The 213,990-nt window shown below is 73.7% G+C and carries 203 protein-coding genes, 1 rRNA gene, 1 pseudogene and 1 riboswitch (1 of these 206 only partly in view); of the genes and pseudogenes, 125 read left to right on the top strand and 80 right to left on the bottom strand.

What is annotated here, in order from left to right:
- Nucleotides 1-110, top strand: a 5S ribosomal RNA gene (gene rrf / locus CKY47_RS28680); the annotation flags it as partial.
- 86 nt (nucleotides 111-196) lie between these two features.
- Here rrf and CKY47_RS28675 read toward each other — a convergent pair.
- Nucleotides 197-2,035 (bottom strand): hypothetical protein, encoded by a 1,839-nt coding sequence (locus CKY47_RS28675; RefSeq protein WP_306749424.1) that lies wholly within the window; start codon nucleotides 2,033-2,035, stop codon nucleotides 197-199.
- Between CKY47_RS28675 and CKY47_RS28670 the strand changes: the two genes are divergently transcribed.
- From CKY47_RS28670 to CKY47_RS28615, 12 genes are all read left to right on the top strand, one after another.
- Nucleotides 1,964-2,596: a tetratricopeptide repeat protein gene (locus CKY47_RS28670; protein WP_306749423.1), complete on the top strand. Its 633-nt coding sequence runs from the start codon at nucleotides 1,964-1,966 to the stop codon at nucleotides 2,594-2,596. The two genes, CKY47_RS28675 and CKY47_RS28670, sit on opposite strands and share 72 nt — an antisense overlap.
- A 106-nt stretch (nucleotides 2,597-2,702) precedes the next feature.
- The gene (locus CKY47_RS28665; protein ID WP_306749422.1) at nucleotides 2,703-3,506 is read left to right on the top strand and encodes an HAD-IIA family hydrolase; all 804 of its coding nucleotides are present in this window, start codon (nucleotides 2,703-2,705) and stop codon (nucleotides 3,504-3,506) included.
- A 4-nt stretch (nucleotides 3,507-3,510) separates the two neighbouring features.
- Nucleotides 3,511-3,684, top strand: coding sequence for a hypothetical protein (locus tag CKY47_RS28660; protein WP_306749421.1), 174 nt, complete (start codon nucleotides 3,511-3,513; stop codon nucleotides 3,682-3,684).
- A 4-nt stretch (nucleotides 3,685-3,688) separates the two neighbouring features.
- A complete protein-coding gene (locus tag CKY47_RS28655; RefSeq protein ID WP_306749420.1) occupies nucleotides 3,689-4,495 on the top strand; it encodes a TlyA family RNA methyltransferase in 807 nt (268 codons plus the stop codon).
- Nucleotides 4,496-4,518: 23 nt separating this feature from the next.
- Nucleotides 4,519-5,412: an NAD kinase gene (locus tag CKY47_RS28650; protein WP_306749419.1), complete on the top strand. Its 894-nt coding sequence runs from the start codon at nucleotides 4,519-4,521 to the stop codon at nucleotides 5,410-5,412.
- A gap of 91 nt (nucleotides 5,413-5,503) precedes the next feature.
- Nucleotides 5,504-7,285 carry a DNA repair protein RecN gene (gene recN / locus CKY47_RS28645; RefSeq protein WP_306749418.1) on the top strand — a complete coding sequence of 594 codons (1,782 nt, stop codon included), beginning with the start codon at nucleotides 5,504-5,506 and terminating at the stop codon, nucleotides 7,283-7,285.
- Between the two features lie 254 nt (nucleotides 7,286-7,539).
- A complete protein-coding gene (locus CKY47_RS28640) occupies nucleotides 7,540-8,235 on the top strand; it encodes a hypothetical protein (RefSeq protein ID WP_306749417.1) in 696 nt (231 codons plus the stop codon).
- Nucleotides 8,236-8,299: 64 nt separating this feature from the next.
- A complete protein-coding gene (gene steA, locus CKY47_RS28635) occupies nucleotides 8,300-9,484 on the top strand; it encodes a putative cytokinetic ring protein SteA (RefSeq protein ID WP_306749416.1) in 1,185 nt (394 codons plus the stop codon).
- Nucleotides 9,481-10,419, top strand: a complete 939-nt coding sequence (locus tag CKY47_RS28630; protein ID WP_306749415.1) for a copper transporter — start codon at nucleotides 9,481-9,483, stop codon at nucleotides 10,417-10,419. The genes steA and CKY47_RS28630 overlap by 4 nt, the downstream gene beginning before the upstream one ends.
- A gap of 182 nt (nucleotides 10,420-10,601) precedes the next feature.
- The gene (locus CKY47_RS28625; RefSeq protein ID WP_371320746.1) at nucleotides 10,602-12,305 is read left to right on the top strand and encodes a CTP synthase; all 1,704 of its coding nucleotides are present in this window, start codon (nucleotides 10,602-10,604) and stop codon (nucleotides 12,303-12,305) included.
- Nucleotides 12,302-12,922 carry an NUDIX domain-containing protein gene (locus CKY47_RS28620; RefSeq protein WP_306749413.1) on the top strand — a complete coding sequence of 207 codons (621 nt, stop codon included), beginning with the start codon at nucleotides 12,302-12,304 and terminating at the stop codon, nucleotides 12,920-12,922. The genes CKY47_RS28625 and CKY47_RS28620 overlap by 4 nt, the downstream gene beginning before the upstream one ends.
- Nucleotides 12,923-13,010: 88 nt before the next feature.
- Nucleotides 13,011-13,400: a DUF2752 domain-containing protein gene (locus tag CKY47_RS28615; RefSeq protein WP_306749412.1), complete on the top strand. Its 390-nt coding sequence runs from the start codon at nucleotides 13,011-13,013 to the stop codon at nucleotides 13,398-13,400.
- Here CKY47_RS28615 and CKY47_RS28610 read toward each other — a convergent pair.
- Nucleotides 13,397-13,993, bottom strand: a complete 597-nt coding sequence (locus CKY47_RS28610) for a DUF1707 domain-containing protein (RefSeq protein WP_306749411.1) — start codon at nucleotides 13,991-13,993, stop codon at nucleotides 13,397-13,399. The genes CKY47_RS28615 and CKY47_RS28610 overlap by 4 nt on opposite strands.
- A 95-nt stretch (nucleotides 13,994-14,088) precedes the next feature.
- On the opposite strand from CKY47_RS28610, the gene xerD reads away from it, so the two are divergent.
- The 10 genes from xerD (at nucleotide 14,089) to CKY47_RS28560 (ending at nucleotide 21,872) form a co-directional block, all read left to right on the top strand.
- Nucleotides 14,089-15,042 (top strand): site-specific tyrosine recombinase XerD, encoded by a 954-nt coding sequence (gene xerD, locus CKY47_RS28605; protein ID WP_306749410.1) that lies wholly within the window; start codon nucleotides 14,089-14,091, stop codon nucleotides 15,040-15,042.
- Between the two features lie 74 nt (nucleotides 15,043-15,116).
- The gene (locus CKY47_RS28600; RefSeq protein WP_306749409.1) at nucleotides 15,117-15,437 is read left to right on the top strand and encodes an ArsR/SmtB family transcription factor; all 321 of its coding nucleotides are present in this window, start codon (nucleotides 15,117-15,119) and stop codon (nucleotides 15,435-15,437) included.
- 309 nt (nucleotides 15,438-15,746) lie between these two features.
- Complete coding sequence (locus CKY47_RS28595) at nucleotides 15,747-16,571, top strand: ParA family protein (protein WP_306749439.1); 825 nt, start codon at nucleotides 15,747-15,749, stop codon at nucleotides 16,569-16,571.
- A complete protein-coding gene (locus CKY47_RS28590) occupies nucleotides 16,568-16,885 on the top strand; it encodes a hypothetical protein (protein WP_306749408.1) in 318 nt (105 codons plus the stop codon). Before CKY47_RS28595 ends, CKY47_RS28590 begins: the two co-directional genes overlap by 4 nt.
- Nucleotides 16,882-17,709, top strand: coding sequence for a segregation and condensation protein A (locus CKY47_RS28585; RefSeq protein ID WP_306749407.1), 828 nt, complete (start codon nucleotides 16,882-16,884; stop codon nucleotides 17,707-17,709). The genes CKY47_RS28590 and CKY47_RS28585 overlap by 4 nt, the downstream gene beginning before the upstream one ends.
- A complete protein-coding gene (scpB, locus tag CKY47_RS28580) occupies nucleotides 17,706-18,332 on the top strand; it encodes an SMC-Scp complex subunit ScpB (protein WP_371320745.1) in 627 nt (208 codons plus the stop codon). Before CKY47_RS28585 ends, scpB begins: the two co-directional genes overlap by 4 nt.
- Complete coding sequence (locus CKY47_RS28575; RefSeq protein WP_306749406.1) at nucleotides 18,325-19,083, top strand: pseudouridine synthase; 759 nt, start codon at nucleotides 18,325-18,327, stop codon at nucleotides 19,081-19,083. Before scpB ends, CKY47_RS28575 begins: the two co-directional genes overlap by 8 nt.
- A 337-nt stretch (nucleotides 19,084-19,420) precedes the next feature.
- Entirely contained in the window at nucleotides 19,421-20,194 is a 774-nt protein-coding gene (locus tag CKY47_RS28570) for an ABC transporter permease (protein ID WP_306749437.1), read from the top strand.
- Complete coding sequence (locus tag CKY47_RS28565) at nucleotides 20,191-20,994, top strand: ABC transporter permease (RefSeq protein WP_306749405.1); 804 nt, start codon at nucleotides 20,191-20,193, stop codon at nucleotides 20,992-20,994. Before CKY47_RS28570 ends, CKY47_RS28565 begins: the two co-directional genes overlap by 4 nt.
- On the top strand, nucleotides 20,991-21,872 hold the full coding sequence (locus CKY47_RS28560) for an ABC transporter ATP-binding protein (RefSeq protein ID WP_306749404.1): 882 nt from the start codon (nucleotides 20,991-20,993) through the stop codon (nucleotides 21,870-21,872). The genes CKY47_RS28565 and CKY47_RS28560 overlap by 4 nt, the downstream gene beginning before the upstream one ends.
- A 547-nt stretch (nucleotides 21,873-22,419) precedes the next feature.
- Here CKY47_RS28560 and CKY47_RS28555 read toward each other — a convergent pair.
- Nucleotides 22,420-23,625: a 4-hydroxybenzoate 3-monooxygenase gene (locus CKY47_RS28555; protein ID WP_306749403.1), complete on the bottom strand. Its 1,206-nt coding sequence runs from the start codon at nucleotides 23,623-23,625 to the stop codon at nucleotides 22,420-22,422.
- Nucleotides 23,626-23,809: 184 nt separating this feature from the next.
- Here CKY47_RS28555 and CKY47_RS28550 point away from each other — a divergent pair, with 184 nt between their 5' ends.
- The 5 genes from CKY47_RS28550 to CKY47_RS28530 all read left to right on the top strand — a co-directional run bounded on the left by CKY47_RS28550 (nucleotide 23,810) and on the right by CKY47_RS28530 (nucleotide 30,236).
- The gene (locus CKY47_RS28550; protein ID WP_306749402.1) at nucleotides 23,810-24,835 is read left to right on the top strand and encodes an ABC transporter substrate-binding protein; all 1,026 of its coding nucleotides are present in this window, start codon (nucleotides 23,810-23,812) and stop codon (nucleotides 24,833-24,835) included.
- 402 nt (nucleotides 24,836-25,237) lie between these two features.
- A complete protein-coding gene (locus tag CKY47_RS28545; protein WP_306749401.1) occupies nucleotides 25,238-28,219 on the top strand; it encodes a sensor histidine kinase in 2,982 nt (993 codons plus the stop codon).
- Nucleotides 28,216-28,638, top strand: a complete 423-nt coding sequence (locus CKY47_RS28540) for a roadblock/LC7 domain-containing protein (protein ID WP_306749400.1) — start codon at nucleotides 28,216-28,218, stop codon at nucleotides 28,636-28,638. Before CKY47_RS28545 ends, CKY47_RS28540 begins: the two co-directional genes overlap by 4 nt.
- A 43-nt stretch (nucleotides 28,639-28,681) precedes the next feature.
- On the top strand, nucleotides 28,682-29,281 hold the full coding sequence (locus CKY47_RS28535; RefSeq protein ID WP_306749399.1) for a GTP-binding protein: 600 nt from the start codon (nucleotides 28,682-28,684) through the stop codon (nucleotides 29,279-29,281).
- Between the two features lie 91 nt (nucleotides 29,282-29,372).
- Nucleotides 29,373-30,236, top strand: coding sequence for a methyltransferase domain-containing protein (locus tag CKY47_RS28530; protein ID WP_306749398.1), 864 nt, complete (start codon nucleotides 29,373-29,375; stop codon nucleotides 30,234-30,236).
- Nucleotides 30,237-30,239: 3 nt separating this feature from the next.
- Here the strand turns inward: CKY47_RS28530 and CKY47_RS28525 are convergent, their stop codons facing one another.
- The 3 genes from CKY47_RS28525 to CKY47_RS28515 all read right to left on the bottom strand — a co-directional run bounded on the left by CKY47_RS28525 (nucleotide 30,240) and on the right by CKY47_RS28515 (nucleotide 32,637).
- A complete protein-coding gene (locus CKY47_RS28525; protein ID WP_306749397.1) occupies nucleotides 30,240-30,704 on the bottom strand; it encodes a hypothetical protein in 465 nt (154 codons plus the stop codon).
- Nucleotides 30,670-31,299: an RNA polymerase sigma factor gene (locus tag CKY47_RS28520; RefSeq protein WP_306749396.1), complete on the bottom strand. Its 630-nt coding sequence runs from the start codon at nucleotides 31,297-31,299 to the stop codon at nucleotides 30,670-30,672. The genes CKY47_RS28525 and CKY47_RS28520 overlap by 35 nt, the downstream gene beginning before the upstream one ends.
- 132 nt (nucleotides 31,300-31,431) lie before the next feature.
- Complete coding sequence (locus CKY47_RS28515) at nucleotides 31,432-32,637, bottom strand: S8 family peptidase (RefSeq protein WP_306749395.1); 1,206 nt, start codon at nucleotides 32,635-32,637, stop codon at nucleotides 31,432-31,434.
- A 75-nt stretch (nucleotides 32,638-32,712) separates the two neighbouring features.
- Here CKY47_RS28515 and CKY47_RS28510 point away from each other — a divergent pair, with 75 nt between their 5' ends.
- The 3 genes from CKY47_RS28510 to CKY47_RS28500 all read left to right on the top strand — a co-directional run bounded on the left by CKY47_RS28510 (nucleotide 32,713) and on the right by CKY47_RS28500 (nucleotide 36,244).
- Nucleotides 32,713-35,328 carry a CHAT domain-containing protein gene (locus tag CKY47_RS28510; RefSeq protein ID WP_306749394.1) on the top strand — a complete coding sequence of 872 codons (2,616 nt, stop codon included), beginning with the start codon at nucleotides 32,713-32,715 and terminating at the stop codon, nucleotides 35,326-35,328.
- Nucleotides 35,329-35,415: 87 nt separating this feature from the next.
- Entirely contained in the window at nucleotides 35,416-35,844 is a 429-nt protein-coding gene (locus CKY47_RS28505; RefSeq protein ID WP_306749436.1) for a nucleoside deaminase, read from the top strand.
- A 58-nt stretch (nucleotides 35,845-35,902) separates the two neighbouring features.
- Nucleotides 35,903-36,244: a hypothetical protein gene (locus tag CKY47_RS28500; RefSeq protein ID WP_306749393.1), complete on the top strand. Its 342-nt coding sequence runs from the start codon at nucleotides 35,903-35,905 to the stop codon at nucleotides 36,242-36,244.
- A 124-nt stretch (nucleotides 36,245-36,368) separates the two neighbouring features.
- Here the strand turns inward: CKY47_RS28500 and CKY47_RS28495 are convergent, their stop codons facing one another.
- Together CKY47_RS28495 and CKY47_RS28490 are read right to left on the bottom strand one after the other, a co-directional pair.
- On the bottom strand, nucleotides 36,369-36,728 hold the full coding sequence (locus tag CKY47_RS28495; RefSeq protein WP_306749392.1) for an STAS domain-containing protein: 360 nt from the start codon (nucleotides 36,726-36,728) through the stop codon (nucleotides 36,369-36,371).
- A 58-nt stretch (nucleotides 36,729-36,786) separates the two neighbouring features.
- Nucleotides 36,787-37,875, bottom strand: a complete 1,089-nt coding sequence (locus tag CKY47_RS28490) for a carboxylate-amine ligase (protein WP_306749391.1) — start codon at nucleotides 37,873-37,875, stop codon at nucleotides 36,787-36,789.
- A gap of 51 nt (nucleotides 37,876-37,926) precedes the next feature.
- Between CKY47_RS28490 and CKY47_RS28485 the strand changes: the two genes are divergently transcribed.
- The gene (locus CKY47_RS28485; RefSeq protein WP_306749390.1) at nucleotides 37,927-38,928 is read left to right on the top strand and encodes a DNA topoisomerase IB; all 1,002 of its coding nucleotides are present in this window, start codon (nucleotides 37,927-37,929) and stop codon (nucleotides 38,926-38,928) included.
- Between the two features lie 86 nt (nucleotides 38,929-39,014).
- Here CKY47_RS28485 and CKY47_RS28480 read toward each other — a convergent pair whose 3' ends face one another.
- The 3 genes from CKY47_RS28480 to CKY47_RS28470 form a co-directional block, all read right to left on the bottom strand.
- Entirely contained in the window at nucleotides 39,015-39,938 is a 924-nt protein-coding gene (locus CKY47_RS28480) for a baeRF2 domain-containing protein (RefSeq protein ID WP_306749389.1), read from the bottom strand.
- Nucleotides 39,939-40,114: 176 nt separating this feature from the next.
- Entirely contained in the window at nucleotides 40,115-40,846 is a 732-nt protein-coding gene (locus CKY47_RS28475) for a SigB/SigF/SigG family RNA polymerase sigma factor (protein ID WP_306749388.1), read from the bottom strand.
- Complete coding sequence (locus tag CKY47_RS28470; RefSeq protein WP_306749387.1) at nucleotides 40,843-41,202, bottom strand: ATP-binding protein; 360 nt, start codon at nucleotides 41,200-41,202, stop codon at nucleotides 40,843-40,845. Before CKY47_RS28470 ends, CKY47_RS28475 begins: the two co-directional genes overlap by 4 nt.
- A gap of 224 nt (nucleotides 41,203-41,426) precedes the next feature.
- On the opposite strand from CKY47_RS28470, the gene CKY47_RS28465 reads away from it, so the two are divergent.
- Genes CKY47_RS28465 through CKY47_RS28440 form a run of 6 tightly spaced genes read left to right on the top strand, consistent with a single transcriptional unit; the run spans nucleotide 41,427 to nucleotide 48,179 of the window.
- Nucleotides 41,427-42,212, top strand: coding sequence for an ABC transporter ATP-binding protein (locus CKY47_RS28465; RefSeq protein WP_306749386.1), 786 nt, complete (start codon nucleotides 41,427-41,429; stop codon nucleotides 42,210-42,212).
- Nucleotides 42,209-43,000 (top strand): ABC transporter ATP-binding protein, encoded by a 792-nt coding sequence (locus tag CKY47_RS28460; protein WP_306749385.1) that lies wholly within the window; start codon nucleotides 42,209-42,211, stop codon nucleotides 42,998-43,000. Before CKY47_RS28465 ends, CKY47_RS28460 begins: the two co-directional genes overlap by 4 nt.
- Nucleotides 42,997-44,880 carry an AMP-dependent synthetase/ligase gene (locus CKY47_RS28455; RefSeq protein ID WP_306749384.1) on the top strand — a complete coding sequence of 628 codons (1,884 nt, stop codon included), beginning with the start codon at nucleotides 42,997-42,999 and terminating at the stop codon, nucleotides 44,878-44,880. The genes CKY47_RS28460 and CKY47_RS28455 overlap by 4 nt, the downstream gene beginning before the upstream one ends.
- On the top strand, nucleotides 44,877-45,764 hold the full coding sequence (locus CKY47_RS28450) for a branched-chain amino acid ABC transporter permease (protein WP_306749383.1): 888 nt from the start codon (nucleotides 44,877-44,879) through the stop codon (nucleotides 45,762-45,764). The genes CKY47_RS28455 and CKY47_RS28450 overlap by 4 nt, the downstream gene beginning before the upstream one ends.
- Entirely contained in the window at nucleotides 45,761-46,861 is a 1,101-nt protein-coding gene (locus CKY47_RS28445) for a branched-chain amino acid ABC transporter permease (protein ID WP_306749382.1), read from the top strand. Before CKY47_RS28450 ends, CKY47_RS28445 begins: the two co-directional genes overlap by 4 nt.
- A gap of 25 nt (nucleotides 46,862-46,886) precedes the next feature.
- Entirely contained in the window at nucleotides 46,887-48,179 is a 1,293-nt protein-coding gene (locus CKY47_RS28440) for an ABC transporter substrate-binding protein (protein WP_306749381.1), read from the top strand.
- A 28-nt stretch (nucleotides 48,180-48,207) separates the two neighbouring features.
- Here CKY47_RS28440 and CKY47_RS28435 read toward each other — a convergent pair whose 3' ends face one another.
- On the bottom strand, nucleotides 48,208-48,834 hold the full coding sequence (locus CKY47_RS28435) for an NPCBM/NEW2 domain-containing protein (RefSeq protein ID WP_306749380.1): 627 nt from the start codon (nucleotides 48,832-48,834) through the stop codon (nucleotides 48,208-48,210).
- A gap of 317 nt (nucleotides 48,835-49,151) precedes the next feature.
- Here CKY47_RS28435 and CKY47_RS28430 point away from each other — a divergent pair, with 317 nt between their 5' ends.
- Nucleotides 49,152-50,159: a radical SAM protein gene (locus CKY47_RS28430; protein ID WP_306749379.1), complete on the top strand. Its 1,008-nt coding sequence runs from the start codon at nucleotides 49,152-49,154 to the stop codon at nucleotides 50,157-50,159.
- Nucleotides 50,160-50,202: 43 nt separating this feature from the next.
- On the opposite strand, the gene CKY47_RS28425 is transcribed toward CKY47_RS28430, so the two are convergent.
- A complete protein-coding gene (locus tag CKY47_RS28425; RefSeq protein ID WP_306749378.1) occupies nucleotides 50,203-51,186 on the bottom strand; it encodes a PHP domain-containing protein in 984 nt (327 codons plus the stop codon).
- A 150-nt stretch (nucleotides 51,187-51,336) separates the two neighbouring features.
- On the opposite strand from CKY47_RS28425, the gene CKY47_RS28420 reads away from it, so the two are divergent.
- Complete coding sequence (locus CKY47_RS28420) at nucleotides 51,337-51,969, top strand: TetR/AcrR family transcriptional regulator (protein ID WP_306749377.1); 633 nt, start codon at nucleotides 51,337-51,339, stop codon at nucleotides 51,967-51,969.
- Between the two features lie 41 nt (nucleotides 51,970-52,010).
- Here the strand turns inward: CKY47_RS28420 and CKY47_RS28415 are convergent, their stop codons facing one another.
- Both CKY47_RS28415 and CKY47_RS28410 read right to left on the bottom strand, forming a co-directional pair.
- Nucleotides 52,011-52,487, bottom strand: coding sequence for an SRPBCC family protein (locus CKY47_RS28415; RefSeq protein ID WP_306749376.1), 477 nt, complete (start codon nucleotides 52,485-52,487; stop codon nucleotides 52,011-52,013).
- 13 nt (nucleotides 52,488-52,500) lie between these two features.
- Nucleotides 52,501-53,685: a serine hydrolase domain-containing protein gene (locus tag CKY47_RS28410; RefSeq protein ID WP_306749375.1), complete on the bottom strand. Its 1,185-nt coding sequence runs from the start codon at nucleotides 53,683-53,685 to the stop codon at nucleotides 52,501-52,503.
- Between the two features lie 114 nt (nucleotides 53,686-53,799).
- Between CKY47_RS28410 and CKY47_RS28405 the strand changes: the two genes are divergently transcribed.
- The 8 genes from CKY47_RS28405 (at nucleotide 53,800) to CKY47_RS28370 (ending at nucleotide 64,349) form a co-directional block, all read left to right on the top strand.
- A complete protein-coding gene (locus CKY47_RS28405) occupies nucleotides 53,800-56,568 on the top strand; it encodes an ATP-binding protein (protein WP_306749374.1) in 2,769 nt (922 codons plus the stop codon).
- 213 nt (nucleotides 56,569-56,781) lie between these two features.
- Nucleotides 56,782-57,399: a zinc-binding dehydrogenase gene (locus CKY47_RS28400; protein ID WP_306749373.1), complete on the top strand. Its 618-nt coding sequence runs from the start codon at nucleotides 56,782-56,784 to the stop codon at nucleotides 57,397-57,399.
- 10 nt (nucleotides 57,400-57,409) lie between these two features.
- Entirely contained in the window at nucleotides 57,410-59,527 is a 2,118-nt protein-coding gene (locus tag CKY47_RS28395) for a molybdopterin-dependent oxidoreductase (RefSeq protein WP_306749372.1), read from the top strand.
- 76 nt (nucleotides 59,528-59,603) lie between these two features.
- Nucleotides 59,604-61,349, top strand: coding sequence for an AMP-dependent synthetase/ligase (locus CKY47_RS28390; RefSeq protein ID WP_306749371.1), 1,746 nt, complete (start codon nucleotides 59,604-59,606; stop codon nucleotides 61,347-61,349).
- A 211-nt stretch (nucleotides 61,350-61,560) separates the two neighbouring features.
- Entirely contained in the window at nucleotides 61,561-62,013 is a 453-nt protein-coding gene (locus tag CKY47_RS28385; RefSeq protein ID WP_306749370.1) for a hypothetical protein, read from the top strand.
- A 99-nt stretch (nucleotides 62,014-62,112) separates the two neighbouring features.
- A complete protein-coding gene (locus CKY47_RS28380) occupies nucleotides 62,113-63,021 on the top strand; it encodes a DUF1996 domain-containing protein (RefSeq protein WP_306749369.1) in 909 nt (302 codons plus the stop codon).
- A gap of 78 nt (nucleotides 63,022-63,099) precedes the next feature.
- The gene (locus tag CKY47_RS28375; protein WP_306749368.1) at nucleotides 63,100-63,651 is read left to right on the top strand and encodes a sigma-70 family RNA polymerase sigma factor; all 552 of its coding nucleotides are present in this window, start codon (nucleotides 63,100-63,102) and stop codon (nucleotides 63,649-63,651) included.
- Nucleotides 63,648-64,349 carry an anti-sigma factor family protein gene (locus CKY47_RS28370; protein ID WP_306749367.1) on the top strand — a complete coding sequence of 234 codons (702 nt, stop codon included), beginning with the start codon at nucleotides 63,648-63,650 and terminating at the stop codon, nucleotides 64,347-64,349. Before CKY47_RS28375 ends, CKY47_RS28370 begins: the two co-directional genes overlap by 4 nt.
- A gap of 75 nt (nucleotides 64,350-64,424) precedes the next feature.
- Here CKY47_RS28370 and CKY47_RS28365 read toward each other — a convergent pair whose 3' ends face one another.
- Nucleotides 64,425-65,381 (bottom strand): zinc-binding dehydrogenase, encoded by a 957-nt coding sequence (locus CKY47_RS28365; protein WP_306749366.1) that lies wholly within the window; start codon nucleotides 65,379-65,381, stop codon nucleotides 64,425-64,427.
- 174 nt (nucleotides 65,382-65,555) lie between these two features.
- Between CKY47_RS28365 and CKY47_RS28360 the strand changes: the two genes are divergently transcribed.
- Both CKY47_RS28360 and CKY47_RS28355 read left to right on the top strand, forming a co-directional pair.
- Nucleotides 65,556-66,080: a class I SAM-dependent methyltransferase gene (locus CKY47_RS28360; RefSeq protein ID WP_306749365.1), complete on the top strand. Its 525-nt coding sequence runs from the start codon at nucleotides 65,556-65,558 to the stop codon at nucleotides 66,078-66,080.
- 438 nt (nucleotides 66,081-66,518) lie between these two features.
- Nucleotides 66,519-67,199, top strand: a complete 681-nt coding sequence (locus CKY47_RS28355; protein WP_306749364.1) for a DUF4383 domain-containing protein — start codon at nucleotides 66,519-66,521, stop codon at nucleotides 67,197-67,199.
- 73 nt (nucleotides 67,200-67,272) lie between these two features.
- On the opposite strand, the gene CKY47_RS28350 is transcribed toward CKY47_RS28355, so the two are convergent.
- Entirely contained in the window at nucleotides 67,273-68,217 is a 945-nt protein-coding gene (locus CKY47_RS28350) for an aldo/keto reductase (RefSeq protein ID WP_306749363.1), read from the bottom strand.
- 63 nt (nucleotides 68,218-68,280) lie between these two features.
- Here CKY47_RS28350 and CKY47_RS28345 point away from each other — a divergent pair, with 63 nt between their 5' ends.
- The 3 genes from CKY47_RS28345 to CKY47_RS28335 all read left to right on the top strand — a co-directional run bounded on the left by CKY47_RS28345 (nucleotide 68,281) and on the right by CKY47_RS28335 (nucleotide 70,481).
- On the top strand, nucleotides 68,281-68,937 hold the full coding sequence (locus CKY47_RS28345; protein WP_306749362.1) for a M50 family metallopeptidase: 657 nt from the start codon (nucleotides 68,281-68,283) through the stop codon (nucleotides 68,935-68,937).
- An 85-nt stretch (nucleotides 68,938-69,022) separates the two neighbouring features.
- Nucleotides 69,023-69,973, top strand: coding sequence for a TIGR03557 family F420-dependent LLM class oxidoreductase (locus CKY47_RS28340; protein WP_306749361.1), 951 nt, complete (start codon nucleotides 69,023-69,025; stop codon nucleotides 69,971-69,973).
- 217 nt (nucleotides 69,974-70,190) lie between these two features.
- Nucleotides 70,191-70,481 (top strand): WhiB family transcriptional regulator, encoded by a 291-nt coding sequence (locus CKY47_RS28335; protein WP_306749360.1) that lies wholly within the window; start codon nucleotides 70,191-70,193, stop codon nucleotides 70,479-70,481.
- Between the two features lie 764 nt (nucleotides 70,482-71,245).
- On the opposite strand, the gene CKY47_RS28330 is transcribed toward CKY47_RS28335, so the two are convergent.
- Nucleotides 71,246-72,037: a SigB/SigF/SigG family RNA polymerase sigma factor gene (locus CKY47_RS28330; protein ID WP_306749359.1), complete on the bottom strand. Its 792-nt coding sequence runs from the start codon at nucleotides 72,035-72,037 to the stop codon at nucleotides 71,246-71,248.
- Complete coding sequence (locus tag CKY47_RS28325; RefSeq protein ID WP_306749358.1) at nucleotides 72,034-72,465, bottom strand: ATP-binding protein; 432 nt, start codon at nucleotides 72,463-72,465, stop codon at nucleotides 72,034-72,036. The genes CKY47_RS28330 and CKY47_RS28325 overlap by 4 nt, the downstream gene beginning before the upstream one ends.
- 125 nt (nucleotides 72,466-72,590) lie before the next feature.
- Between CKY47_RS28325 and CKY47_RS28320 the strand changes: the two genes are divergently transcribed.
- Nucleotides 72,591-73,343 (top strand): ATP-binding protein, encoded by a 753-nt coding sequence (locus tag CKY47_RS28320; protein ID WP_306749357.1) that lies wholly within the window; start codon nucleotides 72,591-72,593, stop codon nucleotides 73,341-73,343.
- A gap of 26 nt (nucleotides 73,344-73,369) precedes the next feature.
- On the opposite strand, the gene CKY47_RS28315 is transcribed toward CKY47_RS28320, so the two are convergent.
- Nucleotides 73,370-73,789 (bottom strand): STAS domain-containing protein, encoded by a 420-nt coding sequence (locus CKY47_RS28315; RefSeq protein WP_306749356.1) that lies wholly within the window; start codon nucleotides 73,787-73,789, stop codon nucleotides 73,370-73,372.
- 421 nt (nucleotides 73,790-74,210) lie between these two features.
- Here CKY47_RS28315 and CKY47_RS28310 point away from each other — a divergent pair, with 421 nt between their 5' ends.
- The 8 genes from CKY47_RS28310 (at nucleotide 74,211) to gcvP (ending at nucleotide 82,063) form a co-directional block, all read left to right on the top strand.
- The gene (locus CKY47_RS28310) at nucleotides 74,211-74,450 is read left to right on the top strand and encodes a hypothetical protein (RefSeq protein ID WP_306749355.1); all 240 of its coding nucleotides are present in this window, start codon (nucleotides 74,211-74,213) and stop codon (nucleotides 74,448-74,450) included.
- Nucleotides 74,451-74,540: 90 nt separating this feature from the next.
- A complete protein-coding gene (locus tag CKY47_RS28305) occupies nucleotides 74,541-75,128 on the top strand; it encodes a cardiolipin synthase ClsA (protein WP_306749354.1) in 588 nt (195 codons plus the stop codon).
- Between the two features lie 39 nt (nucleotides 75,129-75,167).
- Complete coding sequence (gcvH, locus tag CKY47_RS28300; RefSeq protein ID WP_306749353.1) at nucleotides 75,168-75,569, top strand: glycine cleavage system protein GcvH; 402 nt, start codon at nucleotides 75,168-75,170, stop codon at nucleotides 75,567-75,569.
- A gap of 113 nt (nucleotides 75,570-75,682) precedes the next feature.
- A complete protein-coding gene (gene garA / locus CKY47_RS28295; protein ID WP_033427969.1) occupies nucleotides 75,683-76,144 on the top strand; it encodes a glycogen accumulation regulator GarA in 462 nt (153 codons plus the stop codon).
- 13 nt (nucleotides 76,145-76,157) lie between these two features.
- Complete coding sequence (gene ftsR, locus CKY47_RS28290; RefSeq protein ID WP_306749352.1) at nucleotides 76,158-76,796, top strand: transcriptional regulator FtsR; 639 nt, start codon at nucleotides 76,158-76,160, stop codon at nucleotides 76,794-76,796.
- A 142-nt stretch (nucleotides 76,797-76,938) separates the two neighbouring features.
- The gene (locus tag CKY47_RS28285) at nucleotides 76,939-77,412 is read left to right on the top strand and encodes a bifunctional nuclease family protein (RefSeq protein WP_184667478.1); all 474 of its coding nucleotides are present in this window, start codon (nucleotides 76,939-76,941) and stop codon (nucleotides 77,410-77,412) included.
- A 763-nt stretch (nucleotides 77,413-78,175) separates the two neighbouring features.
- Nucleotides 78,176-78,742, top strand: a complete 567-nt coding sequence (locus CKY47_RS28280; protein ID WP_306749351.1) for a MerR family transcriptional regulator — start codon at nucleotides 78,176-78,178, stop codon at nucleotides 78,740-78,742.
- 188 nt (nucleotides 78,743-78,930) lie between these two features.
- A riboswitch (glycine riboswitch) is annotated at nucleotides 78,931-79,021 on the top strand.
- 153 nt (nucleotides 79,022-79,174) lie between these two features.
- Entirely contained in the window at nucleotides 79,175-82,063 is a 2,889-nt protein-coding gene (gcvP, locus tag CKY47_RS28275; protein WP_306749350.1) for an aminomethyl-transferring glycine dehydrogenase, read from the top strand.
- A gap of 199 nt (nucleotides 82,064-82,262) precedes the next feature.
- On the opposite strand, the gene CKY47_RS28270 is transcribed toward gcvP, so the two are convergent.
- Complete coding sequence (locus CKY47_RS28270; RefSeq protein ID WP_306749349.1) at nucleotides 82,263-82,676, bottom strand: DUF3224 domain-containing protein; 414 nt, start codon at nucleotides 82,674-82,676, stop codon at nucleotides 82,263-82,265.
- A gap of 43 nt (nucleotides 82,677-82,719) precedes the next feature.
- Between CKY47_RS28270 and CKY47_RS37260 the strand changes: the two genes are divergently transcribed.
- Nucleotides 82,720-82,884 (top strand): HTH domain-containing protein, encoded by a 165-nt coding sequence (locus CKY47_RS37260; protein ID WP_371320743.1) that lies wholly within the window; start codon nucleotides 82,720-82,722, stop codon nucleotides 82,882-82,884.
- Nucleotides 82,885-83,340: 456 nt separating this feature from the next.
- Entirely contained in the window at nucleotides 83,341-83,607 is a 267-nt protein-coding gene (locus CKY47_RS37255; RefSeq protein ID WP_371320742.1) for a WYL domain-containing protein, read from the top strand.
- Nucleotides 83,608-83,766: 159 nt separating this feature from the next.
- On the opposite strand, the gene CKY47_RS28260 is transcribed toward CKY47_RS37255, so the two are convergent.
- From CKY47_RS28260 to CKY47_RS28250, 3 genes are all read right to left on the bottom strand, one after another.
- A complete protein-coding gene (locus tag CKY47_RS28260) occupies nucleotides 83,767-85,548 on the bottom strand; it encodes a substrate-binding domain-containing protein (RefSeq protein WP_306749348.1) in 1,782 nt (593 codons plus the stop codon).
- A gap of 94 nt (nucleotides 85,549-85,642) precedes the next feature.
- Nucleotides 85,643-86,527, bottom strand: a complete 885-nt coding sequence (locus tag CKY47_RS28255; RefSeq protein WP_306749347.1) for a 3-methyladenine DNA glycosylase — start codon at nucleotides 86,525-86,527, stop codon at nucleotides 85,643-85,645.
- 21 nt (nucleotides 86,528-86,548) lie between these two features.
- Entirely contained in the window at nucleotides 86,549-87,442 is an 894-nt protein-coding gene (locus CKY47_RS28250) for an ArsR/SmtB family transcription factor (RefSeq protein ID WP_306749346.1), read from the bottom strand.
- Between the two features lie 58 nt (nucleotides 87,443-87,500).
- On the opposite strand from CKY47_RS28250, the gene CKY47_RS28245 reads away from it, so the two are divergent.
- Complete coding sequence (locus CKY47_RS28245; RefSeq protein ID WP_306749345.1) at nucleotides 87,501-88,724, top strand: MFS transporter; 1,224 nt, start codon at nucleotides 87,501-87,503, stop codon at nucleotides 88,722-88,724.
- 7 nt (nucleotides 88,725-88,731) lie between these two features.
- Here the strand turns inward: CKY47_RS28245 and CKY47_RS28240 are convergent, their stop codons facing one another.
- Nucleotides 88,732-88,998, bottom strand: a complete 267-nt coding sequence (locus CKY47_RS28240; RefSeq protein ID WP_306749344.1) for a hypothetical protein — start codon at nucleotides 88,996-88,998, stop codon at nucleotides 88,732-88,734.
- Between the two features lie 161 nt (nucleotides 88,999-89,159).
- On the opposite strand from CKY47_RS28240, the gene CKY47_RS28235 reads away from it, so the two are divergent.
- Nucleotides 89,160-89,903, top strand: coding sequence for an LmbU family transcriptional regulator (locus tag CKY47_RS28235; protein ID WP_306749343.1), 744 nt, complete (start codon nucleotides 89,160-89,162; stop codon nucleotides 89,901-89,903).
- A gap of 53 nt (nucleotides 89,904-89,956) precedes the next feature.
- Here the strand turns inward: CKY47_RS28235 and CKY47_RS28230 are convergent, their stop codons facing one another.
- From CKY47_RS28230 to CKY47_RS28220, 3 genes are all read right to left on the bottom strand, one after another.
- A complete protein-coding gene (locus CKY47_RS28230; protein WP_306749342.1) occupies nucleotides 89,957-90,991 on the bottom strand; it encodes a hemolysin family protein in 1,035 nt (344 codons plus the stop codon).
- Nucleotides 90,988-92,418, bottom strand: a complete 1,431-nt coding sequence (locus tag CKY47_RS28225) for a hemolysin family protein (protein ID WP_306749341.1) — start codon at nucleotides 92,416-92,418, stop codon at nucleotides 90,988-90,990. Before CKY47_RS28225 ends, CKY47_RS28230 begins: the two co-directional genes overlap by 4 nt.
- A 152-nt stretch (nucleotides 92,419-92,570) precedes the next feature.
- Complete coding sequence (locus CKY47_RS28220) at nucleotides 92,571-93,611, bottom strand: LacI family DNA-binding transcriptional regulator (RefSeq protein WP_306749340.1); 1,041 nt, start codon at nucleotides 93,609-93,611, stop codon at nucleotides 92,571-92,573.
- 130 nt (nucleotides 93,612-93,741) lie between these two features.
- On the opposite strand from CKY47_RS28220, the gene CKY47_RS28215 reads away from it, so the two are divergent.
- Genes CKY47_RS28215 through CKY47_RS28205 form a run of 3 tightly spaced genes read left to right on the top strand, consistent with a single transcriptional unit; the run spans nucleotide 93,742 to nucleotide 96,841 of the window.
- Nucleotides 93,742-94,884: a Gfo/Idh/MocA family protein gene (locus CKY47_RS28215; protein WP_306749339.1), complete on the top strand. Its 1,143-nt coding sequence runs from the start codon at nucleotides 93,742-93,744 to the stop codon at nucleotides 94,882-94,884.
- A complete protein-coding gene (locus tag CKY47_RS28210; protein WP_371320741.1) occupies nucleotides 94,881-96,011 on the top strand; it encodes a dihydrodipicolinate synthase family protein in 1,131 nt (376 codons plus the stop codon). The genes CKY47_RS28215 and CKY47_RS28210 overlap by 4 nt, the downstream gene beginning before the upstream one ends.
- The gene (locus tag CKY47_RS28205) at nucleotides 96,008-96,841 is read left to right on the top strand and encodes a sugar phosphate isomerase/epimerase family protein (protein WP_306749338.1); all 834 of its coding nucleotides are present in this window, start codon (nucleotides 96,008-96,010) and stop codon (nucleotides 96,839-96,841) included. The genes CKY47_RS28210 and CKY47_RS28205 overlap by 4 nt, the downstream gene beginning before the upstream one ends.
- 206 nt (nucleotides 96,842-97,047) lie before the next feature.
- Here CKY47_RS28205 and CKY47_RS28200 read toward each other — a convergent pair whose 3' ends face one another.
- Nucleotides 97,048-98,091: a serine hydrolase gene (locus CKY47_RS28200; RefSeq protein ID WP_306749337.1), complete on the bottom strand. Its 1,044-nt coding sequence runs from the start codon at nucleotides 98,089-98,091 to the stop codon at nucleotides 97,048-97,050.
- A 95-nt stretch (nucleotides 98,092-98,186) separates the two neighbouring features.
- Here CKY47_RS28200 and CKY47_RS28195 point away from each other — a divergent pair, with 95 nt between their 5' ends.
- On the top strand, nucleotides 98,187-98,894 hold the full coding sequence (locus CKY47_RS28195) for an SDR family oxidoreductase (protein ID WP_306749336.1): 708 nt from the start codon (nucleotides 98,187-98,189) through the stop codon (nucleotides 98,892-98,894).
- Between the two features lie 114 nt (nucleotides 98,895-99,008).
- Here the strand turns inward: CKY47_RS28195 and CKY47_RS28190 are convergent, their stop codons facing one another.
- Nucleotides 99,009-101,894 (bottom strand): glycoside hydrolase family 9 protein, encoded by a 2,886-nt coding sequence (locus tag CKY47_RS28190; RefSeq protein ID WP_306749335.1) that lies wholly within the window; start codon nucleotides 101,892-101,894, stop codon nucleotides 99,009-99,011.
- A 195-nt stretch (nucleotides 101,895-102,089) separates the two neighbouring features.
- Nucleotides 102,090-102,590, bottom strand: a complete 501-nt coding sequence (locus CKY47_RS28185) for a carboxymuconolactone decarboxylase family protein (RefSeq protein WP_306749334.1) — start codon at nucleotides 102,588-102,590, stop codon at nucleotides 102,090-102,092.
- Between the two features lie 147 nt (nucleotides 102,591-102,737).
- On the opposite strand from CKY47_RS28185, the gene CKY47_RS28180 reads away from it, so the two are divergent.
- Nucleotides 102,738-103,544 (top strand): hypothetical protein, encoded by an 807-nt coding sequence (locus CKY47_RS28180; RefSeq protein WP_306749333.1) that lies wholly within the window; start codon nucleotides 102,738-102,740, stop codon nucleotides 103,542-103,544.
- Nucleotides 103,545-103,553: 9 nt separating this feature from the next.
- On the opposite strand, the gene CKY47_RS28175 is transcribed toward CKY47_RS28180, so the two are convergent.
- A complete protein-coding gene (locus tag CKY47_RS28175; RefSeq protein ID WP_306749332.1) occupies nucleotides 103,554-104,348 on the bottom strand; it encodes an AraC family ligand binding domain-containing protein in 795 nt (264 codons plus the stop codon).
- Nucleotides 104,349-104,501: 153 nt separating this feature from the next.
- Here CKY47_RS28175 and CKY47_RS28170 point away from each other — a divergent pair, with 153 nt between their 5' ends.
- The 3 genes from CKY47_RS28170 (at nucleotide 104,502) to CKY47_RS28160 (ending at nucleotide 107,328) form a co-directional block, all read left to right on the top strand.
- A complete protein-coding gene (locus CKY47_RS28170; protein WP_306749331.1) occupies nucleotides 104,502-105,575 on the top strand; it encodes a glycoside hydrolase family 19 protein in 1,074 nt (357 codons plus the stop codon).
- A gap of 323 nt (nucleotides 105,576-105,898) precedes the next feature.
- Nucleotides 105,899-106,663 (top strand): lytic polysaccharide monooxygenase, encoded by a 765-nt coding sequence (locus CKY47_RS28165; protein WP_306749330.1) that lies wholly within the window; start codon nucleotides 105,899-105,901, stop codon nucleotides 106,661-106,663.
- 92 nt (nucleotides 106,664-106,755) lie between these two features.
- Nucleotides 106,756-107,328, top strand: coding sequence for a DUF305 domain-containing protein (locus CKY47_RS28160; protein ID WP_306749329.1), 573 nt, complete (start codon nucleotides 106,756-106,758; stop codon nucleotides 107,326-107,328).
- On the opposite strand, the gene CKY47_RS28155 is transcribed toward CKY47_RS28160, so the two are convergent.
- Both CKY47_RS28155 and CKY47_RS28150 read right to left on the bottom strand, forming a co-directional pair.
- A complete protein-coding gene (locus CKY47_RS28155; RefSeq protein WP_306749328.1) occupies nucleotides 107,325-108,230 on the bottom strand; it encodes an RluA family pseudouridine synthase in 906 nt (301 codons plus the stop codon). The two genes, CKY47_RS28160 and CKY47_RS28155, sit on opposite strands and share 4 nt — an antisense overlap.
- Nucleotides 108,231-108,256: 26 nt before the next feature.
- Nucleotides 108,257-108,859 carry a DUF4230 domain-containing protein gene (locus tag CKY47_RS28150; protein WP_306749327.1) on the bottom strand — a complete coding sequence of 201 codons (603 nt, stop codon included), beginning with the start codon at nucleotides 108,857-108,859 and terminating at the stop codon, nucleotides 108,257-108,259.
- A 221-nt stretch (nucleotides 108,860-109,080) separates the two neighbouring features.
- On the opposite strand from CKY47_RS28150, the gene CKY47_RS28145 reads away from it, so the two are divergent.
- From CKY47_RS28145 to CKY47_RS28100, 10 genes are all read left to right on the top strand, one after another.
- Nucleotides 109,081-110,178, top strand: coding sequence for a polyprenyl synthetase family protein (locus CKY47_RS28145; RefSeq protein ID WP_306749326.1), 1,098 nt, complete (start codon nucleotides 109,081-109,083; stop codon nucleotides 110,176-110,178).
- Between the two features lie 540 nt (nucleotides 110,179-110,718).
- Nucleotides 110,719-110,928, top strand: coding sequence for a hypothetical protein (locus CKY47_RS28140; RefSeq protein WP_306749325.1), 210 nt, complete (start codon nucleotides 110,719-110,721; stop codon nucleotides 110,926-110,928).
- A 46-nt stretch (nucleotides 110,929-110,974) separates the two neighbouring features.
- Nucleotides 110,975-112,114, top strand: coding sequence for an inositol-3-phosphate synthase (locus CKY47_RS28135; RefSeq protein WP_306749324.1), 1,140 nt, complete (start codon nucleotides 110,975-110,977; stop codon nucleotides 112,112-112,114).
- Nucleotides 112,111-112,932 carry an SCO3242 family prenyltransferase gene (locus CKY47_RS28130; RefSeq protein WP_306749323.1) on the top strand — a complete coding sequence of 274 codons (822 nt, stop codon included), beginning with the start codon at nucleotides 112,111-112,113 and terminating at the stop codon, nucleotides 112,930-112,932. Before CKY47_RS28135 ends, CKY47_RS28130 begins: the two co-directional genes overlap by 4 nt.
- Nucleotides 112,929-114,317 carry an EboA domain-containing protein gene (locus tag CKY47_RS28125; RefSeq protein ID WP_306749322.1) on the top strand — a complete coding sequence of 463 codons (1,389 nt, stop codon included), beginning with the start codon at nucleotides 112,929-112,931 and terminating at the stop codon, nucleotides 114,315-114,317. The genes CKY47_RS28130 and CKY47_RS28125 overlap by 4 nt, the downstream gene beginning before the upstream one ends.
- Nucleotides 114,314-115,180: a TatD family hydrolase gene (locus CKY47_RS28120; RefSeq protein ID WP_306749321.1), complete on the top strand. Its 867-nt coding sequence runs from the start codon at nucleotides 114,314-114,316 to the stop codon at nucleotides 115,178-115,180. Before CKY47_RS28125 ends, CKY47_RS28120 begins: the two co-directional genes overlap by 4 nt.
- On the top strand, nucleotides 115,177-116,298 hold the full coding sequence (eboE, locus tag CKY47_RS28115; RefSeq protein WP_306749320.1) for a metabolite traffic protein EboE: 1,122 nt from the start codon (nucleotides 115,177-115,179) through the stop codon (nucleotides 116,296-116,298). The genes CKY47_RS28120 and eboE overlap by 4 nt, the downstream gene beginning before the upstream one ends.
- Nucleotides 116,295-117,689 (top strand): alkaline phosphatase family protein, encoded by a 1,395-nt coding sequence (locus CKY47_RS28110; RefSeq protein ID WP_306749319.1) that lies wholly within the window; start codon nucleotides 116,295-116,297, stop codon nucleotides 117,687-117,689. Before eboE ends, CKY47_RS28110 begins: the two co-directional genes overlap by 4 nt.
- Nucleotides 117,690-117,702: 13 nt before the next feature.
- Nucleotides 117,703-118,521 carry a sugar phosphate isomerase/epimerase family protein gene (locus CKY47_RS28105; RefSeq protein ID WP_306749318.1) on the top strand — a complete coding sequence of 273 codons (819 nt, stop codon included), beginning with the start codon at nucleotides 117,703-117,705 and terminating at the stop codon, nucleotides 118,519-118,521.
- 121 nt (nucleotides 118,522-118,642) lie between these two features.
- Nucleotides 118,643-119,743, top strand: a complete 1,101-nt coding sequence (locus tag CKY47_RS28100) for a chymotrypsin family serine protease (protein WP_306749317.1) — start codon at nucleotides 118,643-118,645, stop codon at nucleotides 119,741-119,743.
- On the opposite strand, the gene CKY47_RS28095 is transcribed toward CKY47_RS28100, so the two are convergent.
- Nucleotides 119,728-119,967, bottom strand: coding sequence for a hypothetical protein (locus CKY47_RS28095; protein WP_306749316.1), 240 nt, complete (start codon nucleotides 119,965-119,967; stop codon nucleotides 119,728-119,730). The genes CKY47_RS28100 and CKY47_RS28095 overlap by 16 nt on opposite strands.
- A gap of 128 nt (nucleotides 119,968-120,095) precedes the next feature.
- On the opposite strand from CKY47_RS28095, the gene CKY47_RS28090 reads away from it, so the two are divergent.
- Nucleotides 120,096-120,605, top strand: coding sequence for a hypothetical protein (locus CKY47_RS28090; protein ID WP_306749315.1), 510 nt, complete (start codon nucleotides 120,096-120,098; stop codon nucleotides 120,603-120,605).
- A gap of 107 nt (nucleotides 120,606-120,712) precedes the next feature.
- Nucleotides 120,713-121,162 (top strand): hypothetical protein, encoded by a 450-nt coding sequence (locus CKY47_RS28085; protein ID WP_306749314.1) that lies wholly within the window; start codon nucleotides 120,713-120,715, stop codon nucleotides 121,160-121,162.
- Between the two features lie 20 nt (nucleotides 121,163-121,182).
- Here CKY47_RS28085 and CKY47_RS28080 read toward each other — a convergent pair whose 3' ends face one another.
- The 4 genes from CKY47_RS28080 to CKY47_RS28065 all read right to left on the bottom strand — a co-directional run bounded on the left by CKY47_RS28080 (nucleotide 121,183) and on the right by CKY47_RS28065 (nucleotide 125,986).
- On the bottom strand, nucleotides 121,183-122,421 hold the full coding sequence (locus CKY47_RS28080) for a PucR family transcriptional regulator (RefSeq protein WP_306749313.1): 1,239 nt from the start codon (nucleotides 122,419-122,421) through the stop codon (nucleotides 121,183-121,185).
- Between the two features lie 350 nt (nucleotides 122,422-122,771).
- Nucleotides 122,772-123,314 carry a hypothetical protein gene (locus CKY47_RS28075; protein ID WP_306749312.1) on the bottom strand — a complete coding sequence of 181 codons (543 nt, stop codon included), beginning with the start codon at nucleotides 123,312-123,314 and terminating at the stop codon, nucleotides 122,772-122,774.
- Between the two features lie 25 nt (nucleotides 123,315-123,339).
- Nucleotides 123,340-124,023 (bottom strand): aspartate/glutamate racemase family protein, encoded by a 684-nt coding sequence (locus CKY47_RS28070; protein ID WP_306749311.1) that lies wholly within the window; start codon nucleotides 124,021-124,023, stop codon nucleotides 123,340-123,342.
- Nucleotides 124,024-124,078: 55 nt separating this feature from the next.
- Nucleotides 124,079-125,986, bottom strand: a complete 1,908-nt coding sequence (locus CKY47_RS28065) for an ABC transporter ATP-binding protein (RefSeq protein WP_306749434.1) — start codon at nucleotides 125,984-125,986, stop codon at nucleotides 124,079-124,081.
- 138 nt (nucleotides 125,987-126,124) lie between these two features.
- Between CKY47_RS28065 and CKY47_RS28060 the strand changes: the two genes are divergently transcribed.
- Nucleotides 126,125-127,030 carry a proteasome assembly chaperone family protein gene (locus tag CKY47_RS28060; RefSeq protein WP_306749433.1) on the top strand — a complete coding sequence of 302 codons (906 nt, stop codon included), beginning with the start codon at nucleotides 126,125-126,127 and terminating at the stop codon, nucleotides 127,028-127,030.
- Between the two features lie 96 nt (nucleotides 127,031-127,126).
- Here the strand turns inward: CKY47_RS28060 and CKY47_RS28055 are convergent, their stop codons facing one another.
- Genes CKY47_RS28055 through CKY47_RS28045 form a run of 3 tightly spaced genes read right to left on the bottom strand, consistent with a single transcriptional unit; the run spans nucleotide 127,127 to nucleotide 130,517 of the window.
- Complete coding sequence (locus tag CKY47_RS28055; RefSeq protein WP_306749310.1) at nucleotides 127,127-128,137, bottom strand: MsnO8 family LLM class oxidoreductase; 1,011 nt, start codon at nucleotides 128,135-128,137, stop codon at nucleotides 127,127-127,129.
- A gap of 48 nt (nucleotides 128,138-128,185) precedes the next feature.
- Nucleotides 128,186-129,265: an acyl-CoA dehydrogenase family protein gene (locus CKY47_RS28050; RefSeq protein ID WP_306749309.1), complete on the bottom strand. Its 1,080-nt coding sequence runs from the start codon at nucleotides 129,263-129,265 to the stop codon at nucleotides 128,186-128,188.
- 7 nt (nucleotides 129,266-129,272) lie between these two features.
- A complete protein-coding gene (locus tag CKY47_RS28045) occupies nucleotides 129,273-130,517 on the bottom strand; it encodes a glycoside hydrolase family 16 protein (protein WP_306749308.1) in 1,245 nt (414 codons plus the stop codon).
- A 137-nt stretch (nucleotides 130,518-130,654) separates the two neighbouring features.
- On the opposite strand from CKY47_RS28045, the gene paaZ reads away from it, so the two are divergent.
- Nucleotides 130,655-132,679, top strand: coding sequence for a phenylacetic acid degradation bifunctional protein PaaZ (paaZ, locus tag CKY47_RS28040; RefSeq protein WP_306749307.1), 2,025 nt, complete (start codon nucleotides 130,655-130,657; stop codon nucleotides 132,677-132,679).
- A gap of 3 nt (nucleotides 132,680-132,682) precedes the next feature.
- On the opposite strand, the gene CKY47_RS28035 is transcribed toward paaZ, so the two are convergent.
- Nucleotides 132,683-133,342, bottom strand: a complete 660-nt coding sequence (locus tag CKY47_RS28035; protein WP_306749306.1) for an MOSC domain-containing protein — start codon at nucleotides 133,340-133,342, stop codon at nucleotides 132,683-132,685.
- Between the two features lie 94 nt (nucleotides 133,343-133,436).
- On the opposite strand from CKY47_RS28035, the gene CKY47_RS28030 reads away from it, so the two are divergent.
- Complete coding sequence (locus CKY47_RS28030) at nucleotides 133,437-134,168, top strand: hypothetical protein (protein ID WP_306749305.1); 732 nt, start codon at nucleotides 133,437-133,439, stop codon at nucleotides 134,166-134,168.
- A 15-nt stretch (nucleotides 134,169-134,183) separates the two neighbouring features.
- Here the strand turns inward: CKY47_RS28030 and CKY47_RS28025 are convergent, their stop codons facing one another.
- The 5 genes from CKY47_RS28025 to CKY47_RS28005 form a co-directional block, all read right to left on the bottom strand.
- Entirely contained in the window at nucleotides 134,184-134,891 is a 708-nt protein-coding gene (locus CKY47_RS28025; protein ID WP_371320740.1) for a peptidylprolyl isomerase, read from the bottom strand.
- 30 nt (nucleotides 134,892-134,921) lie between these two features.
- A complete protein-coding gene (locus tag CKY47_RS28020; protein ID WP_306749304.1) occupies nucleotides 134,922-137,849 on the bottom strand; it encodes a helix-turn-helix transcriptional regulator in 2,928 nt (975 codons plus the stop codon).
- A gap of 92 nt (nucleotides 137,850-137,941) precedes the next feature.
- Nucleotides 137,942-138,151 carry a hypothetical protein gene (locus CKY47_RS28015; RefSeq protein ID WP_306749303.1) on the bottom strand — a complete coding sequence of 70 codons (210 nt, stop codon included), beginning with the start codon at nucleotides 138,149-138,151 and terminating at the stop codon, nucleotides 137,942-137,944.
- Nucleotides 138,148-141,042 (bottom strand): type 2 lanthipeptide synthetase LanM family protein, encoded by a 2,895-nt coding sequence (locus CKY47_RS28010; protein ID WP_306749302.1) that lies wholly within the window; start codon nucleotides 141,040-141,042, stop codon nucleotides 138,148-138,150. Before CKY47_RS28010 ends, CKY47_RS28015 begins: the two co-directional genes overlap by 4 nt.
- A 174-nt stretch (nucleotides 141,043-141,216) precedes the next feature.
- Nucleotides 141,217-141,774, bottom strand: a complete 558-nt coding sequence (locus CKY47_RS28005; RefSeq protein ID WP_306749301.1) for a hypothetical protein — start codon at nucleotides 141,772-141,774, stop codon at nucleotides 141,217-141,219.
- A 147-nt stretch (nucleotides 141,775-141,921) separates the two neighbouring features.
- Between CKY47_RS28005 and CKY47_RS28000 the strand changes: the two genes are divergently transcribed.
- From CKY47_RS28000 to CKY47_RS27980, 5 genes are all read left to right on the top strand, one after another.
- Complete coding sequence (locus CKY47_RS28000; protein WP_306749300.1) at nucleotides 141,922-142,923, top strand: LacI family DNA-binding transcriptional regulator; 1,002 nt, start codon at nucleotides 141,922-141,924, stop codon at nucleotides 142,921-142,923.
- Between the two features lie 328 nt (nucleotides 142,924-143,251).
- Nucleotides 143,252-144,607 carry an extracellular solute-binding protein gene (locus CKY47_RS27995; protein WP_306749299.1) on the top strand — a complete coding sequence of 452 codons (1,356 nt, stop codon included), beginning with the start codon at nucleotides 143,252-143,254 and terminating at the stop codon, nucleotides 144,605-144,607.
- Nucleotides 144,607-145,476: a carbohydrate ABC transporter permease gene (locus CKY47_RS27990; protein WP_306749298.1), complete on the top strand. Its 870-nt coding sequence runs from the start codon at nucleotides 144,607-144,609 to the stop codon at nucleotides 145,474-145,476. Before CKY47_RS27995 ends, CKY47_RS27990 begins: the two co-directional genes overlap by 1 nt.
- Entirely contained in the window at nucleotides 145,473-146,312 is an 840-nt protein-coding gene (locus CKY47_RS27985; RefSeq protein ID WP_306749297.1) for a carbohydrate ABC transporter permease, read from the top strand. The genes CKY47_RS27990 and CKY47_RS27985 overlap by 4 nt, the downstream gene beginning before the upstream one ends.
- Before the next feature lie 26 nt (nucleotides 146,313-146,338).
- Complete coding sequence (locus CKY47_RS27980; RefSeq protein ID WP_306749296.1) at nucleotides 146,339-147,865, top strand: glycoside hydrolase family 13 protein; 1,527 nt, start codon at nucleotides 146,339-146,341, stop codon at nucleotides 147,863-147,865.
- On the opposite strand, the gene CKY47_RS27975 is transcribed toward CKY47_RS27980, so the two are convergent.
- The gene (locus tag CKY47_RS27975) at nucleotides 147,862-148,368 is read right to left on the bottom strand and encodes a MarR family winged helix-turn-helix transcriptional regulator (RefSeq protein ID WP_306749295.1); all 507 of its coding nucleotides are present in this window, start codon (nucleotides 148,366-148,368) and stop codon (nucleotides 147,862-147,864) included. The genes CKY47_RS27980 and CKY47_RS27975 overlap by 4 nt on opposite strands.
- A 121-nt stretch (nucleotides 148,369-148,489) precedes the next feature.
- Here CKY47_RS27975 and CKY47_RS27970 point away from each other — a divergent pair, with 121 nt between their 5' ends.
- Nucleotides 148,490-149,563: an alkene reductase gene (locus CKY47_RS27970; protein ID WP_306749294.1), complete on the top strand. Its 1,074-nt coding sequence runs from the start codon at nucleotides 148,490-148,492 to the stop codon at nucleotides 149,561-149,563.
- A gap of 111 nt (nucleotides 149,564-149,674) precedes the next feature.
- On the opposite strand, the gene CKY47_RS27965 is transcribed toward CKY47_RS27970, so the two are convergent.
- The 3 genes from CKY47_RS27965 to CKY47_RS27955 all read right to left on the bottom strand — a co-directional run bounded on the left by CKY47_RS27965 (nucleotide 149,675) and on the right by CKY47_RS27955 (nucleotide 155,519).
- On the bottom strand, nucleotides 149,675-150,388 hold the full coding sequence (locus CKY47_RS27965; RefSeq protein WP_306749293.1) for an LPXTG cell wall anchor domain-containing protein: 714 nt from the start codon (nucleotides 150,386-150,388) through the stop codon (nucleotides 149,675-149,677).
- A 209-nt stretch (nucleotides 150,389-150,597) separates the two neighbouring features.
- A complete protein-coding gene (locus tag CKY47_RS27960) occupies nucleotides 150,598-154,008 on the bottom strand; it encodes a TM0106 family RecB-like putative nuclease (protein WP_371320751.1) in 3,411 nt (1,136 codons plus the stop codon).
- Nucleotides 154,009-154,118: 110 nt separating this feature from the next.
- Entirely contained in the window at nucleotides 154,119-155,519 is a 1,401-nt protein-coding gene (locus CKY47_RS27955) for an SDR family NAD(P)-dependent oxidoreductase (protein WP_306749291.1), read from the bottom strand.
- Between the two features lie 77 nt (nucleotides 155,520-155,596).
- Here CKY47_RS27955 and CKY47_RS27950 point away from each other — a divergent pair, with 77 nt between their 5' ends.
- The 4 genes from CKY47_RS27950 (at nucleotide 155,597) to CKY47_RS27935 (ending at nucleotide 158,878) form a co-directional block, all read left to right on the top strand.
- Nucleotides 155,597-156,826 carry a hypothetical protein gene (locus CKY47_RS27950; protein WP_306749290.1) on the top strand — a complete coding sequence of 410 codons (1,230 nt, stop codon included), beginning with the start codon at nucleotides 155,597-155,599 and terminating at the stop codon, nucleotides 156,824-156,826.
- Nucleotides 156,823-157,485, top strand: a complete 663-nt coding sequence (locus tag CKY47_RS27945) for a hypothetical protein (protein WP_306749289.1) — start codon at nucleotides 156,823-156,825, stop codon at nucleotides 157,483-157,485. The genes CKY47_RS27950 and CKY47_RS27945 overlap by 4 nt, the downstream gene beginning before the upstream one ends.
- Nucleotides 157,486-157,648: 163 nt before the next feature.
- Nucleotides 157,649-158,335 carry an AfsR/SARP family transcriptional regulator gene (locus tag CKY47_RS27940; protein ID WP_306749288.1) on the top strand — a complete coding sequence of 229 codons (687 nt, stop codon included), beginning with the start codon at nucleotides 157,649-157,651 and terminating at the stop codon, nucleotides 158,333-158,335.
- Between the two features lie 54 nt (nucleotides 158,336-158,389).
- Nucleotides 158,390-158,878 (top strand): hypothetical protein, encoded by a 489-nt coding sequence (locus CKY47_RS27935; protein ID WP_306749287.1) that lies wholly within the window; start codon nucleotides 158,390-158,392, stop codon nucleotides 158,876-158,878.
- A 24-nt stretch (nucleotides 158,879-158,902) separates the two neighbouring features.
- On the opposite strand, the gene CKY47_RS27930 is transcribed toward CKY47_RS27935, so the two are convergent.
- The gene (locus tag CKY47_RS27930) at nucleotides 158,903-159,856 is read right to left on the bottom strand and encodes a LysR family transcriptional regulator (RefSeq protein WP_306749431.1); all 954 of its coding nucleotides are present in this window, start codon (nucleotides 159,854-159,856) and stop codon (nucleotides 158,903-158,905) included.
- A 208-nt stretch (nucleotides 159,857-160,064) separates the two neighbouring features.
- On the opposite strand from CKY47_RS27930, the gene CKY47_RS27925 reads away from it, so the two are divergent.
- The 9 genes from CKY47_RS27925 to CKY47_RS27885 all read left to right on the top strand — a co-directional run bounded on the left by CKY47_RS27925 (nucleotide 160,065) and on the right by CKY47_RS27885 (nucleotide 169,594).
- Nucleotides 160,065-160,862 carry a 2-amino-3,7-dideoxy-D-threo-hept-6-ulosonate synthase gene (locus CKY47_RS27925; RefSeq protein ID WP_306749286.1) on the top strand — a complete coding sequence of 266 codons (798 nt, stop codon included), beginning with the start codon at nucleotides 160,065-160,067 and terminating at the stop codon, nucleotides 160,860-160,862.
- A 76-nt stretch (nucleotides 160,863-160,938) separates the two neighbouring features.
- Complete coding sequence (locus tag CKY47_RS27920; protein WP_306749285.1) at nucleotides 160,939-162,012, top strand: 3-dehydroquinate synthase II family protein; 1,074 nt, start codon at nucleotides 160,939-160,941, stop codon at nucleotides 162,010-162,012.
- 5 nt (nucleotides 162,013-162,017) lie between these two features.
- Nucleotides 162,018-163,373: a class I adenylate-forming enzyme family protein gene (locus tag CKY47_RS27915; RefSeq protein WP_306749284.1), complete on the top strand. Its 1,356-nt coding sequence runs from the start codon at nucleotides 162,018-162,020 to the stop codon at nucleotides 163,371-163,373.
- A 27-nt stretch (nucleotides 163,374-163,400) separates the two neighbouring features.
- Nucleotides 163,401-163,979 carry an isopentenyl-diphosphate Delta-isomerase gene (gene idi / locus CKY47_RS27910; RefSeq protein WP_306749283.1) on the top strand — a complete coding sequence of 193 codons (579 nt, stop codon included), beginning with the start codon at nucleotides 163,401-163,403 and terminating at the stop codon, nucleotides 163,977-163,979.
- A gap of 235 nt (nucleotides 163,980-164,214) precedes the next feature.
- Nucleotides 164,215-165,447, top strand: a complete 1,233-nt coding sequence (locus tag CKY47_RS27905) for a DUF1996 domain-containing protein (RefSeq protein ID WP_306749282.1) — start codon at nucleotides 164,215-164,217, stop codon at nucleotides 165,445-165,447.
- Nucleotides 165,444-167,153 (top strand): discoidin domain-containing protein, encoded by a 1,710-nt coding sequence (locus tag CKY47_RS27900; RefSeq protein ID WP_306749281.1) that lies wholly within the window; start codon nucleotides 165,444-165,446, stop codon nucleotides 167,151-167,153. Before CKY47_RS27905 ends, CKY47_RS27900 begins: the two co-directional genes overlap by 4 nt.
- A 55-nt stretch (nucleotides 167,154-167,208) precedes the next feature.
- Nucleotides 167,209-168,204 (top strand): LacI family DNA-binding transcriptional regulator, encoded by a 996-nt coding sequence (locus CKY47_RS27895; protein WP_306749280.1) that lies wholly within the window; start codon nucleotides 167,209-167,211, stop codon nucleotides 168,202-168,204.
- Between the two features lie 33 nt (nucleotides 168,205-168,237).
- On the top strand, nucleotides 168,238-168,831 hold the full coding sequence (locus CKY47_RS27890) for a DUF305 domain-containing protein (RefSeq protein WP_306749279.1): 594 nt from the start codon (nucleotides 168,238-168,240) through the stop codon (nucleotides 168,829-168,831).
- A gap of 40 nt (nucleotides 168,832-168,871) precedes the next feature.
- Nucleotides 168,872-169,594 (top strand): DUF998 domain-containing protein, encoded by a 723-nt coding sequence (locus CKY47_RS27885; RefSeq protein ID WP_306749278.1) that lies wholly within the window; start codon nucleotides 168,872-168,874, stop codon nucleotides 169,592-169,594.
- Here CKY47_RS27885 and CKY47_RS27880 read toward each other — a convergent pair.
- On the bottom strand, nucleotides 169,558-171,168 hold the full coding sequence (locus tag CKY47_RS27880; RefSeq protein WP_306749277.1) for an AMP-dependent synthetase/ligase: 1,611 nt from the start codon (nucleotides 171,166-171,168) through the stop codon (nucleotides 169,558-169,560). The two genes, CKY47_RS27885 and CKY47_RS27880, sit on opposite strands and share 37 nt — an antisense overlap.
- Before the next feature lie 45 nt (nucleotides 171,169-171,213).
- Between CKY47_RS27880 and CKY47_RS27875 the strand changes: the two genes are divergently transcribed.
- The 3 genes from CKY47_RS27875 to CKY47_RS27865 all read left to right on the top strand — a co-directional run bounded on the left by CKY47_RS27875 (nucleotide 171,214) and on the right by CKY47_RS27865 (nucleotide 173,761).
- Entirely contained in the window at nucleotides 171,214-171,762 is a 549-nt protein-coding gene (locus CKY47_RS27875) for a TetR/AcrR family transcriptional regulator (protein WP_306749276.1), read from the top strand.
- A gap of 4 nt (nucleotides 171,763-171,766) precedes the next feature.
- Nucleotides 171,767-172,174, top strand: coding sequence for a hypothetical protein (locus CKY47_RS27870; RefSeq protein WP_306749275.1), 408 nt, complete (start codon nucleotides 171,767-171,769; stop codon nucleotides 172,172-172,174).
- A gap of 141 nt (nucleotides 172,175-172,315) precedes the next feature.
- Nucleotides 172,316-173,761, top strand: a complete 1,446-nt coding sequence (locus CKY47_RS27865; RefSeq protein ID WP_306749274.1) for a cellulase family glycosylhydrolase — start codon at nucleotides 172,316-172,318, stop codon at nucleotides 173,759-173,761.
- Nucleotides 173,762-173,842: 81 nt separating this feature from the next.
- On the opposite strand, the gene CKY47_RS27860 is transcribed toward CKY47_RS27865, so the two are convergent.
- The 3 genes from CKY47_RS27860 to CKY47_RS27850 are packed head-to-tail and all read right to left on the bottom strand — an operon-like array spanning nucleotide 173,843 to nucleotide 176,842.
- The gene (locus CKY47_RS27860) at nucleotides 173,843-175,321 is read right to left on the bottom strand and encodes a glutamate-cysteine ligase family protein (RefSeq protein ID WP_306749273.1); all 1,479 of its coding nucleotides are present in this window, start codon (nucleotides 175,319-175,321) and stop codon (nucleotides 173,843-173,845) included.
- Nucleotides 175,322-175,340: 19 nt separating this feature from the next.
- The gene (locus CKY47_RS27855; protein WP_306749272.1) at nucleotides 175,341-176,000 is read right to left on the bottom strand and encodes a 4'-phosphopantetheinyl transferase family protein; all 660 of its coding nucleotides are present in this window, start codon (nucleotides 175,998-176,000) and stop codon (nucleotides 175,341-175,343) included.
- On the bottom strand, nucleotides 175,997-176,842 hold the full coding sequence (locus CKY47_RS27850; RefSeq protein ID WP_306749271.1) for a metallophosphoesterase family protein: 846 nt from the start codon (nucleotides 176,840-176,842) through the stop codon (nucleotides 175,997-175,999). Before CKY47_RS27850 ends, CKY47_RS27855 begins: the two co-directional genes overlap by 4 nt.
- Before the next feature lie 415 nt (nucleotides 176,843-177,257).
- Here CKY47_RS27850 and CKY47_RS27845 point away from each other — a divergent pair.
- Nucleotides 177,258-177,599, top strand: a pseudogene (locus CKY47_RS27845) (transposase); the annotation flags it as partial.
- 119 nt (nucleotides 177,600-177,718) lie between these two features.
- On the opposite strand, the gene CKY47_RS27840 reads toward CKY47_RS27845, so the two are convergent.
- The 8 genes from CKY47_RS27840 to CKY47_RS27805 all read right to left on the bottom strand — a co-directional run bounded on the left by CKY47_RS27840 (nucleotide 177,719) and on the right by CKY47_RS27805 (nucleotide 188,625).
- Nucleotides 177,719-178,891, bottom strand: a complete 1,173-nt coding sequence (locus CKY47_RS27840; RefSeq protein WP_306749270.1) for a histidine kinase — start codon at nucleotides 178,889-178,891, stop codon at nucleotides 177,719-177,721.
- Nucleotides 178,888-180,609, bottom strand: a complete 1,722-nt coding sequence (locus CKY47_RS27835) for a sodium/solute symporter (RefSeq protein ID WP_306749269.1) — start codon at nucleotides 180,607-180,609, stop codon at nucleotides 178,888-178,890. Before CKY47_RS27835 ends, CKY47_RS27840 begins: the two co-directional genes overlap by 4 nt.
- The gene (locus CKY47_RS27830) at nucleotides 180,606-181,013 is read right to left on the bottom strand and encodes a DUF485 domain-containing protein (protein WP_306749268.1); all 408 of its coding nucleotides are present in this window, start codon (nucleotides 181,011-181,013) and stop codon (nucleotides 180,606-180,608) included. The genes CKY47_RS27835 and CKY47_RS27830 overlap by 4 nt, the downstream gene beginning before the upstream one ends.
- On the bottom strand, nucleotides 181,010-181,849 hold the full coding sequence (locus CKY47_RS27825; RefSeq protein WP_306749267.1) for a LytR/AlgR family response regulator transcription factor: 840 nt from the start codon (nucleotides 181,847-181,849) through the stop codon (nucleotides 181,010-181,012). The genes CKY47_RS27830 and CKY47_RS27825 overlap by 4 nt, the downstream gene beginning before the upstream one ends.
- Nucleotides 181,850-181,880: 31 nt before the next feature.
- Nucleotides 181,881-182,189 carry a hypothetical protein gene (locus CKY47_RS27820; RefSeq protein ID WP_306749266.1) on the bottom strand — a complete coding sequence of 103 codons (309 nt, stop codon included), beginning with the start codon at nucleotides 182,187-182,189 and terminating at the stop codon, nucleotides 181,881-181,883.
- A gap of 126 nt (nucleotides 182,190-182,315) precedes the next feature.
- A complete protein-coding gene (locus CKY47_RS27815; protein WP_306749265.1) occupies nucleotides 182,316-185,273 on the bottom strand; it encodes an AfsR/SARP family transcriptional regulator in 2,958 nt (985 codons plus the stop codon).
- A gap of 76 nt (nucleotides 185,274-185,349) precedes the next feature.
- Entirely contained in the window at nucleotides 185,350-187,833 is a 2,484-nt protein-coding gene (locus tag CKY47_RS27810) for a DEAD/DEAH box helicase (protein WP_306749264.1), read from the bottom strand.
- Between the two features lie 57 nt (nucleotides 187,834-187,890).
- On the bottom strand, nucleotides 187,891-188,625 hold the full coding sequence (locus tag CKY47_RS27805; RefSeq protein ID WP_306749263.1) for a hypothetical protein: 735 nt from the start codon (nucleotides 188,623-188,625) through the stop codon (nucleotides 187,891-187,893).
- A 130-nt stretch (nucleotides 188,626-188,755) separates the two neighbouring features.
- Here CKY47_RS27805 and CKY47_RS27800 point away from each other — a divergent pair, with 130 nt between their 5' ends.
- Both CKY47_RS27800 and CKY47_RS27795 read left to right on the top strand, forming a co-directional pair.
- Complete coding sequence (locus CKY47_RS27800) at nucleotides 188,756-189,619, top strand: helix-turn-helix domain-containing protein (RefSeq protein ID WP_306749262.1); 864 nt, start codon at nucleotides 188,756-188,758, stop codon at nucleotides 189,617-189,619.
- Nucleotides 189,616-189,792 carry a DUF397 domain-containing protein gene (locus tag CKY47_RS27795; RefSeq protein ID WP_306749261.1) on the top strand — a complete coding sequence of 59 codons (177 nt, stop codon included), beginning with the start codon at nucleotides 189,616-189,618 and terminating at the stop codon, nucleotides 189,790-189,792. Before CKY47_RS27800 ends, CKY47_RS27795 begins: the two co-directional genes overlap by 4 nt.
- 105 nt (nucleotides 189,793-189,897) lie before the next feature.
- On the opposite strand, the gene CKY47_RS27790 is transcribed toward CKY47_RS27795, so the two are convergent.
- From CKY47_RS27790 to CKY47_RS27775, 4 genes are all read right to left on the bottom strand, one after another.
- A complete protein-coding gene (locus CKY47_RS27790; protein WP_306749260.1) occupies nucleotides 189,898-191,070 on the bottom strand; it encodes an HNH endonuclease signature motif containing protein in 1,173 nt (390 codons plus the stop codon).
- A 136-nt stretch (nucleotides 191,071-191,206) separates the two neighbouring features.
- Complete coding sequence (locus tag CKY47_RS27785) at nucleotides 191,207-192,325, bottom strand: lytic polysaccharide monooxygenase (protein ID WP_306749259.1); 1,119 nt, start codon at nucleotides 192,323-192,325, stop codon at nucleotides 191,207-191,209.
- Between the two features lie 254 nt (nucleotides 192,326-192,579).
- The gene (locus CKY47_RS27780; protein ID WP_306749258.1) at nucleotides 192,580-192,999 is read right to left on the bottom strand and encodes an SRPBCC family protein; all 420 of its coding nucleotides are present in this window, start codon (nucleotides 192,997-192,999) and stop codon (nucleotides 192,580-192,582) included.
- Nucleotides 193,000-193,028: 29 nt separating this feature from the next.
- Entirely contained in the window at nucleotides 193,029-193,640 is a 612-nt protein-coding gene (locus CKY47_RS27775; RefSeq protein ID WP_306749257.1) for a uridine kinase, read from the bottom strand.
- A 101-nt stretch (nucleotides 193,641-193,741) separates the two neighbouring features.
- Here CKY47_RS27775 and CKY47_RS27770 point away from each other — a divergent pair, with 101 nt between their 5' ends.
- From CKY47_RS27770 to CKY47_RS27750, 5 genes are read left to right on the top strand one after another with little or no spacing between them, the layout of a single operon-like run.
- The gene (locus CKY47_RS27770) at nucleotides 193,742-194,197 is read left to right on the top strand and encodes a hypothetical protein (protein WP_306749256.1); all 456 of its coding nucleotides are present in this window, start codon (nucleotides 193,742-193,744) and stop codon (nucleotides 194,195-194,197) included.
- Nucleotides 194,194-195,396 (top strand): PPE domain-containing protein, encoded by a 1,203-nt coding sequence (locus CKY47_RS27765; protein WP_306749255.1) that lies wholly within the window; start codon nucleotides 194,194-194,196, stop codon nucleotides 195,394-195,396. The genes CKY47_RS27770 and CKY47_RS27765 overlap by 4 nt, the downstream gene beginning before the upstream one ends.
- A complete protein-coding gene (locus CKY47_RS27760) occupies nucleotides 195,393-195,698 on the top strand; it encodes a hypothetical protein (protein WP_306749254.1) in 306 nt (101 codons plus the stop codon). The genes CKY47_RS27765 and CKY47_RS27760 overlap by 4 nt, the downstream gene beginning before the upstream one ends.
- Nucleotides 195,691-196,329, top strand: coding sequence for a hypothetical protein (locus tag CKY47_RS27755; protein ID WP_306749253.1), 639 nt, complete (start codon nucleotides 195,691-195,693; stop codon nucleotides 196,327-196,329). Before CKY47_RS27760 ends, CKY47_RS27755 begins: the two co-directional genes overlap by 8 nt.
- Before the next feature lie 11 nt (nucleotides 196,330-196,340).
- On the top strand, nucleotides 196,341-196,895 hold the full coding sequence (locus CKY47_RS27750) for a hypothetical protein (protein WP_306749252.1): 555 nt from the start codon (nucleotides 196,341-196,343) through the stop codon (nucleotides 196,893-196,895).
- Here the strand turns inward: CKY47_RS27750 and CKY47_RS27745 are convergent.
- Nucleotides 196,822-197,574 carry a helix-turn-helix transcriptional regulator gene (locus CKY47_RS27745; RefSeq protein WP_306749251.1) on the bottom strand — a complete coding sequence of 251 codons (753 nt, stop codon included), beginning with the start codon at nucleotides 197,572-197,574 and terminating at the stop codon, nucleotides 196,822-196,824. The genes CKY47_RS27750 and CKY47_RS27745 overlap by 74 nt on opposite strands.
- Before the next feature lie 72 nt (nucleotides 197,575-197,646).
- On the opposite strand from CKY47_RS27745, the gene CKY47_RS27740 reads away from it, so the two are divergent.
- Nucleotides 197,647-198,423: an ESX secretion-associated protein EspG gene (locus CKY47_RS27740; RefSeq protein WP_306749250.1), complete on the top strand. Its 777-nt coding sequence runs from the start codon at nucleotides 197,647-197,649 to the stop codon at nucleotides 198,421-198,423.
- Between the two features lie 105 nt (nucleotides 198,424-198,528).
- On the opposite strand, the gene CKY47_RS27735 is transcribed toward CKY47_RS27740, so the two are convergent.
- The 4 genes from CKY47_RS27735 to CKY47_RS27720 are packed head-to-tail and all read right to left on the bottom strand — an operon-like array spanning nucleotide 198,529 to nucleotide 200,865.
- Nucleotides 198,529-198,798 (bottom strand): hypothetical protein, encoded by a 270-nt coding sequence (locus CKY47_RS27735; protein WP_306749249.1) that lies wholly within the window; start codon nucleotides 198,796-198,798, stop codon nucleotides 198,529-198,531.
- On the bottom strand, nucleotides 198,795-199,070 hold the full coding sequence (locus CKY47_RS27730; protein ID WP_306749248.1) for a YbaB/EbfC family DNA-binding protein: 276 nt from the start codon (nucleotides 199,068-199,070) through the stop codon (nucleotides 198,795-198,797). Before CKY47_RS27730 ends, CKY47_RS27735 begins: the two co-directional genes overlap by 4 nt.
- Nucleotides 199,067-200,098, bottom strand: coding sequence for a CHAP domain-containing protein (locus tag CKY47_RS27725; RefSeq protein ID WP_306749247.1), 1,032 nt, complete (start codon nucleotides 200,096-200,098; stop codon nucleotides 199,067-199,069). The genes CKY47_RS27730 and CKY47_RS27725 overlap by 4 nt, the downstream gene beginning before the upstream one ends.
- Nucleotides 200,098-200,865 carry a type VII secretion target gene (locus tag CKY47_RS27720; RefSeq protein WP_306749246.1) on the bottom strand — a complete coding sequence of 256 codons (768 nt, stop codon included), beginning with the start codon at nucleotides 200,863-200,865 and terminating at the stop codon, nucleotides 200,098-200,100. The genes CKY47_RS27725 and CKY47_RS27720 overlap by 1 nt, the downstream gene beginning before the upstream one ends.
- A 90-nt stretch (nucleotides 200,866-200,955) precedes the next feature.
- Here CKY47_RS27720 and CKY47_RS27715 point away from each other — a divergent pair, with 90 nt between their 5' ends.
- The gene (locus CKY47_RS27715; RefSeq protein ID WP_306749245.1) at nucleotides 200,956-202,305 is read left to right on the top strand and encodes a replication-associated recombination protein A; all 1,350 of its coding nucleotides are present in this window, start codon (nucleotides 200,956-200,958) and stop codon (nucleotides 202,303-202,305) included.
- Nucleotides 202,306-202,345: 40 nt separating this feature from the next.
- Nucleotides 202,346-203,074: an SAM-dependent methyltransferase gene (locus tag CKY47_RS27710; protein WP_306749244.1), complete on the top strand. Its 729-nt coding sequence runs from the start codon at nucleotides 202,346-202,348 to the stop codon at nucleotides 203,072-203,074.
- 98 nt (nucleotides 203,075-203,172) lie between these two features.
- On the opposite strand, the gene CKY47_RS27705 is transcribed toward CKY47_RS27710, so the two are convergent.
- The 6 genes from CKY47_RS27705 to CKY47_RS27680 all read right to left on the bottom strand — a co-directional run bounded on the left by CKY47_RS27705 (nucleotide 203,173) and on the right by CKY47_RS27680 (nucleotide 210,821).
- Nucleotides 203,173-203,901 carry a calcium-binding protein gene (locus tag CKY47_RS27705; protein ID WP_306749243.1) on the bottom strand — a complete coding sequence of 243 codons (729 nt, stop codon included), beginning with the start codon at nucleotides 203,899-203,901 and terminating at the stop codon, nucleotides 203,173-203,175.
- A gap of 274 nt (nucleotides 203,902-204,175) precedes the next feature.
- Nucleotides 204,176-205,951: an IucA/IucC family protein gene (locus CKY47_RS27700; RefSeq protein ID WP_306749242.1), complete on the bottom strand. Its 1,776-nt coding sequence runs from the start codon at nucleotides 205,949-205,951 to the stop codon at nucleotides 204,176-204,178.
- The gene (locus CKY47_RS27695; RefSeq protein WP_306749241.1) at nucleotides 205,944-207,209 is read right to left on the bottom strand and encodes a lysine N(6)-hydroxylase/L-ornithine N(5)-oxygenase family protein; all 1,266 of its coding nucleotides are present in this window, start codon (nucleotides 207,207-207,209) and stop codon (nucleotides 205,944-205,946) included. Before CKY47_RS27695 ends, CKY47_RS27700 begins: the two co-directional genes overlap by 8 nt.
- On the bottom strand, nucleotides 207,206-207,781 hold the full coding sequence (locus CKY47_RS27690; protein ID WP_306749240.1) for a GNAT family N-acetyltransferase: 576 nt from the start codon (nucleotides 207,779-207,781) through the stop codon (nucleotides 207,206-207,208). The genes CKY47_RS27695 and CKY47_RS27690 overlap by 4 nt, the downstream gene beginning before the upstream one ends.
- Nucleotides 207,778-209,442, bottom strand: a complete 1,665-nt coding sequence (locus CKY47_RS27685) for an IucA/IucC family protein (RefSeq protein WP_306749239.1) — start codon at nucleotides 209,440-209,442, stop codon at nucleotides 207,778-207,780. Before CKY47_RS27685 ends, CKY47_RS27690 begins: the two co-directional genes overlap by 4 nt.
- A complete protein-coding gene (locus tag CKY47_RS27680; protein ID WP_306749238.1) occupies nucleotides 209,439-210,821 on the bottom strand; it encodes a pyridoxal phosphate-dependent decarboxylase family protein in 1,383 nt (460 codons plus the stop codon). The genes CKY47_RS27685 and CKY47_RS27680 overlap by 4 nt, the downstream gene beginning before the upstream one ends.
- Nucleotides 210,822-211,082: 261 nt before the next feature.
- On the opposite strand from CKY47_RS27680, the gene CKY47_RS27675 reads away from it, so the two are divergent.
- The 3 genes in view from CKY47_RS27675 to alaS are tightly spaced (at most 55 nt apart) and all read left to right on the top strand, a layout consistent with a single transcriptional unit that may run on beyond the window.
- Nucleotides 211,083-211,478 (top strand): DUF948 domain-containing protein, encoded by a 396-nt coding sequence (locus CKY47_RS27675; RefSeq protein ID WP_306749237.1) that lies wholly within the window; start codon nucleotides 211,083-211,085, stop codon nucleotides 211,476-211,478.
- A complete protein-coding gene (locus tag CKY47_RS27670; protein WP_306749236.1) occupies nucleotides 211,475-211,738 on the top strand; it encodes a hypothetical protein in 264 nt (87 codons plus the stop codon). Before CKY47_RS27675 ends, CKY47_RS27670 begins: the two co-directional genes overlap by 4 nt.
- A 55-nt stretch (nucleotides 211,739-211,793) precedes the next feature.
- Nucleotides 211,794-213,990 carry the 5' portion of an alanine--tRNA ligase gene (gene alaS, locus CKY47_RS27665; protein ID WP_306749235.1) on the top strand. It continues 476 nt past the right edge of the window, so only the first 2,197 of its 2,673 coding nucleotides appear in the window; its start codon is at nucleotides 211,794-211,796; its stop codon lies beyond the right edge, outside the window.

The following is a 213,990-nucleotide window of genomic DNA, read 5'->3' as shown; positions in this document are numbered from 1 at the left end:
GTCATTGCGGTTGGGGAACACCCGGTCCCATTCCGAACCCGGTAGTTAAGCCTTCCAGCGCCGATGGTACTGCACTCGTGAGGGTGTGGGAGAGTAGGACGCCGCCGAACATTCTTCCCCGAAAGGGCTTGTGGTGGGGGCACAGTCAGATGTGCTCTAACCGCAAGCCCTTTCGGCGTGTCCACAGTAGGAGGAGTTAGTGTCCAGGTTCGGGGATCGACCCGGCGACCGTCAGCGTGGCCAGGGAGACCGACCGCGCCGATCCGACGATGGTGGCCGTTCCCAGGGAAGTCGCAAGCCGAGCACCGGTGACCGTGACGCTCGTGGGGGCGAGCGTTCGAGTGGTTTCCAGCGTCGGGACGACCGGCCGCGCTACGACAAGCCTCGTGGCGGCGACCGACGTGATGACCGCGGCGGTGTCCGCCGCGATGACAGCAGGGGCGAGCGGCCCCGCTACGACAAGCCGCGCGAAGACCGCGGTTTCCAGCGACGTGACGACGACCGCGGTGCCGTCCGCCGCGACTCGACCGACCGGCCTCGCACGGACCGCGGCGATGACCGCGGTGGCTACCAGCGACGCGACGACCGTTCCGGTGATCGGGGCGGATTCCGGCGCGATGACAGCCGTCCCCGTTTCGACCGGCGCGATGACCGACGTGACGATCGGCGCGATGACCGGAGCTCGGATCGTGGCGAGCGCCGCGAGTTCCGGCCTCGCGATGACCGGTCCGGTGACCGTGGTGGGTATCAGCGGCGTGACGACCGCAGCGGTGGTGAGCGCGGGGGTTACCAGCGTCGGGACGACCGGCCCGGTGGCTTCAAGCGCGACGACCGCCCTGGCGGGTTCAAGCGCGACGACCGCGGTGGCGAGCGGCGCGAGTTCCGGCCGCGCGACGACCGTTCGGGCGGGTTCCGCCGTGACGACCGGCCCGGTGGCTTCAAGCGCGACGAGCGCCCCGGGGGGTTCAAGCGCGACGACCGGCCCGGCGGGTTCAAGCGTGATGACCGGCCCGGCGGGTTCAAGCGTGACGACCGCGGTGGGGATCGCGGCGGCTATCAGCGCCGCGACGACCGCTCGGACGACCGTGGTGGTTACCCGCGCCGTGACGACCGGTCCGGTGACCGGGGCGGCTACCAGCGACGTGACGATCGTGGCGCCGATCGCAGCAGCGACCGCGGTGGCGACAGGGGCGGTGACCGTGGTGGTTACCCCCGTCGCGACGACCGGTCCGGTGACCGCGGTGGGTATCAGCGTCGGGACGACCGGCCCGGTGGCTTCAAGCGCGACGACCGTCCCGGGGGGTTCAAGCGCGACGACCGCGGTGGCGGTGGCGAGCGGCGCGAGTTCCGGCCGCGCGACGACCGCGGCAGTGACCGGGGAACCGACCGGAGCGGTGACAGGGGCGGCTACCCCCGTCGCGACGACCGGTCCGGTGACCGCGGTGGCTACCAGCGCCGCGACGACCGCTCCGGTGACCGGGGCGGGTACCCGCGGCGCGACGACCGTGCGGGCGGCTTCAAGCGGGACGACCGGCGTTCGTACGACAAGCCGCGTGATGACAAGCCGCGCGACAACCGTCCGGATGACAAGCGGGACGAGCGCAGTCGTGAACGGGCCGCGCGGTTCCAGGACCGCATCGCCCAGGGCGACGAGCAGGTCACCGAGGCGACCGTCGCGGAGGTGGGGGGCACCGAGGTCGACGACGTCGAGCCCGTGACCGCCGCCGTCACCGGGAAGCCGGTGACGGACGACGCCGGGACCGAGGTCGAGGCCGACACCGATGTCCGGGACGACGACGAGGACCGCGAAGACACCGAGGACGACGTCGACGCCGACGAGGTCGACGACGCCGACGAGACCGACGGCCCGGCGGCCGGTTCGGCCGTCCCGGTGGAGGAGCAGCAGGAGCGGGTGTTCACCCGGTCCCGCACGCCCGAGCTGCCGCAGGACGCGGACATCTCCGTGCTCGACCCCGATGTGAAGCAGGAGCTGCGCGGCCTGCCGAAGGGCCTGGCCGAGATCGTGGGCCGGCACCTCGCCGCGGCGGGTCTGCTGATCGACTCCGAACCGGAGCAGGCGCTGGAGCACGCCCGGTACGCGCGGTCGAAGGCGGCTCGGGTGGCGGTGGTGCGCGAGGCGGCCGGGTTGACCGCCTACCACGCCGGCGAGTGGGCCGAGGCGCTGTCGGAGTTGCGGGCGGCGCGGCGCATGTCGCACGGCGCCGGTCACCTCGCGGTGATGGCCGACTGCGAGCGGGCGTTGGGGCGTCCCGAGCGGGCGATCGACCTGGCGCGTGAGGCGCAGGGCCTGTCGCTGTCGCCGGAGGAGGCCGTGGAGCTGCGGATCGTGGCGGCCGGCGCGCGGCGTGACATGGGCGAGCTGGACGCTGCCGTGGTGGCGCTCCAGGGCGACGACCTGGACGAGAAGAAGCGCTTCCCGTGGAGCGCCCGCCTGTTCTACGCGTACGCCGACAACCTGGAGGCGGCCGGGCGGAACGAGGAAGCCGTGAAGTGGTTCCTCAACGCCGCGCAGGCCGACGACGACAACGAGACGGACGCCGCCGAGCGCGCGTTCGACCTCAGCCCGCAGGACTGACGCACAGGACCGACACAGCAGGCACCGCACGCGCGGGAGCGAAGTCACACCGGGAGGCCCGGCACCTGTCGGTGCCGGGCCTCCACACTTGTGGGGACGTGTGGTGATGACGGAGGAGGCGCCCGTGCTGCTGGCCCGTTACGACGCTCTGCTGCTGGACCTCGACGGCACCGTGTACCGGGGTCGCGAGGTCGTGCCCGGCGCGGTGGAGGCGGTGGCGGCCGCGCGGGAGCACGGTGTCGCGGTCCGCTTCGTCACGAACAACGCGTCCCGGTCGCCCGAGGACGTCGCCGATCACCTGGACGAGTTGGGTTTCCGCACGAGCGTGGACGAGGTGAGCACGAGCGCCCAGGCCGGTGCGGCGATGCTGGTGGGCCTCGTCCCGGCCGGTTCCGCGGTGCTGGTGCTCGGCACGGACGCGCTGGCCGATCAGGTCCGGGCGCGCGGGTTCGAGCCGACGCGGGAGGCCGAGGGCGCCGCCGCGGTGGTGCAGGGCCTGTCGCAGGAGCTGGGGTGGCGCGAGCTGGCCGAGGCGTGCGTGGCGGTCCGGGCGGGCGCGAAGTGGGTGGCCTGCAACGTGGACGCGACGCTGCCCACCGAGCGCGGCCTCCTCCCCGGCAACGGCGCGCTCGTCGCCGCCCTGCGCACGGCGACGGGCGTCGAGCCCCTGGTGGCGGGCAAGCCGGCGACGCCGCTGCTGGAGCAGGCGGCGAAGTCCGCCGGCGCGCAGCGCCCCCTGGTGGTGGGCGACCGGCTGGACACCGACATCGACGGCGCGGTGAACGCGGGCATGGACTCGCTGCTGGTGCTCACCGGCGTGGCCACCGAGGCGGACGTGGCGGCGCTCGACGACGCCCGCCGTCCCACCTACGTGGCGGCCGACCTGTCGATCCTGCATCGGCTACCGTGAAACCGTGAGCTTCGAGGTTCCCCTCCCCGGCCCGCCGCGCGACCCCGTGGCCGGGATCGACGACGCCCTGGCGGGTCTCGACGGGCTGGAGCAGTTGGACGTGGTCGAGCACGTGGCCCGCTTCGACGACGCGCACACGGCGCTGACCGCCGCGTTGTCCAGCATCGACAAGGTCTGACCCGGTGCCGCGCAGGGCTCGGCTCGACGCCGAACTGGTCCGCCGCGGGCTGGCCAGGTCCCGGGAGCACGCGAGCCAACTCGTCGCCGAGGGCAAGGTGACCGTCCAGGGCACCGTGGCCACCAAGCCCGCGACCGCCGTGGGGCTGGACACCGCGCTGCTGGTGCGCGACCACGACGACCCGAACTACGCCTCGCGGGGCGCGCACAAGCTCGTCGGCGCGCTGGAGGCGTTCCCGGGGATCGCCGTGGAGGGCAGGCGCTGCCTGGACGCGGGCGCGTCGACCGGCGGGTTCACCGACGTGCTGCTGCGCGCGGGGGCCCGGCAGGTCGTGGCGGCCGACGTCGGGCGTGGTCTGCTGGACTGGAAGCTCCGGACCGACGACCGCGTCGTGGTCAAGGACAGGACGAACGTGCGCGCGTTGACGCCGGAGGACATCGGCGGGCGCGTCGAACTGGTGGTGGCGGATCTCTCGTTCATCTCGTTGAGGCTGGTGCTCCCCGCGCTGGCCGGGTGCCTCGACGAGGAGGGCGATTTGTTGCCGATGGTGAAACCGCAGTTCGAGGTGGGCCGGGAGCGCCTCGGCTCGGGCGGTGTGGTGCGGGACCCGGAGCTGCGCGCCGAGGCGGTGCTGGACGTCGTCTCGTCCGCGGCCGGCCTCGGGCTGCGCCTGCACGGCGTCATCGCCAGCCCCCTCCCCGGGCCGTCGGGCAACGTCGAGTTCTTCGCCTGGTTGCGTCGCGGTGAACCCCTGGACCGGGCCGCCGCCGCCGGGCTCGTGCGCGAGGCCGTCGCGGAAGGCCCCCGGTGAGGGCCCCAACGGAGGGGGACGGCATGGCCCGGGAGATCCTGCTGGTCGTCCACACCGGCCGGCGGAGCAACGTGCTGGTCGCGCAGGAGGTGGCGACGCGGTTCGCGGCGGGCGGCGTCCGGTTGCGGGTGCTGGAGGACGAGGCGCCCGAGCTGGACCCGTCCTGCTACGCCGAGGTCGTGACGGCCGACGAGAAGGCCGCCGAGGGCGCGGAGCTGGTGTTCGTGCTGGGCGGTGACGGCACGCTGCTGCGGGCTGCGGAGCTGGCGCGCGCGGCCGGGGTGCCGGTGCTGGGCGTGAACCTGGGTCGGGTGGGGTTCCTGGCGGAGGCCGACTCGGACGCGCTGTACGACGCGATCAGGCACGTCGTGGACCGCGACTACGAGGTCGAGGAGCGGATGACGCTCGACGTGACCGCGTTCGCGGGCGAGGAGTTGCTGGGCACCACGTGGGCGCTCAACGAGGCCAGCGTGGAGAAGTCCACTCGGGAGCGCATCCTGGACGTGGTGGTCGAGGTGGACGGGCGACCGGTGTCGGCGTTCGGCTGCGACGGCGTGCTGGTGGCGACGCCCACCGGTTCCACGGCGTACGCGTTCTCGGCGGGCGGGCCGGTGGTGTGGCCGGACGTGCAGGCGCTGTTGGTGGTGCCGAGCAACGCGCACGCGCTGTTCGCGCGGCCGCTCGTGGTGTCGCCGGCGTCGGTGGTGGCGCTGGAGGTGGACCCGGAGAGCTACCCGGCGGTGCTGACGGCCGACGGCCGCCGCACGATCGACCTGCCGGCGGGCGCGCGGGTCGAGGTGGTGGGGGGCAGCACGCCGCTGAGGTTGATCAAGCTGCGGCAGGGGCCGTTCACGGACCGGCTGGTGGAGAAGTTCGAACTGCCGGTGCAGGGGTGGCGCGGGCCGTCCGCGCCGTAGGCGCCGGAGGGGGATCGCCGGGGTAGATCAACAGTGGGACACCCTCCCCCGAACACGCGGTCCGTCGGTATCGCCCAGTAGTGTTCGAGTCGTGCTGGCCGAGATGCGCATCCAGGGCCTCGGTGTGATCGACGAGGCCACCCTTGAACTAGACCCCGGTTTCACCGTGGTGACGGGCGAGACCGGCGCGGGCAAGACGATGGTCGTCACCGGCCTCCACCTGCTGGGTGGCGGCCGGGCGGAGGCATCGCGCGTGCGCAACGGTGCGGAGAAGGCGGTGGTCGAGGGCCGCTTCCAGGCCCCCGCGGGCAGCCCGGCGGCGAAGGTCGCCGAGGAGGTCGGCGGCGAGCCCGACGACGACGGCAGCGTGATCGCCGTGCGCACGGTGGGCGCCGACGGCCGGTCCCGCGCCCACCTGGGCGGCCGGTCCGTGCCCGTGGGCGTGCTGTCCGAGCTGGCCGAGCAGCTGCTCGCCGTGCACGGGCAGAACGACCAGCTGCGGCTGCTGCGGCCCGCCGAGCAGCGCTCGGTGCTCGACCGGTTCGCCGGTGACGACGTCGCCGCGCCCCTGCGGGCCTACCGGAAGGTCCGCGACGAGTGGCTGCGCGTCGCGACCGAGCTGACCGAGCGCACCGAGCGGGCGCGCGAGCTGGCCCGGGAGTCCGAGCTGCTGCGGCACGGCCTGGCCGAGATCAACGCGGTCGACCCGAAGCCCGGTGAGGACGAGGAGCTGGTCGCCGAGGCCCGCCGGCTGGCCGACGCCGACCAGCTGCGGGAGGCCGCGTCCGGCGCCCAGTACGCCGTCGCCGGGTCGCCGGACGGCGACCCGGACACCCCCGGCGCGCTGGGCCTGATCGGCGAGGCGCGCAGGCGGCTGGTCGCCTCGGACGACCCGAAGCTGCGCGACCTGGAGCCCCGGCTGGTGGAGGCGGAGACGCTGCTGGCCGACGTGGGCGCGGAGATCGCGTCGTACCTGGAGCACCTGGACGCGGACCCGGCGCGGTTGGAGCAGGTGCTCGCCCGCCAGTCCGAGCTGAAGTCGCTGACCCGCAAGTACGCGGCGGACGTGGACGGCGTGATCGCGTGGGCGCAGGACGCGTCGTCGCGGCTGACCGGCATGGACACCTCCGACGAGGCGCTGGCGGCGCTGGCGGCGCGGCGCGACGAGCTGGCCGGTGAGCTGGCGGTCCACGCGCGCCAGGTGACGGCGGCCCGCACGGTCGCGGCCGAGGAGCTGGGCCGGGCGGTGTCGGACGAGCTGACCGGCCTGGCCATGCCGCACGCCGACGTCGAGGTCGCGGTGCGGCCGCGGGTGGCGGAGAGGAGCGACGCCCAGGCCGTGGAGGTCGACGGCAGGCTGCTGCACGCCGGCGCCTCGGGCGTGGACGACGTGGAGCTGCGGCTGATCGCGCACCCCGGCGCGCCCGCGCTGCCCGTGCACAAGGGCGCCTCGGGCGGTGAGCTGTCGCGGGTGATGCTGGCGCTGGAGGTGGTGCTGTCGCACTCCGACCCGGTGCCCACGCTGGTGTTCGACGAGGTCGACGCGGGCGTCGGCGGCCGGGCGGCGGTCGAGGTCGGCCGGCGGCTGGCCAGGTTGGCGCGCAGCCACCAGGTCATCGTGGTCACCCACCTGCCGCAGGTGGCGGCGTTCGCCGACCGGCACCTGGTGGTCGACAAGACCGCGGACGGCATCCTGACCCGCTCGGGCGTGCGGAGGCTGGACGAGTCGCAGCGCGTGGTGGAGCTGGCCCGGATGCTCGCCGGCATGGACTCCACCGACACCGGTCGCGCGCACGCCGAGGAGCTGCTGGCGGCGGCGAAGGCCGACAAGGACAGCGCGCCGGTGGTGCGGCGCAAGGGTCGCGGCAGGTGAGCCGGCGCCCGCCGGGCGCCGTGCCGCCGGAGTTCGTCACGACGGCGTGGGGGACCACGACCGGTACGGGCGGATCGACGTCGGGCTGATGCCGGGTGTGCGGGCCACCGGGTGCGGGGTGCCGGTCACGGTCGTCGCGTCCCGCCGCCCGCCCCGCCCGTGCACCCGTCGGGGGTGGCGCGGGCGCTCCCGGACCGCTTTGCTGGTGGGAGCGGTACCGGTGGTGCCGGCGCGATCGGCGAGGAGGACCGACCATGACCCGAACGGCCCGCCGCACCACCGCGATCGTCGTCCTGGGCGCCGGCGCGCTGCTGGTCGTCCTCGGCTCGCTGCTGCCGCTGTACGGGATGACCGAGGAGTTCGGCGGTGGGCCCGGCCCGGCCGCGGAGACGCGCACGTACGCCCTGACCGGCTGGGAGTCGGTGGTCGAACCCCCGTTCCGGGTGGAGGGCGTGGACGGCGTGGAGGGCGTGGACGAACAGGACCGCATCCCGGTCTACGGCCACGCGCTCGTGGCGGCCGCCGCGCTCGTCGCCCTCGGGGCGGTGCTGCAACTGCGCCCACCGCGACCGGCCGCGATCGGCCGGAGCACCGCCGTCGCCGGGCTCGGGCTGCTCCTGGGCACCCTGTGGGCGGCGGTGGAGACGACGTCGAAGCTGTTCGGCGCGGGCGACGCGACCCAGGACCGGGAGTTCGTCGGCTCCGGTACGTGGACGGTCCTGGCGGCGGCCGCGCTGGTGCTCGCGGGCGTGGTCCTGGCGCACGGGCGGCCCGTGCCCACGACGGCCGACGGGGAAACGCCCCGAGCGGGTGACGACGACGTGGACACCCCGCCGCTGGGCATCCCGGCCCCGGTCATCGAGGTGCGGCCGATCAACGAGGACGACGTCGCCGGCCAACATCACCCGACCGGGGGAAATCCGTCCACTGTGGAGCCGTGGCCTCGTTGACCAGCCCCGATCCGCTCGGCGTGTTGCCCGTCGAACCGCGCGGGACGTGGGCCACCATCGGGGCATGAAGCTCTCCGGGTTGCTCCACCGCACGCACCACGAGCTGCCGGGCGCCACCGGGGTCGCGCGGGTGGACCGCCGCTCGGGCGACCTGCTGCGCCGGCTGGGGCCCGGCGACATCGCGGTGCTCGACCACGTGGACCTCGACCGCCGCACCGCCGAGGCCCTGGTGGCCGCCGGGGTGGTGGGCGTGGTCAACGCCTCGCCGTCGATCTCCGGCAGGTTCCCGAACCTCGGCCCGGAGCTGCTGGTCGAAGCGGGCGTCCCGCTGGTCGACGCCGTCGGGACCGCCGTGCTGCGCGAGGTGAAGGACGGCGCGAAGGTCCGGCTGCACGAGGGCGGCGTGTTCGTCGGCGAGAAGGAGGTGGCGCGCGGCGTCGAGCAGACCGCCGAGTCGGTCGCCGACGCCGTGGTCGAGGCCAAGGCGGGCATGGCGGCCCAGCTGGAGGCGTTCTCCGCGAACACCATCGAGTTCCTGCGCCGCGAGCGGACGCTGCTCCTCGACGGGGTGGGCGTGCCCGAGCTGTTCCTGCCGATCCGCGACCGGCAGGTGCTCGTCGTCTGCGGCGGTCCCCGGCACGCCGAGGAGCTGCGCGCGCTGCGCAGGTACATCCGCGAGCACCGGCCGGTGCTGTTCGGCGTCGAGGCGGGTGCCGACACCCTGCACGCCGCCGGGTACGCGCCGGACGTCATCGTCGGCGACCCCGACGGCATCGGCACCGAGACGCTGAGAGCGGGCTCGGAGGTCGTGGTGCCCGCACAGGTCGACGGGCACGCGCCCGGCCTGGAGCGCATCCAGGACCTGGGCATCGGCGCGGTGACGTTCCCCGCGTCCGGCAACGCGGAGGACCTGGCGCTCCTGCTGGCCGAGTCGCACGGCGCGAGCCTGGTCGTCACCGTCGGCCTCCGGGCGGGCCTGCGCGAGTTCCTCGACCGGGGCAACGCCGGGTCGACCCCGTCGACGTTCCTGACCAGGCTCAAGCTCGGCGAGAAGCTCGTGGACGGCCACGCGGTGGCCGCCCTGCACCGGAGCGGCGTGTCGACGGGCGTGGTCGTCCTGCTGGTGCTGGCCGCCGTGGTCGCGATGACGGCCGCGCTGGTCGTCTCCGGCGTCGGTCAGGTCCACGCCGACGTGGTGGTCGACGCGTTCCGTTCCGCCGTCGAGTGGGTGAAGGGGTTGTCCGGGTGATCTCGCTGCGCTACCACGTCGTCTCCGTCGCCGCCGTGTTCCTGGCCCTGGCCGTCGGCGTCGTCCTGGGCTCGACCACCATCAGCGGCCGCCTGCTGTCGGGGCTGACCGACGACAACGGCGCGCTGGGCCGCGAGGTCGCGTCGTTGCAGGAGCAGCGCAACGCCCTGGACGCCAGGGTCGCCGACGCCGACCGCTTCGCCGGCTCGGTGGGGCCGCTGGCCGTGAAGGGGCAGCTGGCCGACCGCACCGTGGTGCTGGTGACGGCCGCCGACGCGAGGCCCGAGGACCGCGACGCGCTGGCCGAGCTGCTGCGCGCGGCGGGCGCGACCGTGACGGGGGAGCTCCAGCTCACCGAGGCGTTCGCCGACCCGGACAAGGCGGACCAGCTGCTGGGCATGGTGGCCAGGCTGCAACCGGCGGGCACCGAGCTGCCGGCCGGTTCGGACCCGGGCACCAGGGCGGGCGGCCTGCTGGGCTCGGTCCTGCTGATCGACAAGGACACCAACCAGCCGCAGGCCACCGAGGACGAGGTCGCCGCGGCCCTGGGCGGCCTGTCCAGCGCCGGCTTCGTCAAACCGGGCCAGGGCACGCGCCCCGCCCAACTGGCCGTCGTGCTGACGGGAGGTCGGGTCGACGGCGAGTCGGCGGGCGACCGCGCCGCCGTGGTCGCCCGCTTCGCCACCCAGCTGGACCGCTCCGGCGCGGGCGCCGTGCTGGCGGGCGGCCGGGGCTCGGCCGAGGGCACGGGCCCGGTCGGCGTCGTGCGCGCGGACACGGCCGCGACGTCCGTCCTCTCCACCGTGGACACCCTGGACCTGGCCGCGGGCCGGGTGGTGACCGTGCTCGCGCTGCGCGAGCAGCTGGAGGGCAAGGCCGGTCGCTACGGCGCGGCCGGCAACGCGGAGGCCCCCGCCCCGGGCGCGTCCGGCTGACACCGGCCCCGGCGGGCGGGGCCCGCGCGGGACCGCCGTCCGGCCCGACGCCGGGCGCTGGGCCGGACGAGTGACCCACAACCGGGCCACCAGCGCGCTGGGTAACGGGCGGCGTGTTAGCGTTAGGGCCCGTGGACAGGGCTGTCAGCCCTGCGGAATTCTTGACCACGGGAGCCTCCTTGGTGCAGCAGGCACGTACGACCAAGCACGTTTTCGTCACCGGGGGCGTCGCGTCCTCCCTCGGCAAGGGACTCACCGCGTCGAGCCTCGGTCAGCTGCTCACCTCCCGCGGTCTGCGGGTCACCATGCAGAAGCTGGACCCGTACCTCAACGTCGACCCCGGCACGATGAACCCCTTCCAGCACGGCGAGGTGTTCGTCACCGACGACGGCGCCGAGACCGACCTGGACATCGGCCACTACGAGCGGTTCCTGGCGCGCGACCTGTCCGGTGACGCGAACGTGACCACCGGCCAGGTCTACTCCGAGGTCATCGCCAAGGAGCGGCGCGGCGAGTACCTGGGCGACACCGTCCAGGTCATCCCGCACATCACCGACGAGATCAAGCGGCGCATCCGCGCCATGGCCGAGCCCGGCCCGGACGGCGTCGCGCCCGACGTGGTGATCACCGAGGTCGGCGGCACGGTCGGCGACATCGAGTCGCTGCCGTTCCTGGAGGCGTGCCGGCAGGTGCGCCACGACGTGGGCCGCGACAACGTGTTCTTCCTGCACGTCTCGCTCGTGCCCTACCTCGCGCCGTCCGGCGAGCTCAAGACCAAGCCGACGCAGCACTCGGTGGCGGCGCTGCGCAACATCGGCATCCAGCCCGACGCCATCGTGTGCCGGGCCGACCGCGAGATCCCGGACGCGCTCAAGCGCAAGATCGGGCTCATGTGCGACGTCGACACCGACGCCGTGGTCGCCGCGGTCGACGCGCCGTCGATCTACGACATCCCCAAGGTGCTGCACGGCGAGGGGCTCGACGCCTACGTGGTGCGCCGCCTCGACCTGCCGTTCCGCGACGTCGACTGGACGGTGTGGGGCGACCTGCTCGACCGCGTGCACAACCCGTCCGAGAAGGTCCGCATCGGCCTGGTGGGCAAGTACGTCGACCTGCCCGACGCCTACCTGTCGGTGACCGAGGCCCTGCGCGCGGGCGGGTTCGCCCACCGCACCAAGGTCGAGATCGCGTGGGTGCCGTCCGACGAGTGCCGGACGGCGTCGGGCGCGTCGCACGCGCTGGCCGGGCTCGACGCGATCCTCATCCCCGGCGGGTTCGGGGTGCGGGGCATCGAGGGCAAGATCGGCGCCATCACCCACGCCCGCACGCGCGGCATCCCGCTGCTCGGCCTGTGCCTGGGCCTCCAGTGCCTGGTCATCGAGTCGGCGCGCAACCTCGCGGGCATCGAGGACGCGAACTCGTCCGAGTTCGAGGACACCGGGTCGCCGGTCATCAGCACCATGGCCGACCAGGAGGACGTCGTCGCCGGCGAGCGCGACATGGGCGGCACGATGCGCCTGGGCGCCTACCCGGCGAAGCTCGTGCCCGGCTCGCAGGTGGCGCTCGCGTACGGCGCGAACGAGGTGTCCGAGCGGCACCGCCACCGCTACGAGGTCAACAACGCCTACCGCGACCGGCTGGCCGAGGCGGGCCTGGTGTTCTCCGGCACCTCGCCCGACGGACGGCTGGTGGAGTTCGTCGAGCTGCCCGCCGACGTGCACCCGTTCTTCGTGGCGACGCAGGCGCACCCCGAGCTGAAGTCCCGGCCGACCCGCCCGCACCCGCTGTTCGCGGCGTTCGTGAAGGCCGCCCTGGACTACCGGCTCGCCGACCGCCTGCCGCTGGCCGGCGGTTCCCTGCAAGTCGCCGCGGGAGCCGTCCAGTGACCCGGCACGAGTTCTCCACGGTGTCGTCGCGCGACGTGCACGTGGGTCGCGTGGTGGCCCTGCGGGTGGACGAGGTCGCCATGCCCGGCGGCGGCACGGCCAAGCGCGAGGTCGTCGAGCACCTCGGCGCGGTGGCGGTCGTGGCGCTGGACGACGACGGCGGGGTCACGCTCGTCCACCAGTACCGCCACCCCCTCGGGCGGCGGCTGTGGGAGCTGCCCGCCGGTCTGCTCGACGCGGGCGGCGAGTCGCCCCGGGAGGCCGCCGCGCGCGAGCTGGCCGAGGAGGTCGGGCTGGCGGCGACCGGGTGGGTGACCCTGGTGGACGTCGCCGTGTCGCCGGGCTTCACCGACGAGGTGGTGCGCGTGTTCCTGGCGCGCGGGCTGTCGGTGGTGGACCGCGACGTCCAGGGGGAGGAGGAGGCCGATCTCGAAGCGCGGACCTTCCCCCTCGACGAGGCGGTGGCCATGGCGTTGGCCGGGGAGATCGTGAACGGGCCCGCGGTGGCCGGGCTGCTCGCCGCGCACGCGGTGGTGGCGGGCGGTGCGGGCGGGCGTCCGGCGGACGCGCCGTTCCACGACCGGCCCACGCGGTTCGCCCGGCGCTCCGAGCGGTAGCGCGGGACGCGCCCGGCCCTCGCGGCCGGGCGCGTCCCCGCCGCCCGGCCCGCGGGGGCCGGTGGCGACCCGGGTGGACAATGTCGGCGTGGGCGTGCGAGCGCGGTGGGTGCGCGGACCGTGGGCGGTGGTCGCGGCGGCGGTGGCCGGGTGCGGGGTGCTGCTGGTCGTCGACCCGAACCAGCCCGGCGCGCTGCTGCCGCCCTGCCCCCTGTACGCGATCACCGGTGTCCAGTGCCCGGCCTGCGGCTCGACGCGCATGGTCCACGCCCTGCTGCACGGGGACCTCGCCGCCGCCTGGCACTTCAACGCGGTCATGCTCGTCGCCGGGCTGCCGCTGCTGGCGTGGCTGTGGGTGCGCTGGTTGCGGGCCCACCGCGCCGGGCGGCCCACGCCGCCGCTGTCGCGCGGGGTGGGCGTGCCCGTCCTGGTCGTCGCCGTCGCGTGGGCGCTGGTGCGCAACCTGGTCGCGACCTAGTCGCGCAGCTTGCGCCCCTGGGCGTCCGTGCCGCCGTTGACCAGCAGGATGATCCCGTCGACCAGCGACCAGATGCCGCACCCGCCGCACGTCAGCAACTGCGCCACGCCGATCCCGGTGTCACCCATGTAGAACCGCCCGATGCCGAACGGCAGCGCCAGTTGCAGCACGCCCGCCGCGATGCGCGACTTGTCCGACAGCGGCTGCCCGGTCAGCGGGTCCACGCCGTACGGGGCGTCGGGGCCGTAGCCCGGGTAGCCCGGGTAGCCGGCCGCCGGGTACCCCGCGGTGGGGTGGCCCTGCGCGTACGACGTGCCGTAGCCGGGGGTCTGGTAGCCCGGCTGCTGGTAGCCGGCCGTCGGCGGCGGGGAGTACGACGGCGGGTAGGACGGGGGCAGGAACACCGGGTGCGGCTGCGGCAGGTCGTGGAACAGCGCCGCCAGTTCCTGCGCCGTCTGCGCGCCCGACGCGTACCCGACGCGCTGCTCGTACTCGCCGATCTCCAGGCGACCGGCCGCGAAGTGGTCGTTCAGCGCGCTGATCGCTTCCTCGCGCTGCTGGTCGCCGATGCGCACCGAGTGTGGTTCCGACACGCGTCAACGCTAACAGCCCGTGGCCGCCGGCCCGACCGGAACGCGCCGGCCGCCCCGGTTGGCCCCCGCCGGCCGGGCACGCCAGACTGCCGGACGTGGAGCCGGAGAACTCGGGACGAGCGGGAGCGGCCGTCACCGCCTTCCTGGACCACCTGGCCGTCGAACGCGGCACGGCCCGCAACACGCTCGACTCCTACCGCCGCGACCTGCGCCGCTACACCGCGCACCTGGCCGAGCGCGGCGTGACGGACCTCGACGACGTCACCGAGGCCGCCGTGGGGGAGTTCCTGGCCTCGCTGCGCGAGTCCGGGTTGGCGGCGTCCTCCGCCGCGCGCACCCTGGTCGCCGTGCGCGGCCTGCACCGGTTCGCCCACGCGGAGGGCATCACCGCGCACGACCCGGCCCGCGCGGTGCGCCCGCCGCGACCGCCCGAGCGGTTGCCGAAGGCGCTGCCCGTGGACGACGTGCTCCGCCTGCTCGACACCCCCGGCGACCGGCCCGCCGACCTGCGCGACCGGGCGCTGCTGGAGCTGCTGTACTCGACCGGCGCGCGGATCTCCGAGGTCGTCGGCCTGGACGTGGACGACGTGGACGCCGACGAGCGCACCGTGCTGCTGGACGGCAAGGGCGGCAAGCAGCGGATCGTGCCGGTGGGCCGGCCCGCGCTGGCCGCCCTGGAGGCGTACCTGGTGCGGGCGCGGCCGGTGCTGGCCAAGCGCGCCGGCCCGGCGGTGTTCCTCAACGCCCGCGGCGGGCGGTTGTCCCGGCAGACGGCGTGGGCCGTGCTCAAGAGGGCCGCCGAGCGGGCGGGCATCACCGCCGAGGTGTCGCCGCACACCCTGCGGCACTCGTTCGCCACCCACCTGCTGGAGGGCGGCGCCGACGTGCGCGTCGTGCAGGAGCTGCTGGGGCACGCGTCCGTCACGACCACGCAGGTGTACACGCTGGTCACGGTCACGACGTTGCGCGAGGTGTACGCGACAGCCCATCCTCGCGCCACCGGCGTCCCCGGTGGCGGCCCGGCCGGTGGTGGCACGGCCGGAACGTGAGCGCGTCGCGGGTACCGTGGGCGCACGCCGCGCATGCCAGGAAGAGGTCCCGACGAGCCGGAGGTGCCGACCAGGTGCCGAATTTGGACGAGCCCGAGCCCGCCGACATCGAGCTGGGCGCGGTGCTGCACGCGCTGAGCGACCCCACCCGGCTGGCCGTGGTGCGGCAGATCGAAGCCGACGGTGAGCGCCTCTGCGGCGCCCTGATGGTGGACGTCGCCAAGTCCACCCTGTCCCAGCACCTCCGGGTGCTGCGGGAGGCGGGCATCACCCGCACCAGGGCGTGCGGCAACCAGCGGTGGGTGTCGCTGCGCCGCGACGACCTGGACCAGCTGTTCCCCGGACTCCTCGACGTGGTGCTGCGCGCGGCCGATCGGACCGGCGCGCTGCGCTGAGGACCGCGCGCGGGTCGCGCGGCGGTCGCGTCGCCGCGCGGATCGCGCGGAGGGCCACCGGAGAAGGCGGCTCGCCCTTCGGCGGGGCGCGTTGCTGGTGGGCCCCCACGCGCCTAGGCTTCGCCCAGGCAGAGGACTAGGGATCGAGAAGGCGAGATGTCGACACCGGAGCACGCGGGCGGACCGTGGGGGGCACCAGCCCCGCCACCACCGCCACCGTCCGGTGTGCCGCGGGCCTCGGTCGAGTTGAGCCTCGCCCCGCACGCCGCGCCGCCCGACGAGGAGGCCACCGAGCAGGTGGCGGGCGACATGGGCCCGACGGGCCGCCCGCTGCGCTTCGTCCCCGACCCGCCGCTGGTCGCCCGGCACGGCCCGGCGCGCATCCTCGCCGTGTGCAACCAGAAGGGCGGGGTCGGCAAGACCACGTCCACCATCAACCTGGGCGCGTCGCTCGCCGAGTACGGCCGCCGCGTGCTGCTGGTCGACTTCGACCCCCAGGGCGCGCTGTCGGTGGGCCTGGGGGTGCACCCGCACCAGCTCGACCAGACGATCTACAACGTGATAATGGAACGCGACGTCGGCGTGGGCGACGTGATCATGCGCACCCCGGTCGAGGGCATGGACCTGCTGCCCAGCAACATCGACCTGTCCGCCGCGGAGATCCAGCTGGTGTCCGAGGTGGGCCGGGAGCACACGCTCGTGCGCACGCTGCGGCCGGTGATAGAGCACTACGACTACGTGCTGGTCGACTGCCAGCCGTCGCTGGGCCTGCTCACGGTCAACGCGCTCGCGGCGGCCGACGGCGTCCTCATCCCGCTGGAGTGCGAGTTCTTCAGCCTGCGCGGGGTCGCGCTGCTGATAGACACCATCGAGAAGGTCAGGGAGCGGTTGAACCCGAAGCTGGAGATCACCGGCATCCTCGCCACCATGTACGACCCGCGCACGCTGCACTCCCGCGAGGTGATGGCGCGCGTGGTCGAGGCGTTCGGCGACGTCGTGTTCGACACGGTGATCAACCGCACCGTCCGGTTCCCGGAGACGACCGTCGCCGGTGAGCCCATCACCCGCTGGGCGCCGCGCTCGGCGGGGGCGAAGGCGTACCGCGCGCTGGCGCGCGAGGTGATCGCCCGGTGACCCGACGCCCATCGCTGCCGGGCGCGTCCGAGCTGTTCCGCCTCACCGGGTCCACGCCCGACCTGCCCTCCCAGGAGGCCGGCGGCGGCCGGCGGCGCGGGACCGGGCGCGAGAAGCACTCCACGAAGATCACGGTGTACGTGTCCGACGAGGAGCTGCTGGCGCTGGAGCACGCCCGGTTGGAGCTGCGCGGCGAGCACGGGTTGGCGGTCGACCGGGGCCGGGTGGTGCGCGAGGCCATCGCGATCGTCCTGGACGACCTCGAAGGGCACGGCGAGGACTCGCTGCTCGTGCGCAGGTTGCGCGAGCGGTGAGCGGGGACGCGCCTCCCGCCGAGCAGGTCACGCCCCCTGACGACGGCCGCTTCAAGGTCAAGCTGACCAACTTCGAGGGCCCCTTCGACCTGCTGCTCCAGCTGATCTCGCAGCACACGCTGGACGTGACCGAGGTGGCCCTGCACCAGGTCACCGACGACTTCATCGCCCACATCAGGGCCCTGGGCGACCAGTGGGACCTGGACGAGACCACCGAGTTCCTGGTCATCGCGGCCACCCTGCTCGACCTCAAGGCCGCCCGCCTGCTGCCCGCCGGCGACGTGGAGGACGAGGACGACCTGGCCCTGCTGGAGGCCCGCGACCTGCTGTTCGCCCGGCTGCTCCAGTACCGGGCGTACAAGCAGGTGGCGGCCCTGTTCGCGGAGCTGGAGCAGGGCGCCTACCGGCGCTACCCCAGGTCGGTGGCGCTGGAGCAGCGGTACGAGGGGTTGCTGCCCGAGGTGATGCTGGGCGTCGACGCGCGGCGGTTCTCCGAGATCGCCGCCGTGGCGTTCCGCCCCAAGCCGCCGCCCACGGTGTCCACGGCGCACGTGCACCAGCACCGGGTGTCGGTCCGCGAGCACGCCGACCTGCTGCGCGAGCGGCTCGCCGAGCTGGGCACGACGACGTTCGCCGAGCTGATCGCCGGGTGCACCGGGACCATGGAGGTCGTGGCCCGGTTCCTGGCGCTGCTGGAGCTGTACCGGGAGAGGGCGCTGGCGTTCGAGCAGCCCGACCCGCTGGGTGAGCTGCGCATCACGTGGGTGGGGAGCGACGAGCAGGTCCGGGCGGCCGGCGGCGACGACGAGGAGGAGTACGGGTGAGCGGGACCGACCAGGCCGGGACGCCGCCGTCACCGGAGCCCGACGTGCCCGAGGACACCGAGGTCGGCGGGCTGCCGGACCTGGCGGACGACGTCGAGTTCGAGGGCGCGCTGGAGTCCGTGCTGCTCGTCGTGGACAGCCCGATCTCGGAGGAGCAGCTCGCCGGCGTGTTCGAGCAGCCCGTGAAGCGGGTCACGGCGGCGCTGCGCGCGATGGCCGCCCGCTACACCGAACGGGGCAGCGGCATCGACCTGCGTAGAATCGGTGACGGCTGGCGGTTCTACACACGGGACCGCTTCGCGCCATTCGTGGAGAAGCTGCTGCTCGACGGGCAGCGCGCCAAGCTCACGCGGGCCGCGCTGGAGACCCTGGCGGTCATCGCCTACCGACAGCCCGTGACCAGGGCCCGGATCGCGGCGGTGCGCGGGGTGAACGTCGACGGCGTCATCCGCACGCTCGTCGCGCGCGGCCTGATCGCCGAGACGGGCACGGACTCCGACACGGGTGGCATCCTTTACCGCACGACCGAACTGTTCCTGGAGCGGTTGGGCCTGTCGTCACTGGGCGACCTGCCGCCGATCGCTCCCCTGCTGCCCGAAGTGGATGCGATCGACGATGTCTGACCAAGCCCCCGGCTCCCCGGCTCACCCCGACGGGATCCGGCTCCAGAAGGTGCTCGCCAAGGCGGGTATCGCCTCGCGGCGGGTCGCCGAGGAGCTGATCGACCTCGGCCGCGTCCAGGTCGACGGCGAGGTCGTGCGCGAGCAGGGCCGCCGGATCGACCCGGAGACGGCGGTCGTGCACGTGGACGGCGTGCGCGTCGTGCTCAAGGAAGACGTGATCACGCTCGTGCTGAACAAGCCGCGCGGCGTGCTGTCGACCATGCACGACGACGCGCACCGGCCGTGCGTCGGCGACTACCTGGCCAACCGCAAGGAACGCCTGTTCCACGTCGGCCGGCTGGACGCGGACACCGAGGGTCTGCTGCTGCTGACCAACGACGGCGACCTGGCGCACCGGCTCATGCACCCGTCCTACGGCGTGTCGAAGACCTACCTGGCCGAGGTGCCCGGGCCGATCCCGAGGGACCTCGGGCGCACCCTGCGCGCCGGGATCGAACTGGAGGACGGGCCGATCAAGGTCGACTCGTTCAAGCTGGTCTCGGCCATGCCCGGCAAGGCGCTGGTGGAAGTGGTCCTGCACGAGGGGCGCAAGCACATCGTGCGCCGGTTGCTGGAGCACGTCGGTCACCCCGTGGAGCACCTGGTGCGCACGGCCGTGGGCGAGGTCCGGTTGGGGAACCAGCGGCCCGGGTCCATGCGGGTGCTGAACCGGCAGGAAGTCGGGTCGCTGTACAAGGCCGTCGGCCTGTAGGGGGCCGACCGCCCGTCGTGGCGGGACACCGGCCGCCGGTGTCCCAAGAGGACTGTCGGCCCGGGCGCGGGACGTGGCGCCCGGCCGGTCGGAGCAGGACGGCGGGGGACCGGTGTCCGGGGTGCGGCTCGTCCCCCCGGCGCCCCCCTGCGGATCACCCGGACGCGGTGGCGGGAGCACGTCGAGGACCGCGCGCGCCGCTCGTCGCGCGGCGGCGCCGATGCGAATCGCAAGATCACATCATGAAGTTTTCCCGCCACTCATTGTGGCGAACCGATTCACTCTCTAGATTGAGCCGGGTTGGCTGGGGTTGATCAACTGGGAAGAGGCGTTGCGCGTGCGTGCGCTCACCCGAGGACTGCTCGGTGTGGCCGGGTTCCTCCTCGTATGGGAGCTGTTCGGCCGGTCCCGACTGGTTCCCTCGGAGTACTTTCCGCCGCCGTCCGTAGTAGCGGTGGAACTCGTGAAGTTGTTGGGCGACGAGGCTTTCCTGCGGGACGTCCTCGCGACGGTCCTCGCACTCCTCATCGCCGTGGCGTTGTCGATCGGGATCGCCGTCCCGCTCGGTCTGGTGCTGGGCTCCGCGCCGTCGGTCCGCCACGCCACCCGCGCGGTGGTGGAGTTCCTGCGGCCGATCCCGTCGGTGGCCCTGATCCCGCTGGCGATCGTGCTGCTGGGCATCGGGCCGGAGACCAAGATCAGCCTCGCGGTGTACGCGGCGATCTGGCCCATCCTGTTCAACACGATCTACGCGTTGGACGAGCTGGACCCCCTGCTCGTGGAGACGGCCCGGGTGTTCGGCTCCGGCCGGGTCCGGGTGCTGTTCTCCGTGGCGCTGCCCAGCGCCCTCCCGTTCGTCTTCACGGGCATCCGCCTCGCCGCCACCACCAGCCTGGTGGTGCTGGTGAGCGTGGAGCTGCTCGCGGGCGGCTCGGGCGGGCTCGGGCAGTTCATCATGGAAGCGCGCAGCGGCGCCGGTCGGATGGACCTGGTCCTCGCCGGGACCGTGGTCGCGGGCATCCTCGGCTACCTCCTCAACGAGGGGCTGGAGCGCGCGCAGCGCCGCTGGGTCGCCTGGAGCGCGGTCACCCCGGGAGGTGGTCGGTCGTGAACCGGTTCGTGCAGCGCTGGGGCGTGTTCGTGGGCCTCGTCGTGGTCTGGGAGCTCGTCACCTGGTACGCGGACGACCCGTTCTTCCCGCGGCCGACGGTGATCGCGGAAGCGGCGCGGGAGCTGTGGTTCACCGGGCCGCTGAACACGCTGTTCCTCACCGACACGGTGTTCGAGCACGTGTTCCCGAGCGTCGGCCGGCTGCTCGCCGGCTGGGCGATGGCCGCCGTCATCGGCATCTCGCTCGGCGTCGCCCTGGGGCGTTCGCCCAAGGGCATGCAGTACGCGGGTCCCCTGCTGACCTTCATGCGCTCCATCCCCCCGCCCGCCCTGGTGCCGGTGTTCCTGCTGCTGTTCAACGTCGGCACCCAGATGCAGCTCGTCACGATCGTCTTCGGCGTGCTGTGGCCGATCCTGCTCAACAGCGTCGACGGCGCCCGCTCCGTCGACGCGACGAAGTACGAAACCTCGGCGGTGTTCCGCATCCCCAAGCCCCAGTGGGTCCTCGGCGTCGTCCTGCCCTCCGCGGCGCCGAAGATCTTCGCCGGGCTGCGGGTTTCCCTGTCGCTGTCCTTGGTGCTCATGGTCGTGTCCGAACTCGTCGGCACCGACAACGGGATCGGGTCGCAACTCCTCGTCGCACAGCGGGAGTTCGACTTCCCCGACATGTGGGCCGGGATCATCCTCCTGGGTGTCCTCGGCTACGCCCTCAACACCGTGCTCCTCGCGTTCGAGCGCAAAGCCCTTGCGTGGCAACCGAAGCAGGAGCGCACCCCCGCGACGGTGGAGGAAAAAGTATGACCGCGATGCTCGAAGTGGCCGACCTCGGCCACACCTACCAGGCCAAGGACGGCGCGCACACCGCGATCGCCGGCCTCACGTTCACCGTCGGCGCAGGCGAGCTGGTCTGCGTCGTCGGCCCGTCCGGCTGCGGCAAGTCCACGCTGCTGCGCACCATCTCGGGCCTGATCCGCCCCACCAAGGGCGACATCAGCCTGCACGGCAACCAGGTCAAGGGCGTGCCCGACGACCTCGCCGTGGTGTTCCAGGACTACAGCCGCTCGCTGTTCCCGTGGCTGACGGTGCAGAAGAACGTCGAGTTCCCCCTGCGCCGCAGCCTCGGCCGGTCCGAGCGGAAGGCCCGCGCGGCCGAGGCGCTGGAGTGGGTCGGCCTGGCCGGCGCGCAGCGCAAGTACCCGTGGCAGCTCTCCGGCGGCATGCAGCAGCGCGTGGCCATCGCCCGCGCGCTCGCCTACCGCCCGGCCCTGCTGCTGATGGACGAGCCGTTCGCCTCGGTGGACGCGCAGACCCGGTTCGAGCTGGAGGACCTGCTGCTCAAGGTCCGCACCGAGCACGACACCACGGTCCTGGTGGTGACGCACGACATCGACGAGAGCGTCTACCTGGGCGACCGCATCCTGGTGCTGTCGACCTCGCCCGCGTCGGTGGTGGCCGACCTCACGGTGGACCTGCCCGCGCAGCGGGACCAGATCACGACCCGCGAGTCCGACGAGTTCGTCGCGCTGCGGGCCGAGGTGGCGCGCCTGCTCAACGTCGGTAAGACCTCGCGGGTGATCCGCTCGCGCCGCACGGCCGACGACGAGCAGGCCGCGCGGTGGGCCGAGGCGGAGCGCGCCGAGACCTCGCGCGCCGAGGCCGAGGAACGCGCTACGACGTGAAACACCTTCACATAGGGTAGGGAACACCAGCGGCGGGCGATCCGCGGCGCACCGGGCCTCTCAGGGGCCGCGCCGGGGGTCGCCCGTTGTCGTGCCCGGCTTTCCACGCGGTTCGGCGATCATTTCCGACCGGTGCGGCAGACGTATTTCGACGACGGTCGTTCGCAACGATTCGACATCTTTCCGCGAGGCGGTCGATCGACCCGGGGATCACGCAGCGTGGTTTGTGAGTGGGGCTCCACCCACTGTTTCGTCCATGACCACCGGGGGTACACGCCCGCGCCGGGAAGGCGCGGAGCGGTCGTCGCCGCGCAATGTCGAAAACGGCGACGGAGGGGTCCGGCGGGCAATGGCGCCGGGGTGTCCGGTCCGGCTGCGAGGTGGTGTTCCCGACGCACTCCGGAATCGAACCGGTGGTGCTCCCGCCGTCATCCCGCTCGTCGGGCGGGCGAAATGCGCCCGCTTTCCGGGGGAACGGACGGCGGCATCCTGGACGGCCCGGGCCGCGTCACGCGGCGGCGGTGCCGTTAATCGACGGTCGTCCTCCTCAAGGTCCCACGTAGTTTTGCGCGAAATATCCCGCGGACGACCGGGAACCGATCAGGTGCTCCAACCGGGCCTGCCCCAAACGGCTCAGGAACGGCTCCGGCGAACGGTGGATCATGAAGACCATCCACTGGGAGAACTCCTGCGCACGCCAGACCCTGCGCAAGCACACCTCGGAGTACGTCCGGAGGCCGGTGTCATCGCCCGTTCGGTGGTAGGCGGCGATGGCGTCCGCGAGCACCTCCGCGTCGTGCAGCGCGAGGTTCATGCCCTTGGCGCCCACCGGGGTGATGATGTGCGCGGCGTCCCCCAGCAGGTACAGGTTCCCGTGGTTCATCGGTTCGACCACGTGGCTGCGCATGTCGAGGATGCGCTTCTCGATGATGGGTCCCTCGACCAGCTTCCAGTCGGAGTCCTTGAGCGCCAACCGCTTGTGCAGCTCCGCCCACACCCGCTCGTCCGGCCAGTTGTCCACGCTGTCGTCCACCGGGACCTGCAGGTAGTAACGCGAAACCGTAGAACTGCGGAGCATATGACCCGCGAATCCGTCCGGGTGAAGCGCGTAAATCACCTTGTGGGTGGATGGCGGGGCCTCGGCCAGGATGCTCAGCCACTCGATCCCGTGCTGGTGGGTGAACTCCTGGAGCGCCCCGGCCGGGATGCTCCGCCGGCTCACGCCGTGGAACCCGTCCGCGCCGGCGATGAACGAGCACTCCAGCCGCTCCTCCGTGCCGTCCGCGTTCGTCCAGCTCAGAGCCGGTTCCGGCCCGGTGACGTCGTGCAGTTCGACATTCCCGACCGACCACCGGACCTCGCCGCCGCGCTCGTCCGCGTAGTGCCGGACGAGGTCCCGGACGACCTCCTGCTGCGGGTAGATGTAGTGCGTCTGGCCGTCGTACAGCGTGGAGTAGTCCACCTCGTGCGCATGCCCGTTCACGCGGAATTCGCACGCCCCGTGCCGATCCGCCTCTTGGAGCAATCGGTCGGCGAGCCCGTGCTCGGTCAACATCTGCACCGCGCGGTGCTCCAGGACCCCCGCGCGGGGCCTCGACTCGATGTACTCCCGGGTGCCTTTTTCCAGCACAACGCAGGGAATTCCTGCTTCGTGCAGGAGGTTACCCAAGGTCAATCCCGCCGGGCCCGCGCCGACGATGCCCACCGCACGCCGGTTGCTCTGTACGGCCCATTCGGTGTCAAGATCACTCACCGCATACCCCAACCTCTGGACAGCCTGTGCAAAGATGCTCACCGAAGGTAGTGGATCAGCCTTCGAGTGTCGGTCGACCGGGTGTTGTCGAGCCGCTCGGATCACTTTGAGTGGTTCAACAACGCCCCCGTCGATCGTGCATCCTGCCCCCGCAAAGTCGTCACTCCAACAGGAGATGCCCCCCATGACTCGAAGAGTCGGCCTCTCGGCTCGAAGGATCTTCGGCGTGCTGTCCGCCGTCGCCCTGTTCGCCAGCGTGTCCGCCTGTGGCGCGCTCGGCGGCAGCGGCAGCGAGGACAAGCCCACCGAGGCCGCAGCTCCGGGCAAGGTCGAGAAGGCCAAGATCACCCTTGGCCTGATCCCCGTCCTCGACGTCGCGTCGGTCCACGTCGCGATCAAGAAGGGTTACTTCAAGGAGGAGGGTCTTGAGGTCGAGGTCAAGACCATCCAGGGTGGCGCCGCGGCCATCCCGGGCCTGATCGACGGTTCGCTCGACATCACGTTCGGCAACTGGGTCTCGTTCTTCCTCGCCGAGTCCAAGGGCGCCGCGAAGGGCGTCGACGGCCTGAAGCTGGTCAGCGACGGCTACCAGGCCAAGCCCGAGATGTTCCTGATCCTGTCCAAGTCGGACTCGGCCGTGAAGTCCCCCAAGGACCTCGAGGGCAAGACGATCGCGATCAACACCTTCAAGAACATCGCCGAGCTGACCGCGAAGGCCACGTTGGAAGCCAACAACGTGGACGTGTCCAAGGTGACGTTCAAGGAGTTCCCGTTCCCCGACATGGAGGCCGCGGTGCAGAACGGCACCGTCGACGCCGCCTTCATGGTGGAGCCCTTCATCAGCAAGGCCCAGCGGGTCAGCGGCCAGATCACCGTGCTCGACGCGGCGTCCGGTCCGACGGACGGCATCCCGATCGCGGGCTACGGCACGACCGGCAAGTTCGCCAACCAGAACCCCAACACGGTGAAGGCGTTCCAGCGCGCCATGGCCAAGGGGCAGCGCGACGCCGCCGACCGCCCCACGGTCGAGCCGCTGCTCGTCGAGTACGCCAAGGTGGACAAGGAAACCGCTGGTCTGGTCCACTTCGGCGAGTACCCGACGACGCTCGACGCCACCCGGTTGCAGCGGGTCTCGAACCTGATGCGAACCTACGGGCTGCTCGAGAACGACTTCGACGTGAAGCCGATGCTGGTCAGCTCCGAGGGCTGACCCCCGGAGGGGGAGCCCGCCCGTCGGGCTCCCCCCTCGGGCGTTTCCCGTTCGGGTCCGAGGCGTGAAATACCCGTGAACCGGGTTAGCGATCGTTTAGCGCGTCCAGCTGTGGTCCGCGCGACAATGGTTGATTTACCAACTACACGGGTCCTCGTCCGAACGGCGGTATGACTCCGGGCTTTTTTCCACCAAGATCGCCCGGGTTTGCAGGGAAGTCTCGTTTCATCACTGGCTGGGGGGCTGGGGAGTGTGCTGACGGTGCGCGGTCACGACGACCACGCCTCCGGGAGAGATCCGGAGCGGATTCAACTCGACACGGGGACCGCCGAGAGCGGTCCGCCCGACTCGGGTCCCAGCACAGGCGCGGTTCCCGCCGACCGGGGCGTGTCCCGGTGGCGTTTGAGGAACTGGCGCCTGCGCAGCAAGCTGGCCGTGGTGCTCCTGGTGCCCGCGCTGAGCACGCTGACCCTCGCGGGGCTGCGGCTGAACACGCAGCTCGACGACGTCGAGCTGTTCGGCAAGGTCCAGCGGGAACTCCAGCTGTCCGCCCAGGCCGCCGCGGTCTCCGACGCGCTCCAGCTGGAGCGCGACGCCGCGGTGTGGTTCGTGGCGGGCGGTCGCGGCGAAGGCGCCGGGGAGTACGTCACGCGGTCCGGCAAGGTCGACAGCGAGGTCGGTCGCTTCCGCGACGTCGCCGCGGCGACGAGCGGCATCGACGAATCGGTGCGCGACGCGTTCCAGAAGGCGGTGCAGTCCCTCGACGGCCTGCTCGCCCTGCGCAACACGGTGTCCAACAGCAGGTACCCCGACGTCTCGGTCCACACCGCGTACAACCAGGTGCTGGCCACGCTCGCGCAGGTGCACCGGGCGACGTCGAGCAGCCTGAGCAACGGGACGCTGACGCCGCTCGCGGGCGCCAACTTCGCGCTGTACAGCGCGAAGGAGCAGCTGTCGCAGCAGAACTCCATCCTGCTGTCGGTCGCGCAGCGCGGCGAGTTCGCGCCCGGCCAGCTGAACGCGCTGCGCGCCGCGCAGTCCCGTTTGGACGCCGCGCTGTCGGACTTCGCGAACGTCGCGAGCCAGGAGAACCGCCAGCTGCTGTCGGACACCGTGTCCGGCCCGGCGGTGGACGGCCGCAACCGGCTCGTTCAGCTCGCCCAGGTGCAGCAGGGCGAGTCCGGCGAGGTCGGGATCAACGACTCCGAGGTCATGCGGGTCGGCGAGGAGACCGCGGCGCTGCTGCGGACGGTCACCCGCGACATCGAGGGCCAGGCCGACCGGGCGGCGGTCGAGCTGACCGAGACCGCCCGCGGCAACGCCTGGCGCGACGCGGCCCTGGTCGCCGTCGCCCTGATCATCGCGTTCGCCCTCATGGCGTTCGTCGCCCGCTCGATGCTGACGCCGCTGCGCGTCCTGCGGCGCACCGCGCTCGACGTGGCCCGCAACCGCCTGCCCGACGCGATCAAGCGCATCCGGACGCACCGCGACCCGGAACGCGCCGCGGAGGAGGCGTTGGTGCCGGTGCCCATCAACACGACCGAAGAGGTCGGCCAGGTGGCCCGCGCGTTCGACGCCGTGCAGCGCGAGGCCGTCCGCCTCGCCGTCGAGCAGGTGGCGCTCCGCGCGAACGTCAACGACATGTTCATCAACCTGTCGCGGCGCTCGCAGGCACTGGTGGAGCGGCAGATCACGGTCATCGACCGGCTGGAGCAGGACGAGCAGGACCCCGACCAGCTGGCCAGCCTGTTCGAGCTGGACCACCTGGCGACCCAGATGCGCCGCAACAGCGAGAACCTGCTGGTGCTCTCCGGCACCACGGTCAACCGCCGCGTCACCCGGCCCGTGCCGATCTCCGAGGTGCTCGGCGCCGCGGTGTCCGAGGTCGAGAAGTACGCCCGCATCCAGATCGCGCCCGCGCCCGAGATGCGCGTGCAGGGCCGCGTGGTCAACGACCTCGCGCACCTCATCGCCGAGCTGCTCGACAACGCGACCGCGTTCTCCAAGCCCACCACCAAGGTCACGGTGCGGGCCATCGAGACCCGGCGCGGCGAGGTGTCCATCCGCATCCACGACCGCGGTGTCGGCATGCAGGAGCAGGACATCGCCGAGGCGAACACCAAGCTCGCCGACCCGCCCGAGGTCGACGTGTCGGTGGCCCGCGAGATGGGCCTGTACGTGGTCGGCCAGCTGGCCAAGCGCCACGAGATCAGGGTCACGCTGAGCAACAACGACGACATAGAGGGTGGGGTCACGGCCCAGGTCGTCCTCCCGGTCGGCCTGCTGCACCGGGGACCCGAGCCGATCGCCGCGAAGCCCGCCCCGCTGGCCCTGCCGCAGCGCCAGGCCAACCCGGACGTGGAGACCAGCGGTGTCGGCGTGCTCGCCGGCGTCCCCAAGTGGACGCCGGACGCCACACCCGGCGCGTACGCCCCGCCGGACGCGACGCCCGCGCCGTTCCCGGTGGTGCAGACGCACACCGCCGAGCCCAACGGCTACTTCGAGGTCGAGCGGAGCCCGTCGACCGACCTGTTCACCGCCACGGTGACCGAGACGGTCCCGCCGCCCGCCGACGAGGCGCCGGACTACTCCTACCCGCCGGGCGCGGCCGACTACGAGCCCACGCCCCCGCCGGCGATCGAGGAGGACGACGCCTCGACCCAGCGCCTGCCCATCTACGAGGACGTGCTGTCCCGCTGGTTCCAGGGCGGCGAGGCCGCCGACGCGCCCGTGCACGTGCAGGGCGACCTCAACGGCGGCCGGAGCGTGCCGCCCGAGACCGCCGCGGAGAGGACCATGTTCGCCGATCGGGTCGACCTGGTCGGGGACTCGGACGGGTCCGCGTCGGAGCGCACGGTCTACGCCCAGCGCGTGGACCCGGCCGAGGCGGAGCACGCCCCGGCCCACGCCGCTCCCGCGCCGTCGCCGCTCCCCAAGCCCGTCCCGCCGGAGCCCAAGGGCTCCACGCCCGCGGGTCTGCCCAAGCGCGAGCCCGCGCCGTCGGCGATCCCCACGTCGGGGACGGCGGCCGGGTGGGGCGCGGCGGACGACGGGTGGTCCACGGCCACCAACACGCTCAAGGCTCCCGTGGACGACACCACCACCGCGGGTCTGCCCAAGCGCGTCCCCAAGGCGCGCCTGGTGCCCGGATCGCTCACCGCGCCCTCCCCCCGGGGGTCGTCGCCGTCGGCCCAGCCGTCGGCGAACGGCTCCACGTCCGCCGGCCTCGCGACCGCGCCCCCGCGCCGGTCCGCGGACCGGTTGCGGCAGCGCTTCGCCACCTACCAGCGAGGTGTGCAGCTGGGCCGCGAGTCCGGCGACGACGCCGGGATGCCCTGGGAGGGCTTGTCGTTCGGCAACGCAGACAACAAGGAGCAGAAGTGACCTCCGCAGCCGAAGAACTGAACAACTTCAGTTGGCTGGTCGACGATTTCGTCAGCCGGGTCGCGGGCGTGGCGCACGCGATCGTGGTCTCGGCGGACGGCCTGTTGCTCGCGTCCTCGGAGCGCCTCCCGGTCGACCGCGCCGAGCAGCTCGCGGCCGTCTCGTCGGGCCTGGTCAGCCTGAACCTCGGGGCCGCGCGGTGCTTCGAGGCCGGTGACGTCAAGCAGACCGTCGTGGAGATGGAACGGGGCTACCTGTTCCTCATGTCCATCAGCGACGGGTCCTGCCTGGCCGTGCTGGCCGCCCCGAACTGCGACATCGGCCTCATCGGCTACGCCATGACGCGACTGGTCGAGCGGGTCGGCATCCAGCTGACCCCGGAGATCCGGTCGCGGCTCCACGTGGCGATGCGCAGCTGAGCCCCACCGGCGGTCCTCCTACTACTAGGGAAAGCAGAGCAACATGAGCGGTCGCGCTCCCGGACGGCCCGGGTCGCCCGCGGTGCCGAGCACGTCCGTCACGTCGACCAAGATCGTGGTGGCGGGCGGGTTCGGCGTCGGCAAGACGACCTTCGTCGGCTCGGTGTCGGAGATCGTCCCGCTGACCACCGAGGCGGTGATGACCGAGGCCAGCGTCGGCGTGGACGACCTGACGAGCACGCCGAACAAGATGACCACCACGGTGGCCATGGACTTCGGCCGCGTCTCGCTCGACAGCGACCTGATCCTGTACCTGTTCGGCACCCCCGGCCAGCACCGCTTCTGGTTCATGTGGGACGACCTGGTGCGGGGCGCGATCGGCGCGGTCGTGCTGGTCGACACCCGCAGGCTGTCCGACGCGTTCGCCTCGATCGACTTCTTCGAGGACCGCGAACTGCCGTACGTGGTGGGCGTGAACTGCTTCGACGGCCTGCTGCACCACCGCATCGAGGACATCCGGGAGGCGCTGACGATCGACCAGGCGGTGCCGATCGTCCCGTGCGACGCGCGCAACCGGCAGTCGACCAAGCAGACGCTGATCACGCTGGTGCAGCACGCCATGCGGCAGCCGACGTTCGCCTGACCCGGTCGACCGGGTTCGACCACGTCCGCCCGACGGGCCGTGAGCGGAAAACCGCTCGCGGCCCGTCGCGCGTCGGGCCACACTCGGCCGGATGACGGAGGACCGCGCGAAGACGGCCGCCCTGTACGACGCGATCAACACCTGGGGCGACTCGGACGACTTCCACCTCGACCTGGTGCGCTCCGCCGACGCCGTGCTGGACGTCGGCTGCGGCACCGGCGTGCTGCTGCACGCCGCCCGCGCGTCCGGGCACACCGGCCGCCTCGTCGGCCTGGACCCGGACCCGCACGCGCTGGCCGTGGCCCGCCGCCACGAGGGCGTGGAGTGGGTCGAGGGCGTCCTGGGCACGGCCGGGTACGAGGCGGAGTTCGACCTCGTCGTGATGACGGGGCACGTGTTCCAGGTGTTCCTCACCGACGACGACGTGCGCGCGCAGTTCACCGCCGTCCGGCGCGCGTTGCGGCCCGGCGGCCGGTACGCCTTCGAGACCCGGAACCCCGGCGCGCGGGCGTGGGAGCGGTGGACGCCCGAGCACGGGGTCGACATCACCGGCGAGAACGGCGAGCGGGTCCGCGTCGAGCACCGGGTGGAGGACGTGCGGGACGGCCTGGTGCGGTTCAGCGAGACGCACAGCAGCCCGGACTGGGCGGAGGACGTGGTGGAGCGGGCGACCCTGCGGTTCACCACCGCCGAACAGGTCGACGCGCTGCTCGCGGAGACCGGGTTCGAGGTGGTGGAGCGCCACGGCTCCTGGGACCGCGCGCCGCTGACCGCGACCAGCCGGGAGATCATCACCGTCGCCCGCCCCGCCCGGGGCGTGCCCGACCACGGCGGTGCTGTCGCGGTGGCGTTCGGGACGCGCGTGGGCGTGCGCGACTCGAAGAACCCGCGGGGCGACGCCCTCGGGTTCCCGACCTCCTCCTGGCCCGCCTCCGGCCGAGCCCTCCCGCGGTGACCGCTACACGTTCACCCATTCGGTGACCACGACGTCGTCACCCACCTCGCACCGCAGCCGCACCGGCCCCCGCGGCGGCGGGCCGAGCAGGAACATGCCCACCTCGTCCAGCTCCGCCTCCTCCACCGGACCGGTCGCCGTCAGCAGCACCACCCGGCCCGGCCGCGCGGGCAGCACCTGGCCCGCGACGCCCACCTCGGTGACCTCGACCTGCACCGACACGCCCTCGGCGTCGAACACGAGCTGACGCGCCGTCTGCGCCGCCCGCGCCCGGGTCGCCAGCTCACCGTCCAGCACCGAGTCGTAGCTGGTCAGCGCGATCAGCTCGGTGTCGACCGTGCGCCACGTCCACGCTGCCCGCGCCGCGTCGCGGATGTGCCCGGGCACGCCCGCCCGCTCGTCGAGCGCGGCCTTCAGGTCGCGCAGCAGCGCGTCATCGCTTTCCCACCCCGGATCGACCGTCGACACCGACCACACCTCCTCCACCAGGTCTCGGGCTGAACAACCGGTACACCGCGGGGGTCTTCCGCAGCTTGTCCAGGCACCTGATGCGGGTGGGCCCGATGCTGCCCACCGGCATCGCCAGCTCCTCGCTGACCGCCGCGTAGCTCGGCGGGGGGTCCGCCATCAGCTTGGCCAGCAGCTCGCGGCACTGCGCGGGCAGCGCCCGGAAGCCGTCGCGCAGCGCCTGGAGCCGCTGCGACGCCTCCATCTCCTCGTCCAGGTCCGCGACCGCGTCCACCGGGCTGGCCGGCTCGTCCTCGGACAGGGGGTCGTAGGGCTGGAGGCGCTGCTGCGCGCGCAGGACGCGCAGGCACTCGTTGCGGGTGGTCGTGGCGATCCACCCCGGCAGCGCGTCGGCTTCCCGCAGCCTGCCGATCTGCTCGACCAGCCGCAGCCACACGGTCTGGTTGACGTCCGCGGTGTCCGCCGGGCGCAGCCGGTGCTTGTAGATCACCGACAGCACCAGCGGCGTGTACCGGTCGATGATCTCGTGCCAGGCGCGCTGGTCCCCGTCCGCGGCGGCGCCCACCAGCGCGCCGATCGGCGATGCAGGGGTCACGTCCCCTCCTCCTGTCCAGGGGGTGCCACGCCTGCGCCCCGGCGTGCTCGGGCGCGGGCCCGAGCCGGGTCCGGGACATCGGATTCTTCGCTGCCACACACTACGGAGCAACCATGCCCCCCGCAGATACGACTAGTCCACGAAGATCCCGTAGCCGGGGAAGAACTCGGGCTTCCCGCCGAGCAGCGTCGCGCGGGCGTCGACCGCCGACAACCCGAACGTCGTCATCGTCTCGGCGATGCGGCCCGCCACGTGCGGCGCGGCGAACGAGGTGCCCAGCCAGTAGGCGAACCGGTCGTAGACCTCCGCCGGCAGGCCCGGCAGCTGCCACCGGCCCTTGAGGAACGTGCTGGTCCGGTTGCCGACCGCGCACGCGTCCACCCAGTGGCCGTGGTTGGAGTAGCAGGCGGGTGAACGCGTGCCGTCGCGCTCCTGGGCGACGGCGGCGACCGCCGTGACCCCGCTCAGCGCGGCGGGCCAGCTCGGCCGGTTCGTGCCCTGGTTGCCGGCGGACGCCACCACCACGACGTCGGCGGGCAGCTGGGCGACCGCCCTGCGCACCGGCTCGGAGGCCACGTCGTCCAGCGTGAAGCACCCCATCGAGATGTTGACGACCTGCACCCGCTCGTCGAACGACGTCAGCGCCCGGAAGAAGTCCTCCTCGGTGCCCAGGCCCGCCGGGTCCAGCGCGCGCTCCGGGTCGAGGCGCACGCCCGGCGCGGCCTGCCGCACCACGCCCATCACGAACGTGCCGTGCCCGCCCTCCACGGCGAACACGTCGTCGTGCGCGTAGGCGGCGTCGACCTCGTCGGCCCTCGGGAGGAACGCGCCCTTGAGCCACAGGGGGTGGTCTGCCTCGGCGGTCTTGGAGACGCCCGTGTCGAGCACGCCGACGGTGACGCCCTTCCCCTGGCCCAGCCGCGCCCCGTCCGGGGCCGGCAGCGGCCCGGCCACCTGCGGCGGCTGCCCGGGGTGCCCGTGCATGTTCCCGCCGTGGCCGACCACCGCGTGGTGCGGCTGGACGAACGGCGTCCGCTCACCGGGCCATTGGAGGGGGTCGCGCAACAACCGCACGATCCGCGGGATGTCGTCGGAATTGCGCGGAAGGATCAACCGGCTCATCCCGGCGAAATCGCGACCGCGTTCGTTGACGATGTTGTTCTGCGTCAGTTTCCGCGAGACCCGGTCGACGTCCTGGGGGATGGTCAGCAGCTCACGGGCCACGAACAGGAATTCCCGCCCGCGCTCGGCGTGCAACCGGAAAGCCGTGTGCTCCTTGATCGCCTGGTCGAAAACCTGGCGGTACAGCTCCGCACGATTCGATGGTTGGGACACCACAGCCTCACAGCAGCGTCGACGGAGGTGCGAGCTTGATCAAGCTACCACAGGGGTCTTGGTAATAAGGTGGGTTTCGTGGCAGCGGAATCCGCCGCCGCGGCGGCGCTGGACGCCCGGCAACGGGACCCGCGCGCGGCGATCGAGATGGGCCGTTCGGCGCTGCGGGCCGCGCGGCTCTCCGGCGACGCCGAGGAGGCGTCGACCGCCGAACGCGCCATCGGCCTGTCGCTGCGCGAGCTGCACGACTTCGACGGCGCGCTGCGGCACCTGCGCCGCTCCGTCCGCATCGCCGAGGGCGCCGGTTCCGCGCGGCTCGCCGCGCTGGCCCGGGTGAGCCTCGCGTTCGTGCTGTCCACCACCGGCCGGCACGCCCAGGCGCTGCGCGCGGTCAACGAGGCGGTCGGCGCGCTCGACGGCGGCGACGCCGACATCGCCCGCATGCAGCGCGGCCTCGTGCTGCACTACCTGTGCCGCTACGACGAGGCGCAGCGCGAGTACAACTCGGCCATCGAGGCCGCCCGCCGCACCGGCGACCGGCTCGGCGAGGCCCGCGCCCGCAACAACCGCGGCCTGCTGCGCGCCTACACCGGCGGCCTGAAGGCGGCCGACGAGGACTTCGACCGCGCCGCCGCCCTGTACCGGTCGCTGGGCCAGGAGCTGGCCGTGGCCGACGTGCGCTGGAACGCGGGCATCTCCGCCTCCCGCGCGGGTGACGTGCCGCGTGCCCTGACGATGTTCGCCGAGGCCGAGCGCGAGTACCGGCGGCTGGCCGTGCCGCGGCCCGCGCTGCTGATCAACCGGCTGGAGCTGCTGGTGTCCGTGCCGCTGCTGGAAGAGGCCCGCGCGGCGGCCGACCGGGCGCTGGAGGAGATGGTCGGCGACCTCGTGCTGGCCCGCTCCGAGGCCCAGTTCTACCGGGCGCGCATCGCCTTGCTGGAGGGCGACCTGGAGCGCGCCGTGGAGATGGCGGTGCTGGCGCGCAAGGGTTTCCGGCGGGAGCGGCGCGAGGTGTGGGAGGCGAGCGCCCGGCACGTCGAGCTGCGCGCCGCCTACCTCAGCGGGCAGCGCACCCGCGGGCTGGTGACCGCGCTCGTGCGCGTGGCGGCCCGGCTGGAGGACTTCGGCTGGCGCATGGCGGGGCTGGAGGCACGGGTCGACGCCGCGCTCGTCGCCCGGGACCTGGGCGACCGGCGGCGTGCCGTGGCCGAGCTGACCACGGCGGGGGCGGCCCGGCGCGGCGGCACGGCGGCGCACCGGGTGCAGGGCTGGTACGCGGAGGCGCTGCGCCGCGACCTGCTCGGCAACGCCCGCGGCGCGCAGATCGCGCTGCGCCGCGGGCTCGGGCTGCTCGACGAGTACCGGGTGTCGCTGGGCGCGGTCGAGCTGCGCGCGTCGAGCGGCGCCCAGGGCAAGGCGCTGGCGTTCGAGGGGTTGCGCGCGGCCGTCGCCGGCGGCCACGCGGGACGCGTGCTGTCGTGGGCGGAGGCGTGGCGCGCGGGCGCCATGCGGATGACGCCCGCCCGACCGCCGGAGGACTCCGGGCTCGCCGACGCCCTCACCGAGCTGCGCGCGGTGACCGCCGACCTGGAGATCGCGCTGCTGGCCGGCAAGCCGTCCGCCGGGCTGCGCCAGCGCCAGGTGCGCGGCGAGCAGCGCGTGCGCGACCTGACCCGGCAGACCAGCGGCGGCGGCGCGGTGTTCAAGCCGCCCGCGGTGCGCGACCTCGCCCAGGCGCTCGGCGAGCGGGCGCTGGTCGAGTACGTCGACTACGACGGCGACCTGCTGGCCGTGGTCGTCGCCGGGGGACGCGCCTCGCTGCACCGGCTCGGACCGCTCGACGGGGCGCTGCGCGAGGTGCGGCTGCTCAGGTTCGCCCTGCACCGGCTCGTCACCCTGCCCGGGCACCTCGACAGGACCGCCGTGCGCGGCGGGGCCGACCACACCGCCCGGCTGCTCGACACCCGCCTGCTCGCCCCGCTGCGCCGGCGCCTCGACGACCGGCCGCTCGTGCTCGCGCCCACCGGCCAGCTCGGCGGCCTGCCCTGGTCGGCGCTGCCCGGCTGCCGCGGGCGGTCGGTGACCGTGGTGCCGTCGGCGACCGTGTGGCTGCGCGCGGCGCTGTCGTCCGCCGTCCCGCACGACCGGGCGGTGCTGGCCGCCGGCCCCCGGCTGCCCGCCGCGCCCACCGAGATCGCCGCCATCGCGCCGCTCGCCGGTGGGGCCTCGGTGCTGGTGGGCGCGGACGCGACGGTCGACGCGGTGGCCGCCGCGATGGACGGCGCGCCGCTGGCCCACGTCGCCGCGCACGGCTCGTTCCGCGCCGACAACCCGCTGTTCTCCGCCCTGGAGCTGGCCGACGGACCCCTCACCGTCCACGACCTGGAGCGCCTGCGCCGCCCGCCCGCGCTGGTCGTGCTGTCGGCGTGCGACTCGGGCCTGTCGGCGGTGCGGCCGGGGGACGAGCTGATGGGCTTCACGGCGGCGTTGCTGGGCCTGGGCACCCGGACCCTGGTCGCGCCGGTCGTGCCCGTGCCGGCGGAGGTGACCACGCCGTTGATGGTGGACCTGCACCGGAGGCTGGGGAAGGGCGACCCGCCGGCGGTGGCGTTGGCCGGCGCGCAGGAGGCCCACCGCGACACCGGTCACGAGGCCTACGCGGCGAGCGCGGGCTTCCTCTGCTTCGGGGCCTGACCGCGCCTCCCGCGCCGTCCTCGCGCCGCGCTCCCGGGTCGTCCCGGTCGCCGTCCCGGCTAGGTTGGTCCCGTGGACGCACACGAGATGCTGGCCGTGGCCGTGGCGGAAGCCCGCGCGGGACTGGAGGAGGGCGGCGTCCCGATCGGCGCGGCGCTCTTCACCGCCGACGGCGGGCTGCTCGGGCGCGGTCACAACCGGCGGGTCCAGGACGGCGACGCCTCCACCCACGCCGAGACCGCCGCGTTCCGCGACGCGGGCCGCCGGGCGTCCTACCGGGACACGGTCATGGTCACCACGCTGTCACCGTGCTGGTACTGCTCCGGGCTCGTTCGCCAGTTCGGCATCCCCCACGTGGTGATCGGCGAGGCCCGCACGTTCCACGGCGGTCACGACTGGCTCGCCGAGCACGGCGTGCGCATCACCCTGCTGGACGACCCGGGGTGCGCCGGGATGATGGCCGACTTCATCGCGGCCAGGCCCGAACTCTGGTTCGAGGACATCGGGCAGGGTTAACGGGACGCGCCGCGGGCGGACACAGTCCCGTCACGGGACCACGTGAGCATCGGCGGGCATGGAACGTTGGCACGTCGAAGGTTCGCTGGTGCTGACCGAGGGCGCGGTCGCCGTGGAGGTACCCGCCAGTTGGGGCGCCGAGGTCAGCCACCAACTCCGCTCCGCGGGCCCGCTGGGCCCGATCCTCGCGATCCCGGGCCCGCGCCTGCGCTGGCTGTTCCTCGCGAGGCCCGACCCGGAGCCGACGCCGGACCACGTGCTGCCCCCGGACGTGCGCTACTGGCGCGGACCGCGCAGCATCCCCGCCGTCGAGTCCCGCTGGGTCGTCCCACCGGAGGGCGCACTGCCCCCGGTGGGGGCGGTGCGCTGCGCCATCAGGACGGTCCGCCGCTCCTTGTAGGGAGCCGGTGCTCCAGAGCGGTGCTCTCGTCCGCGGCCCGGAGCCGCGCACCGCGGAGAGGGCACTGCTCTCGCGTGAGAGCGGTGCCCCCTGTCGTCGACCGTGCCCCAGGAGCCCGAAGGCCCTAGAAGCGGGCCAGCGCTTCCTCGACCGAACCGACGACGGTGAACACCGCGTCCAGTCCGGTCGCCTGGATCGGCCGCACGGTCGCCCGGGTCGTGGCGACGAGCACCAGCGCGACCCCGAGGGAGTCCGCGCGCTGGTTGCCCACGACCAACGACTCCAGTCCGGCCGAGCCGAGGAAGCGCACGCCGCCGAGATCGACGACAACCCCCCGCACGTTCTCGACCAGGTGCTCCTTCAGCGGTCGGGCCAGCTCGTCGGCGCTGCTCGTGTCCAACTCACCGGACACGTGCAGCACCACCACGCCGTCCGCCGGCCTCTCGACCCGCACGGAAGCGAGCGTCGCCGCGGGATCTGGCACGCCGGTTCTCCTCTCACTCACCAACGCCGCCCACGCGGCGCGTACTCCACGGTAGTACTCAACGGCCCTCGTCGACCGTCTCGGCCAGGACCAGGTCCACCAGTTCACGGGCGTCCGGTGACGCTCCGAATGCGCGGCGTTGCCGGGCCGCGCCACTTCCGTGACTGCGCAACCATTCCAGGTGATCCTGGACCAAGGACACCGCCCCCGCGTCATCGAGAGCGTTCTCACACCAGCGCGCCATCTCGGCCACCAGATCGCGGGCGGGCAGCAGGCGCCCGTCGCGCGGGTCGACCGCCAGGCCGTCCACGCCGTCGCGCGAGGCACGCCAGTAGGCGGCCTTCAGCAGCAGGTCGTCCACCCGCTCGGCGTCGGCCGACTCGGCGGCGGTCCGGGCGAAGGCCCTGATCAGCTCGGCGATCACCACCGCCTCGTGCGCCGTCAGCGGGACGTCGGTGACCCGCACCTCGACCGTCGGGTGCTGCTCGGACGGCCGGACGTCCCAGTAGACCATGCCCGTGTCCAACAACACCTCGGTCGCCTCCAGCGCGGCGACCCGCGCCTCGTACTCGGCGGCCGACCCCAGGTGCGGCGGCGGGCCGCTGATCGGCCAGCGCGACCAGACGATCGACCGCCAGCTCGCGTACCCGGTGTCCTCGGCCTGCTCGATGGGCGAGTTCGCGCTCAGCGCGAGCAGCGTCGGGAGCCACGGGCGCAGCGCGTTGCCGATGCGGATCGCGGTGTCCGGGTCCGGCACGCCGACGTGGACGTGCATCCCGCAGACGCCGGAGCCGCCGATCATCTTGCGGTGGGAGTACTCCATCAGCCGGTAGCGGGGGTCGTCCGTGCCCGGCGGCGGCCCGGCCGTGCCGATCGGCGGCACCGACGAGGCCATCAGCCGGCAGCCCGCGGCGTGCGCGGCCTTCGCCAGGTGGGTCCGGCCCAGCAGCACCTGCTCCATCAGCTGCTCGGTGGTCTCGCACACCGGCGTGGCGACCTCGATCTGGAACGGCGTCAGCTCCCGCTGCACGTCCAACCGCGCCCCGGCGTGCTGCGCCACGGACTCGGCCAGCGGTACGGGTCGGCGGGATTCGGGGTCCACGAGCAGGAACTCCTGCTCGACCCCGACCGTCCACGGCTGTGTCATGCCGGTCCACATACCCGATCGGGGCGGAATCGAACCATCGAGTTTCGGATCATGGGCTACGGGAACACGCGCCTGGTGAGACTCCGCCGCAGCGACCCGTCCGCACCGGGCTGGCACCGCCGCCGGCGCGGCCGGGGGTTCAGCTACACCGACGCCGAGGGCAACCCCGTCGACGAGGAGTCGCGGGAGCGGGTCGAAGCCCTGGTCATCCCGCCGGCGTGGCGCGACGTGTGGGTGTGCCCGCACCCGAACGGCCACATCCAGGCGGTCGGCACGGACACCGCCGGCCGCCGCCAGTACCTGTACCACGAGCGGTGGCGGCGGGACCGGGACGAGGAGAAGCACGACCGGGTGCTGGCCCTGGCGCCCGCGCTGCCCGCGTTCCGCCGGGAGGTCGCCGAGGCCCTGGACGGCCGCGGCCGCACCCGGGAGCGGGTCCTGGCGGTGGCCCTGGCGGTGCTCGACCAGGGCGTGTTCCGCGTCGGCGGCGAGACGTACGCGGCGGACAACGGGACGCACGGCGTGGCGACGCTGCTGTGCTCGCACGTCACGGTGCGGGGGAGCGTCGTCGACTTCTGCTACCCCGCGAAGGGCGGCATCGAGTTCTGCACCGAGGTCGAGGACGCGGCGCTGGCGAACGCCGTGCGGGCACTGCTGCGGGGCCGGTCGGGGTCGGCCGAGCGACTGCTGACGGACGCGGGCGGCGGGCACGTCGACTCGGACGACGTGAACCAGAGGTTCAAGGAGATGGTGGGGTCGGAGTTCTCGGTCAAGGACCTGAGGACGTGGCACGCGACCCTGCTGGCGGCGGCGGCGTTCGCCAGGGAGGGCAGGCCGGACTCGCAGCGCGGCCGCAAGCGGGTGGAGGCGGCGGTCATGAGGGAGGTGTCGGAGCACCTCGGCAACACCCCGGCGGTGGCGAGGAAGTCCTACGTCGACCCGAGGGTCGTGAAGGCGTTCCAGGACGGGGTGGTCATCCGGCCGAGGTCGGCGGAGCGGGAAGAGGTGGAGCGGGCGGTGCTCCGGCTGCTGGGGAAGAAGAAGAGGCGGTAGGGCTCCCGCGCGCGGAGGCCGCCGTGCGCGGGACGCGCGTGAGCCGCGGGGGTCGGGACACGATCGGGCGGTCACCGCCGGGCGGCTCACCCGGACAGCAGCGCCCCGACGTCCTCGTGCAGGCGGATCGCGCCGCCGACCACCACGATCTCGGCCCCCGCCGCGATGGCGCGCAGCGGCAGGACCTCGTCCGCCCGACCGCCCTCCACCTCGCGCGAGCCGATCAGGGTGTCGTTCACCAGGAGCGTCGAGACGCGGCCCGCTTCCAGCGCCCCCGTCACGGCGCCCAGGCCGTGGACCGCCCGCCCGGTGAGGCGGGCCGACTCGTCGCGGAAGCGCTCGACCACCGCCCGGCGGGCGTCCTGGTTCGCCCGGCCGGCGAGGTGCAGGACCGCCTGGTCGGCCGGGCCCTCGACCTCGACCACCAGGTGGTGGTAGCGGGTGGGGAGCGCGATCCGCAGGGAGCGCCTGCCGCTCAGCGAGCCGGCCAGGACCAGCAGTTGCGCGTCCAGGCGGTCGACCAGGGAGGTCGCCTCCTGGGTCACGTCGGCCACCTCGGTGGCGTCCAGCAGGCGGTCCGGGCGGCGGGCGCCCACCGAGGCCACCGCCACCGGGCGGCCGGTCGGGTCCACGCCCCTGAGGTCCGCGCCGTGCTCGTCCACCTGGACGACCACGTGGGGGAGCAGGGGTTCGGAGAGGTCGACCAGCGGCAGGACGTAGGGCAGCGGACCGGAGCGGGCGGTGTAGCCGGCGGGCGGGACCGGGACGTAGCGGTCCACCAGCACCCTGCCGCCGCCCACCACCAGGCCCCGGCCGGCGAGGCCGCGCGGTGTTTCGCCGGACGTGATCGCGTTGTGCGCCAGGGCGACCAGGTACGCGTCCGCGCCCTGGGCCTGGAGCTGGTCGCGCATCGCCCGCCAACGCAGGTCCACGTGCTCGCCGACGTCCAGGAACACGGAGACGAACGGTCCCTCTACGCCGACGACGCCGTGCAGGCTTTCCGTGTGCATCCGACCCTCCTGGTTCGTGGTCACCCGGGAGATACCCGGGGATCGCGCACCGCAACCGCTTCTCGGCGGTGGGATGGCACGCACGTGCCCTGCACGTGGCCCGTCGGTGTCAGCGGGGTGTCGGAACGGAGACGGATGCGGGGGCGGTTGTGCGCGAACGGGTGAGGCTCGGGGCGCTAGTCGTCGAGCAGGTCGCGCAACCGGGCCAGCGACCGGCTCAACAAGCGCGACACGTGCATCTGCGACACCCCGACGGAGTCGGCGATCTGGCTCTGCGTCATGTTCCGGAAGAACCGCAGCACGATGATCCGCCGCTCGCGCTTGGGCAGCCCCCGCAGCATCGGGTCCAGCGCGTGCTGGAGCTCGACGACCTCCAGCGCGGGGTCGTCGGACACCAGCCCTCCCTCGGCGGCGACCAGCTCGTCGTGCTCGTCCAGCGACAGCAGGTGGTGCGCGGACGCCGCGTGCAGCCCCTCGTACACCTCGTCCAGCCCGATCCCCAGGTGCCGGGCGACCTCGCTGGGCGTGGGCGTGCGGCCGGTGCGCCTCGCCAGCTCCACCCGCGCGCCGTCGATCGCGGTGCACAGCTCCTTCAACCGCCTCGGCACGCGGACCGCCCACCCCAGGTCGCGCAGGTACCGCCGCACCTCGCCGGTGATCGTCGGCACGGCGAACGCGAGGAAGTCGATGCCGCGCGTGACGTCGAACCGGTCCACGGCGTTGATCAGCCCGAGGGCCGCCACCTGGCGCAGGTCCTCCACCGACTCGCCGCGCTCGGCGAACCGGTCGGCGATGTGGTGCGCCAGGGGGAGGTGTTCCGTGACGAGGCGGTCCCGCACCTCCTGGTGCCTGCTCCCGTCCGTCGCAGCCAACTCCTGGAACAGCGGTTGGTAGTCCACCGCGTTCATGCCCGGCACCTCAGTTCGACCAGCAACCGGCCGTCTCCGTCCACCCAGGTGGCCACCGCGTCGGTCACGGAGCTGACGACCCGCCAGTACAACGAGTGGTGGTCCGGGACGGTGACGGCCGATGACCGGACCTCTGCGTGAAACCGAACGGAATCGCCGTCGCGGTCGAACCGGCACCGCAGTTCCGCGTGCGCGTGGGCCCGCGCGATGAGCGCCGTGCACGCCTCGTCGACCGCGATCACGAGGTCGATGGCCAGCGACGGCGTCGACCGGGCGATCGCGCTCGCGACGGCGCGGACGGTCGAGAGGTAGGCCGGCCTCGCCGCCATCCTGAGCTCCACGTCCGAGCCGTTCATGGTGGCGAGCACTCCTCCCCGACCCCCAGGGGTCCGTCGCCGGGGGCATACCCGGCGTCCAGGTGGGCTACACCCGTCCACACAGGACCGAGCAACAGAATCGTGAAAGCCGAACACCGCGCGGTCGGGTTCATCACGGTTTGCGAACGGTGGTAGTTAACGCTGTGATCGGGGCCATACTGGCCGCCTCCCGACATCCACGGGGGTATCCCACGGAGGCGCCGGTGCTGGAGGCGAACAACCTTGAGGTGGTCTACGACGACGTCATGCTGGTGCTCCGCGGCGTGAGCCTGCGGGTCCCGGACGGGCGGATCGTCGCGCTGCTCGGCGCGAACGGCGCGGGCAAGACGACCTTGTTGCGGGCGCTGTCCGGCCTGCTCGACGTGCACGACGGCAAGGTCACCAGGGGCGAGGTCACCCTGGACGGCACGCCGATCCACCGCGCCCCGCCCGCGCGGATCGCCTCGCTCGGCGTCAAGCAGGCGCTGGAGGGCAGGCGCATCCTGGCCGAGCTGACCGTGGAGGAGAACCTCCGCGTCGGCGGGCACACCAGGCCGCGGTCGATCAAGCAGAACCTGGAGCGGATGTACGAGCTGTTCCCCCGGCTGAGGGAGCGGCGGCGGCAGAGCGCGGGCTACCTGTCCGGCGGCGAGCAGCAGATGCTGTCGATCGGCCGGGCGCTCATGTCCGAGCCGCGCTACCTGCTGCTGGACGAGCCCAGCCTGGGCCTCGCCCCGCTCATGGTGCAGCAGATCCGCGACCTCGTCGTGAAGATCAACGCCGACGGCACGACCGTGCTGCTGGTCGAGCAGAACGCCACCATGGCGCTGTCCATCGCCGACCACGGCTACGTGCTGGAGAACGGCAAGGTCGTGATGGACAAACCCGCCGCCGCGCTGCTCGCCGACGAGGACGTCCGCGAGTTCTACCTGGGCCTGCGCGGCGAGGGCGCGGTGCGGTCGTTCCGCGACGTGAAGCACTACAAGCGGCGGAAGCGGTGGTTGTCGTGACCGGACCGGTGCTGGAGGTGTCGGACGTGACGCTCGCGTTCGACGGCGTCACGGCGGTGGACGGCGTGTCGTTCCACGTCGGCGCGGGCGAGCTGTTCGCGATCATCGGCCCCAACGGCGCGGGCAAGACGTCGATCTTCAACGTGCTGTCGGGCGTGTACCGGCCGCAGTCCGGCTCGGTGCGGTTCGAGGGCCGCGACGTGCTCGGCACCCGGCCGCACAAGCTCGCCGCGATGGGCATCGCCCGCACGTTCCAGAACATCGAGCTGTTCGCCCACCTGACCGTGGTCGACAACCTCATGCTCGGCCGGCACAACCACATGCGCTACGGCGCGCTGGCCGCGTTCGCGTGGGTCGGCAGGGCGCGGCGCGAGGAGCTGGCGAACCGGGCCGCCGTGGAGCGGGTGATCGACTTCCTCGAACTGGAGCAGTGGCGGCGGCTGCCCGTCGGCCTGCTGCCCTACGGCGTGCAGAAGCGCGTCGAGCTGGGCCGGGCGCTGGCGATGGAGCCGAAGGTGCTGCTGCTCGACGAGCCCGTGGCGGGCATGAACGTCGAGGAGACCGAGGACATGGCCCGGTTCGTGCTGGACGTCCGCGACGAGCTGGGCATCGCGATGGTCATGGTGGAGCACGACATGGGCCTGGTCATGGAGCTCGCCGACCGGGTCATGGTGCTCGACTTCGGCAAGCCCATCCGCACCGGCACGCCCGCCGAGGTGCAGCGGGACCCGGACGTGGTGCGCGCCTACCTGGGCGAGGACCACCGGACCGTGGGAGGTGCGGCGTGACGGCGCCCACGACGATCGTCACCCGCGTGCGCGACCGCGCGGGCACCCACCCGGGCGCGGTCGCGTTGCGCGCCAAGGACTTCGGCATCTGGCACGAGGTCACCTGGGCGGGCTACTGGGACCAGGTCGAACTGGTCGGGCACGCCCTGCTGTCGCTCGGCGTCGACCCCGGCGACCGGGTCGCGATCCACTCGGAGAACCGCCGCGAGTGGCTCTACGCCGACGTCGGCGCGGTCGCCGTGCGCGCGGTGACGGTCGGGCTGTACCCGACGAACCCGGCGAGCGAGGTCGCCTACCTGCTGTCGCACTCCGGGGCGCGGGTGCTGATCGCCGAGGACCAGGAGCAGGTCGACAAGGCGCTCGCCGTGCTCGACGCGCTGCCCGACCTGGAGCGCATCGTCTACCTGGAGCCGCGCGGCATCCGGGGCCGCTACGACAACCCGCTGCTGCTGTCCTGGGACGACTTCCTCGCCCTCGGCGCGGCGCACCGCGAGGAGCACCCGGACGCGGTGGACCAGCGGATGCGCCAGGTCGAGCAGGACGACGTGATGACGCTGATCTACACCTCCGGCACCACCGGCCCGCCCAAGGGCGCGATGCTCACCGTCGCCAACGTCGAGTTCGCGGTGGAGACCCTCGTCGAGGGCGGCGGGTTCACCTCGCCACCGCCGTCGCCGGACGACGTCACGCTGTCCTACCTGCCGCTGTGCCACGTCGCCGAACGCATCTTCACCACGTGGTTCAGCGCGTCGGCGGGCATCCGGGTGCACTTCGCCGAGTCCATCGAGACGGTGCAGCCCAACCTGCGCGAGGTGCAGCCGACGATCCTGTTCGCGGTGCCCCGCATCTGGGAGAAGGTCCTGGCGTCGATCACGATCGGCGCGGCGAGCGCCACCCGGCTCAAGCGGGTCACGACCCGCTTCTGGTTGCGGGTCGCCGACCGGCTCGGCGACGCCCTCGTCCGCAACGGCGGCCGGCACACCGCGGCCACCCGCCTGAAGTACGGCGTCGGCTGGGTGTTCTGCTACCGGGCGCTCAAGACGCGCATCGGCATGCGGCACGTCCGCTACGCCTCGTCCGGCGCCGCGCCCATCTCGCCGGACGTGCTGCGCTTCTTCATGGGCATCGGCGTGCCCGTGCACGAGGTGTACGGGATGACCGAGAACAGCGCCATCGCCACCGGCAACCGACCCGGCCGCGTCAAGGTCGGCACGGTCGGCGAACCGCAGCCCGGCGTGGAGCTGCGCATCGCCGACGACGGCGAGATCCAGACCCGGCACGCCGGCGTGTTCGCCGGCTACTGGCGCGACGAGGACGCCACCCGGCAGGCCATGACGGACGACGGCTGGCTGCGCACCGGCGACGTCGGCGAGTGGGTCGACGGCACGCACGTGCGCATCACCGACCGCATGAAGGACATCATCATCACCGCGGGCGGCAAGAACGTCGCGCCCTCCGAGGTCGAGAACGCGCTCAAGACCTCCCCGTACATCAAGGAAGCGATCGTGCTGGGCGACCAGCGCCCCTACCTCGTGGCGCTCATCGGCATCGAGCACGACACCGTCGGCCACTGGGCCAGGCAGCGCAAGCTCGCCTACACCACCTACCGCGACCTCGCGGAGAAGGACGAGGTGCGGGAGTTGGTCCAGGGCATCGTGCTGGAGGTCAACGAGCGGTTCGCGTCCGTGGAACAGGTGAAGAAGTTCCGGATGCTGCCCAAGGAGCTGGACCACGAGGACGGCGAGCTGACCGCGACGCAGAAGGTGAAGCGGTCCGCGCTCGCCAAGGTCTACGGCGAGCTGGTCGACGACATGTACCTCGGCGGGACGAACGCGCGGGGGACGGACGCGCGGGGGACGAACGCAGGGGGGCGCTCGTGAGCGAGTTCCTCCAGTCCCTCGTCCGAGGCCTGGGCACGGGGTCGATCTACGCCCTGCTCGCCCTCGGCTTCGTGATCATCTACAAGTCGACGCGGGTGATCAGCTTCGCCCAGCCGGCGTTCATGCTCGCCGGCGCGGTGCTGGTCAGCTACCTGACCGCCGAAGTCGGGTTCTTCGTGGCCGTGCCGGTCGCCGCGCTCGTCATCGCCGTGCTGGCGCTGGGCGTGGAGCGGACCGTGCTGCGGCCGATGATCGGCAAGCCGGTGTTCGTGGTCGCCATCATCACGATCGGCGTGGACGTCGTGGTGCGCGTGGTCACCAACGCGTTCATCGGGCTGGACGTGCGCCAGGTCGGCGACCCGTGGGGCCTGGACACGGTGTCCCTGCTCGGCGTGGACGTCCAGCAGCGCTACCTGGTGATGTTCGCGACCACCGTGGTCGTGGTGGCCGTGCTGTTCGCGTTCTTCCGATTCTCCCGCGTCGGCCTGGCGATGCGCGCCGTCGCCCACGACCAGGAGGTCGCCCTCGCGCAGGGCATCTCGGTCGGGTCGGTGTTCGCCCTGTCGTGGGCCATCGCGGGCGGCTTGGCGGCGCTGGCCGGGGTGTTCGTCGCCACCGGCGCGGGCGTCGACCAGCAGCTGTGGATCGTGGCGCTCAAGGCCCTGCCCGCGATCATCCTCGGCGGCCTGGACTCGCTGGGCGGCGCGGTGGTCGGCGGGCTGGCCGTCGGCGTCGTCGAATCGCTCGTGGGCACCTACCAGGACGGCGTCGCGCCGTGGCTGGGGCCGAACTTCGCCCTGGTCGCCCCGTACGTGCTGATGCTGGTCGTGCTGTTGGTGAAGCCCTACGGGCTGTTCGGCAGCCGGGAGGTGGAACGCCTGTGAAGGGTCGTCCGGAGCTCTACACGTCCTACGCGCAGGACACCGCGTTCCTCAACACCAGGCCCAAGCGGGCGTGGACGGGCGCGCTCGTCGCGTTCGCGCTGCTCGTGCCGTTCATGCTCACCGACGACCTGCTGATGCTGCTGGCCACCGGGTTCGTCGCGGCCATCGGGGCGATCGGGCTCAACATCGTCACCGGGTACGCGGGGCAGGTGTCGCTGGGGCACGCGTTCTTCCTCGCCATCGGCGCCTACACCGGCGCGGCGCTGTCCGGGGACCCCGACGGGCGCGTCCTCGGGTTCGGCGTCACGTCGCTGCCCGTGTGGCTGCTGGCCTCCGGGCTGGTGGCCGGGCTCGCCGGGCTGGTCGTGGCGCCGCTGGCGGTGCGGCTGCGCGGGCTGTACCTGGCGATCGTCACGCTCGGGCTGGTGTTCCTCGGCGAGCACGTGTTCCGCGAGTGGACGTCGCTCACCGGCGGGCCGGGCGTGGGGCGGCCGGCGGCGGTGCCCGAGCTGTTCGGCGTGCGGCTGGACCGGCCGTCGGAGTTCTTCACCGGGCCGCAGCAGCTGTACCTGCTGATGTTCGTCCTGCTGGTGATCTTCGGCGTGCTGGCCCGCAACCTGGTGCGGTCGCGGATCGGGCGGGCGTTCGCCGCCGTGCGCGACCGGGACCTCGCGGCGGCCGCCATCGGCGTCGACCTGTCCCGGTACAAGGCGCTGGCGTTCGCCGTGTCCTCCTTCTACGCGGGCGTGGCGGGATCGCTGCTGTTCGTGGTCAACGGGTTCTTCGACCCCGGCTCGTTCGGCCTGCTGCTGTCCGTGCAGTACATCGCGATGGTGCTGATCGGCGGGGCGGGCACCATCTCCGGCGCGGTCATGGGCGCGCTGTTCATCACGCTGCTGCCGCGCGTCACCCGGGAACTGCCCGCGGTGCTGCCGTTCGTCAGCTCCGACGCGACCGGTGCGGTCACGGTGTTCCAGGTCGAGGCGGTCCTCTACGGGCTGCTGATCGTGGTGTTCCTGATCGTCGAGCCACGGGGCCTGTTCGGTATCTGGGTGCGCGTCCGCAACTACTGGCGCACCTGGCCTTTCTCGTACTGACCTCGTACCGAAGGATGGAGATGGGATGGCAAGGCACAGAGCGGTGCTCGCGCTGTTGTCCGTGGTGGCGCTGGCCTCGGTGGCCTGCCGGGGTGGTGACGGCGGGGAGGCGGTCGAGGGCAAGGGCGGCATCAAGGTCGACTTCGGGGTGACGTCCGAGCCCTGCGAGGACACCGGTCACGCCGACCGCGGCTGCATCTACCTCGGCACGATCTCCGACCTCACCGAGGGGCCGTTCAAGACCCTGGCCGTGCCGATCACCGAGTCGCAGAAGGCGTTCTGGAAGCGCGTCAACGACCAGGGCGGCATCGGCGGCTACGACGTGGACGTCACCACGTACGTGGCGGACAACAAGTACAACCCGCAGATCCAGAACCAGGTGTACCAGGAGATGAAGGGCAAGATCCTGGCCCTCACCCAGACCCTCGGCTCGCCCACGACCGCCGCGATCCTCCCCGACCTGGAGAACTCGCAGATGGTGAGCGTGCCCGCGTCGTGGACGTCGCTCTGGGGCCACGAGGAGGTCGTGCTGGAGTCCGGCGCGAACTACTGCGTCGAGTCGATGAACTCCGTCGACTACGCGGTCGACGAGCTGGGCGCGAAGAAGGTCATGGCCGTGCACCTGCCCGGCGACTACGGCGACGACGCCGCGGCGGGCGCGAAGATCGCGGCGGAGAAGCGGGGCGTGCAGTTCGCCGACGCGGTCACCCAGACCGGCCAGGACAACCAGGGCGGCGCGATCGACGCCGTGCTGGCCAACCAGCCGGACGTGGTCATCCTGACCACCGGGCCGACCGACGCGGCCGTGATCATCGGCCAGACCGCGGCGCGCGGCTTCAAGGGCAGGTTCATCGGCACCTCGCCCACCTGGAACATGGGCCTGATGCAGAGCCCGGCCGCGTCCGCGATCAAGGCGCTGTACCTCCAGTCCGCGCCGTGGAAGTCCTGGGCGACCGACACGCCTGGCCACAAGGCGCTGCGCGAGGCCCTGCCGTCGGTCACGCCGAACGACGGCTACACCGCGGGCTGGGTGTGGGCGTACCCGTTGAAGGCGGCGTTGCAGAAGGCCGCCGAGAACAAGGACCTGACCCGCGCGGGCGTGCTGAACGCCGTGCGGCAGCTGGAGTCCGTGGACTACGAGGGCATGCTGCCGACCGGCGCGGGCAAGTTCACCGGCACGCCGGACGAGTCGACGTTCCGGCAGACGCTGATCTACAAGCCGGACGAGCAGGCGGCCACCGGCGTCGGCCTGGTGGAGGACTTCTTCACCGGCCCGTCGGCGAAGGACTTCACGTTCGACAAGCCCTGCTACCAGTAACCACCCGTCGACCAGGACCGGCCCGGCGTCACCCCGACGCCGGGCCGGCCTTCGTCAACGACGGGTCCACCCACACGCCGACGCGCTCCGGACCGGGGCAGCCGCCGCCGTCGGCCGCGGTGGGCTCGACGCCGATGGCCAGCCTGCTCGCCCCGGCGACCACGACGTCCACCCGCTGCGGGGTCATGCCGACGTCCGGGACCTCGCCGACCCGGCGGCCGTCGGCCAGCACGTAGAAGTCGAGCGCCTTGGTGAGCTGCGAGTCGTCCGCGATGGCGACCCGCGCGGTGAGCCGTTCGTATTCGCCCTCGACCGCGAACTCCAATTGCGCCGAGGAACACCACGCGCCGGTCGCGGAAATCGATTTGCGGTGCTCCACCCCGCTCACCCGCGCCGCCGCGACCTGCCACGGGCTTTCCGCGTACGCCTCGTCTATGGAGGTGCTGCCGACCGGCTTCAGGTCGGCCAGCCAGGTGGCGCCCGGCCCCGCCACGGGCGCCGGTCCCGCGTCGCTCGACGACGCGGTCACCGGTCCCGCGGCCGGCGCCGAGGTGGCCTGCGGGGATGCTGCCTGCGGGGACGGTGACCACGCGTCCCACCGGCCGATCACCACCCCGGCCGCGAGGATCGCCACGCCGGCGGCCGCCAGTCCCACCGCCGTCCGGGTCCTGCGCGGGCGTGCTGTCCGTAAGTCCTGACCGTCCACGGGGAGGAATCCCTTTCAGGCATAAGACGTGAATGGAACTCGCGCGACGCACCCGATCCCGGTGCGCGATGCGGCACCATAGCACCGCGCCAATCGAGACCGACCCGGATCGCGCATTCGGAATTCCGCAATTGCCGCACTATTGCGGCACCCGTCCGGCGAGGGACTCCGGGCTCCTCCCGTCCAGGGGTCCTTCGGTGACGGATGGACGTATCAGCGCGGCCGCTCGGTCCTCCATATGGGTATCCGGGACGCGGGAGGGCGGCATGGCGGGGCACACGGGCGGTCGGGCGGTGCTCCAGGTGCACCCGACCAGGCTCTGCAACCTGCGCTGCCTGCACTGCTACTCCAGCTCCGGGCCGGACGTCACCGAGTCCGTGCCGATCGGCGTGCTCTCGCGGGTCGTGCGGGACGCCGCCCGGCTCGGCTACGACGTGCTCAACGTGTCGGGCGGCGAACCGTTCCTCTACCCCGAGCTGCCCGCCCTGCTGCGCGCCGCCCGCGACGCCGGGATGCGCACCACGGTCACCACCAACGCGGTCGCGCTCACGCAGCGCCGGATCGGGCTGGTGCGCGGGGCCGTCGACCTCGTCGCCGTGTCCCTGGACGGCGACCGCGCCACGCACGACCGCATCCGCGACCAGCCGGGCGCGTTCGAGAAGGCGTTGACGGGCATCCGCAGGCTCACCGAGGCGGGCATCCCGGTCGGCGTGATCACGACCCTCACCCAGGGCAACGCCACCCAGCTGGGCGACGTGGCGCTCGCCGCGCACGGGTCCGGCGCGCTGCTGCTCCAGGTGCACCCGCTCGAACCCGAGGGCGCGGCCAACCGCCTGATGGCGGGGGAGCGGCCCGACGCCGTCGAACTCGCCTACGCGGCGGTCGAGCTGGGCCGCATCGCCGAGGAGCACGGCATGGCGGTGCAGCTGGACGCCGTGCCGCGCACCATGCTGGCCCGCAGCCCGGAGGCGTTCATGGCCGCACCCGTCGACCACCCGCTGCCACTGGGCCGATGGCTCACGCCGCTGGTGGTCGAGGCCAACGGCGCGGCGGTGCCGGTGTCCTACGGCTTCGACCGCCGCTACGCCCTGGGCAACGTCGGCGACCGGCCGCTCGCCGCGCTGGCCGCCGAGTGGGACCCGGCGCCGTTCCTGGCGCTGTGCCGCGCCACGTGGCAGCGCCTGGTCGACAGCCGCACCGGGCCGCTCGTGCCGTGGTACGGCCACCTGCTGCGCGCCTCCCGCGTGCGGCGCTCCGCCACCGCCGGCCGCTGAGCACCCCCCCACCGGCGGGCCGGGGACGCCGGCGCCGGGGACGTCAGCGGGCCAGGAACTCGTCCACGTCCAGGGTGTTGATCACCCGGTCCGGCGTGACACCGCACTCCTCGGCCCGCTCGCAGCCGTACGACAGCCAGTCGAGCTGGCCCGGCGCGTGGGCGTCGCTGTCGATCGCGAACGAGCAGCCCATCGCCACCGCCAGCCGCAGCAGCCTGCCCGGCGGGTCGCGGCGCTCCGGCCGCGAGTTGACCTCCACCGCCGTGCCGCCCTCCACGCACGCGTCGAACACCGCCTCCGCGTCGAACTCGGACTCCGGCCGCCCCTTGCCGGTGACCAGCCGCCCCGTGCAGTGGCCCAGCACGTCGACGTGCGGGTGGGACACCGCCTCGACCAGCCGGCGCGTCATCGCGGGACCGGGCATCCGCAGCTTCGAGTGGACGGCGGCGACCACGACGTCCAGCCGGGCCAACAGGTCCTCGTGCTGGTCGAGCGCGCCGTCGTCGAGGATGTCGACCTCGATGCCGGTCAGGACGCGGAACGGCGCCAGCTCCTCGTTCACCGCCGCCACCGCGTCCAGCTGTCGGCGCAACCGGTCGGCGGACAGCCCGTTGGCGACGGTGAGGCGCGGCGAGTGGTCGGTCAGCGCGACCCACGAGTGTCCGAGGTCGCGGGCCGCCTCGGCCATCTCCCGGATCGGACTGCCGCCGTCCGACCAGTCGGAGTGGGTGTGGCAGTCGCCCCTGAGCAGCGCCCGCAACGCCTGGCCGCCGACGACGGGTTCGCGCCCCCTGGCCAGGTAGGACGGCTCCCGCCCGGCGAGGGCGTCGGTGATCACGCCGGCGGTGGACTTGCCGATGCCCGGCAGGTCGGTCAGCGTCCCGTTCGCGGCACGCCGCTCCACCTCGCCGTCGGCGAGCCCCGCCACGACGTCCGCGGCCCGGCGGAACGCCCGGACCCGGTACGTGGGTTCACCCGCGCGCTCCAGCTGGAACGCCACCTGCCGCAATGCCCAGAGGGGGTCCACCGCCCAGTTCTACCGCTCCCGCGCGCCGACCGCGAACCGCACGGCCGCGGTGGCCCCATGACCGGGTGGTCGGGCGGGCGGCTCTCGACTTGGCACCGGTGCCCTTGCGCACCTTGCGACCGCCGTGCCGGCCGCCAGAGGATGTCCGCCATGTCCCCACGTGCCGGCACGGTCGGGTCGCGGCGCAGGCCCAGCAAGGGCGACCTCACCTCCCAGGCGATCCTGGACACCGCCACGCGCCTGTTGCAGACGCGCTCCCTGGACGACATCGCGGTCGACGAGCTCGCCTCCGGCGCGGGCATCTCCCGGTCGACGTTCTACTTCCACTTCGCCTCGCGCGAAGCCGTGCTGCACGCGCTGTCCGGGGCGGTCCTCGACGCCGTCTACGAGTCCGCGTCCTCCTGGCTGCGGCGCGGCAGCGAACCGCCCGAGGACTCGATCCGCCGGGCGCTGGGCGCGAGCCTCGCCCTGTGGCGCCGGCACGGCCCGGTGCTGCGGGCCGCGGTCCGCGCCCGCGACACGGACCCGTCGATGCGCGAGTTCTGGTCGGGGGTGGCCCGGCGCTTCATCGACTCCACCGCCGACCAGATCGACATCGAGCGGGCCGCGGGCGTCGCGCCGCCCGGACCGGACTCCCGCGCGCTGGCCACGATCCTGGTGCAGATGAACGAGCAGGCGTTCCTGGCGCGCTCGCGGGCCCGCCGTTCCGCGGCCAAGGACCGGGAGCTCGTCGACACCCTCACGTGCGTGTGGCTGCGGTCGGTCTACGGCATCGCCGGGTGACGCCCGGCTTTCCGGCGCGTGACTCCTCGGCGCCGGACTCCTCAGCGCGGCTCGGGGCGTCCCAGGAGGTCGACCAGCCGGTCCAGCGAGGCGTCCATCGCCGACGCCGCCCGGCGGCGGCCGAACACCCTGAGCAGCAGCCCCCGCAACTCGGAGGCGGGCACCTGGAGCAGCCGCAGCCGCACGACCGTGCCCCCGTCCGCGGTCGCCGCCAGCTCCACCCGGAACTCGGTGCGCAGGGCGAAGCGCGGCGCCGGGCGGCCGTCGAGGCGCTCCGCGACGTGCCGCCACGCGATCACCGTCGGCCGGCGGAACTCCACGACCTCCTGGTCGACCTCGGACACGTGGCCGTCCCACCGGCCGTGCTGCGTGCGCCGCTCCCCGCACCCCGCGCCGGAGGTGACGTCCACCCGGTCGCAGTCGGCCAGCCACGCCGCCGTGCTCGACGCGCGCGACACCACCTGCCACACGCGTTCCGGCGACGCCGCCACGCACCTGCCGCGCACCACCTCGATCACGCGGCCATCGTAGTCAGCGGAACCAGGGGCCGCCCGGCGCGAGCCGGTGCCCCAGCGCGCGGTACACGGCGTCCACAAGGGACTGCCCGCGCTCGTTGACGCCGATGCCCGGCCCCATCCGCGTCATCACGTACCCGAACGACATGCGCGCCGCCGGCGACGCGAAACCCAGCGACCCGCCCATGCCCGAGTGGCCGAACGCGTCCTCCGCCAGCACGACCCCCCGGTCGGCGGGCGGCAGGTGGCCGTTGCCCGCGGACTTCATGAAACCCGACGAGAACCGGGTGGGCACCAGCAGCACCTCGTCGAACCCGGCCGACTCCACCGCCGACATCGACGCCACCTGCGCCTCGTCCACCAGCCGCACCCCGTTGTACCCGCCGCCCAGCGCCAGCGGCCGGTACATCTGCGCCAACCCCCGCGCGTTCGCCATGCCGCCCACGGACCCGTACTCGGCGGCACGCGCCTCCCGCGTGTTCGACGACGCCGCGTACCCGCCGTCGTTCGTCAGCAGCAGCGCCTGCACCGACCCCGGCTCCGCCACCGCCCGCCGGTACAGGCGCGACACCGGCGACCCGGGCGGCGGCGGCAGGGTGGGCGCGACGAGCGGCTCCAGGTCCTCCGGCAGCCGCAGCCAGAAGTCCAGCGCCAGCGGCCCGGAGACCTCCTTCTCGAAGAACTCCGCCAGGCCCAGTCCGCTGACCCGCCGCACGACCTCGCCGACCAGGTGGCCGAAGGTCAGCGCGTGGTAGCCGTGCCGCGTGCCCGGCTCCCAGAACGGCTCCTGCGCGGCCAGCGCGGCGGTCGTCGCGGCCCAGTCGCGCAACAGGCCCGGCGCGGCCGGCTCGCGCAGCGCGGCCAACCCCGCCCGGTGCGCCAGCAGGTCCCGCACGAGCGTCGTCGCGCCGCCGAACTCCGGCCAGTAGCGGGTCACCGGCGCGTCCAGGTCGAGGTCGCCGCGCGAGGCCAGCACGTGCGCGCACAGCGCGGTCGCGCCCTTGGTGCACGACCACACGTGCGTGAGGGTGTCCTCGCGCCACGGCCGCCCGCCCGCGTCACCGCCCCACAGGTCGACCACGGTCTCCCCGTCGACGGTCACGTGCACGCCCGCCCCCTCCTCGCCCCGGTGCGCGAAGTTGGCCTCGAACTCTGCGCGGACCTCGGCGAAGTCGCCGTGGCAGGTGCCCTGGACCGTCATCGACCCTCCCGGTGCTGCGGTGGTGGGACACCATGTCACCACCGTGAGCCACGACACGTGAGTAGGGATTCCTCAGTCGGTAGGGTGACGAAGTCCCATGACGGGAGGCCGCCCTTGTCCTCTGCCCCCGCGTTCTTCGGCAGGGAGAGCGAACTGGCCGCCGTGGCCGCGGCCGTCGACCGGGTTCCCGCCGCCGGCGTGGTCGCCGTCGTCGTGTCGGGGGAGCCGGGCATCGGCAAGTCGAGCCTGCTGGCGCGAGCGCGGGACGGGCTGCGCGACCGGGGCTGCGCGGTGCTGGCCGCCGAGTCCGACGACGTCAGCCGGCGCATCCCGTACGCGGCGGTCGCCACGGCCCTGCGGTCGTGCGCCGCGACGGCGGCGGACGCCGAGGCGCTGGCCCCGACCGGCGAACCGGACGCGGGCTGGTTCGGCCGGGCGTGCGAACTGGTCGCCCGCGCCCTCGCCGCGCTCACCGCCGACCGGCCCGCCGCGCTGGTCCTCGACGACCTCGACCGGGCCGACGACGACTCGCTGGCCATGCTCGCCGTGGTGCTGCGCCGGGTCACCGCCGCGCCGCTCGTGCTGCTGGCCGCGACCCGCTCGCACCACGTCAACGGCGGCGTGGACGAACTGCTGGACCGGCTGGAGCGGCACGCCGAGGTGGTGCGGCTGGAACTGGCGCCGCTCGGCGGCGGCGAGGTGGCGCGGATCGCGGAGTCCGTGCTGGGCGCGCCGGTCGACGAGGGCCTGGCGCACGAGGTGTGCCGGCGCGCGGACGGCAACCCGTTCTTCGCCGTGGAGATCGCCCGCTCGCTGCGCGAGCTGGACCTCGTCGCGGTCGACGGCGGCCGGGCCCGGCTCACCGTGTCGCCGACCGCGATCCGGCTGACCCGGCGCGAGGCGGTGCTGCGCCGCGTCGCCCCGCTCGACCGGGGCACGCGTGCGGTGGCCCGGGCCGTGTCGGTGTTCCGGCGGGTGCGGCTGGACCGCATCGGGCTGCTCGCGCGGGTCGCGTCGCTGCCCGAGGACGACGTGGTGGCGGCGTTCGACGAGCTGCTGCGCGCGCACATCGTGGTGCGCGACGCGGACCGCGGCTACCGGTTCTCGCACGCCCTCGTCGGCGAGGCCCTGTACCAGGAGATCGGGCCCGCGCAGCGCCGCCACCTGCACAGCCTCATCAGCGCCCGGCTGCTCGAGGACCTCGACCGCGGCCTGTCGACCGACGAGCTGGAACTGGCCTGGCACCTGGCCGAGTCCGCGCCGCCGGGCGACCTGCGCGCGGTGCGCGTGATGGCGCGGGCCGCCGACGCCAACCGCGCGACCGCCCCCGAGACGGCGGCGGCGCTGTGCGCGCGGGCCCTGGAGCTGCTGCCGGTCGCCGCGCCCGAACGCGGCGCGCTGCTCGCGTCCCAGTGCCGGGCGCTGGCCCACGCGTCCCGCCCGGCCGCCGCCGCGGCGCCCGGTCTCGCCGCCCTGGACGCCCTGCCACCCGGACCCGAGCGGTCGCGGTGCGCGGTCGTCGTGCTCAGCTGCCTGTTCCTCGTGGGCAGGCTGGCCGAGGCGCTGCGGCTCGCCGACGCCGAGCTGGCCGACGCCGAGTCGGCCGCCGGCGCCGCCCCCGCCGCGCTGCACGCCCAGCGCGCGCTGCTGCTGGTCTTCACCGGGCGGCACGCCGACGCCCTCGCCGAGGCCGAGCGCACCGAGGCCATGCCGGTCACGTCGGCCGCCGAGGGCGTCGTGGTGTTCGACCGGCTGGCCGTCATCACCTCGATGCTGTTCCGGCACGACAAGACCGTCGAGTACGCCAACCGGGCGCTGGGCGCCGCCGACCAGCCCGCGCTGGAGCTCCAGGCGCTGGCCGTCGGCGCGTCGACCGGGGCGCTCGCGGGACTGGTGCACGACGCGTCGTGGCGGCTGCGACGGGCCGAGGAGCTGCGCGAGCGCACCGGCGGCCACGCGTTCCGCGGCGAGCTGGAGATGGCGGGCGTGGCGCTCGACTGGTTCGGCGGCGAGTGGGACGCCTGCCTGGAACGCCTCGGGCGGGCCGCCGCGGAGCTGGAGGCGCGGCAGGAGCTGATGATGCTGCACGGCCTGCGCGCGATCGAACTGGAGGTGCGCACGTGGCGCGGCGAGCTGGACGTGGCCGCCCGCCTGGCCGGCCTGCCCCCGCCGACCAGCCCCAACATGGCCGGCCTGCACGCCCTGGCCATGGCGGACTACCTGGCCGCCAGGGGTGACGCGACCGCCGCCCGCGCGACCCTCTCGGCCGCCGTGGCCCCGGACGGCGCGTCCGCGTACAGCTGCGTCCTCCTGGCCAGGCTGGTCGAGCTGTCCCTGGCGCACGACCTCGTGGACGAGGCCCGCGCCACCCTGGCCACCCTCCGGTCCGTGGCCGCCGACCGCGTGTCCCCCTGGACCCGGACCGCGGTGCGCCGGGTCGCGGGCCTCGTGCACCGGGACCCGGACCTGCTCCGTGACGCGGTCCGCGAAGCCGAGACCGGCGGCCTGGTCTTCGAACGGGCCCGGGCCCAACTCGCCCTGGGCCGGCTCGCCCCCGCCGTCCCGGCCCTCCTGGAAGCGCACGCCACGTTCTCCCGCCTGGGCGCGCACGGCCTGCGCCGCCAGGCGGGCGCCCGCCTGCGGGAGCTCGGCGCCAAGGTCCCCCGGACGCGGACCGCGCCCCGGGGCCTGCTGACCCAGGCCGAGTCGAACGTGGCCCGCCTCGTCCAGCAGGGCATGCGCAACCGCGACATCGCCGCGGCCCTGCACTACAGCCCCCGGACGATCGAGGTCTACCTCTCCCGCATCTACGCCAAGCTGAACGTCACCTCCCGCCTGGAACTGGCCAGAACCCTGGACACCACCCCCACCCGCGAGTCGTAAACCCAGGCCGCGCGAATCGTAAACCCAGGCCGCGCGAGTCGTAAGTTCGCGCCTCACGAGTTCCTACTCGCGAGTGCGCGGCTTGCTGGGCCTGGACGTACGACTCGCCCGGCTTGGACGTACGACTCGCGCGGGCGGGGTTTACGACTCGCGGCTTAGTTGTTGTGGTGTCCCGACTTAGCCGGGTGGGGGCGGGCGGGGTTGGTTGGGGGTGTGGAGGTCGTCGAGGTCGCGGGTCGGCGGGAGCTGGTCGTGGGCGGTGTCGCGCACCCGCTGCCCGTCGACCTCGACGACGTGGCCGCGTTGGTGCTGGCGCGGTACGGCGTCACGGCCTGGCACCTGCTGCGCACGTGCGCGCACCTGAGCCGGGGCGAGTCGGTGGTGGTGCACGACGCGGCCGGTCCGGTCGGCGCGCTGGTCGTGCAGCTCGCGGTGGGCTTCGGCGCGGGACGGGTGATCGCCACCGCGCCCACCCGGGCGCGGCGGCGGCTCGCCGTGCGGCTCGGCGCGGACGCCGCGGTGGACCCGTCCGCGCCCGACGTGCGCGAGCGGCTGCTCGCCGGCGGACCGGTGGACGTCGTGGTCGGCGGCACGGTGGAGGACGCGCTGGCCGTGCTGGCCCCGTTCGGTCGCCTGGTCGGCCACGGTGAGCCGTTCGCGGTGGACCCGGTGCGCCTCGGGTCGCGCGCCGTCGCGGGTTTCCGCCTCGACGACTGCCTGGCCCGGCCGGGCATGGTGGCCGCCGCGCTGAGCGAGCTGATCGGGTTGACCTCGGCGGGACGGCTCCGGCCGCGCGCCGGGGAGCAGGGCACCACACGGGACGACCGCTAAGGGGACGCGCATGCGCACCGCTCACACCACCTGTCCGCTGTGCGAGGCGACGTGCGGGCTGGAGCTGACGATCGACGGCGACCGGATCACGGCCGTGCGCGGCGACCGGCTGGACACCTTCAGCCGCGGGTTCCTGTGCCCGAAGGGCGCGTCCCTGGGCGCACTGGACGCCGACCCCGACCGCCTGCGCACGCCCCTGGTCAAGCGGAACGGCGAGTTCTCGCCCGCGTCGTGGCGGGAGGCGTTCGCCCAGGTCGACAGCCGCCTCACCGCGATCACCGCCGAGCACGGCCGCGACGCCGTCGCCCTCTACCTGGGCAACCCGACCGTGCACTCGCTCGCCGGCGGCCTGTACGCGCCGGGCCTGCGCAAGGCCCTGGGCACCCGCAACGTGTTCACCGCGTCCACAGTGGACCAGATGCCCAAGCACGTGGCGTGCGGCCTGCTGTTCGGCGGCATCTACACCATCCCCGTCCCGGACGTCGACCGCACGGACTTCCTGCTGCTGCTCGGCGCGGACCCGTTCTCCTCCAACGGCAGCCTGTGGACGGTCCCCGACGCGCCCGGCCGGCTCAAGGCGCTCCGCGAGCGCGGCGGGGCGTTCGTGGTGGTCGACCCGCGCCGCAGCCGCACCGCCGCCGCGGCCGACCAGCACGTGCCGATCCACCCCGGCACCGACGTGTTCCTGCTCTTCGCCCTCGTCAACGAGCTGTTCGCGGCGGACCTGGTGGACCTGGGACACCCGGGGGAGCACACGGTCGGCGTGGACGAGGTCCGCGAGCTGGCCCGCCCGTTCACCCCGGAGGCGGTGGCCGTTCGCTGCGGCGTCGAGGCCCGCGTCACGCGCGACCTCGCGCACCGGCTCGCCACCGCACCGCGGGCCGCCGTCTACGGCCGGATCGGCACCACCACCGTCGAGTTCGGCACGGTCGCCAGCTGGCTCGTGGACGTCCTCAACGTCCTCACCGGCAACCTGGACCGGCCGGGCGGCGCGATGTTCCCGCTGCCCGCGCACACCCGTCGCGGCACGGGCGCCGGCAAGGGGTTCACCACCGGCCGGTGGCGCAGCCGGGTGCGCGGCCTGCCCGAGGTGGCGGGCGAGTTCCCCGTCGCCACCCTCGCCGACGAGATCGGGACGCCCGGCCCCGGCCGGGTGCGGGCGCTGATCACGGTCGCGGGCAACCCGGCGCTGTCCGCCCCGAACTCCGACCGCCTCGACGCGGCCCTGGCGGGCCTGGACCTCGTCGTCTCGGTCGACCCGTACCTCAACGAGACGACCCGGCACGCCGACGTCGTGCTGCCGCCACCGCCGCCGGGCCAACGCGCCCACTACGACCTGGCGTTCCTGTCGTTCGCCGTGCGCAACGTCGCCAAGTACTCGCGGCCCGCCGTGCCCCTCGCCGACGGCGCGCTCGACGAGGGCGAGATCCTGCTGCGGCTCACCGCCATCGCCGCCGGCCTGGGCCCGGACGCCGACCTCGACGCCCTCGCCGGCACCGACCCGTCGGCGGACCTCACCCGGGACGAGCAGCTGCTCGACGCACGCCTGCGCGAGGGCGTCCACGGGCTGTCGGTCGAGGAGCTGCTCGCCCACCCGCACGGCCTCGACCTCGGCCCGCTCACCAGCCGCCTGCCCGAAGTCCTGCGCACCCCCTCCGGACGGATCGAGCTGTGCCCGAGGCCCATCGCCGACGACGTGCCCCGCGTCCTCGCCGCCCTCGCCGCCGAACCCCGCGACGGCCTGCTCCTCGTCGGCCGCCGCCACCTGCGGACCAACAACTCGTGGCTGCACAACGTGCCCGCCCTGGTGAGGGGCCGCCTGTGCACGCTGTTGGTGAACCCCGCCGACGCGCGCGAACTCGGCCTCGTCGACGGCGGCACGGCCCGCGTCACCTCCCGCGTCGGCGAGGTCGAGGCCACCGTCGAGGTGAGCGCCGACATGGCCGAGGGCGTGGTGAGCCTGCCGCACGGCTGGGGCCACGACCGGCCCGGCACCCGCCTCGCCGTGGCCGCCGCGCACCCCGGCGTGAACGTCAACCGGCTCACCGACGACCTCGCCCTGGACCCGCTGTCCGGCACCGCGGTGCTCAACGGAGTCCGGGTGCGCGTCCAGCCCGCCGCCCGGTGACCGACACCGCCCGGTGACCGACACCGCCCAGCGGCCAGCGACCAGCCCAGTGATCACCCCAGTGAGGAGCACCGCCATGACCGCACCCGCGGCGCGCGTCGTCGCCGACCTGCCCTTCGTCGCCGCCCACCGGCACGACGACCGCGTGGCGTGGCGCCACCGGCGCGGCGACGCGTGGCACGACGTCACGTTCACCGAGGTCGCCGAGGAGGTGCTGGAGCTGGCGTCGGGGCTCGTGCACCTGGGTGTCCGGCCGGGTGACCGGGTGTGCGTGCTGGGGCGGACCAGCACCGAGTGGCTGGCGGTCGAGTTGGCGGTGCTCGCGGCGGGCGGCGTCGTGGTGCCGATCTACCCGTCCAGCGCGCCCGAGGAGTGCGCGTGGATCATCGCCGACTCCGGCGCGGTGCTGCTCGTCGCCGAGGACCACGCCCAGCGCGCCAAGGTCGACTCGGTCCGCGACCGGGTGCCCGACCTGCGCGACGTGCTGGTCGTCGGGGACGGCGGGCTGGCCGACCTGCGCTCGCGGGGCCGCACGTCCCCCCTGCCGGGCGAGCTGGACGACCGCCGCGCCGCGGTGCGCCCCGACGACCCGACGCTGGTCATCTACACCTCGGGCACCACCGGCCCGCCCAAGGGTTGCGTGCTGACCAGCCGCAACTGGCTCACGATGTGCCGGCTCACCGAGGAGCTGTCCTACACGCTGCCCGAGGACGTCGTGTACCTGTTCCTGCCGCTGGCGCACGTGTTCGCGCAGATCGTGGCGCTCTCGGCGCTCCACACGGGCAGCACGCTCGCGTTCTTCGGCGGCGACACCGCCACGGTGGTGCCGGAGCTGGCGCAGGTGCGGCCCACGTTCCTGCCGTCCGTGCCGCGGATCTTCGAGAAGATCCACTCCGTCGCCACCGCGGGCGTGCCGGAGGACCAGCTGCGCCAAGCGGTGCGGGTCGGCCTGGCGGTGCGGGAGCTCCAGGCCGCCGGGCAGCCGCTGCCGCCCGACCTGGCCGCCGCGTTCGAGCGGGTCGACCCGGTGTTCGCCCGCGTCCGCGCGGTGTTCGGCGGCAGGCTGCGCCAGGCCCTCTCGGGCGCCGCGCCGATCTCGGTGGAGGTGCTGGAGTTCTTCACCGCCGCCGGCGTGCCCGTCCTGGAGGGCTACGGCATGAGCGAGTCGACCGGCGTGGGCACCGTCAACACCCTCGCCCACCACCGCCTGGGCTCCGTCGGCACGTACGGCATGGCCGGGCTGGAGCTCAGGATCGCCGACGACGGCGAGATCCTCATGCGGGGGCCGCACGTCTTCGCCGGCTACTGGAACAACCCGGCCGCCACCGCCGAGGTGCTGACCGACGGCTGGCTGCACACCGGCGACCTGGGCGAGGTGGACGAGGACGGCTTCGTCACCATCACCGGCCGCAAGAAGGACATCATCATCACCGCGGGCGGCAAGAACATCGCGCCCGCCAACGTGGAGAACCAGCTGCGCCAGTCCCGCTGGGTCTCGCACGCCGTGGTCTACGGCGACACCAAGCCCTACCTCGTCGCCCTGCTCACCCTGGACGAGGACGAGATCGTGCCGTGGGCGCGGGACCGGGGCCTGCCCACCGACCTGCCGACCCTGGCGCGGACCCCGGAGGTGCACGCCCTGCTCCAGGGGGTCGTGGACGAGGCCAACGCGCACTTCTCCACCGCCTCCCAGGTCAAGCGCTTCACCGTCCTGGACCGCGACCTCTCCCAGGACGAGGGCGAGCTGACGCCGACGCTCAAGGTCAAGCGCACGGTCGTGCACACCGCCCACGGGCCGCGCTACGAGGGCCTGTACGCCTGACGGGACAGGCCGCCCGTGCCGCCCGGTCCGCGGGGCCGCCGAAGAACACCGCCCGCGATGTGAACCGAACTCGCGACCGGCGCGTGTGCAGGGTGTTCCGCCGTTCACGAGAGGTCCCGCCGATGCACCACCCCCGCCGCACCCGGCACACCCGCCGCAACCCGTCGCCGCTCGGAGCACGTCCCGGGCGGCACTAGCCGAACGAGAGAACATGCACGATCCGATCCTGGACCGCACGCTGCGCCGGGTCCGCGCCGAACGGGTGCGCGACCACCGGCGCCGCGGCGGTGTCGCCGCGGCGGTGGGCACCACGCTCGCCGCCGCGGTGCTCGCCGGCGGCGTCTACCTCGGCCAGCACAGCGTGCCGGGGGAACGGGTCCTGGTCGCCACCGCGGCGGACGGGGTCCGGATGACCGTCACCGCCACGCCCGCCGACGGCTGGTTGCGGCTGCGCGCCGACCTGGACGGCATCGACCCGGGCCAGAGGTGCGAACTCGTCGTCACCGACACCGCCGGCAGGCGCTACCTCGCCGGCGGCTGGGTCGCCTCCCGCGGCGAGGACACCTCCCTCGCCGGGGCCGTGGTGGTCGACCCGCGCGACCTGGCCGCCGTCAGCGTCGTCACCACCGACGGCCGGACCCTGGTCACCGCCACCGCGAGGTGAACCGCCGCGCCCCGCGCGCCCGCCTCCACCCGGCCGGCGGGCGCCGGATTCGGCTGCCCGCACGGCCGTCGGCCGGCCGGACACCCATAAGCTGGTCCCGTGAGGTGGTCACCCCCGCTCGTCGTCCTCGTGCTGGCGGCGGGCTGCGCGGACGGCCGCACCGTGCCCATCGACGAGGTACCGGTGGTCCACGAGCAGGTCACCACCACCCGGGACGCCTCCACCGGCACGTTCACCCTGGACTGCGGGCGCAACGGGGAACGCCACCTCAACGCGGACAACGTGGTCAGCGCCCCCGGCCAACCGTTCGGCGCGCACCACACCCACGAGTACGTCGGCAACCTCACCACCGACGCGCACTCCACCGACGAGTCCCTCGCCGCGGGCGCCACCTCGTGCCCCTCGGGCGACCGGTCCACCTACTACTGGCCGGTGCTGCGGCTCACCGACACCACCGGCCACGACGCGCACGCGCGGGGCGGCGGCGCGCACGGCAACACCGGCGAGGTCGTGCCCCCGGAGAGCGTCGTGATCACGTTCACCGGCAACCCCGTCAGCAAGGTCGTGGCGATGCCGCCGTTCCTGCGCGCCATCACCGGCGACCCCGCGGCGCTGAGCAGCGGCCGCGGCAACGCCCGGTGGAGCTGCACCGGCTTCGAGGACCGGCACACCGACCGCTACCCGGGGTGCGCCCCCGGCAGCCGGGTCCTGCGCACCTTCGAGTTCCCCGGCTGCTGGGACGGCCGCAACACCGACAGCCCCAGCCACCGCGCGCACCTCGACTTCCCCGGCTCGAACGGGGTGTGCCGGCCCGGCACGTTCCCGGTGCCGGAGCTGCGCGTCCGCGTCGCCTACGACGTGCCCGCGGGCCGGCCGTTCGCGATCGACAGCTTCCCCGAGCAGGTCCGCGACCCGCGGACCGACCACGCCATGTTCGTCAACGCCATGCCGGCCGCGCTGATGGACCGGGTCGTGACCTGCCTCAACGCGGGAGAGACCTGCTCGTAGAAAACCCCCGCCACCGTTGAACCGAATCCACCCCGGGTCCGTGTCCGTGTCGACGGGGAAGACGAGAGGAGTGGGTGGATGGCGGCTCTGTGGTCCCGGAAACGGGAGGCCGCGGCCGACGAGGCGCTGATCAGGTCCCTGTACGACGAGCACGGTCGGGCGCTGCTCGCGTACGCGACGCGCCTGACGGGGGACCGGGCGGCCGCCGAGGACGTCGTCCAGGAAACCCTCGTGCGCGCCTGGCGGCACCCGGACGCCCTGGTCAACGGCAAGGGTTCGGTCCGCGGCTGGCTGCTCACCGTGACGCGCAACATCGTCACCGACCGGATCAGGGCCAGGGCCGCCCGGCCCCAGGAGGTGGCCGAGACGCCGACGGCGCAACCCGTCCAGCGCGACCACGCCGATTCCGTGGTGGACTCCATGGTGGTGCTCGAAGCGCTGGACAGGCTGTCACCCGACCACCGCGACGTGCTGATGGAGATCTACTTCCGCGGCCGCAGCGTGACCGAGGCGGCCGAGGCGCTCGGCGTGCCGCCCGGAACGGTGAAATCGAGATCGCACTACGCGCTGAGAGCCCTGAGAGAGACGTTCGTCGGACAACAGGTCGCGCTGAAGGGGGTGGCCGGATGACCACGAACCACGTTCCACAACTGCTCGGCGCCTACGTGCTGGGCGCGCTCGACGAGCGGGAGGTGCGCGCGGTGGAGGACCACATGGCGACCTGCGCACCGTGCCACGCCGAACTGGCCGAGCTGCGCGCGATGGAGGAGGCCATGGGCGACGTGCCGCCCGAGGCCCTGCTCGACGGGCCGCCCGAGGGCGGTGACCTGCTGCTCCAGCGGACGCTGCGGCAGGTGCGGGCCGAACGCGGCGGCCAGGTGCGGCGGCGCCGGGTCGGCCTGGGCCTGGCGGCGGCGGCCGTGGCCGCGGTCGTGCTCGGCGGCGGTTTCGCGGTCGGCCGGGGCACCGCGCCCGACCCGGGCGGCGTGGCGCAGACCAGTCAGCCGCCCGCGCCCCCCGCGGGCACCAGGGTCGGCACGGCGACCGACCCGGAGACCGGCGCGCGGATGACCGTGCAGGTCAAACCCGCCGCCGGGTGGGTGCGGGTGAACGCGTCCGTCGCGGGCATCGCGCAGAACGAGAAGTGCCGGCTGTTCGTCGTGGCCAAGGACGGCAGCAGGCAGGAGGCCGGCAGCTGGCTGGTCTCCTCGGCCGGGGAGAAGGACGGCACGAACCTGGACGGTTCGGCGCTGATCGCGCCCGAGGACGTGCAGGCGGTCGAGGTGCGCAACTTCGACGGCGAGCAGATCGTCACCGTGCCCGTCTAGGAGGTCCGACCAGGGGAGGGCCAAGGGGAGGGAGAGGTCCCCGTGTCGCCGCGGCGACACGGGGACCACCCGCCCTCACGGCCTGAGCACGACCTTGCCGGTGGTGGCGCGGCCCTCCAGCGCGGCGTGCGCCCGGGCCGCGTCGCGCAGCGGGAACACCGTCGTCAGCGGCGTCAACCGGCCCTCGGCGAGCGCCGCCAGCGACTGCTCCTCCAGGCCGCGCAGCGACGTGCCCCGCGTCATCCGCGGCCCCACCGCGACCGTCGCCGTGATGCCCAGGCGGTACAGGTCGCCGGTGTCCAGGCGCGTCGGCGCGCCCGCCGACCACCCGAACAGGACGATCCGGCCGCCCACGCCGAGCAGTTCCAGCGCGGCCCGCCCCTGCTCGCCGCCGACGCCGTCGAGCACCAGCGTCACCTCGCCCACGCCCTCCGCCCAACCGGGCCGCGTGTAGTCGACGGCGACGTCCGCGCCCACCCGCTCGACCAGGTCCAGCTTCGCGGTGCTCGCCGCGCCCACGACCTTCGCGCCCACCGCCTTGGCCGCCTGCACGAACAGCGCGCCCAACCCGCCCGCCGCCGACGTCACCAGCACCACGTCCTCGGCCGTCGGCTCGGCGACGCGCAGCACCCCCACCGCGGTGCGGCCCGTGCCGATCATGGCGACCGCGTGCTCGTCGGACACGTGCCCGGGCAGCGCGTGCAGCGAGGACGCGTCCACCACCGCCGCCTCCGCGTACCCGCCGCTCGCCCGACCCAGGTGCGCGACGACCCGCGCGCCCAGCCAGCGGTCCTCCACCCCCTCCCCGAGCGCCGTGACGACGCCCGCCACCTCCCGCCCCGGCGTCATCGGCAGCGCCGGCAGCGGGAACGGCCCGCCGCCCACCCCCGCGCGGATCGTCGTGTCCAGCAGGTGCACCCCGGCCGCGGACACCGCGACCCGCACCTGCCCGGCACCCGGCTCCGGGTCGGGCACCTCCTCGTGGCGCAGGGTCTCGGCCGGCCCGAACTCGTACTGGCGGATGGCGTGCATCGCGGTTCCCCCTCCGTGATCGACGCCCGCCACGCTAGGAGTTCGAGCCAAGTCGAGGTCAAGTGGTCCCGGGGCGCGGCCAACCCCCACCGCGCCCCGCGCGTCGAGGGGGTGTGAAGCACTTCGACCACAACGCCCACCACCACGGCTTCCTCCTCCGCCAGGTCCCGGCCGATGCCCGCACCGCGCTCGACGTCGGCTGCGGAGCCGGGGCGTTCGCCGCCGCGCTCGCCGCCCGCGGGCTCACCGTCACCGCGGTGGAACAGCACGCCCGCCGCGGCGGGCGTGCTGTTCCGGCGGGCCGACGTGCTCGTCGACGACCTCGGCGGCCCCTACGACTTCGTGTCCTGCCTCGCCGCCCTGCACCACCTGCCGCTGGAACCCGGGCTGCGCCGGCTCCGGTCGCTGGTGCGGCCCGGCGGCGTCCTCGCCGTGCTCGGCCTGGCCCGAGAGGAGGGCCTCCTCGACCGCGCCGCGAGCCTCGCCTCCGTGCCGCTCGACCTCGCCGCCCGCCTCGTGCGCGACGACCCCGTCCACGCCGCGCCCGTCACCGGCCCGGAGCAGTCGCTGCGCGAGGTCCGCGCCGTCGCCGACCGGGTCGTGCCGGGCGCCCGGTTCCGCCGACGGCTGTTCTGGCGCTACTCCATGATCTGGCGCAGACCCTCCGCCGACACATTCCCCGACCGCATATCGCTTTGACCGGAACCCGTGCGGCACGAGATAGTAAACGCACACGCCACAGCGACACCGACAAGAACCGAAGGGACCTCCGTGAGCGACACGAACACCGACTGGAACGGTTCGGCCACGCGTACGTCCCGTCTCTGACCTGGGCTTGGTTCTGATCCAACGGCGTCGTCCCATCGCGGACCGCCGACACCCGGATCTATTCGCAAAACCTATTGCCCCATTTGTCGCGGCGATCACCGGACGAATTCCGGGCGCCGCGCGGGCCCGATCTCCACGGGGTGGGTCGGGTCGCGGGAACCCCGGCACGGCGGGGTGATCGACTCCTGTCGGGAACCGGGGGCGGTCCGCGCGCCCGCCCCCACCCTGTTTGTCACACGGACGGGTCGGGTAGTCGGTGGGCGTCCGGAGCCCGAAACACGGGCTCGTGGTCCTCGTTTGGAGGGCGTGATGACCCACTCGACCGTCGGCCGTGTCAAGGTCGCGGGTCTCCAGCCCGCCCAGGTGCTGGCTGGTCTCCTCGGCCTGGTCTTCCTCGCGTTCGGTGTCGTGGGCTTCCTGCGCACCGGTTTCGGCGACTTCGCGGGGGACCAGCACGCCATGGTGCTCGGGTTCGCCGTGAACCCGCTGCACAACACGATCCACCTGGCGTTCGGCGTGCTCGGCCTGCTCATGGCCACCGGCTCCGGCCTGGCCCGCCTCTACGGCTGGATCGTCTTCCTCGCCTACGGCGCCGTGCTCCTGTGGGGCCTGGCGCTCGCGGGCGTCTTCTCCGGCAACCCCGTCTCCGGGCTGGGCAACCCGCTGGCGCTCAACACCAACGACAACTGGCTGCACCTCGGCTTCGCCGTCGTCGGCCTCCTGATCGCCGTCCTGCCCGCCCGGCGCAAGATCGTCGTGCCGGAGGAGACCGTCGAGCCCGTCGAGGCCCACCCGGTCGACCGGGACGAGTCGATCCGCGACGCGCAGACGCGGGAACTGCCCACGCAGCGCGTCGACACCCACCGCACCCACGGCGACCGGCACCACGACGACCGGGTCGAGTCCGCCGACCCCACCGTGACGGCCCGACCCGTGCACCCGATCGACCCCGCCGTCGCCGAGCAGCAGAGGGCGCGGCACTTCCGCTGACAGCCCCACCCACCACCGACGCGGGCACGGTCCACCCGGACCGTGCCCGCGCCGCTGTCATCGCGTCACCGGGTCACACCGCCTCGTCCAGCCGCCGCAGGCGGTCGTCGTCCAGCTCCACGTCGAGCGCCCCCAGCGTCTCCTCCAGCTGCGCCACCGAACTCGCCCCCACCAGCGGCAGCACCCCCCGGCGCATCACCCACGCCAGCACCACCTGGTTGACCGTCGCCCCCAGCTCCGCGGCCACCTCCCGCAGCACCGCCGACCCCCGCGCCGTGCCCGGGTGGTCGTACGCCTCACCCAGCGGCTTGTCCCGGTACGCCCCCGCCAGCAGCGTCGAGTACGCCACCAGCGCCACGTCCCCCTCGTGCGCCGCGTAGTCGAACAGCTCGTCGGTCATGTGCACGTGCCCGGCCTCCGGCAGCCGCACCCCCGGCCGCGGCCGCAGGTAGCTGAACCGCTGCTGCACCGCCACGTACACCGGCAGGCCGTTCGCCCGCGCCACCGCCCGCGCCCGCTCCAACCGCCACGTGGCGTGGTTGCTCGCACCCACCTCCCGAACCCGACCCGCCCCGACCAGCGACGCGAACCCGCCCAGCGTCTCCTCCAACGGCACAGCCCGGTCCTCGACGTGGCTGTAGTACAGGTCGATCCGGTCCGTGCCCAACCGCTTCAGGCTCGCCTCCGCCGCCGACCGGACGACGTCACCGGCCAGGCCCTCCGCGTTCTCCAACCCCGTGCCGGGCGTCCGGGGCCGCGCGCCCACCTTCGTCGCCACCACCACGTCGTCCCGGTTGCCGCGCGCCGCCAACCAGCGCCCCACCACCTCCTCGCTCTCGTCACCCGTGCCGCCGTCCCAGAACACGTAGTTGTTCGCCGTGTCCAGGAACGTCCCACCCGCCTCCACGAAGCGGTCCATGATCGCGAACGACGTCTCCTCGTCCACGAACTTCCCGAACGGCAGCGTGCCCAGGCACAGGGCGCTGACCTCCAGGGAACCGATGCGCTGCTTCCTCATGCCACCAGCCTGGGTGCTGGAGCGCGCTCCAGGTCAAGCCCCGGCCTGGCATGCTGGACCGCGATGTCGACCTTCGCGAAGTGGGCGCCCGCCGTGCTGGCGCTCGTCCTGGTGGCCAGCCCCGGCGTCTGGCGCTGGAGCCGCCACACCATCACCATCGCGCACGAGGCCGGGCACGCCCTCGTCGCCGTCCTCACCGGCCGCCGGCTGGAGGGCATCAAGCTCAACTCCGACACCTCCGGCGTCACCGTCTCGCGCGGCCGACCCACCGGCGTCGCCGTCGTGCTCATGTACTTCGCCGGCTACGTCACCCCGTCCCTGCTCGGCCTCGGCGCCGCCGCGCTCGTCACCGCCGAGCAGGTCAGGCCCCTGCTCTGGGCGACCGTCGCGCTGCTCGCCGCCATGCTCGTGATGATCCGCAACGCGTTCGGCGTGCTGTCCGTCGTCCTGACCGGCGCGGTGATGTTCGTCGTCTCCTGGTACGCCACCCCCGAGTGGCAGGCCGCGTTCGCCCTGTTCGTCACCTGGTTCCTGCTGCTCGGCGGCGTCCGCCCGGTCGGGGAGCTGCAGAGCCGCCGGGCCCGGGGCCGCGCGCCCCGGTCCGACGCCGACCAGCTGGCCCGCGTCACCGGCGTCCCCGGCCTCGTGTGGGTGCTGCTGTTCGCCGCCGTCACCATCGGCGCCCTCGTCCTCGGCGGCCGGGTCCTCCTGCCGCTCTGACCGGCGTCCCGACCGGCGTTCTCCCATTCGCGTCGTTCGTCCGTCCGCCGTGGTTGAGCGCGTTGTCGACGGGTAACCGGGCCGCATGGTCAGCATCGGTTACTTCCTGTCGTGCGAGGAGTTCGGTCCGCGCGAACTCGTCCAGCAGGCCCGGTGGGCCGAACAGGCGGGCTTCGAGCGGCTCTGGATCTCCGACCACTACCACCCCTGGAACTCCGAGCAGGGCAACAGCCCGTTCGTGTGGTCCGTGATCGGCGCGCTCTCCGAGGCGACGACGCTCCCCGTCACCACCGCCGTCACCTGCCCCACCGTGCGCCTGCACCCGGCCGTGGTCGCCCAGGCCGCCGCGACCGCCGCCGTCCAGTGCCAGGGCGGGTTCACGCTCGGCGTGGGCACGGGGGAGGCGTTGAACGAGCACATCCTCGGCGGCAGGTGGCCCTCCGCCCCCGAACGCCTGGAGATGCTCGAAGAGGCCGTCGAGGTGATGCGCGCCCTGTGGACCGGCGAGTCCGTCACCCACCGGGGACGCCACTACACGGTCGAGAACGCCCGCCTCTACACCCGACCCGAATCACCCGTACCCGTCTACGTCTCGGCCTTCGGCCCCCACGCGGCCCGAGTGGCCGGCCGCATCGGCGACGGCTTCTGCTCGACCATGCCCGACGACTCGCTGGTGTCGGAGTTCCGCTCGTCCGGGGGAGGCGACAAGCCGGCCCAGGCCGGTTTCAAGGTCTGCCACGCCCCCACCGCCGAAGCGGGCGCCAAGACCGCCTACCGGCTGTGGCCCAACGAGCAGCTGCCCGGCGAACTCGCCCAGCTGCTGCCCACGCCCGAGCACTTCGAGCAGGCGTCGACCCTGGTCACCGAGGAGATGGTCGCCTCGGCCCTGCCCACCGGCCCCGACGTCCAGCCGTACGTGGACACCGTGCGCCAGTACGCCGAGGCCGGCTACGACGAGCTCTACGTGGCGCAGATCGGCCCGGACCAGGAGAGCTTCTTCGAGTTCTGGTCCACCGAAGTGGCCCCCGCGCTCTAGTCCACCCACCACACCCGTCCCTCCTCACGTCCACTCCCACACCGCCCCTCCGCCCGCTCCGCGCGGGCCGGGGCTCCCCGCTCCGCGGGTCGGGGCCTCCCCGCTCCGCGGAAGCGTCCCAACTCACCTGATCCGATCGGGCACGACACGTTTGCCCTCCCCGGAACAGCGGGTAAGCCGTGATCAAGCACCTGAAGACCGCAAGGGGGTCCATCCGATGACCAGCACCGCGCGCCTGCCAAAGCCCGTCACCGACGTCTGGGACTGGCAGAAGGAAGGACTGTGCCGAGGCAGCGACAGCGCAGTCTTCTTCCACCCGGACAACGAGCGGGGCTCGGCCCGGGCCGCCCGCGAGGACAGGGCGAAGCAGCTCTGCGCCCACTGCCCGGTCCTCCTCCAGTGCCGCGAGCACGCCCTGGCGGTCCAGGAGCCCTACGGGGTCTGGGGCGGAATGGGCGAGGACGAACGCCGCCGAATCATCGCCGGCCGTCGTCGAACCGCCGCCTGAGCCAGGAACCCCCAGCGTCAGGTACCCCGCCCGGGTCCCGCACCGACCAGACCGCACCACACCGACCTCGCACGAAGCACCGCCCCGGCAGTACCGGCACAGCGACACCCGCCGGCCGACGCCAGGGCCGCAGGCACCGATGGACCCCAGCACCACCCCAGGTCGAGAACATCACGACCACCAGGGCCAGGCCGGTCCGCCGCACCCCCTCGCGGCGGACAGGCCCACCACCCGAGGGCCCGAACCGCCTGATCACCCCGCCGCCGGTCGACGCAGCCCGGCAACGGGGTCTTCGTCTTCTCCGCGATCCCGCCACCCCCGCGCCGGAGAGCCGGGTGCGCTGGACGCGTCACCGGCGTCCGCGAACCCCGCAGGCCCGGTCCGCAAGCCCACAAGCCCGGCCCGCCCTCAGCCGGCCGTGCCGCTGCTCCGCCACACCCGTCCGCACACCCGCGTCCGCCGCACGCGTGTGTCGCGCCCGCGCGGCCCGAGGGGCGCTTCCGGTCGGGTCGGGTGTGGTCGCTCGGGGTTTCCTCATGGTCAACCGACGGGTGAGATCCCGTTCACGTACATGTTCCGGCCCGTGTTCACCCCATCGTGTCGGCCGATGACGGCCGACCTGGGCGAACAACCGCACACGGCCACCCCACCCCCACGGGGCAACCCCGCCGGGCCACCTCCACCGGCTGCCGCACCACGGTGCCGAAACGCGGAGGCCGCCCGACGAAACCTCGCCAGGCGGCCTCCGCGACAGAAGAACCGGTCTACTCCGTCAAACCGTCCCGCAGTTGCCGCAGCGTCTTCGCCAGCAACCGCGACACGTGCATCTGCGAAATGCCGACCTTCTGCGCGATCTGGGTCTGCGTCATGTTCCCGAAGAACCGCATCACCACGATCTTCCGCTCCCGCTCCGGCAGTTTCTCCAGCAACGGGTGCAGCGCCTCCCGCTGCTCGATCGCCTCCAGCTCCGGGTCCTCCTCGCCGAGGGTGCTCCCCAGCGAGATGGAGCTGTCGTCGGCCACCAGCAGGTCGTCCAGCGACGCCGAGTGGTACGCGTTGCCGGCCGCCAGCCCCTCGTGGATCTCCTCGCGGCTGAGCTGCAGGTGCTGCGCCAGCTCACTGGGCGTCGGCGCGCGCCCCAGCTCCTGGGACAGCCTCGCCGACCCCGCGTTGATCGCCAGGTGCAGCTCCTTGAGCCGCCGCGGCATGCGGACCGACCAACTGGAGTCCCGGAAGTACTTCCGGACCTCGCCCATGATCGTCGGCACCGCGAACGACAGGAAGTCGCTCCCGCGCTCCGGGTCGAACCGGTCGACCGCGTTGATCAACCCGACCGTGGCCACCTGCACCAGGTCGTCGTACGGCTCGCCACGGTGCCCGAACCGGCGGGCGATGTGCTTGGCCACGGGCAAGTGCTCGGTCACCAGCTCGTCGCGCAGCCGCTCTCTCGCCGGGTCGTCGGCGGGCGTCGCGGCGAGCCGGACGAACAGCGGAGCGAGGTGGTCGTAGTCACCCTGGGTGCCCGACCGGGTCTTGCCCTCGTCCGGCGCAGTCACGCATCCACCGTCCCCAGCGACCGCTTGACCAGGTCGATGTGCACCTCGTACGCGTCGGCCTGTGGCGCGACCCACGTGGTCACCGAGTCGACCAGGGCGCTGAGGACGCGCCAGCCGAAACTCTCCCGATCCGGGGGGGCGGACCGCTGCGAACCCACCTTCGTGGAAACCTGCACGGACCCGTCCACCACCACGAACTGGGCGATCAGCACCGCCCCCGGCGTGGCCAGTGAGATGAGGGTGGAGCACGCCTCGTCCACCGCCAGCTTCAGGTCCTCGATGGAGTCCAGGTCGAAGTCCTGGCGCATGGCGATGTCGGCGGCCACCGCCCGGACGATCGACAACTGCGTAGGCTCAGCCGCCATCCGCAGCTCAACCCCGGCCAGGGCGCTTTCCGACTCGCCGCTCTGCGGCTCAGTGTGCGACACGCTCACCTCGTCGTCCGTTCTGTCTCGTTGTGGTGCTGACGGTATCGATACCCGAACTGATCGTCGCTCACACGTGTAGCGGACACGCGGGGAGGGAAGACTGACAGGTGCGACGGGGAGGGCCCTTGACCGATCAACTCGCGGACCACCACTGGGGAGTGGAGTTCCCGGCACAGCCGGCTCAGCTCGCGGCGGTCCGTGCACGACTCGACAGCTGGCTGGCGACCTCCGGGCTCACCGAGGACGACCGCTACGACCTGCTCATCGCGGTGAACGAGGCCGCCAGCAACGCCGTGGAGCACGCCTACCCGCCCGGTGAGGACGGGGTGGTGCACATCGAGGCCGACAGCCGGCCCGACGGCGGCGTGCGCGTCGTGGTGGCGGACTACGGCACGTGGCGCGTGCCACCCGCCGCCCTGACCACGCGCGGGCGTGGGCTGCTGCTCATGCACGAGAACGTCGACGACGTGCTGATCGACCGCCAACCGACCGGCACCACCGTGACCCTGCGCATGACACCCGGCCGCACCGCGCGCGGGACCTACACGTCGGCGCCCCGCGAACCGGTGGTGGTCACCGAGCGCGAGGGCTGGGTGGAGGTCGTCGTGCGGGGCGACGTGCCCGCCCAGTTCGCGCCGGCCGTGCGCAGGCGCATCCTCGCCGCCGCGCGGGGCGGCAGCGTGCCCGTCGTGGTCGACCTGCGCGCGCTCGGCTCGCGCGCCGAGGGCCTGATCCGCAGCCTGCGCCCGGTCGCCGAGGCCGCCGCGGCGGCGGGCAACCGGGTCGTCGTGCGCGCGCCCGAAGACGGCCACGCCCGCCGCGCTCTCGTCGCGGCGGGCGTGGACCGGGTCGTGGACGTCGTGCCGCACCACCCCTAGGGCTCCCGGCGCGTCGGTCCTCGGGCTCAACGGGCCTCGTCGGCCCCCAGCGCCTGCTCGACCGACTCGAACACGCTGAACACCTCGCCCAGACCGGTGGCGGCCAGCGGTCGGGTGACGGCGCGCGCGACGGCGACGACGCGGAACGCGGCGTCCCGGCGCTTGCCGTGCTGCGCCGCCTCCACCAGGACCGCCAGCCCGGCGGACCCCAGGAAGCTCACCCCGGACAGGTCGAGCACGAGCGTGGTGCCCGCCGCGAGGTGCCGGAGCACCTCGGCGCGCAACTGCGGTGCGGTGAGCATGTCGATCTCCCCGCTCACCCCGACCACGGTGGCACCCGCGCCCGCCTGCCGGACGGTGAGCCCGACCTGCCCGGCGCGGGGGTTGCTGGACGCGGCGGACTCGGCTCCGGCCGTCGCCACGACGTTCGGGTCCTGAACCGTCACGAGGGTCTCCTCTTCACCTGGACAGCTGATCGGAGCCCGGGAGCGCCCGACGCACAGGGCTGCTGCGCAGCGGGACGCGCGTCCGCCGGCCGGACTCCCCGGCGCGGCTGTGGGCTCAACCGCTGCGGCCACCACCGTACGGAGCCCGTGGGAACACCACAAGCGAGCCCGCAGCGGCTTGTCGGCCCCAGTGTAGTGCGCTTTTCGGTGTGCGGTGGGTGACGGACGGTGAACGGTTCGATTGCGGTCGGGCCGGCTACACCCGGGGGTAAGGGTTCCGCGCAACTCGGCGATCCGAACCGCCCGGTGGGCGAGACAGCACGAGAACGGGTTTCGGGTTCCACGGCGGGGCACCCAGAATCGAGTGACGGGGATAACGCCGCGAGAGCCGTGGACGACAACCCCGGTGGAGGGAATTCACATGAGCACCAGCACGGGGACCGAGACCGAGCCCGCGAAGCCCAGGGCGGCCCGCGCCGGTTCCCACGGCGCCGGACCGCTGCCGACGGCTCCCTGCAGCGTGGTCTGGAGCAAGGGCCACGCCTACGTGCTCGAAGGTTTCCGCGCCCGCTGGGTCGGCGTCGACGACCGGGGCCGCCCGCAGGCGCTCAGCGGTGACGAACTCCAGCGCCGCGGGTGGAGCCGCACCCGCCACCACTGACCGTGATCCGACGGCGACCGCCCGGCACGACCGGGCGGTCGGCCCGCGGTATGACGCCCGCGACCGCCCGGCGGCACTAGAGTCCAGGCCGTGCCGCAAGACCCCGCCGACCGGCTGCTGACCATCCCGAACGCGCTCAGCGTGCTGCGGCTGCTCGGTGTGCCCCTCTTCCTCTACCTCCTGCTGGGTCCGCGGGCCGACGGCTGGGCGGTCGTCGTCCTCGTCGCCGCGGGCCTGTCCGACTGGCTCGACGGCAAGATCGCGCGCTGGCTCGACCAGACCAGCAGGCTCGGCACGCTCCTCGACCCCGCCGCCGACCGCCTCTACATCCTCGCCACGCTCATCGCGTTCGTCGTGCGCGACATCGTGCCGTGGTGGCTCGTCGCGCTCCTGGCGGGCCGCGAGATCCTCGTCGGCGCCTGCCTGCCCGTGCTGCGCGCCCGCGGCTACGGGCCGTTCGACGTCAACTACCTGGGCAAGGCGGCCACGTTCAACCTGCTCTACGCGTTCCCCATGCTGCTGCTCGCCCAGGGCACGTCCACCGCGGCCCGGATCGCCCTGCCGATCGCCTGCGCCTTCATGGCCTGGGGCGCCGCCCTGTACCTCTGGTCCGGCGCCCTGTACGTCTACCAGTTCACCCTCGCGATGCGCCGGCGGCCGGGGGTCGCGCCCGCCTGAACGCGACATGGGAAGATCCGGCACCGAAGATCCACCGTCATGAAGGAGCGCGCCGCGGTGATTCCCGAGGAGCTCAAGTACACCGAGGAACATGAGTGGGTGCTGCGCACCGGTGAGGACACCGTGCGCGTCGGCATCACGGACTACGCCCAGGAGCAACTCGGCGACGTCGTGTTCGTGCAGCTCCCGGAGCTCGGCGAGCAGGTCGGCGCGGGTCAGACCCTCGGCGAGGTCGAGTCGACGAAGAGCGTGTCCGACATCTACGCGCCGCTCGCCGGCGAGGTCGTCGCGCGCAACGACTCCCTGGACCAGCAGCCCGACCTGGTGAACTCCGACCCGTACGGTGAGGGGTGGATGGTGGAGCTCCGGCTGGAGGACCCGGCGGCGGTCGACGACCTGCTCGACGCCGCCGCGTACCAGGAGTTGGCGGCATCGGAGTGACGTCGATCTTCCGGCGGCTCTTCGGTCGGTGGGGGAGCCGCTCCTCGGACACGGGTTCCGGCACGGTAGGTTCTAACGAACTCGACGCTTCCAGCAGCAGGAGGAGAGCTCAGGTGAGCACGAACGACGGGCCAGGCGTCCCGCCCGAGCAGTCCCCGGAGCGGACCTCCGTTTTCCGGGCCGACTTCCTCGCCGAGGTCGAGGGCGCCGAAGCGCCCGCCCAGGAGCCGGCCGTCGCCGGTGTCGACGCGCTGCCCGCCGGGTCCGCCCTGCTGGTGGTCAAGCGCGGTCCGAACGCGGGGTCCAGGTTCCTGCTGGACCGCGACACGACGAGCGCGGGTCGGCACCCCGACAGCGACATCTTCCTCGACGACGTGACGGTGTCCCGCCGGCACGCCGAGTTCCGCCGCGAGGGCGGCGAGTTCGTGGTGATCGACGTGGGCAGCCTCAACGGCACCTACGTCAACCGCGAGCCCGTCGACCAGGCCGTCCTGGCCAACGGCGACGAGGTGCAGATCGGCAAGTTCCGCCTGGTGTTCCTGACCGGTCCGGGCGCCGGGGGCCAGGGGGCCTGACGATGGTGGTCCGGTGACGGCCGGGCGGCCACGCGGGGGGTCGGGCATCGGAGCCGTGCTGGCGCTGCTCCGGGCCGACTTCCCCGACGTCACCATCTCCAAGATCCGCTTCCTGGAAGCGGAGGGGTTGGTCCGCCCGGCGCGCACCGCCTCCGGGTACCGGCAGTTCAGCTCGGCGGACGTCGAGCGGCTGCGGTACGTCCTGACCGCCCAGCGCGACCGCTACCTGCCGTTGCGGGTGATCCGGGAGCAGTTGGACGCCGCCGACGCGAGCTCGCCCGACGGCGGTCCCGGCTGCCCCGCCGGTGGTCCGCCCAGGGTGCACCGGGTCACCCGCGACGAGCTGCTCGCACGCGCCGGCATCAGCCCCGACGTGCTGGCCGACCTGGAGCAGCACGGCCTCGTCACGCCGTCGCCCGGCGGTTCCTACGACCACGACGCGGTGCAGATCGCCTCGACCGTGCGCGCGTTGGCCGACCACGGCCTCGACGTGCGCCGACTGCGCCCGTTCCGGGCCGCCGCGGACGTCGTCGTGACCGCCGCGCGGCAGGGTCGGGTGGACGACGTCACGGCGCTTTCGGTAACGCTGCACACACTCCTGGTGAAGACGGGATTGCGGGACGTCGCAGGTGGACGCGTTTCGCCCAGGTGAACACGTGTCGCATCGTGATGCGCGCGGGTCGGGCGGTTGCGCACGGAGCCCGCTTGGCGGGTAGCGTCGAATCCGTACGTGGGGCATTCTCGTTGGTAGCGGGGACGCCAGGAATTCAGCGCGCTGAGGGAGGCGAGACCCGATGAGCGAGATGCGCGTCGTCGGTGTGCGGGTGGAACTGCCCGCCAACCAGCCGATCCTGCTGCTGCGCGAAACCGAGGGCGAGCGGTACCTGCCGATCTGGATCGGATCGGTCGAGGCCACCGCCATCGCACTGGAGCAGCAGGGTGTCCGGCCCGCCCGGCCGTTGACGCACGACCTGCTCAAGGACGTCATCGGCGCCCTCGGCAGGCAGCTCGAACAAGTCCGGATCACCGACCTGCAAGAGGGCACGTACTTCGCGGAGTTGGTGTTCGACGGCGACGTGCGCGTCTCCGCCCGCCCCAGCGACTCGGTGGCGCTGGCCCTGCGGATCGGCGTGCCGATCCACGCGGAGGAATCCGTGCTCGCCGAGGCGGGCCTGATCATCCCCGACGAGCAGGAGGACGAGGTCGAGAAGTTCCGGGAGTTCCTGGACTCGATCTCGCCGGAGGACTTCCGGGGCGCCGACACCTGAGCCCGGACGACCGCGGGCCGTTCCGGTGGACGCGCAGGTCTTCCCGGACGGTGCTGCGCGGATGGTGGTCCGCCACTCGCGGAACAACAGTTCGGAACGCTTCGCAGGGGTCCCCTCCAGGGGACCCCTGCTTTGATTCTGCCGGTCGCCACCGACACCAGGTGGCCGTCGAGTGGTCGCCTGTGGACAACTGCCGCCGTGGTGTCCCGTGTCGCCCGGAACCCCGGAGCGGACGACCCGGCGCGTGGGGCGACCCGGCATTCGGCGCCCGGCACGAGCGCCGGTCGATCGCCGACCGATCGGCGATCTGTCGTTCGTGGCGGCGCCTGGCCGGCACGCCACCGGGTTCCGCGCTCGTCGTCCCGCGCGCGACCAACCGTCCGCGTTCATCCCACCGGCCGGGCGGGGGACACCTGCGAGGGGGCGGACCGCCGGCTCCGCGCCGGGACGAGTCCCTCGTGAGCGTGTGCGGTGAGTTGTGGATCAACCCTCCGCACCACCCATTGGTGTCACACCATTGGATTACACAACGTCAGCGTTTCTCTGCTAAACGATCACTAAACGTCGCCCGAATGGCTTACGACGGACGGATCTCTCAATCTCAACCTGAGGTTGAGCTGAGACACGCCCCGCGCGTCGCGTTGACCTGCCCCCTAGGCGGTCTTACCGTCGAGCTCAGGTGAATTGCCACGGTGTGATTCGGGCACCGCGGCGGCTTCACGTTGGTCGCCGGTCGTCGTGACCGGACCGAGGGGAGGCAGGCGTGGTCGAGGAAGCGCCCATCCGGGCGGGAACCGGAGAACAGGGTGAACTGTTCCCGGACTCCTCGCTGCCGGACGAACTCGTCGGGTACCGCGGCCCCGCCGCGTGCCAGATCGCGGGAATCACCTACCGCCAGTTGGACTACTGGGCCCGCACGGGCCTGGTGAACCCGACCATAAGGAGTGCGCACGGCTCGGGGAGCCAACGGCTGTACTCGTTCAAGGACATCCTCGTCCTCAAGGTCGTCAAGCGGCTCCTGGACACCGGGGTCTCGCTCCAGAACATCCGGGTCGCCGTCGACCACCTGCGCCGGCGCGGCGTGCAGGACCTGGCCCGCATCACGCTGTTCAGCGACGGCACCACGGTCTACGAGTGCACCTCGCCGGAGGAGGTCGTCGACCTGCTCCAAGGCGGCCAGGGCGTCTTCGGCATCGCGGTCAGCGGCGCCATGCGGGAGATCAGCGGCACGATCCACGAGTTCCCCGCGGAACGCGCCGACGGCGCCGAGATCGTGGAACCGTCCAACGACGAGCTGTCCCGCCGCCGCCGCACCCGCGCCATCGGCTGACAGCCGCCGGGCGAGCCCGCCCGGCATGCCCGTCGCCCGGGTCTCGCGACGCGCGCGAGCACCGTGCGGTGGGCACACGGGTCGTGGTGTGCGGGTACCCACCTCGACGGCGGTCAAACCGGTGAGATCCACGTCGCGCCGGCGATACCGCCCACCCCGCCGCCGGGTACGATTCGCGGGTAGTCGCTTTATCCCGCGCGGGAGAGTCCGAGCCAGTCTCGGCGCCGAAGGAGCAAATCCTCCCCGGAACCTCTCAGGCGCAAGGACCGCGCGGGTGAGACGCCTCTGGAAAGCGGGTCGGGCAACCGACCCCGCCGACGGTGCAAGCCCGGTCGAGAAGACCGGGTGAAGCTCTCAGGCGCCCGGCGCCGGGCAGAAGACAGAGGGGGAGGGCAACGGCCGGAGTGTGCCCGTAGCCCTGGAGGCGCCTTTATGACGCAGGACCGCATCCCCCTCGCCGCTCTCGAGCACGGCACCCCCTTCGCCGACCGGCACGTGGGCCCGCGGCCCGCCGAACTGGCCCGCATCCTGGACGTCATCGGCGTCGGCTCCCTGGAGGAACTGGCGCAGCGCGCCGTGCCCGACTCGATCCGCGAGCACGACCTGGTGCTGGACCTGCCCGCGCCCGCCACCGAGACCGAGGCGCTGGCCGAGCTGCGCGAGCTGGCCTCCCGCAACCGCCCGATGACGCAGATGATCGGCCTCGGCTACTACGGCACCACCACGCCGCCGGTGATCCTGCGCAACGTGCTGGAGAGCCCCGCCTGGTACACCGCGTACACGCCGTACCAGCCCGAGATCTCCCAGGGCCGCCTCGAAGCCCTCCTCAACTTCCAGACGATGGTCGGCGACCTCACCGGCCTGCCGCTGGCCAACGCGTCCATGCTGGACGAGTCCACCGCCGCCGCCGAGGGCATGACGCTCGTGCGCCGCGCCGGCAAGTCGAAGTCGGACAAGTTCGTCGTGGACGCCGACACCCTGCCGCAGACCCTCGCCGTCATCGAGACCCGCGCCGAGCCGCTGGGCATCGAGGTCGTCGTCGCCGACCTGTCGCAGGGCCTGGAAGGTCTCGGCCTGGGCGGCGACTTCTTCGGCGTGCTGCTGTCCTACCCCGGCGCGTCCGGCGCCGTGCGCGACCACGCGGACCTCGTCGAGGAGGTCCACCGGGCCGGCGCGCAGGTCGTCGTCGCCGCAGACCTGCTGGCGCTCACGCTGCTGCGCCCGCCCGGCGAGATCGGCGCGGACGTCGTCGTCGGCACCACCCAGCGCTTCGGCGTGCCCGTCGGGTTCGGCGGACCGCACGCCGGCTACATGGCCGTCCGCCAGGGCCTGGAGCGGCAGCTGCCCGGCCGGCTCGTCGGCGTGTCCGTCGACGCGGACGGCTCGCTCGCCTACCGCCTCGCGCTCCAGACCCGCGAGCAGCACATCCGCCGCGAGAAGGCCACCAGCAACATCTGCACCGCGCAGGTCCTGCTGGCCGTCATGGCCTCCATGTACGCCGTGTACCACGGCCCGGAGGGCCTCAAGGCCATCGCGACCCGCGCCCACCGCATGGCCACGGTGCTCGCCGCCGGCCTGTGCGAAGCGGGCGTCGACGTCGTGCACGGCGACTTCTTCGACACCGTCCGGGCACGCGTCGAGGGCCGGGCCGCCGAGGTCGTCGCCGTCGCCCGCGAACTGGGCGTCAACCTGTGGCAGGTCGACGCGGACGTCGTGTCGATCGCGTGCGACGAGAACACCACCCGCGACCACCTGCACCTGGTGTGGAAGGCGTTCGGCGTGTCCGTCGCCGACGTGGACGGCCTCGACGCCGACACCGCCGACGGCATCCCCGGCGACCTGCGCCGCACCACCGACTACCTGACCCACCCGGTGTTCCACGCGCACCGCTCCGAGACCGCGCTGCTGCGCTACCTGCGGTCGCTGTCGGACAAGGACGTCGCGCTGGACCGCAGCATGATCCCGCTCGGCTCGTGCACGATGAAGCTCAACGCCACGGCCGAGATGGAACCCGTCACCTGGCCCGAGTTCGCCGAGCTGCACCCGTTCGCGCCCGTCGAGGACGCGGCCGGCCTGCTCGCGATCGTCTCCGACCTGGAGCGGTGGCTGGCCGAGGTCACCGGGTACGACGCCGTGTCGCTCCAGCCGAACGCGGGCAGCCAGGGCGAGTTCGCGGGCCTGCTCGCGATCCGCGCCTACCACCGCGCCAACGGCGACGCGCACCGCGACGTGTGCCTCATCCCGTCCAGCGCGCACGGCACCAACGCCGCGTCCGCCGTGATGGCCGGCATGCGCGTGGTCGTCGTGAAGTGCGACGAGCACGGCAACGTGGACCTCGGGCACCTCAGGGAGACGGTCGAGGCGCACCGGTCCGACCTCGCCGCCATCATGATCACGTACCCGTCGACGCACGGCGTGTACGAGGACACCGTGCGCGAGGTGTGCGGGCTCGTGCACGACGCGGGCGGCCAGGTGTACGTCGACGGGGCGAACCTCAACGCGCTGATCGGGCTGGCCCGGTACGGCAAGTTCGGGTCGGACGTGTCGCACCTGAACCTGCACAAGACGTTCTGCATCCCGCACGGCGGCGGCGGCCCCGGCGTCGGCCCGATCGGCGTGCGCGCGCACCTCGCGCCGTTCCTGCCGAACCACCCGCTCCAGCCCGCCGCGGGCCCGGAGACCGGCGTCGGGCCCATCAGCGGCGCGCCGTGGGGCTCGGCGTCCATCCTGCCCATCTCGTGGGCCTACGTGCGGATGATGGGCGGCGACGGCCTGCGCCGCGCGACCCTGACCGCCGTGGCCGCCGCGAACTACGTGGCGCGACGCCTGGACGAGCACTTCCCCGTGCTCTACACCGGGGAGGGCGGCTTCGTCGCCCACGAGTGCATCCTCGACCTGCGGCCCATCACGAAGGCGACCGGCGTCACCGTGGACGACGTGGCCAAGCGCCTCGCCGACTACGGCCTGCACGCGCCGACCATGTCGTTCCCCGTCGCGGGCACGCTGATGGTCGAGCCGACCGAGAGCGAGGACCTGGCCGAGATCGACCGGTTCATCGACGCGATGATCGCCATCAGGCACGAGATCGACCGCGTCGGCTCGGGCGAGTGGCCGGTCGACGACAACCCGCTGCGCAACGCGCCCCACACCGCCGCCTCCATCGCCGCGGAGTGGGACCACCCGTACAGCAGGGAGACCGCCGTGTTCCCCGCGGGCACCGCGGCGCCGAAGATCTGGCCCCCGGTGCGGCGCATCGACGGCGCCAGGGGCGACCGCAACCTGGTCTGCTCCTGCCCGCCGGTCTCCGCCTACGGCGGCTGACCGGGGCCGCGCTCCCCGGGTTCCCCGTCGCGGGCGGGGGGGGATTCCCCGGGCGAGGGGACCGAACCGCCGGTCCCCTCGCCCGCCCCCATACCGGCTGTCCCCCCCTGCCGGCACCTACCGTTCTACACCGGCCGGCGTTGTCCGGTTTCGGGCCGTGCGGACGCACGACAAACGCCGGACAACGGCGTTTGTCCGATCAGTTGATCTCGTAGTCCAGTTCGAAGCGGCCGGCCGAGCCGTGCGGCCACGTGATCCGGCCCGTCCCGGTGAGGCCGGCCAGTTCGCCCTCGGCGTGCACGACGGTGAACGTGCTGGTCGCGACGCCGTCGCGGTACCCGCCGACGTGCTCCAGGACCAGGGTGCCGCGCCGTCCGTCGAGGGTGGCGGTGAGCAGTTCGTGGCCGAGCATCGTGCACGAGGCGTCGTCCGGGTAGGCCATGAGGAAGCGCGTCTCGCCCTCCCCCTCCAGGGCGCCCCGGTAGGTGGCGGTCATCGCGCCCGTCGTCCGCTTCGGACCGGTGACCCCGGAGTGGTCTCGGCCGTCCCAGGTCTGCTCGGTCCAGGACCTGGGCTCGGCGTCGGCGGTCAGGTGGTTGGTCGTGGCACCCACCGTGGCAGTGGTGGCTGACAGGTCCTGTCAGGTACAAGGGGGCGTGCGCGCCAGTCGGTTGCTCCAGCTGTTGATGCTGCTCCAGTCGCGGGGCCGGATGACGGCGCGGGAGCTGGCCGCCGAGCTGGAGGTGTCCGTCCGCACGGTCTACCGGGACGTCGAGGCGCTGGGCTCGTCGACGGGTACCGGACGCGGCTCACCGGGCTGACCGGCGAGGAGGCGGAGTCGCTGTTCCTCGCCGGGCTGCCGGGGCCGGCCGCCGAGCTGGGGCTGGGCGCGGTCGTGGCGGCGACGCAGGCCAAGGTGCTCGCGGCGCTGCCGCCGGAGCTGCGGTCGCGGGCGGGGCGGGTGCGGGAGAGGTTCCACCTGGACGCCCCGGGCGGGTCCGCATCGGGTACGCGCGGTGGGACGGCAGCGCGGGCGAACGGGTCGTCGAACCGCTGGGGCTCGTGCTCAAGGCCGGGCCTCGTGGCCCGCGCCGGGGAACTGCGCACCTACCGGGTCTCGCGGGTGGGGGAGTGCGCACCGCTGGACGAGGTGTTCGAGCGGCCGGCCGGGTTCGACCCCGCCCAGTACTGGGCGGGCTGGTCGGAGCGCTTCGAGGAGCGCGTGCACGCGATGCACGTGGTGGTGCGGATGACACCGCGCGGGCTCCGGCGCGCGGGTGCTGCTGGGCCTCGCCGCGTCGCGCGCCCTGGAGTCCGTCGAGCCGGGCGGCGAGTGGACGACGGTGCGCCTGCCGGCCGAGTCGCCGGAGCACGCGCTGGTCGACCTCCTGAGGCTGGGCGCGGACGTGGAGGTGCTGGAGCCGGCCGACCTGCGCGCCCGCGTGATCGCCACCATCGAGGCCATGGCCGCCACCTACCCCCGCCCCGCGCGAGTCGTACGTCCACCCCGCGCGAGTCGTACGTCCACCCCGCGCGAGTCATAATTCCAGGCCCGATGAACTCCACGTTCGGGACACCAACGCCCCTGTCCGCGCCGATGGCCAGTCGTGGACCTACTACTCACGGGGCGCGAACGTACGACTCGCTGGGTCTGGACTTACGACTCGCGCGGGGTGGACTTTCGACTCGCGGATGGGGGTGGGTCAGGTGGTGGAGAGGAGTTGGGCCAGGGCGGCGTCCACGCCTCGGCCGTCCTCGACGACCGAGAGGGTGCCGCCGGTCGAACGGGCCAGTTCGCCCAGGGGGGCGCGTTCGGGGTCCGGCCCGATGGCGATGACGCTGACCGCCACGTCCTTGCCCTCCTGCTTCAGGGCGGCCAGGCGCTCGGTCAACTCGTCGAACGTCAGACCGCCGTCGTCCACGCCGTCGGTCAGCACCACGATCCGGTTGAGCTTGCCCGCCTCGTGACCGCGCACCCGCTGCTCGTAGAGCGCCAGCAGGCTCGTGTACAGCTGGGTGGCGCTCCGCGGCTCCAACCGGGCCACGCCGTCCAGCAGCGCCTGGCGCTGGGCGGCGACCTGGCCGGTCGGCACCAGCTCGCGGTACGGCTTGTCACCGTCCAGCCCGGCGGAGAACTCCCACAGCCCGAGCGACCCGGACACCGACCGGTTGACCTGACCGGACAGCGCCTGCCGGACCCAGTCCATCCGGCTGCGGCCCTCGCCGCCGGGCTCCTCCATCGACTTCGAGGTGTCCACGAGCACGGTGACGACCTGGCCGTCGTCGGCGGTCGCCCAGGCGGCCGAGATCTGCTGGGTGGTGTTCGCGTCGGCGGGCGCGAGCTGGTCGGTGACGGCCGCCCACCGCACGCCCGGCGACGGCTTGGGCCGCTCGGTGGTGGCCCCCACCCGCAGTCCCGCGCGCGCCAGGATGCCCTGCGGGGCGTCCTCCTGGAGGAACTCGCGGAACGCCTGCGCCGCGCGCGCCTGCGCCTCGCCGACCCAGTCGCCCGCCAGCGGCACGAACGGGAAGTCCGCCACCGGTGTCGGACCGCCCGCGGCCACCCCGTACAGGGGCTTCAACGGCGCCGCGCCGCTGTCCTTGCCGGTGTTGTGCCGGTACAGGTCCACCTCGAAGACGGGCACCGCGCTGTAGCCGACCGCGTTCACGGCCTGCTCGTCGGCCAGCAGGTTCAACGCCTCCCACGTGCCCGCGGGCGTCTCGGCGGGCGTGGACGAGGCGAGCCGGCTCATCGTCGACTTCACCGGGTCGAGCGCCAGCATGTCCGCGGTGACCGGGCCCTTGCCGTCCGGGCTCGCGCCCGCCAGCGCCGACTGCACCGCCATCGCCGTGGCCGCGTTGGTCGCCGGGTCGGGCATGGCGACGCTGAACCGGCCCCACTCGGGCTTGCCGAACCGGCCCCAGCCGTCGGCGGCGCCGGTCAGGTCGGGCAGGTCGGTCCACCGGAACGCGGAACCGGACTGGAGCGCCTGCGCGGCGTCCTCGCGCAGCGCCAGCAGCACGGGGCTCGTCGCGATCGACTCGGGCGCGGCGCCCAGCAGCACGGCGTTCTGCGCGCTCAACCGGTTGGCCCACAACGTCGAGTCGGTGACCCACGCGTGCGGGCGCTCGCCGATGTCCGCCGTGTCCCACCCCTGGGTGAGGCCCGCGAGGACGACCTCGGAGTCGATCGACTGGACCTCGGTGCGGATGCAGTGGTCGTAGACGACGGGGCGCTGGGCGCTCCACGCCTCGGCGACCTGCTTGATCGCCTCGGCGACGCTCGGGGTGGCGGCGACCCGCAGCAGTGCCTCGCCCTCGTTGCAGTCACCCGCCTGGGCCGCGGCACGACGTTCCACGATGCCCCCGACCCAGCTGTAGCCGAGCCAGCCGAGCACCAGGAGGGCCACCAGGCCGACGATCAGGACCGGCCACTTGGCTATGCCGCGGCGCACCTTGGTCCGCAGCGCGCGGTGTCGAGACATCGTCTTCCCTCTCAGCATCCGACCACAGCTGGCGAATCCCGACCGGCGTCACGCTAACAGGCGACATCTTCGGCGCGGGTGAAGTGACGTTCCGTCATCTGCCGGTGACGTGCCCGGCCGTCAGCACGCCGGTCAGCCCGATCAGCGCCGCCCTGAGCGGCGCCGACTCCTCGGCGAACGCGGCCTGCCGGCGCACGTACTCGGCGCGGCCCTCGGCCGTCTCGACCGCCACCGGCTCGTACCCCAGCGCGGACAGGTCGTACGGGCTGGCCCGCATGTCCAGCTCGCGCACCCGCGCGGCCAGCTCGAAGCAGTCCGCCACCAGCTCCGACGGGGTCGCCGGGTCGAGCTTGTAGGCCCACTTGAACAGGTCCATGTTGGCGTGCAGGCAGCCCGGCTGCTCCAGCTCCACCTGCGTCTCGCGGGTCGGCTGGAGGGTGTTGCGGGGCCGCGCGTCGGGGGTGAAGAAGCGGAACGCGTCGAAGTGGCCGCACTGCACGCGCTGGGACTCCACGACCCGGTCGGTGCCCGTGCCGCCCAGGCGCAGCGGCCACGCGTTGTGCCGCACGTCCTCGGGCCGCTGCCGGTACACCATCGCCCACTCGTGCAAGCCGAAGCAGCCCAGCCGGGGCGCGCGGGACGCCGTCGCGGTCAGCAGCCGGCGCGCGAAGGCGATCGTGGACGCCCGCTCCCGCGCGAACGCCGCCACGTCCAGCTCCACGCCGTCACCGGTCTCCCGGTACGCGGGCCACCGCAGGTAGGCGCGCGCCGCGTCGCCCGCCAGGACCACGCCGGGACCGGGGTGCCAGCGCTCCAGCCGCGACGGGCGGTGCGAGTAGTAGGAGAAGAGGAAGTCGAGCACGGGGTGCTTGCGGCCCTCGGCCCGGCGCTCGTGGTGCGGCACCGTCCAGCGCCGGACCCGTTCCGCGTGCGCGTCGCGGCGCGCGGTCCACTCGGCCTCGGACAGGACTTCCCCCACCCCACCAGGGTACTGGCCGGGTCAGGGCGCCTGGCTCTGGACCAGCGCCAGCCCGAGGCCGGTGCGCAGCGACACCACCTCGCGGCCCTCGCGGCGGCTCACCGCCAGGCCCGCCGCCCGCAGCACGCCCAGGTGCTGCGACACCGCGCCCACCGTCACGCCCAGCCGGGTCGCCAGCTCGGTGACCGTCCGGGGGCTCTCCAGCTCGCACAGCAGCCGCGCCCGGGTGCCGCCGAGCAGCCTGGCCAGCGCGTCGCGCGCCGGGGCCGCCCGCTCCCACAGGGAGCCGAAGCCGTGCGCCGGGTAGCACAGCGCGAACCGCACCGGGCTGTCGCGCAGGTAGGGGCGCGGCCAGGTGAACGCCGACGGCACCAGCACCAGGTCGCGCTCGTCGAGCGTCACCGACCGGCCGTTGACCGTGAGCACCGGGTTGCGGAACGACACGTCCGGGTGAAGTTCGGCCAGCACGGTCGGGCCGCCGGCCTCCACCAGCCGCCTGCCGCGCCGTTCCACGTCGCCCTGGAGCACCCCCTCCAGCCTCGGCCACACCGGCGCGATGATCGCGTCGTGCACGTCCCGGAGCCGGCGCTGCACGGCGGGCAGCGCGTCCGGTTCGAGCACCCTCGGGTCGTCGGCCACGGCCGCCGCGATCCGCTCGGGGCTCGCCTTGGCGAGCGCGTCGACCTCCACGTCGATGCCCACCGAGCGCACGCCCGGCGTGGGGATCAGGAACTCCGGCACGACCGGCCGGGTCACCAGGACGTGCAGCAGCGAGGTGTCCCCGCCGAGCCGTTCGAGCTGCTCCGCGGCCCAGGTCGACCAGCGCTGGTGCACCGGGAACGCGCCGGGCGCGGCCAGCACGCGCAGCGCGGCGATCGTCTCCCACAGCGGCGAGACGGCGAAGCGGAGGGCCATGGGTTCACTCCACGCTAAAACGTCGGTTCGCGCCAGTGCCCGTTGGCAAGGTGTGGCCATGAGCAGGGGGTGGCGGCGGTTGCAGGCCGCGGCGGTGTCCGGGTCGGTGGCCGAGGGGCTGATGCTGACGGCGTTGCCGCTCGTCGCGGTGACCATCACGACCGACCCGCGCGAGGTGTCGCTCGTCAACGTCGTGGGCCAGTCGCCGTGGCTGCTGCTCTCGCTGTTCGCCGGGGTGCTGATCGACCGGGTGCGGCGCAGCTCCGTGCTCGTGGCGGCGTACGCGGTGCAGGCGTGCGCGGCGCTCGTGCTCGCGGTGGCGGGCGCGTCGGGGTGGCTGAGCCTGCCGCTGCTGCTGGTGGTGGCGTTCGTGGTGACCTCGGCGCAGGTGCTCGGCGACGGCGCGTCCGGCGCGCTCGTGCCCGAGGTGGTGCCCGGCCACCGGTTGGCGGCGGCCAACACCCGGCTGATGCTCATCGACCGGGGCGTGGTGCAGTTCGTCGTGCCGCCCGCGGCCGGCGTGCTCGTCGGGGTGGCGCTGGGCGCGCCCGCGTGGGTCGCCGTCGTGGCCGCGGTCGTGGCCGCGGTGGTGGTGCGCGGGCTGAGGTCGACGCCGGCGACGCCGTCCGAGCACCACCCGGTGCGGGACATCGCGGAAGGGCTGCGCTACCTGGTCCGGACGCGGCTGCTGCTGTCGATCACGGTGGCCGTGGCGCTCGGGTCGTTCGCGTCGAGCGCGGCGATGTCGATGTTCGTGCTGTACGCCTACGAGGTGCTGCACGTCGGCGCGGTCGGGTACGGCGTGCTGCTGACGTGCATGGCCGTCGGCTGGGTGGCGTCGTCGTTCGTCGTGAGCCGGGTGGTGGACCGGCTCGGCTACGCGTGGTCGATGCGGCTCGCCCAGGTCGGCATGGTGGTGACGATGGCGCTGATCGCCGTGCTGCCGCCGTGGGCGTGGGCGATCGGCGTGGTCGTGTTCGCGGAGTCGGCGATCGTGATGGTGTGGAACGTGTGCTCCCAGTCGAGCCGGCAGCGCTTCACCCCGCCCGGCCTGCTGGGGAGGGTGCTGACCAGCCACCGGGCGCTGGCGTGGGGCCTGACCCCGCTCGGCGCGCTGACCGGGGGCCTGGTGGCGGCGGGCCTCGGGCAGCGCGCGGTGTGGCTGGTGGGGGCGGTCGTGCAGGTCGGCGCCCTGGTGACGGCGTGGATCGGCCTCTCGCCGCGCGCGTTCCGGGAGGCGGAGCTGGCGGCGGAGGGGCGCCGGGCCGCGGCCGTCGGCTGACCGCCGGTCAGACCGGCGGGACCAGGCCCGGGAACTTGCGCGCGCCGTTGCAGTGGGGGCACTCGCGGCCGTTGTCGACGGTGCGCGGGGTGCCGCTGATGACCGCCGCCGTCGGGTTGGCGATGAAGCCCGCGCCGCCGCAGAGGTGGCAGATGGTGCGTGCGTCCGACGTCACGCCGAACAGGTCGTCCTCGTTCTCGACGTCCTCCTCGTCGTCGAACTCGTCCGGCTCCTCCGGCTCGAAGTCGTCCTCTTCCCCGTCATGCGCGTCCACGCCACCCACCGTAGTGGGGTGGGACCCGGCGCACCGGTCCCACCCCGCCGACCGCGGGCGGTCCGCGGCCCGTCGGTGTGAGCGGAAGTTGACCGGTGTGTGAGGACCCCTGCGGTAGGCATGGGGTCCGAGCGGATCAGGGGGGACGAGAAGTGGACAGGGTGAGCGCAGCACCGCAGCACAGGCGGCCGGCGGGTCCGGTCGAGGGACGCATCCTCACCACGCCGGTGGGGCTCGCGTTTCCGCGGGACGTCACGTTCGAGTCGTGGGAGCAGGCAGGTCAGCGGATCTCCCGCATCGCCAGTTCGTCCGCGTGGTACCTGGGGGACTGGCTCGTCTTCGGCCAGGACAAGTACACCGGCCGGTACCGCAGGGCGGTCGAGGCGGTCGGGCTCGACTACCAGACGCTGCGCAACTACGCGTGGATCGCGCGCAAGTTCGCCCCGGCGCGGCGGAGGCCCGGCCTGCCGTTCCAGCACCACGCCGAGGTGGCGGCGCTGCCGGCCGAGGAGCAGGACCGCTGGCTGGACCGGGCGGAGCGGGAGCGGTGGTCGCGCACGGCGCTGCGCCGGGCGCTGCGGGAGTCGCGCGACCCGGACGGCAGGTCCTACCGGGCGCTGATGCCGCGCGTGACGGCGACCGGCGACGCGGTGGACCGCTGGCGGCGGGCGGCGCTGGCCGCGAACGCCGAGTTCGAGGCGTGGATCGTGGCCGCGCTGGACCGCGCCGCCGCCCGGGACCTGGAGTTGACCAGCGTCCCGGACCTGGCCGGCGACCCCGAGGGGGCGGATCGGGAAGGGGACGGGACCGGGGAGCCCGGTCCCGTGGGGCCCGGTCCGGTGGGGCCCGGTCCGGTGGGGGTCGGGCGGGTGCGGGAGCTGCCGGCGGTGCGGCCGGCGTCGTGACGCGCTGACCGCGGGGGCGGGCGCGGGGAATTCCGCGTCCGCCCCCGCGACGATCACAGCTCGCGCCGCACGTGCGTGCCGTCGCGGACCGTGCCGACGTACTCCTCGACCAGGTCCTCCAGCGCCACCACGCCGTGCGCGGCGCCGTCGGCGGACACGGCCTGCGCCAGGTGGCTCTGCGCCCGCCGCAGCACGCCGACCGCCTCGTCCAGCCGGGCGTCCACCGGCACCCGCGGCAGGCCGCGCACGCGACCGGCGGGCACCTGCGTCGCCGGGTCGGCGTCGGACAGGTCCAGCACGTCCTTGACGTGCAGGTACCCGATCAGCCCGCCGTCCGAGGCCACCGGGAACCGGGAGAAGCCGGTGGCCGACACGGCGGCCTCCACCTCGCCGATGGTGGGCCGCGCGGACACCGACGTGACCCGGTCCAGCGGCACCAGCACGTCGGCGACGGTCCGCTCGGTCGACGACAGCGTCTGCGCCAGCCGCCGGTGCTCGGAGTCCTCCAGCAGGCCCTCCTGGCGGGACTGCCCGATCAGCAGGGCCAGCTCGTCCCGCGTGTACGCGGACTCCAGCTCGTCCTTCGGGGTCACGCCGACCAGCTTGAGGATCGCCGTCGACACCACGGTGAACCCGCGCAGCAGCGGCGCCACCAGCCTGCAGAACCAGTAGTGCACGGGCACCAGCAGCAGCGCGGTCCGCTCGGGGCCCGCGATGGCCAGGTTCTTCGGCACCATCTCGCCCAGCACGGTGTGCAGGGCCACCACGATGATCAGCGCCAGCGCGAACGCCACGCCGTGGCGCACCGCGTCGGGCACGCCCAGGCCGTGGAACGGGACCTCCAGCAGCGCCGCCACGGCCGGCTCGCCCAGGGCGCCCAGGCCCAGTGAGCACAGCGTGATGCCGAGCTGCGCGCCCGCGATGAGCAGCGGCAGCTCCCGACCGGCCTTGATGACCGTGCGGGCGCGGCTGCTGCCGCCCTCGGCCAGCGGTTCCAGCCGGTCGCGCCGGGCGGTGATGATGGCGAACTCGGCGCCCACGAAGAACGCGTTGCCCGCGAGCAGGGCGAAGAGGGCGAGGATGCTCACCTCGTCACCCCCGACCGGGCGTGGTCGGACCGGACGGGCACGACGCGCTCGGCCGCGGCCTGGTCGACCGTGGCCTGACCAGGCACGAGGTGCCCGATCCCGGCGTCCTCGGCCGCGACGGGGCCGTCCTTGGTCACCCGCAGCTCGGCGATCCGGTGCCGGTCCATCACCACCACGGTGATGCGCCAGTCGTCCACCCGGATCTCTTCGCCGGCGACCGGGATGCGGCCCAGGCGCGCGAGCACCAGGCCCGCGACGGTCTCGTAGTCGCCCTCCGGCATGCGGAACCCGGTGGCCTCGGCGATCTCGTCGTCGCGCAGCAGCCCGGACACGAGCCAGCTGTCCGCGCCCAGGAACCGCACCGGCGAGGTCTCGCGGCGGTCGTGCTCGTCGCGCACGTCGCCCACGATCTCCTCGACCAGGTCCTCCAGCGTGACCATGCCCGCCGTGCCGCCGTACTCGTCGACGACCAGCGCCGTCTGGAGGCCCGAGGCCCGGAGCCGGTCCAGCAGGGCGTCACCCTCCAGGGTGGCGGGCACCGTCTGCACCGGCCTGGTCAGCGCCGACAGCGGTGTCGTGGCCCGCTGCGCGCGGGGCACCCCGAACACCTGCTTGACGTGCACCATGCCGCGCACCTCGTCCAGGTCGCCGTTGTGCACCGGGAACCGGGAGAACCCGGTCTCGCGGGCCTTGGCGACCAGGTCGAGCACGGTGGCGTCGGCGCGCAGCGACTCCACCCGCACGCGCGGGGTCATCAGCTCCTCCGCGGTGCGGTCGCCGAACCGCAGCGAGCGGTCCAGCAGCGTCGCCGTGCCCTCGTCGATCGTGCCGTGCTCGGCGCTGGAGCGGATCAGCGCGCCCAGCTCCTGCGGCGACCGGGCGGAGGCCAGCTCCTCGGCGGGTTCCACGCCGAGGCGTCTGACCAGCCAGTTCGCCGAACCGTTGAGGGCGGTGATGAGCCAGCGGAACACCGCCGAGAACCCGGCCTGCACGCCCGCGACCGCGCGGGCGGTCTCCAGCGGCTTCGCGATGGCGAGGTTCTTCGGCACCAGCTCGCCGAACACCATCGACAGGGCCGTGGCCAGCGCCAGCGCCAGGACCAGCGCGATCGGCGAGGCCGCCGAGGGCGGCACGCCCACGCCGGTCAGCACCGGCGAGATCAGCTGGGCGATGGCGGGTTCGGCGATGTAACCGGTGATCAGCGTGGTGATGGTGATCGCCAGCTGCGAGCCGGAGAGCTGGAACGACAGCGACCGGTGGGCCTTCTCCACCGTTCTCGCCTTCGCGTCGCCGACGGTGGCGACGTGGGACTCGACGGTGCTGCGCTCCAGGGCGGTCAGGGAGAACTCGGCGGCCACCGCGACGAACGTGCCGATGGTGAGCGCCACCACGGCGACGAGGCCGAGGATGCTGAGCAGGATGGTCATCGGTCACCTCGACGGGTGACCGGGTGGGGCTGGCAGCCGGGTATCGGACCCGGCTCGGTACTACAGCCCGGTGACTGCGCGTCGCGCACGGAAGGGATCACTCCTCGTGAGGGGTGGTCGAACGGGTGTCCAGTTTAGAAGGTAACCGCCGGTCAGCGCAGTCCGATACCGCTCGGTGACGAAGTACTCGTCCGGAGGACCACCTCACCGGCGACCTTGACGGTCCGCGGTTGCCCCGCGACACCGTCCAGGACCAGGTGCGCGGCGCGTTCGCCCATCTCCTCCAGGGGCAACCGCACCGTGCTCAGCGCGGGTACGAGGTCGCGCAGCGTGGGGATGTCGTCGAACCCGGCCACCGACACGTCCTCGGGCACCCGCAGGCCGCGTTCCCGCAGCGCCGCCATCGCGCCCATCGCCATCACGTCGTTCACGGCGAACACGCAGGTCGCGCCGGTGTCGGCGGCGAGCAGGTCGCCCACCGCCGCGTACCCGCCGTCCCGGGTGAACCCGCTGGCCACGACGTGGGGGTCGGGCAGCGGCACGCCCGCGTCGGCGAGCCCCGCCTTGAACCCGGCCACCCGGTCGCGCGCGGCGAGCAGGCCGGGCGGCCCGCCGAGCACCGCGAACCGCCGGTGCCCGAGCGCGGCCAGCTCCCGGGCCAGCGCCCGCGCGCCCGCCCGGTTCGCGGGCACCACGGTGTCCGCGCCGAGCTTCGCCTGCGAGACGCACGCGACCCGGCCGCCCTGCTCGGCGAACGCGGCGATCTCCTCCGCCAGGCGTGCGGACGCCGCCCGGTCGGTGGTGCGGCTGCCCGCGATCACCACGGCCCGCGCCCGGTGCGCGCGCAGCGTGTTGACCAGTTCCACCTCGCGGCGCGGGTCGCGGCCGGTGGTGCCCAGCACCACGACGAGCCCGGCGGCCTCGGCGACCCGGGTCACGCCCGCCGCGATGCTGGAGAAGTACGGGTCGGCGATGTCGTGCACCACGAGCCCGACGAGGACGCTGGAGTTGCGGGCCAGCGCCTGGGCCGAGGCGTTGGGCAGGTAGCCCAGTCCGCGGGCGGTGCCCAGCACGCGCTCCCGGAGCTCCTCGCTGACCTGCCGCGTGCTGCCGTTGAGCACCCGTGACGCGGTCGCCAGCGACACGCCCGCGTGCTTCGCCACTTCCTGGAGCGTGACCTGCCGCGACGCCAACGCCGTCCCCTTCCGCCTCCTGGTCCGGCGAGACTAGCCCGCGGGGCGGTTGACGGGGCCGACGAGCCGACCGTAGCGTGTCGTCCAGCGCTTGGAAAGCGCTTTCCAGCCACTATCGGGAGTGTTGCGCATGGCTGTGCGGACGATCGGCATCGCGTTGAACGGCGTCACCGGGCGCATGGGGTACCGGCAGCACCTGGTGCGGTCGGTCCTGGCGCTGCGCGAACGCGGCGGCGTGCGGGTGGGCGACGACGTGCTGGTGCCCGAGCCGCTGCTGGTCGGCCGCAACGCCGACAAGCTCAAGGAGATCGCCCAGCGGCACGACCTGCCCCGCTGGACCACCGACCTGGACGCGGCGCTCGGCGACCCGGACGTGGCCGTGTACTTCGACGCGCAGGTGACGTCCGCGCACGTCCCGGCGCTGACCGCGGCCATCGCGGCGGGCAAGCACGTCTACTGCGAGAAGCCCGTCGCGGCCACGCCCGAGGAGGTCGCCGAGCTGGCCCGGCTGGCCGACGCGGCGGGCGTCAAGCACGGCGTGGTCGCCGACAAGCTGTACCTGCCGGGCATCCGCAAGCTGCGCCGGCTCGTGGACGGCGGCTTCTTCGGCCGCGTGCTGTCGGTGCGCGGCGAGTTCGGCTACTGGGTGTTCGAGGGCGACTGGCAGGCCGCGCAGCGCCCGTCGTGGAACTACCGGGCGGAGGACGGCGGCGGCATCGTCGTGGACATGTTCTGCCACTGGAGCTACCTGCTGGAGGGCGTGTTCGGGCGGAAGGTGGAGGCGGTGACGGCGCGGGCCGTCACGCACGTGCCCACCCGGTGGGACGAGCGCGGAGAGCCCTACGAGGCCACCGCGGACGACGCGGCGTACGCCGTCTTCGAGCTGGCAGACGGCCTGGTGGCGCAGGTCAACTCGTCGTGGGCGACCCGCGTGCACCGCGACGAGCTGGTCGAGTTCCAGGTGGACGGGACGCTCGGCAGCGCCGTCGCCGGCCTGCGCCGGTGCGTGGCACAGCCCCGGGCGGTCACGCCGAAGCCGGTGTGGGACCCGGACGTGCCCGGCTCGATCGACTTCCGGTCGCAGTGGCAGGAGGTGCCCGACAACGGGGTGTTCGACAACGGGTTCCTCGTGCAGTGGGAGGAGTTCCTGCGGCACGTGGCCGGCGGCGCGCCGTTCGGGCACGACTTCCGGTCGGGCGCGCGCGGCGTGCGGCTGGCGGCGCTGGGCCTGGAGTCGTCGCGCACCGGTCGTCGGATCGAGGTGCCCGCGTGACCGCCGTGCGGCTGCCCGGTGCGGACGGGACGTTCCGATCGCACCGGCTGGGCGACCCTCGCACGTGGGACGTCGGCCCGTTCACGTCGCGCGTCGCGTTCGCGGCGGCGCACGTGGTGGCCGACCCGTTCGGCGGGAACGCGCCGGGCGCGCCCGCCCGCCTGGACTGGGACGCCACGCTGGCCTACCGGGAGCACCTGTGGGCGCACGGGTTCGGCGTGGCCGAGGCCATGGACACCGCGCAGCGCGGCATGGGCCTGGACTGGGCCACCGCGCTGGAGCTGATCAGGCGTTCGGCGTCGCTCGCCGCGTCGGGGACGGGCAGGCGGCTGGTCGCCGGCGTGGGCACCGACCACGGCACCGCCGACCCGCTCACCGCCTACCGCGAGCAGCTCGCGGACGTCGTCGAGGCGGGCGCGCAGCCCGTCCTGATGTGCAGCCGCAAGCTCGCCGCCGCCGCGCGCGGCCCCGAGGACTACCTGAAGGTGTACTCCGCGCTGCTGGACGAGGTCGACCGGCCGGTGGTGCTGCACTGGCTGGGGACGGCGTTCGACCCCGCGCTGGAGGGCTACTGGGGGTCGTCGGACGTCGGCGAGGCCACCGGGCACTTCCTGGACCTGGTCCGCGCCCACCCCGGCAAGGTGGACGGCGTCAAGGTGTCGCTGCTCGACGCCGCGCACGAGGTGGGCCTGCGCCGTGCCCTGCCCGGGGGCGTGCGCTGCTACACCGGTGACGACTTCGCCTACCCGGAGCTGATCGCGGGCGACGAGGCCGGGCACAGCGACGCGCTGCTGGGCGTCTTCGACGCCATCGCGCCCGCCGCGTCCACCGCGCTGCGCCTGCTCGACGCCGGTGACGTCGCGCGGTACCGCGAGGTGCTGGAGCCGACCGCCGCGCTGTCGCGGCACGTGTTCGGCGCGCCGACGTTCCACTACAAGACCGGTGTGGTGTTCCTGGCCTGGGTGTGCGGGTTCCAGGACGCGTTCACCATGGTCGGCGGCATGCAGTCCGCGCGCGACGTCGTCCACCTGGGGGAGGTGCTGCGGCTGGCCGACCTGGCGGGCCTGCTGCCCGACCCGGAGCTGGCCGCGACGCGGTGGACCCGGCTGCTGGGCGTGCTGACGTGAAGCTGTCGCTGAACCAGGCCACCGTGAAGCGGGCGTCCGTGCCCGAGGTGGTCGACGCGTGCGCGCGGCACGGCGTGGAGGGCGTCGGCCTGTGGCGGGAGCCGGTGGCCGGCTACGGGCTGTCGCGGACGGCGGACCTGGTCCGCTCGGCCGGCCTGACCGTGTCCTCGCTGTGCCGGGGAGGCTTCTTCACCGGTCACGACCAGCGGCTGGACGACAACCGGCGGGCGATCGACGAGGCGGCGGCGCTGGGCGCGCGGTGCCTGGTGCTGGTGCCCGGCGGGCTGCCCGACCGGGACCTGCCGGCGGCCCGGGGGCGGGTGGCGGCGGCGCTGTCGGTGCTGGCGCCGTACGCCGAGTCCGCCGGCGTGCGGTTGGCGATCGAACCCATGCACCCGGTGTTCTGCGCGGACCGCGGCGTCGTGTCCACCCTGGCGCAGGCCTTGGAGCTGGCCGCCCCGCACGCCCCGGGGGTCGTGGGCGTCGTGGTGGACGCCCTGCACGTGTGGTGGGACCCGGCGCTGGAGGCGTCGGTGGCGGCGGCGGCCCCGAGGATCGCGTCCTACCAGGTGTGCGACTGGGTCACCCCGCTGCCCGCCGACGTGCTGCTGGGGCGGGGGCTGCCCGGTGACGGGCACGTGGACCTGGTGGGCCTGACGTCACTGGTTGCGGCGGCCGGCTACGACGGGTTCGTCGAGGTGGAGGTGTTCAACGAGGAGGTGTGGGCGCGTCCCGTCGACGAGGTGGCGGCGGACCTGGTGCGCCGGCACGCGACGGGGTGGGAGCCGGTCGTGGACGGCGGCCACGACCGGCTTCCCGTCTCCCCCTGAGGTGGAGCACGACCCGCCGTGCCCGCTGTCGGCTCCCCTCCGACTCGCGGGTGCGGCTGGTCGATCCCCCCCGTGTTGCCCCCCTGGTGGGAAAGAGCGCGGCGCGGACCGCTGGATACGTGCGGCGGGAAAATTCTCCGGAGGGGTCGTCCGGTGGCACGGGGGTGCGCCGGCCCACCCCTCGACGGGCCGGCGCACCCCCGGTGTCAGGCGCCGATCCAGGGGTGGTGCGGACGGGCGCGGTGGACGCGGGTGGCGTTCGTGGTGATGCGCAGGACCGAGTCGTACATGCTGCGGCCCAGGGCGGCCCGGGCGCGCAGCGCCGGGTGGGTCGCGCCGTAGTTGTCCGCGTTCACGGCCTGGTCGCCGCGGAACGCGCCCGAGGCGAACAGGGCGTAGGTGACGATCGCCCTGCCGGTGGCGTCGAACACGACGCCGGCCTCGTTGCGGCCGTCCTCGAACCAGCCCGCCTTGGTGGCCACGTTCAGCCGCTCCTGCGAGGACAGCTCCAGTCGGACGCCGTCGGTGAACGACGTCAGCGACCGCAGGACGTTCAGCAGGTACGCGGTCGACGCGGCGGACAGCAGCTCGCCCTTCACGAGCTTCTGGAGCAGCGTGGACGTCTCGCGCGGCGTGGTGGTGCCGAGGAAGAAGCGGTTCGGGTTGGCCACCGGCACGACCTGCGTGTGCACGAAGCCCTTGCCGCGCAGGATCTCGTTCAGCTCCAGCGCGGGCACGACCAGGCCGCACAACCGCACGCACGTGTTGTCCGAGACCGTCAGCAGGGTCGCCAGGACGTGCCCCAGGGTGACCGAACTGGGGTAGGCGCCGTCCAGGCCGAAGATGCCGTCGGTGTCGTGGATGACGATGTCCGCCGTCACGTCGACCCGCTGGTCCAGCCGCAGCAGGCCCCGGTCGACCTTGTCGAGCACCGCGACGGCCACCGCGATCTTGTTCACGCTGTACGCCTCGACGACGCGGTCCGCGTGGTCCTCGACGGCGGGTTTCACCACGCAGTCCGGGTCGGCCACGCCGATGTGGGACGACCACGTGCCGCCGGCGAGCAGCGTCGCCACGCCGTACTTGAACGCGATCTTCCGCCGGGCCAGCTCGGCCGTCGTCGGGATCAGCGCGTCCCAGTCCGCCTCGCTCCGCTCCGCCTGGGCGGACGCGGTCCCGGCCGTTCCCAGCACGGCCGTCGCGGCGGCCGCCGAGCCGAGCCCGAGCGCGAACCTGCGGTTGATGTCCATGTGCCCCCAATCAGTGGATACGTCCCTATGACGCCGGCGGGGACGAGAACGTTGCCCGGCTCCCGGCAGGTGATCGAACCAGTACGCTGCGCCGGGTGGGCGAACAGGTGTTCCTCGTGACGGGGGCGAGTCGCGGCATCGGCGCGGCGACCGCCCGGATGGCCTCGGCACGCGGGTACCGGGTGGTGCTGGCCGCGCGGGACGCGTCGTCGACCGCCCGGCTGGCCGCCGAACTGGGCGGGCCCGACCGGGCGTGGTCGGCGTCGTGCGACGTGACCCGGTACGAGCAGGTTGCCGGGCTCGTCCAGCGGGTCGAGGAGCAGTGGGGCCGGCTCGACGTGGTGTTCGCCAACGCCGGCGCGAGCGTGGTCACCTCGTTCACCGCGGAGGACGGCGCGCCGCCCGCCGAGTGGGGCGACATGGTGCTGACGAACGTGTGCGGGCCCGCGTTCACCGCGCGCGCCGCGATGCCCGCGTTGACGAGGCACGGCGGTCACCTCGTGCTGACCGGTTCGGCGGCCGGGCGCGGCGTGCGGCCGGGGAGCCTCTACGCGGCGACGAAGTGGGCCGTGACGGGGCTGGCGCAGGCCATCCGCGCCGAGTGCGTCGGCACCGGTCTGCGCGTCACGCTCGTGCAGCCCGGTCTCACCGACACCGGCGGCATCCCGGCGTCGCGGGCGGCCGACCCGAAGCTGGCGCCGGAGGACGTGGCGCGGGCCGTGCTGTACGCGGTGGAGCAGCCGCCGACGGTCGACGTCAACGAGATCCTGGTGCGGCCGGTGGGGCAGGACGCCCACCGGTGAGCCGCGCGCCGGAAAAGGGGAACGCACCACCGGCCGCCGAGGCGTGGGCTGGATGTGGCGGCCGGTGGTGCGCGGTGTGCCCGGTGGTGGGTCGCCCCACCACCGGGCACGTGGTCAGCCCTTGGTGCAGGACTGGCCGTTCACCCGGAAGTCGGTCGGTTCACCCGAGCCGCCGCCGGAGGAGTTGAAGCCGATGCCGGCCGTGCCGCCACCGCCGACGTTGCCGTTCCACGGCATGTTCGTCGCGGTCGCGGCCTGGCCCGACTGGGACCAGTTCGCCGACCAGCCCTGCGTGATCTTCTGCGTGCCGGGCAGCGTGAACTCCAGCTTCCACGACGTCCACGCCTGGGTGCCGGTGTTGGTGATCGTGATGTTGGCGGACATGCCGCCGTTCCACGTCGTGGCCTGCCACTTCACCTTGCACGCGCCCGGCGGGATGCTGCCGGGCTGGGTCCGCACGACCACCTGCGTGGACTGCGAGGACAGGCCCGCGCCGTTCTTGGCCGTCACGTACAGCGTGTACGCGGTGTCCTGGCGCAGGTTGGTGAGCGTCGCCGACGGCGTGGTGGTGGTGGCGAGCACGCGCAGCGCGTCACCCTCCACCGACACGACCTGGTACTCGCGCACGCCGCTCTCGGCGTCCGACGACGGCGTCCACGCGAGCTTGAAGCCCGTGGAGGTGATCTCCGACGCGGTGGGCGCGCCGGGCCGCGACGGGGGCGTGGTGTCGACCGGGGGAGCGGTGGTGACCTTCTCCGCCGCCCAGTTGGCGACCCACGCGAACGCCGAGTTCCAGTTGACCGTGACCTCGTTGACCGAGTACGCCTCGATGTGGTCGACGAAGCACTTCTGCGGCTTGCAGCCCTGGAGCAGTCGCGCGGCGATCGGGTCCTGGAGCGCGCTGTTCGGACCGCCCGAGAGCGCGCCGGGCGGCGCGATCGGCAGGGTCGGGTCCAGCTGGTTCGCCCAGTGCCGGTGGTGCACGTTGCGCACCGCCTGCTCGCCGTAGCCCGTGACGTAGGAGTACGACAGCGGGTTGCGGCCCAGCAGGTAGTGCAGGCCCTGGAACACGCCCTCGCGGTACTTGGCGGCGCCGGTGAAGTCGTGCGCCAGCGCCAGCACCGAGATGTTGTTGGTCACCAGGCCGTTGGAGCCCCAGTCGTAGCCCTCGGTCGGGCGGTACGGGGCCGGGTAGCCCTGGGCCGCCATCTGCGACAGGTGGCCGTCGGCGACGGAGACGAACTTCGCCTTGATCGCCGCCACGTCCGCCGCCGGGAGGCCGTTGGGCACCAGGGCGAGCGTGATGTCGCCGAGCGGGCCCGTGGCGCCCCAGTCGAAGCCGCGGTTGTTCAGGCTCGCGCCCTTGAAGTGCGCCGACGACGTGACGTCGGCGCGGTAGGACGCCTCACCGGTGGTGGTGAACAGCTCCACCGCGGCCCAGTAGAACTCGTCGGTGACGTCCGGGTCGCTGTACGCGCCGCCGCCGGTGCCGTCGTTCGGGTCGGCGATCTTGGCCGGGTTCGCCTTGGCCGCCGCGTACGCCCGCACGGCCGCCGCCTGCGCCTTGGCCGAGAACGCCGGGTCGATCGTCTTCCAGATGCGGGCGGCCTGCGCGGCCACCGCGGCCGTGTTCAGCGTCGCGGCCGTGCTGGTCGCGGACAGCCGCCGGGCCTGCGGGTCCTGGTGCGGCAGCAGGGGGAGGCCGGTCCAGTTCACGTCGTGGATCTTGTGGTGGACCATGCCGTCGGGCGCCTGCATCTTGAGCAGGAACTCGACCTCCCAGCGGGCCTCGTCCAGGATGTCCGGGACGCCGTTGGCGCTCTCCGGGATGCGCAGCTTGCCGTCGCCCAGCGCGGCGGCGTCGCCGATCAGCTTGGCGCGCTCGTAGGTGTTGAGCACCTGCCACGCCGAGATGCCGCCGTTGACGACGTACTTGCCGTGGTCGCCCGCGTCGTACCAGCCGCCGCGCACGTCGAGCGTGTAGCCGCAGTCGAGGCCGGTGAGGCAGGGGACGGCGTCGTCGCCCTTGTTCGGCGCGACGTTGAGGTGGCCGGCGGGGCGCGCGTACTCGTCCCCGACGTACTGCGCCTCGATCTCGATGCCGCTGCGGTTGTGGTAGAAGTACGCCAGCGAGTCGTAGCGCAGCTTCTTGACCTGGTCGGTCCCGATGTCGAACGGGAAGCTCGTCTCCGTGCCGACCGTCAGCGTGTAGCCGGTGCCGACCGTGTCGTAGGACGAGAAGTCGATCAGGTGCGTCCGGTCGCCGGAGTCCGCGTCCAGGCCCTTCGGGGTGGTCTGACCGGTGGCCACGGTGGTGCCGCCGGAGTTCTTCAGCACCCACGTCTGCGCCGCGGTCGCGTCCGTCGTCAGGGTCGCCTGCTTGGGCAGGCCCGGCACGTAGCCGACCTGGTCGACGTTGACCTTCTTCGCCGGCACGGCCGGGTCGCCGCCCGGCGGCTTCACGCCGCCGACCAGGGAGACGTTGTCCACGCAGACCGTGTTGGCCGCCGCCTGCCCGCCGAGCTGGAACGTCGCCTGGCCGTTGCCGGCGTCGGGGAAGTCCAGCTCCGAGGTGAAGGTGAAGCTGAACGTCTGCTTGGTGGTCGTCAGCTGCACGGTGTGCGAGGCGATGCCGCGGTAGGGGCTGACGCCCTCGCCGAGGTTCGCCGTGATCGGCTGCGGCGTGGTGGCGCGGGCGTCGAACTTCATCGTGTACGACTGGCCGGCCTCGAACGGCACGCCGTTCTGGCCGATCAGCGCGTCCCACGGGTTGGCGGTGCCGCCGGGGACGGCCGCGCACAGCTCACCGTTGGTGAGCCGGTTGGTGACGCCGGTGCCGGCCCACCACGGGTCGGCGGTGCCGCTGCTGAACGTGCCGTTGATCAGCCGCTCGTAATCGGCCGCCTGGGCCGTTCCGGCGGCCAACGCGCCGCTCACCGCCACGAGGGCGAGGGTTGCGGTGGTCCGACGGCGCCACCGGGGGGAGGGAAGCGATCTCATGGACGGGGTCTCCTCCGTCTGCTCTGACGGTTGACGACGCTTCTGGGAGCGCTCCCTGGGAGCGCTCCCAGAGACTCTAGGGTGACCGCGCGCACATTCACAAGACTGAATTCGACCTCCAGTCAACCGAAGGTCACGGGCTGTGAACGTGCACGTGTTCGGCGGGAGACCCGCGTCACATCGAGTGGGCTCCGGTCAGCGCAGCGCGCCGTAGCCCTCGGTCACGATCCGCGGGGCCATCGCGGCGTACGCGGCGGGGTCGTCCGGCGCCCACGTGCCCAGCCCGTCCACGTAGCGGTTCATCATGCAGAACGCCGCGGCGATCAGGACGGTGTCGTGCAGCTCCAGGTCGGTCGCGCCGGCCTCCCCGGCCTTCGCGACCAGCTCGGCGGTGACCGCGCGCCCGCTCCCGGCCACCGCGGCCGCGACGTCCAGCAACGCCGACAGCTTCGGTGACGGCTCGTGGTCCCCGGGCAGCTGCGCGGCGGCGAACGCGGCGTGCGACGAGGCGCAGAACGTGCACGAGTTCAGCTCCGACACGTGCGCGGCGATCAGCTCCCGCTCACCCCGGCTCAGGGTGCTCGGGCCGCGCAGCAGCACCTCGGCCAGCTCGGCGAGCGGTCCGGCGGTCTCCGGGCGGTAGGTCATGAGCCCGGCGATGCCGGGGAGCGGGTTGTCCAGCTCGATGTGGGCCATGCGGACAGTGTCGTGATCACCCGGGCCGGGCACGAGCGTCGAACGGCCCAAGCGGCCCGTCGCCCGGCGTCGATTCACCCGTACGGCCCGCCGGCCGCGCCCGCCGGCGGTCGACAACTACCGGTAGTCGTCCTCCTGGAGGCAACCGTGGGCAAGAGGCCCGTCGTCGTGGGCGCGGTCGTGCTGGCCGCGCTCGGCGCGTTCGCGGCGCTGGGCGCCCTGCTCGCGCCCGACTCGCCGTCCACCGACGCCCGCGCGCTGGCGGGCGTCGCGCTGGCCGCCGCCCGGGACGCGCCGGGGGCCGACCCCGGCGGCGACCCGGACGTCGTCGCCGCCGGGGTGGCCCGCGTGCTGCCCGAGGGCACGCGGGCCGTCGTCGTCCGGCCGGGACGCGCCAACGAGGCTCCCACCAGGTCCGGCACCCACCGGGTCGCCGTGGTGGTCGGGGAGGTGGACCGGGCGGCGGTGTCGCTGCTCGTGGCCAACGGGGGCGTCGTCGGCTCCGCGGCCACGCCCGACGGCTGGTGGGCGGCGGTGTCCGCGCCCGCGTCCGTCGCCGCGCCCGTGGGGCCGGCCCTGGCGTTGCTGGTGGCCGCGGCCCTGCTGGGCGCCGCGGCGGCGGAGCTGCCCCGCGGCCGGCCGGCCCCCCGGCGGGGCGACGCGCTGGTGCGCGGTGTGGTGGGGCTGCTGCCGCACATGCCCGAGGACGTGGCGTGGCGGACCCGCGACGTGCTGGCGGCGAACGGCGTGCGGCCGCTCGTGCCCGACGGTCGGCGGGTCGGCGCCCGGTGCCGGGTGGTGTCGACCGAGGTGACCGACGACCCGGACCTGGTGGGCACGGTGGCGCGCACGCTGCGACCCGGGTACGCGGAGGGGGAGCGGGTGGTGGTGCCGGCGCGCGTCGTGGCCTACGTGGCCCGCGGGGTGGGGCGGGAGGGCGACCGACGTGGTTGAGCCGGTGGATCAGCGGGTCGCGGCGCGGGCGTAGGCGCCGGGCGTGACGCCGTAGCAGCGCCGGAACCAGCGGGTCAGGTGGGCCTGGTCGGCGAACCCGGCCGCGGCGGCCGCCTCCGCCGGCCGCACGCCGTCCGCCAGGAGCCGCCGGGCCTCGCGCAGCCGCCGCTGGCGCTGGTGCTCGCTGGGCGACAGGCCGTACCGGGCGCGGTAGGCGCGGTAGAGGGCGAAGCGGCTCAGGCCCGTCGCCTCGACCAGGTCCGCCGGCGCCAGGTCGTCCGCGTAGTGCGCCTCGACGAGGTCCCGCGCCGGGCCCGGGTCGCCGTGCGCGGTCGTCGGACCGGGCAGCGGGGTCACGTGGGCCGCCATCGCCCGGACCGCCCGCACCAGGTGCTCGTCCCGGGCCAGCGCGCCCTCGCGCAGGGCGGCGTGCAGGTCGCGCAGGGCGCCGGCCAGGGCGGGGGAGCGCACCACCGGGTCGCGGAACAGCGGCAGCCGGGGCACCAGGTCCGCGACCAGGTCCGGTCCGATGTGGACGATCCGGTAGGTGAAGCCGTCCTCGGCGCCGGTGCGGCCGTCGTGCGCCTCGTCGGGGTTGAAGGCGAGCACCATGCCCACCGTGCTGGTGTGCGCGCCGCCCCGGCAGCGGAACGCCTGCACGCCCTGCTCGGTCACCCCGAAGGAGTAGGCGTCGTGGCTGTGCCGGTGGTAGCGGTGCGACGTGAAGTGGGCGTGCATCGCCTCCAGCGGCTGGTCGGCCGCCCGCCAGTAGCGCGTCCACTGCACCGGAACATTGAACCGCACCACCACCTCCGTGAGCGCGCTCTCATGGAAAGGTGCCGGTCAGCGCCTTGCGACACCGAAAACCGAGCTGCACTCTTGACTGGTGTAGACCATTTCCGGTTGAGTGGCCCTCGTCACGTCCGATGGGCGCTTCCAACGGGAAGGAGTGATCACGTGTCGAGAATCCGCGTAGTGGCGGCGATCGCCGCTGTCGTGGTCGGGGCGGCACTGACGGTCGTCGCGGCCAACTCCGCCGCTTCCGCCGCGGCGTGCGCGTCCGCGTGGAGCTCGTCAGCCGTCTACACCAACGGCATGACGGCCTCCCACGCCGGCAAGAACTGGCGTGCCCAGTGGTGGACCCAGAACGAGACCCCCGGCTCCGCCGCGGTCTGGGCCGACCAGGGCGCCTGCGGTGGCACCACGCCCCCGCCCGCCTCCTGCGACCACCCGAACTGGGTGCAGGGCCAGTGGTACACCGCGGGCAGCATCGTCAGGTACACCAACGGCCTCTACTACATCGCCGAGCACGACAACCCGGGCTACGACCCGGTCGTCAGCACCTGGTACTGGGAGCCGCACACCTGCGGCACGAACCCGCCGACCACCACCACCGCCCCGCCGGTGAACGGCAACTTCGTGGTGAGCGAGAGCCAGTTCAACACGATGTTCCCGGGCCGGAACCCCTTCTACACCTACGCCGGCCTCACCGCGGCGCTGAGCGCGTACCCGGGCTTCGCCAAGACGGGCAGCGACACGGTCCGCAAGCAGGAGGCGGCGGCCTTCCTGGCCAACGCCAACCACGAGACCGGCGGCCTGGTGCACGTCGTCGAGCAGAACCAGGCGAACTACCCGCACTACTGCGACCCGGGCCGGCCCTACGGCTGCCCCGCCGGTCAGGCGGCCTACTACGGCCGCGGTCCCATCCAGCTCAGCTGGAACTTCAACTACAAGGCGGCGGGCGACGCGCTCGGCCTCCCGCTGCTGACCAACCCGTGGCTCGTGCAGAACGACGCCTCGGTCGCCTGGAAGACGGCCCTCTGGTACTGGAACACCCAGAACGGCCCGGGCACCATGACCCCGCACGACGCGATGGTCAACCAGCGCGGCTTCGGCGAGACGATCCGCAGCATCAACGGGTCGCTGGAGTGCGGCGGGCGCAACCCGGCGCAGGTCCAGAGCCGGGTCGACGCCTACAACCGGTTCGTCGGCATCCTCGGCGTGCCCGCGGGCAACAACCTGTACTGCTGAGGCCGTGCCGTTGGGCGACGACCTGCATCGCCCACCGGAGCGCACGGTGGAGGGGGCCGCGAGTCAGGACGCGGCCCCCTTCGCCGTTCCCGGGCGAGGGGCCCGGCGCTCGTCGGTTCGCCCGTTCACAGTCGGGGTGCGCGTCACTGCTCCGGTCGGTTCACGTCCTTGACCCGGATGACGATCGCGATTATGGTCTAGACCACGTCGCGTTGCGTTGCACGGTGCTAGCACGCTGTGACGCTGCGCGTGATCCGGCCGCCGCGGATTTGGAACCCTGCCTTGGGGGCCCTCGTTCCGGGTCCCCTCCGAAGGAGCTGGACATGAACCTCAAACGCAAGCTGGCGGCGGTGCTCGCCGGTGTGGGCATCGCGCCGTTCATCGTCGTGGTGTCGGCGGGAACCGCGAGCGCGCACGGCTACATCTCCTCGCCGCCGAGCCGGCAGGCGATGTGCGCGCAGGGCCGCGTCTCCGACTGCGGTCCCGTCGTCTACGAACCGCAGAGCGTGGAAGGTCCGAAGGGCCAGCGCAACTGCCACGCGGGACTGACCCCGTTCGCGCCCCTCAACGACGACAGCAAGGCGTGGCCGACCACCTCGGTCGGCGGCACGGTGGCGTTCAACTGGACCCTGACCGCCCGGCACGCCACCAGCACGTGGGAGTACTACGTCGGCGGCACCCGCATCGCCGAGTTCAACGACGGCGGCAGGCAGCCCAACGCCACCGTCACGCACAACGTGAACCTCGGCGGGCGCACCGGCCGGATCAAGCTGCTGGCCATCTGGAACATCGCAGACACGCCCATGGCGTTCTACTCCTGCGTCGACCTCCAGGTCGGCGGTGGCGGCAACCCGCCGACCACCACGACCACCCCGCCGACGACCACGACGAGGCCGCCGACGACCACCACCACCCGCCCGCCGACCACGACGCAGCCCCCCGTGGGCGGCACGTGGGCGCCGAACACCGCCTACCGGACCGGCGCGCAGGTGACCTACGGCGGTGCGAGCTACCGCTGCGTCCAGGCCCACACGTCCCTCGTGGGCTGGGAGCCGCCGAACACCGCCGCGCTGTGGCAGAAGCTGTAGCGACGCGGTGACACCGGCCCGTCCGCGCCTCCCTGTCACGGCGCGGGCGGGCCGCCCGGTCCGAGCACCACAACCGAAGAGGAGGACGACCCGTGCGACGCCTCGCGGCCCTGCTGGCCGGGTTGGCGGTCCTCACCGCGTGCGGGGGTGGCTCGACTCCCGAGCCCGCCGCCGCCCCGGTGTCGACCGCGGTGGAGACGGAGGAGTTCAACCAGACCGACGTGATGTTCCTCCAGATGTCCGTGCCCCACCACCGGGCCGGGCTGGAGATCGTGGCGCTGGCGAAGGACCGCCGGGTGCGCGACGAGGTCAGGACGCTCGCCGCCGCCATCGAGGTGACCCAGCTGTCCGAAGTGGACTCCATGACGAAGTGGCTCGTGGACTGGGAGCAGCCCGAGGAGGCCGGTGACGACCCGCAGCTGCACGCGGGCCACGGCGGCGACCACTCGACGAGCCCCGAGGCCATCGCGGAACTCGCGGCCACGCCGGCGGGCGAGTTCGAGAAGGCGTTCCTGAACCTGCTGATCGCCCACCAGCACAACGCGGTGTCCATCGCGAAGCTGGAGCGCGAGGGCGGCGTCAACCCGCAGGCGAAGGCCCTGGCCGACCGGATCTTCGAGTCGCGCACCGCGCAGATCGCGCAGATGCTCGGCTACCTCGACTAGAGCGCCAGCTCCAGCCCGCTGGTGAAGCGGCGGTGCTCACCGGTCACCGGATCGGTGAACTCCAGCACCTTCGCCAGCAGCTGGAGCGGGTCGCGGAAGTCGTCCAGCGGCTTCTCCCGCAGCACGGGGTAGAAGTCGTCGTTGCGGATCGGCACGCCCAGCGACGCCATGTGCAGGCGGAGCTGGTGCGTGCGGCCCGTCGAGGGCAGCAGGCGGTACCGCGCCCAGCCGCCCCGGTGCCCCACCAGCTCCACGCGGGTCTCCGCGTTCGGCGGGCCGGGCACCTCCTGCGCCGTGATCACGCCCTTGACCTTCACGATGCGGCTCGTCACCGTGCGGGGCAGCTCCAGCGCGGGGTCGTGCGGCGCGACGGCCTCGTACTCCTTGCGCACCACGCGGTCCTTGAACATCGTCTGGTACTTCCCGCGCAGCGCCGGGTCGACGACGAACATCACCAGCCCCGCCGTGACCCGGTCCAGCCGGTGCGCGGGGCTCAGGTGCGGCAGGCCCAGGCTCGTGCGCAGCCGCACCAGCGCCGTCTCCACGACGTGGCTGCCGCGCGGGATGGTGGCCAGGAAGTGCGGCTTGTCCGCCACCAGGATCGCGTCGTCGCGGTGCACGACGCGGATGTCGAACGGCACCGGCACCTCGTCGGGCAGGTCGCGGTGGAACCACACCGACGAGCCGGGGACGTAGGCGGCGTCCGGCGCGAGGGGGCCGGCCAGGTCGTGCACCGCGCCCTCGGCGAGCATCGCGTCGATGCGCTCGGGCGCGACCCGCGGCAGCCGCTCGACCAGGTGGTCGCGCACGGTCGCCCACGTCCCGTCCGGTGGCAGCCGCAGGCGTGCCGGGTCGAGGCCGTGGCGCTGGGCCAGGAGCGCCGGCCGCTGCTTGCGCCTCATCGTGTCCGCCTCATCGGGCGGGGAGCCTACGCGGCGTCGGAGAACACCGGCTGGTAGCCCAGGGCGGTGAACATTCCGGTCAGCATCGTGCGGGTGTTCTCGTCGGCCCGGCCGGTGAGGTCGGACTCGCGGGCCGCGTCGCCGATCTTCTGCTCGGCGGCCACGTAGAACGGCTGTTGGTCCTGCGTCTCGACGAGCGAGGCGAGGCGGTCGAACAGGCCCCGCTCCTCGGCGAAGACGTAGCAGCGCTCCTGCACGAGGTTCGGCTTGTCCAGCGTCGCGCCGGGCAGCGCCAGCTCCACGGTCTTCTTCTCCGCGTCGACCTCCAGGGCGTCCTCGGCGAGGCCGGAGAAGTCGACGTAGGCGTTCACCGTGCCGGCCGCCACGAACAGGGTGCGGCGGCCCGCGAGCGCCGCCGGGACGTGGCGGACGTCCTTCTCGATGTCGAGCACGACCTGGAAGTCGCCCGCCGCGGCGTGGTACTGGCTCAGGTCGCGCAGCGACTGGAGCAGCGCCGGTTGGCTGCGGTCGATGGTGTCGGTGCCGAACCTCGGCACGACGACGAGCGCCCCCACCAGGACCACGATCCCGACCACGGCCACCGCCGCCGCACCGATGCGCCACTTCATGGTCCTGGCATACCCAATCGGGTCACCGGGGAATCCGCTCACGGTCCCCGTGCTGCCCTTCGTCCCCGATCGGTCCTCGACCGTTCTCGCCGGTGGTCATCCCAGCGTCACCGCAACTACACGAACGTGCAGGTCACGATCACGCGCACGTGGTGTGTGGCAGTCCGGCGACCGGGAACCCGTCGGTGTCGGCGCACGTGCGCCACCCCGTGGAGGAACCCATGACCGTCATCGACGCCGTGCGGAGCGACCTCGACTCGGTCCGCGCCGACGTGGACTCCGTGATCGACGACTTCCTGGCCGAGCAGGCGCGCCTCGCGCCCGACCCGTGCCTGCCGCCGATGGTCGAGGTGCTGACCGGTTTCATCGCGGGCGGCAAGCGCTTGCGGCCCCTGTTCTGCCACAGCGGGTTCCTCGCGGCGGGCGGTGCGCCCGGCGACCCGGCGCTGCTCCGCACGGCGGCGTCGCTGGAGCTGTTCCACACCTTCGCGCTGGTCCACGACGACGTCATGGACCGCTCGGCGCTGCGGCGCGGCAGGCCGACGGTGCACCGGCTGCTCGCCGAGCGGTTCGGCACCGAGCGGTTCGGCACCGACCGCTCCCGCGCGGCGCGCGGCGCGCGGCGGTTCGGCGTCAGCGCGGCGATCCTGCTCGGCGACCTGTGCCACTCCTGGTCGGACGAGCTGCTGCGCCGCGCCGAGGCCGCGGCCGGCCCGCAACCCGTGGTGCGCGAGCTGCTGCACACCATGCGCACCGAGCTGATCGCCGGGCAGTACCTCGACCTGGTGGGGACGGGGCGGCCGAGCGTCGACCCGGTGCGCGCGGCGTGGCGGGTGGCCCGGCTCAAGACCGCCCGGTACACGGTGGAGCTGCCGCTGCGCATCGGCGCGGCGCTGGCCGGCGGGGACGCGGCGCTGGCGCGGGCGTGCGGCGCGTACGGCCGCCCGGTGGGCGAGGCGTTCCAGCTGCGCGACGACCTGCTGGGCATGTTCGGCGACCCGCTGGTCACCGGGAAGCCCGCGCTGGACGACCTGCGCGACGGCAAGCCGACCGTGCTGTTGGCGTTGGCGTGGCAGCAGGCGACGCCGGGGCAGCGGGACGTCATCGAGGCCCTGCACGGCGATCCCGAACTGGACCACGAGCGGGCCGAGCTGCTGCGCGACGTGGTCCGGTCGACGGGCGCGGTCGAGCGGGCCGAGCAGCTGATCTCGGTGCGCGTGGACCGCGCGCTGAGCGCGCTGCGGACCGCCGCGATGGACCAGGCCGCGAAGCCGCTGCTGGCGGAGCTGGTGGCGAGGGCGACCCGCCGCCGCCGCTGAGAGGGATGGTGCCGAGGGGGCGGTGCCGAGGGGGCGGTGCCGAGGGGGCGGTGCCGAGGGGGCGGTGCCGGGTAGCGTCCGTCGGGTGCGGCCACTGTCGCTGATCGACGTCGACGGGCCGTCGCACCCGTTCGCCGTCCGCACCCCGTCCGCACCCCGTCCGAGGGGTGCGCGGAGCACCGCAGGCGGTGGTCGCGGCCGCCCTGGCGCGAGTGTGTCGTGCGGCGGGCACGGCCCGACCCCGCGCACGGTCCCGCGCTGCTCGACCTCGCCCGCCCTGATCCGCCGTGGACCCGGCCACCGGCCTGAGCGCCGCGCGATCCACGCCCGCGGCGCGGGCGTTGCGCGCCTGGCCGGGTCCTGACGCTCGGTATCCGCCGGTCCGGGACTTTCGTCCATTCGAGCAAGACTTTTGTCAATATAAGACAAAAGTCTTGCGGACTTAAGTACTACACAAACAGAATTGCCCTCACGTCCAGCTGTGAGCTGGACCACAGCCTCACCGTTCGAGCCCGGCGACGTGCGAACGAGGAGTACGCGGTGCGAGGTAAGCGAAGCACGTCCACGAGGCCACCCACCCGCCTGGCCGCGCCGGCCACCGCTCCCGCGGTCGCGCACCCCGACGCCAACCCGACCCGGTTCGACGCGGTCGTCTGGCCCTCCACCACCGGCGACGTGCTCGACGACGTCACCAGCACGGACCCCGCGCGACCTGGCGCGGGGGCACATCGGCCTCCAGGACCACGGTGACGGCGACGACGTGTGGTCCCGCGACATCCGGATCAAGGAGCTGTGAGTGCGACGGACCGGTCTGTGGTTGATCGGCGCGCGCGGTTCGGTGGCGACCACGGCGGTGTGCGGGCTCCTGGGCCTGCGCGCCGGCCTGGTGCCGCCGACCGGCAGCGTCACCGCCCTGCTCGACACCCACGTGCCCGACGGGGTGCTGCCCCCGTGGGACTCGCTGGTGGTGGGCGGGCACGACGTGGTGTCCACCCCGCTCGCGAAGCGGGCCGAGCACCTGGCGCGGGCGGGCGTCGTCCCGGCCGACCTGCTCGGCCCCATCGCCGCGGGCCTCGCCGAGGTGCAGGCCGAGCTGCGCGACGTGCCGCAGCTCGGCCCGCAGGTCGAGGTCGCCGCCCGGATGGTCGCCGACCTCGCGTCGTTCCGGTCGCGGCACTCGCTGGACCGGGTCGTGGTCGTCAACGTGGCCTCCACCGAGCCGCCCGCGCCGCCGCGCCCCGAGCACGCCGACCTGGCCGCGCTGGAACGCGCCCTGTCGTCCGGGGAGGACGTCCTGCCGCCCAGCTCCCTGGCCGCCTACGCCGCGTTCGAGGCGGGGTGCCCGTTCGTGGACTTCACCCCGTCCACCGGGGTGACGCTGCCCGCGCTCGACGAGCTGGCGGCCGTCGTCGGCGTGCCCTACGCGGGGCGCGACGGCAAGACGGGGGAGACCCTGGTCCGCACGGTGCTCGCGCCGATGTTCACCGCGCGGGCGCTGCGGGTGCTGTCGTGGGCGGGCACCAACCTGCTCGGCGGCGGCGACGGGGCCACCCTGGAGGACCCCGACCACGCGTCGAGCAAGCTGCGCACCAAGGCGTCGGGGCTGGCCGCGCTGCTCGGGCACCCCGTCGTCGCGCCGCTGCACATCGACAACGTGCCCGACCTGGGCGAGCGCAAGACCTCGTGGGACCACGTGTCGTTCGAGGGCTTCCTGGGCGCGCGCATGTCGTTGCAGTTCACCTGGTCCGGCCTGGACTCGGCCCTGGCCGCGCCGCTGGTGCTCGACCTGGCCCGACTGCTCGCCGCGGCGCACCGGGCCGGGCGGGTGGGCGTGCAGGGCGCGCTCGGGTTCTTCTTCAAGGACCCGCTCGGGTCGACCGAGCACGGGTTCGCCCGGCAGACCCGCGACCTGGCCGAGTGGGTGGAGGGCCTGTGAACCCCTACCTGCGGCTGGTCCGCGCGCCGGCGGCGCTGACGGTGCTCGGCGACGCGGTGGCGGGGGCCGGCGGCGTCCTGCGCGGTCGCCGGCTCCTGCTGCCGCTGTCGTCGGTCGCCCTGTACTGGGCGGGGATGGCGCTCAACGACTGGTCCGACCGCGCGGTGGACGCGGTGGAGCGCCCGGAGCGGCCCATCCCGTCGGGGCACGTGTCGCCGGGGGCCGCGCTGGCCGTGGCGGGCGGCCTCACCGGGGTGGGCCTGGGGCTGGCGGCGTACGCCGGGGGTCGCCGCTCGCTGGCCACGGCGGGCGCGCTGGCGGGCGCGGTCTGGGCCTACGACGCGGTCCTGAAGAACACGGTCCTGGGGCCGGTCGCCATGGCCGCGTGCCGGGGGCTCGACGTGCTGCTGGGCGCCGGACCCGGCGGTCGCCGGGCCGCCCTGCCCGCGGCCGGGGCGCTGGCCGCGCACACCCTCGGCGTGACCGCCCTGTCGCGCGGCGAGGTGCACGGCACGTCGCCGTCGGTGGCGCGGGCGGCGCTGGTCGGGACCTGCGCGACGGCGGTGGCGGTCGCCGCGCGCGGCCCCCGGTCCGCGGTCGGCGCACTCGGGTACGCGGCGCTCGTGGGCCGCGCGCAGCTGGCCGCGCTGGAGGACCCCTCCGCCGGGCGGGTCCGGGCGGCGACCGTCGCCGGCATCCACGGCATGGTGCCCCTCCAGGCGGCGCTGGTGGCCCGCGGCCCGCTGCGGTCGGCGCTGGCCGTGGCGTGCGCGCTGCCGCTCGCGCGGCGCTTCGGGCGGAAGGTGGGACCGACGTGACGTTCCGGCTCGGCTACGGCACCAACGGGTTCGCCGGCCACCGGCTCGACGACGCCCTCGCGGTCATCGCCGACCTCGGCTACCGGGGCGTGGCGCTGACGCTCGACCACCACCACCTCGACCCGTACGCCGACGACCTCCCCGCCCGGGTCGACGCGGTGGCCCGGCGGCTGGCCGAGCTGGACCTCACCGTCGTGGTCGAGACCGGCGCCCGCTACCTGCTCGACGCCCACCGCAAGCACCACCCGACCCTCGTGTCCGAGGGGCAGGACCGGCGGGTCGACTTCCTCGGCCGGGCGATCCTCGTCGCCCGCGACCTCGGCGCGGACTGCGTGTCCTTCTGGTCCGGCGTCGCCGCCCGGCCGGACGGCGCGTGGGACCGGCTGCGGTCCGGGGTCGCGCGGGTGGTCGACCTCGCCGACCGGGCCGGCGTGCGGCTGGGCCTGGAGCCCGAACCCGGCCACGTCGTCGAACGGCTCGACCAGGCCCTGGCCCTGCGCGCCGAGCTGGGCGACCCCGCGCCGCTGGGCATCACGCTCGACGTGGGGCACTGCGTGGCCGTCGAACCCGAGGACGCCGCCGCGTGCGTCCGCCGGGCCGGCGACCTGCTGGTCAACGTGCAGCTGGACGACATGCTGCCGGGCGTCCACGAGCACCTGGAGTTCGGCGAGGGCGACCTGGACCTGCGCGGGACCCTCGCCGCCCTGGACGACACCGGCTACCGCGGCCTGGCCGCCGTCGAGCTGCCCCGGCACAGCCACGCCGCGCCGCGGGTGGCCCGCCGGGCGTTCGCCGCGCTCACCGCCGCCACCGCGCCCGACGTCCCCGACCCGGACTGGTTGGCCGAGGCCGAACGCCGCGTCCGCGCCGACCCCGCCGCGATCCGCGCCCTCTTCCCCGCCGTCGGCCGCGAGGTCGGCCGGGGACCGCTGCGGGCCGACGACCCCGGCGGCCTGGTGCACGGCACGGTGGACGACGCGGCCCGCGCCCGGCTCGTCGCCGCACTGCCCGACGCGACCGAGCTGCCCGCCCTCTACCGGTACGGCGACGACGCCGAGCGGCGCGGCGTGCTGCGGGCCCTCACCCCGGACACCGACCCGGACGTGGGCCTGCCGATCGTGCGGGACGCGCTGCGCGCCAACGACACCCGCCTCGTCGCCGCCGCGCTCGGCCCGTTCGCCGCCCGCCACCTCGACCGGCACGCCTGGCGGCACGGGGTGCTCAAGTGCCTGTTCACCGGCATCCCGCTGGCCGCCGTGCACGGCCTGCGGGACCGGACCGACGACGAGCTGCTGCGCATGACCGCCGACTACGCCGCCGAACGCGAGGCCGCCGGTCGGGACGTGCCCGCCGACGCGCTGCGCCTGCTGGGGAGGACGCCGTGAGGATCTTCGACCCGCACGTCCACATGACGTCGCGCACCACCGACGACTACGAGTCCATGGCCGCGGTGGGCGTCACCGCCCTGGTGGAGCCCGCGTTCTGGCTCGGCCAGCCGCGCACGAGCGTCGGGTCGTTCGTGGACTACTTCGACTCGCTGATCGGCTGGGAGAGGTTCCGGGCGGCGCAGTTCGGCATCCGGCACCACTGCGCGCTCGCGCTGAACCCGAAGGAGGCCAACGACCCGCGGTGCGCGGAGGTCGTCGACCTGCTGCCCCGCTACCTGGCCAAGGACGGCGTGGTCGCGGTCGGCGAGGTCGGCTACGACTCGATGACGCCGGAGGAGGACGACGCGTTCGCCCGGCAGCTCGAACTGGCCGTCGCGCACGACCTGCCCGCGCTCGTGCACACCCCGCACCGCGACAAGCACGCCGGCACGCTCCGCACGCTGGACGTGGTGCGCGAGTCCGGGCTCCCGCCGGAACGCGTGGTCGTCGACCACCTCAACGAGGTCACCGTGCGCGCGGTGAAGGACTCCGGGTGCTGGGCGGGTTTCTCCATCTACCCCGACACCAAGATGGACGAGCGGCGCATGGTGGCCATCCTGCGCGAGTACGGCACCGAGCGGGTGCTGGTGAACTCGGCCGCCGACTGGGGCCGCTCCGACCCGCTCAAGACCTACCGCACCGGGCGGGCGATGCTCGACGCCGGCTTCGACCAGTCCGACGTGGACGCGGTGCTGTGGCACAACCCGGTCGCGTTCTACGGGCAGAGCGGGCGACTCGTCCTGGACGGGCCCGAGGCGCCGTCGACGTTCGCCGGCAACTCCATCCTGCGCGGCACCCCCGCCGGCGGGGGTGGCTCGTGACCCTCTCCTACTGCACCAACGTCCACCCGGCCGAGGACCTGCGCGGCGTGCTCGCCCAGCTCGACCGGTACGCGGTGCCGGTGCGCGACCGCGTCGGCGGCGAACTGGGCCTCGGCCTGTGGCTGTCCGCCCCGGTCGCGAAGGCGCTCGCCGAGGACCCCGCGCGGCGGGCCGGGCTGCGCACCGCGCTCGACGCGCGCGGCCTGGTCGTGCGCACCCTCAACGCCTTCCCGCACGGCGGGTTCCACGACGAGGTCGTCAAGCACGCCGTCTACCACCCGGACTGGACGACCACCGCGCGCCTGGACTACACGCTCGACTGCGCGACCGTGCTGGCCGACCTGGTCCCGGAGGGCGGCGCGGGCAGCATCTCCACGCTGCCGCTGGCGTGGCGGCACCCGTGGTCCGAGGTCGACCACGCCCGCGCGCTCGACGTGCTCGCCGAGGCCGTCGCCGGGCTGCGCGCCCTGGCCGACGGCACCGGCCGCACCATCCGGCTGGCCGTCGAACCCGAGCCCGGTTGCGTGGTGGACACCGTCGCGGACGCCGTGCGGGTCCTCGCGGGCCGCGTCGACCCCGACCACGTCGGCATCTGCCTCGACACGTGCCACCTGGCCGTGTCGTTCGCCGACCCGGCCGCCGCCGTGCGGTCGATCGCCGACGCGGGGCTGCGCGTGGTGAAGGTGCAGGCGTCGGCGGCGCTGGAGCTGACCGACCCGGCCGGCGCGCCCGCCGTGCTCGGCCCGTTCGCCGAACCCCGCTACCTGCACCAGGTGCGGGCGCTGGTCGACGGGCGCGTGCACCGGGCGGACGACCTGCCCGAGGCGTTCGCGGAACTGCCGACCGGCGGGCCGTGGCGCGTGCACTTCCACGTGCCGCTGCACGCCGCGCCGCCCGCGCCGCTGCGCGCCACCACCGACGTGCTGCGGGAGGCGGTCGCGGCGGTCCGGGAGGTCGGCCACGACCCGGACGTCGAGGTGGAGACCTACACCTGGTCCGTCCTGCCCGGCGCGGGGGAGCGCGGCACAGGGGACCTCGCCGACCGGGACCTCGTCGAGGGGATCGCGGCCGAGCTGCGCTGGGCCGCCGCCGAACTGCCGCTGGAGGTGCGCTCGTGACGACGCCGCTGGTCGTGCTCGACGTCGTGGGCATGACGCCCGCGCTGCTGCCGCACATGCCGAACCTGCGCGCGCTCGGCGAACGCGGGTTCCGGGCGGGGCTGGGCACCGTGCTGCCCGCCGTGACCTGCTCGGTCCAGTCCACCTTCCTCACCGGCCTGACCCCGGCCGGGCACGGGGTCGTCGGCAACGGCTGGTACTTCCGCGACCTCGGCGAGGTCTTCCTGTGGCGGCAGCACAACCGCCTCGTGGGCGGCGAGAAGGTGTGGGAGACCGCACGCCGCCGCGACCCGGACCACACCACCGCCAACATCTGCTGGTGGTACGCCATGGGCGCCACCACGGACATCACCGTCACACCCCGGCCGGTCTACCACGCCGACGGCCGCAAGTCGCCCGACGCCTACGTCAGACCGCCCGACCTGCACGACCGGCTGGTCGAGGAGCTGGGCGAGTTCCCGCTGTTCCGGTACTGGGGGCCGACCGCCTCGATCGCCTCCAGCGAGTGGATCGTCGGCGCGGCGCGCCGGGTGCTGGCCGCGCACCGGCCGGACCTGCTGCTGGTGTACGTGCCGCACCTGGACTACGACCTCCAGCGGCACGGCCCCGACTCGCCCGAGGCCGTGCGGGCGGCCCGGGACGTCGACCGCGCGGTGGAGCCGCTGCTGCGGGACGCGCACGCCGCCGGAGCCACCGTCGTCGCCCTGTCCGAGTACGGCATCACGCCGGCCCGGCGGCCGGTCGACGTGAACCGGGCGCTGCGCCGCGCCGGGCTGCTCCAGGTGCACCGCCAGGCCGGGATGGAGTACCTGGACCCGTGGACGTCCCGCGCGTTCGCGGTGGCCGACCACCAGGTCGCGCACGTCTACGTGGCCGACCCCGCCGACGTCGCCAGGACCCGGGCCGTGCTGGAGGGGCTGGCGGGCGTGGACGCGGTGCTCGACCGGGGCGCGCAGGCCGGCGTCGGGCTGGACCACGAGCGGTCCGGCGAACTCGTGCTGGTCGCCGAACCCGACGCCTGGTTCACCTACTACTACTGGCTGGACGACGACCGCGCGCCGGACTTCGCCCGGGGCGTGGAGATCCACCGCAAACCCGGCTACGACCCGGCGGAGCTGTTCTTCGACCCCGCCGACCGGCTCGCCAAGGCCAAGGCGGGCGGCAACCTCGTGCGCAAGAAGCTCGGCCTGCGCTACGCCATGAAGACCGTGCCGCTCGACCCGTCGGTGGTGCGCGGCACGCACGGCCGCCTGCCCGACGACCCCGCCGACGGCCCGGTGCTGCTGTGCTCGGCCCCGACCCCGCCGGACGTCGTCGAGCGCACCGGCCTGCTGCCCGCGACCGCCGTCCGCGACCTGCTGCTCTCCCTGCAAGGGCTGTCGCCCCGATGACGAGGAGTCCCCTGTGCCCACTCGCCGCACGTTCCTGAGCGCCGCCCTGGCGGCCGGCACCGGCGCCGCGCTCCCGGTCACCGCGTCGGCGACGCCCCGCCCCCACCGCCGCGTGCCGCGGCAGTCGATCGGCATCCAGCTCTACACGCTGCGCGACGTCGTGGGCGACGACCCGGAGCCCGTGCTGTCCGCGCTCGCCGACATCGGCTACCGCCGCGTGGAGCTGGCCGGCACCTACGGGCGCACCGCCGCCGAGTTCGCCCGCGTCCTGCGCCGCACCGGCCTGCGCGCCACGTCCGCCCACGTCGGCATCGACGGCGACCTCGACCAGGTGATCGCCGACGCCCGCACCCTCGGCCACACCTACGTGGTCGTGCCGTGGGTCGACCACGCGACCCTGGCCGAGTGGCGGGCGTTCGCCACCCGCCTGGAGGCGGCGGGGGCGGAGCTGCGCCGCGCGGGCCTGAGCCTGGGCTACCACAACCACGCCCACGAGTTCGCCGCCGTCGAGGGCGCGCGGCCGTTCGACGTGATCACCTCGGGCACGTCGCGCCGCAACGTCCACCTGGAACTGGACCTGTACTGGGCGGTGGTCGGCGGCGTGGACCCGGTCGCCCTGTGCCGCGAGCACTTCCCGAGGGTGCGCCAGTTCCACGTGAAGGACCGCGCGCCGGACGGCTCGTTCGCCGACCCCGGCAAGGGCACGATCGACTTCGCCCGCGTCTTCCGCTCGACGAGGGTCGCCGAGTACATCGTGGAGAACGACCAGCCCGCCGACGCCCTGGCCACCGCCCGGATCGGCTACGAGTACCTGACCCGCCTGAGGTTCTGACCGGGCGCCGGGGGGACAGGGCGTTCCTGTCCGGTCGTGTCAGTGACAGTCTATTGGTCTGGACCATATTCTGGGTGTTCCGCCGCTGTCCGCGCCTCAGCGACCCGAAGGAGCACCGCTCGTGAGGACAGCACGCAGGACGCTCGCCCTGTTCGCGGCCCTGGCCGCGACGACCGCCCTGGGCACCGCACCCACTTCCGCCGCCGAGAAGCCCGTGAGCGACTGGGACCGGATGCTCGCGCAGCAGCCGCTCGTCCGCACCGCCGACACCATCCGGGCCGAGGTGCTGCGCGGCGGTCACGCCGGGTTCGCGGGCCTCGTCCTGGAGGACGACCACGTCGCGCTGTGGTGGAAGGGCGACGTGCCCGCCGCCGTGCGCGACGCCGCCGCCCGGGCCGAGGCGCCGGTCGAGTTCGAGGCCGCCGCCCACTCCGACGCGGAGCTGCGCGAGGCCGCCAAGGTGCTCGACGCCCGACGCGGCGCCGGGGTGCACGCGATCAAGGTGCCCGCGGACGGCAGCGGGCTCGTCCTCGGCACCACGTCCGAGGCCGCCGCGCGCGGCCTCGACGCGGCCGTGGACGTGCCGGTGCGCACCGTCGTCGAGGAACCGCTCGTCCCGGTGTCCCGGCAGAACGACAACCCGCCGTGGAAGGGCGGCGCCACCATCGTGCTCGGCAGCGCCGCGTGCACGTCCGGGTTCGCCGTCCGCAACGGCGACAACGCCCGCTTCCTGCTCACCGCGGGCCACTGCGGCAACCCCGGCGTCCGCGTCACCGACCCCACCGGCGAGTACATCGGCACGGCGGGCGCCAAGCACGGCGACCACGACATCATGCTCGTCCCGACGGGCAACGTGGTGAACCAGCAGTACGTCGGCGGCGGCGACAGCAACTCCGTCGAGGTCGTGCGCGGCTGGGGCGACGTCTACACCGGCGAGTACCTGTGCCAGTCGGGCGTCACCAGCGCGCGCGTGACCGGCAACCCCGTGTGCAACATCAAGGTGCTGTTCTTCTACGCGGACCGCGAGGACCTCGTCGAGGGGGAGCAGGTGAACGGGCAGCAGGCCGCCCGGCCGGGCGACAGCGGCGGGCCCGTCTACGGGCCGTCGTCGTCGGGCGGCGTGATCGCCAAGGGCACCGTGACCCGCACGGCGGGCGCGCGGATCGGGTTCCAGGACTTCCGCACCGCCTCGCGGGACTTCGGCGTCTACATCCCGCTGTAGCCGCTCGTGGGCCGGGCGGCGGTCTCCCCCTCCCGCCGCCCGGCCCACCCCCGGTCCTGGTCCCAGCGCAGGACGTTGCCCCGCTCGGTCACCAGGCGGGCCTCGAGGGGCGCCGACGGGTCCAGGTCCACCTCCACGCGGGCCACGGCCACGCCCGCCGACTTCAGGTTCGCCACGACCGCGTCGAGGTGACGGGTCACGTCCACCGCACCGCGCGAACTCACCAGAAGCATTCGGATCGACACCCCTTCGCCGCCTGTGCACATGGTTTCGGCACGGAGGGGGGTGCTCGGCAGGGACCAAAGTCCCGAATTGCGGGGGACCTCGGACCCCAGCCGGATACGGTCGCCCTGTGAACGGAGACCTGAGCGCCGTCGAAGAGGGTGTCGCGAGACTGGACGCCGTGCTCGAACCCATCGCGAAGAGGCCGGTGGACGTCGACGACCCGGACTGGGCGGAGAAGATGATGGCCGCCCCCGCCCCGCTGGACGAGGCCGGGGTGCGCGAGGAGGCCGAGGCGCTGCTCGCCGAGGTGCTCGCCCGGTACGCGGCCGACGAGTCGTCCCGGCCGGGGCTGCGCGCGCTGTTCCGCCGGTGCTCGTCGTTCCGGTGGGCGGTGAACCGGGCGTTCCCGGCGACGGCGGAGGGCGTGCGGTCGTCGCTGCTGCTGATCTCCCTGCGGGACCTGGGATCGGACCCGCGCGACGAGCTGCTGTCCCTGCGCGCGGTGTGCGAGGCGGCCCGCGACGAGGGGATCGCCCTGGAGCCGGTGCTGCGCGAGGTGGCCGCGATGTCCGCCGACGAGGACCGGCACGGCGTGGGCTCGACCCGGTCCCTGCTGCTGGACGCGGCCGGGTCCTGAACGGCGGACCCACGCCTCCCGGACGCGCGGCTCGCGGGCTCGGGCTCGCGGGCGGTTCCGCCGTTCGGGGTGGGTTGGTGCCGCCGGACGCGGGTACCAGGACGGCTATGGGCGAGGTGAACGGGAATGGGAACGGGTTGGGACGGGCCGAGGGCAGGCGGCCGGAGGGCGTGGACGACGGCACGGTCGAGGCGGTCGGCAAGCTCACCGAGGCGTTGGAGACCACCGAGCGGGCACGCGGGCACCTGTTCTCGTTCCACCAGCTCACCGGCACCGCCGACGCACAGGTGCAGGAGGCCGTGCGGCTGCTGCGCGAGGCCGGGCACGACGACCTGGCAGACCGGCTCGACGCCGAGCTGGTCGGCCGCAACGTGGTGCGCGGCCGGTGGACGTTCCAGCTCGTCGAGGACTACGACGACGGCTACTACCGGACCTTCCGCGAGTGGGAGCGGGACGCGCGGGACCGGCTGCTCGGCGGCGCCCGGCACGTGTTCGAGGCCGAGATGAAGCAGCGCAACACCACGTCCGGCCTGCCGGGGCACGAGCTGAACCCCTGACGGGCCGCGTCCGGCGCCGGTCAGGCGGGCCGGGCCGGGGGCCGCGCGTCGCGGGCGCGGTCGAGCAGCCTGCGGGCGCGCAGGGCGATCTCCAGCGTGAGCCGCTCGTCGGGGTCGGCGAGCCGGTCGCCCAGCAGCTCCTCCAGCTGGTGCATGCGGTAGCGGACGGTCTGCGGGTGCACGTCGAGCCGGTGGGCGATCTCGCCGACGCCGCCCCGCGTCTCCAGCCACGCCAGCAGCGTCGTCTCCAACCGTTCCCGCTGCTTCACGGTGAGCCCGGCGAACGCGACGAGCGCCCGCGCGCTGAGCCGGCCCACCAGGAACTCGTCGGACAGCAGCGCCAGCGTGGCCAGGTGCTCGTCGCACGAGGTGAACGGCACGTCGGGCAGCAGGCCGCGCCGCACGAACCCGAGGGCGCGCCGGGCCACCGCGAGCGACTGCCGCGCCTCGGCCAGCGGGACGGTGGGCCCCACGGCGGCACGCCGGCCGCGCAGGTCCAGCTCCAGCCCGCCCCGGGGGTTCGCGACCACCAGGCACGGCGTGGAGCTCTCCAGGTCCACCAGCACGTCCCGGCCCAGCGACACCGACGGCAGCTGGTGCTGGTCCTCCCGGTACTCCAGGGCGACCACGGCGACGCGTTCGGGCAGCGGCCAGTCCGTGCTGCCGGCCAGGTCCGCCACCGAGCGCGGTGACGCGGGCTGCTCGGCGAGCACCAGCTTGAGCAGCTGCCGCCGGCGGCGCTCCAGCGCGCCGCTGGCGTTGGCCTGGGCCTCGGCGAAGCCCTCGACGGCCACCCGGCACAGCTCGTCGACCCACGCGAAGACCGCGTCGGCGAGGGTGAACAGGGTGTCGGTCGGCACGCCCAGGTCGCGGCCGTGCCGGCTCAGGTGCCGCCACACCACGCGCGCGCCGACCCGCACCGCCGTCTGCAACGAGTCCATGGTCCGGCCCTCCAGGAACTCGATGCGCCCGCTGCGGCGCAGCACGTCCTTCCAGTCGTCCTGCCCGCCGTCGGGGTCGGTGATCTGGTCGAAGCACTTCACGATCGCCATCTCGACCGCGCCCACGAGCACCTCGCGGAACTTGCCCTCCAGGGGCTGCGCGTACGCGGGCACCACCCGGCGGATCTCGCCCACCGCGTCCCGGACCATGACCCCGGACAGCGGGGCCATCCTCTCCGCCAGCTCCGCCGGGACCTGGGCCCAGAGCCGCAGCGCCGCGCTGTGCCCCACCAACGCGCCGTTCGGTGAGATCGCCATGCCACCGCCTCCGCCGGGCGGAGCACCGTCCCGGGACTCCGCCCGGCTGACGATAAATTCAGCCGTGACGACGTGTCAAACATTCTTCCGGCACCGGGCCGGCGCTCGTCCTTTCGAGTGGCGGGTGACCTGCGGCGGCATCACAACTCCGGGTTCCGGAATGCGCACCCAGGTGACAAACCGGCCGCTCAGGTGGGGTTGGTCGCCCCGCTGAGACTCTCCGAACCTTCTCGGGTAATGCGTCGCTAATGGGTTCCGCACATTGTTCGGGCGTGGTGCTCACGTGCGTGACAAGAACGGTTGGCGGGATACTCGTGATCGGGCGGACTTCTCCCGGTGACCCCGATCGGTCAGTCCTCGTCCTTCTCCTCGCCACGACGCCGCATCCAGGTGAAGCCGGGGATGCCGATGATGGCCTGCCGGAGGTCGTTGGTGACCTCCAGCAGCTGGTGGATGTCCGGGCCGACGCGGTCCAGCGTGGACAGGATCGGCAGCACGTCCTCGATCAGGTGCCGGGTCAGCACCGGCAGGCGGTCGACCAGCTCGACCGCCGCGTCCACCTCCTGCGGGGACAGCTCGTCGACGAACCGCTGCGCCAGCGGGTGCGCCTTCCGGGCCAGTGGCGCGTAGTCGTCCGCCAGCTCCCGCGAGGTGCGCGCGATGCGGGCGACGTCGGCCGTCACGCCCTCCGCCGTGCCGGTGACCGCGCGGGCCCGTCCGACCAGCGCCTCGGTCTCCTCCAGCACCCGTTCGGTGCGCGAGACCAGGTCGTCGGCCCGGCGCACCACGGACTCGGCGGCCCCCAGCAGGTCCAGCACCCGGCCGGGCACGGACACGGCGGTCTCGACAGTGGTCCGCGCCAGTGAGAACAGGGCGCGCGGGGTCAGCTCCATGCCACCACTCTGCCGTACCGGGGCCCTAGGCGAGCGCCCGGTCGACGCCCGCCTCCACGTGGGCGCGGGTCGAGTCCACCAACGGCACGGTCGCGTCCGAGGCGTCCACCAGCAGCGTGATCTCCGTGCAGCCGAGGACGATCGCCTCCGCGCCGCGCTCCACCAGCCGGGCCATCACGTCCCGGTACGCGGCGCGCGAGGCGGGCTCCACCCGGTTGCGGGTCAGCTCCCGGTAGATGACGTCGTGCACCAGCGTGCGGTCCGGCTCCTCCGGCACGACCAGCTCGATGCCGTGCCCGCGCATCCGGTCGCGGTAGAAGTCCTGCTCCATGGTGAACCGGGTGCCGAGCAGGCCGACCTTCCGGAACCCGGCGAGCCGCTGCGCGGTGGCGTCCACGATGTGCACGAACGGCACGTCCACGGCGTCGGTGATCGCGTCGGCGACCTTGTGCATGGTGTTCGTGCACAGCAGCACCAGCTCGGCGCCCGCGCCCTCCAACCGGCGTGCCGCGTCGGCCAGCAGCTCGCCCGACCGCTCCCACCGCCCCGTCCGCTGGAGCTCCTCCACCTCGGCGAAGTCGACGGTGAGCAGCAGGCTCGGCGCGCAGTGGTGCCCGCCCAGCCTGCGCCGCGTCTCCTCGTTGAGCAGCCGGTAGTACTCGGCGGACGACTCCCAGCTCATCCCGCCGATCAACCCGATGGTCCTCATGGCGCGATTCTGCCCCGTAACCCCCCTGCCGGGCTGCGGAATTCCGCCGTCGCGATCACGCGCGCACAGCGGGCCCCACCCCTGCGCGCGTGGTCGGCTCCGCCCCCGTACGAGTGGTCGGCTCCGCCTCCTCGGCGAACTGCGTCCGGTACAGCTCCTCGTAACGCCCGCCCGCCGCGAGCAGCTCGGCGTGCGTGCCGCGCTCCACGACCCGGCCCGCCTCGACCACCAGGATCAGGTCCGCCGCCCGGATCGTCGACAGCCGGTGCGCGATCACCACCGCCGTCCGCCCCTCCAGCGCCTCGGCCAGCGCCGCCTGCACCGCCGCCTCCGACGTGGAGTCCAGGTGCGCGGTCGCCTCGTCCAGCACCACCACGCGCGGCCTGGCCAGCAGCAGCCGGGCGATCGTCAACCGCTGCCGCTCACCGCCCGACAGCCGGTACCCGCGCTCGCCGACCACCGTGTCCAGCCCGTCGGGCAGCGACCGGATCAGGTCGGCCAACCGCGCCCGCCGCAGCACGTCCCACAGCTCGTCCTCCTCCGCGTCCGGCCGCGCGAACAGCAGGTTCGCCCGGATCGACTCGTGGAACAGGTGCCCGTCCTGCGTCACCACGCCCAGCGCGTCGCGCACCGACTCCCCGGTCAGCTCGCGGACGTCCACACCGGACAGCCGCACCGCACCCGAGTCCACGTCGTACAGCCGGGGCAGCAGCGAGGCGATCGTGGACTTGCCCGCGCCCGACGAGCCGACCAGCGCCACCACCTGCCCCGGTTCGGCGCGGAACGACACCCCGTGCAGCACCTCCTCGCCGCCGCGGCCGTCCAGCACCGCGACCTCCTCCAGGGAGGCCAGCGACACCTTGTCTGCCGCCGGGTAGGCGAACCGGACGTCGTCGAACTCGACCGACACCGGTCCGTCCGGCACCGGCCGCGCGTCCGGCTTCTCGCCGATCAGCGGTTCGAGGTCGAGCACCTCGAAGACCCGCTCGAAGCTCACCAGCGCGCTCATCACCTCCACCCGGGCGCTGGCCAGCGCGGTCAGCGGCGCGTACAGCCTGGTGAGCAGCAGCGCGAGCGCCACCACCGCACCCGGGTCGAGCTGCCCGCGCAGCGCGTAGAACCCGCCAAGCCCGTACACCAGCGCCAGCGCCAGCGCCGACACCAGCGTCAACGCGGTCAGGAACACCGTCTGCACCATCGCCGAGCGCACCCCGATGTCGCGCACCCGACGTGCCCGCGCGGCGAACTCGGCCGACTCGTGGGCGGGCCTGCCGAACAGCTTCACCAGCGTCGCGCCCGGCGCGGAGAACCGCTCGGTCATCTGGGTGCTCATCGTCGCGTTGTGGTTGGCGGCCTCGCGCTCCAGCCGCGCCAGGCGCGACCCCATCCGCCGGGCGGGGAGCACGAACACCGGCAGCAGGACCAGCGCGAGCAGCGTGATCTGCCAGGACAGGCTGATCATCACCACGAGCGTGAGCGCCAGCGTCACCACGTTGCCGGCCACGCTGGACAGCGTGTCGCTGAACGCCCGCTGCGCGCCGATCACGTCGTTGTTGAGCCTGCTCACCAGCGCGCCGGTGCGGGTGCGGGTGAAGAACGCGACGGGCATCCGCTGCACGTGGTCGTACACCGTCGTCCGCAGGTGGAGGATGAGGTCCTCGCCGAGGCGCGCCGACAGCCACCGCGTGACCAGGGCCAGCCCGGCCTCGGCGACGGCGATGCCCGCGATGACGCCCGCCAGCCCCAGCACCACCCCCGTGGTCGACCCGTTGACGATCGCGTCCACCACCCGCCCCGCCAGCACCGGCGTCACCACCGCCAGCACCGCGCCCACCACGCTCAGCGCCAGGTAGCGGTACAGCGGGGCGCGGTGCGGTGCGGCGAACGCCCATATTCGCCGGAGCGTGGCCGCCGAGAACGGGCGCTTGTCGTCGTGCGCGTTCGCCGCGTGGTAGAGCGACATCCAGGCAGTGGTTTCCATGTCCATGCCGGGACGGTATGACCTGGAGCGGACTGGAGGTCAACGATTCCGGGAATGCCCTGCGGTCGTCGGGCGTTGACCGGGAGAAGACCGCAGGGTGAGCACTTGGGGAGGCACGACGTGGCGCAGGACCCGGAGGAGCTGTTCGAGGTCGACTCCGACGTCCCGGACCTGACCGGAGCGGTGCTGCTGCACCACTTCGACGGTTTCATGGACGCCGGGTCGGCCGGTTCGACGCTCGTGGAGCACCTGCTCGACGCGCACGAGCACCGGGTGATCGCCCGGTTCGACGTCGACGACCTGATCGACTACCGCGCGCGGCGGCCCACCATGACCTACGCCACGGACCGGTGGGAGGACTACGCCGCGCCCGAGTTGGTGGTGCACCTGCTGCACGACGCGGTCGGCACGCCGTTCCTGCTGATGACCGGCCCGGAGCCGGACCGGCGCTGGGAGGCGGTCGTCGCGGCGGTGCGCGCCCTCGTCGAGCGGTGGGGCGTGCGGCTCGCGGTGAGCTTCCACGGCATCCCCATGGGTGTGCCGCACACCCGCGCGCTGTCGGTGATCTCGCACGCCACCCGGCCCGAGCTGGTCGTCGAGAAGTCGCCGTTCAACCGGGTGCAGGTGCCGGGCAACCTGTCGGCGCTGCTGGAGCTGCGCCTCGGGCAGGCCGGTCTCGACGCCATGGGCTTCGCCGCCTACGTGCCGCACTACCTCACGCAGGGCGCGTACCCGACCGCCGCGCTCGGGCTGCTCAAGGCCCTGACGAAGTCGACGGGCCTGGTGATCCAGGCCGCCGACCTCAACGAGGCCGCGCGGCGGACCGACGCCGAGATCGCCCGCCAGGTGGCCGAGTCCGCCGAGGTCGCGCAGGTCGTCGAGGCGCTGGAGCGCCAGTACGACGCGTTCGCCGAGGCGTCCGAGAAGGCGGAGAACCTGCTGATCGCCGACGACGAGGAACTCCCCAGCGCGGACGAGCTGGGCGCCGAGTTCGAGCGCTTCCTCGCCGAGCAGCAACGCGACTGACCCCGGGAGCCCAACGCCCAGGCCCCGGGAGTCCGACCTCCGGGCTTCGCGGGTTCTCCATCCGGGCATGCAGACCGGTTGGTCCGGATGGAGAACTCAGCGGACCCGGGTGCCGGACTCCCGAAGCCCGGGCGCCGGACTCTCGACGAGGGTGGCCAGGAGGCGGTAGGAGGTCAGGAGGGCCTCGCGGTCGTGGGTGCTGGTGGTGACCAGGACCTCGTCGGCGCCGGTGCGCTCCACCAGGGCGGTCAGGTCCTCGGCGACCTCGGTGGGGGTGCCGTGCACGTGCCCCCGGAGCGCCTGCTCGAAGTAGGCGCGCTCGCGGGCGGTCATGGTGGCCGCGAGGACGTCGTCCGGCGCGGCCAGGGGCGGGAAGTCGCCGCGGGTGCGCGACCGGGCCATCGCCCAGGCCTCGGGCAGCAGCAGGCGCCAGGCCTCCTCGGCGGTGTCGGCCACGGCGACGGTCGTGGACACCACCACGTACGGCTCCGCCGCCCAGGGGGACGGGGTGAAGCGGGCGCGGTAGGCGTCGACGGCCTCCAGCAGGGCGTCCTCGCCGCGGAACGCGCCGATCACCAGCGGCACGCCGTGGGCCGCGGCCGTCAGCGCGCCCGCGCCGGTGGCCAGGACGAACGGCGAGACCCGCAGGCCGTGCGCCGGGTAGGCGCGCACCGGCCCGTCACCGCGGAAGTAGGCGAGCAGCTCCGCCAGCCGGGGACCGAACTCCTCCGCGTCCTCGCGGTCGTGCCCCAGCGCCCGGCGGACGGCCCCGGTGAAGCCGACCGAGCGGCCCAGGCCCATGTCGATCCGGCCCGGGAACAGCGATTCGAGCACGCCGAACTGCTCGGCCACGACCAGCGGCCGGTGGTTGGGCAGCATCACGCCGCCGGTGCCCACGCGGATGCGCGACGTGGCGGCGGCGACCGCGGCGGCCAGCACGGTGGGCGCCGACCCCGCCACGCCGGGCACGGCGTGGTGCTCGGCCACCCAGAAGCGGTGGTAGCCCAGCTCCTCGACCTCCCGGGCGAACGCCACGGTGTCGCGCAGCGCCTCGGCGTGGGTGTGCCCGGCGCGCACGCGCGAGCGGTCCAGCACCGAGAGCTCCACACCCCGTGCAACGACCCCGCCGGAGCCCGCATTCCGGAGCCGCGCGGGCTAGAGGCGCGTGGTGTCCACGGGCACGTCCAGCCTGACCTTGGCGTAGGTCTCGAAGTGCCGCCGGGAGACCATCGCGTGCTGCGCGGCCACGTGGGCGTCGCGCAGGCACCGCTGGAGGGGCGAGTCCTCGAACACCGAGCTGCCCCCGCCGACGGCGAACGCCAGCCTGGTGACGTCCGCGGCCTCGGCGGCGGCGTGGGAGCACGCCAGGCGCAGCCGGGCGCGGGCGCTGGTGTCCGCCGGGACGCCCGCCACCGCGTCGGCCCAGCGGGCGGCGACCTCGGCGCGCAGGAACGCCCGCGCCGCGGACAGCTTCGCCTCGGCGGTGGCCAGGTCGAGCTGCGCGCCGGTCTCGGTGGCCAGGACGGCGGTGGCGTACTGGCGGGTCTTGGCGCGGGCCGGCGACTCGACCTCCTCGACCGCGCGGGCGGCGACGCCCAGGCAGACGGCCGCGACGCCCACGGCGAGGAAGGCGAGGAACGGGAACCGCGCGAGCGGCGCGTCCGCGGTCGCGGTGGGCGGCCACACCTGGCGGCGGGTCGGCACGAACGCGTCGGCGACCTCCCACTCGTGGGAGGCGGTGGCGCGCAGGCCCGCCGCGTGCCACGTGTCGTGCACGGTCACGTCGGCCGCCGGGAAGATCGCCAGGCGCGGTCCGGCGTCGGTCACCACGCCGCCCACCACCCAGTCGCACAGCGGCACGGCGCTGCCCCAGCCCCACCGGCCGGTGACGCGGTGGCCGCCGTCGACCGCGACGGCCCGGCCGAGCGGCGCGGCGGTGCCCGCGAGCACCGACCCGGGCGACCCGAGGACCTCCTCGGCCGTCTCGGGCGGCAGGTACCAGGCCAGCGACGAGGTGGCGCTGGTGGTCATGGCGGTCCAGCCGGTCGAGCCGTCGGCGCGCGCCAGGTCCTCCACCTCCGCCACCCACGTGGGCAGGTCGAGTTCACGGCCGCCGAGGGAGGCGGGCGCGAGCATCCGCGTCGCGCCCGCCCGGACCAGTTCCGCCACGACCGCCGGGGAGAGTCGCCGGTCGCGCTCGGACGTGGCCGCCTCGGCCCTGATCAGTGGGTGCACGTCCCGATCATGCCGCAACGTTCCACTTCTGGTTGGCGGTTCCGCCGCAGGTCCAGATCTGCAACCTGGTCCCGTTGGCGGAGCTGTTGTCCTTCGCGTCCAGGCACTTGTTCGCCTGGATGTTCACGATGTCCCTCGCGCCGCTGACGGCCCACCGCTGCGCGCCGGTGCCGTTGCAGTCCCACAGCTGCACGAGCGTGCCGTCGGCGGTGCCGCCGGACGCCGCGTCGAGGCACTTGCCCAGGGCGCGGAGCGTGTCGCCCTGGCGCGTCCACCGCTGGGCGTTGGTGCCGTTGCAGTCGTAGAGCTGCACGGGGGTGCCGTTGGCGGGGTTCGCGCCGGCCACGTCCACGCACTTGCCGCCGATCCCGGTGATCGGGCCGCCCGCGGGCGGGTTGCCGTCGATCGTGGACACGCGGACGTAGTCGATCAGGAACTGCTGCGGGAACGTGGTGCTCGCGTCCGGGTAGCCCGGCCACTCGCCGCCGACCGCGAGGTTCAGGATGATGAAGAACGGCTTGTCGAACACCCACTGGTTGCCGCCGACGTCACCCGGCCCCCGGCGCTGGTAGACGTTGCCGTCCACGGACCACGCGATGCCCTGCGGGGTCCACTCGACCGCGAACGTGTGGAAGCCGTCGGCGAAGTTCGGGCCGTTGTACGCCGCGCCGATGCCGCCCGCGCCCGAGTAGCCGGGTCCGTGGATGGTGCCGTACACGGTGTCGAGGTCGTGGCCCAGGAACTCCATGATGTCGATCTCGCCGCTGCCCGGCCACGGGTTGCCGGAGTTGATGTCCTGGCCGAGCATCCAGAACGCGGGCCAGATGCCCTTGCCGCGCGGCATCTTCATCCGGGCTTCCACCTTGCCGTAGGTGGAGGTGAACTTGCCCGCGGTGTTGATCCGCGCGGAGGTGTACTGGCAGCGGCCGTACCAGCAGTTCCAGTTGCCCGGGTTCTCCTTGCGGGCGGTGATGACGAGGTTGCCCGCGCCGTCCATCGCCGCGTTGGACGCGGAGTCCGTGTACCACTGGTGCTCGCGGTTGTTGCCGTTGTTGTCGCCGGTCTCCGTGTTCCACCTGGAGCCGTCGACCCGCGTGCCGGCGGCGCCGTTGAACTCCTCGGCGAACGTCACCGCCATGGTGCCCACGCCGGGGTCCGCGGCGGGTGACGGCGCGGCGCCCACCTGCGCGGCCGGTACCGCGATCACGCCGAAGGCGAGCGCGACCGCACTCACCACCACTCGTGTCCTCATCGACACTCCCTTCACTTTGGCGGCGGCCAGGTCGGAAGTTACTGCATGACCTTTAATCAAGTCACGATGAAAGTGCGGGCGCTTTACTGTCGGTCATGCCGGGACACCCACCGGCCCGACGAGGAGGTCGACACCCCATGGCCAAGTTGCGCAGCTACGTGTCCGGACGCTGGCACACCCCGGACGCCGAGGGCGCACCGCTGCACGACGCCGTGACCGGCGAGGAGATCACCAGGATCTCCTCGGCCGGCATCGACATGGCCGCGGCCCTGGACCACGGCAGGCGCGTCGGCGGCCCGGCGCTGCGGGAACTGACGTTCCACCAGCGCGCCGCCCTGCTCAAGGCGCTGGCCTCGCACCTGCGCGAGCACCGCGACGAGCTGTACGCCCTGTCCGCGCGCACCGGCGCCACGAGGACGGACTCGCTGGTCGACGTCGACGGCGGCATCGGCGTGCTGTTCGGCTACGCGAGCAAGGGCAAGCGCGAGCTGCCCAACGACACGGTCCACGTCGACGGCGCGGTGGAGCCGCTCAGCCGCGGCGGCACGTTCGTCGGCCAGCACGTCTGCACCCCGCTGCGAGGCGTCGCCGTGCAGATCAACGCGTTCAACTTCCCGGTCTGGGGGCCGCTGGAGAAGTTCGCCCCGGCGTTCCTCGCGGGCGTCCCGTCGCTGGTCAAGCCCGCCTCGCAGACCGCGTACGTGACGGAGAGGCTGGTGGAGCTGGTCATCGGCTCCGGGCTGCTGCCCGAGGGCTCCCTCCAGCTCGTCTCGGGCAGCGCGGGCGACCTGCTCGACCACCTCACCCCGCAGGACCTGGTCGGCTTCACCGGCTCCGCGTCCACCGCCCAGCTGCTGCGCACCCACCCCGCGGTCATCCGCCACGGCGTGCGCTTCAACGCCGAGGCCGACTCGCTGAACTGCTCGATCCTCGGCCCGGACGCGGTCGAGGGCACCCCCGAGTTCGACCTGTTCGTCAAGCAGCTCGTCGCCGAGATGACCGCCAAGGCCGGCCAGAAGTGCACCGCGATCCGGCGCGCCCTGGTCCCCTCGAACCTGCTGGACGCCGTGGCGGAGGCCGCGAGCGCGCGGCTGGCGAAGGTCGTCATCGGCAACCCGGCCAACGAGACCGTGCGGATGGGCGCGCTGGCCGGGTTGGAGCAGCGCGAGGAGGTCCGGCGCTCCCTCAAGGCGCTGCTGGAGGTCGGCGAGGTCGTCCACGGCTCACCGGACCGGGTGGACGTGGTGGACGCCGACGCCGAGCGCGGCGCGTTCCTGTCGCCGGTGCTGCTCAAGGCCGACCCCGACCACGCCCAGCCGCACGAGGTGGAGGCGTTCGGCCCGGTGTCCACGCTGATGGCCTACGACGGCGTCGAGCACGCCGTCGAGCTGGCCGCGCGCGGCTCGGGCAGCCTCGTCGGCTCCGTCGTCACGCACGACGCGGACTTCGCGCGCCAGGTCGTGCTGGGCCTGGCGCCGTGGCACGGGCGCGTCCTCGTGCTCGACCGCGACGACGCGAAGGAGTCCACCGGCCACGGCTCGCCGCTCCCGGCGCTGGTCCACGGCGGCCCCGGCCGCGCGGGCGGCGGCGAGGAGCTGGGCGGCATCCGCGGCGTGCTGCACCACATGCAGCGCACCGCCGTGCAGGGCAGCCCCCGCGTGCTCGGCGCGGTCACCGGGCGCTGGGTCGCGGGCGCGCCGCGCACCGAGTCCGACGTGCACCCCTTCCGCAAGTCGCTGCGCGAGCTGAAGGTCGGCGACACCGTCGTCGCCGGGCCGCGCGCCGTGACCCTGGCGGACGTCGAGCACTTCGCCGAGTTCACCGGCGACACGTTCTACGCGCACACGGACGAGGAGGCCGCGGCGGCGAACCCGTTCTTCGGCGGCCGGGTCGCGCACGGCTACCTGGTGGTGTCGTTCGCGGCGGGCCTGTTCGTCTCGCCCGAGCCGGGGCCGGTGCTCGCCAACTACGGCCTGGAGAACCTGCGGTTCCTCACGCCCACGTTCCCCGGTGACGAGCTGACCGTGACGCTGACGGCGAAGCAGATCACGCCCCGCGAGGACCAGGACTACGGCGAGGTGCGCTGGGACGCCGACGTGGTCAACCAGAAGGGCGAGTCGGTCGCGAAGTACGACGTGCTGACGCTCGTGGCCAAGCGGTAGCGCTCACGCCGGGTCGGGCAGCCGCCGCCCGACCCGGCGCCGCAGCTCCTCCGGCAGGTCGTCACCGGCCGCGAGCAGGTCGGGCAGCAGCTCCGGGCGCAGCGTGAGGGCCTGGAACGCGGTCCGCACCGTCACGCCGTGCCCCGGCCGGTGCACCACCGCGACCTGGTCACCCGCCACGATCGTCCCCGGCTCGACCACCCGCAGGTACGCGCCGGGGGCGGCCCGCCGCGTGAACGCCCTCACCCAGCCGCGCTCGCCGATCACGGCCGCGAACGTCCGGCACGGGATGCGCGGGCTCGTGACCTGCACCACGAGGTCGCCGACGCGCCACCGCTCGCCGATGCGCGCGCCGGACACGTCCACGCCGACCGTGGTCAGGTTCTCCCCGAACAGCCCCGGCGGCAGGTCGCGGCCCAGCTCGGCCGACCACCCGTCCAGGTCCTCGCGCGCGTAGGCGTACACCGCCCGGTGGTCGCCGCCGTGGTGGCGCAGGTCGGAGATGTGGTCGCCGACCAGGCCGCTGCCGCCGACACCGGCGGGGCCCGGCGCGCGGACCTCGACGGAGGTGGTCACGGGGCGCTTGCCGATGCCGGTGTGACCGACCTCCGCCTGGTCGCACCCGACCCGGGAACCGACGTTGAGCGAGAGCACGTGGGACATGCGCCCGACGGTAACCCGGGCAGTCGCGGGGTTCCGACCCGTCACCCGGCGCGGTGGGGGAGGATGGCGGTGGATCACCGTCGGTGGGAGGCACATGCGCAGGTCCGTGGTCACGTCGGTGTCGGTGCTCGTGCTGGCCCTGGTGGCGGCGGGGTGCGCGGAGCCCCGCGGCCTGCCCGCCCCGGCCCTCGGGCCGGTCGCCGAGGACAGCGCGGCCCTGGTCGCCACCGCGGCCGCGCGCGCCGACGAGCAGCGCTCCGTGCGGTTCGCCGCCGAGAACGCCGTGGCGGGCCGCGAGGTGCGCCTCGACGGCGACCTGCTGCGCGCCCCCGAGGGCCGGTTGCTGTCGCTCACCGAGGACGGCACCGACGTCGTCGTGCTGGCCGACGCCGGGTACAGCCGCACCGCCGGCGGGACCTGGACCAGGCACGACCCGGGGGAGCGCGTCCCGGTGCGGGCGGACGCCACGATCGGGGACCTGCCCGACGAGGTCGACCCGGCGGCGGTCGTGCGGTCGCTGGCCGGCGCGCTGGTCGTGGCCCGCGCCGAGGAGGTCCTGGACGGCGTGCCGACGCACCGGTACACGATGCTCGTCGACCTGAGGGTCCAGGCGGAGCGCACGCCCGACGCCACGCGCCGGGCCCAGCTCCTCGCCGCCGACGAGTCCGGGTTCACCGCGACCGCCGTCGTGTGGGTCGGCCCCGGCGACCTGCCGGTGCGGGTCGAGCAGGTGCTCACGACGCTGGAGGACACCACGTTCCAGCGCGTGGTGCACCGGTTCTCGAACTGGAACGCCGACGTCCGGGTGACCGCCCCCGTCCCGTGACCCGCCCGCGAGCCGTCACAGCAGGCGCAGCGCCAGGCGGATGTCCGTGCGCAGCGCGGGGCGGCCGTCCAGCTCGCTGTCCGGGTTCGGCGCGACGCCGCCCGCCGCGACGCGGTCCAGGGTGGCCAGGCCCGCGTCGGTGACCCGCCCGAAGACCGTGTAGTTCGGCCGCAGCACCGAGTCGGCCGTGACCAGGAAGAACTGGCTGCCGTTGGTGTCGGGACCCGCGTTGGCCATCGCGAGCGTGCCGCGCGGGTAGGTGCGGCGCTCACCGGTCGGGTCGTTCGGCGCGGGCGGCAGCGAGGTGGGCAGCTCGTCCCGGTAGCGGTAGCCGGGGCCGCCCTCCCCGGTTCCCGACGGGTCGCCGCACTGGAGCACCTTCAACGTCGGGTAGGCGGTCAGCCGGTGGCACGTCGTGCGGTCGTGGAAGTGCTCGCGCACCAGGTGCAGGAAGCTCTGGGTGGTGCACGGGGCCTGCGCCCGGTCGAGGACCAGCGGCACCGGGCCCTGGTTCGTCGCGAGCAGCACGACGGGGTGGCCCCGGTCGGGGGTGCGGCGCGGGTCCGGCGGCAGGGGCACCGGGCGCGCGGCCGGGTCGTCCGGCGTCGCCGCGTAACCGCAGGGACCGGGGGTCGTGCCGGGTTCGGCGCCGGGCGCGGCGTGGGCGACCCCGCCGGTGAGCAGGGTGCCGAGCAGGAGCGCTGCCGCTGCGAGAGTCTTCACCGGCACAGGTCTAGCGCAGCGGTGCGGCGGTCACCAGGGCCGGTCGGCGGGTCCGAGGGACGCCGCGAAGCAGCTGAGCGCCTCGCGGTCCCGCTGCGAGGTCTTCGTGATCAGGCTCGCCACGTGCTTCTCCACCGTGCGCGGCGAGATGTGCAGCCGGGTCGCGATGGCCTTGTTGCCCAACCGGCCCGCCAGCAGCTCCAGCACCTCGAACTCGCGCACCGTCACGCCCAGCGCGCGCAGCACGCGGGGCACCCGGTCGGTGCCGGTGCGGCGCTGCGGCACCGACGCGCCCACCTGGCGCAGCAGCCCGCGGCACGCGCTGGCCACCGCCGCGTGACCGGCCTGGTGGAAGTACTCCTCGGCGGTCCGCAGCCACGCCACGGGCTCGCCCCAGCCGTCGGCCACCGCGCCCTCGGCGACCAGGCGCAGCCCCAGGTTCCGGGCCAGCGGGAAGGTCGACGCCGCCTCGCGGGCCTCGCGCACCGCCCGCGCCGCCTCCGCCTCGCGCCCCGCCCGGCCCAGCAGCACGGCCAGCGCGAACCGGGCGAACACCCGGTTCCACCGCATCCCGGCCGCGGCCGACCGCGTCACCGCGCGGTACCCGTCCAGGTCCAGCTCGCCGGACAGCGCGCCCAGCAGCAACCGCATCCCGTGCCGGCCGGACAGGTGGTACACCGTCGGCGTCTCCGCCTCGTGCGCCATCGCGCGCGCCAGGTCCTGACCGGCCGCCGCCCGGTCCTCCTCCAGCAGCGCGCAGAACGCCCGCGCCAACCCGAAGCACAGCGGTCGCTCCTGCGAGCCGACCCCGCCCACCCGGTCGAACGCCTCGATCGCGGCGTCCATCTCGGCCCGCCTGCCCTGGTGCGCCGCCGCGGTCGCCTGCGCCATCAGCACGTACAGCGTCAGGTGCTTGAGCTGGAGCCGGCGGGTGTCCGCGGCGATCCGGGCCAGTCGGTCCGCCGCCTCGTCGTAGTGCCCGCGCAGCACCATGTCCAGCCCGAGGATGCAGTCCACGTTGTACGCCAGGTTGATCGCGCCGACCCGCAGCGCCTCCTCGCGCGCCTCGGCCAGCTCGGCCGGCGACCCGTCGGCCAGCCACGCCAGGCTCGCCTGCCGGACCACCGAGTGGACCCGCGGGATGGTCAGCCCGTGCTCCTCGGCCAGCGCCCGCGCCCGGCCGAAGCACTCGGCCGCCTCGCCCAGGTCCCGCTCCCGCGCCAGCACGCCCAGCAGCTGCCACGCCTCGCAGCCCACCTCGGGCAGCGGCACCCGCTCCGCCGCGTCGACCGCGCGCCGGGCCAGGAACTCGGTGGCCTCGATCCGGTTCGGCTCGTCCAGGTGCATCGTGGTGTAGGCGGCCAGCGCGTCGAGCCGCGCCTCGCGCTCGTCGTCCACGTCCGCGCCGAGCAGGGTGCGCGCCGTCCCCACGTGCCCGATGGCGTCGGTCCACCGGCCGGCGGTGTTGGCGACCATCGCGAGCCTGGCGTGCAGGTCGGCCCGCCGCCCCCGGTCCAGGCCCGCGGCGCTCAGCTCGGCCACCGCGTCGACCAGCGCGAACGCCCGCTCGAACTGGCCCGCCTCGGCCAGCGCGGGCAGCAGCGAGTCCAGCACCTCGGCGCGGACCGACACGTCCACCCCGCTGGCCAGCAGCCGGTGCGCGTGGTCCAGCAGCCGCACCGCGGACCCGGCGGCGCCGTCGGCCAGCGCGCGCCTGCCCGCCTCGGCCAGCAGCGCGCCCGCCTCGGCGGTCTGCCCGGCGTCCAGCCGCAGCGACGCCACCAGCGCGCACCACTCGCCGGGCAGGTCCGGGTGCAGCCGCCGCACGGCGTCCGCCGTCCGCCGGGCCAGCTCCGCCCGGTGCGGCGGCGGCAGTTGGGCGAGCAGCGCCTCGGCCGTCATCGGGTGCCGGAACGCGTACCAGTCGGGCACGGGCTCGTCCGGCGTCACGAGCTGCGCCGCCACCCCCGCGTGCAGGTGCGACAGCATGGTCCGGTCGTCCATGCCGATTACCACGCGCAGCACCGACAGCGGGAACCGGTGCCCCAGCACCGCGGCGGCCGACAGCAGCTCGCGGCCCTGCGGGCCGAGCCGGTCGGTGCGGTGCGCGATCGACCGCACCAGCGCGGACGGCACGCCGATGCGCAGCTCGCCCAGCACCTGCCACCCACCGGGGCCGCGCACCAGCAGGTTGCCGTTGACCAGGCCGTGCAGGATCTCCTCGACCACGAACGGGTTGCCCGCGCTGTCCGCCCACACCCGCTCGACGACCTCGTCGGGCACGCGGCGGTCGTCGACCTCCAGGCACAGCGCCACCATCCGGCGCACCTGGCGCTCGTCCAACCGGCCCAGCTCCAGCAGCACGCCGGCTTCCCGCTGCGCGGCCAGGCGCACCACGTCGAGCGTCGGCCCGGGGTCCGCGCGGGTGGTCACCAGCAGCGCGGCGGGCACCTGGTCCAGGTTGTCCACCAGGTAGTCGACGACGGCCATCGTCTCGGCGTCCGCGTCGTGCAGGTCCTCCAGCACCAGCAGGCACGGCCGGTCCCGGCCGACCACGGCCAGCAGCCGCAGCACCGCCTCGGCGAGCACCACCACCGAGGGCACCTGCCGCTGCTCCTCGACACCCCACTCGGGCACCAACCGCCCCAGCGCCGACTGGTAGGGGCCGAGTTCGCGCAGGTCCGGGCCGTCACCCGCGCGCAACAAGGACATCAGCGCCTCGGCCAGCGGCCGGAACGGCACGATCGGCCCGATGGTGCTGCCGCGCCCGCGGAGCACCCGCATCCCGCGGTCGAACGCGCCGGCGGCGGCGAAGCGCGCCAACCGGGTCTTCCCGATGCCCGGCTCCCCGACGAGGAACACGGCACGACCGCGACGCGCCTCGGCGTCGGCCAGCACCTGCTGGAGGACGCGGACCTCTTCGTCGCGGCCGACCACGACCGGCGCGCGGGTGTGCATGTCCCGACCTTAGCCAAGCTGATCGACCGCACGCCAAACTGCCCGCACCCCCAGTGCGGGCGGGCAGTTCGGCGATCCGGACCGCTAGGCGGTCAGCACGGCATGCCGGGCGCGCTCACGGTCTGGCTGCCCGCCGCGGCGGCGACCACCGCGTACGCGCCGACGGCCAGGGTCAGGCCGGCCAGCGCGCGGGCGCGCGCACCCGCCTTGGTCTTGCGGGTCAGCGCCATCTCGCCGGCGGGGTGGTCGCCGTCCTGGTCTTCGCTCCAGGTGGTGACCTCGGCGGGGGTGGCGTCGCTCATCGGGTGTTCTCCTCGGGGGTGTGTGTGGTTCGCAGGGTGTCGAGCAGCAGCACGGACGGCACCCGGTCGGGGAAGCCCAGCCGGAGCAACCCGTAGCCGATTCCGGAGAGGCCGGTCAGCAGCCCGGCAGACGGTACGCCGCCCGGCGTGCCGCAGTGCGCCCCGTACTGGTCGAGCACGCCGAGCACGAGGCCGGCGCGCCGGGTCCGCGCGGCCGCGGCCAGCGCGTGCCCCTGCTCGGCGAGCGAGGTCAGCGACTCCAGCACGCCCAGCTCGCCGTGGCACAGGCTCAGGTCGCGCAGCGGTTCGTGCACGGCGAGGGCGTTGAGGCAGCGGTCCAGGTGCAGGGTGTGCGTGTCGACCGGCTGGCCGGGGTGCGCGGCGTGCGCGAGCACCGCGCCGGACAGGCCGGAGCACCAGCTGTGGTCGGCCTCCGTCACGTCCAGCAGCCGCTGGCGCAGCGCGTGGTCGGCGCGCAGGTTCGCCCGCCCGGCCACGCCGTGGCGCTGGTCGCCGGTCGCCCGCGCGTAGCGCAGCAGCGCCCAGCCGACCCCGGCCCGGCCGCGGGCGAAGCCGTCGCCGCCGGGGGACGCGGCGAGCAGCCGGTCGGCGTAGGCGCGGGCCAGCGGCGCGGCCTCCGGCAGCCCGCTCTCCGCCCGCACCGACAGCATCGCGGCCAGCCCGCCCGCCCAGCCCTCGACCAGGTTCGCCGGGTCCTCGCCGATCCGCTCGACGGTCGCCGCCACGGTCAGCGCGGTGCGCAGCCAGTCGGTGATGTCGGGGTCGTCGAGCAGGTTCGCGAGCCGCGCCAGGGCGTAGCAGACACCGCCCAGGCCGTGCATCCCGCCGCTGCCCACCGCGACCGCCGGCTCGGCGTCCTCGGCGAACGCGGCCAGCAGGCCGGGCAGCGGGGCGAGCGCGTCGCGGGCGAACGCGGTGTAGCGGTCCGCGCCGGTCAGCGCGCCCAACTGGGCGAGGAACAGGGCGACGCCGGTGTAGCCGTTGGACAGCCCCGCGCCCATGGCGGACACCGCCCAGTGCCGGTCGTCCACCAGCTCCAGCCCGACCCAGTTGACCCGCCCGTCGTCGGCGGCGGCCTGCGCCAGCACCTGGTCGGCGATGCCGCACGCGGCCACCAGCAGCCGCTGCTGGTCGGGGATGCCCGGTTCCACCGGCGCGGGCACGCCCGGCCCGGTGCGGTGCTCCACCGGGCGCGGCCGGCTCGCCAGGGCGGCGCTGATCAGCCACTGCTGGTCGTGCCGGTCCACCTCGTCCAGCGCGGCGACCTTCGCCGTCGCGGCGGCCAGGCCCGGCACCGGCAGCAGGTCCGGCAGCCGCTGCCCCGTCGAGGTCCACACGTCGCGGCTGCCCGGCCGCGTGGTGAACAGCGGCACGTCGCCCGCCCACAGGTCCGCCCGCTCGTGCGGCACGAGGGCGCGCAGCACCTCCTGGTCGGCCGAGTCGTCCCACAGCACGTCGAGGGCGTCGTCGCGGGCATCGGCGCCGCGCAGCGCGTCCGGGTGGGTGGACTCGTCGAGCAGCGTCGCGTACAGCTGGGTCATCCGCGGCACGAACCGCACCGGAAGGTCGGCGAACCGGGCCAGCAGACCGGCCTCGCCGCCGCTCCCGAGCAGCTCGGCGCGGTGGTCGGCGAGGGCGTCGTAGCCGATCCGGAACCCGGCCAGCAGCGCGTCCCGGTAGTCGGCGGCCTCGGCCTCCTCGCCGTCCACCACGGGCCGGTTGTGCGCGGTCGGCGCGGGTGCGGGCCTGCGGACCAGGCGCATCCGGTCGGTGCCGGGGTGCAGCCAGGCCACGCCGTCGGCCGCGTACCGCTCGCGGTCGCCGCCCGTGCCGCCGACGTCCAGCGCGCCGTGCTCGCCGAGCAGCACGCTGGGCAGCACGGCCGTGCGGTGCACCGACCGGGCCAGCGCGCGCGCCGCCGGGTCCGCGGTGGTGTCGACGGTCGGGTGGAACAGCGTCTCCACGTCCACCAGCACCGGCCGGTCGCCCGCCGCGACCAGGTTCTCGTAGTGCATGTCCGTGCCGTCCACCGCGTACAGCAGGGCGATCAGCCCGCCCAGCCGGTGGTAGAACCGCCCGACGCCGGCCTCGTCGGCGCACGCCGCGTGCTCGACGAACTCCAGCCAGCCGTGCGTGGGCCGCGCCACCGCGCGCGGCACCCGCAGCCCCAGGTCGGTGTGCCCGTCGAACCACGCGAGCAGGTCGGTGAACGCGACGTGCAGCGCGACCGGGCGGGGCTTGTAGACGACCCGGCGGCCGTCGGCGAAGGTCAGCACGGCCACCGAGCGGCCCCGCGCGTGCGGGTCGCCCCGGCCGGTCTCGACGCGCGCGACGGGACCGGGGTCGCGGCCGCCGAGCAGGGCGCGCACGATCTCGCGCCGGTCCCGGGCGAACCGGTCGAGCAGTTCGACGTGCGACGCCACCGCCTGGAGGCAGGTCTGGCCGAGCAGCCTCGCGAGCACGGGGTACTTGGCGAACAGCGCGCGCAGGTCCACGGTGCGCGCGAAGTCGGCGAACCGGGCCTGCGGGGTGTCCCCGGAGAGCCGGCCGGCGACCCGCGCCAGGTTCAGCTCCAGCACCAGCGTGCGGGCGGCGACCCGGGCGAGCCGCGCGCCCAGGTCGCGGGCGAAGGCGTCGTCGAGGCGCGGGTCGCGGCGGAGCGCCTCGCGGACCAGCGGGCGCAGGGCGGCGGCGAACGCCCCGGCCCAGTCGCCGCCGGGGAAGTCTGCACGGGCCGCGGTCGCGGTGGCGCGTTCCACGAACGCGGCCCATGAGGGCCGTCCACGGGGGACGACCAGCTCGTGGGTGCTCCCGCGGACGCCGCTGAGCCACCACTCGGCGGGGGGTCGGTCTACGGCGGAGGGGAACACGCGGCCAAAGTTGTCATGCGCGAACCCGTCGCACATGGGGGCGTCGCCCCCAGATTTGCGGGCGGCGGCCGGTCGTCTCCGCACCAATGCGGAAAAGGCGTCGTCGCAGGTCACCCGCACCGGTGAGGGTCCGGCCGACCGGCGGACGCGGCGGGGCGGGCGCCGCGCGGCGGGTCAGCTCGCGCAGTTCTCGGCCTGCTCGCCCGCGTCCTTGAACTCGTCGGGCAGCGACACGACGTCCAGCTTCTCCACGGCTTCGTTCATCACGGTGACCGCCTCGGTCAGGTCCTGCATGACGGAGGAGAACACGTCCGCGGTCAGCTCGGGCGCGCCGTCCACGGTCGACTTCGCCGAGACGAACTTGTCCCGCGCCCGGCCCAGCGGCCCGGCGATGACCTCGACGGCGGTGTCCGCGGCGGGCTGCGGCGCGGGCGTCAGCTCGTCCAGGTCGTGCAGCGCGACCTCCAGCACGTCCTCCACCCGGCCCAGCGAGTCGGAGAACGCCTTCTTGAGCGCGGCGGGGTCCCCCTCCGGCTGCGGGAACTGCACGCCGCCCGAGGCGATCAGGTAGTTCGCCACGCCGCAGTAGTTGTTCATCCACCGGACCAGGTCGGGGGAGGCCCCCGCGGTCGAGGACCGCGGGGCCGGCACGGCCCTGCCCTCCACCGGCGTGCCGCAGCCGGCCAGGATCGGACCTGCCAGCGCCACCACTGCCACCACCCACCGCTTCACAGGGGATTTGTACCCCACGGACCACCCGGTGGTGGCCGGAAGCGCGACAACCGGGTGAGGCCCCGCCGTGGTCGCCCCTGTCGAATCGCTCGCAAACGAGTGCAAGCCGGCGCAAGCAGGGTGAAAATCCTGCCGTACAGTTGCTCCATGACGCAACGGCGGTTGGCCGAGGTGGCCGCGAAGGTCGGTGTGAGCGAGGCGACGGTCAGCCGTGTCCTCAACGGCAAGCCCGGCGTGTCCGACGCGACGCGGTCGGCGGTGCTGACCGCCCTCGACGTGCTCGGGTACGAACGGCCCACCCAGTTGCGCGGCGAACGCGCGCGGCTCGTCGGCCTGGTGCTGCCGGAGCTCCAGAACCCGATCTTCCCCGCGTTCGCCGACGTGGTCGGCAACGCCCTGGCGCAGCGCGGGTTCACCCCGGTGCTGTGCACCCGGACGGCCGGCGGCGTGACCGAGGCGGACTACCTGGAGCTGCTGTTCGAGCAGCACGTGTCGGGCGTGGTGTTCGCGGGCGGCCAGTACGCGCAGGCCGCCGCCTCGCACGAGCACTACCGCCAGATGACGCGCCGCAAGCTGCCCGCCGTGCTGGTGAACGCCGCGATCGACGACCTCGGCTTCCCGCGCGTGTCGTGCGACGACGCGGTGGCCGTCGAGCAGGCGTTCGGGCACCTGGTCGCGCTCGGGCACGTGCGGATCGGCGCGGTGCTCGGCCCGACCGACCACATGCCGTCCCGGCGCAAGCTGACCGCGCTGACCGCCTGCGCGGCGGCGGCGGGCGTGGAGCTGTTCGAGGAGCACGCCATGTTCTCCCTCGAAGGCGGCCAGGCCGCGACGACCCGCCTGCTCCACCGCGGCGTCACGGCGGTCCTGTGCGCCTCGGACCCGCTGGCCCTGGGCGCCGTGCGCGCCGTGCGCCGCCAGGGGCTCAACGTGCCGCGCGACGTGTCCGTGGTCGGCTACGACGACTCGCCCCTCATGACCTGCACGGAACCGCCGCTGACCACCGTCCGCCAGCCCATCGAGGCGATGGGCCGCGCCGCCGTGGAGCTGCTCGCCAACCAGATCGCGGGCACCCCGGTGCCGGACGAGGAACTCCTCTTCGAGCCGGAGCTGGTGGTGCGCTCCTCCACGGCACCGGCCCCCCGCTGACCCGAGAGTCCAATCCCCAGGTCCCGAGAGTCCGACCTCCGGGGGCCCTGAGTTCTACGTCCAGGACCCGTGAGTCCCACGTCCAGGCCCTGCCGCGCCAGGCCTGGACGTGGGCCTCACGGGTCCTGGGCGTTGGACTCTCGCTGCCTGGGGTTGGACTCTCGTGTGGAGGTGAGGGCCCGGTGGAAGCCGGGTCTTTTGCCGGGCGTCGGCAGCGGGCTTACGAGATGATGTCGTTAGTTTGCGGAACTTCGTAGACATCTTGCGGAGGTGTGTCGGGCGGACCTACCGTGTGCGCCACACCACACCCGAGGGAGAGGGTCCGCCCATGAACTCATCCAGCCTTCGCGGAGCGGCGGTGCTGCTGCTCGCGGGCAGCCTGGGCCTCGCCGCCGTCGCGTGCTCGTCGGGCGGCGGGGAGAGCGCCGCCGGCGGCAAGGTCACGATCACGGTCAACGGGCAGCCGCCGCGGACGCAGGCGTTCGACCGGAAGGTCTTCGACGAGGACGTGGCCGAGTTCGAGGCCGCCAACCCCGACGTCGACATCGAGCCGCGCGAGGGGTTCATGGACCCCAAAACGTTCTCGGCGAAGCTCGCCGGCGGTCAGCTGGAGGACGTGTTCTACGCGTACTTCACCGACCCCGCGAACCTCATCGCCCGCCGCCAGGCGGCCGACATCACCGACTACGTCCGGGACGTCCCGCACTACGACGCCATCCGCCCCGAGCTGCGCGAGGTCTTCACCAAGGACGGCAAGGTCTACGGCGTCCCCACCGCGAACTACTCGATGGGCCTGGTCTACAACCGGGCCCTGTTCACCGAGGCCGGCCTGGACCCGGACCGGCCGCCGGCGACGTGGGACGAGGTCCGCGAGGCCGCCCGGAAGATCACCGCGCTCGGCGACGGCAAGGTCGGCTTCGCCGAGTACTCCAAGAACAACCAGGGCGGCTGGCACTTCACCGCGTGGATGTACTCCGTGGGCGGGCGGATCGCCAGGCAGGACGGTGACAAGTGGGTCGCCGACTTCGACGACGACAAGGGCAAGGCCGTCCTCCAGCACCTCAAGGACATGCGCTGGACCGACGGCACCATGGGCGAGAAGCAGCTCCTCGTCATCGAGGACGTCCAGCAGATGATGGGCTCCGGCCGGCTCGGCATGTACCTGGCCGCACCGGACAACATCCCCACCCTGGTCAACCAGTTCAAGGGCGACTACGCCGACTACGGCCTGGCCGGCATCCCGGACGGCAAGGGCACGCTGATCGGCGGCGAGGGCTACATGCTCAACCCGAAGGCGTCGCCGGAGAAGATCAGGGCCGGCCTGAAGTGGATCTCCTGGAAGTTCCTCAACCCGGACCGCTTCGAGAAGAACCTCCAGCGCTACAAGGACCAGGGACAGCCCATCGGTCTGCCCGTGCCGCCGGTGTCCGACGTCTGGACCGGTGACATCGCCGCCAGGCAGACCGAGCTGAAGGAGAAGCTCGCGACCGTGCCGGTGGCGAACTTCAAGTCCTACGTGGACGCCACCCCGCAGGGCCTGGTCGAGCCGCCGAACGCCCAGCAGGTCTACGCGATCCTCGACAACGTCATGCAGGCCGTGCTCACCGACCGCGACGCCGACCCCGCCCGGCTGCTGGCGGACGCGGAGGCCAAGGTGAACCCCGTGCTCGCGCAGGTCAAGTGATGCGGCGCCGCGTCGCGGAGAACCTGGCCGCGTACGGGTTCCTGTCCGCCGCGCTGGTCTGCTTCGCGGTGTTCTCCTGGTTCCCGATCGCGCGCGGGGCCGTGCTGGGCTTCCAGCAGGTCGACTTCGTCGACGACCCCGTGTGGGTGGGCTGGGAGAACTTCGAACGGCTCTTCGCCGACCCCCTGTTCGCCACGGCGTGGCGCAACACCCTGCTGTTCACCGCGCTCGCCCTGGTCTTCGGCTTCGTGGTGCCGTTCCTGCTCGCGGTGGTGCTCAACGAACTGCGGCACTTCAGGGCGTACTTCCGCCTCGTCGTGTACCTGCCGGTGATGCTGCCGCCGGTCGTGGCCGCGCTGATCTGGAAGTGGATGTACGACCCCGGTCCGGGCCTGCTCAACACCGCGCTGCGAGGGCTCGGGCTGGAGGGCGCGGCGTGGCTCGACAGCGCCGACACGTCGATGCTGTCGCTGGTGGTCGTGGCGACCTGGGCCAACCTGGGCACCGCCACGCTCGTCTACCTCGCCGCCCTCCAGGCCATCCCCGGCGACCTGTACGAGGCCGCAGAGCTGGACGGCGCGAGCGTGTGGCGCAGGCTGTGGCACGTCACCGTGCCGCAGACCCGGTTCGTGCTGCTGGTCCTGGCGCTGCTCCAGGTCGTGGCGACCATGCAGGTGTTCACCGAGCCGTACGTGATGACCGGCGGCGGCCCGGAGGACTCCACGGTGACCGTGCTCCTGCTGCTGTACCGCTACGCCTTCTACTACAACGACTTCGGCACCGCGAGTGCCCTGAGCCTGTTGCTGCTGCTGGTGCTCGGCGCGTTCACCGCCCTGTACCTGCGCGTGACGCGGAAGGCGGACGCGTGAGGACGCTCATCGCGCCGGGGCGCTCGCGCGCCGGCCACACCGTCGCGCTCGTCGTCACCGCGGTGGTGCTCACGGCGGTCTTCGTGGTGCCGCTGGTCTGGGTGGTGCTCTCGGCGATGAAGCCCGCCGCGGAGCTGGCCCGGGTGCCGCCGACGGTCCTGCCCGAGACGTGGGTGCCGGGCACCTACGCCGAGGCGTGGGACCTGATGGACCTCGGCCGGTACTTCCGGAACACGCTCGTCGTCGCGGTCGGCACGTGGGCGGTGCAGCTGGCCGTCGACGTGCCCGCGGCCTACGCGCTGTCCCGGCTGAGGCCCGTGCTGGGCGGCGGCATCCTCGGCGCGATGCTGGTGACGCTCATGATGCCCGCGTCGGTGCTGCTGGTCCCCACCTACCTGACCATCTCCGACCTGGGCCTGCTCGACAACCCGCTGTCGCTGTGGCTGCTCGGCGCGGCCAACGCCTTCACGGTGTTCCTGCTCAAGCGGTTCTTCGACCAGCTGCCGGCGGAGGTGCTGGAGGCGGCGCGCATCGACGGCGCCGGTCAGCTCACCATGCTGTGGCGCATCGTGCTCCCGCTGTCCCGGCCCGTCCTGGCGGTGGTGTCCATCTTCGCGGTCGTGGCAGCCTGGAAGGACTTCATCTGGCCGCTGCTGGTGTTCTCCGACCCCGCTCGACAGACGCTCAGCGTCGCGTTGCAGCGCTTCGCCCCCGACACCCCGGTCAACCTGCTGCTGGCGGGCCTGGTGCTCTCCAGCGCGCCGATGATCGGTCTGTTCCTGGTGTTCCAGCGCCACGTGCTCGCGGGTCTCACCGCGGGCGGCGTCAAGGGCTGACCACCTTCACCGAGGGAGGAATCCACATGAACTGGTGGCGCGGTGCGGCCATCTACCAGGTGTACCCGCGCAGCTTCGCCGACGGCAACGGCGACGGGATCGGGGACCTCGCGGGACTCCGCCAGAAGCTCCCCCACCTCGCCGGGCTGGGTGTGGACGCGATCTGGCTCAGCCCCTGGTACCCGTCGCCGCTGGCCGACGGCGGCTACGACGTCGCCGACTACCGCGACATCGAGCCGCAGTTCGGCACCCTCGTGGAGGCGGAGAAGCTGATCGGCGAGGCGCACGCGCTGGGCATCAGGGTCATCATCGACATCGTCCCCAACCACTGCTCCGACCAGCACCCCTGGTTCCGGGAGGCGCTGGCCGGCAAGGGGCGGGACCGGTTCTGGTTCCACGACGGCGACGAGCCGCCCAACGACTGGCAGTCCCGGTTCGGCGGCCCCGCGTGGAGCCGCACGCCCGACGGCGGGAGCTGGTACCTGCACCTCTACGCCGCCGAGCAGCCCGACCTGAACTGGACCAACCCCGAGGTGCGGGCCGAGTTCGAGTCGATCCTGCGGTTCTGGCTGGACCGGGGCGTCGACGGGTTCCGCATCGACGTCGCCGACGGCCTGGTCAAGGACTTCTCCCGGCCGGACGCCGAGACGCCGTACTCCGACCAGGACGGCGTGCACGAGATCTACCGGTCGTGGCGGCGGGTGCTCGACGAGTACCCGGACGAACGGGTCTTCGTCGGCGAGATGTGGCTGCCCGACCCCGAGCGGTTCGCCCGCTACCTGCGGCCGGACGAGCTGCACTCGGCGTTCAACTTCGACTTCCTGTGCTGCCCGTGGGAGCCGGGGGAGCTGCGCCGGGTCATCGACGCCACGCTCGCCGCGCACGCCCCGGTCGGCGCGCCGCCCACCTGGGTGCTGTCGAACCACGACGTGACGCGGCACGTGTCGCGGATGGGCCGCGAGGACTCGTCGTTCGACTTCGGGCGGCGCCAGCACCTCACCCCGACGGACCTGGAGCTGGGCCGCGAGCGGGCGCGGGCGGCGATCATGCTGACCACCTCGCTGCCCGGCTGCGTGTACGTCTACCAGGGCGAGGAGCTGGGCCTGGAGGAGGTCGACGACCTGCCCGACGAGCTGCGCGAGGACCCTGTGTGGGTGCGCTCCGGCCACACCGACCGGGGCCGCGACGGGTGCCGCGTGCCGATCCCGTGGGGTGACGAGGGGCCGTCCTGGCTGCCGAGGCCCGCGCACTGGCGGTCGCTGTCGGTGGCCGCGCAGAGCGGCGACCCCGATTCGATGCTCGCCCACTACCGCGCGGTGCTGACGCTGCGCCGGGAGCGGGACGACCTGGGCGACGGCCCGATGGAGTGGCTGGACCTCGGGCCGGACGTGGTCGCGTTCCGCCGCGGCGGGCACTTCGCGTGCGTGCTCAACCTGTCCGCCGACCCGGTCGCCCTCCCCGACCACGACGGCGTGCTGCTCACCAGCGGTCCGCTCGACGCCGACGGCCTGCTGCCGACCGACACCGCCGCCTGGCTGCACCTGTCCCGCTAGTCCTCCGGGGGGACGACGACCTGGTCGCGGCCCGTCCGCTTCGCCAGGTTGCACTCCAGCAGGCCGAGCACCTCCAGGGTCTCGGCCTGCTGGTCGGCGTCCATGGCGCCGATGGTGGCCTCCTCCAGTTCGGCCCAGATGCGCTCGACCTCGCGGCGCAGCGCCTGGCTCGCGGCGGTCGGCTCGACGATCGTGGCGCGGCCGTCGCCGGGGTCGGGGGAGCGGCGCACGAAGCCCGCGCGCTCCAGCCGCTGCACGGTGCGCGTCATCGTCGCGGAGTCCGTGCCCAGCTCGCCGCACAGGTCGGCCTGGCGGCGGGGCCCGCCGTCCCAGAGGTGCATCATGACCACCTCCTGCCCCGGGTGCAGTCCTGCCTGTCTGAGAAGCTGTCCGGCCAGCAGTCGGTGGAGACGGGCCACGCGGAAGATGGCGTGACTGATCCGGCCGCCCTCGGCGGACTGCGGAACCGGCGTCGACATGGCCTTTTGGGCTGCTTCTGCCATGTCTCCAGTGTAGCCGCCGTGCGATGTGAGCGCCGTCACGGTGACCTGCTCGGAATAGATCCGCCGGTGATTGCTGTTCGGACAGGTAAGTGCGCACACCGCGTCCACCGGAGGGAACCCGATGACCACCGCGTTCGAGCCGCTCGACCTGGCCGGCACCACCCTGCCCAACCGCGTCGTGATGTCCCCGATGACCCGCAGCCGCGCGTACGGCACCGTGCCGACCACGACCACGGCCGAGTACTACGCGCAGCGCGCCGGCGCCGGGTTGATCATCACCGAGGGCATCCAGCCCTCGGCGGTCGGCCAGGGCTACCCGGACACGCCGGGCCTGCACACCCCCGAGCAGGTCGAGGGCTGGAAGCTCGTGACCCGCGCCGTGCACGACGCGGGCGGGCGGATCTTCGCCCAGCTCATGCACACCGGCCGGATCGGCCACCCCAGCCTGCTGCCCGACGGCCTGCACCCGGTGGGCGCGTCCCCCGTGCGCGCCGCGGGCACCCTGTTCACCGGCGCGGGCATGGACGACTACGTGACGCCCGTCGAGCTGACCGGCGAGGAGGTGCGACGGACGATCGCCGACTTCGCCACCGCCGCGCGCAACGCCGTGGAGGCCGGGTTCGACGGCGTCGAGCTGCACGGGGCCAACGGCTACCTGCTGCACCAGTTCCTGGCGAGCGGTACCAACCGGCGCACCGACGAGTGGGGCGGCACGGTGGAGAACCGCGCGCGGTTCGTCGTCGAGGTCGTCCGCGCGGTGTCCGAGGCGATCGGCGCCCACCGCGTCGGGCTGCGGATCTCCCCGGCCAACCCGTACAACGACATGGTCGAGGACGACCCCGAGGTGCTGTACCCGGCCCTCGTCGACGCGATCGAGCCGTTCGGCATCGCCTACCTGCACATCGGCGAGGCGGACCGGCGCGCGTTGACGCTGGAGCTGCGCGAGCGGTTCGGCGGGGTGCTGATCCTCAACCCGTTCACCCCGGGCGGGACGACCGGCCCCGAGCACCTGGCCCTGGTCGAGGACGGGACGGCGGACGCGGTGAGCTTCGGCGTGCTGTTCCTGGCCAACCCCGACCTGCCGGTCCGGCTCGCGGCGGGCGGCCCGTTCAACACGCCGGACCCCGCGACCTTCTACGGCGGCGCGGAGCAGGGCTACACGGACTACCCGGCCCTGGAGGACGCCCGCGTCTGAGCCCGCGCCCGAACCCGCGGCGCCGCTCGCACGACGGAGCCCCGGTCACCCCGGCGAAGGGGGTGACCGGGGCTCCGGTCGGTCGGCCGTCGTCCCGGCCGATCAGGTCGTTCAGCTGTTCGAAGCGCGGCGGCGCAGGAAGAACAGCAGGCCGGCGCCACCGCCGAGCAGGACGACGCCGATGCCCAGCGGGATGGCGATGCTGGCACCGGTGCTCGCCAGCTCGTCCTTCTCGGCGACCGGCACGACCGCGGCCGTGGTGGTCGTGGTCGTGGTCGGCGCGACCTCGGTGGTCGTCACCGGGGTGGTCTCCTCGGCCGGGGGCTGCTCCGCCGGCGGCTCCTCGGCCGGGGGCTCCTCGGCGGGGGGCTCCTCGGCGGGCGGCTCCTCCGCCGGCGGCTCCTCGGCGGGGGGCTCCTCGACCGGCGGCACCTGCTCCGGGCACGGCTTGACGATCATGTTCTTGTCGTCGGGGTCGGTCTTGTGGTCGAACTGCGTGCCGTTGTGGCCGTCGTACGCGTCGACCTCGGCGTAGAACTTGTGCTGCACGGTGAGGTCGACCTCGGCCGAGTACTTCTCGACCAGCTTGTCGCCGAACTCGATGATCTTGAAGTGCTTCCCGTCGAGCGTGATCTTCAGGTAGTTCGTCTTGTCGTCGGTCTTCGGCGCGTACCGGGTCAGGTTGACGTGGAGGACGGCCTTGCCGTCCATGCACTCCGCGCGGAACATCTTGTCGTGTGCCGATGCCGGCAGAGCGGTGAGGAGGCCGGTCGTGACGACGGCCGCGGCGACACCGAGGACAGCGCCGACTCTGGCGAGCTGCATGAATTGCTCCTGAGGGGAGGGCTGAGGAGAACGCGGTCACCCTATACGGGGTTAGATAACAACCCGATCGGGGTATTGGTAACTACTGAACGTCCACATGAGGCCCGCTCTGAGTCCCTTATGGGCGTTTCGCAGACGTCGCCTGAGGACGATCACGACCGCCGCGACGCGGAGGGGCGGCACGCCCCCGTGCGGACGGGAGCCGCGGGCTACTCCGGGAACACCCACGGCCGGGCCTCGGCCAGCAGGCCCACCATGCCCGACACCAGCCGCAACTGCTCCACGTCGCGGATGTCGGCCTCCACCAGGCGCGGCGAGCAGACCACGACGGCCACCGCCTGCGCCCGCGACAGCGCCACGTTCAACCGGTTGCGCGACAGCAGGAAGTCCAGCCCGCGCGGCAGGTCCACGGCGGCGGACGAGGTCATCGTCGTGATCACCACCGGCGCCTCCTGCCCCTGGAAGCGGTCCACGGTGCCCACCCGGACATGCTCGTGGCCGTGCTTCTCCAGCTCCCGCCGCACCAGCCTGACCTGGAGGTTGTAGGGCGCCACGACCAGCACGTCGGAGTCGTCCAGCGCCCGCGCGCCCGCGCCGTCCGTCCACAGGCGACCCATCAGGGACCGCACGAGCCCGACCACGGCGGCGGCCTCCTCGACCGAACCGGTGGTGTTGTGCGAGTGCGCCACGGAGTGCACGTACACGCCGCTCCCCACGCCCGCGATGCCGCGCGCCGCCGTGCTGGGGTGGGCGCGCAGCAGACCGGCGTACGACAGGTTCGACACCGGCTCGCACACCGCCGGGTGCATCCGCCGCGTCTGGTCCAGGAAGTAGCCGAGCGACGGCGGGACGACGTCGGCGTCGCCGATCAGGTGCCCCAGCGCGGACGCCTCCGCGCCCGCCGGGTGCGTCCCCTGCACGACCTGCGGCAGCTGCTGCGGGTCGCCCAGCAGCACGAGGTTGCGCGCGCACGTCGACACCGCCAGCGCGTCGGCCAGCGCGAACTGCCCCGCCTCGTCCACGATCAGCACGTCGAACGGCTGCTCGCGCAGCGCGGTGTTCGCGAACGTCCACGACGTGCCGCCGACGAGGTGGCCCGCGCCCTGGTCGTTGCGCCAGCGCACCAACGCGGGGTTGTCGCGCGGCTGCTCCCAGGCGCAGTCGCGCGCCGGCGCGCCCTTGGCCCGCTTCGCGGTCGGGATCGGCACGCCCAGCTCGCGACCGGCGGCCAGGGCCGCGGACAGCACGTTCTCCACGGCCTTGTGGCTGGTCGACGTCACGCCGACGCTGCGACCGCCGCGGATCAGGTGGGCGATCAGCCGACCCGCCAGGTACGTCTTGCCCGCCCCCGGCGGCCCCTGCACGGCCAGCGTCGAACCGTCGAGCGCGTCCACGGCCGCGATCACGTCCGCGATCAGGTCGTCGGAGCGCGGCAGGTCCCGCGACCCCCGCAGGCGCGGCGGCGTGCGGCGGACCAGGTCGATCCCGGGGTGCGGCGGCAGCTCGGGCAACCGGTCCACGACCGTCGCGGCCAGGTCGTACACCGCCTCGTCCTTCGGCGTCGGCCGGACCGGGCTGCCCGGCAGCACGGCCACCGGCACCGCGCCGTCGACCGACTCCGGCCCGGCGCTCTCCAGCAGCACGACGTCCTCGGCCGACTCGGCCAGCACCACGGCGTCACGGGTGGTGTTCGGCGTGCCCGGGTAGAGCAGGCGCACCTGGTCCCCGGTGGCGAACGGGTGCGGCCGGTCCGGGTCGCACGCCACGGTGACCTGGCGCTTCGCCTTGCGGACCCGCCCCGACGGCATCGCCCAGTCCTCGGCGCGCACGTGCGTCCCCACGGCGCACGCGTTGTCGGCCTCCAGCTCCGACAGGGGCGCGGCGAGCTGCCGGAAGAAGTCCCACCACGCCGGGTTGGTCTCACGGCGGTGGTAGCCGACGGCGGCGGCCAGCAGCGCGCGGGCCCGCTCGTCGTCGGTGAACTCGGCGGGGTTGTCGGGCAGACCCTCGATCAGCGGGTCCACCACGGCGGCCAGCCGCTCGGCCCGCTCGGCGCGGCGCTGCGCCGCGATCCCGTCCTCGACCTCCTGCGTGAACGACGGCTCGGGCACGTGCGGCTCGATGCCCGCCTCGGCCCGCACCTCCAGCAGGAACCGGTACAGCCGCAGCGTCGACACGCAGTCGTCGGTGTTGTACTCGGCGATGCCGTTCAGCACGTCCTCGGCGCGCGCCGGGTCCACGTCGCGCAGGGACAGGAACTCCTCGTACGCCTCGATGCTCGACACCGCGGTCTTCACCTCGCCGCTGCGGGCGCCGGGCATGTAGAGCGGCTCCAGGTACTTGATCGAGTACGACCGCTGCGACACCCGCAGCGCCTTGCGCACCACCGAGTACAGGTCGACCAGCGCGCCCGAGCGCAGCAGGTGGTCGACGGCGTCCTCGCGGGTGCCGTGCAGGGCGGCGAGCTTCTTGAGGGCGTTCACCTCGTAGGGCGCGTAGTGGTAGACGTGCGCCCCGGGGTCCGCCTCCAGGGTCGCGGTCGCGTGGTCGACGAACCGCTCGAACGCCCGCTTCTCCTGCGGCCGGGTGTGCGCCCAGAACGGGGTGAACGCGGCGTCCGCGTCGACCACGCCGAACAGGTACTCCAGGCCCTCGCCGTCGAGCGCGAACGGGTCGCCCTCCATGTCGAAGAACAGGTCGCCGGGGCTCGGTTCGGGCAGCGCGGCCAGCGCCTCGGGCGCCACGACCTCGTAGGCGACCTTGCCGACCGGGTCGTCCTCGGTGCGCGAGTCGTCCTGGATGACCTGGAGCGCGGCCTGGGCGCGCAGGCCGGTGAACGTGGCGGCCGACATCGTGGCCGGTTTCTCGGACCGGGTGGCGTTGGCCAGCGCGTCGATCGTGCCCAGGCCCGCCGCGACGAGCTTGCGCCGCTGGTCGGCGCGGATGCCGGCCACCAGCGACAGGTCGCGGGCCCGCTCGCGGCCGGTGGCGCAGTGCCGGGCGAAGCGGCACGTCGCGCACGCCGGGCGCTCGTCGTCCCACAGGCGGTCGGGCAGCGCGGCCGGCACGGCAAGGCGGGCCGTCAGCCGGTCGCGGAGGTTGCGCACCAGGGGCAGGAAGTCGCCGACCCGGAACGCGCGGCCGGTGCCGTCGCCGAGCAGCAGGTGCATGGCCGGTCCGGCCCGGTGCCCCAGCGCGTCCGCGTACGCGGTGAGCTGCACGACGGCGGCCGGCGTGGCGTGCCGGGCGAGCTTCGCGTCGTGCGGTTCGTAGCCGTGCGGGCCGGCGACCAGGAAGTCGGCCCGGCCGTGGAAGCCGTCGGCGTAGAAGACGGCCTGGTACACGACGGGCACGCCGTCGTCGAGCGCCCGCGCGGTCTGCTCGGCGGCCGCGGTCAGCGCCTCGTGCGTCGGCGCGGGCTGCGGGATCTCCACCACGTCGTGCTCCGCGCGGAACCGCTCCAGCACGGCCCGCTCGTGCGCGAGGCCGTGGCGCGCGGCGAGCAGCCCCTGCCGCTGGTCGGGCGCGGGCGCGCCGGGCACGCCGGTGGCCAGGGCGTGCGAGAGGACGCTGCGGTGCTCGCACTCCAGCAGGTCCACCAGGTCCGACGGGGAGTGCACCAGGTGGCCGTCGGCGGTGAGCATGGCGGGCAGTATCACCGCCGGACGGGGGAACTCCGCGGATCACGCGCGGCGCGTCGCCAGGTTGTGCGCGACGCCTCCCGGCGTGATCACCAGGCGGCGGGCTCGTAGTCCTTCAGGAAGCAGCCGTGCAGGTCCTCGCCCAGCTCGCCGCGCACGATCGGGTCGTACACCCTGGCCGCGCCGTCGACCAGGTCGAGCGGCGCGTGGAAGCCCTCCGCGGCCAGTCGCAGCTTGGTCGGGTGCGGGCGCTCGTCGGTGATCCAGCCGGTGTCCACCGCGGTCATCAGGATGCCGTCGGTGGTCAGCATCTCCTCGGCGCTGGTGCGGGTCAGCATGTTCAGCGCGGCCTTGGCCATGTTCGTGTGCGGGTGCCCCGGCCCCTTGTAGGCGCGGCTGAACTGGCCCTCCATGGCCGAGACGTTCACCACGTACTTGCGCCGCGCGGGGGAGGCCGCCATCGCCCCGCGCAGCCGCGAGATCAGGATGAACGGCGCCGTGCTGTTGCACAGCTGCACTTCCAGCAGCTCCACCGGGTCGACCTCCTCGACCCGCTGCACCCAGCTGTTGACGTCCGCCACGTCCGGCACCAGGCCGCCCGCGTCGATCTCCGTCGACCCGGCGGTCAGCGCCAGCGCGGTCACCGTCGCGCCCAGGCCCGGCCCGGTGTCGCCGAGCGAACCGGTGAGCGCCGCCGGGTGCGCGGCCGTGGTGTGGCCGAACGTGACCAGCTCGGGCAGCGGGCCGGCGGGCAGCGGGTCCGACTCGGCCGTGACCAGCGGCGCGTAGGCGTTCGACGAGCGGCGCACGGTCTGCGCGGCGTTGTTGATCAGGATGTCGAGCGGCCCGGCGGCGGCCACCGAGTCGGCCAGCCGCACGACCTGGCTCGGGTCGCGCAGGTCGATGCCCACCACGCGCAGCCGGTGCAGCCAGTCGGCGCTGTCCGGCATCGAGGCGAACCGGCGCACCGCGTCGTGCGGGAACCGGGTGGTGATGGTGGTGTGCGCGCCGTCGCGCAGCAGTCGCAGCGCGATGTACATGCCGATCTTGGCGCGACCGCCGGTGAGCAGGGCGCGCTTGCCGGTGAGGTCCGCGCCCTGGTCGCGCTTGGCCCGGTTCAGGTCCGCGCAGGCGGGGCACAGCTGGTGGTAGAAGGCGTCGACCTCGGTGTACCGGCGCTTGCACGTGTAGCAGGACCGGGCGCGCAGCAGCGTGCCCGCCTTCGCGCCCGGGTCGGGCTCGCGCAGCAGGACGCCGCGCGTCTCGTCGTCGATGCGCGACGGCGACCCGGTCGCGGTCGCCTCGATGACGGCGCGGTCGGCGGCGGTCACGGCGGCGCGCCGGTCGGCCTTGCGGCGCTTGCGGAGGCTCTTCCAGATGCCGGCGGTGGCCCGGCGGACGGCGACCGCGTCGGGGTGCTCGGTCTCCAGATCATCCACCTGGGCGAGCACCTTCAGGGCGATCTCCAGCTCAGCGGGGTCAATCGACACGGAATGGGAGTCTACCCGTGCGAAAAACCACCCCTGGACGGGTGAAATTCGCGTTAGGCACCGCTATCGTGCCCCGCATGCCTACAGCGGGTGATGGACCGCGGGTGCAGCGGTTGGCCCACCCCGACGACACCGTCCGGACCAGGGCACTGCGACTCCCCCGCGGACGACCGGTCCTCGCGGTGCTCGGCCCGGTCGAGGCCCTGGGCACCGATCTCGCCGCCGCCGTCCTGCCGGTCCTGCGCGCCGTCCTCGCCGACGTGGCCAGGTCCGACTCGGTCGTGGTCACGGCGGGCGCGGACATCGGCGTCACGCACCTGGTCGGCCTGGCCGTCGAGTCCCTGGAGGGCCGCCGGCCGCGGCTCGTGGGCGTGGCGCCGTCCGGCCGGGTGGCCGCGGGGGACACCGAGCCCGGCGAGGACGAGGTGCGCCTCGACGCCAACCACGACACGGCCGTGCTGGTGCCCGGCTCGCGGTGGGGCGAGGAGGTGCCCGCCCTGTTCCGCGTGGTCGACGCCGTCGCCGGGACGAAGCGGCCCGTGCTCGCCCTGCTGGTCGGCGGCGGTGCGGTGGCCCGCGCCGCGCTGGTCGACCACCTGGGCCGCGACCGGCCGCTGCTGGTGCTCGCGGGCACCGGCGGCCTGGCCGACGAGGTCGCGTTCGGCGGCCTGGGCGAGGACGACGACCTCGCCGTGCTGGTGCGCAGCGGCCGGGTCGCGGTCGTGCACCTCGACGAGGGCGCGGACCGGGTGGTGGCGGTGCTGCGCCGGGTGCTGGCCGACCGGCCGGGCGCGAAGCTGCACGCCCCCGCGCCGCCGCCCCCGGTGTGGCCGAGGCTGCGGTTCCGGGCGCCCGAGCCGCACCCCGTGGTCGACCCGGGCTACGTGCTCGACTACCCGCTGCTCGCCGACGCGATCCACGAGGCGAACCAGGTGGTGGCGCCCGTGCTGCACGAGTGCGAGGTGGCCGCGCTGAGGGCGCGGGAGCGCGCTCGGCTGCTGGTCGTGCTGGCCATCGGCGCGGGCTTCGCGACCACGGTGTTCGCCGCGTTGCAGGTGTGGTTGGGCGCCGAGCCGTGGCCGGGCGTGCTGCTGGCCGTGTCCGGCGCGGTGGCCGCCGTCCTCGCGGTGGTGGCGCGCAACGGGGAGGACCCGGACGTGCGGGCGCGCGCCGAGCAGCTCCGGGCGTTGTACTTCGACCACCTGGCCGCGCCGCCGGCCGCCGACGACGCGGAGCGCGACGAGCGCGCCCGCGACCTCGCGACCGCGGTGGCGCGGTACCGACACGAACCGGTGAGCCGGGCATGAGCGACGAGACCCAGGACGACAGCGCCACCCGCACCCGGACGCCGCGGGCCAGGACCACCCGCGCCACCGCCCCGAAGCAGGCGGGTCCCGAACCGGCGACGACCGAACCGGCGACGACCGAACCGGCGACCAAGCCGTCACCGAGGCCGCGCACGGTCTCCGAACCGCAGCCCACCGCGAAGGCCGCACCGCCCGCGCCCGCCCGCGAGCCCGTCGCCCCCGGGGTTCCGGCCCCGGAGCCCCCCGCCCCGTACTCGGTCGACGACCACCGCGAGCAGTTCGTCCGCGCCTACCTCCGGCACCGGGTGGGGGAGCGGTTGGCGGGGTTCGAGCAGGCCCGCGCCCGCTACACCTCGGCCCGGCGGTGGACGACGGCCGGCACCGTGCTCCTCTTCACGGCCGCCGCCGCGCTGGGCGCGGTCGCGGTGGCCGACGCGCCCCGGCGCGAGCTGTGGGCGTTCCTGGCCACGGTCGCGGCGGCCGGCGCCACGGCGGTGGCGGTGTACGAGGCCGCCTTCTCGTTCCGCGCGCTGTCCCGGCGCTCGGCGAACGGCGTGGCGCTGCTGCACCTCCTCCAGGCGCACGGCGCGCCCGAGGGCGAGGACGGCGTCACCGCGTTCCGCACCGAGGTCGAGAGCGTGCTGCGGCACTCCGACTGACCCCGGCCCTCCGCACGCCCACCCCCACCGCCGCGAACCCCCGGCCGGCACGCCGACCGTCCGGGGGAACCACGCTCCGCGAAAATCCGTCAGAATCGCGGCACTGTTGGTGAAACTTCAACGCGACATGGGGGTCGGAGTGGAGTTTCGGATACTCGGACCGGTGCAGGTGCGGCGGACCGGTGGGGCGCCCCGGGCGCTGCGCCGCAAACCCGGCCAGGTCCTCGCCGTGCTGGCCGCGCAGTGCGGGAAGCCGGTCCCGGTCGACCGGCTGCTCGACCTCGTGTGGGGCGACGACCCGCCGCCGCGCGCCCGCAAGTCCCTCCAGGTGCACGTCTCGGCGCTGCGCGCCGAGGGCGTGCCGGTGCGCCACCAGGACGCGGGCTACCTGCTGGCCGCCGAACCCGAGCAGGTCGACGCCCTGCGGTTCCGCGCGCTGACCGCGCGGGCGGCCGACGTGGCCGACCTCGCCGCGCGACGCGAGGTGTACGCGCGGGCGCTCGACCTGTGGCGCGGCGCACCGCTGGCGGGCGCGGAGTCCGAGCCGCTGCGCGCCTGGCTGTGCGCGCCCCTGGAGGCCCACCGCCTGGCCGCGCTGGAAGCGGCCATCGACCTCGACCTGGCGCTGGGCCGCAACGCCGAGGCCGTCGACGCGCTCACCCCGCTCGTGGCCGAGCACCCGTTCTCCGAGAACCTCCGCCACCAGTTGATGACCGCGCTGCTCGCGTGCGGCAGGCGCACCGAGGCCCTCGGCGTGTTCCAGGACGTGCGCCGGACCCTGGCCGACGAGCTGGGCGTCCGCCCGAGCACGCGACTGCGCGCGCTGTACCGCGATGCGCTGGGCGTTTAGGCCGGTTTTTACCGCGCGCCGTTAGCTTCCGCCGCGACCGGAAGGGGAAAGACCATGCGCCTCGCCCGCGCCCTCGCCGCGTTCGTCCTGGCTCTCGCCGGGATGACCCTGACCACGGCGGTCGCGACCGCCGACGTGCAGGCGGCCGTCACCAAGCTCAGCCACTCCGACGCCGCGAGCCGCTTCAGCGCGGCCGGCCTCACCTGGTCGTCCAGCGGCGGTTGCAGCGACCGCAACAACCCGACCTGCACCAGCTTCGAGCAGATCAACCTCACCACCGTGCAGGGCGGCATCACGCTCAAGCGCGCCAGCGGCTGCGCCCTGCGCATCACCGGCGGCACGGAGACCGGCCACGCCAGCGGCACCTACAGCCACTGGAACGGCTACAAGCTCGACTTCGCCCTGTCCACCTGCATCAACAACTACGTGCGCGGGACCTTCACGTCCATCGGCGGCAACAAGTGGCGCTCCGGCTCCGGGAACATCTACTTCCTGGAGTCGAACCACTGGGACGTGACGTACTACAACTGCGGCGGCTGCTGACCCCGCGCCCAGCCGACCCCTCGCTCAGCTGGCCGCCACGGTCAACCCCGTGGCGGCCAGCTTGGCCGCCCGGCCGTGCCCCCGGAGCCGTTCGTGGTGGGCGCGCAGCAGCGCGGCGTGGACGTCGTCGACGTGCTCGGCGGCCTCGCAGCCCCGGTTCCACACCAGCGTGACGCGCCGGTGCACGGGGTTGCCCGCGATCGGCTTGAGCAGCACGCCGGGCAGGTCGTGGCCGGTGGGGAAGAACCCCGCCACGGTGTGCGCGGAACGCACCAGTTCCGCCGCCGACGCCGGGTCGACGCCGAAATGCGCGCAACGCGGCGTGAATCCGGCCGCCTCGCAGGCCAGGTGCAGGTTCAACCGCCCGCCGCCGTAGTTCTCGTCCGGCACGGCCCATTCCTCATCGGCCAGTTCGGACAGCCGAATCTCGGCACGCCCGGACAACCGGTGCCCCACCGGAATTCCGACCACCATGTGTTCCGTGGCGACGGTGCGGAAGTCGACTTCTTCGGGAATCCGCAGTGGACTCTGCGGGAACTCGGTGACCAGTGCCAGGTCGAGCTTGCCGGTGCGCACGAGTTCCAGTACGGCGTCTCCGCTGCGCTCGATGTGCGTGGTCTGCGGGTGCGTCGGTAACAGCCCGCGCACCACCCCGACCAACAACGGGGTCGGCGCCCCCGCCACCCCGCCGAGCCGGATGCCCGCGGCGCCGCTCTCCGCGGCCAGCTTGCGCGCCGTGACCAGCAGTTCGTCGAACCGCTCGACCAGGTCCCGCGCCCGCAGCACGACGTGCCTGCCCAGCTCGGTCAGCTCGACGCCGTCGGTGCGCCGCAGGAACAGCGGACCGCCGAAACCGCGTTCGATGCGGCGCAACTGGGCCGTCAACCCCGCCTGCGCGATTTTCAGCAGCGAGGCGGCACGGCTGATGCTGCCCGCTTCCGCCACGGTCAGCACGACGTGGAGGTGCCTCAGCTCCATGTGCACTGCGGCAGCCTAGGGCAATTCGCACACGACAAACACCGACCGCGCGGGTACCGGGGGATGACGCTCCGTTGTGGCCTCGTACGCACCGTTAGTCCAACAGGTGCATAACTGGCGAGTTATCGCCACCTCACACCTACCGCCGTGCTCTCCCGCTCCACCACCCTGCTGATGGCTATCACCGATCTGGGGAGGTGTGAGCGACATGAGGAAAGCGTTGCGGCTGCGACGCCTTTCCCGACCGCGCGACGACAGGTACCTCTTCGTGCCGCTGGACCACAGCGTGTCGGACGGTCCGGTGGTGTCGCGCGACCGGTGGCGCGACCTGGTCGACTCGGTCGTGGTGGGCGGCGCCGATGCCATCATCGTCCACAAGGGACGCGTGCGGACGATCGACCCGGACGTGCTCGCCGGGTGCGCGCTCGTCGTCCACCTGAGCGCGGGCACCGCGCACATGGCCGACATGAACGCCAAGGTCCTCGTCGGCGACGTCGAGGAGGCGCTGCGGCTCGGCGCCGACGCGGTCAGCGTGCACGTCAACATCGGCTCCGACACCGAGGCCCGGCAGCTCGCCGACCTCGGCTCGGTCGCCGCCGCGTGCGACGACTGGAACGTCCCGCTGATCGCCATGGCCTACCCGCGCGGTCCGCGCATCGTCGACCCGAACGACCCCGCGCTGCTCGCGCACGTCGTGAACATCGCGGCCGACCTCGGCGCCGACATCGTCAAGACCAACCTCGCCGCACCGTCCGAGCGGATGGCCGAGGTGATCGCCACCAGCCCGATCCCGGTGCTGGTGGCGGGTGGTCCGGCGACCGGCGGCAGTCTCGTCGACCACGCCCGCACCGCGATGGCGGTCGGGTGCGCGGGCCTCGCCGTGGGCCGCCGCGTGTTCACCTCGCCGACACCGATGTCCCTGGTCGCGGAACTCGCGTCGATCGTCCACGAGGAGAGCGAGGCGGACCTCGTCCGCGCGATGACCGGGGCCGTGGCCTCGTCCTGACCCCGCCGTCGGCCGGACCCGCGAAACCCCCTTCCGCGGGTCCGGCCGGCGTGCGGGCCCACCATTTGGAGAACCGTTGAAGTTCGCCTGGATCGACCTCAGAACCGTCCCCGACGCGCAGCGCGAAGCCGTCGTCGACGCCGCCGTGCACGCCCGCCTCGCGGGGGTCGTCTCCGACGACCCGGCGCTGCTCGACACCCTGCCGCCGACGATCACCCGCGTCCTCGTCGCCGACGAGCCCGTGGAGAGCCCGCACCTGGTCACCGTCGTGGTGCGCGACCAGGACCAGCTCGACCGGCTCCCCGTCGACTCGGCGTTCGTGCAGGTCGAGGACGACCGCACGCTGAAGCTCGCGTGCGCGGCGGCCGTGCGGCTCGGGCACGCCGTGGTCGGGTTCACCGACCCGACGAAGATCCCGCTGGAGATCGTCATCGCCGCCGCCGACGGCGCGGCCGGCAAGCTCGTCACCGTCGTCGCGGACCTGGAGGAGGCCGCGATCGTCCTGGACGTGCTGGAGCACGGCTCGGACGGCGTCCTGATGGCGCCGCGCGACGCCAACGACGTGTTCAAGCTGGCCAGGCTGCTGGAGGCGACCACCCCGCCGCTGGAGCTGACCACGCTCGTCGTCGAGGGCATCGCGCACAACGGCCTGGGCGACCGGGTGTGCGTCGACACCGCCTCGCACTTCCGGGAGGACGAGGGCATCCTCGTCGGCTCCTTCTCCTCCGGCTTCATCCTGTGCTGCTCCGAGACCCACCCGCTGCCGTACATGCCGACCCGGCCGTTCCGGGTCAACGCCGGCGCGCTGCACTCCTACGTGCTCGGCCCGGACAACCGCACCAACTACCTGTCGGAGCTGCGCTCGGGCAGCACGGTGCTCGCGGTGAACTCCGAGGGCCGCACCCGCAAGCTCACCGTCGGCCGGGCCAAGCTGGAGTCGCGCCCGATCCTGACCATCACCGCGCACTCGCCCGAGGGCGTCGAGGTCAGCCTCACCGTGCAGGACGACTGGCACGTGCGGGTGCTCGGTCCCGGCGGGAAGGTCCGCAACGTCACCGAGTTGCAGCGGGGCGACGAGCTGCTGGGCTACATCGCGACCGAGCAGCGGCACGTGGGCATCCCCATCGGCGAGTTCTGCAAGGAGTCCTGAACCGCATGCGAGAGTTCGTCACCGATCTGCTGGGCCGCCACGGCGACGACGTGCCGGTGTTCACGCACGAGCGCACCGCGACCCACGGGACCCTGCGCGCCGCGGTCGCCGACCTGGCCGCGGGGTTCGCCGCCTCCGGGGTGGGGGAGGGGAGCGCGGTCGCGATCCAGGTGCCCCCCAGCTTCACCCAGCTGGAGGCGGTGCTGGCGCTGTGGGGCCTCGGCGCGCGGGTCGTCCCGATCGACCACCGGCTCACCGCGCACGAGTTCGACGTGCTGCGCGACCTCACCCGCCCGCAGTTCGCCGTGCGGGCGGCGGACCGGTTCGCGGGCGTGTTCCGGGAGCACTACGAGCTGGTCACCGAGCGGATGCCCGACGGCGTGCCCGCCGCCACCCCGCACCGCCTGGTGCAGTTCACCTCCGGCTCGACCGGGCGGCCCAAGGTCGTCGGCCGCAGCACCGGGTCGATCACCCGCGAGGTGATGCGGTTCGCCGCCGCCGACGGCATGACCCGGCGCGGCGAGAAGTTCCTCATCCTCAACAACACCGCCTACAGCTTCGGCCTGATGGGCGGGCTGCTGCACTCCCTCGCCGCCGGAGTCGAGCTGGTGTTCGCCGCGCGGCCCTCCTCCGCCGAGGACGTCCTGGCCACCGCCGCCCGGCACCGGGTGGACTTCCTCAGCGGCCAGCCGTTCCACTTCGACCTGCTCGCCGGCGCGGCGGACCGGGAGGCGCTGCGGTCGGTGCGCGCCGCGTTCGCCGGCGGCGAGCTGATGCCCCCGGAGGTCGCCGACCGGTTCGCCGCCGCCCACGGCTTCGCGGTGGGCGAGTGCTTCGGCACCACCGAGACCGGCGCGCTGACCATGGACGTGACCGGCGCGTCCCGCCCCTCGGTGGGCAGGCCGATGCCCGACACCACCATCCGGGTGCGCGAGGGGCTGGTGGAGGTCGCCCTGGACGAGTCGCCCTACCTGCACGAGGACGGGCCGTCGCGCTTCTCCGACGGGTGGCTGCGCACCGGGGACCGCGGCGAGTTCGACGCGCACGGCAACCTGCGGCTGCTCGGCCGCGCCGACTCGCTGGTCGTGGTGCGCGGCTTCAACGTGGACCTGACCGAGGTCGAGGCGGCGCTGCGGGCGCACCCGCTGGTCACCGAGGCCATCGTGGTGCACGACGGGGCGGTCGAGGCGTACGTCGGCACGCGGTCCGACGTGCTGGGGCCGGACACCGTCCTCGCGTGGTGCGCGCAGCGGCTGGCCGAGTTCAAGGTGCCCGAGCGCGTCCACGTGCTCCCCGCGCTGCCGCGCACCTCCAGCGGCAAGCTGGTGCGCAACCCGAGGAGCCTCGCCGACGCGCGGTGACCGCTGTCCGTGTGGCAGGGTGGGCGCGTGGAACAAGTCGTCCTCCTCGACGAGTCCGGTGTCGCGATCGGCACGGCCGACAAGCTCTCCGTGCACCACGCGTCCACCCCGCTGCACCTGGCGTTCTCCTCCTACCTGTTCGACGGCGCGGGCCGGCTGCTGCTGACCAGGCGCGCGCTGCACAAGAAGACCTGGCCGGGGGCGTGGACGAACTCGTGCTGCGGCCACCCGGCGCCGGGGGAGGCCGCGGCGCCCGCGGTGCGGCGGCGGCTGGTGGAGGAGCTGGGCCTGGAGGACGTCGACCTCGACCTCGTGCTCCCCGCCTTCCGCTACCGGGCGGAGATGGAGAACGGCGTCGTGGAGAACGAGATGTGCCCGGTGTTCCGCGGCCTCGTCACCGGTGAGCCCCACCCGAACCCCGACGAGGTCGACGCCGTCGAGTGGGTCCCGTGGGCCGAGTTCGCGCCGGCCGTGCTGGCGGGCGCCCGCCCGGTCTCCCCGTGGTGCGTCCTCCAGGTGGCGGAGCTGTGGGAGCTGGGCCCCGACCCGCTGGCCTGGCCCACCGCCTCCGCGTCCGCCCTCCCCCCGGCCGCGGCCCCCGCCTGACCGACCCGAACGCACGACTCGCGAGTCCTCAACGCACGACTCGCGGGTCGGTGGGGTGCGGGCGGGCGAGAGAGCGCTCTCTGGCGGGGTGTCCCGGTACGACCGGAACCCGCCACTTTCCTTGACTGATACAGGGGGCCGTCCTACGTTCCGCTGTGAGAGCGCTCTCCGAAACCCACTCGTAACGTCCTACGGAAGGGGAGTCGTGATCCCCACCATTCGCCGATGGCGTCGTATGGTCACAGCGCTCGCCGTCGCGGTCTCCGCCGCGTCGGTGGTGACCTTCGCCGCCTCACCCGCATCGGCGGCGCCGGAACTGCTGTCCCAGGGCAGGCCCGTGACCGCCTCCTCCGTCGAGAACGGCGGCACACCGGTCCAGGCCGCGGTCGACGGCAACACCGGCACCCGCTGGTCCAGCGCCGCCGCCGACCCCCAGTGGATCGCCGTCGACCTGGGCTCCGCCAAGCCGATCAACCAGGTCGTCCTGAACTGGGAGGCCGCCTACGCGCGGGCCTTCCAGCTCCAGACCTCCGGTGACGGCGCGAACTGGACCACGGTCCTCAACGCCGGCGGCACGGCGGGCGTCCAGACGCTCGCCGTGAACACCACCGCCCGCCACGTCCGCCTCTACACCACCCAGCGCGCCACGCAGTACGGCGTGTCGCTGTGGGAGTTCCAGGTCTTCGGCGACGCGGCCCCGTCCGGCCCGATCGTGCGGGTGGCGGAGTTCCTCGCCGACTGCCCGTTCACGCACCGCCTGCCCGACGACCCGATCGTGGTGCCGAACCTGCCGGGCGCCTCGCACATGCACAGCTTCTTCGGCAACCGCACCACGAACGCCCACTCGACCGTCCAGTCGCTGCTGGCCGGCACGAGCAACTGCAACCCGTCCGTCGACCTGTCGTCGTACTGGGTGCCGACCCTGTACGCCGACGGCCAGGCCGTGGAGCCCACCGGCACCACGTTCTACTACCTGGGCGAGGGCGTGCGGGACGACGTGATCGCCCGCATCCAGCCGTTCCCGCTGGGCCTGCGGGTCGTCGCCGGCAACGCCAAGGCCACCGCGCCGGACGCCACCACGATCTCCCGGTGGTCGTGCCTGCACGCGGGCCACGTGGGCGCGTCGAAGGACTTCGTCCACTGCCCGGCGGGCACGATGCTGGAGTCCTACCTCGACTTCCCGCAGTGCTGGAACGGCCGCGACCTGGACTCGGCCGACCACAAGAGCCACATGTCCTACCCGGTCGCGGGCACCTGCCCGTCGACGCACCCGGTGCCGGTCCCGAAGCTCCGCCAGGTGCTGCGGTACCCGGTCAGCGGCGACCCCGCGAGGTTCCGGCTGTCGTCCGGAGCGGGCTTCACCATGCACGGCGACTTCTTCAACGCGTGGCCGGAGGCCGAGCTGGCCCGCCGGGTCCGCGACTGCATCAACCCGATCATCAAGTGCGGTGCGGACGGCCGGCCGTGAAGCGTCTGATCACCTCGCTCGCCCTGCTCGGCGCGCTGGTCGTGCCCGTCACCGCGCAGCCCGCCCGGGCGGCCGAGTGCGGCACGGCCAACGCGGCGCTCAACGCGCCGGTCACCGCCTCCTCGGTGGAGACCGGCAGCCCGTTCACCGCCGCCTCGGCGGTGGACGGGAACGCGGGCACCCGCTGGTCGAGCGCGTTCAGCGACCCGCAGTGGCTGCGCGTCGACCTGGGCGCGAGCCGCGAGGTCTGCGGCGCGACCCTGACCTGGGAGGCCGCCCACGCGACGGCGTTCCAGCTCCAGACGTCCGCCGACGGCACCGCGTGGACGACGGTCTACCAGACCACGACCGGGACGGGCGGCGTCCAGGACGTCGCCTTCACCGGCACGGGCCGGTACGTCCGCCTCCACACCACCGCCCGCGCCACCCAGTACGGCGTGTCGCTGTGGGAGTTCGCGATCCGCACCGGCACCGGCAACCCGCCCGGCGGGTCCGAGCGGCTGCTGTCGTACAACAAGCCGGCCACCGCCTCCTCGTTCCAGGACGACGGCGCGTGCCCCGGCTGCACCCCGGCCAAGGCGCTGGACTTCAACCCGGCCACCCGGTGGGCGACCAGCACGACCACCGGCTGGGTGGACCCGGGCTGGATCTCCGTCGACCTCGGGGCGACCGCGCAGGTCAGCAGGGTCGTGCTCCAGTGGGACCCGGCGTTCGCCACCGGGTTCGAGATCCAGACCTCGGCCACCGGGTCGAGCTGGACCACGATCCACGCGGTCACCAACGGCACCGGGTTCAAGCAGACGTTCACCGTCTCGGGCACGGGTCGCTACGTGCGGGTGAACCTGACCAAGCGCAGCGGCCAGTACGGCTACTCGCTGTGGGAGTTCCAGGTCTACGGCACCGGCGGCAACCCCACCCCGCCTCCGGCGCGGGCACCGGACCCGGGCACCCCGCTGCGGCTGGTGTGGAGCGACGAGTTCAACGCCCCCGCCGGCACGAAGCCGGACGCCGGCAAGTGGCGCCCGGAGGTCGGCACCGGCCAGAACGCGGAGCTCCAGTACTACACCGACAACGACAACGCGTTCACCGACGGCGCGGGCAACATGGTGCTGGAGGCCAGGCGGCAGGTCACGCCGGGCTCGGCGTGCCCGGTCGACCCGGTCAGCGGCAGCGGCACGTGCCAGTACACCTCGGCGAGGATCATCACCGAGGGCAGGGCGTCGTGGACCTACGGGCGCATCGAGGCCAACATCAAGGTCTCGGGCACCAAGGGCCTCTGGCCCGCGTTCTGGATGCTCGGCGACGACATCTTCCAGGGCACCCCGTGGCCCGCCAGCGGCGAGATCGACATCATGGAGCACCTGGGCCGCGAACCGAACACCGCGTACCAGACGATCCACGGCCCGGCGTACCACGGCGGCGGCGGGATCGGCAACGTGAGGGACATCGGCCGGGACTACCGCGACGCGTTCCACCTGTTCCGGGTCGACTGGAACAGCCGGGGCATCACGTTCAGCATCGACGGCGTGACCGTCATCACCATCGACAAGGCGACGGTGGAGGCGACCCGCGGCCCGTGGGTGTTCGACAAGCCCTTCTTCATCCTCCTCAACAACGCGGTGGGCGGTGACTGGCCCGGTCCACCGGACGCCACCACGGTCTTCCCGCAGCGCATGCTGGTCGACTACGTCCGCGTCTACCAGTGACGGCGCGGTGCGGCCCCGCCTCGGCGGGGCCGCACCGCCCGGTATAAAGACTGGCGTGGACCGCAGACCAGTCACGTTGGAAGAGGTCGCGCGGGTCGCGGGCGTTTCCCGGGCCACGGTGTCCCGGGTCGTCAACGGGGTCGCCACGGTGGACCGGGAGCTGCGCCAGGTCGTCGAGAGGGCCATCTCCACGACCGGCTACACGCCCAACCGCGCGGCGCGCTCGCTCGTCACCCGACGGGCCGGCGCGGTCGGCCTCGTCCTCCCGGACGAGGGCCGCACCCTGCACGACCCGTACTTCGGCCGGGTGGTCAGCGGCGTGATGCCGGTGATCCGGCCGCTGGGCGTGCAACTGGTGCTCACCACCACCGACCCCGGCGGCCACCAGGAGGTGGTCGACGACGTCCGGCAGCGCAGGCTGGACGGCGTGATCCTGATCCACACGCACGGCGCGGACCCGCTGCCGCGCCTGCTGACCGAGGCGAACCTGCCGGTCGTGCTGGCCGCCCGCCCGGTCAGGCCGATGGCGATCACCTACGTCGACGTCGACCAGGCCGCGGGCGCGGCGCTGGCCGTGGACCACCTGGTGGACCGCGGCTGCCGCCGGCCGGCGACCATCACCGGCCCGCTGGACGCGCCCGCCGGCCAGGACCGGCTGCGCGGGTTCCGCGAGGCGGTGGCCCGGCACGGCCTGCCCGAGCCACTGGTCGTCGAGGGCGACTTCTCCCGCGAGGGAGGGGCCGCCGCGGCCCGCCGCCTCGCCGGGGAGGTGTTCGACGGCCTGTTCGTCGCCTCGGACCTGATGGCGACCGGCGCGCTGCCGGTGCTGCGCGACCGCGGGCTGCGGGTGCCCGAGGACGTGAAGGTCGTCGGCTTCGACGACAGCAGCCCCGCGGTCGAGTGCGACCCGCCCTTGACCACGGTGCGCCAACCCGTGGAGGACATGGCGGCCGAGATGGCCCGGTTGCTCGTCGAGCGCGTCGAGCGACCGGACCGCCCGAACGCCTCCGTCGTGTTCGCCCCGACCCTCGTGGTCCGCCGGTCCAGCTAGCCGTCCACGCGCTCACCGTCCCCGGGAGTGCTCGTGCGCCGGTCGCTCGTCCTGTCCTCGCTGGTCACCGCGTTGGTCGCGTGTTCCCCGGCGCCACCCGCGACGTCACCCGCCACCACCGCGCCGCCCGCCGGCGCGCCGACCGGCACCGCGCCGACCGCCGGCGCGTCACCCACCGGGACGGGCGGCCTGAGCGCCACCGACACCGCCTACGCGCAGCTGGCGATCCCGCAGGTCGAGTCCGCCCTGCCGCTGCTCGACCTGGTCGCCGCGCGGTCGGGCGACCCGGCGCTCACCGCGCTGGTGGCCGAGGTCGGCGGCGGGCACCGCGCGGAGCTGGCACGGCTGCGCGCCGTGCTCGCGGACGCCGGCGTGGCCTACCTGGACGAGCACCGCGGGCACGACATGCCGGGCATGATCACCGCGGACGAGGTCGAGGCCGCCGGCCGGCTGACCGGCGCGGACTTCGACGCGCGGGCCCGCGCGCTGCTGCGCGCCCACTTCGAGGAGTCGGCGACCGTCGCCAGGGCCGAGCTGGCCGCCGGGAGCGACGCCGCGCTGCTCGCGCTGGCCGGCGACCTGGACGGGGCGCGCCGCGGCTACCTGGCGAAGCTGTCGGGTTCCTGAACGGCGGAACACAGCGCGGTCACCGTCCGTTTTGCCCGGTGTGCTGACCGACGACCCCGCCACCACCCGTTCCCCGGCCCGCGTCCTCGCCCGCTCCGGCGCGGTGGCCGTCGTGCTGACCGTCGTCCTGGTGGGCGGGCTCGACCTCGTCCGGCTCTCCGACTCGGCCCACCACCTGCGCCGCACGATCAGCGAGTACGCCCTCGGCCCCTACCGCTGGGTGTTCGACACCGGCGTGGTGCTGCTCGTGCTCGGGTCGCTCGCGATCCTCGCGGTGCTGGTCGGCCGGGGCGTGAGCCGGTGGAACTCGGTGGGCGCGATCGCGTTCGCCGCGTGGTCGGTCGGCCTGACCCTGGTGGTGGTCTTCCCCAAGAACGACTGGGCGGTCGGCCCCAGCATGAGCGGCAGCATCCACCGCTTCGGCAGCATGCTCGCGTTCGTCAGCCTGCCGATCGCCGCCATGCTGCTGGCCCGCCCCTGGGTGCGCGACGCCGCGTGGGGCGCGCACGCCCGCTGGGCGTTCCGGTTCGGCGCGCTGTCCGCGCTGGCGTTCACCCCGCTGCTGTACGCGATCCTGGTCGACGCCGTCACCGGCACGTCGTGGTGGCGGGTGTTCCCGCTCGGCTACGTCGAGCGCGTGCTCGTGCTCACCGAGGTCGTGGCGGTGTTCGTGGTCGGGGTGTGGGCGTGCGCGGTGTCCTCCCGCCCACGCCCGGTCCCGCCCGGTCAGCCCGGGTACAGCCCGTCCAGCACGTCCCGGTAGCGGCTCTCGATCTCCTTGCGCCGCATCTTCATGCTCGCGGTGAGCGTGCCGTCCTCGACGCTGAAGTCCTTCGGCAGCACGGCGAACCTCTTGATCGTCTCGTGCCGGGCGAGCTTGGCGTTGGCCGCCTCGACGGCCCGGCCGACCTCGGCCTCCGCGTCCAGGTCGGCGGGCGCGGTCTCGGCGTCGATGGTGACCAGCGCGACGCAGTAGTTGCGCTGGTCGCCGTGCACCAGCACGTTGCCGATGTACGGGCTGCCCACCTTCACCAGGCCCTCCACGGACTGCGGCGCGACGTACTTGCCGCCGGAGGTCTTGATCAGCTCCTTCTTGCGGTCGGTGATCCGCAGCCGGCCGTCCTCGTCCAGCTCGCCGATGTCGCCGGTGTGCAGCCAGCCGTCCACCAGCGCCTTGGCCGTCTCCCCGGGCAGGTTGCGGTAGCCGCGCATGATCCCGCGCCCGCCGATCAGCACCTCGCCGTCCTCGGCGATGCGCACCCCGGTGCCCGCCAGCGGCTTGCCGACCGTGCCGAGCCGGTTGTCGCCGGGCCGGTTCACGAAGCTCGCCGCCGCCGACTCGGTGAGGCCGTAGCCCTCCAGGATCGTGATGCCCGCGTGCTCGAAGAACTCGCCCACGGGCCGGGACAGCGGCGCGGAGCCCGACACGAAGTACTTGATCCGGCCGCCGACGCGCTCGCGCAGCTTGCTGAACACGAGCTTGTCGGCGATGGCGCGGCGGACCTTCCACTCCGGGTGCTCGGCGACCCGCAGCGCCCAGTCGAACAGCGCCGCCTTCACCCCGCCCGCCTCGCGCATCGACGCGACCACCCGCTGGTGGATCTTCTCGAAGATGCGCGGCGCGGCGGCCACCACGGTCGGGCGCAGCTCGGCCAGGTTCGCCGCGATCCGGTCCACGTCGCCGTCCACCGCGGTCGGCGCGCCGGTCGCGATCAGGCCCACCTGGAGCACCTTGCCGAACGCGTGGGACATCGGCAGCCACAGGAAGTGCAGCTCGTCCAGGCCGAGGACGCCCACGTCGGCGATGGCGTCGGCGGTGTGCAGCCAGTTGTCGTGCGTCAGCTCCACGCCCTTCGGCGTGCCGGTCGTGCCGGAGGTGTAGATCAGCGTGGCCAGCCGGTCGGGGGTCAGCTCGTCGACCATGGCGTCGTAGTCGCCCTCGACGGTGTCCGGTTCCCAGTCGGGGGCGACGACCTCCACGTCCACCCGGTCCGCGAGGCCGGGGTCGGCGACCACGAGCACGCTGCCGGAGTCGCGGAGGATGTGCTCCACGTCCTGCGGCGTGCTGCTGGGGTAGATGGTCGTCGTCACGCCGCCCGCCGCGAGCACCGCCAGGTCGGTGATGATCCAGTCGACGCTGGTGGCCGCCATGATCGCCACGCGCGCCTCGTCGTGGATGCCCAGCCGTCGGAAGCCCAGCGCCTTGACCCGCACCCGCTCGGCCACCTCGGCCCAGGTCAGCGACGTCCAGGTGTCGCCGTCGCGGCGGCGCAGCGCCTCGCGGTCCGGGGTCGCGCGGACCCGCTCGCGCAGCAGGTCGGGGATCGAACGGGCCACGGTGCCTCCTCTGGAGCGACGCTCTAGAGCGGTACTCTAGCCCTCGTGAGGACGACCAGTCGGCGGGCCGTGCTCGACGCGGCGCTCGAACTGGTCGCCGAGGGCGGGTTGGACGCCGTCACGATCAGCGCGCTGACCGCCCGCTCGGGCGTGTCCAACGGCAGCGTCTACCACCACTTCGGCAGCCGGTCGGGCCTGTTCGCGGTGCTGTACCGGGAGAGCTTCGAGCACTGCGTGACCACCCTGCTGCCCGCCCTGGAGCACGACGAGCCGGAACGGGCCGTGCGCGAACTCGTGGCCCGCTACCTGGGCTGGGTGGCCGGCGACACCGGCCGCGCCCGGTTCCTCTACGCCGCGCCACTCACCGCCGACCCGGCCGTGAAGGCGTCGGTGTTCCAGCCGGTCGCCGCCTGGTTCGCCGCCCGCGCCGAGGAGGGCGCGCTGCGCCCCTACCCGCCGTGGGCGCTGGACCCCGTCGTGATGGGACCGGCCCACGAGTGCGCCCGCCGGCACCTCGCCTACGGCTTCGACCTGGGCGCGTGCGCGGAACCCGTCGCCGATGCGGTGTGGGGCGCCGTCGCGCCCGTAGGGTGACCGCATGGCCACTTGGGGCGACCTAGCCGCGTACGTCCACGACACGTACGACGTGATCTCCGAGAACGAGGACGAGATCCGCATCCTGTTCAACTTCGAGCAGTTCGACGAGGACGACGAGCGGACGCAGGTGATCATCCTGGTGCGCGAGGTGCTCGACAAGCTGCACGAGTGGGTGCAGATCGCCTCGCCGATCGGGCTCGCGTCGGGGGTGGACCTGTCCGCGTTCCTCACCGAGGTGGGCAACTCGACCATCGCGTGCGGCGCGGCGATCATGGGCGACCACGTCGTGCTGCGGCACTCGCTGCCCTTGAAGGACCTCGACATCCACGAGTTCACCGACCCGTTGGCGCTGCTCGCGGGCACGGCGGACCGGCTGGAGGAGACCTTCTTCGGCGGCGACGACTACTGACGCCGGGCAGGGCCGCGGGGGACCGCCCGTGTTGACAGCGGCTCCCGGGGGTGCTGTGATCCTGGCAACAGATAGGAAACTTTCCTAACTGACGCGCCGCCGCCGAGCTCACCCCGTCCCCGTCCCCGTGGGAGGCACCTCGTGGCACCCCGTACGCGCTGGCTGGCCACAGCCGCCGCGGCATCCCTGCTCGCAGTCCCCGCGCCCGCCCTCGTCGCCGCCACCGCCGCGGCCGAGCCGGTCGCGCAGGCCGTCACCCGGCACCAGGCCGAGAACGCCTCGATCTCCAGGGGCCTGGTCGAGTCCAACCACGCCGGCTACACCGGCGGCGGTTTCGTCAACTACGACAACGCGGCCGGCTCGTACGTCGAGTTCACCGTCACCGCCGCCACCGCCGGTCCGGCGACCCTGACCCTCCGGTACGCCAACGGCAGCACCGCCGACCGCCCCCTGGCCATCACCGTCAACGGCACGGCCGCCGCCGGCGCCCTCCCGTTCGCCGCCACCGGCGCGTGGAGCACGTGGGCGACCAGGACGACCCCGGTGACCCTGGCCGCGGGCGCCAACCGCATCCGCGCCACCGCCACCACCGCCGCCGGCGGCCCCAACCTCGACCGCCTCGACGTGGAGACCGGCGCGGCCCAGGCCGGCCGACCCGCCGACGTCAACGGGCAGCTGCGGGTGTGCGGCACCAAGCTGTGCAACCAGTACGGCAAGCCGATCCAGCTGCGCGGCATGTCCACGCACGGCATCCAGTGGTACTCGCAGTGCGTGAAGCCCGCGTCCCTCGACGCCCTCGCGAACGACTGGGGCGCCGACGTCCTGCGCATCTCGATGTACGTGCAGGAAGGCGGGTACGAGACCGACCCGCGCAGGTTCACCGACCTGGTGCACGGCTACATCGAGGAAGCCACCAGGCGCGGCCTGTACGCCCTCGTGGACTGGCACCAGCTCGACCCCGGCGACCCGAACGCGAACATCGCCCTGGCGCGCACGTTCTTCACCGAGATCGCCTCGCGCCACAAGAACAAGACGAACATCATCTACGACATCGCGAACGAGCCGAACAACGTCTCGTGGGCCGGCATCAAGTCCTACGCGGAGCAGATGATCCCGGTGATCCGGGCGCAGGACCCGGACGGCGTCGTGTTCGTCGGCACCCACGGCTGGGGTTCGCTGGGCATCTCCGACGGGCGCAGCGAGCAGGACATCGTCTCGAACCCGATCAACGCCACGAACTTCATGTACACGTTCCACTTCTACGCCGCCTCGCACCAGGACGAGTACTTCGCCGCCCTGTCGCGCGCGGCGGCCCGGCTGCCGATCTTCGTGACCGAGTTCGGCACCCAGACCTACACGGGTGACGGCGGCAACGACTTCGCGTACAGCCAGAAGTACCTGGACTTCCTGGCGGCGAACAAGATCGGCTGGACGAACTGGAACTTCTCCGACGACTTCCGCTCGGGAGCCGTGTTCAAGGAGGGCACCTGCGCCGGGTCGAACTTCACCGGCACGGGCGTCCTGAAGCCCGCCGGCGTCTGGGTCCGCGACCGGATGCGCACGCCGGACGACTTCCCGACGAGCTGACCACCACCCCGCGGGGCGGGCCGTGCCGACGCGCGCGACCCGCCCCGCGGGGCCGGGAGCGCTCGGCGGGCCCGGGGACCCTCAGCCCACCGGCCACGTGTGCACCGGCTCGTTCGCGTGCATCAGGTCCCGGTAGGTCCGCAGCATCCGGCGCAGCGCCTCGGGCCGGTCCAGCGCCGTGTGGTCGTAGTGCCGGTGGAACACCCGCGCCTGCCACGTCGCCCCGTTGACCCCGGTCAGGCACCGCTGCTCGACCACGCCCAGCAGCCGGTCCCGGTCGTCCGCCGCGACCCTCAGCTTCGCCAGGCCCTCGTGGGCCAGCGGCAGCAGGCGCCTCAGCACCAGCTCCGCCACCGGCACCGTGCCCAGGCCCGGCCAGTACACCTGCGCGTCGATGCCGTGCCGCGCGCCCGCCAGGAAGTTCTCCTCCGCCGCGCTGAACGACATCTGCGACCACACCGGGCGCTCCTCCTCGGCCAGCATCCGCACCAGGCCGTAGTAGAACGCCGCGTTGGCCAGCGTGTCGACGACCGTCGGGCCGGCGGGCATCGTCCGGTTCTCCACGCGCAGGTGCGGCTTGTCGCGCACCACGTCGTACACCGGCCGGTTCCAGCGGTAGATGGTGCCGTTGTGCAGGCGCAGCTCGGCGAGCGACGGCGTGTCGCCGCGCTCCAGCACCTGCACCGGGTCCTCCTCGTCGCAGATCGGCAGCAGCGCCGGGAAGTACCGCACGTTCTCCTCGAACAGGTCGAAGATCGACGTGATCCACCGCTCGCCGAACCACACCCTCGGCCGGACGCCCTGCTCCTTCAGCTCGTCGCTGCGGGTGTCCGTGGCCTGCTGGAACAGCGCGATCCGGGTCTCCCGCCACAGCTCCTTGCCCAGCAGGAACGGCGAGTTCGCGCCCACCGCCACCTGCACGCCCGCGATGGCCTGCGCCGCGTTCCAGTACGCCGGGAACGAGTCCGGCGACACCTGGAGGTGGAACTGCGTCGACGTGCACGCGCCCTCCGGCACGATCGAGTCGGCCGTCATCTGGAGCCGCTCGACGCCGTCGATCGAGATGTGGAGGTCCTCGCCGCGCGCCGCCAGCACCTGCTCGTTGAGCAGCGCGTAGCGGGGGCTGCCGGACAGCGCGCCCACGGCCAGGTGCTTGGCCTGGAGCGTCGGCAGGATGCCGATCATCACCATGTGCGAGCCGGTCGCCGACGCCTTGTGCTCGGCCTCGTTGAGCGAGTCGCGCACGACGGTCTCGAACTCGGTGATCCCGCCCGCCGTGAGCTGCCGGGGCGCGACGTTGATCTCCAGGTTCCACTGGCCCAGCTCGGTGACGAAGTCCGGGTCGGCGATCGCCTCCAGGGCCTCCGCGTTGCGCATCGCCGGGTCGCCCGCGCCGTCCACCAGGTTCAGCTCGATCTCCAGCCCGGTCATGGGCCGGTCGAACTCGAACCGCGACTCGCGGAGCATCCGGGCGAACACGTCCAGGCAGCGCCGCACCTTGGTGCGGTACCGCGTGCGGTCATCGCGGGTGAACTCGTGCCGCCCGACCTCGTCGCCCATGTCTGCTCCTCGCCGATGATCAGCGCGCGGGTACCGCGATCGCGGTCACCACAAACCCCTCCCTGGCCAGCCACCGGCCGGTGAACCCGTCCAGGGTGGTCCCGTCCACGACCGGGTGGTCGATGAGGACGCGCGCGCTGAACGTGCCGTCGTCGGGGTTGATGGTCACCTCGGCGTCCTCGAACCCCAGCCACGCCCGCGTCAGCGGGAACCACGCCTTGTAGACCGTCTCCTTCGCGCTGAACAGCAGCCGGTCCCAGGCGACCTCGTCGCCCGCCGCGCGCAGCGCGGGCATCCTGGCCAGCTCGCCGGGCACGGCGATGGCCTCCAGGACGCCCTCCGGCGTCGGCTCGTTCGGCTCGGCGTCGATGCCGATGGTCCACACCTCGCCGACGCGCCCCACGGCCGCCGCCCGGTAGCCCCGGCAGTGCGTGATGCTGCCGACGACGCCCGCCGGCCACGTCGGCTCGCGTTTGGGGCCGGGCAGCAGCGGCACGGGGGCGTGGCCGAGGCCCGCCAGTGCGGCGCGCGCGCAGTGCCGCCCGGTCGCGAACTCCTTGCGCCTCTTGTCCACGGCCTTGGCGACGTGCTCCTCCTCCTCGGGGAACAGCACCACCCCGTCGGGGTCGCCGAAGTAGTCGACCGCCGAGATCGGCGGCGGCAGCAGGTCGGTGATCACCGGGCATCCCCCTCGCGCAGCACGTCCAGCAGTGGCGCCGCGGTCCAGCCGCGCGGCTGCCACTCGCGCGGGTAGCCCAGCGACACCTCGTCGAAGCGCACGCCGTCCTTGCGGATGGTCCGCGGGATGTGCAGGTGGCCGTACACCGCCGCCGCCGCCCGGAACCGCAGGTGCCAGTCCGCGGTCTTCTCGGTACCGCACCACAACGCGAATTCGGGGTACCGCAGCACGAACGTGGGATCACGGACGAGTGGCCAGTGGTTGATCAGCACCGTCCGCAACGACGGGTCCACCGCCGACAACCGTCGTTCCGTCTCCTCCAGGCGCGCCGCGCACCACGCCTCGCGGCTCGGGTACGGGTCGGGGTGCAGGAAGTACTCGTCGGTGCAGATGACCCCGGCCTCCTGCGCCACGGCCAGCGCGGACGCCTTGTCGGTCGTCCCGGCCGGGCGGAACGTGTAGTCGTAGAGCGTGAACAGGGGCGCCACCGCCACCGGGCCGCCCGAGCCCTCGAACACCGGGAACGCGTCCTCGGGGGTGTGCACGCCGAGGCCGCGGCACAGCTCCACCAGCTGCTTGTAGCGCACCTCGCCGCGCGACTGCACCGGGTCGTCCTTGGTCGTCCACAGCTCGTGGTTGCCGGGCGACCAGACCACTTCGGCGAACCGCCCGCGCAGCACCCCGAGCGCCCACTCGACGTCGTCGAACTTCTCCGCCACGTCACCGGCCACGATCAGCCAGTCGTCGGGGGAGTGCGGTCGAATCGCTTCGACGAATTGCCGGTTCTGCTGGTAGGTCACGTGCAGGTCGCTCGTCGCGAGGAGGCGTGGCGGGGTGGTCACACCGCGAGCGTATCCCCGGCGGACGGCCTCGGGGAGTGACCGCTCATCCGCTCGTCGCTCCCGCGACGCCGTTCGGCGGGGAACGGGGGGCCGCGTGACGCTCGTCCGTCCCGTTCGGCGCGCGTTCCCTTACCCGTGAGCGTCCGACTTCCTAGCGTGATGGGCATCACGACAGTCCTGGGCGGAGGACCTGATGAGCAACCACGTACGACCTGTTCAACCGTTCGGGCGAACGGTGGGCGCCGAAATCGCCCGCCAGGTGCAGCACCACCCGCACCCGGCGGTGGCGCCCCGGAGGACCGACGACGCCGCCCTGGCCATGTTGCTGCGCGCCCGCCAGCGCGGCGACGCCCAGAGGCAGGAGCCGTGGGTCCGCCGGGCGCCGGAAGCGCCTCCCCGCCCGCCGCACGCCGACGTGATCGAGCAGTTGGCGGTGCGGCTCGTGCCGCCGGGCCTGTGGGCCGCGGTCGAACCGCTCATCCCACCCGCGAAGGTCCGCCGCCAGGGCGGCGGCCGGGGTCGGGTGTCGGACCGGGCGATCTTCACGGCGATCGTGTTCGTGCTGACCAGCGGCTGCGCCTGGCGGCACCTGCCCGCCACGTTCGGCGTGACCGTGCCGACCGTGCACCGGCGGTTCCAGGAGTGGACCGAGGCGGGCCTGTGGCTGCGCCTGCGCCGGGTGGTCGCGGACGGCACGTCCGACGACTCGGAGTGGCTGGGGCTGGTCCTGGACGCCGCGGAACGACGCGGCGCCCGCGCGGCCGGCTAGGCGACACCGGCCGGAACCCCGGCCGGGCACGACGGGTGACGGGCGGGCGTCCCACGCCGGACCGGGACGTCCGCCCCGCCCGTGCCGGCCCCGAGCGGCCCGGGGCGCTACGCGTGCACGCCCGCCGAGTACTTCGGCACCCGCACGCTGATCTTCGTGCCCAACCCCTGCGCCGTCTCCACCACGAGCCCGTAGTCGTCGCCGTAGCAACGCCTCAACCGCTCGTCGATGTTGCCCAGGCCGATCCCCGCCGTCGCGCCGACCTGCCCCGCCAACGTCCGGCGCAGCGCCTCCGGGTCCATGCCGATGCCGTCGTCCTCGATGGTGATGTGCGCCTCCTCGCCCGCGTCGGCGGCGAGGATCGTGATGTGGCCCGGACCGGCCTTGCCCTCCATGCCGTGCCGCACGGCGTTCTCCACCAGCGGTTGCAGGCAGAGGAACGGCACGGTCACCGGCAGCACCTCGGGCGCTATCTGGAGCGTCACCTTCAGCCGCTCGCCGAACCGCGCCCGCTCCAGGGCCAGGTACTGGTCGATCGACTTCAGCTCCTCCGACAGCGTGGTGAAGTCACCGGCCCGGCGGAACGAGTAGCGGGTGAAGTCGGCGAAGTCCAGCAGCAGCGTGCGCGCCCGCTCCGGGTCGGTCCGCACGTACGACGCGATGGCGGACAGCGAGTTGTAGATGAAGTGCGGTGAGATCTGGGCGCGCAGCGCACGCACCTCCGCCTCCACCAGCCTGGTCCGCGACCGGTCCAGCTCGGCCAGCTCCAACTGCCCCGACGCCCAGCGCGCCACCTCGTTCGTCGCCCGCACGAGCCCCGCCGACGCCTCCCGGCTGTAGGCCGCCAGCACGCCCACCACCCGGCCCTCCACGGTCAGCGGCGCCAGCACCGCCGTGTGCACCGGGCAGTCCGCCGTCGCGCAGGCGATGTCGAACGCCCGCGTGCGACCGGTGGCGAACACGTCCCGCGCCAGCTCCATCACCTCGCCCGCGTGGCGCTCGCCCTCCCCCTCCCAGGCGACCACCGCGGTCTCGTCGGTCAGCGCCAGCGCGGGCGTGCCGAGCAGCGTCCGCAGGTGCTTGGCCGACTTCTTCGCCGCCTCCGGCACGAGCCCGGCGCGCAGCGGCGGCGCGGCCGACCACGCCGTGTGCAGCGTCTCGAACGTGATCCGCTGCTCGTTGGTGAGGAAGTCGTTGCGGGACAATGACTTCCGCCACAGCGTGAGCACCACGGCGAGCCCGGCGAGCAGCACCGCGCCCGCCGTCCACAGCGCCGTCACAACCGGTCCTGGCTGCGCAGGCCCAGGTTCTCCGGCGCGTGCAAGCGCACCATCACGTGGTTCACCCCCGGTGGCACCCTGCGCGGTGTCAGCAGCGACACCGCGAACATCACGACGAACCCGAGCGGCACGGTCCACGCCGCGGGCCGGGCCAGGAACACGTGGTACCACTCCCCGGAGCCGCCCGCGCTGATCGTCACCAGGCCGGCCACGAGCGCGGGCACCCCGCCCGCGAGCATGCCGGCCACCGCGCCGGCCGTGGAGATCCGGGTGCTCCAGATCCCCAGCACCAGCAGCGGGCACAGCGACGACGCGGCCACCGCGAACGCCAGGCCCACCATGTCCGCCACCGGCACCTTGCCCACCAGCAGCGTCATGCCCAGCGGCACGAGGATCGCCAGCACCGTCGACAGCCGGAACCCGCGCACCGACCGCAGCCGCAGCACGTCCCGGCTCAGCACGCCCGCCAGCGACACCATCAGGCCCGACGAGGTGGACAGGAACGCCGCGAACGCGCCACCGGCCACCAGCGCGCCCAGCAGCTGCCCGCCGAGGCCGTCGATGACCCGGCTCGGCAGCGCCAGCACCACCGCGTCCGTGTCGCCGGTCATCAGCAGCTCCGGCGTGTAGAGCCGGCCGAGCGCGCCGTAGATCGGCGGCATCAGGTAGAACAGGCCGAGCATGCCCAGCACGATCAGCGTGGTCCGCCGCGCCGCCCGGCCGTTCGGGTTGGTGTAGAAGCGCACGATCACGTGCGGCAGGCCCATCGTGCCCAGGAACGTGGCGATGATCAGCGAGTACACCGCGTACAGCGGGAACCGCTCCCCGCCGCGCATCGGCAGCGCCCACACCTCGTTGGTGGTCGACGGGATCGACCGCACGTGCGGCACCGCCGACCCCTCCGAGAACGTCAGGCGCGACCCGGCGGCCACGGTGTGGTCGCCCACCGCCAGCGCGCCGCCGCCCTGGACCCGCTGCCCGTCGACGACGCCCGTCCCGCTGAACGGCGTGGTCTCGGAGACGTGGAACGCGGTGGCGGTGTCGAACGACACCGTCGTGCGCTCCGGGAACTCGGGGAACTCCGGCCCGGCCAGCCCCTGCGCGCCGTGCGCGTGCCACGCCAGCACCAGGAACACCACGGGCACCGCGATGGCGGTCAGCTTGAGCCAGTACTGGAACGCCTGCACGAACGTGATGCTGCGCATCCCGCCGGAGATGACGTTGACCGTCACCACGGACGCCACCACCAGCGCGCCCACCCAGTCCGGCGCGCCCGTCACGTACTTCAGCGTCAGGCCCGCGCCCTGGAGCTGCGGCAGCAGGTAGAGCCACCCGATGCCCAGCGCGAAGCCCGACGCCACCGCGCGCACGACCGGCGAGGCGAACCGGGCCTCGGCGAAGTCGGGCAGGGTGTAGGCGCCGCTGCGCCGCAGGGGAGCGGCCACCAGCGCCAGCAGCACCAGGTAGCCGGCCGTGTAGCCGACCGGGAACCACAGCATGTCCGGGCCGTGCGCGAAGATCAGCCCGGCGATGCCGACGAACGACGCCGCCGACAGGTACTCGCCGCCGATCGCCGAGGCGTTCCACCACGGCGACACCGTCCGCGAGGCGACGAAGAAGTCCGACGTGGTGCGGGAGATCCGCAGGCCGTAGGTGCCGATGGTGACCGTGCCGACGACCACGACCAGGACGGCGATGATGCCGTAGGTGCTGCTCACGAACGTTCCACCAGCTCCGCGAACTCCCGCTCGCCGCGCTCGGCCTGCCGGACGTAGAACCAGCCGGCCAGCACGAACACCGGGAACACCAGCACGCCCAGCAGCAGCCACGGCAGCGGCAGGCCCAGCAGGCGCCGCACGGCGATCGACGGCGCCAGCGTGAACACCAGCGGCAGGGCCGCGACGCTGCCGCACACCACCGCGCACAGCAGCAGCCCGAGCCGCCGCTGGGTGCGGATCAGCGACCTCATGTAGACCGCGCCCAGCTCGCTCTGCTCGTCGATCTCCCGCGACGCCGGGTACGGGCGGGGCGCGCGCGGCGCGCGGGTGCGGGGGCTCGTCACCACCACCCGCTGCTTCGGCGGGCCGGGCGGGTGCGAGCCGGGGGAGCCCGGGCCGGTCACAGCGGCTGCCGGTTGCGGCGCACCAGCAGCTGCCGCAGGTGCCGGGCGTGCCGCCGGCTCACCGGCAGCACCGCGCCCCCGATGTTCACGCTCAGGTGGCCGTCCTCCAGGCGCAGCTCGTCGATGTGCCCCAGCGACACCAGGTGGCTGCGGTGGATGCGCACGAAACCGGCCGACCGCCAGCGCTCCTCCAGCCCGTTGAGGGCGGCGCGGACCAGCCCGCTGCCGGTCGCGGTGTGCAGGCGGGCGTAGTCGCCGTGCGCCTCCACGTACCGGATGTCGGCGAGCCGGATGAACCGCGTGATGCCGCCGAGTTCCACCGGAATGACCTCGTCGCCCACGTCCGGCGTTTTCTCCGCGGGTGCGGCGGGCGCGGGTTCCGCGGATTTCGAATCGAGCACCTCGTGCACGATCCGGTGAACCGACTCGGCCAGGCGTTCCGGCCGCACGGGCTTGAGGAGGTAATCGAGCGCTTTCAACTCGAATGCCTCGACCGCGGGTTCCTGGTGCGCGGTGACGAACACGATGGGCGGCGGCTGCGCGAACCGCGACAGCACGCGCGCCAGGTCCAGCCCGTCCAGCCCCGGCATCCGGATGTCGAGGAACACCGCGTCCACCGGCTGCCCGGCGTCCATGGCCCGGTGCAGCGTGCGCAGCGCCTTCGTCGCGTCGCCCACCGCCTCCACGTGCGCCACCCGCGGGTCGCGGCGCAGCAGGTACACGAGGTCGTCCAGGGCAGGGGCCTCGTCGTCCACCGCGAGCACCCGCAGCGTCCGTTCGAGCGCCCCGCGGCGCTCCGGGCCCTCGCAGAGGGGGCAGGGGAGTCCTGAGGTCATGGAGTTCCAATGCGGTGGTCGGCGTCGTCGATCAGACCAGTGGACGCCCATCCTCACCCGCGGGGGTGGCCAGAGGCAATGACCGCCGTGCCGCCTGCGCGTCACCCAGCGTCATCTCCAGCTCCAGGAACGCCTCCTCGGCCCGCCGCGCCGCCAGCGACACCGACGCCGCCGCCGCGCTGCCCACGAACCGGCGGGTGGGCTCCTGCAACCGGCGCACCACCTCGGACCACTCGTCGGCCATCCGCGCCAGTTCCGTGAGCGCCGACACCAGTTCGTCGGGCCCCCGGGGCACCCCCTCCGCGATCCGCGCCAGGGCGATGTGCGGATCGGTCGTCATGAGATCCCCCAAACACGTTCGAGAAGCATCGAAACCCGATGTTCTCGCCCGTTGTGGAAGAGGTCAACAACACGGGAGGGTGGTCTCAGTCGGTGCCGCATTCCGAAACACCGCGGAAACGCGTTCTCAGGTCGAATCGTCGATCGCCCGGTCGATCATCCGCTCGAAGGCGCCGAAACCGCCGCGCGCGGCCAGCTCCCGGCCGGCGCGGGCGTGGTGGAGGGCCTCGTCGCGGCGGCCGTCGGCGGCCAGGGCGCGGACCAGGTGGGTGTGCGAGCGGACCACGCCGTAGCCGTACTCGCAGGACCCCGCCAGCTCCAGGGCGCGCAGGTGGGCGGCCACGGCCCGGGTCGGCTTGCCCAGGTGGCGCAGGACCAGGCCGAGGGCGTTGTGCACCTCGGACTCGATGCGGGGGCTGCCGCCCAGCTCCTGGACGAGCGCCAGGGCGCGCTGGGCGGTGCGCAGGGCCTCCGGGTGCTCGCCGCCCAGGCAGAGGGCCGCGGCGAGGTGCGCCATGCCCTCGGCGCGGGCGTGCCGGGCGCCCGTGCGGTGCCAGGAGGCCAGCGCGCCGCGCAGCAGGTCCACGGCCCGCGGGTAGTCGCCCGTCGCGGTGCGGCACCGGGCCAGCAGGGCCGCGCAGGTGGCCTCCACGTTCGCGCCGTCCACCGCCCGCGCCAGCTCCAGGCCCCGCGCCAGCAGGTCGGCCGCGCCCTCCGGGTCGCCGCGCAGCAGGCGCAGCGCGCCCCGACCCGCCAGGACGCCGATCCGCACGTGCGGCCCCGCCCAGTCCTCCCCGGCCAGCGCCTCCATCCGGTCGAACGCCGCCGCCGCGGCCGTGAAGTCGGCCAGCTCCAGGTTCACCACGCCGTCCAGGCCGGTGTGCAGCCACACCAGCCGGCGGTCGACCGGCCGGGCCTCGCGCAGGTAGCGCTGCGCGAGCCGCAGGTTGCCGAGGTTGCGGTGCTCGGCGGCCAGCCACACCAGCATCGACGTCTCCGCGTCGTGCTCGCCCGCCGCACGGGCCGCGCCGAGGGCCGCGTCGATGGCGTGCAGGAACTCCACGTGGTGCCCGTGCGACCCGAAGTACCCGCTGACCGCGTCGATGAGCCGCCACGACAGCTCGCGCGGCCCGTGCTCGGCGCAGTGCTCGACCGCCGCCAGAACGCTCGCCCGCTCCGCGGCCAGCCACGCCCGGGCCACCTCGGGGCTCAGCCGCGGCGGCCCGGACACGCCCAGCTCCGGGTACAGCACGTCACCGACCTCGACCGCGGTGCGCAGGTACCAGTCGAACAGCCGCCGCCGCGCCGACGCCAGGTCCTCGCCCGCCGCGAGGGCCCGCTCGGCCGCGTAGTCGTGCAGCAGGTCGTGCACCGCGAACCGGTCCGCGCCGACCCGCTGCACGAGGTGCGCCGACGCCAGGTCCTCCAGCAGCCTGCGCGCCACCGGCTCGGGCGCGTCCAGCAGCGCCGCCGCGCCGAACACGCTGAAGTCGGGTCCCGGCAGCAGCCCGGTCAGCCGGAACAGCCTCGCCGCGTCGGGCGTCAGCGCGCCGTAGGACAGGTCGAACGCCCGCCGCACGGCCGCCGTGTCGTCGTTGTCCACGGCCAGCGCGGACAGCCGGTCGCCGTCGCGCAGGTCGTCCACGTAGGCCGCGATGTCCAGGTGCGGCGCGCCGACCAGGTTCCCCAGCGCGATCCGCAGCGCCAGCGGCAGGTAGCCGCACAGCCGGGCCAGCTCGCTGATCGCGTCGAACTGCGCCACCGCAGCCTCCGGCCCCAGCGAGCGGGCCAGCAGCTTCCACGCCTCGTCACCGCGCAGCACGTCCAGCCGCACCGTCGTCGCCCGCAGCGGGCGGCGCGGCTCGTTTCGGCTGGTCACCAGCACCGAGCAGCCGGGGTCGTCGGGCAGCAGCGGCAGCACCTGCTCGACCGAGGCGGCGTTGTCCAGGGTGACCAGCACCCGCCGGCCGCGCAGCCGAGCCCGGTAGCCGCGCACCAGCTCCGCCTCGTCCACCGGGATGTGGTCGGACCGCACGCCCATGGCCCGCAGGAACCGCGCCAGCACCGCGGACGTGGTCGGCGGCGGCGACGTCGAGTGCCCGCGCAGGTTCACGTACAGCTGCCCGTCCGGGTACCGGTCGCGCACCGCGTGCGCCACGGAGATCGCGAACGCCGTCTTGCCCACCCCCGGCGGCCCGCACACCACGACGGTCGCCGCGGCGCGCGTCAGCAGCCCCTCCACCCGGGTCAGCTCCGCGGCCCTGCCCACGAAGTTCCCGACCGGCGCGGGCAGCTGCGACACCGGCGCCCACCTGTTCGTCGCCGGCTGGTGCAGCGCCGGGTCGCCGGTGAGGATCGCGCGGTGCACCGCGCGCAGCGAGTCGCTCGGGTCCACGCCCAGCTCGCGCGCCAGCGCCGTGGACGCCTGCCGGTACGCGTCCAGCGCGTCGGCCTGCCGGTCCGCCCGGTACAGCGCCACCATCAGCTGCGACCAGAACCGCTCCCGCAGCGGGTGCCGGGAGGTGAGCCGGCGCAGGTCGGCGATCACCTCCTCGCACCGCCCCAGCAGCAGCTTCACGTCCACCAGCTCGGACGTCACCCGCAGCCGCTGCTCGGCCAGGTTCGGCGCCTCGGACTCGTGCAGCGACTCCGACGGCACGTCGGCCAGCGGCGCGCCGCGCCAGCAGTCCAGCGCGTCCTCGTAGGCCGTGCACGCCGCCGCGAAGTCGCCCGCCGCCGCCAGCGCCGCGCCCCGCGCGGACCACTCCTCGAACCGGTGCAGGTCCAGCGCGCCGGGCGGCACGTCGACGCGGTAGCCGGTGGGCGTGGTGTGGATCAGCCGCGGCTCGCCGAGCGCGCGGCGCAGCCGCATCACGTACACCGGCAGGGTCTGCCCGGCGCGGTCCGGCGGCGACTCGCCCCACACCCGGCGGATCAGGTCGCTCGCGGGCACGGACCGGTTCGCGCCCAGCAGGAGGGTGGCCAGGACGATGCGGTGCTTGGCGGCGGTCACCGGGACGGGACGGCCGTCGCGGCGGACCAGCAGCGGTCCCAGCACGCCGAACTCGTCCTGCGACAGCGTCACCCGCCTCCGTTCACACCGACCGACCCTGGGACATGCTGGTGCTCCCGCCAGTACCGGAGTACCACCGGATGGCCCCCTACAGCCTCCCGACCTCGGTGATGTGCAGGGCGGCCGTGCCCAGCTCGTCGGACTCGGTCAGGTCCACCTCGGCGCTGAACCCCCAGTCGTGGTCCTTCGCCGGGTCGTCGAAGATCTGCCGCACCAGCCAGCGCTCCGGCTCGACGGTGATCACCAGCATCGCCGGGCCGCGCGCGTCGGGACCCAGGCCGATCTCGTCGTGCTCCTCGAAGTACGGGTCCAGCGCGTCCTGCCACTCCTCGGCGGTCCACCCCGAGTCGCCGTCGAGCTGACCCAGCTCGTAGTAGTTGCGCCGCGCGGCCAGCTCGACCCGCCGGAACAGGGCGTTGCGCACCAGCACGCGGAACGCGCGCAGGTTCCGCGTGACACCCGGCGGCACGTCGTCCTGCACCGTCCTCTCGGGGTCGTCGGACGGGTTCCGCAGCTTCTCCCACTCGTCGAGCAGGCTGGAGTCCACCTGCCGCACGAGCTCGCCGAGCCACTCCTGGAGGTCGTTCAGCTCCTCCGTCTTCGCGTCCTCGGGCACGGTCTGCCGCAGCGCCTTGTAGGCGTCGGCCAGGTACCGCAGCACCAGCCCCTCGGACCGCGCGAGCTGGTAGTGCGACACGTACTCGGCGAACGTCATGGCCCGCTCGAACATGTCGCGCACCACGGACTTCGGCGACAGGTGGTGGTCGGCGACCCACGGGTGGCCGCGCCGGTAGGTGGTGAACGCGGCCTCCAGCAGCTCCTGGAGGGGCTTCGGGTACGTCACCTCCTCCAGCAGCTCCATCCGCTGGTCGTACTCGATGCCCTCGGACTTCATCGCCCCGATGGCCTCACCGCGCGCCTTGTGCTCCTGCGCCGACAGGACCTGGCGGGGGTCGTCCAGCGTCGACTCCACGACCGACAGCACGTCGAGCGCGTACGACGGCGACTCCTTGTCCAGCAGTTCGACGGCGGCCAGCGCGAACGGCGACAGCGGCTGGTTGAGCGCGAAGTTCACCTGGAGGTCCACGGTCAGGCGGATGTCGTCGCCCTGCCGCTCCACCACGCCCGCCGCCAGCAGCCCCCGGTACATCTGGATGGCGCGCAGGATGTGGCGGCGCTGCGCCGGCCGGTCCTCGTGGTTGTCCTCCAGCAGGTGGCGCATCGCGGCGAACGCGTTGCCCTGCCGGCCGATGACGTTGAGCAGCATCGCGTGGCTGACCTGGAAGCTGGAGGTCAGCGGCTCGGGCTCGGCGTTCTTGAGCCGCTCGAACGTCTGGTCGCTCCACGACACGAAGCCCTCGGGCGCCTTCTTGCGCACCACCTTGCGCCGCTTCTTCGGGTCGTCACCGGCCTTGGCCAGCGCCTTCTCGTTCTCCACGACGTGGTCGGGCGCCTGCACCACGACCGTGCCCACGGTGTCGTAGCCCGCGCGGCCGGCGCGTCCCGCGATCTGGTGGAACTCGCGCGCCTTGAGGTGCCGGGTGCGCTGCCCGTCGTACTTCGACAGCGCGGTGAACACCACCGTGCGGATCGGCACGTTGATGCCGACGCCGAGCGTGTCCGTGCCGCAGATGACCTTCAGCAGGCCGGCCTGGGCGAGCTGCTCGACCAGCCGCCGGTACTTCGGCAGCATGCCCGCGTGGTGCACGCCGATGCCGTGCCGCACCAGCCGCGACAGCGTCTTGCCGAACCCGGACGTGAAGCGGAACCGGCCGATCATCGCCGCGATGGCGTCCTTCTCGGCGCGCGTGGCGACGTTGACGCTCATCAGCGACTGGGCGCGTTCCAGGGCGGACGCCTGGGTGAAGTGCACGACGTAGACGGGGGCCTCGCGGCCGTGCAGGAGTTCCTCGATGGTCTCGTGCAGCGGCGTGGTGACGTACTGGAAGTTCAGCGGGACCGGGCGCTCGGCGGAGCGGACCGTCGTCGTCGTGCGGCCGGTGCGCCTGGTCAGGTCCTTCTCGAAGAACGAGACGTCGCCCAGCGTCGCCGACATCAGCAGGAACTGCGCCTGCGGCAGCTCGATCAGCGGCACCTGCCACGCCCAGCCCCGGTCGGGCTCGGAGTAGAAGTGGAACTCGTCCATCACGACCTGGCCGACGTCGGCCGCCGTGCCGTCGCGCAGCGCGATGTTGGCCAGGATCTCGGCCGTGCAGCAGATGACGGGCGCGGTCTCGTTGACGCTCGCGTCGCCGGTCATCATGCCGACGTTCTCCGCGCCGAACGTCTCGATGAGCGCGAAGAACTTCTCGGAGACCAGCGCCTTGATGGGCGCGGTGTAGAACGTCCGCTTGCCCTCGGCCATCGCGGCGAAGTGCGCGCCGGTCGCGACCAGCGACTTCCCCGAGCCGGTCGGGGTGCTGAGGATGACGTTCGAGCCGGAGACGATCTCGATGAGCGCCTCCTGCTGCGCCGGGTACAGCGACAGCCCCCGGTCGGACGCCCACTCGGCGAACGCGTCGTAGAGGAGGTCGGGCTCGGGGGTGGGCGGCAGCCGGTCGGTGAGAGTCATCGCAGGCAGAGCATAGTGGCAACCCGGGGTGGGGGACGTCGCCGTGATCGTCGGTGGTCAGCCGTGCGCCGGTGGTCGGTCGGGACGGCCGAACTCGCCGGCGCCCACGGCCACCGGTTCCGGCAGCGGCGAGCCGACCTCCATCGCCCACAGCAGCGCGTGCACCTCGGTCGCGGCGTCGCCGTCGAGGTCGGGCAGGGCGGCGGTGAACCACCCGCGCGCGCCGGCGTCGTCGCCCCGCGCCCGTGCCGCCCGGCCCAGCAGGACGCGGCACCCGGCGCGCTCGCAGCGCGCGTCCGGGTCGTCGGCGTGCTCGCCGTACACCTCGTCCGCGCGGGTGAGGCGCCTGATCGCGGACGGCAGGTCGCCCGCGCGCAGCGCCACCGCGCCCATCTCCCGGTACGCCCAGGCCACGCCGATGCGGTGGCCGTGCGAGACCTGCCAGTCCGCCACCTCGGCCAGGCACCCCACGACCTGACCCGGCAGGTTCCGGGCCAGGTAGACGACGGCCAGCGCGTCCAGCGCGCCCAGGTGGCCGTCGAGGTTGTCCGGCGACGGTTCCTCCTGGCAACGCGCCCGCCACACACCCACCCGCCGCCTCCCGAGCTCGGTCGCCGCCACCAGTTCGCCCCGGGCGACGTGCCGGTCGGCCGCGAAACCGAGCAGCGCGGACACCTCCTCCGAGGTGGGGAAGCGGTCCGCCAGTTCGAGGGTCAGGTCGTGCGGAACCGCGCCGGACGCCCACAGGCCGCCGACCACTCCGATCGCCGCGGAAACGTCCCCCTCGGCCATGCGTTGCTTTGCCGCAACGATTTCCTGCTGAATCGACTTCATTCGCCAGACGTTATTGAAGTACGTTCTTCGTGGATAGTCATCGATCGAGTGATGCGCGTGCCCTCCAGGTGTCCAATAAGGTCTTCGCATGGCGAACGCGCAAACCCGGCGCAGGCGAAAGCTGGGTGTCTACCTGCAAGAACTCCGCAAGAACGCCGGACGGAGCCTGGAATCGGTGGCCGACCTGCTCGGTGTCTCCCGACCGACGGTGACCCGCATGGAAGGCGGCTACACGCGGTGCCGCCGCGTCGAACTGCACGCGATCCTCGGTTACTACGGAGCGGACGAGCGGCAGCGGTCGAAAGCGGTCGGACTGTGGGACGACGCGAGCGACGACGCGACCTGGGTCCGATTCCCCGCGCGCAGTTCGAGCGCATTCCGCAATTTCCTCCAAGCCGAGGCGGAAGCGACGACACTGCAAGCCCTGGACATGCACCTGGTGCCCGGTCTGCTCCAGACGCTCGACTACGCCAGGGCGGTGCAGACGCAGGTCGCCTCGCCGTTCGAGGAGGACGAGGAGACCGTGGAGCAGTACGTGCGATCCAGGCTCGACCGCCAGCGGCGGCTGGGTGGCGACAGGCCGCTCGAACTCCACGCCTTCCTGGACGAGGCCGCGCTCAGGCGCGAGGTCGGTGGCGTCGAGGTGCTGCTCGGCCAACTCCGCCACCTGCTGGAGATCGGGTACTTGGACAACGTCCGGATTCAGCTGGTGCCGTTCGGCGTCGGGGCGTACGGCACGAATTCCGGAGGAGTGACCATCCTCGGTTTCAGTGATGCGGAGGACCCACCGGTCGCCTACTTGGAGCACGCCGGCGGCGGTGTGTGGGTGGAGGATGGGGAGGCGGTGGCGCACTACACCCGCATGATGCGCGGGCTGGACGCCGTCGCACTCTCCGAAGGTGACACAGCCAAGGCAATCCGACATCGGATAGAGGTGCTTGAGCAGCGATGACCACGACGTGGCGCAAGAGCAGTCGATCGGGTTCCGGTGCCAACAACTGCGTGGAGGTGGCGCTCGGCGCGACCACCGCCCGCGTCCGGGACAGCAAGTCGCCCGCCTCCGGTGAACTGGTGTTCGGTGCGACGGGGTTCGCGCGATTCCGAGCGGCCCTGAACGGCCGCTGACCCGAGGGCCGCGAGATCCTGGCCGATGCCGCGCTGCTCGCCCGGCACCGGCTGAACTCCCGTTCGGGTTTCGCCTGGACTGGCACCCCGCCGTCCTCCACCTCTTCAGGCGGCGAGCGGTGGTGGTCGGTGGAGCAGGTTCTGGCGTGGCCTCTGGGCGGGGTCGACGTGTCGGGGTGGGATGAAGGTCGGTGTGCCGCCGGTCATCGTGACTTGCCGGTGTGTGTGGTGGACGAGGCTGTGGTGGGTGCGGCAGAGCAGCACGAGGTTCGACAGGTCGGTGGTGCCGCCGTCTGCCCGGTGCTGGATGTGGTGGGCGTCGCACCACTGGGGTGGTCGGTGGCAGCCGGGGAAGGCGCATCCCCGGTCGCGGGCGTGCAGCGCGCGGCGTTGGGCGGTGCTCACGGTCCGTTTGGCGCGGCCGGGGTCGAGCACTTCGGAGTCGCCGCCGAGTACTACGGGGAGGATTTTGGCGTCGCAGGCGATGCGGCGGGCTTGTGCTGCGCTGAGGTGGCGGTCGCTGTCGAGCACCGCGTGCCCGACACCGCGACGCAGCGCCCGATAGTCCAGGGTGACGCTGATGTGCGGCCGTTCCCCCGCTTCTGACGGCAGGTCGCCCGACCGCGAAGCCAGTGGGATCAGGTCGGCGAACGCCTCACCGCGCCGTCGTGCCGCGTCGCGGGGGCCGTCCGGGTGGGGTGTGGGGAGTGGTTCGAGCAGTGCGGTGAACCGCGCGCCGGTCTCGGCGGACAGTTCTCCGAAGAATTCGAGTCGTCCGTCGGGCAGGTCGCGCAGGTGCAGTGTGTCGCCGGGGTCGGCGGCGGGCTCGTCCACCTCGTCCACGCGGTCCTGCTCGGCGCGGTCGCGAATCCGGTCGGCCAACTGCCGCACCGCTTTCGGCTCCACCGATCGAGCGGCCTCGACCGGGATCTCCTCCGACCCGTCCGGCAGGCGCAGCGAGATGGCCCGCGCCAGTTGGGTGAGGTGGCCGTCGGAGAGTTCCTCCAACACCACCCCGGTCACCGGGTGCAGGGGTGGGAGTGGTTGTCCGGTGGGACTGGTGGAGGGCAGGAACAGCGTCGCCTGCGCCGTCCAGCGCTTGACCTCTCGTGCGTCGGCGCGCACCAACCGCCGATGGGTGTCGGTGTCGAGCCCGCGCCGCAGCACCTCGGCCAGCAGCCGCAACCGCCGCAGGTGCAGCGCCCGCGCCGCGGCTTCGGTCTCCGCGATGGCGGCGAACACACCATCGTCGGAGAGCAGCGCGGGCGACACGTCCATGAATCCATGGCTATTCGAACACCAGTTCCCATTTCATCACTCGATCGGGCGAAGATCGGCGATCGCCGCGCGAACGCGCCGCCCGGGTGGACCCGGACGGCGCGTTCGGAGTGCGGAGGTGTCGACGACTACCCGGTCACGGGCTGGTGCACGTGACGGTCGGCAGCGAGTTGGTGCCGGTGTAGCTGGCGGTGAAGCCGAACTTCACCGACGCCTCGGGCGCCACCGACTTGTTCCAGTCGACGTTCTTCACGATCACCTCGGACCCGGAACCGGACCGCACGCCGTTCCAGACGCTGTTGACCGTCTGGCCGTTGGCGTAGTTCCACCTCGCGGTCCAGCCGTTGTAGGTGCTCGTGCTGTGGTTCATGATCTCGACCTCACCCTGGAAGCCGCCCGACCACGAGCTGGTGATCTTGTAGATCGCCATGCAGTTCGCGTCGCCCGGCGGGTTCGTGGTGGTGGTGGTCGTCGGGGTCGTGGTGGTGGTCGACGTGGGCGTCGTCGTGGTCGTGGTGGTCGTGGTGGTCGTGCCGCCGCCGCCGTTGCCGACGCCGGTCTCCTGGCCGTTGCCGCCGTCGAACACGACGTCGGAGCAGTTGTAGAACGTCTCCTGGCTGTCCGAGCGGGTCCACACCGAGTAGATGATGTGGCGGCCCGACTTGCCGGACGGCAGGTTCGCGTTCCAGTAGTACTGGCCGTCCACGGTGCCCACCGACCCGCGCGACGGCGGGTTCGTCACGCTGTGGAACGGCGTGCTCTCCAGGTCGTCCCAGGCCAGCGGACGGGTCGGGCTCCAGCTGTCCTTGGTGACGTACAGGTGGAAGGTGCCCGGGTGGGCGGCCCACATGTTGTACGACCAGTTGAAGCTCGAACCCGCCGTCAGGTGCGTCACGGGGTAGTCGCCGCGGGCGATGTCGAACCCGGAGAACGTCGGGTTGCCGCCGCTGCACAGCTTGCCGTCCGGGATGAAGCCGCGGGTGCGGCCGGCACCGTCGGAGCGCAGCACCCCGAACCAGTTGTAGAGCGAGTTGGTGCCGCCCGCCGTCACCGCGGCGGAGCACGCCGGGTTCTGCGGAACGATGTTGCCCTGCGGGCTGAGGCCGTCCTTCCAGCACAGGAAGGTCCGGCTGCCCGGCTTCATCATGGCGCCGTGCGCGTTCGCCGCCGTCGGGCTGACCACGTTCACGAGCACCGCGACCAGCAGGCCGGCCACACCGGCCGCGGCCAGCGAGATCCATCGTCGGGCCGTCACGTCGTTCACCTCCTCGTTGAGGTTCTGGGAACGCTCCCAGGAACGGGACACGACTGTAACGGCGGGTGATGCGCTGTGTGAATCTTCAGCTACCCAGTGCAGCCGGATGGCGGCGGCGGAGCAGCCGGAAGGAGGTGTCCCGCTACCCCCGGACGCGGGCACGTCGCCCGGGAGGGCTCCCGGAGCGCCGGGGACGGGCCCCGCGCGTGGCCGGCGGGCGTCGCCGGCCGCGCGGGTCGATCAGGAGGAACGGCTCACGTGGCCTGGTCGGCGGCCAGCGCGGCCAACCGGTGGAGGGCCTGCCCCAGGTACCCGTCGGTCAGCTCGTGCGCCTCGCCGCCCACGGCCTCCGGGTGCTCGCCGCGCACGTCGAGGTGCAGCACGACGCGGCTCGCGCCCGGACCGTCCTCGTCGACCTGGAGCCAGCCCGAGTAGCCCTCGCCGTCCAGGTCGCCCCACTCCAGCCTGCGCTGCTCCGCGTCGGCGGTGAAGTAGCCCTCGGCCTCGTCGATGTCGTCGCCGATGGACACACGCCCGGTGACCCGCTCGGGACCGCTCGGCTCGACCTGGAGCCCGTCGGGCAGCCAGGCGTCCATCGACCCCACGTCCCGCGCCACGTCGAACACGGCGCGCGCGTCGACCGGAATCCTCTGCTCGTGCTCGAACTCAGCCATGCCGCACCCGTACCCGCGGCGCGGGGCGACTACACCGCGGCGGGGCGCGCGGCCCCGATCGTGGCCAGCTCCGCGCGGGCCCGGTGCGGCGGCACGGACCGCATGCCCGCCGTCGCGCAGCGGCGCACCACGTCACCGTGCTCGCCCAGCAGCCGCAGGCCCCGGCGCAGCAGGAACGGCACCGGCTTGCGCGCCTCGACCACGTCCCGGGCGAACCGCCGCGCGAACGTGACCAGGGCGTTCGGCGTGAGCACGATCGCGTCGGCCAGCACGCCCGCGTCCCGGCAGCCCGTCACCAGCCGGTCGGCGAACAGGCCCTCCGCGATGAACGTGCCGGGCGCGGTCACCGTGTGGCAGCCCACCCGGCCGTTCTCGCTGATCGAGTACACCGGCGCCTCCACCGAGCCGGTGGTGGCGAGTTCGACCACGGCGGCCAGCGCGGCGTCGGTGTGCCACGAGCCCTCGGCGTCCCAGTCGACGCGGCCCGACTCGTCGCGCGGCAGCAGCGGGTCGTCGCCGTCGCGGTAGAAGTCGTCCAGGCGCAGCACGGGCCACCCCAGGAGGGCGGCGAGGTGGGACTTCCCGGAACCCGAGGGGCCGGCGAGCAGCACGGCTCGCGCGTGAACGGAAGGTGACGGCACGGGGCACGATTTTCGCACACCCTTGTCCGTCCGTGCACCGGCGCTGCTCCCGCTGTGCACCCGGTCTGGTCTGTCACCCGCCCGGGGGCCACGATGTGCGCATGGTCAGGGTGCGCGGCGTCGAGGACGCCCAGCGGGTGCGCGGGGAACTGCGCGAGGAGCGGGACGAGGTCGTGGCCGTCCGGTCCGCGCCGGGACGGCCGACCAGCGCGGACGCGCCGCGGATCGTCGCGGAGGCGGGCGACCGGATCGAACTGGACTTCGACCGGCTCGAAGAGGCCCGCGCGCGCCTCGACCAGCTCCAGGACGTGCTGGTCGAGCAGCTGCGGCAGGCCCAGGACCTGGGGGAGCCCATCGGCGACGGCAAGGGGCCGGTCGCGCTGCACATGCGCCGGGCGTTCCGGGAGCGCGGCGGCGCGGTCGGCGGCGGCGTGCAGGTGGCGCTCAAGTCCTACCTGGACGAGCTGGTCGCGCTGCGCGACGCCCTGGGGCAGGTGGGCGCGACCCACCGCGCCGAGGACGCCATGATCGCCGAGGCCATGAGGCGGCAGGGGTGAACAAGCGCGGGGCGCGGCGGGTGCGCAAGCAGCGGGTCAGGGCCAACCGCCGGCTGAAGAACTTCGGCAAGATCAACTGGAGGGTGTACGAGCACCGCCAGATGTGGGACATGGTCATGTCGGCCGAGGTGCCGCTCATGGCCACCCGCACGGCGCAGTGGCAGGTGCTCGCCTCCGCGGTGGACCAGGCCACGAACGAGGTGCAGCACATCGTGCGGCAGCTCGCCGAGTCCTGGCGCGGCCCGTCGGCGGGCGCGGCGGCCGACTCGGTGAACCGGCTCACGTCGTGGGCGGCGGACGCGTCCGAGCGCGCCTACCGCGTCGGCAACGGCCTCGACACGTACACGTCGGCGCTGGTCGAGGCCCGTGCGCGGATGCCCGAACCGGTGCACCCGACCGCGGAGCGCTGGTTCCGCGAGGGCCGCGACGTGTCCGTGCTGGACGGCCCGCAGGGCGCGTACATGATCGACCAGCTCCTCGACGACCACCTGCCGTCCAAGCGGGAGCAGCAGCGCGCGCACGAGGAGGCGGTGCGCGTGATGACCGGTTTCGAGGATGCCAGCCGGGGCGTGCACGACCGGCTGCCCGAGTTCGAGGACGCGCCGGCCGCCACGCGGATCACGCCGGACCACCGGTCGCTGCCGGTGCTCCCGCCCGTGCCCGTGCCGCCGCCGCCCGTTCCGCCCGTGTCGACGCGTCCGCCGGGGCCCGGGGTGGACGACCCGTCGCCCTCGCCGTTCCAGCCCGGCCCGCGGCCCGCGGACACCACCGCGGTCGCCTCGGCCACCGGCGGCCCCGCGGGCGGGGCCGGGTTCGGCCCCGGGTTCGGTCCCGGCGGCACGGCGGTCGGTCACGGCCCCGGCTACGGGGCGGGCGGCTACGGCACCGGGTCCGGCGGGTTCGGGCCGGGTGGCTTCGGGCCGGGTGGCTTCGGGCCGGGCGGCCCCGGCGGCGGCGCGCCCGGGTTCGGTCCCGGCGGCTCGTCCGGCGTGATCGGAGCGGTGCCCGGTGGCGCGGCGGCGCGCGGCGGCGTCGGACCGGTGGCGGGCGCGGGCGGACCGCAGGGCTTCGGCATGTACCCGCCGACGGCCCCCGGCGGCGGCCGCGAGGAGGACGTCGAGCACCGCAACCGCTACGACCTCGGCCTGGACCTGCTCGACGACCTGCCCCCGGCGTTCCCGCCGGTGCTGGGCGAATGAGCGACGGCCCCCGGCCGGGACACTTCACGGGCGGCTCGGCGGGCGGTTTCCGGGCGGACCCGGACGAGCTGGCCGCGTTCGCCGCCCGGCTCGACGAGGCCGGGGACGAGGTGCGCGCCGCGGCGGCGGGGCTGGCCGAGCCCGTCGGCGACCTCGGCCCCGAAGGTCTCACCGAAGCCGTCGAGCACCTCGTCGCCGAGTGGACGAGGGTGCTGGCGGGGGTCGACCCCGCGGCGGAGGCGGACGCCCTGCGCGCGGCCGGGGAGGCCTACCGCCAGGCCGATGAGCTGCGCCATGACTGACTACGCGGGGCTCGGCTTCGACCCCGCCCCCGGCAACGCGGGCGCCGTCGCGGCGGTCAGCGAGCGGTGCTCGGCCGCGTTCGCCGTGCCCGACGCGCCCCCCGCGCGGTGGCAGGGTGCGGCGGCGGACGGGTTCAGGACGCGGTTGGAGGCGGTGGTGTCGGAGTTGACGGCGGTGCGGCGCGCCATGCGGGCGGCGGCCGGGGTCCTCGACGAGTGGGCAACCACGCTGCTCGGCAACCAGCGACGCGCCGAGGAGCTGGACCGGCGGGCGCTGCGGTTGCGCCGGGCGCTCGCCGAGGCGGCCGACGAACTCGACCAGACCGGCGCGCTGGCCCGCTTCACGCCCGCGCACGCCGAGGCGCACGCCCGCGCCACCGCCCGGCACGACGAGCTGACCGGGCAGCTGGACGAGGTGCTGGACGAAGCGCGCCTGCTGGAGCGCGACCACCGCGCCGAGGCCCGCCGGGTCGTCGAGCGGCTGCGCGCCGAGGAACCGCCCACGCTGGTCGCGGACACCCTCACCGGGTTCTCGGCGTTCACCGCGGAGCTGGCGTCCGTGCTGCTCGGCCCACCTCGACCGGCGTCCGGCAGGGGCGCGGCGGCGGCGTTCCGGGCGGGCCTGGGGTGAGACTCGCACCCGTGCCGGGGGTCACCCCGGTGTCGCTGGGCACGCCCGAACGCACCGCGGACGAGCTGCTCGCCGTGCTGCGCCGCGTCAAGGGCACGCGCGACCCCGGCCTGGAGGTGTCCGCGACGCAGGCCGCCGAGATGGCCCACCGGCAGGGCGCGGGGCTGCTGGCCGTCGTCGAGCACCCCGACGCGGACCCGGCGCTGCTGGTCGCGGCCGTCGTCGGCGTCGACCGGCCCGCCGACCCGGGCGAGCTGGGCCTGCACATCGACGGCCCGTCGATCCGCGACGTGACCCGGGGCGAGACGGCGACCGGCTACCCGGTGGTGATCGTGGAACGCGTCCCGGTGACCGGGCCGGGCGCGCAGCTCCAGGTCGTGGTGACCGACCCGGACCACCCGCGCGTCGCCGTGTTCACGCTGCACTCGCCGACCGGGCGCGGCTGGCTCGACGTGGCGGGCGTCGCCGGCCGGTTCGTGTCCGGGGTGGAGTTCAGCGCGCCCGGTACTGGCTCGGCGTCGACCCCACGACCTGGCGGAACGTCCGGGAGAAGTGCGCCGCGCTGACGAAACCGCAGTCCCGGGCGATCTCGCCGATGCCGCGGCCCGCCTTCGCCGGGTCGGCCAGCAGCGCCTTGGCCCGGTCGATCCGCAGGCCCCGGATGCGCTCGGCCACGCCCTGCCCGTCGTCGAACAGCTGGTAGAGCCGCCGCCGGGAGATGAACAGCGCCTCGGCGACCCGGTCCGCGCCCAGCTCCGGGTCTGCCAGGTGCTCCCGCATGTACTCCAGCGCCTCGCGGCGGCGCGCCGCCAGCGCGTCCACCCGGTCCAGCTCGGCGCGCAGGGCACTGCGCAGCACCAGCTCGGCCAGCCCCACGAGGTGGTGCGCCAGACCGTGCGGGTCGAGCACGTGCGCGGCCGCCAGCACGTGCGCCACCGCGCCGGAGAACACCGAGCGCAGCGCCGCGTCCACCGGCACCGGCTGGAACATCAGCGGCTTCAGCTCGCCGAACCCGACCGTCAGCCGCGCCTCGGCCACCGTCAGCGCCACCACGCCCGCCGGCAGCACGTGCAGCGAGCAGTCGGGGAACCGCAGCTCGGCGCCCGCGCCCCCGACACCCGCCGGCACCGGGCAGCGCAGCAGCAGCTGGATGTGCTCGGGCGTCGTCGCGCCCCCGGTGAGCGCCGCTCTCGCGGCGGCGGCTCCGGAGGCGCGGACGGTCAGCACCCCACCGGCGACGTCCACGTGCGGCAGCCTAGCCACCTGTTGTGCCCAACCCGCCGCGCGAGCGCCGTCGGACCACTACCTTCTGGCGTCATGGCGCGACGTTCGACCACCGCGGTGGTGCTGTCCCACCTGGAGTTCGACCTGCTCTGGGAGGACCTGGGGGAGGGTGACCCGCCGTACCCGCTGGAGGTGCCCTCGCACGGCCGCACCGAGGACGAGCGCGACGACCTGGGCGCGGAGGTGCTGCGCACGCTCACCGGGGCGGGCCTGGCCGACGGCGACGACGTCTCGCCCGAGCTGGAGGACCTGTTCGGGCTGTTGGCGCACGGCTCGCCGAGCATCGACGCCCTGGTGTTCCGCCCGACGCCCTGGCGCGTGCTGGCGACGGCCCGCGGCTCCCGTGCCGTGCTGGCCGTGCTCAACGACAGCGAGGTGGCCCTGGAACCCGTCACGGACCTCGTGGCCGCCGTCACCAGGGTCGTGGGCGACGCCGCGCCCGGCCCCGGCGAACCGGTCTCGCTGCCGCGCCCGGCGTTCTCCGCCGCGATGCACGCCTACGCCACCGGCGGTCACGCCGCCCTCGAACGCGCCCTCGCGCAGGCGGGCGTCACCGGCCGCGCGACCCGGGCGATCACGACCCTCGTCGACTCGCCCCGCGTCGCCACCGGCCAGCTCGCCGCCACCGGCCGCGCCGGCCGGTCCGCCGTGCTGAGCTGGACCGACACCGCCGCCGGCCGGTACGCGACGACCACCGAGCGCTCGGGCGCCGAGCAGTGGGTGCGCGTGACCCCCACCGACACCGCCGGCTTCGCCCGCCACGTCGCCACCCTCCTGTCCACCGTGACCCGACCCACCCGCGAGTCGTAACCCCAGCCCCCGAGAGTCCAACGTCCAGGCCGGGTGAGTCCCACGTCCAGGGCTCCTGTGTTCTTCACGCGCGAGTGAAGAACACACGCGCCCTGAACGTGGGACTCACCCGGCGGGAACGTCGGACTCGCCGGCCGACCAGGTCGGCGGCACCACGTCGGCCAGGAGGGCCGTGCCCTCGGCCAGGGCCGCCTCGGACGCCTCCTCCGCCAGGGCGCGCACGACGCCGGCCAGCTCATGCGGCCGCATCGACAGCGCCTCCCGCTCGAAAGCCAGGTCGACCAGCTTGCCGTGCAGGTCCACCACGACCGTCACGCCCCGCGCCGACGCCCCCCGCCGCACGGCGTCCAACCGCTCGCTCAACCCCACCGTCACACCCGCCACGTCTCGGGGGTCGTGTCCTCGACCGACTCGACCAGGCGCTCCTGCACGGAGAGCCCCAGGGCGGACAGGTCACCCAGTTCCCGCTGGGCGCGGGCGTTGGCGCGGGCGGTCGCGGTGTCCACCAGCGCCAGGACCGCCCTGGCCAGCCCGCCGGGTCCGAGCCGCAGCGACCGGGTGTCGAAGGTCAGCCCGCGCAGGCCGCCGCCCGGCCCCACCTCGACCGCGATGCCGGTGTCCGGGTCGTGCGCGTTCGCGGTGATCACGGGTGCACCCCTCCGTAGAACGTGGCCGGGCTGAGCTTGTGCGTGTTGCGCCGCACGGCGTCACCGGAGTTGCCCTCGATCAGCGTCACGGTGCCGCCCGAGACCTTCTCCACGATCCCGATGTGCCTGCTGGTCGCCGGGCTCGACGGCCCGGTCCCGAACAGCAGCACGTCACCGGGGCGCACGGCGCTCAGCGACGTGTACGCCTTGCCGTTGCGCTGCCCCCAGCGGAACACGTCGCCGGTGAACGGCAGCACGGGGATGTCCACGCCCGCCTTGCGCCACATCGACGTGGCGAACGACGAGCACCACGCGGCCGTCGGGCCGTACGGGTTGCGGTTGCTGCCGGGCGGGCTCTCGCGCGTGCCCAGCTCGCGCCGGGCGGCCGAGACGATCGTGCGGGACCGGCCCTTGCCGCGGGCGTTGGACGGTCGGGTGCGGCCACCGGCGCCGCCCCGGGTCCGCTCGGCCCGGCCGTCGGCGACCCCGTCGTGCTCGACGTCCTTCTCCAGGGCACGCAGCCTCCGCGCCGCGTCCTCCAGTTCGCCGCGCGCGTGCCGCACGGCCTCCGCGGTCTCCTTGGTGTACCTCGGCTCCAGGTCCGCGGCCTGGCCGACGGCCTTGAGCAGCGCGGCCCGCGTGCCCACCTTCAGCCCCGCGTCGAGGAGCCCCGCGGCCTTGTCGAGGTACTCGTCCACGGCCAGCCGCGCCCGCGCGTGCCCCGTGGTCAACGCGCTCGTGACGCCCGCGACGACCTTCTCCGCGTCCCGCGCCGCGTCGGCGGTGGTCCGCAGCTGCCTGCCGAGCCCGGCCGAGCGCCGCTCGAACCCCTCGGAGTTGTCGCCCTTCCAGTGCTCCAGCACGGTCCTGGCGGCCTTGCCCTGGTCCTCGGCCTGGTCGGTGAGCGCGGTCGCGGTCCGGTGCAGCGCGTACTGCGCCTTCACCGCGTCCTCGGCCTTGCCGGCCAGCGAGTTCCGGTGCCCGATCATGCTCTCGGCGAAGTGCCGGGCCATCGCGCGCGCGTCCATCACCCCTCGCCCCCGCCCCGCACGACGCGGCCGCCGCGCAGCGAACCGGCCACGTCGTCCTCCTGCTCCCGGTAGGCGCGGGCCGAGTTCCGCGCGGACGCGGCCAGCGCGTCGGTGTTGTGCGCGACCGCCTTGACCTGCTTGCGCAGCGCCGCGCCGAAGTCGTCCAGCGCGTCCGCGAACCCCGACTGCTTCCCGATCCGGCCGAAGCTGTCGTCGGCGATCTCCCGGACCTCCCGCACGTGCCGCCTGCCGAGCGCGGTCAGGTCGTCGGCGGAGTTCCGCGTCCGGCGGGCGTAGTCGCGCAGCACGGCGAGGTCGACCGAGAAGCCGCCGCCGCCCCCGCGCCCGCCGCCCCCGCGCCCGCCGCCGCCCGAACCCCCGGAACCCCCGCCGCGCTTCATGGCCTCCACGCCGCGCCGCGCCTCGTCCAGGTGCTTCCTGTAGGCGCCGTTGGTGTAGGTGCTCCACGGCGTCCAGTCGCGACCGTCACCGGAGATCCGGTTGGCGGCCCGCGCGTTCTCCGCCGGGGAGAACAGGTCGCTGTCGGAATCCAGCCCGAACTCGCGCCGCCGCGCCGGCCCCAGCGAACCCAGCATGTTGACCTGCCACAGCCCGTAGGAGTCGTCCGGCGGGGTGGAGTTGTGCGCACGCGGGTCGCCGCCGGACTCGGCCAGCGCGACCGCCACGGCGATCGTGAGGTCCTGTCCGCGGAACCCCGCGTCGTGGGCGTGCCGGGCTATCCGCTCCGGGCTCAACGTGCTCATGGCGGTCACCCTGCACCGCGTCCCACCTGCGCGGAACGGCTGTTGCACGCCTGGACAGCGGCACTGCACAGGGCGGCTACAGTCGAACGCGTGGACGAGGGGCTGTACGACGAGGGCTTGTTCGGCGCGACCGACGAGGAGCGCGCCGAGCGCATCGCGGCCAACGCGCCGCTGGCGGTCCGGATGCGCCCGCGCACCCTCGACGAGGTCGTCGGGCAGGACCACCTGCTCGGACCGGGCGCGCCGCTGCGGCGGCTCGTGGAGGGCTCGTCACCGGCGTCCGTGATGCTCTACGGCCCGCCCGGCACCGGCAAGACGACGCTGGCCACGCTCGTGTCGCAGGCCACCGGTCGCCGGTTCGCCGCGCTGTCGGCCCTGTCCGCGGGCGTGAAGGAGGTGCGCGCGGTCATCGACGAGGCGCGCCGCCGCCTGGTGCGCTCCGGCGAGTCGACCGTGCTGTTCATCGACGAGGTGCACCGGTTCTCCAAGACCCAGCAGGACGCGCTGCTCGGCGCCGTCGAGGACCGGATCGTGCTGCTGGTCGCGGCGACCACGGAGAACCCGTTCTTCTCGGTCGTGTCGCCGCTGCTGTCGCGGTCGCTGGTGCTCCAGCTGCGGCCGTTGACCGACGACGCGGTCCGCGTGCTGGTCCGGCGCGCGGTCGAGGACGAGCGGGGCCTGAACGGCGCGATCACCGTGGAACCGGAGGCCGAGGACCACCTGGTGAGGCTGGCGGGCGGTGACGCCCGCCGCGCGCTGACCGCCCTGGAGGCCGCCGCCGACGCCGTCGACGGGGGCGGGGTCCTCACGCTGGCCACCCTGGAGGCCACGGTCGACAGGGCGGCCGTGCGCTACGACCGGCAGGGCGACCAGCACTACGACGTGACCAGCGCGTTCATCAAGTCGATCCGCGGGTCGGACGTCGACGCGGCGCTGCACTACCTGGCCCGGATGATCGAGGCGGGCGAGGACCCGAGGTTCATCGCGCGGCGGCTCGTGATCCACGCCAGCGAGGACGTGGGCATGGCCGACCCGACCGCGTTGCAGACGTGCGTGGCCGCCGCGCAGGCCGTGCAGCTGATCGGGCTGCCCGAGTGCGCGCTGAACCTGGCGCAGGCGACCATCCACCTGGCGACCGCGCCCAAGTCGAACGCGGTGACCACGGCCATCGGCGCGGCCATGTCCGACGTGCGCGGGGGCGCGGTCGGCTCGGTGCCCGCGCACCTGCGCGACGGCCACTACGCGGGAGCGGAGAAGCTCGGCAACGCCCGGGGCTACCGCTACCCGCACGACGTGCCCGAGGGCGTGCTGACGCAGCAGTACCCGCCGGACGACCTGGTCGGCCGCGACTACTACGAGCCGACCGGCCGGGGCAACGAACGGGTGCTGGCCGAACGCCTGCCGAGGCTGCGCCGCGTCGTGCGGGGCCAGGAGCGGTAAATCCGTTTCCGGAACACCGGTTCTCTGCCACGGTGTGGCCGTGACGGACGCACCGCTGAACGGCCACGCCCTGCTCGACTTCAACTCCCCGCTCTCCGACGCCAAGGCGTACGGCCTGATCGGCGGCCTGCACCCGACCCCGGGGCAGTCGATCGTCGACTACGGCTGCGGCTGGGCCGAGTTGCTGCTCAGGGCGGTCGAGCACCAGCCGGGCGTCCTCGGCATCGGCGTCGACAGCGACGACCACGCCATCGCCCGGGGCCGCGCGAACGTCGAGTCCCGCGGCCTGGCCGACCGCGTCACCCTGGCCCTGGCCGACGTGACGACCTTCGACACCGACCCGGCGGACGTGGCCGTCTCCATCGGCGCGTCGCACGCGTGGGGTGGCGCGGAGGCCACCCTGGAGGCCATGCGCGCCCGCCTGAAGCCCGGCGGGACCCTGCTGCTGGGCGACGGCTTCTGGGAGCGCGAACCCAACGCCCTGGCCCGGGGGATCTTCGGCGACGCGGGCTTCACCCCGCTGCCCGACCTGGTGGACCTGGCCCTGGCCGGCGGCTACCGCCTGCTGAACCTGACCACCGCCACCCTGGACGAGTGGGACGACTTCGAGTCCCGCTGGTGCGCCTCCCGCGAGCGCTGGCTGCTGGCCAACCCCGACCACCCTGAGGCCGACGCCGTCCGCGGGATCGTCGACGACCACCGCGAGGGCTGGCTCAGGGGCTACCGCGGCGCCCTGGGCTTCGCCTACCTCACCCTGGCCCGCCGCTGACCCTCCGGCCGCCCCGCCCGGCCGGGGATACCGGGCGGGGCGGCCGGACGCCCGTCCCCTCCCTGCCGTTCGGAGCGGCCGTCACCGGGTGGAGTGGGTCACGGCGTGGTCGGCAGGAGGCAGGCGTAGCTGAGCGGGAGCAGGTTCACGAACGTTCCCCCGGCTCCGGTGCAGATGGCGCGGGCCTCGTTGACGCGGCGGTTGCCGGCGCCGAGGGGGTTGAACACGCAGGTGTACCCCACCGGGTTCAGGGTCAGGGAGAGCACGCCGCCGGTCGCGGCGCACAGCGCGGTCGCGTTCCCCGTGCCCGAGCCCGGTCCCGTCGTCGGCGGGGTGCTCGTGCTCTCGCAGTTGGCGTGGATGTCGGGGTCCGGCGCGGGTCCCTGGCAGGTGTCGGTGCCGAGGCCGCCGTCGAGGCTGTCCTGGCTGCCGTCGTTGGAGGCGCCGACGAGGGTGTCGTCGCCGGCGCTGCCGGAGATCGTGTCGATGCCCAGGCCGCCGGTGAGGGTGTCGGCTCCGGTGCCGCCGGTGAGGGTGTCGTTGCCGTCACCGCCGTCGATCGTGTCGTCGAGGTCGGAGCCGGTGATGGTGTCGTTGCCGCCGTTGCCGTTGATCGTCTTGGCGGGGTTCGTGCCGCCGCAGTCGATCGTGTCGTTGCCGGGGGTGCCGGTGACGACGGTGTCGGTCTGGGTCACGCCGGCGCTCACGACGCAGTCGACGGCGGCGTGGGCGGTCAGCGGGCTGACCGCCCATAAGAACGGGACCGCGAGGACGCCGGCCAGCGTGGCGACGGCTCCGCGGCGGACCTGGCTCTGCTGGATTCCCATGGTGGTTCACTCCTCGATGCGTTGTCGGCGGTGGCTCGCGCAGCGTGATCCGATCGACTGCCGGTGCCACTTCATCCGCACGTGAAAAGACCTCGGTTCGTGATGTGTGCCCGCGAGCGTGGCGGGTGTGTCACGTCACCGAGGTCTGGGGTGGGAACAGGACGCTACGCCTGCCGCAGCCGGGAACGGACTTTTGTCCCCCGAATGGCCGCACGCCGTGTGCGCTGTTCGGAAGGGCCTTCTGGTGCTCGCGGTCGATCGGGGGTGCGTCCGTTCACCACCCGTCACGGGGCGCGATCGGCGGCACGTCGTGCAGGGGGTTGGGCAGGGTGCCCGTCCTCGGCACCGGCGGGCGGGCGGCCAGGTCGCGGTAGCCCAGGGTGATCCGGTAGCCGTTGAGCGGGAAGCGGAGGAACTCCGGGGCGGTCAGGGAGCCCTCGTCCACGCGGTCCGCCAGCTCCGGGAAGCGGGTGCGGTAGGCGTCCACCTCGCCCCGCACCATGCCCCAGAAGGTGTCGGCGGGCAGGTCGACCAGGGTGGACAGGGGGCGGAAGACGCCGACCAGCAGGGCGTCCACGATGTACTGGCGCAGCACCGGCCACGGTTTGCGCGGCAGCACCGGGTCGTCGGTGTCCGGCTCCGGGCCGCGGGCGGGGACGCGGTCCACCGACACGTTCACGTCGTCCACCAGGTCCAGGACCGCCACGCGGACGGGCAGGTGGGACTCGTCGGTGATCACCACGACGTTCTCGCCGTGCGGGTTGAACGTGATCCCGTACGTGTAGAGGAAGTGCACCAACGGGCGGAACAACGCCCGCAGCAGGGCCGCGAACCACACCGACGGGTCGTGCGAGCCCGTGAACTCGCGGACCAGCGGCCGGCCCTCGGGGTCCACGTGCAGCAGGGCGGCCAGCGACCACGAGCGCTCGCCGGGGCGCAGCGGGACCGGCTCGCGCCAGATGCAGCCCAGCGTCTCCAGCCACTGGTACGGCACCTCGCCCGCGCGGGACAGCCCCGGGTGGCGGACGGTCACCGACGCGACCTCGCCGAGCAGCGACGTGCCCCACTCCCCGATGAGCTTGTCCGACTCCCACAGGCCCTGGAGCCACTGCGTGACGACCGGCGCGGCGAGCGTGCAGTGCGGCGGGAGGCCGCGGTACACGGAGGTGTTGAGCACCCGCAGCGGCAGCTTCACCTGGTAGCGCCCCGGCGAGTCCACGTTGGACAGCGTGCGGATCGCCTGGGTGGGCAGGTGGAAGTCGGGGGCCTCGCCCAGCTCCACGATGCGGCCCAGCGCAAGCTCCGGCGCCCACAGGGTGCGCACGACGTGGTCGAGCTGCCACGGGTGGACGGGCAGCCACACGTACGCCGCCGGGTCGGCGCCCGCCTCCCGCAGCGCCTCGGTGAACCGCTCGATCGTGCCGGGGGACAGCTCGTGCGCGCGCACGGCCGCCTCCGACAGCGACGACGTGCCCCGGAACTCCGCCAGCCCCCGGTGCACGGCCAGCCACGGCACCCGCAGCGGGGTGCGCGACTCGGGCGCGTACCGGGCCGCGTCCTCCGCCGAGAACCCGATCCGCCCCTTGTTCGCGATCAGCCACGGGTGCCCGGTGAGGTGGCCGTCCAGCTCGGCGTGCGGCAGCGCGACCAGCTCGGAGACCGGGCGGGCGGTCTCGGCCAGCGCCACGTCCGCCGCCAGCGTCGAGGTCACCTCGGCGAGGAACCCGGCGGTGGTGGCCGGATCCACCCGCAGGGACCGGAACGCGTCCACCACGAACCGCTGGACGTCGTCGCACGGCTCGACCACGTCGTCGCCGAGGATGCCCGCCGCGCCCCGCCGCACCGACCCCGGTCGCACGGCCCACCCGCCGAACGCGGTCCGCGACGCCGAGAACGCGTACACCGCGTCGTCGAACCGCAGCTCGTACCGGCCCGGCCCGGTCTCCCCGCCGGGAACGCCCCCGACGGGGGCCAGCAGCTCCTCGAAGCACAGCTCGCCGATCGCCTTGGCGAGCAACGCGGCCGAGCACTCGCGCCACAGGTCAGTCACGGTCGTCCCCCGGTGCGGTGAAGCTGGTGTAGGCGGTGTGCTTCGGAAGCGGGTACACCTCGCGGCCGGTCACCGCGTTGAGGATCGTGGCGTTGCGCACCGCGCCGATGCCCAGGTCGGGGGCCGCGACGCCGTGGCTGTGCAGGTCGGCGTTGGCGACGAACACGCGGCCGGTGACCGACGGGTCGAGCGCGACCGAGTGGTCCAGCGCCACCACGTACCGGCCGGCGTCGTCCCGCCGCACGAGCGGCTCCAGCGGCGCGAGGAACGGCGTCGCCGCCTGCCGGTACCCGGTCGCGGCCACCACCAGGTCGGTGACGTGCGTGAACGTCCGCCCGGTGTCGCGGTGCGCGCACGTCAGCTCCACTCCGGACGCCGTCACCCGCGACGACACCACGGCCACCCCGGGCCGCAGCTCCACGGGCGCCAGGCCGTGCGCCCACTCCCGCCGGTACAGCAGGTCGTGCAGCTCCTCGATGGTCTCCGAGGAGATCGCCCGGTAGTGGCGCCACTGCTCGGCGCGCACCGCGTCCCGCCGCTCCCGCGGCAGCGAGTGGAAGTGCCGCACGTACGCCGGCGTGGTCATCTCCAGCACCAGCTTCGTGTAGTCCAGCGGCGCGAACACCGGGGTGCGGGTCAGCCACGACACGGCGGGCCCGCCGGGGGACGCGTTGCGCCGCAGCAGGTCCAGCACCACCTCCGCCCCCGACTGCCCGGACCCGACCACGGTCACCCGCGCCGCGTCCACGTCCCGGTGCAGGTACCCGGAGGTGTGCACGAGCCGGTCGCCCAGCCCGTCCAGCGCCGGCGGCACGAACGGCTCCGTGCCCACGCCCAGCACCAGGTTGCGGGCCTCGCACGAGAACCCGTCACCGGACACCGCGAACCGGTCGTCCTCCCACCGCACCGAGGTCACCGGGTGCGAGAACCGCACGGGCAGCCGCGACGCCGCCCACCGCAGGTAGTCCTCGTACTCCCGGCGCGTCGGGTGGAACCTCTCCCGCACGTAGAACGGGTAGAGCCGGTCGGCGTCGCGCAGGTACTCCAGGAACGACAGCGGGTGCGTCGGCGCGACCAGCGTCACCAGGTCGGCCAGGAAGCTGACCTGGAGCACCGCGTCGTCGAACATCATCCCGGGGTGCCAGCGCAGCTCCGGCCGCGCCTCCAGCACCACCACGTCCACGTCGTCCACCGTCGACGCCAGCGCCGCCAGTCCCAGGTTGAACGGCCCGCAGCCGATCGCCAGCACGTCGATCACCGGGTGCGCACCATCAGCAGGGCCACCTTGTCCGGCAGCAGCACCTCGCCGACCGGCGCGAACCCGCCCGCGGTGAACGAGCTGATCGCCCGCCGGTTGCGCACGTCGGGTTCCAGCACCACCCGCGTGCACCGCGGGTCGGCGGCGAACAGCGCGTCGGCCAGCACGGGCAGCAGCGACCGCACGAGACCCCGGTCGGTCATCGCCAGCTCCCCGACGGCGAGGTGCAGGCCGAGGTCGTGCGGTCGGGCCGGGTACACGCCCGCGACCACGTCCCGCGCCGCCCGGTACACCTCCACGTACAGCAGCGGGTCGCCGTCGCGGCCCACCAGCAGCGGCAGCGAGTGCGCGCCGGCCAGCTGCCCGCGCAGCTCGGCGTCCCACCGCTCGCGCGGCCACGCCTGGTGCCAGAACGCGACCACGTGCGGCGCCTGCATCCAGCGGTGCACCAGGTTCAGGTCCCGGTCGGGGTCCACGGCCCGCGCGTGCCACCCGTCGGTGAGCACGGGCAGCGGGGGACCGGGCACGCCGGACAGGTCGTCGGTCGGCCGGTAGGCGTCGAGGTGGGTCACCGGGCGCACCTCCCCTCCCGGGGGCGATCGGGGACGAGCGGGTTGGGCGCGTCGAAGTACACCGACTGGGCGTCCAGCGGCGCGAGCACCTCGTCGATGCCCTGGAGCCTGGTCAGCAGGTTCGCCTTGCACGGCAGCAGGTCCGCCGTGAGCCACCGCCGCGCCAGCCGGTCGCCGTCGGGACCGGCCTCGGCGAGCGCGGGCAGCGCCGACTCCAGCCGGGACGCCATCACGGAGAGCAGGTCGCGCTCGTCGGCCAACCCCTCCACGCCCAGGCAGCCGACCACGGCCAGCGCCTGGTTGCGCAGCAGGTAGTAGGTGAGCCGGTCGTCCACCACCGCGTCGTCCACGACGGCCAGCGTGGAGGACGCGGCGCCCAGCCGCTCCAGCACGTCCGGCAGGCGGGACGCCGCCAGGTAGTAGCCCTGGTTGTCCCGGTACCGGCCGCCGACCACGCGCCCCGCCGGGTCCAGCCGCACCAGCGTGTTCTGCTGGTGGGCCTCCAGCCCGATGCCGGTCTCGGCGTAGAGCCGCAGCATCGGCACCAGCACGTGGTCGGTGTAGGAGGCGACCCACTCGGCGGCGTCGAGCCGCAGCACCAGCTCGCCCAGCAGGCTGCGCCCGATGCCCGGCCGCGGCGCGACGAGACCGGCGAGGCACCGCGAGTCGCCGATGCCGTCGGGCACCTCGCGCACCGCCACGTCCAGTCCGGTCACCTCGCCGCCCTCGTCCACCGCGAGCCACGAGGGGTCGCGCACGACGGAGAACTCCGGGTGCGCCTTCCCGGTGCCCGCCGCGTACCCGGACTCCAGCAGCAGGTGGACCTCCGACCCGCGGCGCAGCTCGGTGGACGTCGACTCGCGCCGCGAGTTGGTGATCCGCAGGCCCAGCGACAGCTTCAGCATCACCGGCGCGCCCGTGCGGTACACCGTGCGCAGGCTCGACGTGGGCGACCAGGCGGGCCCGAACTCGCCCAGCGGCTCCAGCAGCCCGCGCGAGACGAGCGACGCGACGCGCGGGCGCCGCAGCAGGTCGTGCGCCTGCCACGGGTGCGCGGGCACCAGCACCCGGCCCGGTTCGGGGCTGCGCCCGGCCAGCGCGGCCATCAGCGACGGCGCGTCCGGCCCGGCGACCGAGCCGTGCGAGACGACCTCCTCGGCGGCGGCGAACCAGAACAGCGGGAACGACCCGCGCAGCTCCGGCGCGTACCGGGCGTTGTCGGTGTCGGACAGCCCGTCGCGGCTCTTGGGCGCGGGGTGGTGCAGGTGACCGAGCATCAGGCGCTGCTCGGCGTCGAGGAACCGGTCGGCGGGACCGACCGGTTCGCGCCTGCGCTGCTCCACGAACCCGGCCACCCGGCGCACCGACTCGGCGGTGCGCTCCACCAGGTCGGCCGTGTCTCCGCCCAGTTCGGCGCCGACCAGCGCCACCGCCACCACCGGGTCGGCCGGGCGGCCGGCGAGCGTCACCGGGCCGAACCGGTGCCAGCCGGTCGCCGAGCGGTACCGGACGTCCGCCTCCAGCGGCACGCCCAGCGCCTCGATCCGCACCCGCTCGCCCACCGGCACGCCCCGCTCGCGCACCCAGCAGCGCAGCAGGGCCTCCAGGTGGGCGTGCTCGGCGGCCGACCGGGGGTCGCCCTCCAGTGCGTCAGGTCTCATGCCACTCCCTCCAACAGCCGTTCGGCGGCGGAGCCGGCCTCGCGGACCAGCGCCAGCAGCGCCACCAGGTCCGCCTCCCGGGCGTTCGGGTTGAGCAGGGTGAACTTCAGGCAGGTCGCCTTGTCCACCTCGGTGCGGCCGACCAGCGCCTCGCCCGAGCGCAGCAGCCGCCGGCGCAGCCCCGCGTTCACCTCGTCGGACCGCGACTCGTCCGCGGTCCGGTAGCGGAACACCACCGTGGTCAGCGTCGCCCCGCCGACCAGCTCGAACGCCGGGTCGGCGGCGATCAGCCCGGCGGCGTGGCGGGCCAGCTCGTGGCAGCGGTCCACCAGCGCGCCCAGGCCCGCGCGGCCCAGCGCGAGGAGCGTGGCGGCCACCTTCACCGCGTCGGCGCGGCGCGTGGTTTGGAGCGTGCGGCCCAGCGTGCCGTCGTAGCCCTCGGCCCGGTCGTCCTCGGGGTTGAGGTAGGCCACCGACCGCTCCAGCGCGCCGAACGACGCGGCGGACCGCACCAGCAGCACGCTCGCCGACGCCGGCTGCCAGCCGATCTTGTGCAGGTCCGCGGTCACCGAGTCGGCCAGCGACAGGCCGTCGACCAGTCCGGCGAGCTTCGCGGAGAACAGCGCGCCGAAGCCGTAGGCGGCGTCCACGTGCAGCCACGCGCCGTGCTCGCGGGCCACCTCGGCCACCTCGTGCAGCGGGTCCACCGAGCCGAAGTCGGTGGTGCCCGCCGTGGCGACCACGGCGACCGGCGTGCCGCCCGAGCGCAGCTGCGAGTCCAGCGCGTCGGGGCGCATCCGCCGGAGCGGGTCGACCGCCACCGGCCGCACGGCGTGCTCGCCGATGCCCAGCGCCGCGCACGCCCGCTGCACGGAGAAGTGCGCCGCCTCGGAGCACAGCACCACCGGGTCGGGCAGCGCGGCCACGCCGTCGGAGCGGACGTCGACGCCGAGCCGCGCGGCGGCGGCGTCCCGGGCCAGCAGCAGCGCGGTCAGGTTGGACAGCGTGCCGCCGGGGGTGAACACGCCGTCGGCCCCCGGGCCGAACCCGGCCAGCCCGGTCAGCGCCGCGACGACCCAGCGCTCGACGGCGATGGCGGCGGGCCCGGAGTCGTAGGTGTCGAGCGAGGCGTTGCCCGCGGCGGCCAGCGCGTCCGCCGCGACGGCCACGGCCAGCGGCGGCGGTTGCAGGTGGGCGGCGGCGAACGGGTGGGTGAGGTCCACGTCGTACTCGGCCAGCACCTCCGTGAGCCGGGCCAGTGCCGCGTTCGCGCCCAGCCCGTGCTCGGGCAGCTCGCCGAGGCGGTCGATCGCCGAGGCCAGCACGTCGGCGGGGCGTCCGGCGGGGATCGGGCGTCCGGAGGGACTGGCGGCGAACACGGCACCTCCGACGATGCGATAAAGGTTAGCCTTACCTCATCTACTCGGCGTGGTGGGTGTCAAGCGCTTCGTGATCGACGTGACGATCACCCCGGTCACGCTAGCCGCCGACCGCGCGGTCGAATCGACGCCAAATGGGGGGTCTTGGTCGACCGTCCCACCCCTTGGCACGGCGCGCGGGCGATCTCGTGCGGACCCGCGCGGCGGAGCGCGGTAGCCTTGGCCCCCACCCACGTCTCGCCAGAACCACCAGGAGGGTCCGTGTCGCCAGGGCAGATCGCCGCGCTGGTCGCCGCCGGCGCGTTCGTGCTGCTTGTGCTGCTGCTGGCGATCCCGTTGATCAAGCTGGGCCGGACGCTGGACGAGGCCACGGTCGCCATCCGCAAGGCCCACCAGAACAGCGACCCGATCTTCACCGGCGCGAACACGACGATCACGCACGTCAACACGCAGCTGGAGCGGGTGGACGGGATCACCGCCAACGCCCGCGCGGTCACCGGGAACGTCTCCGCGCTCACCTCGCTGTTCACCGCGACCCTCGGCGGCCCGCTGGTCAAGGCCGCCGCGCTCTCCTACGGCCTCAGCAAGGCCGTCCGGGCCCGCCGCGCCGCCAAGGAAGCCCCCGGCAAGCACCTCCGGCGCAGGGGCAGGCGATGAAGCGGATCTTCTGGTTCGGCCTCGGCATCGCCGCCGGCGTCTTCGCCACCCGCAAGGCCGGGCAGGCCGCGCACGCCGCCACCCCCGCCGGCATCGGCGAGAACGTCGGCCACGGCCTGCGCGAGCTGGCGGGCGCCCTCGGGTCCTTCGGCGCCGACGTGCGCGCCGGCATGTCCGAGCGCGAGCAGGAGCTGCACGACACCGTGGAGCGCCAGACCGGTCACACCACCGGGCGGCGAGCGCGCAGGGCGAACGACTGACGGCCGTCGTTCGCCTCACCGCGCCCCCACACCACAGCACTTCGAAGGAAAGCCCGTGCAGACCCACGAGATCGTCAAGCGCTTCCGCGAGCACTTCGAGAACGCCGGCCACACCGTGGTCCCCAGCGCGTCGCTGCTGCTCGACGACCCCAACCTGCTGTTCGTCAACGCCGGCATGGTGCCGTTCAAGCCGTACTTCCTCGGCGAGGCCCCGCCGCCGTACAAGCGCGCCACCAGCGTCCAGAAGTGCGTGCGCACCCCCGACATCGACGAGGTCGGCAAGACCACCCGCCACCTGACGTTCTTCCAGATGGCGGGCAACTTCAGCTTCGGCGACTACTTCAAGGAAGACGCCATCCGGCTCGCCTGGGAGCTGGTCACCAAGTCCCAGGACGACGGCGGCTACGGGTTCGACCCGGAGCGCCTGTGGGTGACCGTCTACCTCGACGACGACGAGGCAGCCGACCTGTGGCAGAAGGTCGCCGGCCTGCCGCCGGAGCGCATCCAGCGCCGCGGCGTCGAGGACAACTACTGGTCGATGGGCGTGCCCGGCCCGTGCGGCCCGTGCTCCGAGATCTACTACGACCGCGGCCCCGAGTACGGCGCCGAGGGCGGCCCGGTCGTCGACGAGGACCGGTACCTGGAGATCTGGAACCTCGTCTTCATGCAGAACGAGCGCGGCGCGGGCGGGGCCAAGAAGGACTACCCGATCCTCGGCGAGCTGCCCGCCAAGAACATCGACACCGGCATGGGCGTCGAGCGCGTGGCGTTCCTGCTCCAGGGCGTCGACAACGTCTACGAGACCGACCTCGTGCGCGCCGTCATCACCGCCGCCGAAGAGCTGTCCGGCCGCCGCTACGGCGACGACGAGGTCGACGACGTGCGCTTCCGCGTCATCGCCGACCACGCCCGCTCCGGCGTGCTGCTCGTCGGCGACGGCGTCACCCCCGGCAACGAGGCCCGCGGCTACGTGCTGCGCCGCCTGCTGCGCCGCATCGTCCGGTCCTCGCGCCTGCTCGGCGTCACCGAGCCCGTGCTCAACCGGTTCGCCGCCGTCGTCCGCGACACCATGGGCGCGACCTACCCCGAACTGGTCGGCGGCTTCGCCCGGATCGAGCAGGTGCTCAAGGCGGAGGAGGACACCTTCCTGCGCACCCTCGACGCCGGCTCGCGGATCTTCGAGACCGCCGCCGGCGCGGTGAAGGCCGAGGGCCGCGCCACCCTGCCCGGCGACAAGGCGTTCCAGCTGCACGACACCTACGGCTTCCCGATCGACCTCACCCTGGAGATGGCCGCCGAGGCGGGCCTGACCGTGGACGAGGCCGGTTTCCGCAAGCTGATGGCCGAGCAGCGCGCCCGCGCCAAGGCCGACGCCGCCGGCAAGAAGACCGGCCACGGCGACCAGACCGTGTACCGGGAGCTCCTGGACCTCGGCGCCACCGAGTTCACCGGCTACACCGAGCTGGCCTCCGAGGCCACCGTGCGCGGCATCGTCAGCGACGGCAAGCGCGTGCGCTCGGCCCGCGAGGGCGACATCGTCGAGGTCGTCCTCGACCGCACCCCCCTCTACGCCGAGTCCGGCGGCCAGGAGAGCGACGCGGGCACCATCGTCACCGGCGGCGCCGAGCTGGAGGTCGTCGACGTCCAGAAGGTCGCCCGCAAGCTGTGGGTGCACCAGGTGCGCGTGGTCAGCGGCGAGATCGCCGAGGGCGAGCACGTCGAGGCCCGCGTCGACCCCGAGTGGCGCGTCGGCGCCCGCCAGGGCCACTCGGGCACGCACGTCGTGCACGCCGCCCTGCGCCAGGTGCTCGGCCCGTCCGCCCTCCAGAGCGGCTCCTACAACAAGCCCGGCTACCTGCGGCTCGACTTCGCCTGGACCGGCGGCCTGTCCGGCGAGACGCGCAGCGAGATCGAAGAGGTCTCCAACCTCGCGGTCCGCAAGGACCTGCCGGTGCGGGTCGTGCACACCGATATGGGCGGCGCCCAGGACATGGGCGCGGTCGCCCTGTTCGGCGAGACCTACGACGAGACCGTGCGCGTCGTCGAGATCGGCGGCCCCTGGTCGCGCGAGCTGTGCGGTGGCACGCACGTCGAGCACTCGTCCCAGATCGGCCCGATCACGCTCATCGGCGAGTCGTCCGTCGGCTCCGGCGTGCGCCGCCTGGAGGCCTACGTCGGCATCGAGGCGTTCCAGTACCTGGCCCGCGAGCGCGCCCTCGTGCAGAACGTCGCCGCCCTGCTGAAGGTGCCCG

The organism is Saccharothrix longispora (assembly GCF_030852425.1).
GTDB lineage: Bacteria > Actinomycetota > Actinomycetes > Mycobacteriales > Pseudonocardiaceae > Actinosynnema > Actinosynnema longispora.
The sequence above is the reverse complement of the archived record's forward strand: the minus strand, read 5'-3'. Positions and strand labels throughout refer to the sequence as shown.

Coding starts and splice junctions, on each gene's coding strand:
- CKY47_RS28665 (WP_306749422.1), top strand. CDS start 2,703: ATGACGGAGGAGGCGCCCGTGCTGCTGGCCCGTTACGACGCTCTGCTG.
- CKY47_RS28650 (WP_306749419.1), top strand. CDS start 4,519: ATGGCCCGGGAGATCCTGCTGGTCGTCCACACCGGCCGGCGGAGCAAC.
- CKY47_RS28640 (WP_306749417.1), top strand. CDS start 7,540: ATGACCCGAACGGCCCGCCGCACCACCGCGATCGTCGTCCTGGGCGCC.
- steA (WP_306749416.1), top strand. CDS start 8,300: ATGAAGCTCTCCGGGTTGCTCCACCGCACGCACCACGAGCTGCCGGGC.
- CKY47_RS28595 (WP_306749439.1), top strand. CDS start 15,747: ATGGGCCCGACGGGCCGCCCGCTGCGCTTCGTCCCCGACCCGCCGCTG.
- CKY47_RS28575 (WP_306749406.1), top strand. CDS start 18,325: ATGTCTGACCAAGCCCCCGGCTCCCCGGCTCACCCCGACGGGATCCGG.
- CKY47_RS28560 (WP_306749404.1), top strand. CDS start 20,991: ATGACCGCGATGCTCGAAGTGGCCGACCTCGGCCACACCTACCAGGCC.
- CKY47_RS28550 (WP_306749402.1), top strand. CDS start 23,810: ATGACTCGAAGAGTCGGCCTCTCGGCTCGAAGGATCTTCGGCGTGCTG.
- CKY47_RS28535 (WP_306749399.1), top strand. CDS start 28,682: ATGAGCGGTCGCGCTCCCGGACGGCCCGGGTCGCCCGCGGTGCCGAGC.
- CKY47_RS28530 (WP_306749398.1), top strand. CDS start 29,373: ATGACGGAGGACCGCGCGAAGACGGCCGCCCTGTACGACGCGATCAAC.
- CKY47_RS28505 (WP_306749436.1), top strand. CDS start 35,416: ATGCTGGCCGTGGCCGTGGCGGAAGCCCGCGCGGGACTGGAGGAGGGC.
- CKY47_RS28500 (WP_306749393.1), top strand. CDS start 35,903: ATGGAACGTTGGCACGTCGAAGGTTCGCTGGTGCTGACCGAGGGCGCG.
- CKY47_RS28490 (WP_306749391.1), bottom strand. CDS start 37,875: ATGACACAGCCGTGGACGGTCGGGGTCGAGCAGGAGTTCCTGCTCGTG.
- CKY47_RS28485 (WP_306749390.1), top strand. CDS start 37,927: ATGGGCTACGGGAACACGCGCCTGGTGAGACTCCGCCGCAGCGACCCG.
- CKY47_RS28480 (WP_306749389.1), bottom strand. CDS start 39,938: ATGCACACGGAAAGCCTGCACGGCGTCGTCGGCGTAGAGGGACCGTTC.
- CKY47_RS28475 (WP_306749388.1), bottom strand. CDS start 40,846: ATGAACGCGGTGGACTACCAACCGCTGTTCCAGGAGTTGGCTGCGACG.
- CKY47_RS28470 (WP_306749387.1), bottom strand. CDS start 41,202: ATGAACGGCTCGGACGTGGAGCTCAGGATGGCGGCGAGGCCGGCCTAC.
- CKY47_RS28440 (WP_306749381.1), top strand. CDS start 46,887: ATGGCAAGGCACAGAGCGGTGCTCGCGCTGTTGTCCGTGGTGGCGCTG.
- CKY47_RS28430 (WP_306749379.1), top strand. CDS start 49,152: ATGGCGGGGCACACGGGCGGTCGGGCGGTGCTCCAGGTGCACCCGACC.
- CKY47_RS28420 (WP_306749377.1), top strand. CDS start 51,337: ATGTCCCCACGTGCCGGCACGGTCGGGTCGCGGCGCAGGCCCAGCAAG.
- CKY47_RS28410 (WP_306749375.1), bottom strand. CDS start 53,685: ATGACGGTCCAGGGCACCTGCCACGGCGACTTCGCCGAGGTCCGCGCA.
- CKY47_RS28395 (WP_306749372.1), top strand. CDS start 57,410: ATGCGCACCGCTCACACCACCTGTCCGCTGTGCGAGGCGACGTGCGGG.
- CKY47_RS28390 (WP_306749371.1), top strand. CDS start 59,604: ATGACCGCACCCGCGGCGCGCGTCGTCGCCGACCTGCCCTTCGTCGCC.
- CKY47_RS28385 (WP_306749370.1), top strand. CDS start 61,561: ATGCACGATCCGATCCTGGACCGCACGCTGCGCCGGGTCCGCGCCGAA.
- CKY47_RS28375 (WP_306749368.1), top strand. CDS start 63,100: ATGGCGGCTCTGTGGTCCCGGAAACGGGAGGCCGCGGCCGACGAGGCG.
- CKY47_RS28370 (WP_306749367.1), top strand. CDS start 63,648: ATGACCACGAACCACGTTCCACAACTGCTCGGCGCCTACGTGCTGGGC.
- CKY47_RS28365 (WP_306749366.1), bottom strand. CDS start 65,381: ATGCACGCCATCCGCCAGTACGAGTTCGGGCCGGCCGAGACCCTGCGC.
- CKY47_RS28360 (WP_306749365.1), top strand. CDS start 65,556: ATGCCCGCACCGCGCTCGACGTCGGCTGCGGAGCCGGGGCGTTCGCCG.
- CKY47_RS28355 (WP_306749364.1), top strand. CDS start 66,519: ATGACCCACTCGACCGTCGGCCGTGTCAAGGTCGCGGGTCTCCAGCCC.
- CKY47_RS28350 (WP_306749363.1), bottom strand. CDS start 68,217: ATGAGGAAGCAGCGCATCGGTTCCCTGGAGGTCAGCGCCCTGTGCCTG.
- CKY47_RS28345 (WP_306749362.1), top strand. CDS start 68,281: ATGTCGACCTTCGCGAAGTGGGCGCCCGCCGTGCTGGCGCTCGTCCTG.
- CKY47_RS28340 (WP_306749361.1), top strand. CDS start 69,023: ATGGTCAGCATCGGTTACTTCCTGTCGTGCGAGGAGTTCGGTCCGCGC.
- CKY47_RS28335 (WP_306749360.1), top strand. CDS start 70,191: ATGACCAGCACCGCGCGCCTGCCAAAGCCCGTCACCGACGTCTGGGAC.
- CKY47_RS28310 (WP_306749355.1), top strand. CDS start 74,211: ATGAGCACCAGCACGGGGACCGAGACCGAGCCCGCGAAGCCCAGGGCG.
- gcvH (WP_306749353.1), top strand. CDS start 75,168: ATGAAGGAGCGCGCCGCGGTGATTCCCGAGGAGCTCAAGTACACCGAG.
- CKY47_RS28285 (WP_184667478.1), top strand. CDS start 76,939: ATGAGCGAGATGCGCGTCGTCGGTGTGCGGGTGGAACTGCCCGCCAAC.
- gcvP (WP_306749350.1), top strand. CDS start 79,175: ATGACGCAGGACCGCATCCCCCTCGCCGCTCTCGAGCACGGCACCCCC.
- CKY47_RS28260 (WP_306749348.1), bottom strand. CDS start 85,548: ATGTCTCGACACCGCGCGCTGCGGACCAAGGTGCGCCGCGGCATAGCC.
- CKY47_RS28250 (WP_306749346.1), bottom strand. CDS start 87,442: ATGGCCCTCCGCTTCGCCGTCTCGCCGCTGTGGGAGACGATCGCCGCG.
- CKY47_RS28245 (WP_306749345.1), top strand. CDS start 87,501: ATGAGCAGGGGGTGGCGGCGGTTGCAGGCCGCGGCGGTGTCCGGGTCG.
- CKY47_RS28225 (WP_306749341.1), bottom strand. CDS start 92,418: ATGACCATCCTGCTCAGCATCCTCGGCCTCGTCGCCGTGGTGGCGCTC.
- CKY47_RS28215 (WP_306749339.1), top strand. CDS start 93,742: ATGGCTGTGCGGACGATCGGCATCGCGTTGAACGGCGTCACCGGGCGC.
- CKY47_RS28200 (WP_306749337.1), bottom strand. CDS start 98,091: ATGGACATCAACCGCAGGTTCGCGCTCGGGCTCGGCTCGGCGGCCGCC.
- CKY47_RS28190 (WP_306749335.1), bottom strand. CDS start 101,894: ATGAGATCGCTTCCCTCCCCCCGGTGGCGCCGTCGGACCACCGCAACC.
- CKY47_RS28185 (WP_306749334.1), bottom strand. CDS start 102,590: ATGGCCCACATCGAGCTGGACAACCCGCTCCCCGGCATCGCCGGGCTC.
- CKY47_RS28165 (WP_306749330.1), top strand. CDS start 105,899: ATGAACCTCAAACGCAAGCTGGCGGCGGTGCTCGCCGGTGTGGGCATC.
- CKY47_RS28155 (WP_306749328.1), bottom strand. CDS start 108,230: ATGAGGCGCAAGCAGCGGCCGGCGCTCCTGGCCCAGCGCCACGGCCTC.
- CKY47_RS28150 (WP_306749327.1), bottom strand. CDS start 108,859: ATGAAGTGGCGCATCGGTGCGGCGGCGGTGGCCGTGGTCGGGATCGTG.
- CKY47_RS28145 (WP_306749326.1), top strand. CDS start 109,081: ATGACCGTCATCGACGCCGTGCGGAGCGACCTCGACTCGGTCCGCGCC.
- CKY47_RS28085 (WP_306749314.1), top strand. CDS start 120,713: ATGGGCGAGGTGAACGGGAATGGGAACGGGTTGGGACGGGCCGAGGGC.
- CKY47_RS28080 (WP_306749313.1), bottom strand. CDS start 122,421: ATGGCGATCTCACCGAACGGCGCGTTGGTGGGGCACAGCGCGGCGCTG.
- CKY47_RS28075 (WP_306749312.1), bottom strand. CDS start 123,314: ATGGAGCTGACCCCGCGCGCCCTGTTCTCACTGGCGCGGACCACTGTC.
- CKY47_RS28070 (WP_306749311.1), bottom strand. CDS start 124,023: ATGAGGACCATCGGGTTGATCGGCGGGATGAGCTGGGAGTCGTCCGCC.
- CKY47_RS28065 (WP_306749434.1), bottom strand. CDS start 125,986: ATGTCGCTCTACCACGCGGCGAACGCGCACGACGACAAGCGCCCGTTC.
- CKY47_RS28045 (WP_306749308.1), bottom strand. CDS start 130,517: ATGAGGACACGAGTGGTGGTGAGTGCGGTCGCGCTCGCCTTCGGCGTG.
- paaZ (WP_306749307.1), top strand. CDS start 130,655: ATGGCCAAGTTGCGCAGCTACGTGTCCGGACGCTGGCACACCCCGGAC.
- CKY47_RS28035 (WP_306749306.1), bottom strand. CDS start 133,342: ATGTCCCACGTGCTCTCGCTCAACGTCGGTTCCCGGGTCGGGTGCGAC.
- CKY47_RS28030 (WP_306749305.1), top strand. CDS start 133,437: ATGCGCAGGTCCGTGGTCACGTCGGTGTCGGTGCTCGTGCTGGCCCTG.
- CKY47_RS28020 (WP_306749304.1), bottom strand. CDS start 137,849: ATGCACACCCGCGCGCCGGTCGTGGTCGGCCGCGACGAAGAGGTCCGC.
- CKY47_RS28015 (WP_306749303.1), bottom strand. CDS start 138,151: ATGAGCGACGCCACCCCCGCCGAGGTCACCACCTGGAGCGAAGACCAG.
- CKY47_RS28000 (WP_306749300.1), top strand. CDS start 141,922: ATGACGCAACGGCGGTTGGCCGAGGTGGCCGCGAAGGTCGGTGTGAGC.
- CKY47_RS27995 (WP_306749299.1), top strand. CDS start 143,252: ATGAACTCATCCAGCCTTCGCGGAGCGGCGGTGCTGCTGCTCGCGGGC.
- CKY47_RS27990 (WP_306749298.1), top strand. CDS start 144,607: ATGCGGCGCCGCGTCGCGGAGAACCTGGCCGCGTACGGGTTCCTGTCC.
- CKY47_RS27980 (WP_306749296.1), top strand. CDS start 146,339: ATGAACTGGTGGCGCGGTGCGGCCATCTACCAGGTGTACCCGCGCAGC.
- CKY47_RS27975 (WP_306749295.1), bottom strand. CDS start 148,368: ATGGCAGAAGCAGCCCAAAAGGCCATGTCGACGCCGGTTCCGCAGTCC.
- CKY47_RS27970 (WP_306749294.1), top strand. CDS start 148,490: ATGACCACCGCGTTCGAGCCGCTCGACCTGGCCGGCACCACCCTGCCC.
- CKY47_RS27965 (WP_306749293.1), bottom strand. CDS start 150,388: ATGCAGCTCGCCAGAGTCGGCGCTGTCCTCGGTGTCGCCGCGGCCGTC.
- CKY47_RS27950 (WP_306749290.1), top strand. CDS start 155,597: ATGCCTACAGCGGGTGATGGACCGCGGGTGCAGCGGTTGGCCCACCCC.
- CKY47_RS27945 (WP_306749289.1), top strand. CDS start 156,823: ATGAGCGACGAGACCCAGGACGACAGCGCCACCCGCACCCGGACGCCG.
- CKY47_RS27935 (WP_306749287.1), top strand. CDS start 158,390: ATGCGCCTCGCCCGCGCCCTCGCCGCGTTCGTCCTGGCTCTCGCCGGG.
- CKY47_RS27930 (WP_306749431.1), bottom strand. CDS start 159,856: ATGGAGCTGAGGCACCTCCACGTCGTGCTGACCGTGGCGGAAGCGGGC.
- CKY47_RS27925 (WP_306749286.1), top strand. CDS start 160,065: ATGAGGAAAGCGTTGCGGCTGCGACGCCTTTCCCGACCGCGCGACGAC.
- CKY47_RS27915 (WP_306749284.1), top strand. CDS start 162,018: ATGCGAGAGTTCGTCACCGATCTGCTGGGCCGCCACGGCGACGACGTG.
- CKY47_RS27905 (WP_306749282.1), top strand. CDS start 164,215: ATGGTCACAGCGCTCGCCGTCGCGGTCTCCGCCGCGTCGGTGGTGACC.
- CKY47_RS27870 (WP_306749275.1), top strand. CDS start 171,767: ATGGCCACTTGGGGCGACCTAGCCGCGTACGTCCACGACACGTACGAC.
- CKY47_RS27860 (WP_306749273.1), bottom strand. CDS start 175,321: ATGGGCGACGAGGTCGGGCGGCACGAGTTCACCCGCGATGACCGCACG.
- CKY47_RS27825 (WP_306749267.1), bottom strand. CDS start 181,849: ATGACCTCAGGACTCCCCTGCCCCCTCTGCGAGGGCCCGGAGCGCCGC.
- CKY47_RS27820 (WP_306749266.1), bottom strand. CDS start 182,189: ATGACGACCGATCCGCACATCGCCCTGGCGCGGATCGCGGAGGGGGTG.
- CKY47_RS27810 (WP_306749264.1), bottom strand. CDS start 187,833: ATGACTCTCACCGACCGGCTGCCGCCCACCCCCGAGCCCGACCTCCTC.
- CKY47_RS27805 (WP_306749263.1), bottom strand. CDS start 188,625: ATGGCCGAGGGGGACGTTTCCGCGGCGATCGGAGTGGTCGGCGGCCTG.
- CKY47_RS27800 (WP_306749262.1), top strand. CDS start 188,756: ATGGCGAACGCGCAAACCCGGCGCAGGCGAAAGCTGGGTGTCTACCTG.
- CKY47_RS27795 (WP_306749261.1), top strand. CDS start 189,616: ATGACCACGACGTGGCGCAAGAGCAGTCGATCGGGTTCCGGTGCCAAC.
- CKY47_RS27790 (WP_306749260.1), bottom strand. CDS start 191,070: ATGGACGTGTCGCCCGCGCTGCTCTCCGACGATGGTGTGTTCGCCGCC.
- CKY47_RS27780 (WP_306749258.1), bottom strand. CDS start 192,999: ATGGCTGAGTTCGAGCACGAGCAGAGGATTCCGGTCGACGCGCGCGCC.
- CKY47_RS27770 (WP_306749256.1), top strand. CDS start 193,742: ATGGTCAGGGTGCGCGGCGTCGAGGACGCCCAGCGGGTGCGCGGGGAA.
- CKY47_RS27760 (WP_306749254.1), top strand. CDS start 195,393: ATGAGCGACGGCCCCCGGCCGGGACACTTCACGGGCGGCTCGGCGGGC.
- CKY47_RS27755 (WP_306749253.1), top strand. CDS start 195,691: ATGACTGACTACGCGGGGCTCGGCTTCGACCCCGCCCCCGGCAACGCG.
- CKY47_RS27740 (WP_306749250.1), top strand. CDS start 197,647: ATGGCGCGACGTTCGACCACCGCGGTGGTGCTGTCCCACCTGGAGTTC.
- CKY47_RS27725 (WP_306749247.1), bottom strand. CDS start 200,098: ATGGACGCGCGCGCGATGGCCCGGCACTTCGCCGAGAGCATGATCGGG.
- CKY47_RS27720 (WP_306749246.1), bottom strand. CDS start 200,865: ATGAGCACGTTGAGCCCGGAGCGGATAGCCCGGCACGCCCACGACGCG.
- CKY47_RS27705 (WP_306749243.1), bottom strand. CDS start 203,901: ATGGGAATCCAGCAGAGCCAGGTCCGCCGCGGAGCCGTCGCCACGCTG.
- CKY47_RS27685 (WP_306749239.1), bottom strand. CDS start 209,442: ATGAGACCTGACGCACTGGAGGGCGACCCCCGGTCGGCCGCCGAGCAC.
- CKY47_RS27670 (WP_306749236.1), top strand. CDS start 211,475: ATGAAGCGGATCTTCTGGTTCGGCCTCGGCATCGCCGCCGGCGTCTTC.